The sequence below is a fragment of the Sphingomonadaceae bacterium OTU29LAMAA1 genome, from assembly GCA_024072375.1.
Taxonomy (GTDB): domain Bacteria; phylum Pseudomonadota; class Alphaproteobacteria; order Sphingomonadales; family Sphingomonadaceae; genus Sphingomonas.
The window spans coordinates 162672-391615 of record CP099617.1; the positions used below are offsets into that span (position 1 = coordinate 162672).

The 228944-nt window shown below is 65.4% G+C and carries 211 protein-coding genes, 4 tRNA genes and 1 pseudogene (1 of these 216 only partly in view); 128 read left to right on the plus strand and 88 right to left on the minus strand.

Going from position 1 to position 228944, the window contains the following annotated elements:
- On the plus strand, positions 1–1494 hold the 3' portion of the coding sequence (locus NF699_01110) for a TonB-dependent receptor (protein USU05334.1). The gene continues 1062 nt to the left of window position 1, outside the view; 1494 of the gene's 2556 nt are visible here — the last part of the coding sequence; its start codon lies beyond the left edge, outside the window; the stop codon is at positions 1492–1494.
- A 307-nt stretch (positions 1495–1801) separates the two neighbouring features.
- Here NF699_01110 and rpsI read toward each other — a convergent pair whose 3' ends face one another.
- The 4 genes from rpsI to NF699_01130 form a co-directional block, all read right to left on the minus strand.
- On the minus strand, positions 1802–2350 hold the full coding sequence (gene rpsI, locus NF699_01115; GenBank protein USU05335.1) for a 30S ribosomal protein S9: 549 nt from the start codon (positions 2348–2350) through the stop codon (positions 1802–1804).
- The gene (rplM, locus tag NF699_01120) at positions 2350–2829 is read right to left on the minus strand and encodes a 50S ribosomal protein L13 (GenBank protein USU05336.1); all 480 of its coding nucleotides are present in this window, start codon (positions 2827–2829) and stop codon (positions 2350–2352) included. Before rplM ends, rpsI begins: the two co-directional genes overlap by 1 nt.
- A 135-nt stretch (positions 2830–2964) precedes the next feature.
- The gene (locus NF699_01125; GenBank protein USU05337.1) at positions 2965–4005 is read right to left on the minus strand and encodes a COX15/CtaA family protein; all 1041 of its coding nucleotides are present in this window, start codon (positions 4003–4005) and stop codon (positions 2965–2967) included.
- 52 nt (positions 4006–4057) lie between these two features.
- Positions 4058–4450 carry a hypothetical protein gene (locus tag NF699_01130; protein USU05338.1) on the minus strand — a complete coding sequence of 131 codons (393 nt, stop codon included), beginning with the start codon at positions 4448–4450 and terminating at the stop codon, positions 4058–4060.
- 197 nt (positions 4451–4647) lie between these two features.
- On the opposite strand from NF699_01130, the gene NF699_01135 reads away from it, so the two are divergent.
- The 5 genes from NF699_01135 (at position 4648) to NF699_01155 (ending at position 8333) form a co-directional block, all read left to right on the plus strand.
- Positions 4648–5040 (plus strand): MerC domain-containing protein, encoded by a 393-nt coding sequence (locus tag NF699_01135; GenBank protein ID USU05339.1) that lies wholly within the window; start codon positions 4648–4650, stop codon positions 5038–5040.
- Between the two features lie 43 nt (positions 5041–5083).
- A complete protein-coding gene (locus tag NF699_01140; GenBank protein USU05340.1) occupies positions 5084–5548 on the plus strand; it encodes a transcriptional repressor in 465 nt (154 codons plus the stop codon).
- A gap of 53 nt (positions 5549–5601) precedes the next feature.
- A complete protein-coding gene (dxs, locus tag NF699_01145; protein ID USU05341.1) occupies positions 5602–7527 on the plus strand; it encodes a 1-deoxy-D-xylulose-5-phosphate synthase in 1926 nt (641 codons plus the stop codon).
- A 169-nt stretch (positions 7528–7696) separates the two neighbouring features.
- Positions 7697–7924: a hypothetical protein gene (locus NF699_01150; GenBank protein ID USU05342.1), complete on the plus strand. Its 228-nt coding sequence runs from the start codon at positions 7697–7699 to the stop codon at positions 7922–7924.
- Positions 7925–8135: 211 nt separating this feature from the next.
- Positions 8136–8333, plus strand: a complete 198-nt coding sequence (locus NF699_01155) for a hypothetical protein (GenBank protein ID USU05343.1) — start codon at positions 8136–8138, stop codon at positions 8331–8333.
- Positions 8334–8337: 4 nt separating this feature from the next.
- Here the strand turns inward: NF699_01155 and NF699_01160 are convergent, their stop codons facing one another.
- Entirely contained in the window at positions 8338–9009 is a 672-nt protein-coding gene (locus NF699_01160; protein USU05344.1) for an alpha/beta hydrolase, read from the minus strand.
- Positions 9010–9192: 183 nt separating this feature from the next.
- Here NF699_01160 and NF699_01165 point away from each other — a divergent pair, with 183 nt between their 5' ends.
- The 5 genes from NF699_01165 (at position 9193) to NF699_01185 (ending at position 12291) form a co-directional block, all read left to right on the plus strand.
- The gene (locus NF699_01165) at positions 9193–9945 is read left to right on the plus strand and encodes a TlyA family RNA methyltransferase (GenBank protein ID USU05345.1); all 753 of its coding nucleotides are present in this window, start codon (positions 9193–9195) and stop codon (positions 9943–9945) included.
- A gap of 70 nt (positions 9946–10015) precedes the next feature.
- Entirely contained in the window at positions 10016–10567 is a 552-nt protein-coding gene (locus tag NF699_01170) for a tryptophan-rich sensory protein (GenBank protein ID USU05346.1), read from the plus strand.
- A gap of 27 nt (positions 10568–10594) precedes the next feature.
- Positions 10595–10888 carry an accessory factor UbiK family protein gene (locus tag NF699_01175; protein ID USU05347.1) on the plus strand — a complete coding sequence of 98 codons (294 nt, stop codon included), beginning with the start codon at positions 10595–10597 and terminating at the stop codon, positions 10886–10888.
- A gap of 97 nt (positions 10889–10985) precedes the next feature.
- Positions 10986–11489 carry a YbjN domain-containing protein gene (locus tag NF699_01180; GenBank protein USU05348.1) on the plus strand — a complete coding sequence of 168 codons (504 nt, stop codon included), beginning with the start codon at positions 10986–10988 and terminating at the stop codon, positions 11487–11489.
- 4 nt (positions 11490–11493) lie between these two features.
- Positions 11494–12291 (plus strand): NAD(P)-binding domain-containing protein, encoded by a 798-nt coding sequence (locus NF699_01185; GenBank protein ID USU05349.1) that lies wholly within the window; start codon positions 11494–11496, stop codon positions 12289–12291.
- 46 nt (positions 12292–12337) lie between these two features.
- Here the strand turns inward: NF699_01185 and NF699_01190 are convergent, their stop codons facing one another.
- Positions 12338–12826 carry a MarR family transcriptional regulator gene (locus tag NF699_01190; protein ID USU05350.1) on the minus strand — a complete coding sequence of 163 codons (489 nt, stop codon included), beginning with the start codon at positions 12824–12826 and terminating at the stop codon, positions 12338–12340.
- A gap of 60 nt (positions 12827–12886) precedes the next feature.
- On the opposite strand from NF699_01190, the gene NF699_01195 reads away from it, so the two are divergent.
- Together NF699_01195 and NF699_01200 are read left to right on the plus strand one after the other, a co-directional pair.
- The gene (locus NF699_01195) at positions 12887–14005 is read left to right on the plus strand and encodes a branched-chain amino acid aminotransferase (protein USU05351.1); all 1119 of its coding nucleotides are present in this window, start codon (positions 12887–12889) and stop codon (positions 14003–14005) included.
- 79 nt (positions 14006–14084) lie between these two features.
- Positions 14085–14159 (plus strand) — tRNA-Gln (locus NF699_01200).
- 484 nt (positions 14160–14643) lie between these two features.
- Here the strand turns inward: NF699_01200 and NF699_01205 are convergent.
- Positions 14644–14781, minus strand: a complete 138-nt coding sequence (locus tag NF699_01205) for a hypothetical protein (protein USU05352.1) — start codon at positions 14779–14781, stop codon at positions 14644–14646.
- Positions 14782–14909: 128 nt separating this feature from the next.
- Here NF699_01205 and NF699_01210 point away from each other — a divergent pair, with 128 nt between their 5' ends.
- The 4 genes from NF699_01210 to NF699_01225 all read left to right on the plus strand — a co-directional run bounded on the left by NF699_01210 (position 14910) and on the right by NF699_01225 (position 18867).
- Positions 14910–15671, plus strand: a complete 762-nt coding sequence (locus NF699_01210; GenBank protein USU05353.1) for an MBL fold metallo-hydrolase — start codon at positions 14910–14912, stop codon at positions 15669–15671.
- Positions 15671–16327, plus strand: a complete 657-nt coding sequence (locus NF699_01215) for a glutathione S-transferase (GenBank protein ID USU06952.1) — start codon at positions 15671–15673, stop codon at positions 16325–16327. The genes NF699_01210 and NF699_01215 overlap by 1 nt, the downstream gene beginning before the upstream one ends.
- Positions 16328–16574: 247 nt before the next feature.
- Positions 16575–18320, plus strand: coding sequence for a ubiquinone-dependent pyruvate dehydrogenase (gene poxB / locus NF699_01220; GenBank protein ID USU05354.1), 1746 nt, complete (start codon positions 16575–16577; stop codon positions 18318–18320).
- A gap of 202 nt (positions 18321–18522) precedes the next feature.
- Positions 18523–18867 (plus strand): response regulator, encoded by a 345-nt coding sequence (locus NF699_01225; GenBank protein ID USU05355.1) that lies wholly within the window; start codon positions 18523–18525, stop codon positions 18865–18867.
- Between the two features lie 111 nt (positions 18868–18978).
- Here the strand turns inward: NF699_01225 and NF699_01230 are convergent, their stop codons facing one another.
- From NF699_01230 to NF699_01240, 3 genes and pseudogenes are all read right to left on the minus strand, one after another.
- Entirely contained in the window at positions 18979–19392 is a 414-nt protein-coding gene (locus NF699_01230; protein ID USU05356.1) for a response regulator, read from the minus strand.
- Entirely contained in the window at positions 19389–20423 is a 1035-nt protein-coding gene (locus tag NF699_01235) for a PAS domain-containing protein (protein ID USU06953.1), read from the minus strand. Before NF699_01235 ends, NF699_01230 begins: the two co-directional genes overlap by 4 nt.
- A 12-nt stretch (positions 20424–20435) precedes the next feature.
- A pseudogene (locus NF699_01240) lies at positions 20436–20828 on the minus strand (PAS domain S-box protein).
- A 215-nt stretch (positions 20829–21043) separates the two neighbouring features.
- Between NF699_01240 and NF699_01245 the strand changes: the two are divergent.
- Positions 21044–21997 carry a hypothetical protein gene (locus NF699_01245; GenBank protein ID USU05357.1) on the plus strand — a complete coding sequence of 318 codons (954 nt, stop codon included), beginning with the start codon at positions 21044–21046 and terminating at the stop codon, positions 21995–21997.
- Positions 21998–22132: 135 nt separating this feature from the next.
- Positions 22133–22453, plus strand: a complete 321-nt coding sequence (locus tag NF699_01250; protein USU05358.1) for a hypothetical protein — start codon at positions 22133–22135, stop codon at positions 22451–22453.
- Between the two features lie 60 nt (positions 22454–22513).
- Here the strand turns inward: NF699_01250 and NF699_01255 are convergent, their stop codons facing one another.
- Complete coding sequence (locus NF699_01255; GenBank protein USU05359.1) at positions 22514–23542, minus strand: potassium channel family protein; 1029 nt, start codon at positions 23540–23542, stop codon at positions 22514–22516.
- A 174-nt stretch (positions 23543–23716) separates the two neighbouring features.
- On the minus strand, positions 23717–24613 hold the full coding sequence (locus tag NF699_01260) for an AraC family transcriptional regulator (GenBank protein USU05360.1): 897 nt from the start codon (positions 24611–24613) through the stop codon (positions 23717–23719).
- Between the two features lie 150 nt (positions 24614–24763).
- Between NF699_01260 and NF699_01265 the strand changes: the two genes are divergently transcribed.
- From NF699_01265 to NF699_01280, 4 genes are all read left to right on the plus strand, one after another.
- A complete protein-coding gene (locus NF699_01265) occupies positions 24764–25489 on the plus strand; it encodes an SDR family oxidoreductase (GenBank protein ID USU05361.1) in 726 nt (241 codons plus the stop codon).
- Between the two features lie 63 nt (positions 25490–25552).
- Entirely contained in the window at positions 25553–27295 is a 1743-nt protein-coding gene (locus NF699_01270; GenBank protein ID USU05362.1) for a tryptophan-rich sensory protein, read from the plus strand.
- Positions 27292–27651 (plus strand): DUF393 domain-containing protein, encoded by a 360-nt coding sequence (locus tag NF699_01275; GenBank protein ID USU05363.1) that lies wholly within the window; start codon positions 27292–27294, stop codon positions 27649–27651. Before NF699_01270 ends, NF699_01275 begins: the two co-directional genes overlap by 4 nt.
- The gene (locus NF699_01280) at positions 27648–28142 is read left to right on the plus strand and encodes a DUF427 domain-containing protein (protein ID USU05364.1); all 495 of its coding nucleotides are present in this window, start codon (positions 27648–27650) and stop codon (positions 28140–28142) included. Before NF699_01275 ends, NF699_01280 begins: the two co-directional genes overlap by 4 nt.
- Positions 28143–28157: 15 nt before the next feature.
- Here NF699_01280 and NF699_01285 read toward each other — a convergent pair whose 3' ends face one another.
- Positions 28158–29345 carry a Xaa-Pro peptidase family protein gene (locus NF699_01285; GenBank protein USU05365.1) on the minus strand — a complete coding sequence of 396 codons (1188 nt, stop codon included), beginning with the start codon at positions 29343–29345 and terminating at the stop codon, positions 28158–28160.
- Positions 29346–29478: 133 nt separating this feature from the next.
- Between NF699_01285 and NF699_01290 the strand changes: the two genes are divergently transcribed.
- The 4 genes from NF699_01290 to NF699_01305 all read left to right on the plus strand — a co-directional run bounded on the left by NF699_01290 (position 29479) and on the right by NF699_01305 (position 33233).
- A complete protein-coding gene (locus NF699_01290; GenBank protein ID USU06954.1) occupies positions 29479–30405 on the plus strand; it encodes a dihydrodipicolinate synthase family protein in 927 nt (308 codons plus the stop codon).
- Between the two features lie 6 nt (positions 30406–30411).
- Positions 30412–31410 (plus strand): 4-hydroxyproline epimerase, encoded by a 999-nt coding sequence (locus NF699_01295; protein ID USU05366.1) that lies wholly within the window; start codon positions 30412–30414, stop codon positions 31408–31410.
- A gap of 52 nt (positions 31411–31462) precedes the next feature.
- Positions 31463–32155 carry a GntR family transcriptional regulator gene (locus NF699_01300; protein USU05367.1) on the plus strand — a complete coding sequence of 231 codons (693 nt, stop codon included), beginning with the start codon at positions 31463–31465 and terminating at the stop codon, positions 32153–32155.
- A gap of 76 nt (positions 32156–32231) precedes the next feature.
- Complete coding sequence (locus NF699_01305; protein ID USU05368.1) at positions 32232–33233, plus strand: GDP-mannose 4,6-dehydratase; 1002 nt, start codon at positions 32232–32234, stop codon at positions 33231–33233.
- 106 nt (positions 33234–33339) lie between these two features.
- Here the strand turns inward: NF699_01305 and NF699_01310 are convergent, their stop codons facing one another.
- Complete coding sequence (locus tag NF699_01310) at positions 33340–35805, minus strand: prolyl oligopeptidase family serine peptidase (protein ID USU05369.1); 2466 nt, start codon at positions 35803–35805, stop codon at positions 33340–33342.
- A 37-nt stretch (positions 35806–35842) separates the two neighbouring features.
- Positions 35843–36766: a LysR family transcriptional regulator gene (locus tag NF699_01315; GenBank protein USU05370.1), complete on the minus strand. Its 924-nt coding sequence runs from the start codon at positions 36764–36766 to the stop codon at positions 35843–35845.
- Between the two features lie 87 nt (positions 36767–36853).
- Here NF699_01315 and NF699_01320 point away from each other — a divergent pair, with 87 nt between their 5' ends.
- Together NF699_01320 and NF699_01325 are read left to right on the plus strand one after the other, a co-directional pair.
- The gene (locus tag NF699_01320) at positions 36854–37552 is read left to right on the plus strand and encodes a pirin family protein (protein ID USU05371.1); all 699 of its coding nucleotides are present in this window, start codon (positions 36854–36856) and stop codon (positions 37550–37552) included.
- A gap of 71 nt (positions 37553–37623) precedes the next feature.
- Positions 37624–38214 carry an NAD(P)H-dependent oxidoreductase gene (locus tag NF699_01325; GenBank protein USU05372.1) on the plus strand — a complete coding sequence of 197 codons (591 nt, stop codon included), beginning with the start codon at positions 37624–37626 and terminating at the stop codon, positions 38212–38214.
- Between the two features lie 120 nt (positions 38215–38334).
- On the opposite strand, the gene NF699_01330 is transcribed toward NF699_01325, so the two are convergent.
- Positions 38335–40404, minus strand: coding sequence for a malate synthase G (locus NF699_01330; protein USU05373.1), 2070 nt, complete (start codon positions 40402–40404; stop codon positions 38335–38337).
- Positions 40405–40500: 96 nt separating this feature from the next.
- Between NF699_01330 and NF699_01335 the strand changes: the two genes are divergently transcribed.
- Complete coding sequence (locus tag NF699_01335) at positions 40501–41394, plus strand: LysR family transcriptional regulator (GenBank protein USU05374.1); 894 nt, start codon at positions 40501–40503, stop codon at positions 41392–41394.
- A gap of 3 nt (positions 41395–41397) precedes the next feature.
- On the opposite strand, the gene NF699_01340 is transcribed toward NF699_01335, so the two are convergent.
- Positions 41398–42936 carry a DHA2 family efflux MFS transporter permease subunit gene (locus tag NF699_01340; protein ID USU05375.1) on the minus strand — a complete coding sequence of 513 codons (1539 nt, stop codon included), beginning with the start codon at positions 42934–42936 and terminating at the stop codon, positions 41398–41400.
- A 211-nt stretch (positions 42937–43147) separates the two neighbouring features.
- Between NF699_01340 and NF699_01345 the strand changes: the two genes are divergently transcribed.
- The gene (locus NF699_01345; protein ID USU05376.1) at positions 43148–43831 is read left to right on the plus strand and encodes a PAS domain-containing protein; all 684 of its coding nucleotides are present in this window, start codon (positions 43148–43150) and stop codon (positions 43829–43831) included.
- Between the two features lie 3 nt (positions 43832–43834).
- Here NF699_01345 and NF699_01350 read toward each other — a convergent pair whose 3' ends face one another.
- A complete protein-coding gene (locus NF699_01350) occupies positions 43835–45199 on the minus strand; it encodes a DNA photolyase family protein (protein ID USU05377.1) in 1365 nt (454 codons plus the stop codon).
- Between the two features lie 118 nt (positions 45200–45317).
- On the opposite strand from NF699_01350, the gene NF699_01355 reads away from it, so the two are divergent.
- The gene (locus tag NF699_01355; protein ID USU05378.1) at positions 45318–45740 is read left to right on the plus strand and encodes a hypothetical protein; all 423 of its coding nucleotides are present in this window, start codon (positions 45318–45320) and stop codon (positions 45738–45740) included.
- Positions 45741–45952: 212 nt separating this feature from the next.
- Here the strand turns inward: NF699_01355 and NF699_01360 are convergent, their stop codons facing one another.
- From NF699_01360 to NF699_01390, 7 genes are all read right to left on the minus strand, one after another.
- Positions 45953–48172 (minus strand): xanthine dehydrogenase family protein molybdopterin-binding subunit, encoded by a 2220-nt coding sequence (locus NF699_01360; GenBank protein ID USU05379.1) that lies wholly within the window; start codon positions 48170–48172, stop codon positions 45953–45955.
- Entirely contained in the window at positions 48169–49125 is a 957-nt protein-coding gene (locus tag NF699_01365; protein ID USU05380.1) for a xanthine dehydrogenase family protein subunit M, read from the minus strand. Before NF699_01365 ends, NF699_01360 begins: the two co-directional genes overlap by 4 nt.
- Positions 49122–49757: an aldehyde dehydrogenase iron-sulfur subunit gene (gene paoA / locus NF699_01370; protein USU05381.1), complete on the minus strand. Its 636-nt coding sequence runs from the start codon at positions 49755–49757 to the stop codon at positions 49122–49124. The genes NF699_01365 and paoA overlap by 4 nt, the downstream gene beginning before the upstream one ends.
- 170 nt (positions 49758–49927) lie before the next feature.
- Complete coding sequence (locus NF699_01375) at positions 49928–51226, minus strand: outer membrane protein transport protein (GenBank protein ID USU05382.1); 1299 nt, start codon at positions 51224–51226, stop codon at positions 49928–49930.
- A gap of 46 nt (positions 51227–51272) precedes the next feature.
- Positions 51273–51683, minus strand: coding sequence for a DUF2147 domain-containing protein (locus NF699_01380; protein ID USU05383.1), 411 nt, complete (start codon positions 51681–51683; stop codon positions 51273–51275).
- 437 nt (positions 51684–52120) lie between these two features.
- A complete protein-coding gene (locus NF699_01385) occupies positions 52121–54439 on the minus strand; it encodes a 3-hydroxyacyl-CoA dehydrogenase NAD-binding domain-containing protein (GenBank protein USU05384.1) in 2319 nt (772 codons plus the stop codon).
- Positions 54439–55575, minus strand: coding sequence for a thiolase family protein (locus NF699_01390; GenBank protein ID USU05385.1), 1137 nt, complete (start codon positions 55573–55575; stop codon positions 54439–54441). The genes NF699_01385 and NF699_01390 overlap by 1 nt, the downstream gene beginning before the upstream one ends.
- A gap of 121 nt (positions 55576–55696) precedes the next feature.
- On the opposite strand from NF699_01390, the gene NF699_01395 reads away from it, so the two are divergent.
- From NF699_01395 to NF699_01420, 6 genes are all read left to right on the plus strand, one after another.
- Positions 55697–57379 carry a long-chain fatty acid--CoA ligase gene (locus tag NF699_01395; GenBank protein ID USU05386.1) on the plus strand — a complete coding sequence of 561 codons (1683 nt, stop codon included), beginning with the start codon at positions 55697–55699 and terminating at the stop codon, positions 57377–57379.
- A gap of 22 nt (positions 57380–57401) precedes the next feature.
- Positions 57402–57812, plus strand: a complete 411-nt coding sequence (locus NF699_01400; GenBank protein USU05387.1) for a MerR family DNA-binding transcriptional regulator — start codon at positions 57402–57404, stop codon at positions 57810–57812.
- A gap of 136 nt (positions 57813–57948) precedes the next feature.
- Positions 57949–58308: a phosphoribosyl-AMP cyclohydrolase gene (gene hisI, locus NF699_01405; protein ID USU05388.1), complete on the plus strand. Its 360-nt coding sequence runs from the start codon at positions 57949–57951 to the stop codon at positions 58306–58308.
- Positions 58305–58799 (plus strand): hypothetical protein, encoded by a 495-nt coding sequence (locus NF699_01410; GenBank protein USU05389.1) that lies wholly within the window; start codon positions 58305–58307, stop codon positions 58797–58799. The genes hisI and NF699_01410 overlap by 4 nt, the downstream gene beginning before the upstream one ends.
- Before the next feature lie 37 nt (positions 58800–58836).
- Entirely contained in the window at positions 58837–59262 is a 426-nt protein-coding gene (locus NF699_01415) for a MerR family DNA-binding transcriptional regulator (GenBank protein ID USU05390.1), read from the plus strand.
- Between the two features lie 16 nt (positions 59263–59278).
- Entirely contained in the window at positions 59279–61081 is a 1803-nt protein-coding gene (locus tag NF699_01420) for an acyl-CoA dehydrogenase C-terminal domain-containing protein (protein ID USU05391.1), read from the plus strand.
- A gap of 161 nt (positions 61082–61242) precedes the next feature.
- Here NF699_01420 and NF699_01425 read toward each other — a convergent pair whose 3' ends face one another.
- Together NF699_01425 and NF699_01430 are read right to left on the minus strand one after the other, a co-directional pair.
- On the minus strand, positions 61243–61476 hold the full coding sequence (locus NF699_01425; GenBank protein USU05392.1) for a hypothetical protein: 234 nt from the start codon (positions 61474–61476) through the stop codon (positions 61243–61245).
- Positions 61473–62522 carry an SDR family oxidoreductase gene (locus NF699_01430; GenBank protein USU05393.1) on the minus strand — a complete coding sequence of 350 codons (1050 nt, stop codon included), beginning with the start codon at positions 62520–62522 and terminating at the stop codon, positions 61473–61475. Before NF699_01430 ends, NF699_01425 begins: the two co-directional genes overlap by 4 nt.
- Positions 62523–62664: 142 nt before the next feature.
- Here NF699_01430 and NF699_01435 point away from each other — a divergent pair, with 142 nt between their 5' ends.
- The 14 genes from NF699_01435 to cyoD all read left to right on the plus strand — a co-directional run bounded on the left by NF699_01435 (position 62665) and on the right by cyoD (position 78629).
- Positions 62665–63246, plus strand: a complete 582-nt coding sequence (locus tag NF699_01435; GenBank protein USU05394.1) for an ATP-dependent Clp protease proteolytic subunit — start codon at positions 62665–62667, stop codon at positions 63244–63246.
- A gap of 82 nt (positions 63247–63328) precedes the next feature.
- The gene (locus NF699_01440) at positions 63329–64114 is read left to right on the plus strand and encodes a succinate dehydrogenase iron-sulfur subunit (protein ID USU05395.1); all 786 of its coding nucleotides are present in this window, start codon (positions 63329–63331) and stop codon (positions 64112–64114) included.
- Between the two features lie 6 nt (positions 64115–64120).
- Positions 64121–64591, plus strand: a complete 471-nt coding sequence (locus NF699_01445; protein USU05396.1) for a PaaI family thioesterase — start codon at positions 64121–64123, stop codon at positions 64589–64591.
- Between the two features lie 86 nt (positions 64592–64677).
- Positions 64678–65778: a cell division protein ZapE gene (zapE, locus tag NF699_01450; GenBank protein USU05397.1), complete on the plus strand. Its 1101-nt coding sequence runs from the start codon at positions 64678–64680 to the stop codon at positions 65776–65778.
- Positions 65779–65899: 121 nt separating this feature from the next.
- Positions 65900–66862 carry a malate dehydrogenase gene (gene mdh, locus NF699_01455; protein ID USU05398.1) on the plus strand — a complete coding sequence of 321 codons (963 nt, stop codon included), beginning with the start codon at positions 65900–65902 and terminating at the stop codon, positions 66860–66862.
- Positions 66863–66956: 94 nt separating this feature from the next.
- Complete coding sequence (gene sucD / locus NF699_01460) at positions 66957–67841, plus strand: succinate--CoA ligase subunit alpha (protein ID USU05399.1); 885 nt, start codon at positions 66957–66959, stop codon at positions 67839–67841.
- Between the two features lie 157 nt (positions 67842–67998).
- Positions 67999–70971, plus strand: coding sequence for a 2-oxoglutarate dehydrogenase E1 component (locus NF699_01465; GenBank protein ID USU05400.1), 2973 nt, complete (start codon positions 67999–68001; stop codon positions 70969–70971).
- 47 nt (positions 70972–71018) lie between these two features.
- Positions 71019–72260, plus strand: coding sequence for a 2-oxoglutarate dehydrogenase complex dihydrolipoyllysine-residue succinyltransferase (gene odhB, locus NF699_01470; protein ID USU05401.1), 1242 nt, complete (start codon positions 71019–71021; stop codon positions 72258–72260).
- 135 nt (positions 72261–72395) lie between these two features.
- Entirely contained in the window at positions 72396–73799 is a 1404-nt protein-coding gene (gene lpdA / locus NF699_01475) for a dihydrolipoyl dehydrogenase (GenBank protein ID USU05402.1), read from the plus strand.
- Positions 73799–74125: a GCN5-related N-acetyltransferase gene (locus tag NF699_01480; GenBank protein ID USU05403.1), complete on the plus strand. Its 327-nt coding sequence runs from the start codon at positions 73799–73801 to the stop codon at positions 74123–74125. Before lpdA ends, NF699_01480 begins: the two co-directional genes overlap by 1 nt.
- 604 nt (positions 74126–74729) lie before the next feature.
- A complete protein-coding gene (cyoA, locus tag NF699_01485) occupies positions 74730–75596 on the plus strand; it encodes a ubiquinol oxidase subunit II (protein USU05404.1) in 867 nt (288 codons plus the stop codon).
- Positions 75597–75601: 5 nt separating this feature from the next.
- Positions 75602–77608 (plus strand): cytochrome o ubiquinol oxidase subunit I, encoded by a 2007-nt coding sequence (gene cyoB / locus NF699_01490; GenBank protein USU05405.1) that lies wholly within the window; start codon positions 75602–75604, stop codon positions 77606–77608.
- Positions 77605–78258: a cytochrome (ubi)quinol oxidase subunit III gene (locus NF699_01495; protein USU05406.1), complete on the plus strand. Its 654-nt coding sequence runs from the start codon at positions 77605–77607 to the stop codon at positions 78256–78258. The genes cyoB and NF699_01495 overlap by 4 nt, the downstream gene beginning before the upstream one ends.
- Positions 78255–78629, plus strand: coding sequence for a cytochrome o ubiquinol oxidase subunit IV (gene cyoD / locus NF699_01500; GenBank protein USU05407.1), 375 nt, complete (start codon positions 78255–78257; stop codon positions 78627–78629). Before NF699_01495 ends, cyoD begins: the two co-directional genes overlap by 4 nt.
- Before the next feature lie 17 nt (positions 78630–78646).
- Here cyoD and NF699_01505 read toward each other — a convergent pair whose 3' ends face one another.
- From NF699_01505 to NF699_01555, 11 genes are all read right to left on the minus strand, one after another.
- Positions 78647–80257, minus strand: a complete 1611-nt coding sequence (locus tag NF699_01505) for a choline dehydrogenase (GenBank protein ID USU05408.1) — start codon at positions 80255–80257, stop codon at positions 78647–78649.
- Positions 80224–80817: a TetR/AcrR family transcriptional regulator gene (locus NF699_01510; GenBank protein USU05409.1), complete on the minus strand. Its 594-nt coding sequence runs from the start codon at positions 80815–80817 to the stop codon at positions 80224–80226. The genes NF699_01505 and NF699_01510 overlap by 34 nt, the downstream gene beginning before the upstream one ends.
- A gap of 40 nt (positions 80818–80857) precedes the next feature.
- Positions 80858–82438, minus strand: coding sequence for an alpha,alpha-trehalase TreA (gene treA, locus NF699_01515; GenBank protein ID USU05410.1), 1581 nt, complete (start codon positions 82436–82438; stop codon positions 80858–80860).
- Entirely contained in the window at positions 82438–84213 is a 1776-nt protein-coding gene (glgX, locus tag NF699_01520) for a glycogen debranching protein GlgX (GenBank protein USU05411.1), read from the minus strand. Before glgX ends, treA begins: the two co-directional genes overlap by 1 nt.
- 28 nt (positions 84214–84241) lie before the next feature.
- Positions 84242–85861, minus strand: a complete 1620-nt coding sequence (locus tag NF699_01525; protein ID USU05412.1) for an alpha-D-glucose phosphate-specific phosphoglucomutase — start codon at positions 85859–85861, stop codon at positions 84242–84244.
- The gene (glgA, locus tag NF699_01530; protein USU06955.1) at positions 85858–87291 is read right to left on the minus strand and encodes a glycogen synthase GlgA; all 1434 of its coding nucleotides are present in this window, start codon (positions 87289–87291) and stop codon (positions 85858–85860) included. Before glgA ends, NF699_01525 begins: the two co-directional genes overlap by 4 nt.
- Before the next feature lie 5 nt (positions 87292–87296).
- Positions 87297–88559, minus strand: coding sequence for a glucose-1-phosphate adenylyltransferase (glgC, locus tag NF699_01535; GenBank protein USU05413.1), 1263 nt, complete (start codon positions 88557–88559; stop codon positions 87297–87299).
- A 31-nt stretch (positions 88560–88590) separates the two neighbouring features.
- On the minus strand, positions 88591–90756 hold the full coding sequence (glgB, locus tag NF699_01540; GenBank protein USU05414.1) for a 1,4-alpha-glucan branching protein GlgB: 2166 nt from the start codon (positions 90754–90756) through the stop codon (positions 88591–88593).
- Complete coding sequence (locus tag NF699_01545; GenBank protein ID USU05415.1) at positions 90753–93188, minus strand: glycogen/starch/alpha-glucan phosphorylase; 2436 nt, start codon at positions 93186–93188, stop codon at positions 90753–90755. The genes glgB and NF699_01545 overlap by 4 nt, the downstream gene beginning before the upstream one ends.
- Positions 93189–93266: 78 nt before the next feature.
- Positions 93267–94598, minus strand: a complete 1332-nt coding sequence (locus NF699_01550; protein USU05416.1) for an Nramp family divalent metal transporter — start codon at positions 94596–94598, stop codon at positions 93267–93269.
- Positions 94599–94717: 119 nt separating this feature from the next.
- On the minus strand, positions 94718–95353 hold the full coding sequence (locus NF699_01555) for a DNA-3-methyladenine glycosylase 2 family protein (protein USU05417.1): 636 nt from the start codon (positions 95351–95353) through the stop codon (positions 94718–94720).
- Between the two features lie 57 nt (positions 95354–95410).
- Between NF699_01555 and NF699_01560 the strand changes: the two genes are divergently transcribed.
- Positions 95411–95728, plus strand: a complete 318-nt coding sequence (locus NF699_01560; GenBank protein ID USU05418.1) for a 2Fe-2S iron-sulfur cluster-binding protein — start codon at positions 95411–95413, stop codon at positions 95726–95728.
- A gap of 20 nt (positions 95729–95748) precedes the next feature.
- On the opposite strand, the gene rlmB is transcribed toward NF699_01560, so the two are convergent.
- Both rlmB and NF699_01570 read right to left on the minus strand, forming a co-directional pair.
- Positions 95749–96492 carry a 23S rRNA (guanosine(2251)-2'-O)-methyltransferase RlmB gene (gene rlmB, locus NF699_01565; protein USU05419.1) on the minus strand — a complete coding sequence of 248 codons (744 nt, stop codon included), beginning with the start codon at positions 96490–96492 and terminating at the stop codon, positions 95749–95751.
- Between the two features lie 36 nt (positions 96493–96528).
- Positions 96529–98121, minus strand: coding sequence for a M20/M25/M40 family metallo-hydrolase (locus tag NF699_01570; protein USU05420.1), 1593 nt, complete (start codon positions 98119–98121; stop codon positions 96529–96531).
- Positions 98122–98258: 137 nt separating this feature from the next.
- On the opposite strand from NF699_01570, the gene NF699_01575 reads away from it, so the two are divergent.
- From NF699_01575 to NF699_01590, 4 genes are all read left to right on the plus strand, one after another.
- A tRNA-Tyr gene (locus NF699_01575) sits at positions 98259–98344 on the plus strand.
- 173 nt (positions 98345–98517) lie between these two features.
- Positions 98518–99093: an SRPBCC family protein gene (locus NF699_01580; protein USU05421.1), complete on the plus strand. Its 576-nt coding sequence runs from the start codon at positions 98518–98520 to the stop codon at positions 99091–99093.
- On the plus strand, positions 99090–100274 hold the full coding sequence (locus NF699_01585) for a glutathione-dependent formaldehyde dehydrogenase (GenBank protein ID USU05422.1): 1185 nt from the start codon (positions 99090–99092) through the stop codon (positions 100272–100274). The genes NF699_01580 and NF699_01585 overlap by 4 nt, the downstream gene beginning before the upstream one ends.
- 146 nt (positions 100275–100420) lie before the next feature.
- A complete protein-coding gene (locus tag NF699_01590) occupies positions 100421–101206 on the plus strand; it encodes an SDR family NAD(P)-dependent oxidoreductase (protein USU05423.1) in 786 nt (261 codons plus the stop codon).
- Positions 101207–101228: 22 nt separating this feature from the next.
- On the opposite strand, the gene NF699_01595 is transcribed toward NF699_01590, so the two are convergent.
- Positions 101229–101302, minus strand: a tRNA-Gly gene (locus NF699_01595).
- A 113-nt stretch (positions 101303–101415) separates the two neighbouring features.
- Between NF699_01595 and NF699_01600 the strand changes: the two genes are divergently transcribed.
- On the plus strand, positions 101416–102690 hold the full coding sequence (locus NF699_01600) for a DUF1295 domain-containing protein (protein USU05424.1): 1275 nt from the start codon (positions 101416–101418) through the stop codon (positions 102688–102690).
- Here NF699_01600 and NF699_01605 read toward each other — a convergent pair.
- Genes NF699_01605 through purM form a run of 4 tightly spaced genes read right to left on the minus strand, consistent with a single transcriptional unit; the run spans position 102687 to position 105327 of the window.
- Entirely contained in the window at positions 102687–103280 is a 594-nt protein-coding gene (locus tag NF699_01605) for a hypothetical protein (protein ID USU05425.1), read from the minus strand. The genes NF699_01600 and NF699_01605 overlap by 4 nt on opposite strands.
- Positions 103277–103657 (minus strand): MmcQ/YjbR family DNA-binding protein, encoded by a 381-nt coding sequence (locus NF699_01610; GenBank protein ID USU05426.1) that lies wholly within the window; start codon positions 103655–103657, stop codon positions 103277–103279. Before NF699_01610 ends, NF699_01605 begins: the two co-directional genes overlap by 4 nt.
- Complete coding sequence (gene purN, locus NF699_01615) at positions 103654–104157, minus strand: phosphoribosylglycinamide formyltransferase (GenBank protein ID USU06956.1); 504 nt, start codon at positions 104155–104157, stop codon at positions 103654–103656. Before purN ends, NF699_01610 begins: the two co-directional genes overlap by 4 nt.
- A 48-nt stretch (positions 104158–104205) precedes the next feature.
- A complete protein-coding gene (gene purM, locus NF699_01620) occupies positions 104206–105327 on the minus strand; it encodes a phosphoribosylformylglycinamidine cyclo-ligase (protein USU05427.1) in 1122 nt (373 codons plus the stop codon).
- A gap of 209 nt (positions 105328–105536) precedes the next feature.
- Between purM and NF699_01625 the strand changes: the two genes are divergently transcribed.
- The 4 genes from NF699_01625 (at position 105537) to NF699_01640 (ending at position 111426) form a co-directional block, all read left to right on the plus strand.
- The gene (locus tag NF699_01625) at positions 105537–106790 is read left to right on the plus strand and encodes a heavy-metal-associated domain-containing protein (protein ID USU05428.1); all 1254 of its coding nucleotides are present in this window, start codon (positions 105537–105539) and stop codon (positions 106788–106790) included.
- 5 nt (positions 106791–106795) lie between these two features.
- Positions 106796–107428 carry a chromosomal replication initiator DnaA gene (locus NF699_01630; protein USU05429.1) on the plus strand — a complete coding sequence of 211 codons (633 nt, stop codon included), beginning with the start codon at positions 106796–106798 and terminating at the stop codon, positions 107426–107428.
- Positions 107429–107430: 2 nt separating this feature from the next.
- A complete protein-coding gene (locus NF699_01635) occupies positions 107431–109596 on the plus strand; it encodes an RNA degradosome polyphosphate kinase (protein ID USU05430.1) in 2166 nt (721 codons plus the stop codon).
- 363 nt (positions 109597–109959) lie between these two features.
- Positions 109960–111426, plus strand: coding sequence for a Ppx/GppA family phosphatase (locus tag NF699_01640; protein USU06957.1), 1467 nt, complete (start codon positions 109960–109962; stop codon positions 111424–111426).
- Between the two features lie 347 nt (positions 111427–111773).
- Here the strand turns inward: NF699_01640 and NF699_01645 are convergent, their stop codons facing one another.
- Together NF699_01645 and rnd are read right to left on the minus strand one after the other, a co-directional pair.
- A complete protein-coding gene (locus NF699_01645; GenBank protein ID USU05431.1) occupies positions 111774–112049 on the minus strand; it encodes an I78 family peptidase inhibitor in 276 nt (91 codons plus the stop codon).
- Positions 112050–112057: 8 nt separating this feature from the next.
- Positions 112058–113233 carry a ribonuclease D gene (rnd, locus tag NF699_01650; protein USU05432.1) on the minus strand — a complete coding sequence of 392 codons (1176 nt, stop codon included), beginning with the start codon at positions 113231–113233 and terminating at the stop codon, positions 112058–112060.
- A gap of 101 nt (positions 113234–113334) precedes the next feature.
- Here rnd and aspS point away from each other — a divergent pair, with 101 nt between their 5' ends.
- Positions 113335–115137, plus strand: coding sequence for an aspartate--tRNA ligase (aspS, locus tag NF699_01655; protein ID USU05433.1), 1803 nt, complete (start codon positions 113335–113337; stop codon positions 115135–115137).
- 42 nt (positions 115138–115179) lie between these two features.
- On the opposite strand, the gene NF699_01660 is transcribed toward aspS, so the two are convergent.
- Both NF699_01660 and NF699_01665 read right to left on the minus strand, forming a co-directional pair.
- A complete protein-coding gene (locus tag NF699_01660; protein ID USU05434.1) occupies positions 115180–115794 on the minus strand; it encodes a DUF5694 domain-containing protein in 615 nt (204 codons plus the stop codon).
- Between the two features lie 41 nt (positions 115795–115835).
- Positions 115836–116246 (minus strand): hypothetical protein, encoded by a 411-nt coding sequence (locus tag NF699_01665; protein ID USU05435.1) that lies wholly within the window; start codon positions 116244–116246, stop codon positions 115836–115838.
- 134 nt (positions 116247–116380) lie between these two features.
- Between NF699_01665 and NF699_01670 the strand changes: the two genes are divergently transcribed.
- Entirely contained in the window at positions 116381–117772 is a 1392-nt protein-coding gene (locus NF699_01670) for an APC family permease (GenBank protein USU05436.1), read from the plus strand.
- Positions 117773–117786: 14 nt separating this feature from the next.
- Positions 117787–118560 (plus strand): polyphosphate kinase, encoded by a 774-nt coding sequence (locus NF699_01675; GenBank protein USU05437.1) that lies wholly within the window; start codon positions 117787–117789, stop codon positions 118558–118560.
- A gap of 45 nt (positions 118561–118605) precedes the next feature.
- Here the strand turns inward: NF699_01675 and NF699_01680 are convergent, their stop codons facing one another.
- The 3 genes from NF699_01680 to NF699_01690 are packed head-to-tail and all read right to left on the minus strand — an operon-like array spanning position 118606 to position 120951.
- Positions 118606–119979, minus strand: a complete 1374-nt coding sequence (locus NF699_01680) for a glutamate--cysteine ligase (GenBank protein USU05438.1) — start codon at positions 119977–119979, stop codon at positions 118606–118608.
- Between the two features lie 46 nt (positions 119980–120025).
- A complete protein-coding gene (locus NF699_01685; protein USU05439.1) occupies positions 120026–120766 on the minus strand; it encodes a 16S rRNA (uracil(1498)-N(3))-methyltransferase in 741 nt (246 codons plus the stop codon).
- Positions 120763–120951: a hypothetical protein gene (locus NF699_01690; GenBank protein ID USU05440.1), complete on the minus strand. Its 189-nt coding sequence runs from the start codon at positions 120949–120951 to the stop codon at positions 120763–120765. Before NF699_01690 ends, NF699_01685 begins: the two co-directional genes overlap by 4 nt.
- 90 nt (positions 120952–121041) lie before the next feature.
- Between NF699_01690 and ubiA the strand changes: the two genes are divergently transcribed.
- The 4 genes from ubiA to NF699_01710 all read left to right on the plus strand — a co-directional run bounded on the left by ubiA (position 121042) and on the right by NF699_01710 (position 124488).
- Positions 121042–121968 (plus strand): 4-hydroxybenzoate octaprenyltransferase, encoded by a 927-nt coding sequence (ubiA, locus tag NF699_01695; GenBank protein ID USU05441.1) that lies wholly within the window; start codon positions 121042–121044, stop codon positions 121966–121968.
- Between the two features lie 119 nt (positions 121969–122087).
- Positions 122088–123437 (plus strand): TldD/PmbA family protein, encoded by a 1350-nt coding sequence (locus NF699_01700; GenBank protein ID USU05442.1) that lies wholly within the window; start codon positions 122088–122090, stop codon positions 123435–123437.
- Positions 123430–124218, plus strand: a complete 789-nt coding sequence (locus tag NF699_01705; protein ID USU05443.1) for a 3'(2'),5'-bisphosphate nucleotidase CysQ — start codon at positions 123430–123432, stop codon at positions 124216–124218. Before NF699_01700 ends, NF699_01705 begins: the two co-directional genes overlap by 8 nt.
- 123 nt (positions 124219–124341) lie before the next feature.
- Positions 124342–124488: a lmo0937 family membrane protein gene (locus tag NF699_01710; protein USU05444.1), complete on the plus strand. Its 147-nt coding sequence runs from the start codon at positions 124342–124344 to the stop codon at positions 124486–124488.
- Between the two features lie 38 nt (positions 124489–124526).
- Here NF699_01710 and NF699_01715 read toward each other — a convergent pair whose 3' ends face one another.
- The 5 genes from NF699_01715 to NF699_01735 all read right to left on the minus strand — a co-directional run bounded on the left by NF699_01715 (position 124527) and on the right by NF699_01735 (position 131993).
- Positions 124527–125330 carry a LytTR family DNA-binding domain-containing protein gene (locus tag NF699_01715; GenBank protein USU05445.1) on the minus strand — a complete coding sequence of 268 codons (804 nt, stop codon included), beginning with the start codon at positions 125328–125330 and terminating at the stop codon, positions 124527–124529.
- Positions 125327–126439 carry a histidine kinase gene (locus NF699_01720; GenBank protein USU05446.1) on the minus strand — a complete coding sequence of 371 codons (1113 nt, stop codon included), beginning with the start codon at positions 126437–126439 and terminating at the stop codon, positions 125327–125329. The genes NF699_01715 and NF699_01720 overlap by 4 nt, the downstream gene beginning before the upstream one ends.
- 100 nt (positions 126440–126539) lie before the next feature.
- Positions 126540–129326 carry a TonB-dependent receptor gene (locus NF699_01725; GenBank protein ID USU06958.1) on the minus strand — a complete coding sequence of 929 codons (2787 nt, stop codon included), beginning with the start codon at positions 129324–129326 and terminating at the stop codon, positions 126540–126542.
- A gap of 203 nt (positions 129327–129529) precedes the next feature.
- Positions 129530–131653, minus strand: coding sequence for an NAD-dependent DNA ligase LigA (gene ligA, locus NF699_01730; protein ID USU05447.1), 2124 nt, complete (start codon positions 131651–131653; stop codon positions 129530–129532).
- A gap of 40 nt (positions 131654–131693) precedes the next feature.
- On the minus strand, positions 131694–131993 hold the full coding sequence (locus tag NF699_01735) for a hypothetical protein (GenBank protein USU05448.1): 300 nt from the start codon (positions 131991–131993) through the stop codon (positions 131694–131696).
- A 118-nt stretch (positions 131994–132111) separates the two neighbouring features.
- Here NF699_01735 and NF699_01740 point away from each other — a divergent pair, with 118 nt between their 5' ends.
- Positions 132112–133083, plus strand: a complete 972-nt coding sequence (locus NF699_01740) for an SDR family oxidoreductase (GenBank protein ID USU05449.1) — start codon at positions 132112–132114, stop codon at positions 133081–133083.
- A 12-nt stretch (positions 133084–133095) separates the two neighbouring features.
- On the opposite strand, the gene recN is transcribed toward NF699_01740, so the two are convergent.
- Together recN and NF699_01750 are read right to left on the minus strand one after the other, a co-directional pair.
- A complete protein-coding gene (gene recN / locus NF699_01745) occupies positions 133096–134754 on the minus strand; it encodes a DNA repair protein RecN (protein ID USU05450.1) in 1659 nt (552 codons plus the stop codon).
- A gap of 97 nt (positions 134755–134851) precedes the next feature.
- Positions 134852–135820 carry an outer membrane protein assembly factor BamD gene (locus tag NF699_01750; GenBank protein USU05451.1) on the minus strand — a complete coding sequence of 323 codons (969 nt, stop codon included), beginning with the start codon at positions 135818–135820 and terminating at the stop codon, positions 134852–134854.
- Positions 135821–135910: 90 nt separating this feature from the next.
- Here NF699_01750 and NF699_01755 point away from each other — a divergent pair, with 90 nt between their 5' ends.
- Together NF699_01755 and NF699_01760 are read left to right on the plus strand one after the other, a co-directional pair.
- Entirely contained in the window at positions 135911–136735 is an 825-nt protein-coding gene (locus NF699_01755) for a class I mannose-6-phosphate isomerase (protein USU05452.1), read from the plus strand.
- Positions 136736–136773: 38 nt separating this feature from the next.
- Complete coding sequence (locus NF699_01760) at positions 136774–137979, plus strand: glycosyltransferase (protein ID USU05453.1); 1206 nt, start codon at positions 136774–136776, stop codon at positions 137977–137979.
- Here the strand turns inward: NF699_01760 and NF699_01765 are convergent.
- From NF699_01765 to yajC, 4 genes are read right to left on the minus strand one after another with little or no spacing between them, the layout of a single operon-like run.
- Positions 137961–138329, minus strand: coding sequence for an MTH938/NDUFAF3 family protein (locus NF699_01765; GenBank protein USU05454.1), 369 nt, complete (start codon positions 138327–138329; stop codon positions 137961–137963). The two genes, NF699_01760 and NF699_01765, sit on opposite strands and share 19 nt — an antisense overlap.
- A 10-nt stretch (positions 138330–138339) precedes the next feature.
- A complete protein-coding gene (gene secF, locus NF699_01770) occupies positions 138340–139314 on the minus strand; it encodes a protein translocase subunit SecF (protein USU05455.1) in 975 nt (324 codons plus the stop codon).
- A gap of 16 nt (positions 139315–139330) precedes the next feature.
- On the minus strand, positions 139331–140932 hold the full coding sequence (gene secD, locus NF699_01775) for a protein translocase subunit SecD (protein USU05456.1): 1602 nt from the start codon (positions 140930–140932) through the stop codon (positions 139331–139333).
- Positions 140932–141270: a preprotein translocase subunit YajC gene (gene yajC, locus NF699_01780; GenBank protein ID USU05457.1), complete on the minus strand. Its 339-nt coding sequence runs from the start codon at positions 141268–141270 to the stop codon at positions 140932–140934. Before yajC ends, secD begins: the two co-directional genes overlap by 1 nt.
- A gap of 208 nt (positions 141271–141478) precedes the next feature.
- On the opposite strand from yajC, the gene NF699_01785 reads away from it, so the two are divergent.
- Positions 141479–141555, plus strand: a tRNA-Pro gene (locus NF699_01785).
- 126 nt (positions 141556–141681) lie between these two features.
- Positions 141682–142707: a spore coat protein U domain-containing protein gene (locus NF699_01790; GenBank protein ID USU05458.1), complete on the plus strand. Its 1026-nt coding sequence runs from the start codon at positions 141682–141684 to the stop codon at positions 142705–142707.
- A 7-nt stretch (positions 142708–142714) separates the two neighbouring features.
- On the opposite strand, the gene NF699_01795 is transcribed toward NF699_01790, so the two are convergent.
- The 5 genes from NF699_01795 to NF699_01815 all read right to left on the minus strand — a co-directional run bounded on the left by NF699_01795 (position 142715) and on the right by NF699_01815 (position 148512).
- The gene (locus NF699_01795; protein USU05459.1) at positions 142715–143131 is read right to left on the minus strand and encodes a response regulator; all 417 of its coding nucleotides are present in this window, start codon (positions 143129–143131) and stop codon (positions 142715–142717) included.
- Positions 143128–144225 (minus strand): GAF domain-containing protein, encoded by a 1098-nt coding sequence (locus tag NF699_01800; protein ID USU05460.1) that lies wholly within the window; start codon positions 144223–144225, stop codon positions 143128–143130. The genes NF699_01795 and NF699_01800 overlap by 4 nt, the downstream gene beginning before the upstream one ends.
- A gap of 72 nt (positions 144226–144297) precedes the next feature.
- Positions 144298–145749 (minus strand): efflux transporter outer membrane subunit, encoded by a 1452-nt coding sequence (locus NF699_01805; GenBank protein ID USU05461.1) that lies wholly within the window; start codon positions 145747–145749, stop codon positions 144298–144300.
- Positions 145750–145756: 7 nt separating this feature from the next.
- A complete protein-coding gene (locus tag NF699_01810; protein USU05462.1) occupies positions 145757–147334 on the minus strand; it encodes a multidrug efflux MFS transporter in 1578 nt (525 codons plus the stop codon).
- Positions 147331–148512 carry an HlyD family secretion protein gene (locus NF699_01815; protein ID USU05463.1) on the minus strand — a complete coding sequence of 394 codons (1182 nt, stop codon included), beginning with the start codon at positions 148510–148512 and terminating at the stop codon, positions 147331–147333. Before NF699_01815 ends, NF699_01810 begins: the two co-directional genes overlap by 4 nt.
- An 87-nt stretch (positions 148513–148599) precedes the next feature.
- Between NF699_01815 and NF699_01820 the strand changes: the two genes are divergently transcribed.
- The gene (locus NF699_01820) at positions 148600–149043 is read left to right on the plus strand and encodes a MarR family winged helix-turn-helix transcriptional regulator (GenBank protein USU05464.1); all 444 of its coding nucleotides are present in this window, start codon (positions 148600–148602) and stop codon (positions 149041–149043) included.
- 206 nt (positions 149044–149249) lie between these two features.
- On the opposite strand, the gene NF699_01825 is transcribed toward NF699_01820, so the two are convergent.
- Positions 149250–149441 carry a YbdD/YjiX family protein gene (locus tag NF699_01825; protein ID USU05465.1) on the minus strand — a complete coding sequence of 64 codons (192 nt, stop codon included), beginning with the start codon at positions 149439–149441 and terminating at the stop codon, positions 149250–149252.
- Entirely contained in the window at positions 149438–151486 is a 2049-nt protein-coding gene (locus NF699_01830; protein USU06959.1) for a carbon starvation protein A, read from the minus strand. Before NF699_01830 ends, NF699_01825 begins: the two co-directional genes overlap by 4 nt.
- A gap of 71 nt (positions 151487–151557) precedes the next feature.
- On the opposite strand from NF699_01830, the gene uvsE reads away from it, so the two are divergent.
- Positions 151558–152724: a UV DNA damage repair endonuclease UvsE gene (uvsE, locus tag NF699_01835; GenBank protein ID USU05466.1), complete on the plus strand. Its 1167-nt coding sequence runs from the start codon at positions 151558–151560 to the stop codon at positions 152722–152724.
- 136 nt (positions 152725–152860) lie between these two features.
- Here the strand turns inward: uvsE and acs are convergent, their stop codons facing one another.
- Both acs and NF699_01845 read right to left on the minus strand, forming a co-directional pair.
- Positions 152861–154798, minus strand: coding sequence for an acetate--CoA ligase (gene acs, locus NF699_01840; GenBank protein ID USU05467.1), 1938 nt, complete (start codon positions 154796–154798; stop codon positions 152861–152863).
- A 90-nt stretch (positions 154799–154888) separates the two neighbouring features.
- Complete coding sequence (locus NF699_01845) at positions 154889–155716, minus strand: alpha/beta hydrolase (protein ID USU05468.1); 828 nt, start codon at positions 155714–155716, stop codon at positions 154889–154891.
- A gap of 126 nt (positions 155717–155842) precedes the next feature.
- Between NF699_01845 and NF699_01850 the strand changes: the two genes are divergently transcribed.
- Positions 155843–157588, plus strand: coding sequence for a DUF885 domain-containing protein (locus NF699_01850; GenBank protein USU05469.1), 1746 nt, complete (start codon positions 155843–155845; stop codon positions 157586–157588).
- Positions 157589–157748: 160 nt separating this feature from the next.
- Here the strand turns inward: NF699_01850 and NF699_01855 are convergent, their stop codons facing one another.
- Positions 157749–159146: an MFS transporter gene (locus tag NF699_01855; protein ID USU05470.1), complete on the minus strand. Its 1398-nt coding sequence runs from the start codon at positions 159144–159146 to the stop codon at positions 157749–157751.
- Between the two features lie 83 nt (positions 159147–159229).
- Here NF699_01855 and NF699_01860 point away from each other — a divergent pair, with 83 nt between their 5' ends.
- Both NF699_01860 and NF699_01865 read left to right on the plus strand, forming a co-directional pair.
- Entirely contained in the window at positions 159230–161362 is a 2133-nt protein-coding gene (locus NF699_01860) for a prolyl oligopeptidase family serine peptidase (GenBank protein ID USU05471.1), read from the plus strand.
- Positions 161363–161512: 150 nt separating this feature from the next.
- Positions 161513–161851, plus strand: coding sequence for a WYL domain-containing protein (locus NF699_01865; protein USU05472.1), 339 nt, complete (start codon positions 161513–161515; stop codon positions 161849–161851).
- A gap of 24 nt (positions 161852–161875) precedes the next feature.
- On the opposite strand, the gene NF699_01870 is transcribed toward NF699_01865, so the two are convergent.
- Complete coding sequence (locus NF699_01870) at positions 161876–162445, minus strand: glycine zipper 2TM domain-containing protein (GenBank protein ID USU05473.1); 570 nt, start codon at positions 162443–162445, stop codon at positions 161876–161878.
- Between the two features lie 198 nt (positions 162446–162643).
- Between NF699_01870 and NF699_01875 the strand changes: the two genes are divergently transcribed.
- Positions 162644–163654 carry a sensor histidine kinase gene (locus NF699_01875; protein ID USU05474.1) on the plus strand — a complete coding sequence of 337 codons (1011 nt, stop codon included), beginning with the start codon at positions 162644–162646 and terminating at the stop codon, positions 163652–163654.
- 59 nt (positions 163655–163713) lie between these two features.
- On the opposite strand, the gene NF699_01880 is transcribed toward NF699_01875, so the two are convergent.
- Positions 163714–164190, minus strand: a complete 477-nt coding sequence (locus NF699_01880; GenBank protein USU05475.1) for an Hsp20 family protein — start codon at positions 164188–164190, stop codon at positions 163714–163716.
- A gap of 253 nt (positions 164191–164443) precedes the next feature.
- Between NF699_01880 and NF699_01885 the strand changes: the two genes are divergently transcribed.
- From NF699_01885 to NF699_01905, 5 genes are all read left to right on the plus strand, one after another.
- Positions 164444–166888, plus strand: coding sequence for a TonB-dependent receptor (locus NF699_01885; GenBank protein USU05476.1), 2445 nt, complete (start codon positions 164444–164446; stop codon positions 166886–166888).
- A 427-nt stretch (positions 166889–167315) separates the two neighbouring features.
- Positions 167316–168560 carry a lipoprotein-releasing ABC transporter permease subunit gene (locus NF699_01890; protein USU05477.1) on the plus strand — a complete coding sequence of 415 codons (1245 nt, stop codon included), beginning with the start codon at positions 167316–167318 and terminating at the stop codon, positions 168558–168560.
- 25 nt (positions 168561–168585) lie between these two features.
- Positions 168586–169287 carry an ABC transporter ATP-binding protein gene (locus NF699_01895; protein USU06960.1) on the plus strand — a complete coding sequence of 234 codons (702 nt, stop codon included), beginning with the start codon at positions 168586–168588 and terminating at the stop codon, positions 169285–169287.
- Positions 169284–169874 (plus strand): GNAT family N-acetyltransferase, encoded by a 591-nt coding sequence (locus NF699_01900; GenBank protein ID USU05478.1) that lies wholly within the window; start codon positions 169284–169286, stop codon positions 169872–169874. The genes NF699_01895 and NF699_01900 overlap by 4 nt, the downstream gene beginning before the upstream one ends.
- Complete coding sequence (locus NF699_01905; protein ID USU05479.1) at positions 169871–170344, plus strand: glutathione peroxidase; 474 nt, start codon at positions 169871–169873, stop codon at positions 170342–170344. Before NF699_01900 ends, NF699_01905 begins: the two co-directional genes overlap by 4 nt.
- A gap of 29 nt (positions 170345–170373) precedes the next feature.
- Here NF699_01905 and NF699_01910 read toward each other — a convergent pair whose 3' ends face one another.
- Positions 170374–170955 (minus strand): DUF308 domain-containing protein, encoded by a 582-nt coding sequence (locus NF699_01910; GenBank protein USU05480.1) that lies wholly within the window; start codon positions 170953–170955, stop codon positions 170374–170376.
- A gap of 94 nt (positions 170956–171049) precedes the next feature.
- Here NF699_01910 and dnaE point away from each other — a divergent pair, with 94 nt between their 5' ends.
- Positions 171050–174547: a DNA polymerase III subunit alpha gene (dnaE, locus tag NF699_01915; GenBank protein USU05481.1), complete on the plus strand. Its 3498-nt coding sequence runs from the start codon at positions 171050–171052 to the stop codon at positions 174545–174547.
- A gap of 45 nt (positions 174548–174592) precedes the next feature.
- Complete coding sequence (moaB, locus tag NF699_01920) at positions 174593–175120, plus strand: molybdenum cofactor biosynthesis protein B (GenBank protein USU05482.1); 528 nt, start codon at positions 174593–174595, stop codon at positions 175118–175120.
- A 2-nt stretch (positions 175121–175122) separates the two neighbouring features.
- On the opposite strand, the gene NF699_01925 is transcribed toward moaB, so the two are convergent.
- Positions 175123–175458 (minus strand): VOC family protein, encoded by a 336-nt coding sequence (locus NF699_01925; GenBank protein USU05483.1) that lies wholly within the window; start codon positions 175456–175458, stop codon positions 175123–175125.
- A 60-nt stretch (positions 175459–175518) separates the two neighbouring features.
- On the opposite strand from NF699_01925, the gene NF699_01930 reads away from it, so the two are divergent.
- From NF699_01930 to NF699_01940, 3 genes are all read left to right on the plus strand, one after another.
- Entirely contained in the window at positions 175519–176592 is a 1074-nt protein-coding gene (locus NF699_01930; GenBank protein ID USU05484.1) for a PA0069 family radical SAM protein, read from the plus strand.
- A 42-nt stretch (positions 176593–176634) separates the two neighbouring features.
- Positions 176635–178020: a hypothetical protein gene (locus NF699_01935; protein ID USU05485.1), complete on the plus strand. Its 1386-nt coding sequence runs from the start codon at positions 176635–176637 to the stop codon at positions 178018–178020.
- A gap of 81 nt (positions 178021–178101) precedes the next feature.
- Positions 178102–178629, plus strand: coding sequence for a ferritin-like domain-containing protein (locus NF699_01940; GenBank protein ID USU05486.1), 528 nt, complete (start codon positions 178102–178104; stop codon positions 178627–178629).
- Between the two features lie 285 nt (positions 178630–178914).
- Here NF699_01940 and rutA read toward each other — a convergent pair whose 3' ends face one another.
- From rutA to NF699_01965, 5 genes are all read right to left on the minus strand, one after another.
- Positions 178915–179985, minus strand: a complete 1071-nt coding sequence (gene rutA, locus NF699_01945; GenBank protein USU05487.1) for a pyrimidine utilization protein A — start codon at positions 179983–179985, stop codon at positions 178915–178917.
- 16 nt (positions 179986–180001) lie between these two features.
- Positions 180002–180787, minus strand: a complete 786-nt coding sequence (rutD, locus tag NF699_01950) for a pyrimidine utilization protein D (protein USU05488.1) — start codon at positions 180785–180787, stop codon at positions 180002–180004.
- The gene (gene rutC / locus NF699_01955) at positions 180787–181170 is read right to left on the minus strand and encodes a pyrimidine utilization protein C (GenBank protein ID USU05489.1); all 384 of its coding nucleotides are present in this window, start codon (positions 181168–181170) and stop codon (positions 180787–180789) included. The genes rutD and rutC overlap by 1 nt, the downstream gene beginning before the upstream one ends.
- A gap of 2 nt (positions 181171–181172) precedes the next feature.
- Positions 181173–181916: a pyrimidine utilization protein B gene (gene rutB, locus NF699_01960; GenBank protein USU05490.1), complete on the minus strand. Its 744-nt coding sequence runs from the start codon at positions 181914–181916 to the stop codon at positions 181173–181175.
- A 101-nt stretch (positions 181917–182017) separates the two neighbouring features.
- A complete protein-coding gene (locus tag NF699_01965) occupies positions 182018–183238 on the minus strand; it encodes an NADP-dependent isocitrate dehydrogenase (protein ID USU05491.1) in 1221 nt (406 codons plus the stop codon).
- Between the two features lie 129 nt (positions 183239–183367).
- On the opposite strand from NF699_01965, the gene NF699_01970 reads away from it, so the two are divergent.
- Positions 183368–184099 carry a phosphatidylserine decarboxylase gene (locus NF699_01970; GenBank protein ID USU06961.1) on the plus strand — a complete coding sequence of 244 codons (732 nt, stop codon included), beginning with the start codon at positions 183368–183370 and terminating at the stop codon, positions 184097–184099.
- Positions 184099–184887 carry a phosphatidylcholine/phosphatidylserine synthase gene (locus tag NF699_01975; GenBank protein ID USU05492.1) on the plus strand — a complete coding sequence of 263 codons (789 nt, stop codon included), beginning with the start codon at positions 184099–184101 and terminating at the stop codon, positions 184885–184887. Before NF699_01970 ends, NF699_01975 begins: the two co-directional genes overlap by 1 nt.
- Here the strand turns inward: NF699_01975 and NF699_01980 are convergent.
- Positions 184862–185098, minus strand: a complete 237-nt coding sequence (locus tag NF699_01980; protein USU05493.1) for a hypothetical protein — start codon at positions 185096–185098, stop codon at positions 184862–184864. The genes NF699_01975 and NF699_01980 overlap by 26 nt on opposite strands.
- Before the next feature lie 333 nt (positions 185099–185431).
- Between NF699_01980 and rpsB the strand changes: the two genes are divergently transcribed.
- From rpsB to NF699_02045, 13 genes are all read left to right on the plus strand, one after another.
- Complete coding sequence (rpsB, locus tag NF699_01985; GenBank protein USU05494.1) at positions 185432–186319, plus strand: 30S ribosomal protein S2; 888 nt, start codon at positions 185432–185434, stop codon at positions 186317–186319.
- 85 nt (positions 186320–186404) lie between these two features.
- Complete coding sequence (gene tsf, locus NF699_01990; protein ID USU05495.1) at positions 186405–187337, plus strand: translation elongation factor Ts; 933 nt, start codon at positions 186405–186407, stop codon at positions 187335–187337.
- Positions 187338–187636: 299 nt separating this feature from the next.
- On the plus strand, positions 187637–188365 hold the full coding sequence (gene pyrH / locus NF699_01995; GenBank protein ID USU05496.1) for a UMP kinase: 729 nt from the start codon (positions 187637–187639) through the stop codon (positions 188363–188365).
- Positions 188366–188368: 3 nt separating this feature from the next.
- The gene (frr, locus tag NF699_02000) at positions 188369–188926 is read left to right on the plus strand and encodes a ribosome recycling factor (protein ID USU05497.1); all 558 of its coding nucleotides are present in this window, start codon (positions 188369–188371) and stop codon (positions 188924–188926) included.
- Between the two features lie 73 nt (positions 188927–188999).
- A complete protein-coding gene (locus NF699_02005) occupies positions 189000–189737 on the plus strand; it encodes an isoprenyl transferase (protein USU05498.1) in 738 nt (245 codons plus the stop codon).
- A 62-nt stretch (positions 189738–189799) separates the two neighbouring features.
- Positions 189800–190525 (plus strand): phosphatidate cytidylyltransferase, encoded by a 726-nt coding sequence (locus tag NF699_02010; protein USU06962.1) that lies wholly within the window; start codon positions 189800–189802, stop codon positions 190523–190525.
- A 1-nt stretch (position 190526) separates the two neighbouring features.
- A complete protein-coding gene (dxr, locus tag NF699_02015; GenBank protein ID USU05499.1) occupies positions 190527–191702 on the plus strand; it encodes a 1-deoxy-D-xylulose-5-phosphate reductoisomerase in 1176 nt (391 codons plus the stop codon).
- A 13-nt stretch (positions 191703–191715) separates the two neighbouring features.
- The gene (gene rseP / locus NF699_02020; protein ID USU05500.1) at positions 191716–192849 is read left to right on the plus strand and encodes an RIP metalloprotease RseP; all 1134 of its coding nucleotides are present in this window, start codon (positions 191716–191718) and stop codon (positions 192847–192849) included.
- Between the two features lie 82 nt (positions 192850–192931).
- Entirely contained in the window at positions 192932–195664 is a 2733-nt protein-coding gene (gene bamA / locus NF699_02025; GenBank protein ID USU05501.1) for an outer membrane protein assembly factor BamA, read from the plus strand.
- A complete protein-coding gene (locus NF699_02030) occupies positions 195664–196407 on the plus strand; it encodes an OmpH family outer membrane protein (GenBank protein USU05502.1) in 744 nt (247 codons plus the stop codon). The genes bamA and NF699_02030 overlap by 1 nt, the downstream gene beginning before the upstream one ends.
- A gap of 36 nt (positions 196408–196443) precedes the next feature.
- On the plus strand, positions 196444–196893 hold the full coding sequence (gene fabZ, locus NF699_02035) for a 3-hydroxyacyl-ACP dehydratase FabZ (protein USU06963.1): 450 nt from the start codon (positions 196444–196446) through the stop codon (positions 196891–196893).
- A 104-nt stretch (positions 196894–196997) separates the two neighbouring features.
- Positions 196998–197231 (plus strand): 50S ribosomal protein L31, encoded by a 234-nt coding sequence (gene rpmE / locus NF699_02040; GenBank protein ID USU05503.1) that lies wholly within the window; start codon positions 196998–197000, stop codon positions 197229–197231.
- Between the two features lie 47 nt (positions 197232–197278).
- On the plus strand, positions 197279–197590 hold the full coding sequence (locus NF699_02045; protein ID USU05504.1) for a PilZ domain-containing protein: 312 nt from the start codon (positions 197279–197281) through the stop codon (positions 197588–197590).
- 594 nt (positions 197591–198184) lie between these two features.
- Here NF699_02045 and NF699_02050 read toward each other — a convergent pair.
- The gene (locus NF699_02050; protein USU05505.1) at positions 198185–198700 is read right to left on the minus strand and encodes a hypothetical protein; all 516 of its coding nucleotides are present in this window, start codon (positions 198698–198700) and stop codon (positions 198185–198187) included.
- A gap of 417 nt (positions 198701–199117) precedes the next feature.
- On the opposite strand from NF699_02050, the gene NF699_02055 reads away from it, so the two are divergent.
- Positions 199118–199531, plus strand: a complete 414-nt coding sequence (locus tag NF699_02055) for a hypothetical protein (GenBank protein USU05506.1) — start codon at positions 199118–199120, stop codon at positions 199529–199531.
- Positions 199532–199606: 75 nt separating this feature from the next.
- On the opposite strand, the gene NF699_02060 is transcribed toward NF699_02055, so the two are convergent.
- A complete protein-coding gene (locus tag NF699_02060; protein ID USU05507.1) occupies positions 199607–200767 on the minus strand; it encodes an iron-containing alcohol dehydrogenase in 1161 nt (386 codons plus the stop codon).
- Between the two features lie 261 nt (positions 200768–201028).
- Here NF699_02060 and NF699_02065 point away from each other — a divergent pair, with 261 nt between their 5' ends.
- From NF699_02065 to NF699_02125, 13 genes are all read left to right on the plus strand, one after another.
- Positions 201029–201757: a GntR family transcriptional regulator gene (locus NF699_02065; GenBank protein ID USU05508.1), complete on the plus strand. Its 729-nt coding sequence runs from the start codon at positions 201029–201031 to the stop codon at positions 201755–201757.
- A 126-nt stretch (positions 201758–201883) separates the two neighbouring features.
- Positions 201884–202900 carry a helix-turn-helix domain-containing protein gene (locus NF699_02070; GenBank protein ID USU05509.1) on the plus strand — a complete coding sequence of 339 codons (1017 nt, stop codon included), beginning with the start codon at positions 201884–201886 and terminating at the stop codon, positions 202898–202900.
- A 71-nt stretch (positions 202901–202971) separates the two neighbouring features.
- Positions 202972–204411 carry an NAD-dependent succinate-semialdehyde dehydrogenase gene (locus NF699_02075; GenBank protein USU06964.1) on the plus strand — a complete coding sequence of 480 codons (1440 nt, stop codon included), beginning with the start codon at positions 202972–202974 and terminating at the stop codon, positions 204409–204411.
- 10 nt (positions 204412–204421) lie between these two features.
- The gene (locus NF699_02080; protein USU05510.1) at positions 204422–205357 is read left to right on the plus strand and encodes a 3-keto-5-aminohexanoate cleavage protein; all 936 of its coding nucleotides are present in this window, start codon (positions 204422–204424) and stop codon (positions 205355–205357) included.
- 15 nt (positions 205358–205372) lie between these two features.
- The gene (locus NF699_02085) at positions 205373–206116 is read left to right on the plus strand and encodes an SDR family oxidoreductase (protein ID USU05511.1); all 744 of its coding nucleotides are present in this window, start codon (positions 205373–205375) and stop codon (positions 206114–206116) included.
- A complete protein-coding gene (locus NF699_02090) occupies positions 206113–206961 on the plus strand; it encodes an amidohydrolase family protein (protein USU05512.1) in 849 nt (282 codons plus the stop codon). Before NF699_02085 ends, NF699_02090 begins: the two co-directional genes overlap by 4 nt.
- 114 nt (positions 206962–207075) lie before the next feature.
- Positions 207076–208383, plus strand: coding sequence for an MFS transporter (locus NF699_02095; protein ID USU05513.1), 1308 nt, complete (start codon positions 207076–207078; stop codon positions 208381–208383).
- A gap of 105 nt (positions 208384–208488) precedes the next feature.
- Complete coding sequence (locus tag NF699_02100; GenBank protein ID USU05514.1) at positions 208489–208935, plus strand: nuclear transport factor 2 family protein; 447 nt, start codon at positions 208489–208491, stop codon at positions 208933–208935.
- A 24-nt stretch (positions 208936–208959) separates the two neighbouring features.
- Positions 208960–209883 (plus strand): hypothetical protein, encoded by a 924-nt coding sequence (locus NF699_02105; protein USU05515.1) that lies wholly within the window; start codon positions 208960–208962, stop codon positions 209881–209883.
- Positions 209883–210662, plus strand: coding sequence for an aldolase/citrate lyase family protein (locus NF699_02110; protein ID USU05516.1), 780 nt, complete (start codon positions 209883–209885; stop codon positions 210660–210662). The genes NF699_02105 and NF699_02110 overlap by 1 nt, the downstream gene beginning before the upstream one ends.
- A gap of 18 nt (positions 210663–210680) precedes the next feature.
- Positions 210681–211598, plus strand: a complete 918-nt coding sequence (locus NF699_02115) for an amidohydrolase (GenBank protein USU05517.1) — start codon at positions 210681–210683, stop codon at positions 211596–211598.
- A 124-nt stretch (positions 211599–211722) separates the two neighbouring features.
- Positions 211723–214731: a TonB-dependent receptor gene (locus tag NF699_02120; GenBank protein USU05518.1), complete on the plus strand. Its 3009-nt coding sequence runs from the start codon at positions 211723–211725 to the stop codon at positions 214729–214731.
- Positions 214732–214839: 108 nt separating this feature from the next.
- Positions 214840–215328, plus strand: coding sequence for a gamma carbonic anhydrase family protein (locus tag NF699_02125; protein USU05519.1), 489 nt, complete (start codon positions 214840–214842; stop codon positions 215326–215328).
- 1034 nt (positions 215329–216362) lie between these two features.
- Here the strand turns inward: NF699_02125 and NF699_02130 are convergent.
- Both NF699_02130 and NF699_02135 read right to left on the minus strand, forming a co-directional pair.
- Positions 216363–216686, minus strand: a complete 324-nt coding sequence (locus tag NF699_02130) for a hypothetical protein (GenBank protein USU05520.1) — start codon at positions 216684–216686, stop codon at positions 216363–216365.
- 729 nt (positions 216687–217415) lie between these two features.
- On the minus strand, positions 217416–217754 hold the full coding sequence (locus tag NF699_02135) for a metalloregulator ArsR/SmtB family transcription factor (GenBank protein USU05521.1): 339 nt from the start codon (positions 217752–217754) through the stop codon (positions 217416–217418).
- 189 nt (positions 217755–217943) lie between these two features.
- Here NF699_02135 and NF699_02140 point away from each other — a divergent pair, with 189 nt between their 5' ends.
- The 9 genes from NF699_02140 to NF699_02180 all read left to right on the plus strand — a co-directional run bounded on the left by NF699_02140 (position 217944) and on the right by NF699_02180 (position 227640).
- Positions 217944–218696 (plus strand): hypothetical protein, encoded by a 753-nt coding sequence (locus tag NF699_02140; GenBank protein ID USU05522.1) that lies wholly within the window; start codon positions 217944–217946, stop codon positions 218694–218696.
- A gap of 115 nt (positions 218697–218811) precedes the next feature.
- Positions 218812–219687 (plus strand): 3'-5' exonuclease, encoded by an 876-nt coding sequence (locus NF699_02145; protein USU05523.1) that lies wholly within the window; start codon positions 218812–218814, stop codon positions 219685–219687.
- Between the two features lie 22 nt (positions 219688–219709).
- Positions 219710–220306: a hypothetical protein gene (locus NF699_02150; protein USU05524.1), complete on the plus strand. Its 597-nt coding sequence runs from the start codon at positions 219710–219712 to the stop codon at positions 220304–220306.
- A gap of 121 nt (positions 220307–220427) precedes the next feature.
- Entirely contained in the window at positions 220428–221237 is an 810-nt protein-coding gene (locus NF699_02155) for a hypothetical protein (GenBank protein USU05525.1), read from the plus strand.
- A complete protein-coding gene (locus tag NF699_02160) occupies positions 221237–222013 on the plus strand; it encodes a hypothetical protein (protein USU05526.1) in 777 nt (258 codons plus the stop codon). Before NF699_02155 ends, NF699_02160 begins: the two co-directional genes overlap by 1 nt.
- Positions 222001–222696: a hypothetical protein gene (locus NF699_02165; GenBank protein USU05527.1), complete on the plus strand. Its 696-nt coding sequence runs from the start codon at positions 222001–222003 to the stop codon at positions 222694–222696. Before NF699_02160 ends, NF699_02165 begins: the two co-directional genes overlap by 13 nt.
- Before the next feature lie 200 nt (positions 222697–222896).
- On the plus strand, positions 222897–224621 hold the full coding sequence (locus tag NF699_02170; protein ID USU05528.1) for a hypothetical protein: 1725 nt from the start codon (positions 222897–222899) through the stop codon (positions 224619–224621).
- A gap of 274 nt (positions 224622–224895) precedes the next feature.
- Positions 224896–226701 carry a hypothetical protein gene (locus tag NF699_02175; protein USU05529.1) on the plus strand — a complete coding sequence of 602 codons (1806 nt, stop codon included), beginning with the start codon at positions 224896–224898 and terminating at the stop codon, positions 226699–226701.
- Positions 226702–226734: 33 nt separating this feature from the next.
- Positions 226735–227640 carry a hypothetical protein gene (locus NF699_02180; protein USU05530.1) on the plus strand — a complete coding sequence of 302 codons (906 nt, stop codon included), beginning with the start codon at positions 226735–226737 and terminating at the stop codon, positions 227638–227640.
- Here the strand turns inward: NF699_02180 and NF699_02185 are convergent.
- A complete protein-coding gene (locus tag NF699_02185) occupies positions 227624–228358 on the minus strand; it encodes a hypothetical protein (protein USU05531.1) in 735 nt (244 codons plus the stop codon). The genes NF699_02180 and NF699_02185 overlap by 17 nt on opposite strands.
- Positions 228359–228944 lie beyond the last annotated feature (586 nt).

Genomic DNA, 228944 nt, shown 5'->3' on the forward strand with positions numbered 1-228944 from the left:
AGCACGTTTCAGGGTCGCCTCGAGCGCTGGGAATGGTCGGTCACGGGCAATTACGACCGGTCGCGGTCCGATGCCGCAGTGGATCAGGGGCTGGTGGCGGATGCGAGGCAGGCGGCGATCGCTGCCGGCGGCGATCCGTTCGCGCCATTCACGCCTGCCGAGATCGCGAACCGTATCGTCGATCGCAGCCGAACCGTGACGAACACCTATTCGGTAAAGGCCAATGCGAACGGCAAGGCCTTCGCATTGCCCGCAGGCGACGCCCGGATGACGGTGACGGGCGATTATGCCCGCTCGGCCAGCCGCGGAACGCTGGTCGGCGCCAGCGGGCCGGCACGCGATTTCGCGCGCGCCGTGCGGGGCGCGAGCGTCAATCTCGACATACCGCTCGCTTCGGCCGACAGGGGCGTGCTCGACCGGATCGGATCGCTGTCGGCGAACGGCACGATCGGATTATCTTCGGTATCGGATTACGGCAGTCTGGTGAGCGGCAACGCCGGCGTCACGTGGACGCCGCGCGGCCCCGTTCAGATCACCGCGTCGGTCACGGTCACGCAGCTGCCGCCCGCGATCGGCATCCTCACCACCCCGGTCGTGACGGTACCCAATGCCCCGTACTTCGACTTCGTGACCGGCGACAGCGCGCTGGTGACGGTGGTGACCGGCGGTAATGCAGACCTGATCCCCGAGCGCCGGCGGACCAGCACGGTCGGTGCATCGTGGAAGCCGATGAAGACTAAGGAAGTCCGCTTCAACCTGGACTATACGGAAACGCGGATCGAGGGGCAGACCGCCTATCTGCAAGCTGTGACGCCGACGTTGCAGGCGGCGTTTCCCGATCGCTTCGTCCGGGACGCGGCAGGGCGGTTGCAGTCGGTCGATCTGCGGCCGGTCAACCTGACGCGCGAGACCGATCGCAAGGTGCAGGGCAGGGTATCGCTGTGGCTGCCGGTAGGTCCGGCGCCCAAGCCCGCCGCCGGTGCGCCCGCCAGGGACGCGCCGCCGCCGCCGCCACCGAAGCCGCGCCCGATGATCTATGGTTTCGGTTCGGTGACCGCCAGGCTGGACGACCGGCTGGTGTTGCGGCCGGGGCAGCCCGAACTCGATCTGCTCGATGGCGATACGCTGGATGGCAGCGGCGGACGCTCCCGCTATGAGGCGCAGGGCAATCTCGGCGGGTCCTACGGGCCGGTGCAGGGCGGGTTCTATGCGCAATGGCAGGGCCCGACGCGGATCCGTAGCGACATCGCGGCATCCGACCTGCGTTTTTCGGCCAAGATGTTCGTCGGGCTGTATTCGACGATCGACGCCGCGCGATTGGCCCCGCGTGCCGGCTGGGCGAAGAAGATGACGTTCCAGCTCAACGTGCAGAACATCTTCAACGACCGGATCGCCGTGCGCGACCGCAACGGGACGGTGCCGTACCGTTTCCAGCCGGCGTTTCTCGATCCCTACGGACGGATCGTGCGGCTGTCGGTGCGGAAGCTGTTCTGACTATCGCATGCTGGCGATCAGTCGGCCCCGCTCCGTACCCAAACGCCTGCCTTTGGCGGATGACGGTCGTTATGATGCGGGATGTGACGACGGGGCGCGAGGGCAGCGCCGAACGTTGGACGTGACACCGGGGGGCGGGCTCGGGGCAGCGCATCCGTTCATGGCTGCGCGACCGTGAAGAGGGCCAATTCAGCGAATTCGGATACCCGCCTGTGCGACGATGACTGACATCGTCGTCGACCACGCACACGAAAAGGGCGGCCCGTTGCCGGACCGCCCCTTCGACACGCAATACTGAAAGAGGCGCTTAGCGCTTCGAGAACTGGAAGCTGCGACGTGCCTTCGCACGGCCGTACTTCTTGCGCTCGACGGTACGGCTGTCGCGGGTCAGGAACCCGGCGGCCTTGACCGGCGCACGCAGGATCGGTTCGAACTTGGTCAGCGCCTGGCTGATGCCATGCTTGACCGCGCCGGCCTGGCCCGAGAGGCCGCCGCCCTTGACGGTGCAGACGACGTCATACTGGCCTTCGCGCTCGGTGATGCCGAACACCTGGTTGATGACGAGGCGCAGCGTCGGACGTGCGAAATAAACTTCCTGATCGCGACCGTTGATCGTGATCTTGCCCGAACCCGGCTTGATCCAGACACGGGCGACGGCGTCCTTGCGACGGCCGGTTGCATAGGCGCGGCCGAACTTGTCGAGGATCTGCTCGCGCAGCGGCATCGTCGGCAGGACCTGCGTCGGGGCGGCGGGCGCTTCACCGTCCGTGGTGATCGCCGGAGCGGCGTTCGCGGTCGGTGCCGGCTGCTGCGTCAGCGACGCGAGGTCGGAAAGGGACTGGCGATTGTCGGTCATTATGCGCCCACCTTGTTCTTGCGGTTCATGCCCGCAATATCGAGAACTTCCGGGTTCTGGGCCTCGTGCGGATGCTCGGTGCCCTTGAAGATGCGCAGGTTGCGCATCTGCTCGCGACCCAGCGGGCCGCGCGGGATCATGCGCTCGACGGCCTTTTCGAGAACGCGCTCGGGGAAGCGGCCTTCGAGAACCTTGGCGGCGGTGATGCCCTTGATGCCGCCGGCATAACCGGTGTGCTTGTAATAGATCTTCTTCTGCGCCTTGTTCGACGTGAAGCGGATCTTGTCGGCGTTGATGACGATGACGTTGTCACCGCAATCGACGTGCGGGGTGAATGACGTCTTGTGCTTGCCGCGCAGGACGTTGGCAATGATCGACGCGGTGCGGCCGACCACCAGGTCGGTGGCGTCGATAATGTGCCACTTCTTCTCCACCTCGTGCGGCTTGGCCGACTTGGTGGTCTTCATGAGCGCCTTCATGGGCGTAGACCTTTCGGTTTGAAACGATGCACGCCGCCCCGAGGGACGGCGTGATTGACGTGGCCAATGATCGAAAGGGGGCGCCAAGTCAAGCAAACGGCGGGTTTGCTGACGGGTAAAATAATACCATGCGGGCTATTGGTGTTGCCGGCGTCCGCAGGCGTGGGCGGCGAACACCGTTGCGATCAGCAGCAGCGCGGCATTGCCCTGATGAGCGACGGCGACGTCGATCTGCACGCCGCTCATCAGCGTGGCGATGCCGAGGACGATCTGCAGCGTCAGCAAGGCGATCACCCAGAACCCGGCCTTCGATCCCGTCCGGGTGGCGCGGACGGCGAGCCACGTCAGTCCGACGCCGGCGGCGAACGCCCACCAACGATGGATGAACTGGACGACGACGGGATTGTCGATAGCGTTCCGCCAGGACGGATCGACCATCGGTACGCCGGACGGGAAGATCGCATCGCCCATCAGCGGCCAGCTTGCGAAGACGTAGCCCGCATCCAGCCCGGCGGTGAATGCACCATAGACGAGCTGGACGAACAGCAGCGCGAGCGCGGCGATCGCCACTCCGGTCAGGCGGGCGGGGTGCGCCAATGTGTTCCGGTGCAGCGCAAGGAGGTCGAGCGCGGTCCAGACGATACCGGCCAGAATGGTCAGCGCGGTCAACAGGTGAACAGCAAGACGGACATGGCTGACGTCGGTCCGCACCGACAGGCCGGACGCGACCATCCACCAGCCGATCGCGCCCTGCAAACCGCCGAGCGCCAGCAGCGCAACCAGCCGCCAGCCATAGCCGGCCGGGATCTGCTTGCGAACGGCGAACCAGATCAGGGGCAGCGCGAACGCCAGTCCGATGATTCGGCCGAGCAGGCGATGCGCATATTCCCAGAAGAAGATGCTCTTGAATCCGGCGAGCGTCATGCCCTGGTTGAACGCGGCATATTCGGGGATGCGCCGATAGTTCGCGAACTCGGCCTGCCATTGCGCCTCATTGAGCGGGGGCACGATTCCGCTGATCGGTTTCCACTGCGTGATCGACAGCCCGGATTCGGTCAGGCGGGTGATGCCGCCGATGATGACCATCGCCACGATCATGCCGGCGACGACGAACAACCACCGGGCGACGTTGCGTGGCCGGGCACGCGAGAGGAAGGCGGCACTGGGCTGAAGCATGTTTCGCATCATACGCGCGTCGGCCGGGGGTGGCCAGCGTCCGCGCCCTACATCATGGAGCGACGGTGAAGCGGTATTTCAGCTGGTTCGACGAGCGCCCGCCCCCGCCGCCCTGCGGTACGTTATCAAGCACGACGACCGAATCGCCGGGCCTGGCGAATGCGATGCGGATGATGGCGGCGTCCCGCGTCGGCTGATCGGGATCGGCGCGGGCGTCGACCTGATCGACGACCGTGTAGGCGGCGTCGGGCCGTACGCGCCAGTAATAGCCTGTACCCAGCTCGGGGGGCAGCACGATCCGGACTTCCTGACCGACGCGGGCGGCGATCAGTCGGCCGACGTCGGCCGTCCGCAACTGGAGCGGGGTGTCCGCGGTCGGTTGAACAGGCGCCGTAGCGACCGCCCCGATGGTCATGAGCAGGGCCGCGGCGATCGATCCGGACATGTCGACTCTCCAAAAGAAATCAGCGTTGCCAATGTATTGCATTCCGGGTCGTTGCCGACAACCGCCGATACCAGCGGTCGGTGAACGACGCTTCGAACGCAACGGAGGTTCGGATGGCGCAGCGGCAGGAATAAATGCCCGATGGCGATCATGTGATGTTGTAACCTGCCTCGGGCGGGCCTAGATGGTGGCGACGGATGAACGACACGACTCGCCTTATCGGCCGCTTCGGCGGTGCCGGACTCGATCGCGCAGCGATCGCGTTGTCGGGGTTGTGCGTCGTCCATTGTCTCGCGAGTGCGGTATTGCTGGCGATGCTGTCAGCGGCGGGCGGTTTGCTGCTCAATCCGATCTTCCATGAAGTGGGGCTGACGATCGCGATCGTGCTGGGCGCCATCGCGCTCGGGCGTGGCGTGATGGAGCATGGCTATGTCATGCCGGCCGCAATGGGTGCGTTCGGTCTCGGGATCATGGCGGGGGCGATGTCGCTGCCGCACGAGGGCGGGCATGGCGCGGAGACCTTGTGGACGGTGATCGGCGTCGGCCTGCTGGCATTCGGCCATGACCTGAATCGGCGCGCTGTGATCTGACATGCGGCTTGTCGTCGAAGGCGCTGCATCCTAAATCAAGATCATGGCCCATGCGCATCACGATCATAACGAACCGCAGGGTGACGACCTGACCAAAGCCGCCCAGGCGACGCTGGAGAAATCGGGTGAACAATGGACGCAGATGCGGGCCAACGTGTTCGCCGCGCTGGCCGGCTTCGCCAAGCCCGCGAGCGCCTATGACATTGCAGAGGCGCTGTCCAAGAGTGAGGGGCGCCGTGTCGCTGCCAACAGCGTGTACCGGATCCTGGATGTGTTCGTCGCGTCTAACCTTGCCCGCAAGGTTGAGAGCTCGAATGCCTATGTCGCCAACGCGCACCCCGATTGCCTGCACGATTGCATCTTTCTGGTGTGCGATTCCTGTGGGCAGACGGTGCACCTCGACGATGACGTCGTGACGAATGGTGTACGGAATGCCGCGCAAGCCGCTGGTTTCTCACCTGTTCGTCCTGTCATTGAAGTGCGGGGCAAGTGCGCCGACTGCGATTGATCGAACGCATGCCGGCAATCGACAGTCTGTCGCGAAGGGCGTAGACGCGGCGGATGTCCGAACTACCCGACACGCCGTTGCTCGATACCGTCAAGACGCCGGAAGAGCTACGAAAACTCAAGCCCGAACAGCTCCGGCAGCTCGCGGATGAACTGCGGCAGGAAACCATCTCGGCGGTCGGCACCACCGGCGGGCATCTCGGTTCGGGGCTGGGCGTCGTCGAACTGACCACCGCGATCCACTATGTATTTGATACCCCGCGCGACCGGCTGGTCTGGGACGTCGGCCATCAATGCTATCCCCACAAGATCCTCACCGGCCGTCGCGATCGTATCCGTACCCTCAGGCAGGGCGGTGGCCTCAGCGGCTTCACCAAGCGTAGCGAGAGCGAATACGACCCGTTCGGCGCCGCGCACAGCTCGACCTCGATCTCGGCGGCGCTGGGCTTCGCGGTGGCGAACAAGCTGGCGGGGACACCGGGGCGCGGCATCGCGGTGATCGGCGACGGATCGATGTCGGCTGGCATGGCCTATGAGGCGATGAACAATGCCGAACAGGCGGGCAACCGGCTGGTCGTGATCCTCAACGACAACGACATGTCGATCGCCCCGCCCGTCGGTGGCCTGTCCGCCTACCTCTCGCGCATGGTGTCGAGCCGCGAATTCCTCGGGGTGCGCGAAATCCTCAAGAAATTCGCCCGGCGCCTGCCGCGTCCCTTCCATCAGGCGGCGCGCAAGACCGACGAATTCGCCCGCGGCATGACGATGGGCGGCACCCTGTTCGAGGAGCTCGGCTTCTATTACGTCGGCCCGATCGACGGCCACAATCTCGACCATCTGATCCCGGTGCTGGAGAACGTCCGCGACGCCGAGGAAGGCCCGATTCTCGTCCATGTCGTCACCAAGAAGGGCAAGGGCTATGCCCCGGCCGAGGCGGCTGCGGACAAGTATCACGGCGTCCAGAAGTTCGATGTCATCACCGGCACGCAGGCCAAGGCGCCTCCGGGGCCGCCGCAATATCAGAACGTCTTCGGTGACCAACTGGTCAAGGAAGGCCAGCGCGACCCGACGATTGTGGCGATCACCGCGGCGATGCCGTCCGGCACCGGCGTCGATCGCTTCGCCAAGGCGTTTCCCGATCGTGCGTTCGACGTCGGCATCGCCGAACAGCACGGCGTCACCTTCGCCGCGGGTCTGGCAGCACAGGGCATGCGACCGTTCTGCGCGATCTATTCGACCTTCCTCCAGCGCGCCTACGACCAGGTCGTCCATGACGTCGCGATCCAGAACCTGCCGGTCCGCTTTGCGATCGACCGTGCCGGACTCGTCGGCGCCGATGGCGCGACCCATGCCGGCTCGTTCGACGTCACCTATCTGGCGACGCTGCCGAATTTCGTCGTAATGGCGGCGGCGGACGAGGCAGAGCTGGTCCACATGACCCACACCTGCGCGGTTCACGACAGCGGCCCGATCGCGGTGCGCTACCCCCGCGGCAACGGCGTCGGCGTCCCGCTGCCCGAGGTCGCGCAACGGCTGGAGATCGGCAAGGGCCGCATCGTCCGCGAAGGCAAGACGGTGGCGATCCTGTCGCTCGGCACGCGTCTGGAAGAGGCGCTGAAGGCGGCCGAAGTCCTCGAAGCAAAGGGCCTGTCGACCACCGTCGCCGACCTGCGCTTCGCCAAGCCGCTCGACGAGGCGATGATCCGCCGCCTGCTGACCACGCACGAGGTCGCGGTGACGATCGAGGAGGGCGCGGTCGGCGGCTTCGGCGCGCACGTGCTGACGCTGGCGAGCGACGAGGGGCTGATCGACGGCGGGCTGAAGCTCCGCACGATGCGCCTGCCCGACACGTTCCAGGATCAGGACAAGCCCGAAAAGCAATATGCCGAGGCGGGGCTGGATGCCGAGCACATCGTGCAGACCGTGCTGACGACGCTGCGCCACAATAGCGCCGGAGTGAGCGAGGGCGCCCGCGCGTGAGCGGGCCGGTCAAGGCGGCGATCATCATCGGCCTCGCCGTGGTGGTGCTCGTCGCGCTGAACATCCGGATGTACCGGGCGATGAAGGCGGCGACGGCGAAGGGGCGGGAGAACGGGGACAGTTGACGTCCACTTTCGCCCGAGTAGCGGCGACGTGGTATGCTTGCGTCATGAAGCTGACCAGGACCCCCGACGGTTATGTGGTGCAGGTGCCCGACGATGTCGTTGCGGCGCTGGGGCTGAGTGACGGTGATGTCGTGCGGGTCTCGAAGCCGAACATCATCGAATTGGTGGTTTCTCAGTACGATCGCGATAACGCGATCGCAGAAAAGAAGCGTCTCGCACGACCTCTACCCGCGGATTACAAGTTCGATCGCGAAGAAGCCAACGCCCGGTGAGCCGGGCTTTCTTCGATTCGAACATTCTCGTCTATGCATTTTCCTCCGACGCGCGCAGCCCGGTTGCTTATGCATTGCTCGAGCGGGGCGGCGTGGTCAGTACGCAGTCGCTCAACGAACTGACCACCGTCCTTCGGCGCAAGCAGAAGATGAGTTGGCCTGAAACACGGCGGCCGTCGATCTCGTTCTTAAGCAATGCCCTTCGATCGTCGTGCTCGACCTCGACCTCGACCTTCATCGGCTGGGTGTTCGCATCGCGGAACGCCAGAAACTCTCGGTCTACGATGGCATGATCGTCGCCGCTGCGCTGATCGCAGAATGCGACATCCTCTATTCTGAGGGCATGCACGACGGCCTGATCGTCGACGGGCGCTTGCGGATCGTCAATCCGTTCGCGCCCGCGACGTGAGCGGTCACCGCCCCATGTAATGCGTCTGTGCGGCTTCGGTCGCGTTGATCGCCAGGATCGATCGGGCGTCGCCGGGTGGGCGCGGATGGCCGTGGCCGTCGGTGCCGGCGCTGATGACGCGGCCGAGCAGTTCCTGCCCCTCGTGCCACCATCCGATCCCGCTCGCCGCGTTCAGATGCCCCTGCGGTCCGGCATCGACGAAATGGCTGCCCCACTGCGCGGCGAGGCTGTGCGCGCGGTCGATGCCGATCCAGGGGTCGTCGCTGGATGCCACGACGATCGATGGGAAGGGCAGCGGTGTCTTCGGCGTTGGCGCGAACGCGCGCAATTCGTCCGGCGCGCCGGGCCGATCGACGTCCGCCGGCGCGACCAGCAGCGCGCCGGCGACCGGCCAGCCATAGGGTTGCGGGCTGAGTTCCGCCCACCACGCCACCGCGAGGCAGCCAAGGCTGTGCGCGGCGAGGATCACCGGCGCCTCGGCGCGGGCGATCGATTGATCGAGCTTGGTCACCCATGCGTTGCGGTGCGGGGTATTCCACATGCCGAGTTCGACGCGTACGGTATCGGGCCGCGCATCTTCCCACAGCGTCTGCCAATGCGACGGGCCGGACCCGCCGAGGCCCGGCACGGTCAGGATGGTCGGTTGCGCGGCGTCGAAACTGGAAAATCCGGTCATGGCTGCATCTCCCTCCAGGAAAGGCGGAACGACCGGTGCTTCAGGCACACCGTTCGATACGCCCCCATGCCCATCGAGATAATCCTACCAACATGATGGGCAATAGCGATGCGGCCAAGCGATGATCGCAGGCGGCGGAGCGAACGGGGTGACGCGGAGCCCGGATTGGGGGTAGGGAGCGGCATGGCCAAGATCCGTGCTGACCAGATGCTCGTCGACCGTGGCCTCGCCGAATCGAGGACGCGGGCGCAGGCACTGATCATGGCAGGGCTGGTCTTCGCCGGCACGAAAAAGGTCGACAAGCCCGGGCAGGCGCTGGCCGATGATGTCGTGCTCGACGTGCGGGGTCGCGATCACCCCTGGGTGTCGCGTGGCGGCATCAAGCTGGCGCATGGCCTCGACCATTTCGGCTGGGATGTGACCGGCGCGGTGGCGATCGACGTGGGATCGTCGACCGGCGGCTTCACCGACGTATTGCTGACGCGCGGCGCGACGCGGGTCTATGCGGTCGACAGCGGCACTAACCAGCTTGCGTGGAAGCTGCGGCAGGACCCGCGCGTCATCGTCCACGAACAGACCAGCGCGCGCATATTGACCGCGGCGCACATCACGCAACCGGTCGATGTGATCGTCTGCGATGCCAGCTTCATCGGACTGTCCAAGGTGCTGGAGCGGCCGATCACCTTTGCCGGCCCCGGCGCTCGGCTGATGGCGCTCATCAAGCCGCAATTCGAGGCGGGGCGCGAAGAGGTCGGGAAAGGGGGCGTCGTCCGCGATTCCGCTATCCGCCAACGGGTCTGCGATGCGACGGTAGCGTGGCTGGTTGAAGCCGGCTGGATCGTCGCCGGCGTTGTCGAGAGCCCGATCACTGGGCCGGAAGGCAATGTGGAATATCTTGTCGCGGCGTCCCGAACCGGACCGCATACGGAACGATAACCATTGCGGATGCTTTACGAAGGCTGCGTGGCGCGGCAATGCAGCATCATGAGCAGTCGAGGAGCATAGGGTGAGCGGCATCGCGTCGAAAAGCCAGTTGCGCATGTCGTTCCTGCGGTGGGCGGTGGTGACCGTGCCGTTGATCCTGTTGCTGGGCTTCGCGTCTGGGCGTGCGGTGCCTTCGGGTAGCGAGAACGGCTGGTACATGGCGCTGCAGAAGCCCGCTGTGACGCCGCCGGGTATCGTGTTCCCGATCGCGTGGACGACGCTTTACATCCTGCTGGGCCTTGCCGTCGCCGTCATCCTGCATGCGCGCGGGGCGAGGGGGCGGGGGCCGGCACTGGGTCTGTTTGCGATCCAGTTCGCCCTCAATCTTGCCTGGACGCCACTGTTCTTCGGGATGCATCAGGTCGGAAGCGCTTTGCTCGTCATCGTCGCGATGCTGGTGCTGTCGATCGTCACGACGGTCCTGTTCGGCCGGATCCGTCCGCTCGCGGCGTGGCTCATGGTCCCGTATCTGGTGTGGATCAGTTTTGCCGGCGTGCTGACATGGCGGATCGGGCAACTGAACCCCGATGCGGAAACCCTTGTGCCCGCGGCGCACACGTCCCAGATGCTCTGACGCACCTCCACGCCGGGAATAGTTTTTATGCAGTCCGACAATCGCATGTTCGACGATATCGTGAAGCTCGTGAACGGCGCCGCCGGCACGCTTGCCGGGGTCGGCCGCGAAGCCGAGGCCGGCGCCCGGTCGCGTGCACGCGAATGGATCGGTGGCCTCGACTTCGTCAGCCGCGACGAGTTCGAAGTGGTGAAGGCGATGGCGGTCGCCGCCCGCGACGAGAATGATGCCCTCAGGGCGCGCCTCGACGCACTCGAAGCCCGGTCGGCTACGTCGGCCCCCGCGCCGACTCCCGTCGGCGACCCGGTTCCTACCGCCTGACACAGTTTTCCACAGGTTTATCGACAGCCTTGTCCACGACGGGGTTGCCGACGGCTTTTTGCCCCGGCAGCCTTGTCGTGCGATAAGAGGCGTAACGATGCTCGACCACGCTGAACACGATCAGGAACCCGCCGCCCCCATCGACATGCTCGAGGCTTATTACGCCGCGCATGGCTGGGAATTCGAACGCCATGACGATGAGATCGTCGCGACGGTCAAGGGCAGCTGGACGACCTACGAATTGCGCGCATTGTGGCGCGAGGACGACAGCGTCCTCCAGTTCCTGGCGTTTCCGGATATCAAGGTCACCGACGATCGTCGCGGCGGCGTTTACGAAGCGATCGGGCTGGTTAACGAGCAACTGTGGATTGGCCATTTCGAACTCTGGTCGTCGTCAGGCGTGCTGCTGTACCGCCACGCGGCGATGATCGATGGCGAGGATGAGGGCACGATGTCGCTCGGCGCGACCGAATTGCTCGTCGAATCGGCGATCGAGGAATGCGAACGCTTCTACCCCGTATTCCAGTTCGTGCTCTGGGGCGGCAAGTCGCCACGCGAAGCACTTGCCGCGGCGCTGATCGAGACGCAGGGCGAGGCTTGATTCGATGCGATTGCTGATGATCGGCGCCGGCAATATGGGCGGCGCGATGCTGCGTCGCTGGCTGGAAGCCGGACTTGCACCGGCCGATGTGACGGTGGTCAGTCCCAGCGGACGCACGATGCCTGAGGGCGTTCGTGTCGTTTCGTCGGTGCCGGACGCGGGTGAGGCGACATACGACGCCATCCTCCTGGGATTGAAGCCGCAGCAGCTGTCCGCTTTGCGGGGTGGTCCGCTGGCCGGCCACGCGCCGCGTTTGCTCGTATCGATTCTCGCCGGAGTGGAGGTGGCGACGCTTGCCTCGCTGTGCGACGCTGCCGTGGTCGTGCGGGCGATGCCCAACCTGCCGGTCGCGATCGGCAAGGGAGTGGTGGCGCTGCATGCCTCGGCGACCGACGATGCGACGCGCGACGAACTGGACCGCTGGATGGCCCCCCTTGGTCTGGTCGAATGGATCGCCGACGAGGCGCAGTTCGACGATGTGACCGCATTGGCCGGATGTGGCCCCGGCTTCGTGTTCCGGTTCGCGGATGCGCTGGCGCAGGCTGGGGCGGCGCTGGGGTTGCGATCAGATCAGGCGGCGCGGCTTGCACTGGCGACGCTGGAAGGGGCGGCGATCATGGCGTCGGATGCGGCAGTCACTCCGTCTGTGCTCGCCGATCGCGTCGCAAGTCCGGGCGGATCGACGCGGCAGGGCCTTGACGTGCTCGACGCCGACGATGCGCTCGTTCGCCTGTTGACCGAAACGCTTGCGGCCTCGGCTGCCCGCAACCGGGAAATGGCTGCTGCCGCCCGGATCGTCTGAGGACGATCCCCGCAGCCGATATCGCTTGATCAAACGGGGCCGGTCCCTACGACCGCAGCCCCTCGACCTGCGCGCGGTCGACCTCGGGGATCATGCCCTCCAGCACCGCCCAATAGCCTGATACCGCATCCTGGCCGGCGGCTTGGTACGCCTGCGACATCTTGACCCGGACCGATTCGAACAGATCGTTTTCCATCGCCATGCCATCTTCGGTCAGCCGGAGCAGACGCTGGCGGCGGTCGCGCTCACCGGGACGGGTGTCCACCAGCTTGCGGTCGGTCAGTTCGTTGAGTACGCGCCCAAGCGACTGTTTGGTGATCGCCAGCAACGCCAGCAACTCGCTGACCGTCAGGTCGGGTTTGCGGGCGATGAAATACAGTGCACGATGGTGTGCGCGGCCCAATCCCTGTGCCGCGAGCCCCTGATCGACGGAGCGGGTGAGATGGCTATGGCCAAAATACAAAAGCTCCATGCCGCGACGGAGTTCGGGCTCGCGGAGGAACTGGGCGGAAGCGGTGGGAGCTGTGGCAGCCATGTTGACCGGTTTAGACACCCACCGTACGCGTCCGCAACCCCTGAAGCCTGAGAGAATGCGATGAACCCCGCTTTGACGCCCGGCGAAACCACCGGCCCGGCCGCTTTTCGCTTCGACCCCAGCGCGACCCCGGTCGACGCCAACGAGCGGGCCGCACGGCTCGTCGATCCGGGTTTCGGACGTGTCTTCACGGATCATATGGCCGTCGTTCGCTATAACGAGCAGCAGGGTTGGCACGATGCGGTGATCACCGCCCGGGCGCCGATCACGGTCGACCCATCGACCGCCGTTCTGCATTACGCGCAGGAGATATTCGAAGGGCTGAAGGCCTATCGTCTCGACGACGGCGCGATGGCGCTGTTCCGTCCCGACGCCAACGCGCGCCGCTTCAACAACAGCGCACGCCGACTGGCGATGCCGGAACTGCCAGAGGCACTGTTCCTCGAATCGTGCCGCCAGCTCGTCCGCACCGAACGCGACTGGTTCCCCGATGTCGACGGCGGTGCGCTGTACCTGCGCCCCTTCATGTTCGCGAGCGAGGCGTTCCTTGGGGTCAAGCCCTCGTCAGAATACCTCTACATGGTAATCGCATCATCCGTCGGCGCCTATTGGAAGGGCGGTGCGCGCGCGGTGTCCATCTGGGTCAGCCAGGATTACACCCGCGCCGCACCCGGCGGCACCGGCGAGGCGAAATGCGGCGGCAATTATGCCGCGAGCCTGCTCGCCCAGTCCGAGGCGATCCGACAGGGTTGCGACCAGGTCGTCTTCCTCGACGCGGTCGAGCGTCGTTGGGTCGAGGAACTCGGCGGCATGAACGTCTTCTTCGTCTTCGAGGACGGATCGATGGTCACCCCGCCGCTCACCGGCACGATCCTGCCCGGCATCACTCGCGATTCGATCATCCGCATCGCGCGCGATCAGGGGATCGAGGTCCGCGAGGAACTCTACGGCATCGACCAGTGGCGCGCCGACGCCGCCAGCGGCCACCTGACCGAGGCCTTCGCCTGCGGTACCGCCGCCGTAGTGACGCCCATCGGCGAAGTGGCCAGCCCGACAGGCCGCTTCACCATCGGCAGCGGCGGCACCGGCCAGCTCACCCAACGCATGCTCGATGCGCTGTCGGCGATCCAGCGCGGGCGGGCCGCCGATGCGCACGGTTGGGTCCAGCGTCTAGGCTGACATTTTGCGGCGGCCTTCGCGAAACTGGCGACGGCAGGGCTTTTCACGCCCGCCGACCCGGCTATAAGGCCGCCTCCGTTGGGGCGTCGCCAAGTGGTAAGGCAGCGGCTTTTGGTGCCGCCATTCGCAGGTTCGAATCCTGCCGCCCCAGCCAATAAATTAGCTAACACGCTGATTTGTATTCATATATCATATCCCCTTGCGCTGTATTGGACATGGCGGGTGTGACGGCTCCACCTCGTATCAGCCATCGGACGACGATCCAGTCGGTGGCATAACGGACGGGCTGCGCCATGACGGCGCAGAACAGGACGCTGAAGGTGATCCTTGGCAAAGTCGGCCGATCCGCAACTCTCAGCACGATCCAGAAGGCAAATCTCTATCGCAAGCCGATTGAGGAAATGCGGGATTACCTCGAGCCAACACGATCGGCGGCGAGTGATCGCAACCTGCGACATTAGGGATTTGCCGTGGTATGGCTCGTCCCGACATTATGGTGGTTTGAAAGTATTATCGTTGCGGAGGTCAGTATGTTCATCCGGCTACGAAAAGACGCTGACGCAATTGTCGGTGGGATCCCGATGCCAATTGCTATGCACCGGTGGTTGCCACTTGCCAGCCTGTTGAACCGCGAGCCGCTACATCGATCCCAAAAATACCGGTCGCGTAAAGGGGTCGAGCGTCATCGGCACATGGTCGACATCCATCGCCGCGTCGGGCGATAATGTCGGGCGACGATTCCACACCAACGTGCCGAGCGTCGCGCTCGCCAGCATCAGTACAAAAAATAGTCCTACGCGCATCCATCACCTCAATTGCGGGACCGATTGTCCGCTGGGCGGCGCGCTGTTCGACGGGCGCAGCGTCGGGCCGCTCGGCCGGATCGTCTGATGCGCATGGCCTAGTGCTCGTCGACACCGGCTATGGCCTGCGCGACGTGGCGCATCCGCACCGTCGGCCCGATCCGCGGATCACGCTGCCGTGGCGTGCGATGCTCAACATCCGGTTGCACGAACGCGAAACGGCGATCCGCCAGGTCGAGGCGCTCGGCTATCGCGCAGACGACGTCCGCCATATCGTCGCGACGCACCTCGACTTCGACCATGCCGGCGGACTGGAGGATTTCCCGAACGCGACGATCCACGTCATGGTGCGCGAATATGACGATGCGACCGGACCGCGCGCCGGCATCGTCGCGCGCAATCGCTGGCGACCGCGGCAATTCGACGCGGTGCGGCATTGGCGGCGCTATGGCGCGAGCGGCGAGGCCTGGTTCGGCTTCGACGCGGTGCGCGATCTGGAGAGATTACCGCCCGAGATCCTGATGGTCCCGCTGCCCGGCCATACCTGGGGGCATACCGGCGTCGCGGTCCGGAAAAGCGACGAGCGCTGGCTGCTCCATGCCGGCGATGCGTATTTTTACCGGGGCGAGATGCGGCAGGCGCGGCGGCGCTCTACGCCGGGGGTGCGTGCGTATCAGCGCTTGATGGAGGTGGATGCGACGGCGCGGCTGCGTGCGCTGTCGATCGAGCGGCGCGATCCGGTCGGGCTGGAACGCTGTCAGGCGGTACGGCGGGGCGGCGCTGACCTAGCGGAAGTAACTGAATCTATGTGGCCGCCGACGCCGCGCTTTCAAACGACCGCCGCGCCGAACATAGGAGGATAATGGCCGACCACGTCCTCTACAGCTTCCGCCGTTGCCCCTATGCGATGCGCGCCCGATTGGCACTGGCTGTGAGCGGGGTGCGTTACCAGCATCGCGAGGTCCGTCTCTCCGACAAGCCTGACGAGATGCTCGCGATCTCGCCAAAGGGCACCGTGCCGGTACTTCAGACGGCCGATGGGAGAACGATCGACGAAAGCCTCTCGATCATGCGTTGGGCGCTCGACATGCGGGACCCGGAAGACTGGCTTGCGCGCGACGACCCGGCGCTGGTCGCGAGCAACGATGGCATGTTCAAGCACCACCTCGACCGATACAAATATCCCGATCGTCATGGCGCCGAGCCGGCCGTGCATCGCGACCTCGGCCTCTCGTTTCTGGAAGAACTCGAGGGCCGGATAGCTACTGCCGGGCAGATCAGCGGTAGCAGGGCGGGCCTGGCCGATGCCGCAATAATGCCGTTCGTGAGGCAGTTCGCCGCCGTCGATCGCGAATGGTTCGACGCGCGGCCGCTTCCACATCTGAAGGCGTGGCTTGTCGATCATCTCGCCTCGGACCTGTTTCAGCAGATCATGCACAGGTTTTCCCCCTGGTCTCCCGGCGAGAGGTTCGTCGTCCCTGCGGAGCATGATGCCAGCCGATCTGCGGACCGATCCTGACCGACGGATGGGCGGGGAGGCCGCGACGAACGAGCGCTTGTTTCCTACGGCTGCGAAGTGACCCGCGAACGTCGGCTTCCAGGTCGTCTGCAGGTGTTCGACGTCGGCTACGCGATCAAAGCGGACCGTCGGTAGGCGCAGCCGTCGAAGCCGATTGTGCGAGGTGCAATCCGACAGGCGCGCAACGCGCTTGTGTTTTGGGCGTCGCGCGGGCGAGAGAAGCGTTCTGCAATGTCTGGAGCCGTTTATGTCGAAGAGCATTATCGCCGACCTGTTTGCCGAGACGCTCCACCTTGCCGGTGTCGAACGGATCTATGGCGTGGTGGGCGACAGCCTGAACGGCCTGACGGACAGCTTGCGACGGCAGGGCAAGATCGAATGGGTCCACATGCGCAACGAGGAGGCGGCTGCCTTTGCGGCGGGGGCAGAGGCGCAACTGACCGGGCGGCTCGCGGTGTGCGCCGGGTCGTGCGGGCCCGGCAACATGCACCTCATCAACGGGCTGTACGATTGCAACCGGACGCGCGTGCCGGTGCTTGCGATCGCCGCGCAGGTGCCGAGCGGCGAGATCGGATCGAACTATTTTCAGGAAACGCGGCCCGAGGCGCTGTTTCGCGAATGCAGCGTCTATTGCGAGACGATCGCCGACGCCGACCAGATGCCGCGCACACTGGAAACCGCGATCCGCGCGGCGGTCGGGCGGCGCGGCGTCTCCGTCGTCGCAATGCCCGGCGATGTCGCGTTACGTTCGACCACGGGCACGCTGGCCCGATCCGCCGGCGCGTTGCTGCCGCCGCCATCGACGACGGTTCCTGCGGACGCGGACGTGGCAGCGCTGGCGGCGCTGCTGAACGGCGCGAAGGTCACGATCCTGGCGGGGCGCGGATGCCGGACGGCGCATGCCGAACTGGTGAAGGTCGCGGAGCTGCTTCAGGCGCCGGTCGTCCATGCGCTGGGCGGCAAGGAATTCGTCGAATACGACAATCCCTATGATGTGGGCATGACGGGGCTGATCGGGTTCTCGAGCGGCTACGATGCGATGATGGCGTGCGACGTGCTACTCATGCTCGGCACCGATTTTCCCTATCGGCAATTCTATCCGACGGGGGCGAAAGTCGCACAAATCGATCTGATACCGGAGAATCTCGGGCGGCGGACGGCGATCGATATCGGGTTGGTCGGCGATGTCGGGGCGACGCTGAAGGCGCTGATCCCGCGACTCACGGCGAACGGCGACGGTGCGTTTTTGCGATCCGCGCGCGAGAATTACGCCGAGGCCCGCAAAGGACTCGACGAACTGGCGGACGGCACGCCGGGGAGCGGCGTGATCCACCCGCAGCATGTCGCGCACGTCGTCAGTACGCTGGCGGACGACGACGCGGTCTTCGCCTGTGATGTCGGCACGCCGACGATCTGGGCGGCGCGCTATCTCAAGATGAACGGACGGCGGCGGCTGATCGGATCGTTCAACCATGGGTCGATGGCCAATGCGCTGCCGCAGGCGATCGGCGTGCAATCGGCCTTTCCCCAGCGGCAGGTCGTCACCTTGTCCGGCGACGGTGGGCTGGCGATGCTGATGGGCGAGCTGTTGACGCTGCGACAACTCGGGTTGCCGGTGAAGATCGTCGTCTTCAACAATGGCACGCTGGGCTTCGTCGAAATGGAGATGAAGGCCGCGGGCCTGATCGAGACGGGAGTCACGTTGGACAATCCCGATTTCGCAGCGATGGCGCGTGCGATCGGGCTGCACGGCGTGCGGATCACCGATCCGGGCGAGGTCGAGGCGGGCGTGCGCGAAGTGCTCGCGCATCCAGGGCCGGCACTGCTCGATGCGGTGACCGCGCGAACCGAATTGTCCATGCCGCCCAAGATCACGCTCGAGCAAATGAAGGGCTTCACGCTTTATATGGCGAAAGCGATCATCTCCGGTCGCGGCGATTCGGTGGTCGAACTCGGCAAGACCAACGCCGGTCTTCTCAAGCGTCTGTTCTAGGGCGAGGTCGTTGGGCCAGCATGTCGGCAATGCGGTGGATCGATCGGCCATGAGCAGTCATCTCGCGGATTGATCGGTCTCCTGCAGGTGGATCGGGATCGTCTCGCTGCCTGATGCTTGACGCCGCTTGCTCGCGTCGCGCGGGAACTTCGATCGGTGCAGACTGTTCAAACTGCTACCTCCCCGGAAACTAATCCAGGTTATGTGCCACGTCCTGATCATAGAAGACGAGCCGCTCATCGCGTTGCTGATCGAGACATTGGTGGAGGATGCCGGGGCTACATCATGGGACATCGCCGCCACCCAGGAGGCGGCCGTAGCGGCAGCGATGGCCCGTCCGCCCGACCTGATAACCTCGGACGTTCAATTGCTCGAGGGAACAGGGCCTGAGGCCGTCGCGTCGATCCATGCCGCTTTGGGGATCGGGCCAGTGATCTACGTCACCGCAACCCCGGATGCCTGCAAACCACTTTCGGCATCCAGCATCATCCTGAGGAAGCCGATGCAGACGGCGGCATTTACCGAGGCCTTTCGCGAGATGTGCTGAGGGGATGCGCGACAGTCGTGAACCATGACTAACCGCCGATACGCGCAGAGCATTCTAGAGGTGGGATGTCGTTGCCGGTAAGCCGCTTCCGGATGGCACGGATGATCCAGCTCACATCGCTGTGTCATTCTGGTCTGGCGTCGGCAGGTCGTGACCTACCGCCGCAAGCGCTCGCAACACGCGGGCGCGGTCGAGCGGCTTGATGCATCGGCAAGCATTCTCGTAGCGGGCCGGGATCAGCGCGGCATCGTAGCCGGTGACGAACACGAACGGCACCCTGGCTGCCTGCAACGCGTCTGCGACCGGGAAGACCGGTTCGGTGCCCAAAGTGACATCAAGCACTGCGACATCGGGCAGCGGACCGGCGTCGATCAGCGCAAGGGCTTCAGCGACACCCGGCACCGGTCCCAGTACCTCCGCACCCTGTTCCTCCAGCCATTCGGCGAGGTCGGAGGCAATCAGATACTCATCTTCCACCACGAGGACCCGGCGTCCCGTGACGCCCGCAACCGCTTCATTCGTCATTCCGGCCTGCCTTTGATCGGTACTGCAATCGTGCAATGCACTCCATCCGAGCCGAAGCTCAGCTCGGTCCTGGCCTTGAGCTGGTAGGGCAGGGCACGGGTGATCAGCTCCGTTCCATAGCCTCTGCGGCTGTCCGGCGCATGTTCGGGCATCGCCACGCCGCTCTCCCGCCAGTCGATGACGGCAACGTCATCACGACCCTGCGCCGAGACGGAGCAGGTCACCGCAAGCTTGCCATCGGCTTGTGCCAGCGCGCCATATTTGACGGCATTGGTGGCAAGCTCATGGATGCCGAGCGCGAGAGCCTGCGCGGCTGTCGGCGGCAGCGTCACGTCAGGTCCGTCGATGCTGATCTTGTCGGTATGGGTCGCGCCATCGCCGTGCGCGACCAACTCGGCATCGATGAGTGCACGCAGGGAGACGTCGCGGTAATTCAGCTCCGCCAACACACTTTGAACCCGGCTCAATGCACCGAGACGCTCCTCGAAGGCGTCCCTGAACGCCGTCAGCGAACCATCACTCTTCTTGATCGTCTGTCGAGCCAGTGCCTGTACGACGCCGAGCAGATTGCGGGTGCGATGCTGCAGTTCAGCAAGCAGCACCTCCTGCCGATCCTTCAACGTGCGCAGGTCGTGGATATCGGTCATCGTACCGATCCACTCCGCAGGACTGGACGGGCTGTTCAGGGGCTGAGCGCGGGTCTGGTGCCAGCGATACTCTTCGCCACCGGCGTGCCAGACACGATGTTCGACGTAATATTCGCCTGCCGCGGTCGCTGCATCCCATGCGGCGCGGGTGTGGGGCCGATCATCGGGATGGATCGCTTCGAGCCAGCCTTGTCCCAGACTGTCTTCGAAACCCACACCGGTGAATTCGATCCACTGCGGACTGGGCCAGGTTCGTTCACCATCGGGGAAGGTCGTGAACACCAGCTGGGGGACGCTGGTCGCCAGCAGCCTGAAACGTTCGTCCTGCTCGCGCTCACGTCGCTCGGCCTCGTACTGCTCCGTACGATCGCGGGCGATCTTCACGTAACCGGTGCCGTCACGTAGCGGCATCAACAGTCCCGACGCCCAGAAACGGCTGCCATCCCGGCGCTGATGCCATCGTTCGTCGAGCGCCCGTCCATGATCGTCGACGTTTCGCCGCTCGTCATCCGGTATGCCGCGCGCCCTGTCTTCGGGCGTGAAGATGGCATCGCCGCTATGGCCGACGATTTCGGCGGCGGTGAACCCGAAGAGCCGCTCTGCGCCGGCGTTCCAGCTCGTGGCGATGCCGCGCAGATCGGTGGTGTAGATCGCGAAATCGGTCGCGCTGTCGATGATCAGCTCGAGCAGCTCGTCGCGGCGGATCCGGCCTCTTGCAGCCTCATTCTCTTCGTCCAAGACACGATCTCCAGCGGAGCGATCGCCGGTAGCCGCCTGTCGACCGCGCATCACTAGACTGGATTATGGATGTTCGCCTTTGTCGGCATTGCTTGGCGAGAACGGATGACCGTTCGAAGTTTCGAGCGCGGCGGGGGCGCGAATGTCCGGGATCGTGTCTCGCCCGCGTCGTGGCCATTGGGCGGCGCGCAAAACGGCGTCGCCTGTCTCCGTTCGAGCCGACCGGTACCGTCGACGGTGCGCAGCACTCCGGCTACATGCGTTCGATGTTCTGCCGCTCCCGCGTTCCAATGTTGCTTATCGGTGCGGGCCTTCTGTCCGGCACCGCGCAGGCACAGCGGGCCGGCGTGTGGGCGAGTCGCGTGGAGGTGGCCGGACAGGCTCCGGTGGCGGGCGGCGAGGAATGTATGGCCGCCGATCTGCCGCATGGCGTCATGTCTCGATGGCCTGCCGATTGCCGGGTCGCCGACAGGGCCAGGACGGCGTCGGGGGCGTTCGTTGAAGCTGCGTGTCGCCGCGGGGGCGGCATGACGCTGACGATCCGGCGCGAACTGATCGAGAGAGGCGATCGCGATTATACCATCGTCACGACCAGCCGGATCGATGGCGCCGGGGTCGCCCCGCACATCCTGCCCGCGACGTCGCTCCACGCGCATTATGTCGGCCCCTGTTCCGATCCCGCGGGTCGTGCGGGCGTGGGCGAGGTCGGGAGGACTGCCGGTGCTCCGACGCGGCGCGCTACGATATCGTGGATCGTTCAGATGCTGGCGTTCGTCGGCTTCGTCTATGCGTCGATCAGGGGATGGCGCTGGCTGATCCATCGTCCGGCACGCAGCCGTTACGAGCGCGCCGCCGTCGCGAACATCACGATAGACCAGACGGGTGCGGCCGACGTTCCGGTCCTCGCGACCTTCTCGGGCGTGCGTGGACTGCCCTGGTGGTATGCGGTGGCGACGAACAATGCCAGGCCGTCGCTGGTCGTCACGCCGGGCGGTCTCGACTTTCGGGTGGTTCGCCGTCACCGGCGGTCGTGGGGCGAGATCGAGTGCATCGACGTCCGACAGGCCCCGGGTACGGTAAATCTCGACGTGACCTTTCGCGGGGCGTTGCTGACGTTCAGCGCCAATCTGGGGTCGGTGCCGCTCGCCGGTCATGTCCTGTCGCTGATCCCGGCTTCCGTGCCGCTGTCGGATCGGGCGGTGGCGGTGAGGGCGGGATGACCGTGCTCGTTCTGACCGGCGGGTTTCCCATCGCGCGGTAGCGGTATGGGCGACCGGAACAGTGCCTGCCGGGACGAACACCTTACGGGCTTCGATCCTGTGCTTCGGCCGGCGCGGCATGCTAGGACCGCCGGTATGTCAAAGACCCAAAGCAACGGCGGCACCGTCACTGTCGATGGCGCCATATACGATTGGCACCTCCAGCATGAACCGCGTCAGTCGGATGACGATGGCTGGAAGGGGATGACGATCGCCCTTTTCCAGCGCGATGCGAAACGGCAGGCGTGGGTGGAATTCCCGCCGCCCAAGCGGCTATTGAAGGGCCTGCCGCGCGGTCGTCTTCAACTCGACGACGCCACGATTTCGCGGTGCGTGCGCGCTGCTATGGCGGCGGGCTGGGAGCCGATGCAGCGGGGCAAGCCGGTGGTGTTCACGGTCGATGCCGAAGGCAATTGACGTGGGCGATGCGGACAACAGCCGCCCCGGGGGCGGGCACGCGGCAATCGTGAGCTGAACCTATGGCCGCTTTTCGATCAACTCGATAACCCAGTCACCTGCAAGCATGCGCTGGTCACCGGTCCGGGCCACCTCGATCGCCTGGTCGCCGCGGTATATCCGCACGATCTGGCTGCCTGTGACATCCCGCGGCGATCGACCTTCCTCTTCTGCGCGTACGGCACGTTCCCGCAGTTCGATCCGACCGGCCCGCGTGACGAGGTCGGTGACGTAGTCAGCCACATGCGGACCTGTGGTGCACTGGGCCAGCAACTGCCCGCCGAAGCTGACCGGATTGACGATGATGCTGGCGCCCGCATCGCGGGCAAGCAGTTCGTTCTCGATCGCGGCGATCGACACCGCGATGCCGGCATCGGGTGCGAGCCTGCGACAGGTGAGGATGATCAGGACCGCGGTATCGTCGCGACCGGGACAGACGATGACGTTGCTGGCTGCATCGACCTTGGCAATTTCGAGTACCTTGTTGTGGGTCGCATCGCCTTCGACCGTCGCGACCCCCAATTCTTCCGCCAGGCGTAGCCGGCCGGCGTCCTCGTCCACCACGACGATCCGGTCGCACGCATGGCCACGCTCCAGCAGTTCTCCGACCGCGGCCGAGCCCGATCGGCCGTACCCGCAGACGATGACATGATCCTTCAACCCATGCCTGACGAGGCCCATGCGCCACCGCTCCCATCCTTGCCTCAGCATGAAACTGTAGGCGCTACCCAAAAAGATCAGGAACACAAATATCCGGATCGGCGTGACGACGAAGGTGTCGAACATGCGCGCCGAATCACTCACCGGCACGATGTCGCCATACCCTACCGTCGTCACGGTGATCACGGTAAAATAGACGATGTCGAGGAAGCTTACCGCGCCATCGGTGTTGTCCCGGAGCCCGGCACGATCGATCCAGTGTCCGCCCAGCGCGATACCGACCAGCACCAGCACGGCGACACCGCGGATCGCGAGCGTCGTCAGGGGGCTGAGCCGCCCCGGACGATAGAAGCGCGGGCGTATGGTGAGGACGGTGGATCGCGCCGCCATGCGACCGGGCGTCAATGCGGGCTGTCCCGACCGGCGATGTCTCACGGACGAATGACAGGGGCGACAGGGTTCATTGCTGCATCCTCCGCGACGGGCTCGCCGCGGGCAAGGCTTTCCTCGTCGCGTGCAAGGCCTGTACGATCCGGACGCACGGTTCCCGTTCTTCATCCGGCGCTATAGCGCCATGCCTGCGGCCGGGACGGTGTGCAGCCGTGCGATATCCTGTCGCGGCGGAGCACCGAACAGCCGGCGATATTCGCGGCTGAACTGGGACGGGCTTTCGTAGCCGACCGCGAAGCCCGCAGTTCCGGCGCTCGCCCCGCCGACCAGCATCAGTCGGCGCGCCTCCTGCAACCGCAACTGCTTTTGATATTCGAGCGGCGTCATATGGGTGATCGCCTTGAAATGCGCGTGCAGCGAGGACGGGCTCATGCCGGCTTCGGCCGCGACCTCCTCGATCCGGATCTGTCCATCGAAGCGCCGGCGGATCGCCGCGATGGCGCGGCTCACCTGATTCAGATGGCTGCCGGCGGTCGCGACGTGGCGCAGCATCGGTCCGTGTGGCCCGGTGAGCAGCCGGTAGAGGATCTCGCGCTCGATCAGCGGCGCGAGTGCGTCGATCGTTTCGGGACGATCCAGCAGCCGGACGAGGCGGCAGGCGGCGTCGATCAGGTCGGGGTCGCCGGGATAGACGGCCAGTACCGGCAGATCGGTGCTGGACACGTCGCCGCCCTCGCTGACCATCAGATCGGCGAGCATCGCGGGATCGAGGTCGATCTTGCAGCAGAGATACGGCCTGTCGGGACTCGCATCGAGGACGTGGCCGACCAGCGGCAGATCGACCGAGACGAGCAGGTAATGCGCGGCGTCGTAGACCACGCTGCGATCGCCGATCGAGACCCGCTTGGACCCTTGCGCGATCAGGCAAAGCGACGCCTCGTACACAGCGGGGGTCGGCGTGCTCGGCTGATCGGCGCGGATCAGCGACAGGCGCGGCATGACGGTGGTGCAGATGCCCGTTCCATTGACGTGACGGTCGATCACGTCGGCGAGCTGGATGATCCTCTCCATGCCCGCCCTGATCGGACAGGCCGGCCCTTCCCGCAAGCGTCCGCCTCTCGTTCTGGAGGATCGGGCAAGGAGTGCGGACGATCGCTCTACCGCTCCCGCCCGTGCCGGCGCCATCTGGATGGCACCACATTTCAACGGAAAGGAAGCATCATGACGCAGAACATCGACAAGGTCGTGCTGGTCACCGGCGCATCGAGCGGCATCGGCGAGGCGACGGTACGCGAACTGGCGGCGGCGGGCGCCCGGGTGTTCATCGGTGCGCGTCGCGGCGACCGGCTCCAGGCGCTGGCTGAGGAACTGGGCGACATGGTCGCGTGGCGCGAGCTGGACGTTACCGACGGCAGCGACTTCGATGCCTTTGCCGCGGCGGCGGTGGAACGGTTCGGGCGCGTCGACGTGCTGGTCAACAATGCCGGCGTGATGCCGCTGTCTCCGCTCGCCGCGCTGAAGCGGGACGAATGGAAGCGGATGATCGACGTCAACGTGCACGGCGTGCTCAACGGCATCGCCGCGGTGCTGCCGCGCTTCATCGCACAGGGCAGCGGCCATGTCGTCAACGTCGCCTCGGTCGCCGCGTACATGGTGATGCCGACTGCGGCGGTCTATTGCGCGACCAAACATGCGGTGCGGGCGATCACCGAAGGGCTGCGGCAGGAGCATGACGAAATCCGTTCCACGCTCGTCTCGCCCGGCGTGGTCGCGACCGAACTCGGCCACGACATCACCGATCCTGCGGTCGCTGCGGCATTGAAGGGGTGGCGGCAGAAGTCGTTGACGCCGGATGCGATCGCGCGGGCGATCCGTTACGCGCTCGAACAGCCGGAGGGCGTCGACATCAACGAGGTGATCGTGCGCCCGACTGCCGCCGACATGTAGGCCTGAAGGCAGGCGACCTTCCGCCGCGTCGATCGTTGGGCGGGGCAGAGGAGAGCGTTTTCCATGTCCCGCCGTATTCTGATCACCGGCGCCAGCGTCGCCGGCAACACCGCGGCATGGTGGCTGGGCCGCGCCGGGTTCGACGTAACGGTCGTGGAACGTACACCCGCCTTTCGCGACGGTGGTCAGAACGTCGACGTGCGCGGTGTCGGCCGCGATGTCATGCGGCGCATGGGGCTGGAGCAGGCGGCGCTGGATCGGGGAACCGGCGAGGAGGGGACGGCATGGGTCGAGGATGACGGCAGCGTGGCCGCACGGTTCCTGACGGCGGATCAGAAGACGGACGGACCGACCGCAGAGATGGAGATCCTGCGCGGCGATCTCGCCCGTCTGCTCTACGAACCTGCTGCCGACCAGGCGACCTATCGTTTCGGCGACAGCATCGCGGCGATCACTGAGGATGGCGAGGCGGCGCGTGTGACGTTCGCCAGTGGCAGGACCGACCGTTATGATGCGGTGATCATCGCCGAAGGGGTCGGTTCTGCGACACGCGATCTGATCTTTCCGGGCGAGAATGCGCCGCGCTGGATGGATTTGACGATCGCCTATTTCACGATCCCGCATGCGGCGACCGATGATCGGCTGTGGCGATGGTACAATGCACCAGGCGGGCGCAGCGTCTCGCTTCGCCCCGATCGTCATGGCACGACGCGGGCGATGCTGTCCGTGCAGCACCCCGCCGGCGGCGAACAGGATTGGGATGTCGACCGCCAGAAGGCGTGGCTGCGCGAACGGTTCGCCGATGCCGGCTGGCAGTCCGCGCGCGTGCTGGATGGCATGGATGCGACCGACGATTTCTATTTCGACGTGCTGCGGCAGGTGCGGATGCCGCACTGGTCGAAGGGCAGGGTGGTGCTGACCGGCGACGCGGCATGGTGCGCGACGCCGATCGCGGGCATCGGCACGACGCTGGCGATCACCGGCGCCTATGTGTTGGCGGCCGAACTGGCGCGGTGCGACGCTATCGCTGACGGGGTTGCTGCATACGAACGCGCGATGCGGCCGATGGTCGAGGAGGCGCAGGGTGTGCCGAAGATCGCGCCGCGGTTGATGAACCCGCAGAGCCGGACGGGCATTCGCCTGCTGCACACGGCGCTCGCGGTGTCCAGCCGGCCGGCGTTCCGGAGTGTCGCGGGCAAGGTGTTCGGCGGCAACTCAGCGGAGCCCGACCTGTCCCGTTATGACGGGGCAGGCGGCCCGGATCGCGCGCTCGTCGCGACGAGACAGGGCGCGCCGTCCTTGCCGGGCGGGCTGTCCCCGTTGCTGGCGGCGGGCGCGGTCGGCCTCGTGCTGGGTGCGAGCGCCATCGTCGGACGACGCAATGCGCCGGATCCGTCGCATCCTGATATCCGACGCTGGTATCGCCGCCTCGACAAGCCCGGGTTTACCCCACCCGATGCGGTGTTCGGGGCCGTGTGGCCGGTGTTGGAGGCCGGTCTGGCGGCCGGCGGTTATCGCCTGTTGCGACGGCCCTCCGGTACGGCGCGCAATGCCGCGGTAGGGCTATGGTTGCTGAACACCGCGATGGTGGGCGGCTGGACGCAATTGTTCTTCCGCGAGCAGCGACTGGGATCGAGTGCCGCGGCGTCGGGCGCGATGGTCGCGTCCAGTGCCGCCTATGTCGCGACCGCCGCGTGGGTGGATCGACCGGCGGCGGCGGCAGGGGTGCCGTTCTTCGCCTGGCTCGGCTTCGCGACACTGCTTGCGACCAAGATCTGGCACGACAATCCGGCGAAGCGGCGATGAGCGGCGTGACCGTCTGGCACGACGGAAATTGTCCGCTTTGCCGGCGCGAGATCGCGCTGATGCGGCGGCTCGACCGGGGCGGCAGGATCACGTTCGTCGATGCGACCGGGCCGGAGGTCTGCCCATCCGATCGCGCCGCATTGCTCGCACGGTTCCACGCGATGGAGGACGGCAGAATGCTGTCCGGCGCCGCAGCATTCGCGGCGATGTGGCGCGCCATTCCGTTGCTACGGCCGATCGGTCTGCTCGCGCGGTACAGGCCGGTGCTTCGTCTGCTGGAGCGCGCCTATTCCCGGTTTCTGATCGTCCGCCCGCGTCTGCAACGCTGGCTGCTCCGGCGCGAGGCACGCGCGTGAGGCCAAGACCCGATCCCGTCGCCCCCGGACAGGAGAGCGTCTGGCGTTATCCGCGTCCCGCTATCGCCCAGCCGGGTGGCCGGCATATCCGTATCGAGCATGGCGGGATCGTCGTGGCCGATACCAACGCCGCCGTGCGTACCATCGAGACGAGCCATCCGCCAAGCTGGTACATCCCGCCGGATGCGATCACGGCGGGCCTGCTCCGCGCGTCCTCGCGGCGATCGTTCTGCGAATGGAAAGGCGAGGCGCGCTACTGGCATCTGGATATCGACGGGCAGACGCTCCGCGATGTCGGGTGGAGCTATGCCGACCCGACGCCTCCCTTCGCCATCCTGCGCGATCACGTGGCATTCTATGCGGGTCCGTTCGACAGCTGCACCGTGGACGGCGAACGGGTTCGGCCGCAGCCCGGCGGCTTTTATGGCGGATGGATCACGTCCGATCTCGCCGGTCCGTTCAAGGGGGTAACCGGCAGCATGGGCTGGTGATCGCCCCGAACAGCCTTACTCCGTCGTATCGAATGGACGATCGATCGTTCGCTGTGGCTCGGTGAACCAGGCAGCGCCGGTTTCCGTGACGTGGAAATGGTCTTCGAGGCGAACGCCGTAGCGATCGGGAACGACGATCATCGGTTCGTTCGAGAAGCACATGCCGGGGCGCAGGACGGTTTTGTCGCCGCGCACCAGATAGGCGGGCTCGTGGATGGCCAGCCCGATACCATGGCCGGTGCGATGCGGCAGGCCGGGAAGCCGGTATCCCGGCCCCAGCCCCGCCCTTTCGAGCACCTGTCGGGCCGCGGCATCGATCCGTTCGCAGGTTTCGCCCGGGCGGACCGCCGCGAATGCTGCGGCCTGCGCCTCGTGCTCGAGGTTCCAGGTGGCGCGGATGGAGTCGTCGACCCGCCCGAAGGCGTAGGTGCGGGTAATATCGGAATGATAGCCGTCGACGAGGCAGCCCGTGTCGACCAGAACGAGCTGATCCTCCTCGAGCGACTGATCGCCGGGCAGCCCATGGGGGAAGGCGGTCGCGCGACCGAACTGCACCGCGCAGAACGTCGATCCGGCGGCGCCGAGCGCGCGGTGGGCATCGTCGATGAAACGCCGGACGGTACTGGCGCGGATGCCGGGCGTCAGGATGCGCGCGGCGCGGCGCTGCACCTCGATCGTCATCGCCTTGGCTTGCTGCATCAGCGCCAGTTCGGCGGGCGATTTGATCATGCGCAGTCCGTCGATCACCGGACCCCCATCGACGACGTTGCGGTTCATGCGCAGTCGCTCGGCCATCGCGAACGGCAGCAGCGGATCGAGGGCCAGTGTCGCACCGGGCGCCGTGGCATCGCGCACCAATGCGGCGGGATCGTCATCCTCCTGCCACAAGCGGATGTCGGCTGCGATGACCAGTTCGGCCTCCAGCGAGCCGATCTCGAACGCGGGGCAGATCATGATCGGTTCGCCGGACACGGGCAGCAGCAGGGCGACCAGCCGTTCGGTCGGCGACCATGTGATGCCGGTGAAATAGCGCAGGCTGGGACCCGCGCTCACCAGCAGCGCGTCGATGCCGATCGCCGCCATCGCCTGGCGCGCCGATGCCAGCCGGGCCTGCCGTTCGGCGGCACCGACAGGCTGCGCGCGATGCGGCCAGTGCGCGAGCGAGGCGAGTTCACGTTCGATGGTCGATCCGCCGACGGTCATGACATTGCTCCTTTGCGTGTCGATCGTTCAGGCACGAGTATTTGCGCGATCCATACGTCGTCCTCCCGATCCTTGTATGACGAGGTACAATATCGTATACGATATTACAGCGGCAATGACAGGATATGACGATATGGCGATCGACTGGAACGGTGTATTTCCCGCGGTGACCACGCAGATCCGCGAGGATATGTCGATCGATCTGGCCGATACGCAGCGTGTCGTGGACGATCTGGTGCGCGACGGCGTCACCGGCGTGATCGCGCTCGGAACCGTCGGCGAGAACAACTCGATGGAGCGCGACGAGAAGATCGCAGTGCTGACGGCGATCGTCGAGGTGGTGGATGGCCGCGTGCCGGTCATCACCGGCGTATCCGAATTCGATACCCGCCGCGCCGTCCGTTACGCGCAGGCGGCGGAGAAGGCGGGCGCCGATGGCCTGATGCTGTTGCCACCGATGGTCTACGTTCCCAAGGCGCAGGAACTCGTCGCGCATTTCAAGGGCGTCGCGAACGGCGTCGGCCTGCCGATCATGCTCTACAACAATCCGCCCGCCTATCGAACCGTGATCGATCGGGAGGTGCTGGAGGCGCTGATCGAGGTCGATAACATCGTCGCGGTGAAGGAGTCCGCGCCGGACACCCGTCGCTTCACCGATATTCGCAATGCGTTCGGTGATCGCTACGTGCTGTTCGCCGGCCTCGACGATGTCGCGCTGGAAGGATTGTATCTCGGCGCGAAGGGTTGGGTGTCGGGGCTGACCAACGCATTTCCGCGGGAGTCGGTCGAACTCGTCGCAGCCTTCCAGCGCGGCGATCATGCCAAAGCCATGGACATCTATCGCTGGTTCATGCCGCTGCTTCACCTCGATGCGGAACACGATCTGGTCCAGTCGATCAAGCTGGCCGAGCAGGTGATGGGTCGCGGGTCCGAACGGGTCCTGCCGCCGCGTTATCCGCTGACGGGCGCGCGCCGGGCGGAAGTGATCGCCATGGTGGAACAGGCGGCGGCGACGCGACCGAAGCTCGGCGATACCGGCGCGCAAGACAAAGCGGCGTAGCACGCCATGCGGCACACCTTCTTCTGCATCGATGGCCATACCGCCGGCAACCCGGTCCGGCTGGTCGCTGGCGGCGCGCCGCTGCTGAAGGGCGCATCCATGTCGGAGCGGCGGCAGGACTTCCTCGCCCGCTTCGACTGGATCAGGACCGGATTGTGCTTCGAACCGCGCGGCCACGACATGATGTCGGGCGGGTTCCTCTATCCGCCCACCCGGGCCGACACCGATTGCGGCATCCTGTTCATCGAGACGAGCGGGTGCCTGCCGATGTGCGGTCACGGTACGATCGGCATGGTGACGTTCGGGCTGGAGCATGGGCTGATCCAGCCGGCGACGCCCGGCCGCCTGCGGATCGAGGTTCCTGCGGGTGTGATCGATATCGCGTATGACAGCGATGGCGGCCGGGTTACCGCGGTGCGGATCACCAACGTGCCGGCCTATGTCGCGGCCACGGGGATCGCGATCGATGTCGAAGGGATCGGCCCGCTGACGATCGATGTCGCCTATGGCGGCAACTACTATGCGATCGTCGAACCGCAGGGCGGCTACGTCGGCCTCGACATGCTGGGTGCCGCGCGGATCGTGGAGCTCAGCGGCCGCATCCGCGCCGCCGTCCGTGCCGTCTTCGAACCGGTGCACCCGCTCGATCCGACGATCCGCGGCGTCAGTCACGTTCTGTGGGCCGATCGCCCGGCAAGCGATGGGGCGGACGGCCGCAATGCCGTATTCTACGGCGACAAGGCGATCGATCGCAGCCCGTGCGGCACCGGTACTTCGGCCCGGCTCGCGCATCTCGCGGCGCAAGGACGATTGCGGATCGGCGACCGCTTCGTCCATGAAAGCTATATCGGCAGCCGCTTCATCGGCCGGGTCGAGGCTGCCACCACGGTCGGCGAGCACCTAGCGATCATCCCGTCGATCGAGGGTACGGCGATCGCGACCGGTTTCAACACGATCTGGATTGATCGCGGCGACCCGTTCTGGGAAGGCTTTCAGGTCAAGTGATCCGTTCGCCGGCGCTGGTCGGGCAGCAACGGGATTGCAGGAGAGCCAGCGCGTGAGCAGCATCGTCGTACGCACATTGTCGGAACAGGTGTTCGAGGTGGTGCGCGAGCAGATCGTGATCGGTCGGTTGGCGACGAACACGCCGATCCGGCAGGATGCGCTTGCCGCACAGCTGGGCGTCAGCAAGATCCCGCTGCGCGAGGCGCTGGCCCGCCTGGAGCAGGAGGGATTGCTCGTCAGCCATGCCAATCGCGGCTATTTCGTCCGGCCGATGTCGGCCGGGGAGGCGGACGAAATCTATGCGCTGCGGCTGAATATAGAGCCGGCCGCGGCGGCCCATGCCGCGCGCGTCGCAGACGAGGGCGCGCGGGCCGAGGCTCTTCATGCATTCGAGCGGCTGGATGAGGCGGCAGGTACCAATCTGGCCGAAGTGGCCAAGCGGAACCGCGATTTCCACACCGCGCTGGTGCGACCGGGGGGCAGGTTGCTGACGACGCATATGGTCGAGCGGCTATCGATCCTCGCCGAACGGTACGTCGTCGCGCACCTGCAGCCCGCGGGTCGGGAATCGCGGGCGCATCAGGAACATCGCGCGCTGCTGGACGGATGGCTTGCCCGGGACGAGGCGGCGCTGGAAAGCCTGCTGGCGCAGCATATCCAGGCGACTCGTGACGATTTGAAGGAGCAATTCGCCGCGGGTGACGTGACGGGCGCCGAAAACGGAGGCGCGGCCACGTCTGCTTAACCGGGCAGTGCGATATGCCGCACCGTCGAACTGATGCGGGCGGACATCCCGCAGTATCGCGATCGAAGGAGTGCGGATGCCGAAGACGTTGGTGACTGGTGCGGCAGGCTTCATCGGCATGCATGTCGCGGAGGCGTTGCTGGCGCGGGGCGGCGAAGTGGTCGGGATCGATTCGCTCAATGCGTATTACGACGTTGCGCTGAAGCACGACCGGCTGGCCGGCCTGCACGCTCGTCATGGCGACCGGTTCGTCTTTCATCACGTCGATTTCGCCGACGCCGAAGCGCTGAAGACGACCCTCGCCGTGCACGACTTCGACCGGATCATACATCTCGGCGCACAGGCGGGGGTGCGGTATTCGATCGAGCATCCCGAGGTCTACGGACAGTCGAACCTGATCGGCCACCTCAACATCCTCGAACTCGCCCGTCATCGCGCGGTGAAGCACTGCGTCTATGCCTCGTCCTCCTCGGTGTACGGCGGCAACACGTCGGTTCCGTTCCGCGTCGAGGATCGCGTCGACCGGCCCGTGTCGCTGTATGCCGCGACGAAGCGTGCGAACGAGATCATGAGCGAAAGCTATGCGCACCTTTATCGCATCCCATTGACCGGCCTGCGGTTCTTCACGGTTTACGGTCCGTGGGGACGGCCCGATATGATGATCTGGATCTTCACCAAGGCGATGTTCGCGGGTGAATCGATCCCGGTGTTCAACGACGGCAGGATGGAGCGCGACTTCACCTTCATCGACGACATCGTCGCAGGCGTTCTCGCCGTGCATGACAATCCGCCGCCCGACGACGGGCGGGAGAAAGCGGGCGGCAGTATGGCGACCCACCGGCTCTACAATATCGGTAACAACCGGTCGGAACCGCTGGGACGGATGATCGAGTTGCTGGAGGCGGCGACCGGTCGGTCGGCGATACGCCGCAACCTGCCGATCCAGCCGGGTGACGTGGTGCGGACGGCGGCGGATATCGATGCCATCGCCGGAGATCTGGGCTATCGACCGACGACCTCGATCGATGTGGGCGTGCCGAAGTTCGTCGACTGGTACCGGGGATATCACGGGGTTTGATTACCCGGGGGCGGAGCGCTTCCGCCCCCAGGCGCAACCTTGAGGACGCGTCGCCGCCCGAGCGATGACGCGTCTCCTCATCCCCTGAAAGGATGAAGGGCAGGGCCTATTTCTCCGCCGTTACCGTCGCCTTCGGCTTGACGTACCGGTCCAGCCAGTCCGTCATCTGCCACAACGTTTCTTCGGTCGATTCCAGTGCGCGATAGCCATGCGGTTCGTTGGGGAGCACCACGTACCGAACGGTTGCGCCATTGCCCTTCAGCGCCGCGTACATTCGTTCCGACTGGATCGGGAACGTGCCGCTATTGTCGTCTGCGCCGCCGTGGATCAGCAGGATCGGTGCCTTGATCCGGTCGGCGTAGGTGAAGGGGCTCATCTCGGTATAGGTCGGCGTCGCCTGCCAATAGGTGCGCTGTTCCGCCTGGAAGCCGAACGGCGTCAGCGTGCGGTTATAGGCGCCCGATCGCGCGATGCCGGCGCGGAACAGGTTGGTGTGGGCGAGCAGGTTTGCGGTCATGAAGGCGCCGTAGCTGTGACCGCCGACCGCCATCCGGCCCTTGTCCCCGACGCCGAGCTTCACCACCGCATCGACCGCGGCCTGCGCATCCTGCTGAAGCTGCTTGACGTAGGTGTCGTTCGCCTCCGCACCGCCTTCGCCGATGATCGGCATCGCCGGATTGTCGAGGACCGCATAGCCCTGCGTCAGCAGGAACAGGTGGCTGATGCCCCGCGGACGGACGAAGCGGTTGCCCTGATCCACCGTCTGCCCGGCGACCTTCGCATCGGTGAATTCGGCGGGATAGGCCCAGAGCAGCGTTGGCAGCGGCCCATCGCGCTTCACGTCATATCCGGCGGGGGTGTAGAGCGATGCGGACAGCGGCAGGCCGTCGGCACGATTGTAGGTGATCGTCCGCTGGGTGACGCCCGCGAACACCGGTGCGGGATCGGCGAAGGCGGTAACGGCCCTGGCGCTGCCGCCCTTCACCGTGCGGATCATGTAATTGGGTGCGAGCTTCGCGCTTTCCCGGCGCGTCAGGATACGCTGCGCCTTGTCGTCGAGCAGGGCGACGACCGTCTCGTAATACGGCGCCTTGGCGGTCCACAGTCGCTTTGCCTCCCCGCCCGCGAGCGGCATCGTCGCCAGAAACGGAAAGGCGCCCGCCTTGGTCGCGCCGTCGCCGGTCATGTAGACGCCATCATGCGCAGGGGTGAAGCGCATGACGGGCTTGCCCGCCGCATTGTCTTCCAGCATCGGGAAGCCCGGATCGCCGTATTGATCCTGATAATTGCGGGTGAGCAGCGGGCGTGTCTGGCCCGGCTTCGCAGGCGAGACCGCGAGGCGATGCTCGGTCCGGCTGCGCCATTCACGGTCGATCACCAGGGCGAAGCCGTCGTCGCCCCACATCGTCGTCCCATAGCGGGCAGGCGTCATCGCGAGTTCGACGGGTTCGGCGGTGAAGGGCGCTGCCTGCATCATCACCTTGTCGTGGAAGGCGATCTTCGCACGCGGATTGCCGCCGTCGAGCGCCTCCGCCCAGACGAGCGTCGCAGGCGCGTCGGACCGCCATTCCGCTTCGCGTGGTCCTTTCACGGTCGCATCGAAATCGACCGGCAGATCGTCGGCGACCGGGCGATCGACCAGGGTCTTCACCGGCTGTCCGTCGATGGTGGCGACGGCGATCTCGGTCGGGAAATAGCTGGCCGGCAGCAGATAGGAATAGGGGCGTTTCAGCCGCTCCGTCAGCAGATAGCGGCCATCGGGCGACACGCTGAAGTCGGTAATGAGACCCGGCGTCCCGATCGGTGTCGCGGTACCGTCGATGGCGATGCGGGTGAGCTGCCCGGTGAAATAATGGTCGAACAGGGCCTCGTCATGCGCATCGCCCAGCAGGTCTTCATAGGTGCGTGCGGCGGACGTGCGGCCGGCACTTTCCTGAACGACCGGACCGGTCGGCGTACTGCTGGCGGCGGGCGCCGCTCCGCGGTTGGCGGGCACGGTATAGGCGATCAGCGCCTTGCTGTCGGGTGTCCATTCGAACGGCGTTCCGAACGTGCCGTTCAGCCGGCCGGCGATCTTGCGGGCGTTGCCGTCGCGGGTGGCGATCCACAGCGACAGGCCGTCCGCCTCCTGCGCGTAAAACGCGATATGGCTGCCGTCGGGCGACCAGTCCGGCGCAGCGAAGCGCAATGCGGCGGGCAGGGAGACGGCGACCGTCTTGCCGCTCGCGACATCCTTGAAGCTCAACGCATTCAGCCATTGCACGCGCACCTCGGCCTGACCGTTGGTGGCGGGGTCGATGCGATAGCCGCCGAGGCGCAGGATCGGTTTCGACAGGTTCGCGATCGACGGCAGGTTCTCGCGACCGAGGATCGCAAGGGTCTTGTGATCGGGGCTGACCGCAACCCCCGGGGTCGGCGGCGTTTCCAATGTCCGGGCGATCGCATCGGGCGCACGGTGATAGGCGGGGCCTGGCGTCTGCGCCGCAGCGGTCGTGGTGAAGAGGAGAGCGATCAGACAGGTACCGGCGCGCATTCGTAACCCCTTGTTCTGGTTTACGGTGGTGTGTGCCATGCAGCGGACGCGGGCGCTAGGCGGGTTTCCGGCGATCTCACTCCGCGCCGAGAGCCCAGGGCGCCTTGGCCAGCGTCTTTGCCAGATGATCGATCACCACCTGTACGCGTAAAGGGCGCAGCGGGCTGGGCGGGGTGATGAGGTGCAGGCCCAGCGCTGGCACGGTCCAGTCCGGCATCGCCACCTCCAGCCGCCGGTCGCGGATCTCGCGCCAGACGAGAAATTCAGGCTGCAACGCCATGCCTTGCCCGGCCAGCAGCGCCGGATTGAGCATATCGGCGTTGTCGGTCCAGATGCGCACCGGCGGTTCAACCGTCTCCTCGCCGAACTGTGGATGATGAAACCGCCACAGTCCCCGCGTCGCGCCGCCGGTATAGGCCAGCGCATGATGATCGCGCAGTTGTGCCGGATGCGTCGGCCGGCCGTGGGCGTCGAGGTATCCGGGCGACGCGACCAGCAGGATGCGGACGGTACACAGCCGCCGCGCGAGCAACGAACTGTCCTCCAGCGCCGCGATCCGCAGCGCGAGGTCGAACCCCTCCGCAACCAGATCGACGCGCCTGTCGCTCAGGGCGAAGTCCAGCGTCACCTCGGGATATGCCGTCAGGAACGCCGGCAGGGTCGCACCGACATAGGCGGTGCCGAACGACAGCGGCGCGCTGATCCGCACCAGGCCGCGGGCGACATCGGACTGTTCGGCCGCAGCATCCTCCAGCGCCTCGCCTGCGTGCAATATGCCGGCCGCGCGCTGCAGCATGGTGCGACCCGCCTCGGTCAGCGACAGGCGTCGTGACGTGCGTGACAGCAGGGCGAGGCCCAGCCGCGCCTCCAGCCGGGCGATCGCTTTCGACACCGTCGGGTTGGACAAGCCGAGCGCCTGCGCCGCACCGGCGAAGGAGCCGCGTTCGGCGACCTTGGCGAAGATCGCCCAGGCTTCGAGATCGGGGAGGCGACGTGTCATTTCCGGCAATGATGTGATGCCATCATTGCTATTTCGTCAAGTCGCGGTCGCGACCATCTTGTGGGCAACAGACAACGGAGACAGACCATGATCGAACGTCGCCCCTTCGCCACCCTCGGCGGTGCCAACCACGGCTGGCTCGATGCCAAGCATCATTTCTCGTTCGCCAATTACTACGATCCCTCGCGGATGGGCTGGGGCCCGATCCGCGTGTGGAACGACGACCGGATCGCCGCCGGAACCGGCTTTCCGCCGCACCCGCATGCCGACATGGAGATCATCACCTACGTCCGCACCGGCGCGATCACGCATCAGGACAGCCTTGGAAACATGGGCCGCACCGAGGCGGGGGACGTGCAGGTGATGAGCGCCGGATCGGGCGTGCGTCACTCGGAATACAATCGCGAAACGGAGGAAACCACGATCTTCCAGATCTGGATCGAACCCAAGACGCGGGGCGCCGCACCTTCGTGGGGTGCCAAGCCTTTTCCCAAGGGCGAACGCTCGGGCAAGTTCGTGACGTTGGCGAGCGGGTTCGACGATGACGGCGATGCACTGCCGATCCGTACCGACGCCCGTATCGTCGGCGCGACGATCAAGGCGGGGGAAACGGCGGAATATACGCTGGGCGCGGGGCATCACGCCTATCTGGTTCCCGCCACCGGCAAGATCGAGATCAACGGCGTCGCCATTGACGCCCGCGACGGTGCCGCGATCCGGGACGAGAGCGTCATCCGCGTTACCGCGACGGAAGATGCCGAGATCGTCCTGGTCGACGCCGCCTGAACGATCGATAGGATAGCGGATCGTGCTCCTGCCCCCGCCGGGCAGGAGCAGTGACGGCGAAAGGGCTTCGGATGAGTGACAAGATCCTGATCTTCTACGGATCCTACCGGTCCGATCGTCAGGGTATCCGCTTGGCCGATTATCTCGTGCGACAGTTCACCGCGCGCGGTGCGCAGGCCGAACTGATCGATGCGAAGGCGCTCGACCTGCCGATGCTCGACAGGATGTATAAGGAATATCCGGAAGGAGCGGCGCCGCCCGCGCTGGAAGCGCTTGCCGACAAGATCAAGGCGGCCGATGCGTTCGTGTTCGTTGCGGGCGAATACAACTGGAGCGTTCAGCCCGGTCTCAAGAACCTGACCGACCATTTCCTCGAGGAATGGTATTGGCGGCCCGCCGCGATCGCCAGTTACTCCGCAGGTCGCTTCGCCGGTGCGCGGGCCGGGCTGGCATGGCACGGTATCCTGTCAGAGATGGGAATGGTCGTGGTGTCGAGCACGCTGGCGGTCGGCGGCATCGGCAAGACGCTATCCGTCGAGGGCGAACCCATAGGCGACGGCGGGGCGAGTCTGGCCAAGGCGTTTCCCCGCTTCGCCGACGATCTGGCGTGGTGGACGGAGGCGGCGCGAGCGCAACGCGAGCGCAAGGCGCCACCATATTGACGATCGCGCTGCCGCGACGTTGCCGTCACTCCGGATGGGTTCCGGCGGGCACCCGCTGCTGAAGGACGCACTTTTCGGAGGGATCGCAGATTGCAGCCGGACGGGCCGGCGTATGGGACGCTATCGGGCAGCTTTCTGCATCTTGCGAAAGCGGTGAAGCAGCGGTTCGGTATAGCCGTTCGGCTGCGCTATCCCGTCGAACACCAGTGCACGGGCCGCCCGATAGGCGAGGCTATCGCCCACCCGCCCGCCCATCGGTCGATATTGCGGATCGCCGGCGTTCTGCGCATCGACCTTTATCGCCATGCGCGCGAAGGCGGCATCGACCTCCGCCTCCGTCGCGACGCCATGCAGCAGCCAGTTGGCGATATGTTGCGACGAGATACGCAGCGTCGCGCGATCTTCCATCAGGCCGACGTCATGCATGTCCGGCACCTTCGAACAGCCGATCCCCTGGTCGATCCAGCGGACCACATAGCCGAGGATGCCCTGCGCATTATTATCGAGTTCCGCACGCACCTCGTCCGTCGACCAGTTCCGTCCGGCCTCTGCAACGGGCATGGTCAGCAACGCGGCGAGCGGCGCAACCGGCTCCCTGCTCCGCTCGCGCTGGCGGTCGAACACATCGACGCGGTGATAATGCGTCGCGTGCAGCGTAGCGGCGGTGGGCGAGGGGACCCAGGCGGTGTTCGCGCCCATCTTCGGATGGCCGATCTTCTGGTCGAGCATATCCGCCATCCGGTCGGGTGCGGCCCACATGCCCTTGCCGATCTGCGCGCGCCCGGACAGGCCGCACGCGAGACCGATCTGGACGTTGCGGTTTTCATAGGCTGCGATCCAGCCGGACGTCTTCATCTCGCCCTTCGGGATCATCGGGCCGGCGTGCATCGATGTGTGCATCTCGTCGCCGGTACGGTCGAGAAAGCCGGTGTTGATGAACACCAGCCGGTGGCGGACGGCATGGATACAGGCGGCGAGGTTGGCCGAGGTGCGGCGTTCCTCGTCCATCAGCCCGACCTTGATCGTGTAGCGCGGCAAGCCCAGCAGATCCTCGACTGCGTCGAACAGGCGGTCGGTGAAAGCGGCTTCGTCCGGCCCATGCATCTTGGGCTTGACGATGTAGATCGATCCCGTCCGGCTGTTATGTCCGTCGTCGTGCAGCGCGATCAGCGACGTGACGATCGCGTCGAGGATACCCTCCGGCGCCTCGCTGCCATCGGGCAGGCGGATCGCGGGGTTGGTCATCAGATGGCCGACGTTGCGTACGAACAAAAGGCTGCGACCCGGCAGCGTCAGCGTCGTTCCGTCGGGCGCAGTGTAGCGGCGATCCGCCGCCAGTGTCCGCGTCACGGTTTCGCCGCCTTTGGCGAAGCTGGCAGTCAGGTCGCCGCGCATCAGCCCCAGCCAATTGTCGTAGGCCGCAACCTTGTCCTGCGCATCCACCGCCGCGATCGAATCCTCCAGATCGCAGATCGCGGTCAGCGCGGATTCCAGCACGACGTCGGCGATGCCGGCGGGATCGGTGCGACCTATCGGATGACTGCGATCGATCACGAGCTCGATATGCAATCCGTTGTGGCGAAGGAGCAGCGTTTCGCCATCGCGGCCGACCAGTTGCGACGGATCGCCGAGGTCGGGCGTGCCGCCGGTCCAGTCGGTCCAGCTACCGTTCGACAGTGGCGCGACGTCGTCGAGAAACGCCTTGGCCCAGGCGATCACCTGCGCCCCCCGCCCGGGATCGTATCCGCCTCGCGTCGCGCTACCGGGCAAGGCATCGGTGCCATACAGCGCGTCGTACAGGCTGCCCCAGCGCGCGTTGGCGGCGTTGAGCAGGAAGCGGGCGTTCAGGATCGGGACGACGAGCTGCGGCCCGGCCATCGTCGCGATTTCGGCGTCGACATTGGCGGGATCGACCGCAAAAGGCGCAGGATCGGGGACGAGGTAGCCGATCTGCGTGAGAAACGACTGGTAAGCGTCTGCTTCGAAAGGATTGTCTCGATGCCATGCATCGATCGCGGCCTGTAGCCGGTCGCGTTCGGCAAGCAGGCTGTGGTTGTCGGGCACGAACCGGTCGAGGATCGCCGCGACGCCGCACCAGAATGCGTCGGCATCGATACCGGTGCCGGGCAGGGCGCGCTCTTCGATGAAGGTGATGAATGCGGGAGCGATGTCGAGGCCGGCGCGGTCCATGGGTCGATGTCCTTTGCGATCGCATCGTTCATAGACGCCGCACCATCCCCGCTCTAGCGTCAAAGATGTTTAAGCAGCTTATCGCCGGAAGAACGAATGATGTTCGATCCCGATTACTCCCTGTTCGTCGCGGTGGCCGATAGCGGCAGCCTGTCCGCCGCTGCGAGAACCTTGCGCATCTCGCCAGCAATGGTGTCCAAACGACTGCAAAGGCTGGAAGGTCGCCTCGGCGTAACGCTGATCCATCGCACCACGCGGCGACTGGCGCTGACGGAAGCGGGCGGGCGGCTGCGCGACGACCTCGATGGAATCTTGTCGGCGCTCACCGCGGCGGAGGCACGGGTGACAGGCGCGCGTGGCGTACCGGCGGGACCGCTGCGGGTATCGGCGCCCACGTCGTTCGGGCGGCTCCACGTCGCGCCACATCTGTCTGCGTTCCTCGCCGCACACCCGGCGGTGGAACTTGCGTTCGACCTTGGCGACGGCTTCGTCGATCTGCTCGGCGACCGGGTCGACTGCGCGATCCGTATCGCTTCGGAGGTGCCGTCCAACGTCGTGGCGCATCGGCTGGCCACGAGCCGCCGGGTGTTGTGCGCAGCGCCTTCCTATTTGGCGACACACGGGGAACCGGCGTCGGTTCCGGCGCTGGGCGATCACCGGTTGCTCGCGGCGGCGGGGCAGATGCCGTGGCGGCTGGTCGCGCAGGGCAAGGCCGTGCAGGTCGAACGCGACAGCCACGTCCGCACCAATTCGAGCGAAATGGTGCGCGAACTGGCGCTTGGCGGCGTCGGCATCGCACTGCGATCCCTGTGGGATGTCGGCGACGCATTGCGTAACGGCCGGCTGGTGCGCGTCCTGCCGGACTGGGAGGGAACGGCCGACGTCGGCATCTATGCCGTCCACCTGCGCAGCGGCGCCGTGCCGCCCGCGGTCCGCGCATTCGTCGCATTCCTGCAATCCGTGATCGATCCCGCCAGCTGGCAGGGATGATCGTCAGCTCTTCCGCCCGCTCAACTCCGCGCCGGCCTGAGGATCGAACCGCCAGTTGACGAACACTGCCAGCAGCGAGATCGCGGTGACGGTCCAGAAGGCGACGGTGAAATCAGTGAATGCCACCGCTTCGCCGCCGCGCGACAGCATCGACACGTGCAACGCGGTCGCGCCGACGCAGATGCCCAGCGACAGCATCAGTTGCTGAAACGTCGAATAGAAGCTGGTCGCTGCGCTCATCCGGTCCTTGCCGATCTCGTCGTATGCGATCGTGTTGTAGGCGGTGAACTGGAACGAGATCAGAAAGCCGGACAGGACCAGCACGGCGAACACCGCGGGCAGCGGCCAGTCCGGGCGGAACAGGCCGCAGATGGCATAGGCCCCGGTCCCGAGCACCCCCATCACGATCAGGCTGTTGCGGAATCCGAAGCGTTTCAGGATGCGACGCGCGACTCCCTTCATCCCGAACGATCCGATCGCGCCCGCGACCGTCATCGCCCCGCTCTGCGCCGCCGACAGGCCGAAGGCGAGCTGCATCATCAGCGGCAGCAGAAACGGCTGCGCGCCCTGTGTGATGCGGGTCAGCGATCCGCCCAGCACCGACAGGCGGAACGTGGTGATCCGCATCAGCGAGAGGTCGAGGATCGGGTGTTCGGCGCGTCGCGCATGCCGCCAATAGGCAAGACCGAACAGCGCGCCGATGCCGACCAGCGCCGCCGCCACCGCCGCCTCGCCCGGGCGGCTTGCCATTTCAAACCCGAACAACAGACACCCCAGAGCCACGCCCGACAGAATAAAGCCGATTGCGTCGAAGGTGTGCGGTGCTTCCTCGCGAATATCGGCGATGAAGCGTCCGACCAGCACGATGCCCAGCAACCCGATCGGCAGGTTGAGCCAGAAGATCCAGCGCCAGTCGAGATATGTGACGATGAACCCGCCCAGCGGCGGACCCAGGATCGGGCCGACCAGCGCTGGCATGATCAGCCACGACATCGCCGACACCATGTCGCGCTTGGCGACCGATCGCAGCAATACCAGCCGCCCCACCGGCATCATCATCGCGCCGCCGATCCCCTGTACGAACCGCGCGACCACCATCCATTCGAGGCTTGGGGCCAGACCGCAGGCCAGACTGCCCGCAACGAACACGCCGATCGCTGCGCGAAACACCGGCCGCGCGCCGAAGCGGTCGGCCATCGTGCCGGAGGCGGGAATAAACATCGCCAGTGCCAGCAGGTACGATGTCAGCGCGATGCTCATCGCCGGTGCGGCGACACCGAAATCGCGTGCCATCGTCGGCAGCGCAGTGGCGAGCACCGTCGCGTCCAAATTCTCCATGAACATCGCCGTGGCGATGATCAGCGCGACGGTGCGATAGTTGCGGGTGGGTGCGGCGCCACCGTCGGCATCGGTCGTCTGTGCAATCCGATCGCCCGCCGGGACGATCCCGTCGCGCACTTCGGCATTGACCGATGCGATCCCGCGCCGCCGCGGCCGCAATAGCTGACGCGGATCCAGAGCGGCGGGGAGATGCAGATTCATGACGGGCGTAACGACCTTCGTGCGTGGATGGCCTCTCCGGTGGACGGGGGCCGATCGTTGTCATGGGGCCGTACCGCTGTCGTATCCTGATATAGGTACGATCGCGCTCCGGGCGAGGGGATATGCCGGCACGATGTAGCCAACCTTAGATAAGCCATTGCAATTAAAACAGATTAATGCGACCCGCCGCACCGTTCTCAAGGGAGTGGCAATGACGGTTCGATCTGCGCCGGTGGCGCAATGCATCACGGACGAGCGATGGCGGATCGTGTCGGCAGACGACGCCTATCTGGAATTGCTGGCGCGGCCACGGATCGAGGTGATTGGTCGTTCGCCGCTCGAATTCACGGCGCCGGGGGATCAGGTGGTCAACGACATGCTGCTGCACCGGCTGGTGCGTCACGGTCATGCATTCCAGATTACCAAGCGCTACGTTCGCGGTGACGGGCAGCTGCAGTGGGTGTGTAACCACGTCTCCGCCTTTGCCGATGGCTGCGGGGAAAAGCGCCTGATCGCAACCTGCGAGCCGCAGCCGGATCCGCCGGCCACGTGCGCGGAGGCGCGACTGCGGCAGCACGCCACGACGCTGCTGCAAACCATCGGCGCCGCGAAGCATGCATTCGGCGCGGACCTGATCGGATCGCCGGCGTTGGAGGCATTGCTCCATCTTTACCTCGCTGAAATGGAAGGGCGGTCGCTCACCCCGCGTTGCATCGCAGCGCTGATCCGCCATTCTGAGGCTGCAACGCTGCGCTGGATCAAGGTGCTGGAACAGCGTCGGCTTGCCGAAGTAGAGCGTAATACGCCGGTCGACATGGGCGCGCCGATGCGTATCTCCGGCATGGCGCAGCAGATGATGGAGGACGTCACCGGGCGGTTGCCCGTCGCGGGCTGAGCGTCAGCGCAGTGTCGCCGCGGCTGCCAGCGCCCGCTCGCGCGCCTCGCGATGGCCGATCAGCTTGGCCGGATAGTCGTTCGGCCGGACACCGCTATCGTCGGGATCGTGGATCGTCGCGTCCGTCAGATCGCGCAATTCCGGCACCCATTCGCGGATATAGTCCGCTGCATCGAACTTCTCCGACTGGCTGAGTGGCGCCATGATCCGCCCGAACATATTCGCATCCACGCCCGTACCGGCGATCCACTGCCAGTTGACGGCGTTGTTGCCGTAATCCGCATCGACCAGGCAGTCCCAATACCATCGCTCGCCTTCGCGCCAGTCGATCAGCAGATGCTTTACCAGAAAGCTCGCAGCGATCATGCGGACGCGATTGTGCATCCACCCGCTCGCCCACAATTGCCGCATCCCGGCATCGACGATCGGGTAGCCGGTGCGTCCCTGCTGCCACGCCTGAAGATCGCGTTTCGCCTCGGCATCCTTTCGCCACGGCAGTGCATCGTATTTCGGGCGCCCGTTGACCTCGCCGTACTTCGGCAACGCGAGCAGCACGCCGGACGTGAAATCCCGCCATGCGAGTTCGCGCAGGAAGGCGCCGGCATCCCTGGTGTCGCCGAGCGCATGATAGATTGCCCGCGGCGAAATCTCCCCGTGATGGAGGTGCGGCGACAGGCGAGACGTACCCTCTTCCGATGGCAGGTTGCGGCGGCGGTCGTAGGCGGCGACATCGTCGGACCAGTCCTTAGCCTTGGCGAGCGCTTCCGTTTCGCCGGGCGTCCAGTCCTTGTCGAAGCCGGTTGACCAATCGAGTCTGGTCGGCAGCAGCGTCCATTCCGCAAGCTCGTCGCTCATCGGCCAATGCGCCGGTGCCGGGATCGTGTGCGGGACGGGAAAGGGATCGGCGGGCGGCAATTGCGACTGGAGCGCCTTCCAGAATGACGAGAACATCTTGAACGGGGTCCCGCTCCCGGTGGTCAAGTCCTCCAGCCGGACAAGGTGGTTGCCATCGTGCAGTTCCAGCCGATCGCCCAGTTTTTTCTCCGCATCGCGCCACCACGGCTCGTAATGACGGATCGCGTGAATGCGGGAAGCACCGGTTTCCTCCATCAGTGTCGTCAGGATCGACACTGCATCGCCGCGTCGCAGGATCAGCCGGCTGTGCTTCGCTCGCAAGGCTGCGTCCAGGGTGGACAGGCTGTGGTGCAGCCACCAGCGTTGCGCTCCGCCGATCCGCCATTCACCGGGCGCATCGTCGTCGAGGACATAGACCGGCACGACCGGTCCTTCGTGCGCGGCGGCGACGAGTGCAGGCTGATCGTGAAGGCGAAGGTCCTGGCGTAGCCACAGGATGCTTGGTTGTGTCATGCGCACGTCCAAGCGGATGGCCACCGGGGAAGTTCCTGCATCGGCGTCGCCGCGAACGCCGGACTTGTACGCGGGCCTGTCCTGCCGCAAACGACCGTGCCTCTGGGGCGGAGCGAATATGAAACGATCATTGATCTGGCTGCCGCTGCTGCTGGCGGCCTGCTCCCCATCGGCACCCGATCCGGCACCGCCGCGGCTTCCGGTGCCGATCCGCGGTTCGGACGCCATGACCCTGATACGGGGAGATGCCCTGGACAGACTGGTGCGAGGTAGCGTCCAGACCCGGGCAGGCGAGGGCGGCATACCGCCAGTCGAACGCTTCGCTGCGACGGGCGACGGCTATACATTAAGCTACGACCGGCCCGATACCGTCGGACGTTACCGGGTGACGCCGGACCGGGTGTGCCTGCGCTTCGTCGATGAGCGCAGCATCTTCTGCCGCTTCTACCTGACCGATGCGAGTGGGCAGGTGTGGATGGCCGAGGACGATCGTGACTATCCGCTGCATGTGGCAAAGGTGACGGTTGGGCGCGGGCGCTAGGACGGGATTGCTGCGAAGCAGGCGAAGCAGTTCGTAGCATATCTTGCCCGTTTACCGGCTTCGCTGCACCGGCCCGGCTCGCCGGTGGAATGAGCCAGTCCTCCCTCGCTTGAGCAGGGGAGGGACCGCGGCGAAGCCGTGGTGGAGGGGGCGTATCAGCGAGCGACCAAGCGCGCGGCTTAACGCTTCCGACCCACCGTGGCCGTTGGATATCAGGCCACCATCGCTGCGCCGGCGATGATCTTGTCGAGCGTGATGGGGTATTCGCGGATGCGGACGCCGCTGGCGTTATAGATCGCGTTGGCGATCGCCGCGCCGACGCCGCACAGGCCGAGCTCGCCGACCCCCTTCGCCTTCATCGGCGACGACATCGGATCGACTTCGTCGAGGAAGATCACCTCCTGATGCGGAATGTCGGCGTGCACCGGCACTTCATAGCTGGCGAGATCGTGGTTGACGAAGAAGCCGAAGCGCTTGTCGACCGCGAGTTCCTCCATCAGCGCCGAGCCGACGCCCATCGTCATCGCGCCGATCACCTGACTGCGTGCCGACTTCGGGTTGAGGATGCGCCCCGCCGCACAGACCGCGAGCATGCGGCGTACGCGGATCTCGCCGGTATAGGCGTCGACGCCGACCTCGACGAAATGGCCGGCGAAGGTCGATTGCTGTTCCTTCTTGGCGAGATCGCCGAACTCGATCGTGTCCTCGGCGGACAAGCCTTTGTCGCCGGCAGCTTCGGACAGCGAGACGCTGCGGTTGCCGGCGCGAACCTTGCCGTCGGCGAATTCGACGTCGGCGGAGTTGAAGCCCAGCTTCTGGGCGACGGCCTCGCGCAGCTTCATGCAGGCGGCATAGACGCCGGCGGTCGAGCTGTTCGCGCCCCATTGGCCACCCGAACCGGCGGCGGCGGGGAAGGAGCTGTCGCCGAGCAGTACGACGACCTTGTCGAGGGGGACGCCCATGACTTCGGCGGCGGTCTGCGCGATGATCGTATAGCTGCCGGTTCCGATGTCGGTCATGTCGGTGGCGACGGTGACGACACCCTTCCTGTCGATGCCGACGCGAGCGGCGGACTTCATCGTGATGTTGTTGCGGAAGCCGGAGGCGACGCCCATGCCGACGAGCCAGCGACCGTCGCGCACCGTGCGCGGCTTTGCGTTACGCTGCGACCAGCCGAACTTGTCCGCACCCATGCGCAGGCATTCGACGAGCTGACGCTGCGAGAACTTGCGCTCCGGCTTTTCCGGATCGACCTGCGTGTCGTTGACGATGCGGAACTGGACCGGGTCCATCCCCAGCTTCTCCGCCATCTCGTCCATCGCGACTTCGAGCGCCATCAGGCCCGGCGCCTCGCCGGGCGCGCGCATCGCGTTGCCCTCGGGCAGATCGAGCACCGCAAGCCGCATCGAGGTCAGGCGATTGGCACCCGCGTAGAGCAGCTTGGTCTGCGACACCGCCGTTTCTGGGCCGCCGCCGGGCAGATCGCCCGAACCGCTTTCGTGCGCGATCGCGGTGAGCTTGCCGTCCTTGCCTGCGGCCAGCCGGATGCGCTGGCGCGTCGCCGGGCGGTGCGTGGCGTTGTTGATCATCAGCGGCCGCTGGAGCGTGACCTTGACCGGACGCCCCGCCTGCTTCGCGCCCAGTGCGGCGAGGATCGCGTCGGCGCGGACGAACAGCTTCCCGCCGAAGCCGCCGCCGATATAGGGCGAGATCAGGCGGACGTTGTCCTTGGGGATGCCGAGCGTCTTGGCGACGTCGCCCTTGCCCCAGGCGATCATCTGGTTGGACGTCCACAGCGTCAGCTTGTCGCCCGCCCACGATGCGGTGCTGGCATGCGGCTCCATCATCGCATGGCTCTGGTCGGGCGTTTCGTAGAGCGCGTCGAGCTTGACCGGCGCGGCCGCGAAGGCCTGTTCGAAATTGCCGACGCGATCGACCGCGGGGGCGGCGCTGCCCTCGCCGCTGCTGTCGCCCTTCAGCGGTGCGGTCTCGAGCGCCGTGTCGAGGTCGAAGCGACCTTTCTCGCGGGCATAATCGATGCGGATCAACGATGCCGCTGCGCGCGCCTGTTCGAACGTTTCGGCCACCACCAGTGCGATCGCCTGATGATAGTGATCGATCGCCGGACCGCCGAGCAGCTTGGCGGTGTTGAAGTCGCCTTTGGTCAGCGGACCGGCGGTATCGGCGGTGACGATCGTCAGCACGCCCGGCGCAGCCTTCGCCGCGCCGAGGTCCATGCTCGCGATGCGTCCCTTGGCGATGCCGGCACCGACGACATAGCCATAGGCCGCATTGGGCGCGACGTCATGGCGTTCATAGGCGTAGGGTGCCGTGCCGGTGGTCTTGAACTTGCCGTCGATGCGGTCGGTCGGCTTGCCGATGACCTTCAGCTGGTCGATCGGGTTCTGGCCTGCGGGTGTGTCGAACTTCATGCTGCGTCTTTCGCTTCGGCCATCACCGCGGCGAGCGTGCGCTCGACGAGGGGGACCTTGAAGGCATTGTCTTGGGTCGGTTTTGCGCCGGCGAGCATCCGGGCCGCGGTCGCCTTGGCACCCTGCGGCAGGGCGGCTTCCGCCGCCTCGACGCGCCACGGCTTGGGCGCGATGCCGCCGATCGCGACATGGCCGGTGCCGTCGGGCTGGAGGATCGCCGCCACCGACACGAGTGCGTAGGCGTAAGAGGCGCGGTCGCGCACCTTATGGTAGATATGCGTGCCGCCGACCGGCTTCGGCAGGGTCACAGCGGTAATCAGCTCGCCCGGCTTCAGGTTCGTGTCGATGTGCGGCGTATCGCCCCACAGCCGATGGAAGTCGGCGATCGGGATCTTCCGCGTCTGACCATTGGGCTGAACCGTCTCGACGGTCGCGTCGAGCACGCGCATGGCGACCGCCATGTCGCCGGGATAGGTGGCGATGCAGGCGTCGCTGGTGCCGATTATGCCGAGCTGCCGGCTATAGCCGCCGATCGCTGCGCATCCCGATCCGGGCTTGCGCTTGTTGCAAGGCTGGTTGGTGTCGTAGAAATACGGGCAGCGGGTGCGCTGGAGCAGGTTGCCCGCGGTGGTCGCCTTGTTGCGCAGCTGGCCCGATGCGCCGGCGACGATCGCGCGGCTGAGCACGCCGTAGTCGCGGCGGACGCGGGCGTCGCTGGCGAGATCGGTGTTGCGGACCAGAGCGCCGATGCGCAGGCCGCCGTCCGACGTCGGCTCGATCGTGTCGAGCGCCAGACGGTTGACGTCGACGAGATGGACCGGCTCTTCGATCTGCAGCTTCATCAGGTCGAGCAGGTTCGTGCCGCCCGCGATGAACTTCGCGCCGGGCTTGGCCGCGACCGCAGCGGCTGCTGCCGCCGGCGTCGTCGCGCGTTCGTAGGTAAAGGCCTTCATGCTTTTGCCCCCGCGACTTCGCTCATCGCTTCGATGATGTTGGAATAGGCGCCGCAGCGACAGATGTTGCCGCTCATCCGCTCGCGCATCTCCATCGCGGTCGGTTGTGCAGCTCCGGTGATGTCGGCCTGGACGTGGCTGGGCACGCCGCGCTTGATCTCGTCGAGCACCGCCACCGCCGAGCAGATCTGGCCGGGGGTGCAATAGCCGCACTGATAGCCGTCGTGCTTGATGAAGGCGGCCTGCATCGGGTGCAGGTCGTCGGGCTTGCCGAGGCCCTCGATCGTGGTGATCTCGTCGCCGTCGTGCATCACCGCGAGGGTGAGGCAGGAGTTGATCCGGCGGCCGTCGACGAGGACGGTACACGCGCCGCACTGGCCGTGATCGCAACCCTTCTTGGTGCCGGTCAGCTTCCAATGTTCGCGCAGCGCGTCAAGCAACGTCGTGCGGGTGTCGAGGTCGAGGCGATTGGTCTTGCCGTTGACCTTCAGCGTCACCGGCATCGTCGGCGGTGCTGTGCGATCCTGCAACGGCGGGGTCGCGGCCTCGGCGGGCAGCGCGGTCGCCGCCACGCCAACGGTCCCGCCCGCGATCACCCCGCGGCGGGACACCTGTAGTTCGTTCTGGCTCATGAGAGGCCCCCTGATGCTATTGAAAACGCCGCGACGATCGTCGCTGGCGTTCACCGGCTCTGGAGGTGCTCTAACGTGCGATATCCACCCAAAGCAAACGCTTGTTGGGGATACGCAGGACAATAGGTCCGGGTTCCACCTAACGCAGGCGGAACCCGGATTTCGGCCGATCAGAAGCCGATGTGAGCGCCGGCGGAGATCACCACCGCGCTGGCGTCGCGCAGATAGCCGTTGGTGACGACCGGCGTCTGCACCGCGGTGCCGGCATAAGCCGCCGTCACGCGATCGATCGTGGTGTTCTTGAAGTCGACATAGTTCGCAGCGAGATCGATGCCGATCTTCGGCGTCAGCTGGAAGGTGCCGCCGGCGCCGTAGTTCCAGCGGTTGGCGTCGGGCACGCGCGCATCGCGCAAACCGTTCTGGGTCGGCGTGGTGGCGTGCTGGACGCCGGCGCGGAGCGTCAGCTGCGGCGAGATCGTATAGTCGATGCCGCCGGCGAGGCTGTAGCTGTCGCGATAGTTCTCGGGCAGCGCCTGATTGAGCGGCGCGCCGAGGCGGATCGCGTCGAACTTGCTCCAGTTATAGCGAACCGCCTGCCCGTTCAGCGTCAGCGCCGGGGTGGCGCGGATGCGGGCACCGACGATGACCTGTGCGGGCGTGTAAAAGCTCGCCTCGACGTCGTTGACCGTGCGGTTCTGCGCGGCGAGCGGGCCCTGGAGCCCCTCGACCAGCAGGTCGCCCTTCAGCGTGTGCTCGATGCGCGACTTGTAGCTGACGCCGACGGTCGCCCAGTCGTTGTGCATCTGGAAGCCGGCGGTCCAGCCGAGATCCCAGCCGTCGCCTTCCAGCTTCTGGCGGCCATCGGGCAGCGCCGCCGACAGGTTGGGCAGGTTGTTGCCAAGGCTGGCGTAGACGTGCTCGACATTGGCACCACCGCCGACGCGCAGCCAGTCGGTCAGCGCGATGGCGATCGAGGGCTGGATATCGATCGTCTGCAGCTTAGTGCGAGTCGCGCTGTAGCGGGTCCAGCTAGTCGAATCGTAATCGGTGGTGAAGCTGTAGGGCGACGTGACCGCGAGGCCGATCGCGACCGGGCCGAACGGCATCGCGATCGCGCCCGAGGGCAGAATGCCGTTGTCGATCGGGTCCTTGGCCAGCTGGTCGCCACCGACGGGGGCGAATTGGCCGCCCGGACGGCGGATCAACGTGCCGTTGTTGACGACCTTGCCCTTCGGACGGATCACCGAGGCGTTGATCGCGGCTTCGCCGTTCTGCATGCCGGCGATCGCGGCGGGGTTCCACCACAGCGACTGCGGGCCGGTGTCGGCGACTTCACCTGAAAATGCACGGCCTGCACCACGTGCCGACTGCTCTTGCAGGTAGAAGGCCTGCGCGTGCGCGACGGTAGCGAAACCGAACGAACCGAGAACGACGGTGGCGAGGAGGGGAGCCTTGAAACGCAACGACATAATGGGTCTTCCTGAAGCTTACTGGTAGGTTTTGGGGAGGCAATCTTTAACGGACGCGGGTCCAGGTCTGGGTCTTGCAGAGTGGCACGAAGACACAGCCGCGGACCTTCAGCGTGTTGGCGTCGACCGGTGTAACTTTGGCTTTGTAGGTCTTGCCGTCGTCGGGATTGTAGATCTGGCCACCGGACCATGCGTCGGACTCGGCGGTAAAGCCGCTGATCAATAACAGACCCTTCAGCGGGCGATTACGCTGCGCCGCGTTCTGGTTGTTGCCGTCTTTCAGGTCGGGACGCTGGCGGAGCAGGTCGGAGGTGAGCAGGCGACCGCAGATCGATGCGCCGCAGCGCTGGATTTCGACGACGCCGTTCTTGGTCTCGGTCTTCCAGCGACCGATCGCGAGGTCGGCGGCGGGAGCGGGAGCGGCGGCAAGCAGCGCACCGAGCAGCAACAGGGACATGAGCGTAATCTCCTCTCCGTGACGCCCGCTAAAAGCCGCGGGCATCGGGTAAGCCGTGTCAGCTCCGCGCCGTAACTGTACGGTCACGTTGAACGTCACCTGTGGCAGCCGCTGGATGAACGGTGACCTAATGGCGAGCGCCCTGCCGTATACGGCAGTTGGCGGCTCGGTTAGGGGATTGGCAAGATGTGTCAAGTGTCATGTCGTTCATTGCGGCGGCATGAGGTGATGCGGGCGTAACGATCGTGGGGTGGATCGGTGCCAAGACGCCTAATATTCTTCCCTCGCGAGGGGGAGGGGGACCGTTCGGCGCCAGCCGAATGGTGGAGGGGAGGTGGGCGATGCACTCCAAGTTTAGAGTGCGTCGCTTACCTCCCCCTCCGTCACCGCTTTGCGGCGCCACCTCCCCCTTGCGGGGGAGGAATATGAAGGATGCGTCAGTTGCGCAGTGGTTTGCCCGTCGTCAGCATCTGCTGGACGCGCGCCTGGGTGCGGGGATCGCGTACCGCTTCCATGAACGCCTCGCGTTCCAGCGTCAGCAGGTCGTCCTCCTGCACGATGTCGACCAGATCGGCCTCGCCGCCGGTGAGGACATTCGCCAGACGCGCCGAGACGACCTCGTCATATTCCGTGGCCATGCCCTTTTTGCGGAAGCCATCGACGACGCCCGCAATGCCGACGCGGCCGCTTTCGCCGGGCAGGCGGAAGGTCGGCTTTTCGGGGGCCTTATAGCCGTCGACCAGCGACAGCGCCTTGGCCTTGGCGTCCGCCAGCAACCGGTCGCGGTTCATCGTGATGCCGTCCGACGTGCGGAGGAACATCATCTCCTTCGCCAGCGCCGCCGACTTGGATACCTGCGCGGTCGAGATCGTCTCGAACGCCTTGGCGACCGCGGGCATCGGGCCGCGCGGCATCATCGGCGACTTGGCCATGCGATCGAGCATCTCGCCGTTGCCGCCCCAGCCGGGGAGCAGGCCGACGCCGCATTCGACCAGCCCGACATAGGTTTCGGCATGCGCCTGCACCGCGTCGGAATGGAGCAGCACCTCGCAACCACCGCCCACCGCCATGCCGGCGGGCGCGGCGATGACGGGGAAGGGGGCGTATTTCAGCGCCTTCAGCGCCTGTTGCCCGCCCGAGATCAGCTTCTCGATCTCGCCCCACATGCCTGCGGCGACTGCGAACATCGCCATGCCGAGGTTGGCGCCGGCGGAAAAGTTCGACCCTTCGTTGTAGATCACCAGCGCCTTGAAGCGTTCCTGCACCAGCGGGATCGCTTGCTGGATCAGGCCCATGATTTCGCCGTCGAGCGCGTTCATCTTGGTGGTGAACTCGAGCGCCGCGACGCCATCGCCGACGTCCCAGAGCGCCGCGGAGGCGTTCTTGAGGCGCGGTTCCGAGGCGAGCTTGATATCCTCCAGCAACAGCACGCCGTCACCGCGGACGACGTCCCGATAGTCGCCGGCGAGGGTGAGGAACTGGCGCTTGCCCTCGACCACGCGGTAGAAGCTGCGGTTGCCGGCCGTGTCGAGGATGGCGGGAACCTCGCGGCCCTCGTCGCGCAGGCGGGCGGCGAAGATGGCGGCACCGATCCGGTCGAGCAGCTCGAACGGACCGAACTTCCAGTTATAGCCGAGCTTCATCGCGTCATCGATCGCGACGATATCGTCTGCCGCTTCGCCGACCAGCATCGCCGCGTAGGACAAGGTCTTGCCGAGGATTTCCCAGGCATAGTCGCCGACCTTGCCGGGGGTGGCGATGAGGGCGGCGAGGTCCTTTTCCGCCTTGGGCAGCAGTGCGGCGGGCTTCTGCCCCTCGCGGTATTCGCCGGTGGCCAGGTCGAGCGCGAGTTTGGTCTTGGTCGCCTTGTCGAAGCGGTAAAAGCCGCCCTTACCCTTGCGCCCCGTAAAGCCCTCGGCGATCATCTTGTCGACCAGCGGCATGTCGCGCACCGTGTCGAAATAGGGGTCGCCCTGCGGCAGGGTGGACGACAGGCTTTTAGACAGCAGCGGCATCAGGTCGACGCCGACGAGATCGACGAGGCCGAAGATGCCGGTCTTGGGTACGCCCATCGGACGGCCGCCGATCTGGTCGGCCTCCTCGACGGTCAGTCCCTGATCCATCGCCGCGTTGATCGCGACGGCGAGCCAATAGGTGCCGATGCGGTTCGCGATGAAGCCGGGCGTGTCCTTGGCGCGGACGATGCGCTTGCCCATGAAGCGGTCGACGAAATCCTCGACCTTTTCGGCGACGGCGGAATTGGTGTGCTCGCCGCGCACGATTTCGATCAGCCGCATGTAGCGCGGCGGATTGAAGAAGTGGGTGATGAGGAAATCGGCCTTGAACTGGTCCGAGCGGCCCTCGACGAGGTTGCCCAAGGGAATCGTCGAGGTGTTCGACGACACCGCGGTGCCGGGACGCTTGAGCGCTTCGAGCTTGGCGTAGAGCGCCTGCTTGATGTCGAGCCGTTCGACGATCGCCTCGACGATCCAGTCGCATTCGGCAACGCGGCCGAGATGGTCGTCGATGTTGCCGGTTTCGACCAGCTTCGCCGCGCCCTTCGACATGAAGGGGGCGGGTTCGGTCTTGAGCATCTTGGCGACCGCCCCCTTGGCGACGGCGTCGCGGTCGTCACCCTCGCGAGGGAGGATGTCGAGCAGCAGCACGGGAATACCGGCGTTGGCGACCTGAGCGGCGATGCCGGCGCCCATGACGCCCGCACCGATCACGCAGACTTTCTTGATCTGGTCAGCCATTATGCGCGCTCCAGCACCGTGGCGATGCCCTGACCGCCGCCGATGCACTGGGTCGCCAGTGCATAGCGGCCGCCCTCGCGCTCCAGCAGCGCTGCCGCCTTGCCGACGATGCGCGCGCCGGTCGCGCCGAGCGGATGGCCGATCGCGATCGCGCCGCCGTCGAGGTTGATCGTCTCTTCTTTCAGGCCGAGGTCGCGGATGCAGGCGATCGCCTGGCTGGCGAAGGCTTCGTTGATTTCGACCACGTCGAGGTCGCCGACCTTGATGCCCGCGCGCGACAGCGCCTTTTGCGAGGCGCTGATCGGGCCGAGGCCCATCGTCTCGGGCTCGATGCCCGAAACGCCGACCGCGACGATGCGGGCGAGGATCTTGAGACCGTGCTTCTGCGCGAACTCTTCCGAGGTCACCAGCACCGCAGACGCGCCATCGGTCAGCGGCGACGAGGTGCCGGCGGTCACCGACCCTTCCAGGCTGAACGCGGGCTTGAGTCCGCCGAGCGCTTCAACGGTGGTGTCGGAGCGGATCGTGCCGTCCTCGCTGACCGTGCCCGCCTTGGTAGTGATCGGCACGATCTCGTCGGTCAGGCGACCGTCGGCGCGCGCGGCCGCGGCCTTGTGCTGGCTCTTCACCGCAAAGGCGTCCTGCTCGCCGCGGGTGATCTGGTATTTGGTCGCGACGTTCTCCGCCGTGTCGCCCATCCCCATGTACGCGCCGGGGTTCGCCTTCGCGAGCACCGGGTTGGGGAGGGGATTGTAGCCGCCCATAGGGATGCGGCTCATCGATTCGAGGCCGGCGCAGATGAACGCCTCGCCCGCGCCGATCTGGATCTGGCCCATCGCGATGTGGATCGCGCTCATCGACGATCCGCAGAAGCGGTTGACCGTCATGCCACCGACCGACAGCGGCAGGTCGGCGAGCACCCCGATCAGCCGCGCGACGTTAAGACCCTGTTCGCCCTCGGGGAAGGCGCAGCCGAGGATGATATCCTCGATCTCCGCGGCATCGACGCCGGTCTTTGCGATCAGCCCGCGGATCGTCTGCGCGGCGAGATCGTCGGGACGGACGCGGGCGAGCGCGCCCTTGCCGGCGAGGTGGAACGGCGAGCGCGCGTAACCGGCGATGACGACGTTGGTCATGATATCCTCTCTGATTGGCATTCGAGCTTGCGGTATGCCGTATAGGTGCGATACCTTCCCATTACGTCAAGTGGCACGAGCGGACAATATGCTCGATGGTAGAGTTCGAGAGGAAGCATTGATGAGCGAAACCGCCAACATCGAAGCGGCTGCGCCGCTGGCGATCAAGCAAGGCGTGCCGCTGCCAGCCAACCCGCGGCTGCTCGGCGATATGCTCGACCGGTCGGTGGCGCGCTTTCCGGATCGTGCGGCGATCGACTTCATGGGGCGGATCACGACCTGGGGCGATCTGGGCGCGGCGGTTGATCGTGCGGCGGCGGGGTTGCAGGCGTTGGGGGTGGTGAAGGGGACGCGCGTCGCGCTGTGTCTGCCGAACACGCCGTATTATCCCATCCTGTTCTACGCGACGCTGAAGGCGGGCGGGATCGTCGTCAACGTCAATCCGCTCTACGTCGAGCGGGAGTTGACGCATCTGGTCGAGGATTCGGGGGCGGAGATCATCGTCACACCCGATGTCGCGGATATCCAGGCGCGCGTTTTGAAGGTGGCGGGCGAGACTGGCATCCGTCACGTCATCAGTTGTCCGATCGCGGACGTGCTGCCGACGTTCAAGAAGTTCGCCTACCGGATCGTCAAGCGGGGCGAGATCGGCCGGGCACCGCGTACGCCGCAGCATCTGTTCTTTGCCGACCTGATGGCGAAGGGTGGCAAGCCGACGTCGGTCCCCGTCGCTCCGGACGAGGTCGCGGTGCTGCAATATACCGGCGGCACCACCGGCGTGCCCAAGGCGGCGATGCTGTCCCATGCCAATATCGTCGCCAACACCGATGCGATGCTGGTCCATGTCGGTGGCGAGAACGCCGAACAGGATCGCGTGCTCGGTGTGCTGCCGTTGTTCCACGTCTTCGCGCTGACCAATGTGCTGACCTTCGGCACGTTGGTGGGGGCGGAGATGATCCTGCTGCCGCGATTCGAATTGAAGCAATTGCTGTCGACGTTGAAGCGGACGCGGCCAACCTACTTCCCCGCCGTGCCGACGATCTACAACGTGCTCGCCAACCTGGGTGCGGACCAGCGGCCCGACCTGTCGTCGGTCAAGGTCTGTATCTCGGGCGGCGCGCCGCTGCCGATCGAGGTGCGGCATGCGTTCGAGGCGAATACCGGATCGAAGCTGGTCGAGGGCTATGGCCTGTCCGAAGCCTCGCCGATCATCACCTGCAACCCGTTCGAGGGAGTGAACAAGGAGGGATCGGCCGGCCTGCCGTTCCCCGGCACGACGATCGAGATCCGCGACCGCGAGAACCCGGCGCGGATCATGCCCGCGGGCGAGAAGGGCGAGATCTGCGCGCGCGGGCCGCAGGTAATGTCCGGCTATTGGCACAATCCGGCGGCGACCGAGGCGGTGTTCGCCGACGGTGCGCTGCGCACCGGCGATGTCGGCTATCTGGATGAGGACGGCTATCTGTTCATCGTCGACCGGATCAAGGACCTGATCCTGTGCGGCGGCTACAACGTCTATCCGCGCGTGATCGAGGAAGCGCTGTACGAACATCCCGCGGTGGTCGAGGCGGTGGTGATCGGCGTGCCCGACACGCATCGTGGACAGGCACCCAAGGCCTTCGTCGTGCTCAACGAACCGGGCGTCGTCACCGGTGCCGCCCTGCGCGATTTCCTGCGCGACAAAATCAGCAAGATCGAGCTTCCCCGCGAGGTCGAAATCCGCGACACTCTGCCCAAGACGCTGATCGGCAAGCTTTCGAAGAAGGAGCTGGTCGAGGAGGAGTTGCAGAAAGCGGCGCGTTAGACCGCAGGATCGGGAGCGGGTGATGGACGATAAGGGGGACCTGCAAGGGATTCAGGAGGTGGCCGACATGCTCGGCATCACCCCCCGAACGTTGCGCTTCTATGAGGACAAGGGGCTGATCGAGCCCTGCCGGATCGGCACGACCCGCGTCTATCGCCGGCGCGAGATCGCGCGGATGCAGTTGATCCTGCGCGGCAAGCGGCTGGGGTTCTCGCTGACCGACATCGCAGAGTTCCTCGACCTGTACGACGCCGACCCGCAGCATCTGGAACAAATGCGCGCGCTGGCCGAGCGGGTGCGGATGCGGATCGTCGAACTGGAGGCGCAGCGCGACGCGCTCGACCAGACGCTGGTGGAACTGGCGAAGCTGGAGGGCGAGGCGCTGGCGCGGGTGCATGCGCATGAACCGGAAGAGCTGCGGGCGGCGGGATAGGTGTTGTGCTCCTGCGCCACGCAGGAGCCCAGGGTAAGAAGCTGCACCGTTCGTGGCTCTGGGCTCCTGCGTGGCGCAGGAGCACGGGGGCATGAGGTGCTTGGTCCTTGCCTCGCAGCCTTGTAGAGCCTTGCCCATGTCCGACACCCGCGAAACCGAACTCGTCCTCGATCCCAAATACGACGCCGCCGGCCTCGTCACCGCCGTCGTCACCACACGCGCCGGCGCGCTGCTGATGGTCGCGCACATGAACGCCGACGCGCTCGCCGCGACGCAGGCGAGCGGGGAGGCGACCTTCTGGTCGCGCAGTCGCCAGCGGCTGTGGAAGAAGGGCGAAACGTCGGGCAACGTGCTGCGCGTGGTCGAGATGCGGATCGATTGCGATCAGGACGCGATCTGGGTGATTGCCGATGCTGCCGGGCCAGCCTGCCACACCGGCGCGACCAGCTGTTTCTACCGCCGCATCGACGGCGACCGGTTGCAGACGATCGGATGAGGGTGTCGCCCGCACTCGCGCTGCTGCTGGCCGCGTGCGGATCGCAGCCGCAGCCGGCGCAGGACACGCCGGGCGCACGGCTGGAGGCGGCGGCGGTGCAGGCGGGGCTGGTGACCGATCCCGCCAGAGCGAGCCTCGCCGGTTCATGGGCGCGCGACACCGACCGCGTCTGCGTCGTGGAGCGGCAGGGGGATACGGCTCGGATCGGCGCGCTGATCGACTACGGCGAAGGGCAGGGCTGTGCCGCGTCCGGCACCGCGCAACGGCGCGGCGACCGTATCGCCGTCACCTTCGGCGCGTGCCGGTTCACCGCCGATTTCGAGGGCGATCGCATCGTCTTTCCCGCCGAGGTGCCGGGCGTCTGCGATCGCTTGTGCACCGGCCGCGCCTCGCTCGCCGCGCTCACCGTCGACCATCTCAGCGCCTCCGCATCCGAAGCGGAGACGCTGCGCGCGCCATCGGGAAAGTTGCTCTGCCCCGCAGGTGAGTAGATTGACGTTGACGTAAACGTGATGTAACTCGTCCGGCATGGCCTCGTCACCCGCTTATGCCCTGATCGAGCATCGCCACGATCGCGACCATTTCACGATTTCCGACTTGTCCGACGAGTTCGGCGTCACCGCACGTGCGTTGCGCTTTTACGAGGACGAGGGGCTGATCGCGCCCGAGCGGCGGGGCACGCAGCGCATCTATTCGCACCGCGATCGCGCCCGGCTGGCGTGGATATTGCGCGGCAAGCGGGTCGGTTTCTCGCTCGGCGAAATCCGCGAGATGATCGACCTGTACGACGTCGGCGATGGCCGGCGCATCCAGCGGCAGGTGTCGATCGACCGCTGCCGCGCGCGGATCGCGCTGCTCGAACGGCAGAAGCAGGACATCGACGCCGCCATCGCCGAACTCAACGAATTCGTGACGGTCGTCGAGGCCGTCCACGTCAGCGACAAACAAGCCTAATTTTAGGGATAACCAGATGCCCCAGTATACGCCCCCCGTCCGCGATACCCGCTTCATCCTGGAGCATGTCGTCGGCCTGCAAAACTACAGCAACCTGCCCGGTTTCGACGCCGCGACCCCGGACGTGGTCGAGGCGGTGCTGGAAGAGGGCGGCCGCTTCGTCGCGGACGTGCTGTTCCCGCTCAACCTGTCGGGCGATCAGGAAGGCTGCACGCGGCATGAGGACGGCCGGGTCACCACGCCCGCCGGCTTCAAGGAAGCGTACAGCCAGTATGTCGAGAGCGGCTGGGCGACGCTGGGCAACGCGCCGGAGTACGGCGGGCAGGGCATGCCGCACGTCGTGTCGATCGCTTTCCAGGAGTATATGATCTCGTCGAACATGGCGTTCGCGATGTATCCTGGCCTGACCCATGGTGCCATCGCTGCGCTGGTCGCCAAGGGCTCGCCCGAACAGCAGGCGATGTACGTCCCCAAGATGGTGTCGGGCGAATGGGGCGGCACGATGAACCTGACGGAGCCGCAGTGCGGCACCGATCTCGGCCTGATCCGCACCAAGGCGGAGCCGCAGGCGGACGGATCGTATGCGATCACCGGCACCAAGATCTTCATCTCGGCGGGCGAGCACGACCTCACCGACAACATCATCCACCTCGTACTGGCGAAGACGCCGGGCGCGCCCGACAGCTCGAAGGGCATCAGCCTGTTCGTGGTGCCCAAGGTGATGGTCAACGAGGACGGATCGCTCGGCGAACGCAATGCCGTCACCTGCGGCTCGATCGAGCACAAGATGGGCATCCACGCCAATTCGACCTGCGTCATGAACTATGACGGCGCCAAGGGCTGGCTGGTCGGCGAGGAGATGAAGGGTCTCGCCGCGATGTTCATCATGATGAACGCCGCGCGTCTCGGCGTCGGCCTGCAAGGTCTCGGCATTGCCGAAGTAGCATACCAGAACGCCGTCCAGTACGCCGAGGACCGGCGTCAGGGCCGCGCGCTCACGGGTGCGAAGGAGCCGAACGAAAAGGCCGACACGCTGTTCGTGCATCCCGACATCCGCCGCATGCTGATGGAGGGCAAGGCGTGGACCGAGGGCCTGCGCGCGCTCTGTCTCTGGGGTGCGCTCCAGGTCGATCTCGAACATCACGGCGCGACCGAGGAAGAGCGCGAGATGGCCGGCGACCTCATCGGCCTGCTGACCCCGGTCATCAAGGGCGTCGGCACCGACAAGGGCTATGAGGTCGCGACCAACGCGCAGCAGGTTTATGGCGGCCACGGCTATATCGCCGAATGGGGCATGGAGCAGTATGTCCGCGATGCCCGGATCGCGATGATCTACGAAGGCACCAACGGCGTGCAGGCGATGGACCTCGTCGGCCGCAAGCTAGCCACCAAGGGCGGCCGTGCGGTGCAGGCGCTGTTCAAGATCGTCGCCGAGGAAACCGCGGCGGCCGAGGGCGTCGAGGCGACCGCCGTCATCGCCGGCGCGCTGAAGAAGGCGCTGGGCGAGCTTCAGGCGGCGACGATGTGGTTCATGGCAAACGGCATGAAGAACCCGGAGAACGTCGGTGCCGGCGCGGTGCCCTACATGCACCTGATGGGCATCGTCGCGACCGGCCTGATGTGGCTCCGCATGGCCAAGGCCGCAGCCGAGCTGAAGACGGCAGGCGAGGGCGACACCGCCTTCCTCGACGCCAAGCTGGTGACGGCGCGTTTCTTTGCCGAGCGGATCTGCCCCGACGCTGGCGCGCTCCGCCGCAAGATCGAAGGCGGCGCGGAGTCGCTGATGGCGCTCCCGCCGGAGATGTTCCGGGCGGCGTGAGCTGACCCGCTGATTCCGTCATTGCAAGTGTGGCGAAGCAATCCAGGGCGTCCTGATCCGACCTTGGATTGCTTCGCTACGCTCGCAATGACTGGCAGTGACGTCGGCCGTCATCAACGAGGCGCACCCTAACCCAGCCGTTCAGCGACACGCCGGACCCATCAACCCAGCCGATCCGCCAATGTCCGGATCGCCTGCCCTGCCAATACGGTCACCCGTTCGCCGTCCAGCACCACCGGATGCTCGGGTCGCAGGATCGCGTCGTTCTGCAACGTGTTGTCGAGCGCCAGCCACGCACGGACGGCATTCTCCAGGCTCGTCACCTCCGGCACTTCGTTCCCGCCGCGCTCGACGTTGGCGAGCACCGCGCTCATGCGCCAGTCGACGCCGCTCATGCCCGATCACCTTGCCTGCCGATACGCGCCGGCCGGTCGGGATCACGCGATGGATGGCCGTAAACGAACGCGCCGACGCCGGCCGCGATGGTCGCAGCGACGGCGGCGGTGATGCCGGGATGCTTGGCCGCGGCGGTGTAGAGGCTGGTTGTGCGCGCCGCGGGATGCTCGCCCGAACGCACGCGACCGGTCGCGGTGCTGGCGAACAGGTTGCCGGGGCCGGGCTGTTCCTTCGTCGGATCGACGAAGCTCGCCGCTGCCTTCGGCGCGAGGCGATCGAACAGATGCGGGAAATGCGCCGCGAACAGCGCCTGCGCGCGACCGGCGCCGCCCACGGTCAGGTCCCGCTTCGGATGCGTCGCACAGAACAGGATCGCATCGGCAACCAGCTTCGGGTCATATACCGGGGGCGGCACCTGAGCCTCGCCGCCGGCGTGATTGATGGCATGCTGCGCGACCGGCGTATCGATACCCGATGGCTTCACGAGCGTGACGACGATCGGTACGCCTTCGGTCGCCAGTTCCATGCGCAGCGTGTCGACATAGGCCTTTGCAGCATGCTTCGTCGCGGCATAGGCGCCCATCAGCGGGCTCGGCATGTCCGACGCGATCGAGCCGATCGTGATCAGCGCGCCGCCGGCATCCCGCAGATGCGGCACCGCGGCGCGGCATCCGTGCACCATCCCGAAATAGTTGGTGCGAAACAGCTGGCGGTGCTCGTCGTCCGGAACGTCGAGCAGTTTGCCATAGATGGCGCTGCCCGCGTTGTTCACCCAGGTGTCGATCCGTCCGAAGCGCTGGACGGCGTGGCTGGCCGCCGCACGAACCGCCTCGGGGTCGCCGACATCGGCGGCATGGAAATCCGCGGTGCCGCCAGCGGCGGTGATTTCTGCCACGATGCTTTGCAGGGCTTCCCCGTCGCGTGCGACGAGCACCACCTTGGCCCCTTGGCGCGCGGCCGACTGCGCCGTTTCCAGCCCGATGCCGGAACTCGCCCCGGTAATGACGATCACTTGCTCGGACAGCGGCTTGAGCATTGATTTCATGGGCGATCGTCTCCGGCAGCGTGGAACTGGTCAAGCGCCTCAGCGGCGGCGCCGGTTCCCTGCGATGGCGCCGGCACGCGGACAATCCGTCAGCCATGCGTCCGCATCGGAACATTGCTGCACCGCAGGGGTTCGCCGCGCCATGACCGACAACAACTCCGCGAACACCGCCAGCAAATATCCCTTGCTCGCGTTCCCCCACATCCAGCTCCACGGCGTGGTCGACGACATGATGTACGCGCGCTTCAAGACGCAGCTGGCGGACGCGCCGCAGGACGGCCCGCTGGTCGTGTCGATCACCACGCTCGGCGGCGATCCCGAAATGGGCCGCGCGATGGGCGCCGATATCCGTCTGCTACGGGATTATTCCGGTCGCGAAATACTGTTTCTCGGCAAGGTTGCGGTCTATTCTGCCGGTGCGACCTTCATGTCAGCGTTCCCGGTCGAAAAGCGGTTCCTGACCCGCGGCACCCGGCTGATGCTGCACGAACGTTCGATGACGAGCACGATCAACCTGTCCGGCCCCCTGACGACACTGCCGGCAATGCTCAAGGCCAAGCTGCACGAGATCGAGGAATCGGTGAAGATTCAGGAAGAGGGCTTCCGCGACATCGTCCGCGGCTCTGGCGTCACCTTCGAGGAATTGCAGAGCAAGGCGCCATCCAACTGGTATATCGAGGCGGAAGAGGCGCGCGACCGTGGCCTCGTTCTTGATGTGATCTGATCCCGGCCTTATCTCTCGGGGGTTGCGCCGCGCCCCCGAAAGGCATAGCCGCAACGCAGCATTCAATAGGAGCGTAGCGGCGATGGCCGAGTTCACCCTGCCCAAGAACAGCAAGGTCAAGGCAAAGGGGAAGGTCCATAAAACGACCGGTGACGCCAAGCGCATCAAGACCTTCAAGGTTTATCGCTACGACCCCGATACCGCCGAGAACCCGCGCTACGACACGTTCGAGATCAATCTCGACGATTGCGGCCCGATGGTGCTCGACGCGCTGATCAAGATGAAGGCCGAGCAGGATTCCTCGCTCACCTTCCGCCGGTCCTGCCGCGAGGGCATCTGCGGATCGTGCTCGATGAACATCGACGGTCGCAACGGGCTCGCCTGCACCACCGCGATCGAGGACGTGAAGGGCGAGGTGAAGATCACCCCGCTGCCGGCGATGGACGTCATCAAGGATCTCGTCCCCGACTTCACGCACTTCTACGCGCAGTACAGCTCCATCAAGCCGTGGATGCAGACGGTATCGCCGCCGCCTTCGGGCAAGGAGCGGCTCCAGTCGCCCGAGGATCGCGCAAAGCTCGACGGGCTGTACGAATGCATCCTGTGCGCCTGCTGCTCGACATCCTGCCCCAGCTATTGGTGGAACGCCGACAAGTTCCTCGGCCCCGCGATCCTGCTCCAGGCGTATCGCTGGCTCGCCGACAGCCGCGACGAGATGACCGGCGAGCGGCTCGACCAGCTCGAGGATCCGTTCCGCCTGTATCGCTGCCACACGATCATGAACTGTGCGAACACCTGTCCCAAGGGCCTCAATCCGGCCAAGGCGATCGCCGAGGTCAAGAAGATGGAAGCCGAGCGCATCCTGTAATCGACGGTGACTGACACGCCTTCACCGGTCTTCAGTTACGAGGACGATCCGGAGCTGCCGGGCTGGAAACGCTGGCAGTTCCGCGACACCACGCGCTACAATGCGTTCATCGAACCGCTGCACGTCCGCGTCGAGGGCGGCGTCGCCCGCGTCCGGATGCTGCCGCGGCACGAACATTCCAACATGCGGGGCCATGTCCACGGCGGCGCGCTGCTCGGCTTCATGGACGTGGCGCTGTTCGCGGCGTCGCGCGGCTTCGGCGTGCTCGGGGCAGGGGGTGCGGTGACGCTCGACCTGTCGGCCCAGTTCATCGGCGGCGGCACGATCGGCGTGCCGATGGAGGCGCGCATCGAACTGTTGCGCGAAACCAGCCGCATGCTCTTCCTCCGCGGTCTGGTCGTGCAGGACGACAGGCCGACGATCGCCAGCTTCACCGGCACCCTGCGCAAATCAACCCCGCCGCCCTCGCTGCAATAATTTCCGTGCTCCTGCGAACGCAGGAGCCCAGAGCCACGAGCGTCGAAGCCGATATCCCGGGCTCCTGCGCTCGCAGGAGCATTAGAATGACCAAAGTCCTCAACGCCTATGACGCGCTCGTCGCCGCCGGCGAACTCCGCACCGACCCGGAACAGCGCGCCGCCGCCATCCGCCTCGACACGCTCGCCGCCGAACTGGAAGCACCGAAGAAAACGGGCTTCCTCGCCCGCCTGACCGGCCGCTCGGCGAAGGCGCCCTGCGGCGTCTACATGTTCGGTGATGTCGGTCGCGGCAAGTCGATGATGATGGACCTGTTCTTCGCCAACCTGGCCATCGACCGCAAGCGCCGCGTCCACTTCTCGGAATTCATGATCGAGGTCCACGGCCGCATCGCGATCGAGCGCCGCAAGGAAGCCGGCGACCCGATCGCCCCCGTCGCCGCCGCGCTCGCTGAAGAAACCCGCCTGCTCGCGTTCGACGAGATGATGGTGACAAACTCGCCCGACGCGATGATCCTCAGCCGTCTGTTCACCGGCCTGCTGGAGGCGGGCGTCACCGTCGTCACCACCTCCAATCGCGCGCCCGCCGATCTCTACAAGAACGGCCTCAACCGCGAACACTTTCTGCCCTTCATCGCGCTCATCCAGAGCCGCCTCGACGTGGTGACGCTGAACGGCCCGATCGATTATCGCCGCGACAGGCTCGGCCAGCAGAATACCTGGCTCGTCCCCAACGGACCGGAGGCGACAGCGAACCTCTCCGCCGCCTTCTTCCGCCTCACCGATCACGAGGTGACCGAGCCGATCCCGGCCGAGGATATCGTCGTTCAGGGCCGCACGTTGCATGTCCCCAAGACGCTGAAAGGCGTCGCGGTCTTCTCGTTCAAGAAGCTGTGTGGCGAGGCGAGGGGCGCGGCAGATTACATCGCGCTCGCCCGCCGCTATCACACCGTCATCCTCGTCGGCATACCGCGGCTCGGCCCCGAAAACCGCAACGAGGCCGCCCGCTTCGTTGCCCTGATCGATGCTCTGTACGAGCATAAGGTGAAGCTGCTCGCTGCTGCCGATGCCGAACCCGATGCGCTCTACCCGGAGGGCGACGGCCGCTTCGAATTCCAACGGACCGTCAGCCGGCTCGAGGAGATGCGCTCCGAAGATTACCTAGCGCAAGGACACGGCAGTGCCTAATTGCACCTGCGAACCATTATCAACCAAAGTCTTGGCCCGTCTCGATTAGCGGTTGCCGGGCGAGGTAAAGAGGCGTAGGCGGCATGGCCAATCAGGACCTGCCTTTACGGAGATGGATTGGATGGCTCGCAAGAAGATCGCGCTGATCGGCGCCGGGAATATCGGCGGCACGCTCGCGCACCTCGCGGCGCTCAAGAATCTGGGTGACATCGTCCTCTTCGACGTCGCCGAAGGCGTGCCGCAGGGCAAGGCGCTCGACCTCTCGCAATGCGGCCCGGTCGAAGGGTTCGACGCCAAGATCGCCGGCTCCAACGACTATGCCGACATCGCGGATGCCGACGTCATCATCGTTACTGCCGGTGTCGCCCGCAAGCCGGGCATGAGCCGCGACGACCTGCTCGGTATCAACCTCAAGGTGATGAAGGCGGTCGGCGAGGGCATCAAGAACAACGCCCCCGACGCCTTCGTCATCTGCATCACCAACCCGCTCGACGCGATGGTCTGGGCGCTGCGTGAATTCTCCGGCCTGCCGCACCACATGGTTGTCGGCATGGCGGGCGTGCTCGACAGCGCGCGCTTCAGCCACTTCCTCGCCGAGGAATTCCAGGTTTCGGTGAAGGACGTGACCAGCTTCGTGCTCGGCGGCCACGGCGACACGATGGTCCCGGTCATCAGCTACTCGACCGTGTCGGGCATCCCGGTCCCCGACCTCATCAAGATGGGCCGCTCGACGCAGGACAAGATCGACGCGATCGTCAAGCGCACCCGCGGCGGTGGCGGCGAGATCGTCGCGCTGCTGAAGACCGGCTCGGCGTATTATGCGCCCGCGACCAGCGGTATCGCGATGGCCGAAGCCTATCTGTACGACCAGAAGCGCGTCCTCCCGGCTGCGGCCTATGTCGACGGCCAATATGGCGTGAACGACCTCTACGTCGGCGTACCAGTGGTGATCGGTGCCGGCGGTGTCGAACAGATCGTCGAGATCGCGCTGGACGACGAAGCCAAGGCGAACCTCACCGTATCGGTCGACGCCGTCAAGGAGTTGCTAGTCGCCTGCAAGGGCATCGACGGCTCGCTGAACTAATCGAAATCTTGCAGGGCGGGCGGTGATCGGTCGCCCTGCACCTTATCGCTCTACCTCCGCCGTGTCGGAGGTCGCGCCACATTCAGGAGCCTCCATGAGCATCCTCGTCAACAAGAACACCAAGGTCATCACCCAGGGCATGACCGGCGAAACCGGCAGCTTCCATACCAAGGCGGCGCTGGAATACGGCACGCAGATGGTCGGCGGCGTGACGCCGGGCAAGGGCGGCACCGAGCATCTCGGCCTGCCGGTCTACAACACCGTCGCGGAGGCGAAGTCGAAGACCGGCGCCGATGCGTCGGTGATCTACGTCCCGCCGCCCTTCGCCGCGGATTCGATCCTCGAGGCGATCGATGCCGAAATCCCGCTGATCGTCACGATTACCGAAGGCATCCCGGTGCTCGACATGGTCCGCGTCAAGCGCGCGCTGTCGGGCAGCAAGTCGCGCCTGATCGGCCCGAACTGCCCCGGCGTGCTGACGCCCGGCGAGTGCAAGATCGGCATCATGCCCGGCAGCATCTTCAAGCAGGGCTCGGTCGGCGTCGTTTCACGCTCCGGTACGCTGACCTATGAGGCGGTGTTCCAGACCTCGAACGCCGGGCTCGGCCAGACCACCGCGGTCGGCATCGGCGGCGATCCGGTCAACGGCACCAACTTCATCGACGTGCTCGAACTGTTTCTCGCGGACGAAGCCACGCAGTCGATCATCATGATCGGCGAAATCGGCGGCGACGCCGAAGAGCAGGCCGCGCAGTTCCTGATCGACGAGGCCAAGCGTGGCCGCAAGAAGCCGATGGCCGGCTTCATCGCAGGCCGCACCGCACCTCCGGGCCGTCGCATGGGCCATGCCGGCGCGATCGTGTCGGGCGGCAAGGGTGATGCGGAAAGCAAGATCGCCGCGATGGAAGCCGCCGGGATCAAGGTCGCCGCCAGCCCCAGCGAGCTGGGTTCGACCCTGCTGGAAGTGTTGAACGGCTAATACCAAAATCCCTCTCCCATCGGGAGAGGGAGGGAGCGGCGCAGCCGCGGAAGGGTGAGGGCAGGTGGGCCTTCCCCTTCGACCCTCACCCTCCCACCGCCCCGCGGGCGGCGGGCCCCTCCCTCTCCCGATGGGAGAGGGAAATAGGAAGAAGACCATGGGCTACGAAGGTCAGGATTTCAGCGACATCGCCGCCGGCGTGTCCCCAGCGTACATCGAAGCGCTCTACGCCAAGTATCAGGCAGACCAGTCGTCGGTCGACCTCGGCTGGCGCGGGTTCTTCGAAGGTCTGGAGCAGGGCAGCGGCGGTCCGAGCTGGACCAACAAACGCTGGCCGCTGACCACCACCGACGACCTGACCGCCGGCCTCGATCCCACCCAGATGGAGCCTGCGCCGAAGCCGGCGAAAGGCGGCAAGCCCGCCGCAGCCGCTGCGCCCGCGCCGTCGAAGGACGACATCATCAAGGCCGCCGGCGACGCGATCCGCGCGCAGCTGCTGATCCGCACCTATCGCGTCCGCGGCCACCTCGCCGCCAACCTCGATCCGCTCGGCCTGTCGCATCGCGACATGCCGGAGGACCTGCGCACCGAATATCACGGCTTCACCGACGCCGACATCGATCGCCCGGTCTACCTCGGCGGCACGCTCGGCTTTGAATGGGCGACCGTTCGCGAGCTCGTCGACACGCTGCGCCGCAATTATTGCGGCAATGTCGGCCTCGAATACATGCACATCGTCGATGTCGAGGAGCGCCGCTTCCTCCAGGACCGCATGGAGGGCAAGGACAAGGCGATCGAATTCAGCGTCGATGGCAAGAAGGCGATCCTCTCCAAGGTCATTGAGGCCGAGCAGTGGGAGAAGTTCCTCGGCAAGAAGTATGTCGGGACCAAGCGCTTTGGCCTCGACGGCGGCGAGAGCATGATCCCGGCGCTCGAAAGCGTCATCAAATACGGCGGACAGGCCGGCGTGCGCGAGATGGTGTTCGGTATGGCCCATCGCGGCCGCCTGAACGTGCTCGCCAACGTCATGGCGAAGCCGCTGCGCGTGATTTTCCACGAATTCGCCGGCGGCTCGGCCAATCCGGACGACATCGGCGGTTCGGGTGACGTGAAATACCACCTCGGCACCTCGACCGACCGCGAATTCGACGGTCATAAGGTCCATATGTCGCTGGTCGCCAACCCCTCGCATCTGGAGGCGGCGGACCCCGTCGTGCTCGGCAAGACCCGCGCGATCCAGACGATCGCCAACGATCTCAAGGAACATGTCGGCTCGCTGCCGGTGCTGATCCACGGCGATGCGGCGTTTGCGGGGCAGGGGATCGTCTGGGAATGCCTCGGCTTCTCCGGCATCCGCGGTTACAACACCGGTGGCTGCGTCCACTTCATCATCAACAATCAGGTCGGCTTCACCACCAGCCCGCAGTTCGCGCGCTCCTCGCCCTACCCGTCCGACGTGGCTAAGGGCGTTCAGGCCCCCGTCTTCCACGTCAACGGCGACGATCCCGAGGCGGTCACCTTCGCCACCAAAATGGCGATCGAATTCCGCCAGAAATTCCACCGCGATATCGTCATCGACATGTGGTGCTACCGCCGCTTCGGTCACAACGAGGGCGACGAGCCGGGCTTCACCCAGCCGCTGATGTACAACGTCATCAGCCAGCACCCCGGTGTCAGCGAGATCTACGGCAAGCGCCTGATTCAGGAAGGCGTGATCGATCAGGCGTGGCTGGACGAGAAGGTCCACCAGTTCACGACTTTGCTGGAAGGCGAGTTCGAGGCGGGCGCGAGCTACAAGCCGAACAAGGCGGACTGGTTCGCCGGTCGCTGGTCGGGCCTGTCGGCCCCGACCGACGGCGGCACCGAGCGGCGCAACGTCGAGACGGGCATCGAGCTGAAGCTGTTCGACGCGCTCGGCCGCACGTTGACCACGGTGCCGGAAGGCATCCAGATCCACAAGACGCTGTCCCGCGTCCTCGATGCCAAGCGGCAGATGTTCACGACCGGCAGCAACTTCGACTGGGCGACCGGCGAAGCCTTGGCGTTCGGCTCGCTGCTGTCCGAGGGCTACGGCGTCCGTCTGTCCGGTCAGGATTCCGGTCGCGGCACCTTCTCGCAGCGTCACGCGGTGTGGGTCGACCAGACCGACGAGCATAAGTACGTGCCGCTGACCACGGTCGAGCACGGCCGATTCGAGGTGCTCGACAGCCCGCTGTCCGAATATGGCGTGCTCGGCTTCGAATACGGCTACGCGCTCGCCGACCCAAAGACGCTCGTGATGTGGGAGGCGCAGTTCGGCGACTTCGTCAACGGCGCGCAGATCATGATCGACCAGTTCATCACGTCGGGCGAGTCGAAGTGGCTGCGCGCCAACGGCCTCGTGATGCTGCTGCCGCACGGTTACGAAGGGCAGGGGCCGGAGCATAGCTCGGCGCGTCCCGAACGCTTCCTGCAATCCTGCGCGCAGGACAATATCCAGGTCGCGAACTGCACCACGCCGGCGAACTACTTCCACCTGCTCCGCCGGCAGATGCACCGCAATTTCCGCAAACCTCTGATCGTGATGACGCCCAAGTCGCTGCTCCGTCACAAGCTGGCGGTGTCGGCTGCGGCGGACTTCCAGGGCGACAGCCACTTCAAGCGCATCCTCTCCGACACCAACGGTGCCGCGGATGCCGAGACCAAGCGGCTGGTGCTGTGCACCGGCAAGGTCGCCTACGACCTGATCGAGGCACGCAACGCCGCCGGTGACACGACGACGCAGATCGTCCGCATCGAACAGCTCTATCCGTTCCCCGGCGACGCACTCGCCCGCCGGATCGCGCGGATGCCGAACCTGGAACATGTCGTCTGGGCGCAGGAAGAACCGAAGAACAACGGTTACTGGTTCTTCGTCGAGCCGCTGATCGAGGAATCGCTGACCGCCGCGAATTGCGCGGTGAAGCGTCCGCGCTACGCGGGTCGTCAGGCCGCCGCCTCGCCGGCGACCGGCCTGATGAAGCGGCATACGGCGGAGCAGGGGGCGCTGGTCGCCGACGCGCTCGGCCACAACGTACGCGAGGAAATCCGCCGCACCCGCAGCGAAGGCTCGACCACCACCGCCCGCCCCGTCCAGGGCCCCAGCAGCTAAGACACGTCCCCGATTGAGACCCCTCCCCGGGGAGAAGGAAGCAAGAGATGGCCACCGAAGTTACCGTACCGGTCCTCGGCGAATCGATCACCGAAGCCACCATCGGCGAATGGCTCAAGCAGCCCGGCGATCCCGTGAAGGTCGACGAGCCGATCGCCAGCCTGGAAACCGACAAGGTGTCGGTCGAGGTACCGTCGCCGGTCGCCGGCGTGATGGGCCAGCATGCGGTGCAGGTCGGCGATACCGTGCAGGTCGGCGCGATGCTCGCGACGATCGAGGCTGGTGACGGCTCGGCGGCTGCTCCGGCAGCGGCTCCCGCACCAGCAGCCGCACCGGCACCGGCGCCCGCCGCTGATCCTGCACCCGCGCCTGCCGCCCAGCCGGAAGCTTCCGGCGATTCGCCCGCCGCGCTGTCGCCTTCGGTCCGACGCGCCGTGCTCGAATACGGTCTCGACCCCGCGTCGATCACCGGCACCGGCAAGGACGGCCGCATCACCAAGGAAGACGTCGCCGCCGCGGCTGCGTCCAAGCCTGCCGCCGCTGCACCTACGGCCGCCCCGGCACCCGCCGCCGCCGCGACCACGGGCGGCCGCAAGGAAGAGCGCGTCAAGATGACGCGGCTCCGCCAGACGATCGCCAAGCGCCTCAAGGAAGCGCAGAACACCGCCGCGATGCTGACGACGTTCAACGACGTCGACATGACCGCGGTGATCGAGGCGCGCGCCAAGTACAAGGACCTGTTCGAAAAGAAGCACGGCGTCCGCCTCGGCTTCATGGGCTTCTTCGTGAAGGCCGCAACGATGGCGCTGAAGGACATCCCCTCGGTCAACGCCAGCATCGAAGGCGACGAGATCGTCTACCACGACTACGCGGACATCTCGGTCGCGGTGTCCTCGCCGGGCGGCCTCGTCGTGCCGGTCATCCGCGACGCGCAGGACCTGACGGTCGCCGGTATCGAGAAGACCATCGGCGACTTCGGCAAGCGCGCCAAGGAAGGCACGCTCAAGATGGACGAGATGAAGGGCGGCACCTTCACCATCTCGAACGGCGGCGTCTTCGGCTCGCTGATGTCGACCCCGATCATCAACCCGCCGCAGTCGGCGGTGCTCGGCCTCCATCGAATCGAGGACCGTCCGGTCGTCGTGAACGGCCAGGTCGTCGTCCGCCCGATGATGTACCTCGCGCTCAGCTACGACCACCGGCTGATCGACGGTCGCGAGGCGGTGACCTTCCTCGTCGCGCTCAAGAACGCGATCGAGGACCCGACCCGCATCCTGATCGACCTGTAATTCACTGATTGAGAAGGCCTGTACCCCGGCGGAGGCCGGGGCCCGGTTCGGGAAGGCCGATGTAAACAGGCGCGGCGCGCACTACATGCCGGCCTGCAACTGGACCCCGGCCTCCGCCGGGGAACGGAGAAGACCATGGCTGACGAACAGCAGTACGACTATGACGTCCTCGTGATCGGCGCCGGCCCTGGCGGCTATGTCGCCGCGATCCGCGCCGCGCAGCTCGGCCTGAAGACCGCCTGTGCCGAGGATCGCGAGACGCTGGGCGGCACCTGCCTCAACGTCGGCTGCATTCCGTCGAAGGCGATGCTGCACGCGTCCGAATATTTCGATGCGCTCGCGAACGGCGCGATGGCCAAGATGGGCGTCAAGGCGACCGGCGTCGAGCTCGACCTCGACACGATGCACGGCCAGCGCCGCGATGCGGTCAAGCAGCTGACCGGCGGCATCGAATATCTGTTCAAGAAGAACAAGGTCGAATGGCTCAAGGGCCGCGCCAGCTTCACCGGCAACGACAGCGTCGACATCGCCGGCAAGACCGTCCGCGCCAAGAACATCGTCATCGCCACCGGATCGTCGGTCACCCCGCTGCCCGGCGTCACCGTCGATCAGACGGTCGTCGTCGACAGCACCGGTGCGCTCGAATTGCCCAAGGTCCCGCAGCACCTCGTCGTGATCGGCGGCGGCGTCATCGGTCTCGAACTCGGCAGCGTCTGGCGTCGCCTCGGTTCCAAGGTGACGGTGGTCGAATATCTCGACCAGATCCTCCCCGGCTTCGACGGCGACGTCCGCAAGGAAGCGCAGAAGATCTTCAAGAAGCAGGGCATGGAGTTCAGGCTCTCGACCAAGGTCACCGGCGTGACCGTGGCCGGTGACACCGCGACGCTGACCGTCGAACCCGCCGCTGGCGGAGAGGCGCAGACGATCGAGGCGGATTGCGTGCTGCTCGCGATCGGCCGCCGTCCCAATACCGACGGCCTCAACCTCGAAGCCGCCGGCCTGTCGGTCAATGGCCGTGGGCAGGTCGATATCGACCATGAGTTCGCCACTAGCGTCCCCGGCGTCTGGGCGATCGGCGACGTCGCCCCCGGCCTGATGCTCGCGCACAAGGCCGAGGACGAAGGCATCGCGGTCGCCGAGAACATCGCGGGCCTGACCGGCATCGTGAACCACGACATCATTCCGAGCGTCGTCTACACCTTGCCCGAATTCGCCGGCGTCGGTCTGACCGAGGAAGCCGCGAAAGCGAAGGGCGAGATCAAGGTCGGCAAGTTCCCGATGATGGCGAACAGCCGCGCCAAGACCAATCACGAGCCCGACGGCTTCGTGAAGATCATCGCCGACGCCAAGACCGATCGCGTCGTCGGCGTCTGGGCGATCGCCAGTGTCGCCGGCACGATGATCGCGCAGGCGGCGCAGGCGATGGAGTTCGGCGCCACGTCGGAAGACATCGCCTACACCTGCCACGCCCACCCGACGCATTCCGAGGCGATGAAGGAAGCCGCGATGGCGGTGACCGGCAAGCCGATCCACATCTGATGCAGGACGGCGCGGGACCGGATGGGGACCGCGCCGCGCTGGAATCCGATTGGCTCCATCTGACCCGCGTGGAGCTGCCCGGTCTGGCAGGTCTCCGCGGTTGGCCGATCCGTGCCGATCATTGCTTTCAGCGCGTGTTGCTCGACATCGCAGTCGGCGGCGTCTGGTACGACGCGGTCGCCGAGCGCCCCGCCTATCGCTTCATCGCGATCGATCTGCTCCGGGCCGCCGTTGCGCTCGGCCGCGGTGTCGCCGACGTAACGCAAGACCTGCCGGCGCTGAACCGGCGTTCGCTGGCCTGGCGCCGCGCGCGCAACGCGGGATAAGTACACCCCTCCCGGTCGCCCTGTGCGTGTCGAATGGCCGCCGTCCGCAGGCAACTCAGCCCGAACGGTTCAGGTAAGCGCAACGCGCCGAGTGCCGTCCAATTCCCCAACCCTATAACCCGATGTGTCCCCGCAAAGGCGGGAACCCAGTCCTGGGCTCCCGCCTTCGCGGGAGCACAAAGCTGCGGCGAGAGTAGCAAGCTGCACACCGATCCATACCCTGAGCACACCCGACCCGTAGGCTTGATGCTCCGTCAAGCCCCTGACAATCGGCCAAAATCGGCCAACGCTGTCCTACCAATCAGCGATCCCCTACACCGACAGCCATGCCGCGACTGTCGACTCATCAATGCCGCGATAACGCTGCCGCAGCGGAGAGCCGCGTTCCTCAACTTCCTCAACTTCGCGCCCCCAGCCGTCCGGGCATCACCACCAGCGACGCCACCGTCACCACCCACCGTGATCCTCAACTTTCTCAACTTCGCCGCGCGATCGATCACGCAACGATGGACCCTCCTTGCAATCCGCTCGTTTTCAACCGCGAGGAAAAACCGCCGCAGCGGTCCGTCGGGGGATTCGTGACACGCACACCGGATCATCGTTCATGCTGATCCGGGCAACCCGGCCAGCGGTGCTCCTGACGGCACTCTCCACCGGTGCTTGCGCGCCCGCACTTCTCGACCCCGCCGGCCCCGTCGCCGCCGGCGAGAAGACTCTCCTGATCAATTCGCTCGCGGTGATGCTCGGCATCGTCGTGCCGGTCATCCTCGCCACCATCGCCTTCGCCTGGTGGTTCCGTGCGTCCAACACCCGCGCCAGGCACCTTCCCGAATGGTCCTATTCCGGCAAGCTGGAGCTGCTCGTCTGGTCGGTCCCGCTGCTCGTCATCATCTTCCTCGGCGGCATGGGCTGGGTCGCCAGCCACGACCTCGATCCGCAGCGCCCGCTCGCCTCCCGCCAGAAACCAATCACGGTGCAGGTCATCGCGCTCGATTGGAAATGGCTGTTCGTCTACCCGGAACAGGGCGTCGCCAGCGTCAACCGCCTCGTCATCCCCGCCGGTACGCCGGTACAGTTCCGGATCACATCGGCCACCGTCATGAACAGTTTCTTCGTGCCGCAGCTCGGCAGCCAGATCTACGCGATGGCGGGGATGGAGGCGAAGCTCAACCTGATGGCCGATCGCCCCGGCCGGTTCCGCGGCCTGTCCGCCCATTACAGCGGCGAAGGCTTCTCGGACATGGACTTCACCGTCGACGCGGTCCCGCCGCGCCAGTTCGCCGCCTGGGCCGCCGGCACGAAAGGGCAGGGGCCAGCGCTGAACGGGGCCAGCTATCTCGCGCTCGCCAAACAGCACGGCAGCATCGCCCCCTTCACCTACGGCAGCGTCCCTCCCGGCTTCTTCGCCGCGGCGGTACGGCAGGCCGGTGCGCCGGTCCACGAAACCGACAATGGCGGACGGGAGAGCTGATCGCGATGTTCGGCAAGCTCACCCTCCACTCGATCCCTTGGGATCAGCCGATCCCGCTGATCGCCGCCGCTATCGTCGGTGGCGGCATGCTTGCGGTGCTGTTCTGGACTTGGCGCGCCGGCCACATCCCCTATCTGTGGCGGGAATGGATCACCTCGGTCGATCACAAGCGGATCGGCATCATGTACTGCATCTTCGCCCTCGTGATGCTCGTCCGCGGCTTCGTCGACGCCGCGATGATGCGCAGCCAGCAGGCGATCGCCTTTGGCAATCCGGGCTATCTGCCACCCGAGCATTACGATCAGATCTTCTCGGCGCACGGCACGATCATGATCTTCTTCGTGGCGATGCCCTTCATGATCGGCATCATGAACTTCGTCGTGCCGCTGCAGCTCGGCGTCCGCGACGTGGCGTTCCCGACGCTGAACAACGTCAGCTTCTGGCTCACCGCGAGCGGCGCGTTGCTGATCAACATGAGCCTAATCATCGGCGAGTTCGCCAAGACCGGCTGGCTCGCCTATCCGCCGCTGTCGGAACTGCGCTTCTCCCCCGGTGTCGGCGTCGACTATTACCTTTGGGCGCTGCAGATATCCGGCGTCGGCACGCTGCTGTCCGGCGTCAACCTCGTCACCACCATTCTCAAGATGCGTGCGCCGGGCATGGGCTATACCCGCATGCCGATGTTCTGCTGGACGTCGCTCGCCTCCAACCTGCTGATCGTCGCCGCCTTCCCGATCCTCACCGCCACTTTCGCGATGCTGCTGCTCGACCGCTATCTCGGCTTCCACTTCTTCACCAACGAACTCGGCGGCAATCAGATGATGTTCGTCAACCTCATCTGGGCGTGGGGCCATCCGGAGGTCTATATCCTGATCCTCCCTGCGTTCGGCATCTTCAGCGAAGTGGTGTCGACCTTCTCGGGCAAGCCGCTGTTCGGTTACCGCTCGATGATCGTCGCCACGATGGTGATCTGCATCCTGTCGTTCATGGTCTGGCTCCATCACTTCTTCACGATGGGGGCGGGGGCGGACGTCAACGGCTTTTTCGGCGTCACCACGATGATCATCGCGGTGCCGACGGGGGTGAAGGTCTTCAACTGGCTGTTCACCATGTACGGCGGGCGTATCCGTTTCGAAGTGCCGATGATGTGGGCGGTGGCGTTCATGATCACGTTCGTCATCGGCGGCATGACCGGCGTGCTGCTCGCGGTGCCGCCCGCCGACTTCGTGCTCCATAACTCGCTGTTCCTGGTGGCGCATTTCCACAACGTCATCATCGGCGGCGTGCTGTTCGGCGCGTTCGCCGCCTACAATTACTGGTTCCCCAAGGCGTTCGGCTTCAAGCTGCACGACGGCTGGGGCAAGGCCGCGTTCTGGCTGTGGGTGATCGGCTTCTACGTCGCGTTCATGCCGCTCTACGTGCTCGGGCTGATGGGGATGACCCGGCGCATGCAGCATTATGACGTGCCGGGCTGGCATCCGTGGCTGATCGTCGCGGCGTTCGGGGCGATGATGATCGCCGGCGGGATCGCCTGCCAGGTCATGCAGTTCTACGTTTCGATCAAGCATCGCCACGACTTGGCCGATACGACCGGCGATCCGTGGGACGGCCGCAGTCTCGAATGGATCACCACCTCGCCGCCGCCGCCGTTCAACTTCGCGGTGCTGCCCAACGTAAAGGGCGAGGAGGCGTACTGGGGCATCAAGGCGCAGGCGCGCGAGAACCGCGAACTATCCGAACGCCCCGATTACGAGCCCTTCCACATGCCGCGCAACTCACCGACCGGCTTCGTCACCGCCTTCTTCACCACCGCCTTGGGCTTCGCCGCGGTGTGGCACATCTGGTGGCTGTTCATCCTCGGCTTCCTCGGCGCGTGGGCGACCTTCGTCGTCTTCGCCTGGCGCGACGAGAACGAGATCGAGATCAGCGCCGCCGACGCCAAACGCCTCGACGACGAACGTCGCAATGCCAAGGCGCAGATGCTCGACATCCCGGCGGAGCAGCCGGCATGACCGCCGCCACCGCCGACCAGCGCGCCCAAGGCAGCGATCCGCACAAACTCGGCCGCGGCGACACGCCACCGAGCGAGCGCGGTCCCGCGCCCAAGCGGATCGTCGTCGCCTACGGTTTCTGGATCTTCCTGCTCACCGACTTCATCATGTTCGCCGGCTTCTTCGCTGCTTACGCCGTGCTGGCGAAGGCGACCGCCGGCGGCCCGAGCGCGGCGGATATCGTCGAACTGCCGCTGGTCGGCGCGGAAACCGCGCTGCTGCTCGCCTCCAGCTTCGCCTGCGGCATGGCCGGGATCGCAACCGCCGCAAAAAACCGCTTCTGGTTCCAGGTCGCGATGGCCGCCACCGCGCTGCTCGGCGCAGGCTTCCTCTGTCTCGAAGCCTATGAATTCCTGAAGCTGATCGGCGAGGGGCATGGGCCTCAGCGCAGCGCCTTCCTCTCCGCCTTCTTCGCTTTGGTCGGGTGCCACGGCTTGCACGTCACGCTCGGTCTGCTCTGGCTGACGACGATGATGGCACAGGTGCAGGCCAAGGGCTTCCGCGAAGAAATCGTCCGCCGCATCGCCTGTTTCAGCCTGTTCTGGCATGCGCTCGACATCATCTGGGTCGCGCTGTTCACCACCGTCTATCTGCTGGGAGTCGCAGGATGAGCGACCAGACCGAACTCGACGACGATCGCGCCCCCGGCGAGGGGCAGGGCGACGGCATCCGGGCCAAGGTGCTGACCTATGTCGCCGGCTTCGTCCTCGCCGCGATCCTAACCGCCGCCTCGTTCGCGGTGGTGCATAGCGGTGTCATCTACGGCCCCGGCATCCCCGTGGCGCTGATCGCATTGGCGATCGCGCAGATGGGCGTCCACCTCGTCTTCTTCCTCCACGTCACCAGCGGCCCCGACAACACCAACAACGTGCTGGCGCTGGCGTTCGGCGTGCTGATCGTCGGCCTCGTCCTGATCGGATCGATCTGGATCATGAGCCACCTCGACCACAACCTCATGCCCGCCAGCATGCCGGCGATGTGAAAGAGGGTGGTCTTGCTCTACGCCGCCACCTGCATCGTTCCTCCACGAATCATATCCGCCGCTTTCTCCGCAATCATGATCGTCGGCGCGTTGGTGTTTCCGCTGATCAGCGACGGCATCACCGACGCATCGACCACCCGCAGTCCGTCCAGCCCACGCACCCGCAGCGTACCGTCGACGACCGCCTCCGCATCGCTGCCCATCCGGCACGTACCGATCGGATGGTAGATCGTCTCTGCCGTCGCCCGGACCCAGGCGTCGATCTGCGCATCGCTGCGCACCTCCTCGCCCGGCGCCAGTTCGGCGTCCCGATACGGATCGAGCGCCGCCTGCGCCGCCACGTCACGACCGATCTTGACCGCCTCCCGCATCACCCGCCGATCCTCGGCGGTGCTCAGATAGTTCGGTTCGATCAGCGGATCGGCGAATGGATCGTCCGACTGCAACCCGATCCGTCCGCGGCTTTCGGGCCGCAACTGGCACAGATGCAGCGAAAAGCCGTCCTCCGTCGCCTTCACCTTGCCATGGTCCCGCATGATCGCCAGCACCGCGTGGATCTGGATATCGGCATGTTCCAGCCCCTCCCGCGACGGGATGAAGGCACCTGCCTCCAAAAAGTTCTGCCGCCCGACGCCCTTGCCGGTGAAGGCGTAGCGCAATCCCACACCTAGCTGGCGCAACCCCTTCACGTCGCTGAACACCGTCCGCAGGCCGCGGCTGCGCCAGTTCATGATGACGTCCAGATGATCCTGCAGATTTTCGCCCACGCCGGCCAGATCGTGCATCGGCGCGACGCCGGCCGCCCACAGTCGCTCCGGGTCGCCGATGCCGGAAAGCTGAAGCAAGTGTGGCGACTGCACGGCGCCCGCCGCCACCAGCACTTCCATTCGTGCGTCGGCCTGCCGCAGATCACGGCCGACCGCATAATCGATGCCGACCGCGCGGCCACCCATCAGCCTGATCCGCGTCGTGCGCGCATCCGTGACGATCGTCAGGTTGGGGCGGCGGAGGGCAGGGGCGAGATACGCCTCCGCCGCGGTCCAGCGTCGCCCGTCGCCGATCGTCAGATCGTAAGGTCCAAACCCTTCGGGCTGCGTACCGTTGAAGTCTTCCGTGACCGGATAGCCTGCCTGACGCCCTGCTTCGATGAAGGCGGCATTGAACGGGCTGTCGCTTTCGCCGGGCGATACCTTGAGCGGTCCGGTCTGGCCGTGCAGATCGCCGCCCCGGTGATGCCCCTCGAGCTTGCGGAACCAGGGCAGCACGTCGTCCCAGCCCCAGCCTGCCAGCCCCGATTGCCGCCACCGGTCGTAATCACGGGGATGGCCCCGCGAATAGATCATGCCGTTAATCGCCGAACTGCCGCCAAGGCCCCGTCCGCGCGGCCACCACAGCCTTCGCCCATCCAGATGCGGCTCGGGCGCGGTCCAGAAGCCCCAATTGTGCTTGCTCTTCGCCTTGATCAGTTCGCCGACGCCCGCCGGCATCCGTACCAGCAATTCGCGGTTGCGCCCACCCGCCTCGACTAGCAACACGCTGACCGCCGGGTCTTCCGTCAGGCGGCCGGCAAGCACGCAGCCGGCCGATCCGCCGCCTATGACGATGTAATCGTAGCTCCCGGTTCGCATGCTCTCTCCTCCGCGACCATTCCGGTCGTCATTCGGTCGCCCGGATAGCAGAGGAGCGCGATCATCTCCTCCATCAAGGTCGCGCGATCCAACTCGGGTGCGTGGACCTTGCTCAATCCCAGCGTCATCAGCGCATAGCTTCGCACCATCGCATCGTGCCGATCGAACCCGTTCGCCTGCAGGCATTCCACCAGGAAACCGATCACCTGTCCGTCATGACGCTGCACCGCATCGCGTGCGCGGGGATCGCTCTCGGCCCATGCGCGCATGGCGATCGACAGCCGCGACATGCCACGCCGACGCACCACCTGCGCCAGCAGGCGGATGCGTCCGATCGGGTTGGCCTCGGCGCGACCGATCGCGTCGATCAGTTCGGCGATCTGCGCGCCGGCGAAATAATCGGCCAGCCGTCCCTGATAATCGTCGAAGTCGCCGAAGTGATGATAGAAGCTGCCGGTCGAGACACGCAGTTCGCCGGCGAGCGGCCGCAGCTTCAGCGCGCGCAGGCCACCGCGTCGCAGCAGCGATTGCCCCGCCTCCAACCAGTCGCGGGGCGACAAATCGTGGGATCGCCGGATCGCTGGTCCGGGCGCGTTCGCATTACCTCTCGCCGGATAGACCATGACGGATGTTATGCCGTCGTCCGCCGGCGGTAAAGCCTTGTGCGATCATCGCGCGGGTCACGCCGTTGGTCCAGCCGAAGCCGTCCTGCAACGGATATTCACCGCCACCGCCCGGCAGCTTCTGTACGACGTTGTACTTCTCGAGCAGCTTGCCACTCGCGTCGTACTCCCGTTCGACCGTGGCGAGCCAGCCGCCCGCGATCCTTGTGGCGAGCGCATCCTCGCGATACCGCCGCAGCCCCTCGACGGCGATCCATTGCAAGGGTGCCCAGCCGTTCGGTTGGTCCCATTGCTGTCCGGTGGCCCTTGTCGTCGTACCGAGGCCGCCCTCGCCGATCAGCGATGCCAGCACGGTTGCAGTGGCATGTGCCCGCTTCGGCGAGGCCAGCCCCGCGAACAGGGGGAACGCCATCGCGGCCGTACGTCCATCCATCGCGCGCCGGGTATCCAGATCGTAATCGGCATAATAGCCGCCAGCGCTATGCCACAGATGCGCATCGATCGCGCGTCGACGGGCTGTTGCGGCGGTGTCGTATCGCCGCGCGCACGCGTCATCGCGCAGGGTTCGGCAATTGTCGGCGATCGTTTGTTCCAGCCCGAACATCAGGCTGTTGAGATCGACCGGTACGATCCGGGTCGTGCGGATCGTTGCCAGCGTCCGGCCATCGGCCAGCCAGCGCGAGCTGAAATCCCATCCGCTTTCCGCCCCGGCGCGCAGGTCCCGAAACATCGTCCGCGCATCGCGTGCGGGTGTTGCCGCGACCAGCACCGCATCCTCCCGGTAGCTCTCGTCGCGGGGATCGTCGCGGTCGTCCCAATACCGGTTGAGCAGCGATCCATCCGACAGCCGGATCACCCGCGCATGTTCGCCGCCGGGCTTCAATCCTTCCGCTCCGGCCATCCAGAAATCGTGTTCAGCGCGAAGCCATCGGGTTCGCTGCGCCAGCGTCCCGGCGTCGCGCGACATCTGTGTGATCAGGTAGAAGAAGGGAGGTTGCGACCGGCTGAGGTAATAGCTGCGCGTGCCGTTCGGGATGCGGCCGTACCGGTCGATCAGACTGCCGAAATCGACGATCATATCCTCGACCAGATCCTGTCGCCCGGACACCTGAAGGCCCAGCATCGTGAACCAGCTGTCCCAATAATACATCTCGCGGAACCGTCCGCCCGGAACCACGAAGCGGCGGGGCAGTGACAGCGCGGACGATCCCGCCGGCACACTCGGCAGCGTCCGCGTGAGTTGCGGCCACAGCGCGTCGATATGTGCAGATAGCGTCAATTTGCCCGACGGCGGGGGCGCGGCAGGCGTCACCGGCAGCGTGAAATTGGCGAGCACGAACGCCTTCAGCGCGGCATCGTCCTTGCAAACGCATTTCCGATAGTCCGCCAGGATAGCGGCATCGCTACGCCGCGGCTGTGCGTCGGCAAATGTTTTCGAGTCTGGGAACACCCCGCGCATCTGGACATCGCGGAAGAGCGCACCGAACCGCTGGGCGGGAGATAGTGGCGCGGCGGCGACGAGCAGGCCAGCGACGGCCAGCAGCATGGCACGAAACATCAGCGACTCTCCAGAACGATGCCATGGCTCAGCGATACGCGACGGATCTGCCGGTCGAACCGCAAGGCGGTGTTACCGTTGTCGTGCGGCAGCCGCAGTTCGAAGCCCGGTGCGTCGGTCCAGTCGGTCGCCGCCATCGCTTCGCCCGCCAGCGTCCGCCATTCGGCGTCGGCGTAGGGGGCAACCCGCGTCAGACCATGCGCCGCACGAAAGTCCGCCAGTGCAAAGGCGAACGCTTCCAGCGCGCGATCGCGCGCCGTCCAGTCGACCCAGCCGATCGCATTGTCCTGCGCATAGGCATTGTTGTTGCCCCGTTGCGTCCGGCCGAACTCGTCTCCCGCGCTCAGCATGATCGTGCCGCGCGAGGCGAACAGCGTCGCCAGCAGCGCCCGCACGTCGGCATTGCGGCGCACGATCACCATCGGGTCGTCGGTCGGCCCCTCGACCCCATCGTTCCAGCTATGGTTGTCGCCATGGCCGTCGCGATTGTCCTCGCCGTTCGCCTGATTGTGCCGTTCCGCATAGGCGACCGTGTCGGCCAGCGTGAAACCGTCATGCGCGGCGACGAAGTTGACGGTACGGGTGTCGCCGCTTCCGAACACGTCAGCCGATCCCGCCACCCGTGTCGCAAACATGCCCGCGGCACCATCGCCTTTCCAGAACCGACGCACATCGTCACGATAGCGGTCGTTCCATTCCAGCCAGTCGGCCGGGAATTCTCCCAGTCGGTAGCCACCGGGACCGATATCCCACGGCTCGGCGATCATCACCCGGCTGGCCAGCAACGGATCGGCCGCAATCTCCGCAAAGATCGGCGCTTGCGCGTCGAACCCCGGCCCGCGCGCCAATATGGTCGCCAGATCGAACCTGAACCCGTCGACGCCACAGCGCGCGAAATGCCGCAGGCTGTCGAGGATCATCGCCCGGACCTCCGGTCGGCTGCAATCGAGCGTGTTACCGGTGCCCGTGTCGTTGATCAGCGTGCCGTCGTCGGCATGTGCGTAATAGAGCGCCTCATCGAAACCACGCAGCGAAAGCGTCGGCCCGTGCACGTCGCTTTCGCCGGTGTGATTGAAGACGAGGTCGAGGATGACGCCGATCCCCGCGGCACGCAACGCCGCCACCGTATCGCGCAATTCGGCTACGCCGCCCGGCGCGAGCCGCGGATCGATCGCCATCGGCACGACCGGATTATAGCCCCAGGCGTTGGTCAGTCCCAGCGGCGGCAAATGCCGCTCGTCGATCCATGCCACGATCGGCATCAGCTCGATCGCGGACACGCGCAGCGATCGCAGGTGAGCGATCACCGCGGGGTGTGCCAGTGCCGCAATCGTCCCCCGCTGCGCTTCGGGCACTGCCGGATGCAGCATCGTGAACCCGCGGACGTTGAGTTCGTAGATCAGGCCGCCGGGTGCGAACAGGGGCGACGACAGCGACCCGGTCGGAGGGCTATCCCGTACGATCGCGAGCGGCACGAGTCCGCCCGTATCCACCCCCCGCTCGCGCAGGCGCGCATCATAGGCAAACGGTCGATCGAGTTCGACCGCATGGGGATCGACCAGCAATTTCGCGGGATCGGCGGCGGCGCGATATCCGTACGCCTGCCCGGCGACGATCCCCGGAACCTCGACCGACCAGATGCCGCCCGCTCCCGCCATCGCGACGCGCCGCTCGCCTTCCGTACCGAACAGGCACAACGTCACCGGAGTCGCCGATCGGACGGCGAAGCGTGCCCCTCGTTCGCTCAGGTACACGCCCGGATGCCCGTCGGTCATCCGGGCGCCTGCCGCCGCACCCGCTCGATCACGTCACGACGTCCGGTGCGTCGCGTCCGGTATGCCGCTTCACGCCGGCAATCTCATCGGCCGCCGCGATGATATCGCTTAGTATCTCGCCCGTGTCGCGATCGAGATGCCCGTCCGCCGGTTCGTACCGCTCCAGATAGACGCGCAGGGTCGCGCCGCTCGTGCCTGTGCCCGACAGGCGGAACACCACGCGGCTACCGCCCTCGAACAGTACGCGCACGCCCTGGTTGCGGCTGACCGAGCCATCTGTCGGGTCGGTGTAGGCGAAGTCGTCCGCTTCGACGATCGTCAGCCCGGCGAGGGTCGTTCCCGGCAGCGACGCCAGCTTGCCGCGCAATTCCGTCATCAGGGCATCGGCGCGCTCGCTCTCGACACCTTCGTAATCGTGGCGCACGTAATAGTTGCGGCCATAGGTCGCCCAGTGATCGCGCGCGATCGCGTCGACGGATTGCTTGCGTGCTGCGAGGATGTTGAGCCACAGCAACACCGCCCACAAACCGTCCTTCTCCCGAACGTGATCCGATCCCGTACCGGCGCTTTCCTCGCCGCAAATCGTCGCCATGCCGGCATCGAGTAGATTGCCGAAGAATTTCCATCCGGTCGGCGTCTCGAACATCGGCAGCCCGAGCTTTTCCGCGACGCGATCCGCGGCGGCGCTGGTCGGCATCGACCGCGCGATCCCCTTCAACCCGCCCGCGTAGCCCGGCGCCAGATGCGCGTTCGCCGCCAGCATCGCAAGGCTGTCGGACGGCGTCACGAAGCGGTGGCGACCGATGATCAGGTTGCGATCGCCGTCCCCGTCCGATGCCGCGCCGAAATCCGGCGCGTCCGGTGCCATCATCGTCTCGTATAACTCGTGCGCGTGGACGAGGTTGGGATCGGGGTGATGACCGCCGAAATCCTCCAGTGGCGTGCCGTTGCGTACAGTGCCAGGCGCAAAGCCGAGCCGCCGTTCGAGGATTTCCGTCGCATAGGGACCGGTGATCGCGTTCATCGCATCGAACGCCATCGTCAGGCCGGCGCCGCGGATGGCAGGGAAATCGAACAGCGTCTCCATCAACGCTGCATAATCCTCGACCGGATCGATGACCTCGACCGTCATGCCGCCGACCGCGACCTCGCCCAATGCGTCGAGGTCGACATCCGCCGCATCCACCGTCAGCCAGCGGTCGATCGTCTTCGTCCGCGCGTACAGGGCGTCGGTGATCTGTTCGGGCGCAGGGCCACCGTTGGCGATATTGTACTTGATCCCGAAATCCTCGTCCGGACCGCCGGGGTTGTGACTCGCCGACAGGATCAATCCGCCCAACGCCCTTCGGATGCGGATCATGTTGCTCGCCGCCGGCGTCGACAGCAGGCCGCCGCGCCCCACCACCACGCGCGCAAAACCGTTCGCCGCGGCGATGCGGATCGCCTTCTGGATCACCTCGCGATTCAGAAAGCGACCATCGCCGCCGACGACCAGCGTAGCGCCGGACTTGCCGTCGATCACGTCGAAGACCGACTGGATGAAGTTCTCGGCGTAATTCGGCTGCTGGAACACCTTCACCTTCTTGCGCAGGCCGGACGTTCCCGGCTTTTGGTCGGTGTAGGGCGTGGTCGCGACGGTGATGGTCATGCGGCTCCTGTCAGGCTCTTGTAGAGTTCGGCGTAGCGGCGACCGCTCTCCGCCCATGAGAAATCGGCACGCATCCCGTTACGCTGGATGCCGCACCACAGATCGGGACGCGCGTAGGCGGCGATCGCACGGCGAATGGCATGTGCCAGCGTGTGATAACCGGTTTCGCCATGCTGGAATCCGGTGGCGACACCGGCCGCGAGCGCGGCTTCGTTGGCGTCGATCACCGTGTCAGCCAGCCCACCTGTGCGTGCCACGATCGGGACGCACCCATAAGCGAGGCCGTATAGCTGGGTAAGACCGCAGGGTTCGAACCGCGACGGGATCAGGATAGCATCCGCGCCCCCTTGCAACAGGTGCGACAGCGGTTCGTCATAACCGATGCGCACCCCGATCCGCCCCGGATGGCGCGCGGCGGCGGCGAGGAAGGCTGCCTCGAGATGCGCATCGCCCGACCCCAGCAGCGCGAGCCGCCCGCCGAGCGCGACTAGCTCGTCGAGGCATTGCGCCAGAACGTCCATGCCCTTCTGCCAAGTCAGCCGGCTGATGACGGTGAAGATCGGACCATCGCCGCGATCCAGTCCGAACATCTTTTCGACTGCGCGCTTGTTCGCCTTGCGCCGGCCGAGCGCGCGGGGGGTGTAGCGGCTGGGCAGGGCGGTATCGCTTTCCGGGTTCCACACCGCCGGGTCGATCCCGTTGACGATCCCGTGCACCCGCTCGCGCCGCGTTTCGATCAGGCCCTCCAGCCCCATGCCGAACCGGTCTTCGCGAATTTCGGCGGCATAGGTCGGGCTGACCGTCGTGATCGCATCGGCGGCCTCTAGTCCCGCCTTCAGGAACCCGACACCGCCATAATATTCGACCCCGTCCAGCGCGTAGGCGGCATCGGGCAGACCGAGTTCGGGGAAGATCGTCGTATCGAACCGGCCCTGAAAGGCGATGTTGTGCACGGTGACCACGCTCGGCGTGTGCTTCGCCGCATCCGTATAGCGCAGATAGGCGGGCGCCATCGCCGCCTGCCAGTCGTGCGCGTGCAGCAGGTCGAATCGTAACTTCGGCGCAGCACCCGAGGCGATATCGGCAGCGGCGCGGGACAGGGCCGCGAACCGCTGCCAGTCGTCGCCGTGACCATAGAGTCCGCCCGGACGTGCGAAGAGGGCAGGGGCATCGAGCACCAGCAGGGGATGCTCGCCGATCCGCGCCGACAATAATCGCGCCTCCACACCCATCAGATTTGCCCAGCGGTGGACGACCTTCGCACCCTTTACGGCCGCGCCGACCGCCGGATAGCCCGGGATCAGCGTCGTCGTTGCAACCCCGTGCGGCGCAAGCGCATCCGGCAGGGCGCCGACCACATCGGCCAACCCGCCCGTCTTGACGAGCGGGAAGGCTTCCGATGCGACCGACAGGACGTTCAGGGTCGGCACCACGGTCACCGGTCCAGACGGTCGATCATCGGTTGCGTGATCAGGCAGATGCCCTTGTCGGTCCGGCGGAACCGGCGGGCGTCCAGTTCGGGGTCCTCACCGACGACCAGACCGTCGGGAATGACGACGCCCCGGTCGAGCACCACGCGCTTCAGCTGCGCGTTGCGGCCGATGTGGCAATACGGCAGGACGACGGCCTCATCCAGCGACGAAAAACTGTGCGCGCGCACCCCGGTGGACAACAGGCTCCGCTGGATCGACGATCCCGACACAATGCAATTGCCCGATACCAGACTGGACACCGCCGATCCGCGCCGGCCATCCTCGTCATGGACGAACTTGGCGGGCGGGGTGATCTCCGAATAGGTCCACAGGGGCCATTCGTGATCGTACACGTCGAGCTGCGGGATGATATCGGTCAGGTCGATATTGGCTTCCCAATAGGCATCGACCGTGCCGACGTCGCGCCAGTAGGCGGCGGGTTCCTCGCTGGTCCGCACGCAACTCGCGGAAAAACGATGCGCCTGCGCGTGGCCATGCTCGACCAGATAAGGGATGATGTCCTTGCCGAAATCGCGCGCCGAACCCGGCGTATCGGCATCGCGCCGCAGTTCCTCGATCAGGAACTTGGTGCGGAAGACATAGATGCCGAGGCTGGCGAGCGCGGTGTCGGGCTGGCCGGGGATCGACGGCGGATCGGCAGGCTTCTCGACGAAATCGATGATGCGGTCCTGTTCGTCGACGTGCATCACGCCGAACGCCACCGCCTCCATCCGCGGCACTTCCATACAGGCGACGGTCACGTCGGCACCGCTGTTGCAGTGCTGCTGCAACATGATCTCGTAATCCATCTTGTAGATGTGATCGCCGGCCAGGATCACCATATACTCGACGTCGTACGCCTCGATGATGTCGATGTTCTGGAACACCGCATCGGCGGTGCCCTCATACCATTGGAATTCCGACACGCGTTGCGAGGCGGGGAGAATGTCGAAGCTCTCGTTGCGTTCCGGCCGCAGGAAGTTCCAGCCGCGTTGCAGGTGGCGGATCAGCGAATGCGCCTTGTATTGCGTCGCGACGCCGATGCGGCGGATGCCCGAATTGATCGCGTTCGACAGCGCAAAATCGATGATCCGGCTCTTGCCGCCGAAATAGACCGCCGGCTTGGCGCGCGTGTCGGTCAGCTCCATCAATCGGCTGCCGCGGCCGCCCGCCAGCACATAGGCCATCGCATCGCGCGACAGCGGCTGCCCTCGTCTGTCTACCATTCGCACCCTCCTGTTATCGTCACCGGCCGTTTCAGCCTTCATATTCCAGCATGATCGTGGCCAGCGGCGGCAGGGTGACCCATGCCGCACCCTGCTTCGCCTCGACACCACCCAGGTTACCCAGGCCCGATCCCCAATAATCATGGGCATCGGAGTTCATGATCTCGCGCCAGCGGCCATCATGCGGCAACGGCACGCGATACGGCGCGCGCGCGACCGGCGTCAGGTTGGCGATCACCGCCACCGGCTTCTCGCCGGGCGCCTTGCGCAGCCAAGCGAACACGGAATTGGTTGCATCGTCGCCGATCAGCCACTCGAACCCCTCCGCCTCGCAATCGCGCGCATGCAACGCGGGCGTGTCGCGATAGACGCGGTTGAGCTCGCGAACGAGTTTGCGCACGCCCTCATGCGCCGCCGAATTGCGGAGGTGCCAGTCGAGCGCGCGTTCCTCGCTCCATTCCTGTCGCTGGGCGAACTCCTGTCCCATGAACAACAGCTTCTTGCCGGGGTAGCCCCACATGAACGCGTAATAGGCGCGCAGGTTCGCAAATTGCTGCCAGTCGTCGCCGGCCATCTTCGTCAGCAGCGATCCCTTGCCGTGCACGACCTCGTCATGGCTCAGCGGCAGGACGAAGTTCTCATCGAAGGCATAGACGAAGCCGAAGGTGATCTCGCCATGATGATGGCGGCGATGCACCGGTTCGCGCGCGAAGTACTGAAGCGTATCGTGCATCCAGCCCATGTTCCACTTGAACCCGAAGCCGAGGCTTTCCTTCGGCCCCTCCTCGAACGCCGGCATCGATACGCCGGGCCAGCTGGTCGATTCCTCCGCAACCGTGAACACGCCGTCCTGCTTGCCGTAGACCGCCCGGTTCATGTCGCGGAGGAAGGTCACTGCCTCCCAATTCTCGCGCCCGCCCTGCTCGTTCGGAATCCACTCGCCCGGTTCACGGCTGTAATCGCGATACAGCATCGACGCGACCGCATCGACGCGCAGGCCATCGACGTGATAGCGCTCCGGCCAGAACAGCGCGTTGTTGATCAGGAACGACCGCACTTCGCGCCGTCCGAAATTGTAGATCGCCGTGTTCCAGTCGGGATGGAAGCCGAGCTTAGGGTCCTCATGTTCGTACAATGCCGTGCCGTCGAACCGGCTCAGGCCGTGCGCGTCGACCGGGAAATGCGCCGGCACCCAATCGAGCAATACGCCGACTCCGGCACGATGCGCTCCATCGACGAATCGCGCGAAGCCGTCGGCATCACCGAACCGGGCGGAGGGCGCGTACAGGCCGGTCGTCTGATATCCCCATGACGGATCATAGGGGTGTTCGCTGATCGGCATGAACTCGATATGCGTGAAGCCCATATCGACGACGTACGGGATCAGCCGGTCGGCGAGCGCATCCCACGACAGATACCAGCCGTTCTCGTCCTTGTCCCAACTGCCCGCATGCACTTCGTAGATGCTCATCGGCACCCGGCGCGGATCGACCTTTGCCCAAGTCTCGCGATGCGCATCGTCGCCCCAGACGTGCGCGGGCGGCGCGGTCGTGACGGAAGCGGTCTTCGGGCGCAGCTCCGCGGCAAAGGCGAACGGATCGGCCTTCAGCGGCTGCAACCGCCCGTCCGGGCCGTGGATCGCGAACTTGTAGCTGCGACCCTCGCCGATATCGGGGAGGAAGATTTCCCAAACGCCGACGTCGCTGCGGCGACGCATGACGTGGCGGGCGTGGTTCCAGTCGTTGAAATCGCCGACCACCGACACGCGTTGCGCATTCGGCGCCCATACCGCGAAATGCATGCCCGATGCGCCCTGATGCTCGATCAGATGCGCGCCCATCTTGTCGTAGAGCCGGAAGTGCGATCCTTCCGCGATCAGATAGTCGTCGGTCGGGCCGAGTACCGGACCGAAGCTGTATGGATCGGTGACCCACCATTCGGCGCCATAGCCCTGCGCCTTGTATCTCATCGGCTGCGGCGATCCCGCGATGATACCTTCGAACAGATCGTCCGTGCCGACGCGCGTCAGCATGCCCAGCGACGTGCCGGCGAGATCGTGCGCCTCCGCCGTCTCCGCGCCTGGTATCCAGGTGCGGGCGAACGTGCCCCCCGGACCCGGAAACACGCCAAGCAGCGAGAACGGATCGTCGTGGCGCCCGTCGAGCAGGGCGGCAATGGCGCCACGCGGTGGTTTCACATGACCCCCCAAATCTGTTTCGCATATTCGCCGATCGTCCGGTCGGACGAGAACCAGCCCATGTTGGCGACGTTCAGGACCGCCGATCGCCCCCAGGCGTCGGCATCGTTCCACTTGGCATCGACGTCCCGCTGTGCGGCGGCATAAGCGTCAAAATCGGCGGCGAGCATGAACCAGTCGTGGTCGTACAGCCCGTCCATCAATCCCTTGTACCGGTCGGGATCGTCCGGCGAGAACACGCCGGACGCGATCGCATTGACCGCCTGCGCCAGTTCGGGCGATGCGGCGATCACGTCGCGCCCACGATAACCGCTGTTGCGCTTGTCCGCGACTTCGTCCGCGGTCAGGCCGAAGATGAAGATGTTGTCGTCACCGACGTGATCCTTGATCTCGATATTCGCGCCGTCGAGCGTACCGATCGTCAGCGCACCGTTGAGCGCGAACTTCATATTGCCGGTGCCGGAGGCTTCCATGCCCGCGGTCGAGATCTGTTCGGACAGATCGGCGGCGGGGATGATCCGTTCCGCCATGCTGACGTTGTAATTGGGCACGAACGCCACCTTCAGCAGGTCGCCGACCGCGGGATCGGCGTTGATCCGCTTGGCCACGTCATTCGCCAGTTTGATGATGAGCTTGGCGTTATGATAGCTCGATGCCGCCTTGCCCGCGAACAGCTTCACGCGCGGCGTCCACTGCCGCTCCGGATGGCTGCGGATCTGGTCGTATAGCGCCACCGCCTCGACGATGCCGAGCAGCTGGCGCTTGTATTCGTGGATGCGCTTGATCTGCACGTCGAAGATCGCATCGGGATCGATGCTCAAACCCAGGCTGTCCTTGATATACGTCGAGAGCGTCACCTTGTTGGAACGCTTCACCGCGGCGAAACGCTCCCGAAATGATGCATCGTCCGCAAAAGGAATCAGCGCGGTCAGCTTCATCGCGTCGTCGCGGAAGTCCTCGCCGATGGCTTGCGTCAGCAGATCGGTGAGCCCCGGATTGCATTGCTGCAGCCAGCGGCGCGGCGTGATGCCGTTGGTCTTGTTGTTGATCCGGTCGGGGTAGAGGCGATGGAGATCGGCGAAGACCGTCTTCTTCATCAGCTCGGTATGCAGCGCCGCGACGCCGTTGACGCTGTGGCTGCCCGCAAAGGCGAGGTTCGCCATGCGCACGCGCCGCTCGCCGCCCTCGTCGATCAGGCTGATCGCGGCGATCGCGTGATCGTCGATCCCCTCGGCCTTTGCCGCCTCACGCAGCAGTCTGGCGTTGATCGCATAGACGATCTGCATATGCCGCGGCAGCAGCCGTTCGAACAACGGCAGCGGCCAGCTTTCCAGCGCCTCGGGCAGCAACGTATGGTTGGTATAGCCAAAGGTCGCGCGGGTGATGTCCCACGCTTCGTCGAACGACAGTTCGTGAAAATCGGTCAGGATGCGCATCAGCTCGGCGACGGCAACCGCGGGGTGGGTGTCGTTGAGCTGGATCGCCGCCTTGTCGCTCAGCGTCCGGATGTCGCCGAAATACTGGACATGCCGGCGAACGATGTCCTGGATCGATGCGGAGGAGAAAAAGTATTCCTGCCGCAGCCGCAGTTCCTGTCCCGCCGGCGTGCTGTCGTTGGGATACAGCACGCGCGTCAGCGTTTCGGCACGGGTCTGGCCGGCCAGCGCGCCCTCGAAGTCGCCGGCATTGAACTGGTCGAGCTTGATCGGATCGAAAGCGCGCGCATTCCACAGCCGCAGCGTGTTCACCCGCTTGCCGCGCCAGCCGACCATCGGCGTATCGAAGGCGACCGCCTCCACCGCCTCCGCGGGGGACCAGTGGACCCGGCCCTCCGCGACGCTCGTCACCTCGCCGCCGAAGCCGATGAAATAGGCGCTCTCGCGGCGCTCGAACTCCCACGGATTGCCATGCGCCAGCCAGTTTTCCGGCAGCTCCATCTGCCAGCCGTCGTCCAGCCGCTGGCGGAACATGCCGTTCACGTAGCGGATGCCATAGCCGTAGGCGGGCAGGTCGAGGCTCGCGAGGCTTTCCATGAAGCACGCCGCCAGCCGGCCGAGGCCGCCGTTGCCGAGCGCGGCGTCGGGTTCGATCTCCTCGATTTCGGACAGGTTTACGCCCAGCGTCGCCAGCGCCTCTGCCACCTCGTCGTTGTGGCGCAGGTTCGACAATGCATCGCGCAGCAGCCGGCCGATCAGGAATTCCAGGCTGAGGTAATAGACCCGCTTGGCCCCCGCGGCGTGCGCCGCTTTGGTCGATTCCATCCATCGTTCGATGATTTCGTTGCGCAGGGTGAAGATCGTCGCCGCCAGCCAGTCGTGCGGGCGGGCGGCCTGCGCATCCTTGCCGATGCGATGGACGAGGGTATCGACGATGGCGGAGGCGAGTTCGTTACGGGTCGTGGTCGGAAGAGCGGCGGCTGGGCTGTCTGTCACGGCATGTCCGGAGCAAGAGGAAGGCGCACTAGACGACGACGATCGCCCGATGTCACCCTTTTAAAGGCCGTATCGGGATTAAAGCATGCCGATCAGCAGGGTGAGGTTCAGCCCGATGATGATCGCCGCAATGGCCCAGGCGAGGGTGCGCAGCCATAATGGGCTGACGAAGCGGCCCATCACCCGGGTTTGACCGGTGAACAATACCAGCGGCACGACCGCGAACGGCAGTTGCAGGCTGAGCACCACCTGACTGAGCACAAGCAACTGCGTAGCGCCGCTGTCGCCCGATGCGCCGACGACGATCACCGCCGGCACGATCGCGAGCAATCGCGTCACCAGCCGGCGCAGCCACACCGGCAGCCGCAGGTTGAGGAAGCCCTCCATCACGATCTGCCCGGCAAGCGTGCCGGTGACCGTACTGTTCTGCCCCGAGGCGAGCAGCGCGATACCGAACACCACGCTCGCCGCGCCGACGCCCATCATCGGTGCCAGCAGGCGATACGCCTCGTCGATCTCCGCCACTTCGGTCCGACCGGCGGTATGGAACACGGCGGCGGCGACGATCAGGATCGCGGCGTTGATGAAGAAGGCGAGTCCGAGCGCGATCGTGCTGTCCAGCGTTGCCATCTTCGCCGCCTCCGCCTTGCCCTCATCCGTCGGGGCGAAGGCGCGGGTCTGGACGATCGAGGAATGGAGGTAGAGATTGTGCGGCATCACCGTCGCGCCGAGGATGCCGATCGCGAGGTACAGCTTGGCGGGATCGGTGACGATGCCGGGCGAGGGGATGAAGCCGGCCATCAGCGCGCCCATGTCCGGCTTCGCGTGGAACAGTTCGTAGGCGAAACAGCCGGCGATGATGACGAGCAACGCGACGATGAACGCCTCGATCTTGCGGAAGCCGAAGCGTTGCAGCGCGAGGATCAGGAACACGTCGAGCGCGGTCAGCACAACGCCCCATACCAGCGGCATGCCGAACAGCAGCTTGAGCGCGATCGCGGTGCCGAGCACCTCGGCAAGGTCGCAGGCGATGATCGCGACCTCCGCCAACACCCAGAGTACCAGCGATACCGGTTTGGAATAATAGGCGCGGCACGCCTGCGCGAGGTCGAGCCCGGCGGCGACGCCCAGACGGACGGACAGCGCCTGCAACACGATCGCCATCAGGTTCGACAGCAGGATGACCGACAGCAGGGTGTAGCCGAACGCCGATCCGCCGGCGATGTCGGTCGCCCAGTTGCCGGGGTCCATATAGCCGACCGCGACGAGGAAGCCCGGCCCCATGAACGCGCCCAGCCGCCGCCAGCCCTTCAGGCCGGTCGGCACGGCGACGCTGCGATGGCTGCCGCTGAGCGATGCGGGATGGGGGTGGCTGGGAAGGGCGGCAGTCGTCGGCGTGGCTGTCGTCATGAACCGACCTGTGACGGATGGCAGCGGTCGGGGCAAAGGGAAAAGCGCGGATCGTCCTGGCCCAAGTTAGAAGGGCCCGGGGCTAAGCCGCTCTTGCCGTCAGCTGACGCGGCGGGATCTCACACCGGCGCGGCATCCACATCCGGTCCGGCGCCGTAATGGTGCCAGGTGAAGATCGCGAGCGCTCCACGATGCGGCCGCCAGGCTTCGGCCAGCGCGCGACAGAGCTTTTCCGAGGGCCGCTCGTCATGGCCCAACAGCCGGCCGAGCTCGATCTGCACGGCGAGGTCGCCGGCAGGCCAGATGTCCTGCCGCCCCTCGGCGAACAGCAGGTAGATTTCGGCGGACCAGCGACCGATGCCCTTTACCCGCACCAGTTGCGCGATCGCCTCCTCGTCGTCGGCCGGCAAATTGTCGAGGTCGAGGCGCCCACTGGTCACCTCTTCGGCGAGGCTGCGGGCGTAGCTCGCCTTCTGCCGCGACAGGCCGGCGGCGCGCAGCGTCTCGTCGCTGGCGGCGAGGATGGTGTGCGGATCGCCGGGCTCGCCGACCAGCGTCTCCAGCTTGCGATACACCGCGGCGGCCGAAGCGACGCTGACCTGCTGGCCAAGGATGGTGCGCAGCAGCGTCGCATAGCCGCGCTCGCGGATGCGCGGCGGTGGGTAGCCGACGCGCGACAGGCCGGCGGCGAAGCCCGGCTCGGCGGCGGCGAGCGCATCCATCGCGACGCGGATCTGTTCGGCGCTCAGGCCCATGCTTGATCCTTTGGCGACGGCGCGGCATGGCCGGCGGCGACTTCAGCGGAGAATATCATGCCCAAGCTTATCGTCACGACGCGTGAGGGGGAAGAACGCGAGATCATGGGCGAAGCCGGCCTGTCGGTGATGGAGGTGATCCGCGACGCCGGTATCGACGAACTGCTGGCGCTGTGCGGTGGCTGCTGCAGCTGCGCCACCTGCCACGTCCATGTCGACCCGGATTTTGCGGACAAGCTGCCCGCGATGGGGCCGGACGAGGACGATCTGCTCGATTCGAGCGACGAGCGCAACGCGACCTCGCGCCTGTCGTGCCAGATCCAGATGACGCCGGCGCTCGACGGGCTGCGGGTGACGATCGCCGGCGAAGATTGATCGGCTCGCGCGGTGAGCGGCTAGCGTGCCGCCACCGCGTAGAGCGCGATCGCGGCGGCGTTGGAGACGTTGAGGCTCTCCACCTTGCCGCTGATCGGCAGCTTGGCGAGTTCGTCGCAATGTGCCTCGGTATTCTGGCGCATGCCTTCGCCTTCCGCGCCGAGCACGATGCAGATGCGCTGCGTGCCCATCGCCTCGGCCAGTGTCTGGTCCGCATGACCGGTGAGGCCAATCCGCCAGAAGCCCGCCTCGGCGATCTCTTCCAGCGCGCGGGCGAGGTTGACGACGCGAATCCACGGCACCGTCTCCAGCGCGCCCGAAGCCGAACGCGCGACCGTGCCGCTTTCGGGCGGCGCATGGCGGTCCTGCGTCACGATGCCGAGCGCGTCGAACGCCGCAGCGGAACGCAGGATCGCGCCGACGTTGTGCGGATCGGTGACCTGATCGAGCACCACCAGCGGGCGGTTGTCGTCCTTGCCCTCGATCAGCAGGTCGGCAAGCCACATGTCGTCGAGCGGCTCGACCTCCGCGACCAGCCCCTGGTGCGGTGCGTCGGACGGCACCAGCCGGCCTAGATCAGGCGCCTCGGCATAGACGACCGGCAGCGTCGACGGGATGTCGAGCGCCGCCAGCGCCTCGCGCGTCCCCCACAGCTTGCGCACGACACGGTTGGGATTGGCGAGCGCCGCCGTCACCGGATGGCGGCCCCAGAATTTGGGGCGGTTGGCGGTGCCGGTCGACGGGCGATGGCCTTTGCGCGCCATCAGACGGCGGCCGGCAGGCAGAGGGGGGCGGCAGGTTCAGTCATCATTGGTATCGCTATAGGCAAAGGGATCGGTGACCACCGGCTGCGTCGGCAGCGGCGGGCGAGGCAGCGCCTTGTCGGCATTGGCGGCGGAGAGCAAGACCGAGGCGAGCACGATCGAGCCCTGACGCAGGTCCTCCGGCTTCAGGTGATCGAACGTATCGACCGAACTGTGATGCACCCGGCTACCGTAATCGAGCGGGTCCTGGATGAACTGGAAGCCGGGAATGCCGATCTGTTGCAGGCTGACGTGATCGGTGCCGCCGGTCTGGCGCGCGACGACGTTGCCCGCACCCATCGACGCGAACGGGCTGAGCCATTCGCGGAAGATCGGTACGACGGCGGGATTGTTCTCGGCATACAGGCCGCGCAGCTTGCCCGATCCGTTATCGATGTTGAAATAGGCGGCGACCTCGCCGTGGCCGGGCAACGGCACGATCGGCCAGCGATAGGCAAAGCCGAAATCGACGCCGGCCGGCTGTGCCCCGGTGCCGCGCCGCGCCAGATGTGCGCGGGTGTAGGCTGACGAGCCGAGCAGCCCCTCTTCCTCCGCACCCCACAACACGAAGCGGATCGTGCGCTTCGGCCGAACCCCACTGGCGGACAGGATGCGCGCCGCCTCCATGATCTCCGCCGACCCTGCCGCATTGTCGGCAGCCCCGTCGCCCGCGACCCAGCTGTCGAGGTGAGCGCCCGCCATGACGTAACCGGCCTTGGGATCGGTGCCGGGGATCTCCGCGATCACATTGTACGCGTTGGCATCGCTGTCATCGAAGCGGACGTCGCTGATGATCTCCAGCGTCGGGGCGGGACCGATCTTCGCCAGCCGGGCGAGCCGCAGATAATCCTCCTGTGCGATCTGCACTGCGGGCAGTGAGGCGGTGTCGCCGACACCGAACAGATAGCCTTCGCCATGCACCAGCTTGCCGTCGCGATACGACATCGTCGCCACCGCCACCGCGCCCTCTTCCTTCAGGAACGCATCGAGCTTCTTCGCATAGTCGAGCCGCTTCATCCGGCGATCGGCCGCGGCGGGATCGTAATTGGGCTGCTGGAACTGGTCGAGCTTGCCGATGTCCTCGCCGGTCAACCGGCGGAACGGCGCCTCGGTCGCATCGCCGGCAGCGCGGGGGAGCGAGATCATCACGATCTTGCCGCGAAGCTGGCCACGGTATTTCGCGAAGTCTCGCTCGCGGGCGATCGGCGCGACGACGACCGGCGCTGTCAGCGTGCCATTCGTCGCCGGCGTCCATGCGACCGGAATCGCCGTCAGCTGGACCGGGCGCGGGCTGACCATGCGGACGCTGGCGCGCTCGATCGACCAGCCGCGACCGAAGGCGAAGCCCTCCCTGCGCACGTTCTTCAGCCCCCATTCGCGGAACTTGCCCTCCGTCCACGCTTCAGCCTTGCGCGCGCCGGGCGAGTTGGCGAGTCGCGGGCCGATCACATCGGTCAGGTGCTGGACGGTTTGCACCACCTGGCTGTGGTTGGTGCCCTGATCGATGATCGCGGCGATGGCGGCGCGATCCTGCGCCGCGGCGGGTGCGGCAAGAACGATGGCGGCAGTGGCAAGCAGCAGACGACGCATGAATATCCCCGTTATTCCGTTCGGGGTGCTAGGCGGCGTCCGCCGTTCGCGCAAGCATCCGCAATTCGGCGGCAGCGGCGTTGACAGCTGCGTTTCGCTTCGCCAATAGGCCGCCTCGCTTCGGCGAACTCGCATCCGGACAGGTGGCCGAGTGGTTAAAGGCAGCAGACTGTAAATCTGCCCGTGCAAGCGTACGCTGGTTCGAATCCAGCCCTGTCCACCACCTTCCGGCATGGCCGGAAGGACGCGGCCCGATTGGTCGCCTTGCTCCACCACAGCGTTGCCATTCTGCCGCCGAATGGACGAAACTAGCTTTATCTAGTTGAATCTACATACGTAACGACTGGAACGGGCGTGTTCGCGCCGGGTTAGGGGGTCTTCCGAAGGGAGATCAGGATGACCGACGCACATGACGATGCGCCTGCCGCGACGTCCAAACGCCGCGACGCTGCCGATACCGTCACCGAATCGCTGATTGAGGGGCAAGGCTCCTCCGTCGTCGGGCGATCGGTGACGATCAACCGGCCCGCAAGCGAGCTCTACGCCTATTTCCGCGATTTCACGAACCTGCCGCACTTCATGGAGAACGTCGTCTCGATCGAGGTGACGGACGACAAGGAGTCGCACTGGACGGTCAAGGCACCGGCAGGTGCCACCGTCGAATGGGACGCGCGGGTGACGCAGGAGGAACCGGATCGCTTCATCGCATGGACGTCCGAACCCGGCGCCGACGTTGCCAATTCCGGTCGCATCGAATTCCGTGATGCCGGCGAGCGTGGCACGGTGGTGACCGTGACGATCGCCTATGACCCGCCCGGCGGCGTTATCGGCAAGGTGATCGCGAAAATGTTCCAGCGCGAACCGGCGATCCAGGCACGTCGCGACCTGCGCCGGTTCAAGCAGCTGATGGAAACCGGCGAGATCGCGACACCGGCGATGAACCCCAAGCAATATGAGGAGATGGGGCTGTGAAAGCACTCGCCTGGCACGGAAAGCACGACGTCCGCATGGACACGGTCGACGACCCGGAGATCGTCAATCCCCGCGACTGCATCATCAAGGTCACCTCGACCGCGATCTGCGGCTCCGACCTGCATCTCTACGACGGCTATATCCCGACGATGCAGTCCGGCGACATCCTTGGCCATGAATTCATGGGTGAGGTGGTAGAGGTCGGCGCAAAATCGACCCTGAAGAAGGGCCAGCGCGTGGTCGTCCCGTTCACGATCGCCTGTGGCAGCTGCTATCATTGCGGCAAGCACCAGTATTCGGCTTGCCCCAACGGTCTGCCGGCCGACAATCAGGACATTGCCCAAACCCTGTACGGCACCGAAATGTCGGGGCTGTTCGGCTACAGCCACATGACGGGCGGCTATGCGGGCGGACAGGCGGAATATGTCCGCGTGCCGTTCAGCGACGTCGGCCCGATCGTCATTCCGGACGGCGTTGACGATGACAAGGTGCTGTTCCTGTCCGACATCCTGCCGACGGGCTGGCAGGCGGCGGAATATGCGCAGATCGAGCCGGGCGATACCGTTGCGGTCTGGGGCTGCGGCCCCGTCGGTCTGTTCGCGGTGCAGTCGGCGTTCCTGATGGGCGCAGAACGCGTCATCGCGATCGATCATTTCCCGCACCGTCTCGAACTCGCGAAGCGCTTCGGCGCCGAGACGATAAACTTCGAGGAGAGCGCGACCTACGAAGCGCTGATGGAGATGACCGGCGGGATCGGCCCCGATGCGGTGATCGACGCGGTCGGGCTGGAGGCACACGGCCTGTTCGTCGACAACGTCATCGATCAGATCAAGGCGTCGACCTTCCTCGGCACCGATCGGCCCCACTCGATCCGCCAGGCGATCATCGCCTGCCGCAAGGGCGGACGGGTATCGATGCCGGCGGTGTACGGCGGATTCGTCGACAAGTTCCCGCTGGGCGCGTTCATGGAAAAGGGGCTGACGCTCAAGACCGGCCAGACCCACGTCCAGCATTACATGCCGGGGCTGCTCAACGCGATCATGGAAGGGAAGATCGATACCGAGTTCCTCATTTCGCACCGCATGCCGCTGATGGACGCGCCCAAGGGCTACAAGATGTTCAAGGATCACCAGAACGAGGTGACCAAGATCGTCCTGAAGCCGGGAATGGCGATGAGCTGACCCGACCCACCGTCATCCGGCGAACGCCGGGACCCATGGAGCGCTTCACCGGCGTTTGCGCACTTCATCGGCTTCACCCCCTCCACGGATCTCGGCGTTCGCCCGCATGACGGGAGGGGGACGAATCCCATCTAAAGGATCACATCATGGCCAACAAACTTGCCATCATTACCGGGGCATCGACCGGCATCGGCTTCGAACTCGCGACGCTCGCCGCGAAGGACGGCTACGACATCATCGTCGCCGCTAACGAGGCGCTGATCCATTCGGCAGCGACCGATTTCGAACAATTCGGCACGTCCGTAACGGCGGTCGAGGCGGATCTCTCGACGACCCAGGGCGTCGATACGTTGCTGGCTGCGGCCGGCGGACGGCAGATCGATCTGGTCTGCGCCAACGCCGGCCATGGTCTCGGCCGGGCGTTTCTCGACCAGTCGGTATCCGACTGGCGCATGGTGGTCGACACCAACATCACCGGCACGGTCTATCTGCTCCAGCAGGTGCTGAAGCCGATGGTCGCCCGCAACGACGGCAAGGTGTTGGTGACCGGATCGATCGCCGGCTACATTCCCGGCGCATTTCAGGCGGTCTACAACGGCACCAAGGCGTTCGTGGACAGCTTCGTCGCCGCGATCCAGAACGAGATCAAGGACGCGGATGGCGTCACGCTGACCAACCTGATGCCCGGGCCGGTCGACACCGAATTCTTTGCGCGGGGTGACATGCTCGACACCGATGTCGGCACCGATCCCAAGAAGTCGGATCCCGCCGACGTAGCGAAGGACGGCTGGGACGCCCTGATGGCGGGCAAGGCGGCGATCGTGTCGGGCTGGAAGAACAAAATTCAGTCGGCGGTCGCCAACGTCACGCCGAACGCCATTCTCGCGGAGCAGCATCGCAATATGGCGGAGCCGGGGACGGCGAAGGACTGACGAAGAAAGGAGGTGCGGCGGCTGGAGCGGGTAACGGGAATCGAACCCGTGTATTCAGCTTGGAAGGCTGCTGCACTACCATTGTGCTATACCCGCGCACGCCGTGCGTCAGCGCCATTACAATCCTCCGCATGCCGGTGCAAGCGTCTGATCGGCTTGCGGCACATGGTTCACGACTTGCTTACCGTTCCTGCGCTAGACGAGCGCGCATGTATCACGATGCCACGCTGGCCGCGCATTCCGCGGCAGACCCGCGCCCCTCTTCTGCGGTAAGTCACGGCGTGGGTATCGCCGGTATGGCAGGTCTGACCCTGTGGCTGGTCGCCTGTCTGGCGATCGGCATGGACGGCCCCTATGCGGCGCTGGTCGGGCTGCTCGCCAGCGGGCTGCCGATGGTCGGCTGGTCGCTGCTGGTCGACAAGGTTCATCGTAGCCCGACGACCGGTATCGACTGGAGCGTGAAGCGCACGTTCGCCGAAACCCGCGACATCAGCCTGACCAAGCTCGCCGGCCTGTACGTCACCTGGGGCGGTATCGCGATCATCTATGGCGTCGGCCGCTTCTATTGGGAGGGCAATTTCGCCTTCGCCATGTGGTGCTTCAGCTGGGCGGTGCCGATCGTCGCACTGGTCGCGGTGCCGTATGTGCTGTGGCTCGATCGTCATCTGGTGGAGCCGCACGACGGCGCGTGGCATCTCGGCGCATGGCTGACCGGGCAAAGCGGTGTCGATCGCCAGGCGATCCACGGTCATCTGCGCGGCTGGGCGGTAAAGGCGTTCTTCCTCGCATTCATGCTGGCGGTGGTGCCGGGCAACTTCGGTGGCTTCATCCGCACCGACCTGTCCGGACTGCGTGATCCGGTGGCGCTGGCGCAATGGCTGATCGCACTGATGTTCGTCATCGACGTGGGCTTCGCCACGGTCGGTTACATCCTGACGCTGCGTCCGCTCGATTCGCATATTCGCAGTGCCAATCCGTTCGCGGCGGCGTGGACCGCGGCGCTGATGTGCTATCCGCCGTTCATCCTGATGGAGGCGGGCGGGCCGCTCGACTATCATCCCGGGACGCAGGAATGGACCGACTGGTTCGCGGGACATTCGATGCTGATGAGTGCCTGGGGCGCGGTGCTGGTCGTTCTGACCGCGATCTACGCATGGGCGACGGTGGCGTTCGGGCTGCGATTCTCCAACCTTACGCATCGCGGTATCCTGACGCACGGTCCCTATGCGTTCTCGCGGCACCCGGCCTATCTGTCGAAAAACCTGTTCTGGTGGTTGTCGACGCTGCCGATCCTGACGACCGGCAGCGTGATTGATGCGGTGCGCGCGACCGCGCTGATGGGTGTGGTCAGCGGCATCTATTACTGGCGCGCTCGCACCGAAGAACGGCATCTGGGACTGGATCCCGTCTACCGCGAATACAGCGAGTGGATGACGCGGCGCGGTGCGGTGCCGCGCTTCTTCCGTTGGATGGTCGCTCGTTAGGGCGCCTTTGGCAGCGCCCTCGTCCACAGGGCATCGACCCGCCGTTGATCGCCGCCGCTTTCCCGCAAACGAAAGTCGAGCAATTCGACCTTGCGGCCGCGCAACATCTGCCCCTCGGTCTTCCAGACGACGTCGTATATCGCCTGACGCGTCGTCGGCCGGTCGTCGGTAAAATAAGTATAGCGCACCAAAACCGACAACCGCCCGGTCCGCTCATCGGGGCCGCCGTCAGTGGCCTTGCGCAACGCGGCGTCGAACCATCCCGCCTCGATCGTCTGCGTCACCGAATCCTGCGGTGACACGCCGAGCGCGGCCGGGAAGGTGACGCGGATGTCGCCGAGCGGATGTGCCTCGTCGCGCACCAGCATGATCGATCGTTTGTCCTCGGCCACTGCGCCGCGCAATACGAAACGCGCCTTGTCGCGGGATGCGCTGGCCTGTTCCATCGCCTTGTCTGCAGCCGCGTCCCGACGCTCCTGCCAGTTGCTGTATAGAGTCAGCGCGGCGATGACGACGCCGGCGACGGCCACCACTTCCGCCAGCGTGACCCAGCGGCGGCGGGTCTGCGCCTGATCCTTCGTCTCGGTCATCGTCCGCCCGCCTCGAGCAGGCGGCGCGGCGCGGCGAGTTCCCAGCTTCGCGAGACGCGATCCTCGATCAACGCCCAGTCGGGATCACCGTCCAGCGCCACGCCGACCCAGCCTGACGGGCCGAGATAGGCCGGCTTAGAATAGATATCCGGAGCGGAATCGATCAACATCGCCTGTTCGTCGGTGCCGCTGGTGCGCACGCAGACGACGTTCAGCCCGTCCCCGTGATGATTTTCGCGAACCTGTGCGAACTGCCTGTCCTCAACGAAGAACGTTGGCTGGCCGTGACTAGGTCGCTCCTCCACCTCCGGCAGCAGCAGTGCTATCTCACGGATGCGGGTGAGGGCAGGAGACACGGCAGGAGAATCGGGGGTCATCGGCTGGCGAACTCCTTCAGCACCTGTGGATAGAGGCGGTGCTCGGCGGCGAGAACGCGCGATGCCAGCGTATCGGGTCCATCGTCGGCGAGCACCGGCACTTGGGCTTGTCCCAGCAGGGCGCCGCCGTCCAGCTCCTCCGTGACGATATGCACGGAGCATCCTGCGACGGTATCACCCGCGGCGATGGCCCGCGCATGCGTGTCGAGGCCCTTGTATTTCGGCAGCAGTGACGGGTGAATGTTGACGATCCGGCCGCGCCACCGCACGACGAAATCGTCCGACAGCAACCGCATATAGCCCGCCAGCGCGATCACCTCGCATCCCGCCTCTCGCAGGGCGGCGTCGATCTGCGCCTCATAGGCGGCCTTGCCAATATCCTTGGGCGACAGCCCGAACGCTGCGATGCCGCGCTCCCGGGCCCAGGCCAGGCCCGGTGCGTCCGGCTTGTCGGAGGCGACGAGGCCAACCGGGATGCCTGCCTCGACCAGCGCCATCATGTTCGATCCGCGGCCCGAGATCAGGATGCCTACGGTCTTCACGCCGGCTCACCCCGCATGCGTTGCTGTCCAGTCTTTGCGGGCGCTCCACGTCTCGGTCGATCCGCGAACGGTGCAGCCGCGGGGTCCCGGCTCGATCCGGCCGATCGCGTGCACCGTCTCCCCTGCTGCGCGCAGCGCCGTGGCGACGGCGTCCGCGCGATCCGCCTCGACGACGACCGCCATGCCGATCCCGCAATTGAAGGTGCGCGCCATTTCTTCCGGCTCGATCGCACCCTGCGCCTGCAGGAATGCCATCAGCCGCGGCTGCTCCCACGCGTCGGCGTCGACCACCGCATGCGCCTCGGCCGGCAGCACGCGGGGGATATTTTCCAGCAATCCGCCGCCGGTGATATGCGCCAGCCCCTTGATCGCGCCCTCGCGCAGGAGTGGCAGCAGGCTTGCGACGTAGATCCGCGTCGGCGCCATGAGGATGTCGATCAGCAGCCGGTCCGAATCGAACAATGCCGGCCGGTCGAGCTTCCACCCGCGATCCGCGGCGAGGCGGCGGACCAGCGAAAAACCGTTCGAATGCACACCGGAGGATGCCAGCCCGAGGATGACGTCGCCCGCGCCGATCTCCCGCCCGGTCAGCACCCGGTCGCGCTCGACCGCGCCGACGCAAAAGCCCGCGAGATCGTAGTCGCCGTCTGCATACATGCCGGGCATTTCCGCGGTTTCGCCGCCGATCAGCGCGCAGCCGGCCTGACGGCAGCCCTCTGCGATCGATGCCACGACACGCTCGGCGACGGCGTTGTCGAGCTTGGCGGTGGCATAATAATCGAGGAAGAACAGCGGCTCGGCGCCCTGCACGATCAGGTCGTTGACGCACATGGCGACGAGATCGACGCCAACGCCTTCATGCCGATCCCACTCGATCGCCAACTTCAGCTTGGTGCCGACACCATCGTTCGCGGCGACCAGCAGCGGATCGGAGAAACCCGCCGCCTTCAGGTCGAACATGCCGCCGAAGCCGCCCAGTTCCGCATCCGCTCCCGGCCGACGGGTCGCCTTCGCCAGAGGCCCGATCGCACGGACCAGCGCGTTTCCGGCGGCGATCGACACGCCGGCATCGGCATAGGTGTAGGACTGGTCGCCAGAGGCTGTCGGGGGGGAGGGCGGATTGCTCATCCGACCAGCCTGCTAGGGTTCTGTAGCGACACTGGCAATGCCGAACCGCGCACGGCGCGCGCGGATATGGGGAGGGAATAGCCGTGGCAGACAGCCTATATCCCACCTCAAGCACGCCCGACCGGTGTCGATGATTTCGCCGGGGCGCATCCTCCCTGCCGCACATCCCGCTTGGTTTTCCGTGTCGGCTTCGCCAAAAGGCGGGCGACATGCGCAACCGTACCCTGTTTTCCTCGCTGGCCGGTGCCGCATTGCTTCTCGGCGCGGGCGCGTATGCCCAGATCGAGGGCGGCCGCGGGGTCGCGCCGATCGACAGTTCGGGTGATTTCGAGGTGAGTGGAGTCAGCGTCGATGTCGCCGCAAAGACGGCGGAGGCCGCACGACTGGGCGGCTGGCGGCTGGCGCAGCGCAAGGCCTGGGTTCAGCTGTCGCGACGGCTCGGCGGCGGCGGTGGGCTTGTGTCGGACGGTACGCTCGATCAGTTGGTGTCGGGTATCGTCGTCGAGAACGAACAGATCGGGCCGACGCGCTATATCGCTAAGCTTGGCGTGTTGTTCGATCGCGGTCGGGCGGCGTCGGTGCTGGGCATCAGCGCCTATTCCGATCGTTCTCGCCCGATGCTCGTCGTGCCGCTGCAGGTGTCGGCGGGTGTCGAAACCGTCTTCGAACAGCGCAATGACTGGCAGGAGGCGTGGGCACGCTTCCGAACCGGTAACAGTACGGTCGATTACGTTCGCCCGTCCGGCACTGGCGCCGATTCGCTGCTGCTCAACGCGGGTCAGATCGCGCGGCCCGGCCGCGGTTGGTGGCGGACGATCATCGACCAATATGGTGCATCGGATATTCTGATCCCGGTGGTTCGGCTGTATCGCAGCTATCCCGGCGGCCCGATCATCGGCGTGTTCCAGGCGCGACATGGCCCCGACAACACACTGGTGGGCAGTTTCACGCTGCGGGTCGGCAGCGCGGCGGGTTTGCCGCAGTTGCTCGACACCGGCGTCACGCGGATGGATGCGCTTTATCAACAGGCGCTTCGCAGCGGCGCACTGGGCTTCGACCCGACATTGTCGCCGCCGCCGGAACCCGAACCGGTCGTCGATCCTGCCGCCGTCGATGACGAGAGCGGTGGGGAGACGCTGGCGGAGATCGTCGGCGACACCGCGCCAGCCAGTGCCGGTATCGCAGTGACTATCCAGTTCGATACGCCGGGCGCCAGCGCCGTCGCCAACACCGAAGGACTGGTTCGCGGTATCGCCGGCGTCCGCTCTGCTACCACCACCAGCCTCGCACTCGGCGGGCTGTCTCTGATGCGGGTGACATTCGATGGCGACCCCGATTCGCTGCGGGCGGCGCTGGAGGTGCGCGGCTATCAGGTCACCGGCTCGGGCCAGACGCTCCGCATCCGCCGGGCACCGCAATTGCTGCCACCAAACCTGCCGACAGACGACAGACCCGTAGGCTAACGTCGATGACCAACCAGCTCGCGCTTCCTCTGGGATGGCCGGCGGACCCAAAGGACGACGCCTTCCTCATCACCAATTCCAACCTGCGCGCGGCGCAGACTTTAGAACATTGGGCGACCTGGCCCGTGATGGCCGCCGTACTCACCGGCCCGCGGAAGTCGGGTCGCAGCCTGCTCGCACGCATCTTCGCCGCCAAGAGCCAAGGTAGCATTATCGATGATGCTGAGAATGTGCCCGAAACGCAGATATTCCATGCCTGGAATCAGGCGCAGGCCGAACGGCGCCCGCTCATCATCGTCGCCGATGCGTTGCCGCCGTCTTGGGGGGTGCGGTTGCCCGACCTTAAATCCCGTCTGGCGGCCAGTCCTCATGCGGCGATCGGCGCGCCCGATGACGAACTGATCGCGGCGCTGCTCGAACATCTCTTCCAGCGCCGCGGCCTTGATGCGCGCCCCGATCTGGTGACGTGGCTCAGTACGCGGATCGAGCGCAGTCATATCGTCGTGCAACGTGTCGTCGATGCGCTGGATCAGGAGGTGCTGGAGAGCCACAAGCGCTTGTCCATTCCGCTGGCGCGAACTGTTTTGACCGCCGCGGGGATCGTCACGCAACCGCAACCGTTGCTGCCTATGACGTAAACATGACACGCCCAGCCCACCTCTCGCACCTATCCGCTGCAGACGACGACCCCTTCGTTCCGGAGGTCAACGACCGCTATTTTAACCGCGAGCTGTCGTGGCTGGCGTTCAACCGGCGGGTGCTGGAAGAGGCATGCAATCCGGCGCATCCGTTGCTGGAACGGCTGCGGTTCCTGTCGATCTCCGGCAACAACCTCGACGAATTCTTCATGGTCCGCGTCGCGGGTCTAAAGGGCCAGCAGATGAAGGACGTCGACCGGCGTTCGTCGGACGGTTTGACGCCGGGGCAGCAGCTTGCGGCGATCACGACCGAGGCTGATGCACTGATGGCCAGCCAACAGGCGGTGTGGGGCGACCTGCGTACGTTGCTCGACGAAGCCGGCTTGCACGTCCTGCGCCGCGACGAGGTGGATGCCGAGGCCGCGGAGTGGCTGGAGACGCACTTCCGCGAACAGATATTTCCGATTCTCACCCCGCAGGCGCTCGATCCGGCGCATCCGTTCCCGTTCATCCCCAACAAGGGGCTGTCGGTGATGTTCGACGTCGTCCGCGATTCGGATGGCGAACCGGTGCGCGAACTGGTGATGATCCCGGCGAGTGCGCCGCGGTTCGTGCGGCTGCCGGGCGAGCCGGCGCGCTACGTTTCGATCGAGGCGCTGCTGAAGCGTTTCGCCCCGGTGTTGTTCCCCGGCTACACGCTCGTCGGCGCCGCCGCCTTCCGCGTTCTGCGCGACAGCGACATCGAGATCGACGAGGAAGCGGAGGACCTCGTCCGCTACTTCGCCAACGCGATCAAGCGTCGCCGTCGCGGTCGCGTTATCCGGCTCGAACTCGAAACCGGCATGCCCGATGCGCTGGCGCAGGTGCTGCGCGACGAACTGGGCGGGGCCGACGCCACGATCACCGAAAGCGGTAACCTGCTCAGCATCGGCGATCTTGATGCGGTGATCGACGAGGACCGGCCCGACCTCAAATTTCTTCCCTTCGTGCCCCGCTTCCCCGAGCGTATTCGTGAATTTGGCGGCGATTGCTTTGCGGCGATCCGGTCGAAGGACATCGTCGTCCATCACCCGTATGAGACGTTTGACGTCGTTCTCGCCTTCCTGAAGCAGGCGGCACTTGATCCCGACGTCATCGCGATCAAGCAGACGCTGTATCGCGCGGGCAAGCAGCCCGCGGTCATCAATGCGCTGATCGCGGCGGCCGAGGCGGGCAAGTCGGTGACCGCGGTGGTCGAATTGCGCGCGCGCTTCGACGAGGAGCAGAACATCCTCTGGGCGAGCGCGCTGGAGCGCGCCGGCGTTCAGGTCGTCTACGGCTTCCTCGAATGGAAGACCCACGCCAAGGTATCGATGGTGGTCCGTCGCGAAGGCGGGCAGTTCCGCACCTATTGCCACTTCGGCACCGGCAATTATCATCCGGTGACGGCGCGCATCTACACCGATCTGTCGTTCTTCACCGCCGACCCGCGCATGGGCCGCGATGCGGCGCAGATGTTCAACTACGTCACCGGCTACGTCGAACCGACCGACATCACCAAGCTGAGCCTGTCCCCGCGCGACCTGCGGCAGAAGCTGCTCGACCTGATCGACGTCGAGATCGCCAATGCCCGCGCCGGCAAGGATGGCGCGGTCTGGGCCAAGATGAACAGCCTCGTCGACCCCGCGATCATCGATAAATTGTACGAGGCGGGCGGGGCGGGGGTGCAGATCGAGCTGATCATCCGCGGCATCTGCTGTCTGCGGCCCGGCGTCCCCGGCATGTCGGAGAATATCCGCGTCAAATCGATCATCGGTCGATTTCTGGAACACAGCCGCATCTTCTGCTTCGGCAACGGCGCGGCATTGCCGAACGACGATGCGCGGGTATTCATCTCGTCGGCGGACTGGATGCCGCGCAATTTCGACCGGCGGGTGGAATATATGCTGCCGATCGAGAACCCGACGGTGCACGATCAGGTGCTCGATCAGGTGATGGTCGCCAATCTGATCGACAGCGAGCAGAGCTGGGAATTGGAGCCGGACGGCCGCTATGTCCGTGAGATTCCCGGGGACAAGCCGTTCAACCTGCACCGGTACTTCATGACCAACCCGTCGCTGTCGGGGCGTGGCGCGGCGCTGGCGGAGAGCAATGCGGTGCCGACGCTGGCGCTGCGGCGGAAACGATAGCGGGTTGTTGGTGGAGGCCGGACCCGCCACAACCGGACGAATGGTTCTTTTGCACCCGCCCCAATGTCGCCGTCACCCCAGATGGGTTCGGTGGTCGGCTCTTTCGACTACAAGCTCTCTCCCCTCCCAGAAAGGGAGGGGCCGGGGGTGGGTCGGTGCATGGGGCACCACTGTGGCATCCTCGCTGGCCTACCCACCCCCAACCCCTCCCTTCCAGGGAGGGGAGCCATACATGTTCGGAGTGGATGACTGCCGATTGGCTCCGGAGTTCACGTCGCGGCGCAGCCGGAAGCGGGTGGTTTACGCGATCCCCTGGTGGATGAGTGGACCGCGGAATATGTCCGGGGTGGCGAGGGCGTCGACGTGACCAAAGCCTATCCCCGCACCGGCATCGTCGACATCGGTTCGAATTCCGTCCGGCTGGTCGTGTACCAGGGCCATCCCCGCGTGCCTGCGACGCTGTTCAACGAAAAGGTGATGGCGGGGCTCGGCCGCAGCCTTGCCGCGACGGGCGCGATCGATGGCGACAGCATGGCGCTGGCGATCGGTGCGTTGCGGCGCTTCGCTGCGGTCGCGCGGGAGATGGAGGCGCCGGTCCGCACCGTCGCCACCGCCGCGGTGCGCGATGCGAGCAACGGCCATCGCCTGATCGAGGCGGCGAGCGATCTGGGCCTCACCGTCGAATTGCTCTCCGGCGAGCAGGAGGCGACGGCGTCGGGCATGGGCGTGTTGTCGGCGATCCCCGATGCGGACGGGATCGTCGGTGACCTCGGCGGCGGCAGTCTGGAACTCGTGCGCGTGGTGGCCGGGACGGTGACCGACCGGATTTCCTTCCCGCTCGGCGTGCTGCGTATCGCGGCGTTGCGGCAGGGGCGCGGTCCCGGATTCGACCGCCATGTGACGCGGCTGATCCGCGACGCGGGCTGGGCGGGGTGCGGGCGGGGGCTGCCGTTGTACATGGTCGGCGGATCGTGGCGTGCGCTCGCCCGGCTCGACATGAGCCTGACGCATTATCCGCTGCCGATTATCCACGGCTATGCACTGGCGCCGGAGACGGTCGGCCGGTTGGCGCGGAGTATCGCGCATCTGTCGAAGCAGCGGTTGCGCGCGGTGCCGGGCATGTCGTCCGCCCGCGCCGGACAGCTAGGCGATGCGACCGCGCTGTTGGGGGTGGTGATGCGCGAGCTCGGATCGGCGAGCGCGATCGCATCGAGTTCGGGGTTGCGCGAGGGGCTGCTCTACGCCGCGCTCGATGCGCAGACGCGTGCGCTCGACCCGCTGATCGTCGCCACGCGCGAGGAAGGGCGGTTGCTCGGCCGGTTCCCCGAGCACGGCGACCTGCTCGCGGACTGGATCGCGCCCCTGTTCGCCGACGACGATCCGTCGCTGGTGCGTATCCGGCATGCCGCGTGCCTGCTCGCCGACACCGGCTGGCGGGCCAATCCGGAGTTTCGCGACGAGCGTGGGTTCGAAATCGCCCTGCACGGCAATTGGGTGGCGATCGACGCGTCCGAACGCGCGATGCTGGCGCAGGCGCTGCACACCAGTCTGGGCGGCAGCACCGTCCCGCATCCGATGCTCACCGGCCTTGCCAACGCGGGGCAGATCGCGCTGGCGATCGTGTGGGGGCTGGCGATCCGGCTGGGCCAGCGGTTCAGCGGGGGACTGGCGGGGCCGTTGCAGCGTGCGTCGTTGGGGTTGAAGCCGGGGCAGGTTGCTTTGGTTTTGTCGGCGCAGGACAGGCCGCTTTACGCCGAGACGGTCGAGCGTCGGCATGTTGCGTTGGCGGGGGCTTTGAAGCGGAAGGCTTCGGTTGTGGCGGAGTCTTAAGAAGGTTGGTTCGCGCGGAGGCGCGGAGACGCGGAGAAGAAGAGGGATGCGCCGCCGCGTCGGCGGCCTTCATGACCGCTTTGCCCGGCAACACCATCATGATCGGAGCGCTGCGCGCGGCCTGAACCGCTCTTCTTCTCCGCGTCTCCGCGCCTCCGCGCGAATCAACCTTCTTCTCACGAAGGCGCTTGCCCCGAAGCCAGGGCCGCAGCAGTGGATCTTCACGCGAAGGCGCGAAGGCGCGAAGCGTTTGGGACGGCGCGGTTCGCGCTTTATTTTCCAGGCCGCTGCCGCGGCGATGGCGCGTCCTGCTACTTCGCGGCTTCGCGTGAACCAGCCTTAAGCACTTACCCGCAGTTCAAGCCGTCGATCTGCCCACCGTCGTCGAGCATGATGTTCAGCCGATCCACGCGGAAATCCTTCGTCGCGGCGTCGCCCGGGCGCAGCACGCGTGAGATCGCCGAATTGGTCGCGCGCTCGATCTCCGGTCGCATCCGCTCGCGGAACTTGACCCCTGCGAAGCGAAGCTTGGCCTTCTCGTCGACCACGCACGGTCCGCGCGGCGCGGCCGGGGCCTCCATCGTCGCGCATCCTGCCACCAGCACCGGCAGCACCAAAGCCATCGTCCGTATCATGCCGCTTCCTCCGTCCGCGTCATCTTGAGCTTGCCGCCCTTGACCGCAAAGCCCAGCCGGCCCTCGACCAGATCGAGCGCATCGCGGCCGAACTGATCGTAGCGCCAGCCCTCCAGCATCGGCAGCCCCGTCCGTACACCGGCGGCGAGCGCCTCCAATTCATCGGTCCGGGCCAGCAGCTTCGACGCCACGTCGATATCGCGCGAGCGGATCTTGAGCAGCAGCTTGAGCAGGTCGGCGACGAGCGAGCCGTCCTTGCCGAGCCCCGGCTTGCGGTCGTCGCGCGGCGGCAGTTCGTCGGCCGACAGCGGCGCCGCATTCTCCAGCGCCGCCATCAGCCGCGCGCCGATGTCGTTCGACGCCCAGGTGGCGGACAGGCCACGCACCTTGGCGAGGTCGGCCTGCTTGCGCGGCGGATGGCCGGCGAGGTCGCCGAGCGTCTCGTCCTTGACGATGCGGCCGCGCGGCAGGTCCTTGCCCTGCGCCTCCAGCTCGCGCCAGCGCGCCAGTGCCTTCAGACGGCCGAGCACGTCGGGCTTGCGGCCCGAGATGCGGACGCGCTTCCACGCCTGATCGGGATCGTTGGCGTAATTCGCGGGATCGGCAAGCCGCTCCATCTCCTGGTCCAGCCAAACGCCGCGCCCGGTCTTGCGCAGCCGTTCCAGCATCATCGGGAATATTTTAGCGAGGTGCGTGACGTCGCCGATCGCATATTCGATCTGGCGCGCATCCAGCGGCCGGCGCGCCCAATCGGTGAAGCGCGCGCCCTTGTCGACGACGATGCCAAGCCAGCTATCGACGAGGTTGGAATAGCCGATCTGTTCGCCCTGACCCAGCGCCATGGCCGCGACCTGCGTGTCGAACAGCGGGTGGGGGGTCTTGCCGGTGAGATTGTAGATGATCTCGATATCCTGCCCGCCGGCGTGGACGACCTTCAGCACGTCCTCGTTGTCGGTCAGCAGTTCGAGCAGCGGCGTCATGTCAAGGCCGGGCGCCATCGGGTCGATCGCCGCCGCCTCGTTCACGTCGGCGATCTGGATCAGGCAGAGTTCGGGGTAATAGGTGCTCTCGCGCATGAATTCGGTATCGACGGTGATGAAGTCGGCGTCGGCGAGGCGGGCACAGAGATTGGCGAGGGTCGCGCTGTCTGTAATCAACGGGTGGATATGCATGGCTCCGTCCATAGCCACAGCCGCGCGGGTTGACAAAGAGGGGATGGGGAGGGAAGCGCCGGCCCATCATACAGCCCGCATCTTGCCGGAAGAAAACGACCATGCACGCCTATCGCACCCACACCTGCGCCGCGCTGACCGCGAGCAACGTCGGCGACACCGTTCGCCTGTCGGGCTGGGTGCATCGCAAGCGCGATCACGGCGGCGTGCTGTTCGTCGATCTGCGCGACCATTACGGCATCACCCAGATCGTCGCGGATAGCGATTCGCCGGCGCTGGCGACGCTCGAATCGCTGCGGGTCGAATCGGTGGTGACGATCGACGGACTGGTGAAGGCGCGGTCGGAGGCGACGGTGAACCCGAACCTCGCCACCGGTGCGATCGAGATCTTTGCGCAGGCCGCCAACGTGCAGAGCCATGCGCAGGAGCTGCCGATGCCGGTCGCGGGCGACCAGGAATATCCCGAGGACATCCGTCTGCGCTATCGCTTCCTCGACCTGCGTCGCGAGCGGCTGCACCAGAACATCATGCTGCGGTCGAAGGTGATTTCGTCGATCCGCCAGCGGATGATCGGGCAGGGCTTCACCGAATTCCAGACGCCGATCCTGACCGCGTCGTCGCCGGAGGGCGCGCGCGACTATCTGGTGCCGTCGCGGGTGCATCCGGGCAAGTTCTACGCGCTGCCGCAGGCGCCGCAGATGTTCAAGCAGCTGCTGATGGTGGCGGGCTTCGATCGGTATTTCCAGATCGCGCCGTGCTTCCGCGACGAGGATGCGCGCGCCGATCGTTCGCCGGGCGAATTCTACCAGCTCGATTTCGAGATGAGCTACGTCACGCAGGAGGACGTGTTCCAGGCGATCGAGCCGGTGCTGCATGGCGTGTTCGAGGAGTTCGCCGACTGGCAGGGCAAGGGGCGCAGCGTGTCGCCGCTGCCGTTCAAGCGCATTCCGTATCGCGAATCGATGCTGAAATACGGCAACGACAAGCCCGACCTGCGCAACCCGATCCTGATCACCGACGTCAGCGAGCATTTCGTCGGGTCGGGCTTCGGCCGTTTCGCCTCGATCGTCGAGGGGGGCGACGTCGTCCGCGCGATCCCGGCGCCGGGCACCGCCGACAGGAGCCGCAAGTTCTTCGACGACATGAACGGCTGGGCGCAGTCGGAAGGGTTCGCCGGCCTCGGCTATGCGACGCGCAAGGGCGGCGAATGGGGCGGGCCGATCGCCAAGAACCATGGCGAGGACAAGATGACGGCGATGGCCGACGCGCTCGGCCTGGGGCCGGACGACGGCTTGTTCTTCGCCGCGGGCAAGGAATCGCAGGCGGCGAAGCTTGCGGGGCTGGCGCGCACGCGGGTCGGCGAGACGCTCGGGCTGATCGACCAGAACCGGTTCGAATTCTGCTGGATCGTCGACTTCCCGATGTTCGAGTATGACGAGGACAACAAGAAGGTCGACTTCAGCCACAACCCGTTCTCGATGCCGCAGGGCGAGATGGAGGCGCTGGAAACCAGGGACCCGCTCGACATCCTCGCCTATCAGTACGACATCGTCTGCAACGGCGTGGAGCTGTCGTCGGGAGCGATCCGGAACCATCGCCCCGAGATCATGTACAAGGCGTTCGAGATCGCGGGCTATACGCAGGCCGATGTCGACACGAATTTCGCCGGCATGATCAACGCGTTCAAGTTCGGCGCGCCGCCGCATGGTGGTTCCGCACCGGGGATCGACCGGATCGTCATGCTGCTGGCGGACGAGCCCAACATCCGCGAGGTCATCGTCTTCCCGATGACGCAGAAGGCGGAGGACCTGATGATGGGCGCGCCGAACTTCGCGACGCCCAAGCAGTTGAAGGAGCTGAACCTGCGGGTCGCGCCGCAGATCGAGGCGCCGAAGGCGGGCTGATGCATCGACCGCGGCACCGGTGTTCCCGGTGCCGCGGTCGGATCAGCGAAGGATCGCCTCCGCGTCGACCAGTTGCACCTCGTGCATCATGTCGAGATAGGCATTGAAATACGCCTTGTGCGACGATCCGACGACCGGCAGCACCCGCGCGCTGGGCTGGGTCGCGAAAGCGGCGCGGATGTTGGCGACCATGCGCAGGTTGCGCACCTCCCACCAGCCGACGTAGCGGCGGCCCCAATATTCCGGCGTCTTGTCCTTGATCGATACGCCGAAATCGCTCTCGATCGAATCGCGCTGGAAGCGGACGCTGTTCGACATGCGGTAAGTCGCGAGCATATCCGCGGCATTGTCGAATGGCTGGGCCTGCGCCGTCGCGACGGCCTTGTTAGGGCCCGACCAGATGCGCTTGATCGCGACGCCGAAACCCGGTTCCTCGCTATGAACCGCGTCCGCGGTGTGATCGTCCACCGCTTGGACGCGCTCCAGACCGCATCGCGCCGCCAGCCTCGCGCCGATTTGATAATTCTCGTTCGCCAGACCATCCACGTTGCGCAGGCGCTTCACCAGCACATCGTTCAGCCCGTCGCCCTCGCGCCGCTCCGCCTCCGGCAGGCGCAGCCACTGGACCAGTGCCGACGCGGGTTCACCGGCAGCCAAGCATGATACTCGCCAACCGCCGCCGCGCCCCGGGCCGCGGATCAGCCGGCCACGTCGCCAGCATTGCCTTCCATCTGCGCGACCGCGGTCGCCTGATCCAGTCCCGTCGCCTTGTGCGCCGCCTCGACGGAGACGCAATATTGGTCCGCCATCCCGAGATAGATGGTCGCATAGCGGCGCAGCACGTCGCATTGTTCGCCCGACAGCGCCTCGATCGTGACCACGGTCGGCTTGTAGACGGCCAGCTTGTCGAGCGTGGAGGTCATCCACGCCGGCTGAAACCCCTTCAGATTGCTGAGGTGCGACGACCCGAGCACCAGTACCTGTGTCTTCGGTCCCGCGATATCGCGCTTCCATGAGCGTGGATCGAAAGACGGCGTCTGCGCGGCAGCCGTCTGTCCTGCCAGCACGCCGATCACCGTCGCTGCCAGAAGCGTGGCTTGTCTCATCATCACAGAATTCCCCCGATCGCCCTCGCAATCGACGCCATCGATCACGTAACGCTAAAGCGTTGTCCAGCGATGGCGAGACTGGCAGTTCGTCGTTAACCATGCCAACACGCCTGTCGCGCTAGGGGGCAGGCGATATGTTGGACGATCAGCTATTACCGGCACCGCCGACGCCGCTCGTCCGCAGCCTTGGCGTCATGGGCGTCCTGTTTCTCACCCTGTCGGTGGCAACGCCTGCGTCGTCCGTATTCGTCATCATCCCCGGCATGTTGCAGGTCGCCGGCACCGGCGCGATCTGGGCGATGATCCTTGCCGGGATCGTCTGCGTCGCCACTGCCTTCGTCTATGCCGAACTGTCGAGTGCATGGCCCGTCGCTGGCGGCGAATATGTCGCCGTCGCCAAGACGCTGGGACCGCTCGCCGGGTTCGTGATGCTGGGCGTCAACGTCTTCAACAACCTGTTCTTCCCGCCCGTTGCCGGTCTTGGCATCAGTGCGGTGTTGTCGACGGTTTATCCCGGATTGCCGGAAATTCCTGTCGCGGTAGCGGTGGTCGCCGCGTCGACCCTCGTCGCATTGCTTCAGATCCGCATCAATGCCTGGGTCACGGGGCTTTTTCTTCTCGGGGAAGTGTTGGCGCTGCTCGCCGTGATCGTGCTCGGCTGGTCGGATATTGTCCGCCCGTTCGGTGAATTCCTGTCCGCCCCGGTCATGCCGCAGGCCGCCGCATTGGTGCCCTCGTCACCCGCCGCGATCGGCCTTGCCACCTCGATCGCTATCTTCGCGCTCAACGGCTACGGCGCCGCAGTCTATTTCGGCGAAGAGATGCGCGAACCGTCCCGCCTCATCGCGCGCGCGATCCTCGCCAGCCTCGTCCTGACCCTGTTGTTCGAGATCGTGCCGACGGTCGCCGTGCTGATGGGGGCGCCCGACCTGCACACGCTGGTGACCGCCGACGATCCGTTCGGCCTCATCGCGCGGATGCGTGGCGACGGCTGGCTTGCGGATGCGATCGCGATCGGCGTCGTCATCGCCATCGTCAACGCCATCATCGCCTGTATCCTCGCCTGTTCCCGCTTCTTCTACGGCACCGCCCGCGACGGCAGCTGGGGCCGACCGCTGGACCGCTGGATGACGCAGATCCATCCCCGCTTCGGCTCGCCGTGGATCGGCACGCTGATCGTCGGAGGGGTGGGAGTGGCGTGCTGCTTCCTGCCGCTCACCCTGTTGCTGGTGCTCAGCGGCACCGGCCTCGTTGCGATCTACGCCGGCATCGCGGTGGCGGCGATCGTCGGACGGCGCAGCGGCACGACCGATCACGCGCGCTATCGCATGCCATGGTATCCGATGGCCCCGGTCATAACCCTCATCGCACTGGCCTATGTCGTGTGGACGAGCTGGTTCGACCTGGAAGAGGGGCGTCCCGGCCTGATCATGACCGGCGTGCAGATCGTCGGCTCGGCGGCCTATTACTGGTTCGTCCTGCGCCGCCGCGGCGGCTGGCGCGTTCACGTACCGAACGAAGGTTGAAGAGGGGCACGCGCGTGATCGATCTGTCGGATTATGAGAAGACCAGACCCTACAAGGATCACTACAAGCGCGATCTGGCCGCGTTGCAGGACCGGCTGGAAAGGATCCTCGTCGCCTATATCATTCATGGTCGGCGCGCCGTGATCATGCTGGAAGGGTGGGACGCCGCGGGGAAGGGCGGCATCATCCAGCGCCTCACCGCCGACTGGGACCCACGCCATTTCGAGGTCTATCCGATCGCCGCCCCCACGGCGGTGGAAAAATCGCACGATTTCCTTTGGCGATTCCGCACGCGCCTGCCCGAACCGGGCAACGTCACGATCTTCGACCGCAGCTGGTACGGCCGCGTCCTCGTCGAGCGGGTCGAGGGATATGCGACCGAGGCGGAATGGCGCCACGCCTATGACGAGATCAACGCCTTCGAAGCTGAGACAGTCGAGGGCGGCACTACGCTCGTCAAGTTGTTCGTCCACGTGTCTCAGGTCGAACAGGACAAGCGCCTGAAGGACCGGCTCGACGACCCGTGGAAGCGGTGGAAGACCGGCCTCGACGATTACCGCAACCGGTCACGGCGTCAGGATTATCTCGACGCGATGCACGACATGTTCGCTCGTACCGACACTGGCGGCGCGCCATGGGTGGTGATCAACGGCAACGACAAGAAGTCCGCCCGTATCCACGCTTTGACCGCCGTGGCCGACCAGCTGGAAGCGAATGTCGACATGACACCACCGCCGCTGGACCCGGAACTGGAGCGGGTAGCGAGGGCGGCGTTGGGGCTCGGCTAGGAACTCCCCGTCACACGGGAACCCGGGGGGGATGCCGAGGTAAGGTCAGAAACTCGCCTCGTCATACACCCGGCTGAGGTCACCCGCCCAGTCGCCGTTGTACCGATCGAGCAACACCTGCGCCGGCACCTTGCCCGATCGCACGACTTCGCGCAGCGGATCGAGGAACCCGGTCTCGTTATCTCCGGCGAAATTGCCGCGCGCCCGCGCCGCCAGCCCGGCGTGCGCGATGTCGAGCACCTGGCCTGCGATATCGCCGAGCCGCCCGCCACCCGGCAACGGGGCATCCAGCGCCAGCCTCGGCACCGCATCACGCAGCGTCTGGCGATCCTCGATACTCCAGTCCTTCACCAGATCCCACGCGGCATTCAGCGCGTCGTCGTCGTACAGCAATCCGACCCAGAACGCCGGCAGCGCGCAAATCTTGTTCCACGGCCCACCATCCGCGCCCCGCATCTCGAGGAACGTCTTCAGACGCACTTCCGGAAAGGCGGTCGACAGATGGTCGTTCCAGTCGTCCAGCGTCGGCTTCTCGCCCGGCAGCACGCTCAATTCGCCACGCAGGAAATCGCGGAACGAGAGCCCGGCCGCATCGATGTAGCGCCCATCGCGATAGACGAAGTACATCGGCACATCGAGCATGTAATCGGCGTAGCGTTCGTACCCGAAGCCTTGCTCGAACACGAACGGCAGCATGCCTGTCCGCGCCGGATCTGTATCCGACCAGATATGGCTGCGATACGACAGGAAGCCGTTCGGCTTGCCCTCCGTAAAGGGCGAATTGGCGAACAGCGCGGTCGCCATCGGCTGCAGCGCCAGCCCGACGCGAAACTTCTTCGCCATATCCGCTTCCGACGCATAATCCAGATTGACCTGGATCGTGCACGTCCGCAGCATCATGTCGAGGCCCATGCTGCCGACGCGCGGCATGTGCCGCAGCATGATCGCGTATCGGCCCTTGGGCATGATCGGCAACTCGTCGCGCCGCTTGTCGGGCCACATGCCGAGGCCGAGAAAACCGATGCCCAGCTTCTCTCCCGCCGCCTTCACCTGTTCCAGATGCCGGCCGGTTTCGGCACAGGTCTGGTGTAAATTCTCCAGCGGCGCGCCGGACAGTTCGAACTGTCCCGCCGGTTCCAGGCTGACGCTGCCGTCCGCGCCGGTCAGCGCGATCAGGTTTCCTCCTTCCTCAACGGCTTGCCAGCCATATTGCTGAAGCTCGATGAGAAGGTCGCGGATGCCGCCGGCCTCGTCCCAACTCGGTGCGGCGTGATCGCGGGTGCGATAGACGAATTTCTCGTGCTCCGTTCCGATCCGCCAGCGGTCGCGCGGCTTTTCGCCCCGCGCGAAGCTGGCGATGAGTTGCTCGCGCGACTCGATGATCGGCGAGTTCTTCACGGTCTCGGTCTTGGTCGTCATGTTCGCGCCCTTACGCGCGGATGAACGGGTACGCCAGCCAGACTTCCTACCAGTCGCCCGCCGCCGCCATCCACAGCGACACTGCCGCCGCCGCCGCCGTGTCGGCGCGCAGGATGCGGGGTCCCAGACCTACGCCAACCGCCTGAGGATGCGCGCGAATCGCCTCGCGCTCGTCCGATGTGAAGCCCCCCTCCGGTCCGATCAGGATCGCTGCGGGGCCGGGGCGCGAACGCATCGCCTTTAGCGCAGGCACTCCGCCCGTTTCGTCGGCGAAGAATAACGTCCGTCCGGCCGGCCAATCTCTCAGCAATGCCGCCAGCTTCACCGGCTCGGCCAGCGCCGGCAACGCCGTACGTGCGCACTGTTCCGCTGCTTCGATCATATGGCTGCGCAGCCGATCGAGCTTGGGCCGATCCACTATTGTCCGTTGCGTCAGCACCGGCACCAGCCGATCGACGCCCAGCTCGCACGCCTTCTCGGCCAACCAGTCGACCCGGCCCTTCTTCAGCGGCGCCGAACATAGCCATAGGTCGGGAACCGGCTCCCGTGCGCGCAAACATGTCGACACGTCGACGTTAAGATCGCGCTTGCCGACCTGAGCCGCAATGGCCAGCCATTCGCCCGTCTGGTCGTCGAACAACTTCAACGGATCGCCCGGCGCCATGCGCATTACGGACACCAAATAATGCGCTGCCGGCCCATCGATGCGCAGCGGCCCGGCCTCCAGCCGCTGATCGACGAACAGGCGCGGGGTCGACTGCGGCGGCCATGCAGGGGTTGCGGTCATGGGCGCTCTCCGCGCTTCGCCTGCCGATCGCGTTGCCGCACCCATAGCTTCCGTGCGATGATCCACACCAGCAACGCCGCCATCGCGACCCCGACCACGGCGAATGTAACGACCCCCGCCACGCGCAAGATCGCCCAGAATAGCGCCTCCACGAAACGCCCGACGGCCACCGATAATCCGATCATCGTCATCCGATTGCCGCAACATCGCGGCGATAGCGAGGCAATTTCCGATCCTCCTTGCCGTCATGGCCACGAACACGCCAAAGACGGACGATGCTAGCCGAACCCCGTTCCGACCAGATCGTCCCCGACAGCGAACATCGTGGCCTCGTCGGGCGTCTGCCGCCACTACCGCGCGGCCTCGCGTTGCTCGCCCGGCTCGATCGTCCGATCGGTTGGTGGCTGCTGTTCTGGCCAGGCGCCTGGGCGGTGGCCCTTGCTGGTGGTGCGGTCTCGCACTGGCCGTTGATCTGCTGGATTCTCATCGGCAGCATCGCGATGCGCGGGGCTGGCTGCGTCTACAACGACATCGTCGATCGCGATCTGGACGGGCAGGTCGCCCGCACGCGTGCGCGGCCAATCCCAAGCGGCCTGATATCCGTCAAACTCGCTTGGGTCTGGCTGCTCCTGCTCTGCCTCGCCGGCTTGGTCGTGCTGCTGCAACTGCGGGCCATTGCCGCGATTGTCGCGGTCGCGAGCCTTGCCCCCGTCGCTGTCTATCCCTTCATGAAGCGGATCACCTGGTGGCCGCAGGCGTGGCTGGGCCTCGTCTTCTCCTGGGCGGCGCTGGTCGGGTGGAGCGAGGTCGCAGGCGATCTCTCCCTGCCGATGTGGCTGCTGTACGCCGGCTGCGTGGCATGGGTGATCGGATATGACACCATCTACGCGCTGCAAGATCGCGAGGACGACGCCATGATCGGCGTGCGCTCCTCCGCATTACGGATGGGCTCGCACGTCAAAGGCGGCACTGCCGCGTTTTATGCGATTGCGATCGCATTCTGGGGCGTCGCCATCTGGCAGGTCCGGCCTGACGCGCTGGCTGTACTGGCCCTGCTGCCGGTCGGTGCCCAGCTGATCTGGCAAGTCGCGACGCTGATACCCAATGATGGCGACAACGCCCTCGCGCGCTTCCGCAGCAACCGCTTCGCCGGCCTGCTGATGTTCCTTGCCTGCGCCGTCGTGGGTTTGTCGGCAGGGTGAGGATCGCCGTGGTGGACGCAGGCGCCGCCCTCCGGATGGGTCCGGACGGCGTTCGCAAGACCATGAAGGCGGCGCGCAGCCTCTAGCATCGCGTCCCCCATATCCCTAAGTCCGCAACCATGCTGACACCTGATCAGGCGCGCGATCGCGCAGCCGATATCGTAGCCCTTGCCGCACGCGCCGGAGCGGATGCCGCCGACGCGGTCTTTGCCGCCGATGCATCGATTGATCTTTCAGTCCGCCTCGGCGCGCTGGAGGATGTCGGACGGTCGGAAAGCGAAGAACTCGGGCTGCGTGTTTTCGTCGGCCGGCGTTCCGCCAGCGTTTCGACCTCCGATCTTTCTGATGACGCCGTTTCGGCCCTGGTCGAGCGGGCCGTTGCGATGGCGCGCGAAGCGCCCGAAGACAAATGGTCCGGCCTTGCCCCGCAGGATCGTCTGATGAACGGCGCGCCGCCGCTGCTCGATCTCGATGACGGTGGCACGCTGACCCCCGCCGAACTGCGCGAGTTGGCGCTGGAGGCAGAAGACACCGCCCGCGCCGTGCCCGGCGTGACCAATAGCGAGGGTGGTGGCGCCAGCGCATCCCGGTCGATTTGGGCGCTGGCGACCAGCCACGGGTTTGCCGGAGCCTATGCCGCTACCGCCTACAGCCTGTCGGCAAGCGTGCTGGCTGGCGACGCGGCGAATGGCATGGAGCGCGATTACGCGCACCACGCCGCCCGCAAGCGCGCGCATCTTGAATCGGCTGCCGATATCGGTCGTCGCGCCGGCGAGCGTGCGGTGGCGCGGATCAATCCGGGCCGGATCGCCAGCGGACCGATGCCGGTCGTGCTCGATCCGCGTGTCGGTTCGTCGTTGCTCGGCCACCTCACCGGCTCCATTTCCGGGCAGGCGATCGCACGCAAGACCAGCTTCCTGCTCAACGCACTGGGTACTCAGGTGTTCGCGGACGGCGTCACCGTGCGAGACGATCCGCACCGGCCCCATGGCCTGCGGTCACGTCCCTTCGACGGCGAGGGCCTGTCGGTGTCTCCGGTGGCGCTGATCGAGAATGGGATGCTGGAGAGCTGGTTGCTGGACAGCGGTTCGGCACGGCAGCTGGGCCTAGAGCCGACCGGCCACGCCGCTCGCGGCGTCGGTGGATCGCCCGGCGTTTCGCCCAGCAATCTCTACATGGAGGCAGGCGACGTGCCGGTCGCCACCTTGATCGCCGATATTGCCGATGGCGTGTACGTCACCGAACTGATCGGGCAGGGCGTCAACGGCGTCACCGGCGACTATAGCCGCGGCGCAGCGGGCTTCCGCATCGTCGGTGGACAGATCGCCGACCCGGTTGCCGAGTTCACGATCGCAGGCAATCTGAAGGACATGTTCCGCGCTCTGACACCAGCCAACGATCTCGAATTCCGGTATGGCACCAACGTGCCGACGTTGCGCATCGATGGCATGACCGTCGCGGGTGGCTGATCCCCGCGCCGATCTGACGGCCGCCGTCGCTCAGGTCGCGCATGAGGCGGGACAGATGGCGCTCGCTCGCTGGCGAACGGATTTCTCGCGCTGGGAAAAGACGCCGGGCAGTCCGGTGTGCGAAGTCGATCTGGATGTCGACCGGATGCTGCGCGCACGGTTGGCGGGCTTGCTGCCGGCCGCAGGCTGGCTGTCCGAGGAGACGGTCGACAGTCCGGATCGGCTGGCGCAGGCGCAGGTCTGGGTGGTCGATCCGATCGACGGTACGCGCGATTATATCCGCGGGAGGAAAGGCTGGGCGGTGTCGATCGCTCTCGTGGAGGACGGTCGGGCTACCATTGGCGTGCTCGACGCGCCCGCGCGGGGGGAACGATGGAGCGCTGCAGTCGGGCAGGGGGCCTGGCGGAATGGCGTCCGCTTGCGGGCTGGCAATCGTATCGAGCTAAACGGCGCGCGTGTTCCGACGGATGCCCTACCGAAGGTCGACCGACATCTGGTGATGGTCCACAAGCCGAATTCCATTGCCCTGCGCATGGCAATGGTCGCCGCCGACGAGGCTGATCTCGTCGCCACGCTCCGTTGGGGGAACGAATGGGACATCGCCGGCGCTGCGGTGATCGCGAGCGAGGCCGGGGCTGGCGTCAGCGATGCGACCGGCGCCTCGCTGCGCTACAACAAACCCAATCCTACCGCATTCGGCGTCATGGTCGCCGCGCCGGGCATTCACGATGCCGCCGTAGACTGGCTACGGGATCGCGCGTCGGCGATACTCATGAGATAGCTGACGTGAAGCGCCTCTAATCCCGACGTTTTCTTCAGATCGCAGGAACGCAATTTGTGTTCGTAACGTTTTGTTTCCAGTGGCGGCCGTGTCGGTCGCCGTCACCGGAAGGGATGATTTCCGATGCTGTGGACGATCGCCGTGATCCTGCTGATCCTCTGGCTGCTGGGCGTGTCCCTCAATATCGCTGGCGGGTTGATTCACATCCTGCTGGTGATTGCGATCATCGTCGGCCTTATCCAGCTCTTCACCGGGCGACGCGCCTTGTAGCGGAAGAGCGGGCGGTCCATCGTCGGACCGCCCCGTCATTAGTGGACGAAACGCGCCACGACGTCGCGATAACTGCGGCTGACCTTAACGCTCGCGCCCGAGTCGAGCACCAGGAAGCACTCGCCATTCGTGTGCGGCTTCACCTGCTTGACGAGATCCAGGTTGACGATGGTTGACCGGTGAACGCGCTGGAAACGTCGGGGGTCGAGACGCTTCTCCAGATCCTTCATCGTCTCCCGCAGGATCAGTGTGTTGTCCCCGGTGTAGATGCACATGTAATCGCCGGCCGCGTCGATCCGCTCGATCGTGTCGACGTCGACGCGAAAAATCTGGCCACGATCCTTGATGTTGATGAGCTTCTCGAAGCGATTCGCGCTGACCGCATCGCCGCCGCCGTCCGCCATGTCCGCCGCCGCTTCAGGCGCATGCTCGGCGAGAACCTCCTTCAGCTTCTCGACCTCTTCGACGCCGCGTTTTTCGCTCAGCCGCTGCCGCACGCGTTCGATCGTATCGGCAAGACGGGACTCTTCGACCGGCTTCATCAAATAATCGACCGCCTGCGCCTCGAACGCCCGCAGCGCGTGATCCGAATAGGCGGTGACGAAGACGAACAGCGGCGGCTCCACCTCCATCAAGCCTTGCACGACAGAAAAGCCGTCGAAGCCCGGCATCTGGATATCGAGGAAGACGAGGTCGGGCTTATGCGTCTTGATTGCCCGGATCGCCTCGCGGCCGTTGGAGCATTTTTCGATGATCTCGATATCATCATGCGCTTGAAGCCTTAGCTCCAGCCCCTGGATCGCGAGTGGTTCGTCGTCCACCAGGATGGTTCTGATCGTCATGCGGCCTCTCTACTCAGATCGTCGAGCTGGAAGGGTATTTCGATGTCCACCGAAAAGCCTCCAGCCGGCGTGGTACGCGTCTCGAAACGGTGATCCGGGCCGTATGCCTGGATCAGCCGTTCCCTAATATTGGGGAGACCTACGCCGGTTGAAAGGCTTGGCATCGCACGGCCGTCCTGCAAACCCGGTCCGGTGTCGGATACGCCGATCTGCACGCGATCCCCGGCGAGCCGCACGCGAACGCAGATTTCCGCGCCTTCCTCCTGCGTACTGACCGCATATTTGATCGCATTCTCAACCAGTGGCTGGAGCAGCAGCGACGGCAAACGTGCACGTTCCGCAGCCTGATCGATCTCGAATTTCGGCCGCAGCCGCTCCTCGAACCGCATTTTCTCGATCTCCAGATACAGCTTCAGGGTCTCCACCTCCTGCGCGACCGTCACATGCGCAGTGGGCTCGTTCGCGAGAGTGTACCGCAGGAACGAGGACAGACGGCTCAGCATGGCGTTGGCCCGCTCGGTTTGCTTCAGCAACACCAGCGTTGAGATCGAATTAAGCGTGTTGAACAGGAAGTGCGGGTTCAGCTGATAACGCAGCATCGCGAGCTGTGCCGACGACGCCTGATTCTCCAGATGCTGCATCTGGTCGATTTGATCCTCGACGATCAGGTAGAAATTGATTCCGAAATACAGCGCCGACCAGCCGAACAGCGCTGTGAAGGTGACGTAGAATGACACCAGCATGCGCGGAATCGTGACCCCCGGCTGACCGTTTTGGATGAGCGACCAGGTAAATGCGTCGAGAAATGCGGAGAATAGCGTGGCGAAGGCGAAGGCTAGAATCGTCAGGATGAGTCCAGGCGCGCGCGGCAAACCCCGGAAATAGCCGTACAGCGTCGACAGCAGCAGCGTGACGCAATAGCCGACAATCGCTTCGAAAATCACCGGGATGATGACGTCGAGCGACAGGTTGGTCAGCGTCGATGCGCCGCGGAGCAGCAAGTAGCCGGTCCAGCCGACTGCTTGCAAAGTCCAGAACGCGCGGCTCTTGTTCTCGAAGAATGGTCGCACGTTGAGTGCGGGGCGGGGTGGGGCGGGAAGGGTCGCCATGTCGCCGCGGTCTCTACACGGCAGCGGGGCAGGGTGCAAAAAAGAAGGGCCGCCGTTCCCAAAGGAGCGGCGGCCCAGTCTTCCAGTCAGGTCCAGCCGTTTAGATGCCGACGTTCAGCGACAGGATGAATGCCCGCGGGCTGCCGATCTGCACGAACGGGATGGTGTTGTTGACGCTGAGCGTCTGACCACCCGTGAAGCCGCCGACGTAGAACTTGTTGAACGCGTTCACGACGTTGAGCTGGAGATAGGTCTTGTTCTTGCCGCCGATGCCGACCCAGTCGAGCGCCAGACGTGCGTCGAAGTCGACGACGGTGTAGCCACCAGCGGTTGCGTCCCACGTCTGTACCTGGAAGCCACGTGTACCGGTGAAGTTTGCCGGGGTGTTGGCAATCGTCGGGCAGACCGTGTTCAGCAGCGCCGTGGTGCAGCCGAAGTTGCCCAGGTTCTGATCGTTGACGTAGCGGCGACCGGTGCGCTTCGCCTGTGCACCGAGTTCGAGCGGACCCAGCGATGCCTGGATACGACCGCCGAAGGTGTAAACCGGAGCACCTGATTCACGCTTGCCTGCCGTCTGGGCGAGGATCGGAGCGCCTGCGACCGTGCAGTTGATCGTCGTGTTGGCCGTCGTCAGCGTCGTCGGGCAACGACCGATCTCGACGTCGTTCTTGATCTCCGACTTCAGGTACGAGCCGTATACATAGACCAGCAGTTCGTTGATCGGGCGATACGTCAGGCTGGCATCGACGCCATATTTGTCGACGCGACCGAGGTTGCGGTAGATCGTCTGCTGCGTGTCGAGGTCATAGGCGCTGGCCAGACGATTCTGGAAGCGCGTGTACCAAGGACCCACCGATGCCTGGATGCGGCCAGCGGCGTAGCGGATGCCTGCATCGAAGTTGTCGGTGGTCTCGGGCGTCGGGTTCGCAGGCGTGGTGTTCTGCGGATAGTAGAACGCCTGATACAGGTTGTCCGTGCCGGGAACCTGAATGCCCTTCGAGTAATTTCCGAAGATCGAGAACGCGTCGGTAAACGAGTAGGTCAGGCCGCCAGCAGGCAGCAGCTTGTCGTACTTGTACGTGCGCTGTTGCGGCGCGGCGTATCCGGTGATCGTGGGAACTGCCGTCGTCCCACCCACGACATAGGGATTTGCGGCCGCATAGGCGGTGTTCTGCGCCGGCGTAGCGAGGCAGTCGAGATTGCCGTTGGCACCCGTGACGAAGCAGTTGTTGGTCAGGTCGCGCTTGAACCACTTGCCGGTCAGCGACGCCTCGACGCGCAGCTTATCCTCGAAGAAGTTGCCGATATACTGCGCGAAGCCCTGATTCAGGATCGCCTTGGACAGACGGTTACGCTTCTGGACGATGCCGCCGTTGACCGCGGCGATGCCGTCGTTGACCGGGAATACGTCGAAGGGAACGCCATTGGCCTGCAGGTAGCCGAGCTCACCGGTCTGCTTGTGGCGACCATAGTCGAGCGTGTAGCCGACACGGATGCTCTGCGAGTCCGAGAAATCGTAGCGCAGCGATGCGATCACGCCATAGCGGTTGGTTTCGGTCTGACTGGGGGCGAGCAACGTCACCTGATCGATCACGTCGCCGTCGCCGTTCAAGTCGCGACCGAAGTAATATTGGCCGCCGATGAAGCCGTATTGCGGCGTGGCGATCGGTACGCCGGTCGTGCGGGTGAAGCCCGATTCACGGGCGGTGACCGTGCCGCCACCGTTTGCCTTGGTGTACTGGTAGCTCGGATCGACGAACAGCGTCAGCTTGTCGCCGAGCGAGAAGCGCGAGTTGATGCGGATATTGCCGGTGTTCGACGGGTTGTAGCGCTCGTCGAAGCTGGTGCCGCAACCGCTGCCATTGTTCGAATTGCCGGGGGCGTTGACGATGGCGGGGGTATCAGCGACCCCAGCCTGGGCGACGTCGATCTGGCAACGTGCGATCGAATAGGGCAATTCGTCGCGGCTGTTCGGGAAGCGATTGGTGTTGCCGGTGCCAGCGGTGCGGACGGCACCGGTGATGAGCGTCGGGTTGGGGTTCGCCGGGGTCGGCGTGCCGGGAAGAACGTTCTGGCTGAGCACGTTGGTGTCGTAACGCAGCGGAGCGGAGCCGAAGAAATTATTACGGTTCTGGTTGTAGTGGCCGGAGATCGAGATGAAATCCTTGCCGCTGCCGATCGGCTGATAGATCTTGGCGTTATACTGCTGCTTCTCGATCTTACCGAAGTTGTTGAACACTACGTCGTTGGTCGCGCTCGAGGCCGAAAGCCAGGCCTTGGTGCCGAACGAGGTGAACACGCCGGTGTTGACCAGGCCGAAAACGCGGAAGAAGCTGTAATCGCCGACCGAGCCGACCATGCGCGCACCGAAATCATCGGTGGGGATCAGCGTGCGGTAGTTGACGGTCGAGCCCGAAGCCGAGGCGGTAGGCGAGTCGGGATCGGTCGCGCCGAGGTTGACGTTGACCTGCTCGATCAGCTCGGGGTCCAGCTGCTGATTCGAGTAGATCGCATAGTTGCCGGTGTCGTTTAGCGGGATGCCGTCGAACGTCTGGCTGATGCGGCTGCCGTCGAAGCCGCGGATGGTAAGCGTGCCGCCGGCCGAACCGAACGGATCGTTGTTCTGGAAGCTGACGCCGGGTAGCTGGTTGATGATGTCGTTGATCGTCTGACCAGGCGTCTGACGCGAGATGAAGGTCTGATTCAGGACCTGCTTGTTCTTCGACGTGTTGGGAATGTCCACGCCGCCAACGCCGGCTTCGCGCGCGCCGGTGACAACGATCTCACCCGAACCCACGTTGTCCGCTTCGGCCGAGCCGGTCGACTGGGCGAATGCCGCGCCCGGAATCATGAGCGCGGCGAAGGCCACGCCGCAAGCGAATGTCATACGCATCTGGTCTAGTCCCCTTTGAGCTTGGCGCTCGGAAATCGCGGCTCGTCGTTGTGCCGTTGCCGCGGCCCATGTCGGCTGATTATTGCGAGTTTGTGACATTGGCGAGTCGCGAACGACGTCAGTGCATCTTCCCTTTTTGTGCGTTGCAAAAACGCCACGCTTTCAGTGGTTTTGTTCGCCAAAAAGGCACCGACGTCTTAAGCCGTTTCGGCCACGATTTCAGACCATTGCGCTTCGGTAATGACGGCTACGCCCAAGTCCGCCGCCTTCTTCAGCTTCGATCCCGCATTCGCACCTGCGATGACCAGATCGGTCCTGGCGGATACGGAACCGGATATGCGCGCGCCCAGCGCTTCCGCCTGCGCCTTGGCCTCGTCCCGGCTCAGCGTTTCGAGCGTGCCGGTGAAGACCAGCGTCTTGCCGCTGACCGGCGAGGCGCGGGTCTCCCAGACGAGATCGGCGGGCGTGACCTGCGTCAACAGGTCGGACACCGCGTCGCGGTTGTGGGGTTCGGCGAAGAAATCGACGAGCGCCAGTGCGACCTCCGGCCCGACCTGCTTGGTATCGACTACCGTCGCCAGCGCCTTGGCCACGCGGGCGCGATGCTTGTCGTCGGCTTCGCCGATCGCGGGCGGGGTGGCGTTGCGTTCGGCGATGGCGCGCGCGACCATCTCCATCAGCCCGGTCCAACTCGTCCAACGGCGGGCTAGGTCGCGCGCGGTGACTTCGCCGACGTGACGGATACCCAGCGCGAACAGGAAGCGATCGAGCGAGGGGCGTCGCTTAGCATCGATCGCCGCGATCAGATTGCGGGCGGACACCATCGCCCACCGTTCACGGGCAAGCAGGGTGTCCTCAGTCAGACGGTAGATATCGGCTGGCGTGCCGATCAGACCATCGCGGAAGAAGCTTTCGATGTTGGTGATCCCCAAACCCTCGATATCTAGGGCGTGGCGGGAGGCGAAGTGGCGCAGGCGCTCGACCCGCTGGGCCGGGCAGATAAGGCCGCCGGTGCAGCGAAAATCGACCTCGTCGGGCTCGCGTTCGGCGGTCGATCCGCATTCGGGACAATGCGTCGGAAACGGCCAGCGCGCGCGCGCATCGTCGCGCGACAGGTTCTCGACGATTTGCGGGATGACATCGCCCGCGCGTTGCAGGACGACGCGATCGCCCGGATGCACGCCCAGCCGCCCGACTTCGTCGGCGTTGTGCAGCGTAGCGTTGGTGACGACGACCCCCCCGACGGTGACCGGTTCCAGTCGCGCGACGGGGGTCAGCTTGCCGGTGCGCCCGACCTGGATATCGATGGCATTGAGTATCGTCTGCGCGCGTTCCGCCGGGAATTTGTGTGCGATCGCCCAACGGGGGGACTTGGCGACCTGTCCGAGCCGCTGCTGCCAGTCGAGGCGATCCACCTTGTAGACGACGCCGTCGATGTCGAAGGGCAGGTCGGCGCGCCTGGCCTCGATCGTGCGGTAGGCGGCGAGTGCCTGTTCGACCGTATCGACGCGGGTGAAGCCCTCGGCGATCTTAAGGCCCCAATTGCGGATCGCATCGACCACGCCCGATTGTGTATCTGCGGGCAGTGCGGACACTTCTCCCCATCCGTGCGCAAAGAATTTGAGCGGGCGGCTTGCGGTGACGCCGGCGTCCTTCTGTCGAAGCGAGCCTGCGGCGGCGTTGCGCGGATTGGCGAATTGGCGCGCTTTGGCGGGATCGACTGCTTCGGCGAGCAAACGGTTGTTGAGGGCGGCGAAATTTGCCTTCGCCATATAGATTTCGCCGCGGATTTCGAACACCGCGGGTGCGTCGCCGTGCAGGTGCTGCGGAATGTCGTCGATCGTACGAACGTTGGCTGTGACGTCTTCGCCCGTCGTGCCGTCGCCACGGGTGAGCGCCTGTACCAGCACGCCCGCTTCGTAGCGCAGCGAACACGACAATCCGTCGATCTTGGTTTCTGCAGTCAGGGCCACGGCCTCATCTTCGGCGAGGCGCAGGAAGCGGCGGACGCGGGCGACGAATTCCCGCACCTCATTGTCGTCGAACGCGTTGTCGAGGCTCATCATCGGACGGGCATGCGCGACTTTGGAGAGATGCCCGGCAGGCGCGGCGCCGACCTGACGACTGGGTGTATCGGCGCGGATCAGATCGGGGAAGGCGGCTTCGATCGCGGCATTGCGGCGCACCAGAGCATCATATGCCGCGTCGGCGATCTCCGGCGCATCATGCGTGTGATAGGCACGATTGTGATGCGCGATCGTAGCGGCGAGCGCCTCCAATTCGGTGGCGGCCTGTTGCGCGGTTTCGGGCAGGTCGGTCATGGCAGCGGGGTAGGGGATCGATGGCCCGTCTCGCAAGCAGTCACAGCCAGAATGCGGGACAGATGGTGGTGATGACGGTCGACAGCAGCAGCGGAACGACGGCGACATGCCAGTCGAACGTCGCCATCGTCTCGATGCCCTGGCGCAGGTTAACGGCAGCGACCGTCAGGGCCGCAAGGCACCACAACAGCCACAGGCCGGCATGCGGCGGCTGTCGCCACGCGAGATCGATGGCGAGCGCTGCGACGGCGACGAAGCCGAGCGCCGCCGCGAGCATCATGATGGCGCCCAGCGGCAGCATCGCCAGCGCGATCCGCGATTCCATGTCCCTGCCGCGCATGGGCGGCTTCCTCGACGCCCGGCGTCTTTCTGGCAAGTGGTTGAGTTAATTTCGAACCTGCGATGAACCAACCGGGTCGGCACGCGATTCTGTCACGAACATACCGGGAGCTTCCGCCATGACTGACCAGACCAATCGCCGCGATCTGTTCAAGGGTGCCGCCGTCGCAGGCGTCGCCGCAGCGGCAGGCCCCGCTTTCGCGCAGGCCGCACCGCCATCCGACCCGCAAACGAAATACACCAGCCAGCCATTTCCCGAACAGCGCCAGAAGTGGCCGGCACTCCAGCGCGAGATGCGGCCGGTGCCGGACTGCGGTGAGGCGAGCTACCGCGGATCGGGGCGACTGACCGGCCGAAAGGCGCTGGTCACAGGTGGCGATTCGGGGATCGGTCGCGCTGCCGCGATCGCCTTCGCACGGGAAGGCGCGGACATAGCGATAAATTATTATCCTACCGAAGAACCCGACGCTCAGGATGTCGCGAAGCTGCTCCGCGCCGAGGGCCGAAAGGTGGTGCTGATCCCGGGCGATCTGACCGACGAGAAGTTCTGCCGCGATCTGATCGCGCGCGCCAATCGGGAGCTTGGCGGGCTGGATATTCTGGTGAACAACGCAGCATACCAGCAGTCCAAGGCCTCGATCGCGGAGATTACGGCCGAACAATTCGACCGGACAATGAAGACCAACCTGTACGCGATGTTCCACCTGTCCAAGGCGGCGCTGCCGCTGATGAAGCCGGGTGCGGCGATCATCAACACCGCGTCGGTCAATTCGGTCGACCCCGGCGAGGAACTGCTCGACTACGCCACGACGAAGGGGGGCATACTGATCTTCACCAAGGGACTGGCGAAACAGGTCGCCAAACAAGGCATTCGTGTCAACGCGGTGGCGCCGGGGCCGGTGTGGACGCCGTTGCAGGTCGCCGGAGGGCAACTGCCGGGTAAGCTCGGAGAATTTGGGCAGGATACGCCGCTCGGCCGTGCGGGGCAGCCGGTCGAACTCGCCGGGCTATACGTGACGCTGGCCGATCCGATGATCAGCTTCACCACTGGCAGCGTGTTCGGCGCAAACGGCGGCACCGGCGCGATCTGAGCCTTAGGCGGCTCAGGCCGTCTCCAGCAACCGCTTCGCTTGCGCGCGGGCTTCGTCGGTGACGACCGCGCCGGACAGCATGCGTGCGATCTCCTCGCGACGTTCGTCCTCGCCGAGGCTACGAACCCCGGTGCGGGTGACGATGCCGTCGTGGCTCTTGGCGATCAGGAAATGCTCGGCACCGCGTGCGGCGACTTGCGGCGAATGGGTAACGACTAGCAGCTGAGTGTGTTCGGCGAGCCGCGCAAGGCGTTCACCGATTGCGCTCGCCACCGCCCCGCCGACCCCGCGATCTATCTCATCGAAGATCATCGTTGCCGCGCCGCCTTCCTCCGCAAGCGCAACCTTCAGCGCCAGGATGAAGCGGGACAGTTCCCCGCCCGATGCGACCTTTGCGAGTGGGGCGAAGGGGGCGCCTGGATTGGTCGCGATTTCGAACTCCACCCGATCCTTGCCGTGTGACGACCAGCCGTCTTGCGATGAGGTGACAACGACGGTGCGGAACCGCGCGGCGTCGAGCTTTAGCGGAGCAAGCTCGCCGGCAACGACGGCGTCGAGCCGTTCGGCGGCGGCATGGCGGCGTTGCGACAGGATATCGGCGGCGGCGTCGTAATCCGCCCGTGCGGCGGCGACAGCAGTTTCAAGCAGGGCGATGCCGTCTTCGCCTGCATCGAGCCGCTCCAGCTTCGTGCGCAGTTCTTCGGTGAGTGCGGCGAGCTCGTCGGGTTGCACGCGATGTTTACGCGCCATGCCGCGTAATTCGAACAGTCGCGCTTCGTCGTCCTCAAGCGCACGCGGGTCGAACGCGAGATCGCGGCGGGCCTCGACCAATTGTTCCTCGGCCGTCGACGCCTCGATCACCGCGCGGTCGATCGCGGCGAGTGCTTCGCCGAGCGCGGCATGATCGCCGGCAATCCGTTCGAGAACGCGCGCCGCCTGTCGTAATCGGGCGAGTCCGCCGTCCGACCCCTCCAGATACGAATCGATCGCAGCGAGATCGTCGGCGACCTTTTCGGCACGCTGCATTCCCCGGCGTTTATCGGCGAGCGATTCCTCTTCGCCGGGTTCGGCGGCCAGAGCGGTCAATTCGCCGACGGCATGCTCCAGCCATTCACGGTCGCGCGCGGCCGTCTCGATCTCCGCGCGCGCGTCAGCAAGCTTCGCCTCCGCAGCCCGGAACGTTGCCCAGGCGCGTGCGGTATCATCGGGATCGACCCTGCCGAAGGCATCGAGCAGAACCCGATGGCCACGTGGGTTGAGGAGGCCGCGGTCGTCGTGCTGGCCATGTATTTCTACGAGCAGGGGTGCCATTTCGCGCAGCAGGGCGGCGCCGGCGGGCTGATTGTTGACGAATCCACGGCTGCCACCGTCGGCCTTGACGATGCGGCGGATCAACAGCGGTTCGCCGGGTTCGACCTCCACGCCATTGTCGTCGAGCAATGCGGCGAGCGCCCCGGCGGGCGGATCGAACGTGGCGGTGACCACCGCCTGCGCCGCGCCGTGGCGGACGAGGCCGGTTTCGCCGCGACCGCCGAGCGCCAGGCCAAGGGCATCGAGCAGGATCGACTTGCCCGCACCGGTTTCGCCGGTCAGCACATCGAGCCCGGACTGGAATTCCAGATCGAGCGCCTCGATCAGTACCACATCGCGAATGGACAGCGCAGTCAGCATCTCCGCCGATATAGCGTGCGTTGCGGCGATGTTGATCCTTAAATGTTCCGTTCCCGCAGGAAAGTGAGCAAGAGCCGGACGTTCCGGCTCCTTCCCCTTACGTCGTCGGCGTTTCCGTCGTCGGGACCGGCGCGCCGTTCGTCCCGCCGCTCGGCGCGACCGGCGTCGGCGGAGCGGGTGCTTCCGCCTTGGGAGTCGTGGTGCCGGATTCGCCGGGCAGCGACATATTCTGCGATCCCGGTGTCCCGACCGGGACAACCGGCTGCCCGGGCGCGACGGCGGCCACGGCCTGCGGCGGATGCTTCTGCATCAGCTTGTAGGCCTGACCATACCAGTCGCTGCCGGGATAGTTCGCCCCCAGTACGGCCGTCGCCTTCTGCGCCTCGTCGGGCAGTCCGACGGCGAGATAGCTCTCCGTCAGGCGCATCAACGCCTCCGGGGTGTGGGTCGTCGTCTGGTATTTGTCGATGACGGTGCGGAAGCGCAGCGTTGCCGCCAGCCACTGCCCGCGCGTCTCGTAGAAGCGCCCGATCTCCATCTCCTTGCCGGCGAGGTGATCGTTGACGAGGTCGATCTTCAGACGGGCGTCGGACGCGTAACGGGAGTTGGGATAGCGGCGCGTCAGTTCGCCCAGCGCGTTCAGCGCCTGCAGCGTGATCTTCTGATCGCGGGTGACGTCGCGGATCTGTTCGTAATAGCTGAGCGCGACGAGATAATAGGCATAAGGCGCATCGCGGTTGCCGGGGTGGACGGACAGGAAGCGCTGCGCCGACTGGATGCTCTCGGTATAGTCGCGATTAAGATAATAGCTGAACGCGCTCATCAGCTGCGCGCGGCGGGCCCAAACCGAATAGGGGTGCTGGCGCTCGACCTCGTCGAACAGCACCGCCGCTTCCTTGTAGCGCCCCTGATCGAGCCGCTTGCGCGCGGTCGAGTAGAGCGTGCCGACGTCGCGGGCGACATAGGGCAGGTCGGACTTCGCACGATTGCGGGCGCAGCCCGCAATGGGAAGCGCGAGGACGGCGATCAGCGCTGCGGCAAGCGCCTTGGACTGTGGGGTACGCATCGGCTAAGGCTCTTAGCGTAAGCGCGGCCTCGCGAACAATCCCTTCCGTCGCACGTTGCGCTCACTGGTTTCGATCACGAAAGGACCCGCATGCCCGCTACGTTGCTTCATACCCATCGCGTCGAAAAGCCGTGGGGCCGGCACGATCTGGGCTTCGGGTTCGAGGACGCGCCGAAGGACGGCGCGCCGGTGGGCGAAATCTGGTTCCAGGAACCGGGCGACACCACGCCCGACCTGCTGATCAAATATCTGTTTACCGGACAGAAGCTGTCCGTGCAGGTCCATCCCGACGACGAGCAGGCACATGCCCGCGGCCTGCCGCGCGGCAAGGACGAATGCTGGACGATCCTGGCGGCCAAACCCGATTCGACGATCGCGCTGGGACCGAAGGCACCGATGACGGCGGAGCAGTTACGGGCCGACGCGCAGGACGGGTCGATCGAGGACGATCTCGACTGGGTGCCGATCAAGGTCGACGATTTCTATTATGCGCCATCGGGAACGATCCATGCGATCGGCGCCGGACTGACGCTGATCGAGGTGCAGCAGAACAGCGAGACGACGTATCGCCTGTACGATTACGGCAGCGATCGCGAATTGCATCTGGATGACGGTGTCGCGGTGTCGCACCTGACGCCGTATCGGCCCATCACGTCTCCCGGCGCGGCCGGCGCGGGACGCGACATTCTGGTCGAAGGGCCGAAGTTCGTGCTGGAGCGCTGGACCGGCGGAACGCGCGACGTCGCGCTGGCGGAGGGTCAGACCGGCTGGCTGGTGCCGATCACCGGATCGGGCGCAGTCGCGGGCGTCGCCTTCAAGGCGGGTGAGTGCGTGACCGTCACCGGCGCCGAGACGATCACGACCAGCGCCGACGCCGACCTGTTGTTCGCCTATCCAGGCACGACGCGTATCTGACGGAAAGCGTTAACCCCGAAGCATTAGCGTGGCGCCTTATGCTTCGGGTCCTGACACTCTCCACCCTGTTCCCGGACGCGACGCGACCAAATTTCGGCATTTTCGTCGAGCGGCAGACAGCCGGACTGGCGGCGACGGACGGTGTCGAGGTGAAGGTGGTCGCGCCGATCGGCCTGCCACCGGGGCCGCTGGCGCTGATCCAGCATGCCGACAAGCTGTCGCTACCGGAACGCGAGATGTGGCGCGGGATCGACGTGTACAGACCGCGCTTCACCAGTATCCCGGCAGTGGGCGGGCGCTGGCACGCGCACCATCTTCTGCGCGCGCTGGAGCCGCTGCTGGACAGGATCCGGCACGATTTTCCGTTCGACGTGATCGATGCGTCGTTCTTCTTTCCCGATGGCCCCGCGGCGGTGGCGCTGGGCGAACGCTATGGCGTGCCCGTATCGATCAAGGCGCGGGGCGCCGACATCCATCACTGGGGGACGAGCGGAGCGACCGCCGCACAGGTCGTAGCGGCGGGGCAGGCGGCCGACGGGCTGCTGGCGGTCAGTGCGGCGATGCGCGCCGACATGGCCGGCATCGGGATTCCGGGCGAGCGCGTCAGGGTTCATCATACCGGCGTCGATCTGGACCGCTTTCGTCCGATCGATCGCAGGAACGCCAAAGCGGCACTGGGCGTGGACGGCCCGCTGGTGCTGTCGCTCGGCGCGCTCATACCGCGCAAGGGGCATCACTTGGTGCTGCACGCGATCGCCGTTTTGCCCGGGGTAACGCTGGCGATCGCCGGTCAGGGGCCGGAGCACGGCCGGTTGAAGGCCCTGGCGGCGGAACTGGGCGTGGCGGATCGCGTGCGACTGCTCGGCGGGATCGCGCATGCCGACCTGCCGGCGATCATCGGTGCGGCAGACGTCATGGCGTTGGCCTCGACATCCGAAGGGTTGGCCAATGCGTGGCTGGAGGCGCTCGCGTGCGGAACGCCGATCGTGATTTCCGATGCCGGCGGCGCGCGCGAGGTCGTGCGGACGCGTGATGCAGGGCGGATCGTCGCCGGCAATCCCGCCAATATCGCGGTTGGCATCGCCGACGTGCTGGCGCATCCGCCCGAGCCGGACGCCGTGCGCGCTGCTGCAACCGATTTCACATGGGAAGCCAATCGCGCCGCGCTGGTGGCGCATCTGGCCGCCCTGGTGGCGCGGGGAAGGCGGCGGACGCCGCGGCAGCGTCAGGCGTCGAGAGGATAGAGCGCGGCGCCGATGACCCGACCTTCACCGCGCAGCACACCCCAGGCGCGGGCAGCGGCGCGGCTATCCATCGCCTCGACCCCGATTTCGCGATCCTCGATCGCGCGGACCAGCCCGACCGGCGGCCGGACCAGCGTGCCGCCCGTACCGATCAGGATGAATTCGGGAGCCAGATCGATCAGCGGCTGCAACGCCGATTCGTCCAGCAGGTCGAGCGGCGGCGGCGTCCATTCCGCCGCCGTTTCCGGCGTCAGCAGCAGCGCGCTATAGACCGTTTCGTCATCGACGCGAAAACCGCTGCCGGCAAAGCCGCGGACGATCGGTCCGCCGGCCTGCTGTTCCCGCTCCATCCGCATCGCATCAACGCTCCCGCGGGGCGACCCGCTCGGCGTTGTCCATGCTGCGGCGATCGGGGCGCTCCGTCGTGTCCGGCTCGGCGCGCAGGCCGAGCGTGATGAGCAGCGACGACGACACGTAGATCGACGAATAGGTGCCGACGACGATGCCGAGGATCATCGCGGCGGTGAAGCCGCGCAGCACGTGGCCGCCGAGCGCCAGCATCGCGACCAGCGCGAGCAGGATCGTGACCGAGGTCATGACGGTGCGTGGCAGCGTTTCGTTAACCGACAGATTGACGATCTCGCGCATCTCCATCTTGCGATAGCGGCGCATGTTCTCGCGGATGCGATCATCGATGACGATCTTGTCGTTGATCGAATAGCCGATGATGGTGAGGACCGCCGCGACGATGTTGAGGTCGAATTCAAACTGGCTCAACGCGAAGAAACCGACCGTCATCAGCAGATCGTGGACGATCGCGACGATGGTCGAGACGCCGAACTGCCATTCGAAGCGGACGATCGCGAACAGGCCGATGCCGAGCACCGCGAGGACGACGGCAAGTACGCCGTTGCGGATGAGCTCGCCCGAAACCTTGCTCGACACGGTCGAATAGCGGCTGAACGTCGCGCCGGGAAACGCCTGCCCGAGCGCCGTTTCCACTTTCTTGACCACGGCGTTGGTGGCGCCTTCATCGGCACCGTCCTGCACGGGCAGACGGATGACCAGCGTGCGCGGATCGCCGAACTGCTGGAGCGCGGCATCGCCGACGCCGAGATTGTCGACGACCGTGCGGACCTTGTCCTGATCGGGCGGAGTCGGGAACTTCTCCTCGATCATCAGGCCGCCGGCGAAGTCGACGCCGAAATTCAGGCCCTTCACGCCGGTGAGGCCGACCGCGAGGATGCTGAGCAGCAGGGTCAGCCCGAACGCCCAGCCGCGTAACGAGACGAAATCGATGTTGGTGTGATCGGGTACGATTTTCAGGAGGCGCATATCTTGGCCTTTCGCCTCAGATGTTGATCGTCTTGGGCTTCTCGCGCCGGATCCACAGCACGACGAGCATGCGCGTGAACGTGACGGCGGTGAAGACCGAGGTGACGATGCCGATCAGCAGCACGACGGCGAAACCCTTCACCGGGCCGGAGCCCAGGATGAACATGATGATGCCCGAGATGGCATGCGTCATGTTGGCTTCGAAGATGGTGCGGCTAGCTTCCTTGTAGCCGAGTTCGACCGCCTGGACGACGGATCGCCCACGACGGCGTTCCTCGCGGATGCGTTCGTTGATCAGCACGTTGGCGTCGACCGCCGTACCGATCGTCAGCACGAAGCCGGCGATGCCCGGCAGGGTCAGCGTCCCCTTCAGCATCGCGAGGACGCCGAGGATGACGAACACGTTGATGACGACCGCGAGGTTCGCATAGAGGCCGAAGCGGCCATAGGTCAGGAACATGAAGACGACGACGAGCGCGACCGCGACCGAGCAGGCGAGGATGCCGGCGCGGATCGAGTCGGCGCCGAGATCGGGTCCGACGGTCGATTCCTCGATGACCTTGAGGGCGACGGGCAGCTTGCCCGAGCGCAGCGCGATGGCGAGTTCGTTGGCGCTTTCGACGGTGAAGCCGCCGTTGATCACCGCATTGCCGCCGAGGATCGGTTCGTTGATGTTCGGTGCGGAGATCACCTTGTTGTCGACGATCATTGCGAACGGCTTGCCGGTGTTCTGCTGCGTCACGCGGGCGAAGCGGTTGCCGCCGACCGCGTTGAACGTGATCTGGACGTTCGGCTGGTTGGTCTGCTGGTCGAACGCCTGACGCGAATCCGCCAGCTGGTCGCCCGAGATGATGACCGAGCGCTTGACCGCGATGAAGGGAATGCCCGACGGGTTGCCGGGGTAGGGGAGCACCTGGCTGCCGATCGGCGCGATGCCCTTGGCGAGCTGCGCCGGATCGTTGGCGGTCGTATCGACGAGCTTGAATTCGAGGCGTGCGGTCTTGCCCAGCAGGTCCTTCAACGCCTGCGGATTTCCGAGGCCCGGCACCTGTACGAGGATGCGGTTGTCGCCCTGGCGGACGATGGTCGGTTCGCGGGTGCCGAGTTCGTCGATGCGGCGGCGGACGACGTCGGTCGCGTCCTCCATCGCGGTCTTGATCGCCTCGTTCATCCCGGCCTGCGTCGGGCTGAGCACGAAACGGCTCGAATCGACGACCTGGATGTCCCATTCGCGCTGGCCGGTCATGCCTGCGCCGCCGCCGGTGATGCCGAGCAGGCGTTCGCGCGCCGCGTCGACCTGGCTCGGATCGCGCAGCATGAAGCTGATCTGGTTGTTGCGCGTCGAGATGTCGCCGATCTGGATCCGCGGCGTGCCGTTGCGCATCGTGCCCTGGATCTGTTCGCGCAACGCCTCGATCCGCGTGTTCGCGAGATCCTGCGTATCCGCTTCCAGCATCAGGTAGCTGCCGCCGGCAAGGTCGAGGCCCTTGTTGACGCGCGGCGCGAACGGCCAGTTGGCCGTGGTCGATTCAGGCAGGAACGTCGGGATTGCCAGCGCGCACAGCAACGCCAGCACGGCCCAGATCGACACCACCTTCCAACGCGGGAAGTCGAGCATCAGTCGTTCGCCGGCTTCGAGTTGAGGCCGGTCACCTCGGCGATGGTCGCCTTGACCACGCGGATGCGGGTGTTGGGGGCGACCTCCACCTCGACGATCGCGTCCTCGACCCTGGTCACGCGGCCGATGATGCCGCCGGCGGTGACGACGCTGTCACCCTTCTTCACCGCGGCGACGGCGGCCTGCAGCGCCTTCATGCGGGTCTGCTGCGGGCGAATCATCAGGAAATAGAAGACGATGAAGATGAGCAGCAGCGGTGCGAAGCTGATGAGCGAGGCGAACCCGCCGGATTCAGCGGCGGCGCCGGCGGTCTGGGCATAAGCTGGGGAGATGAACATCTGATCCGTGCATGGCTGATCGGCAGGAGAAATCCCCCCGCACCTGAAGCGCCGCGCGCTAGCATCGCTTGGGGTTCTGCGCAACGGAGGGACGTGGCGAGGTTGCGGTGGAGGGTGTGTCGCGCAAAGGCGGCTTGCATCGCCGCACCGACCCGCCTACAGGCCCCGCTCCGGGATCGACGGCCTTGTGGCGATCGGTCCCGTCGGTCGGGGCGTAGCGCAGCCTGGTAGCGCATCACACTGGGGGTGTGGGGGTCGCAGGTTCGAATCCTGTCGCCCCGACCATTTCATCCGGCGGATCGTCGGACAGCCGGCGCCGGGCGGCCGCAAAAACATCCAATTCGATTTCGTAACAGGTCGTTTACCGGCCGATCCGCATGTCGGCGACAGATGATCGGCGCCGGGGGTTTGATGTCGCGTTTTCGTTGGATCGGTCTGTTCGCGGCGATGGCGGCGGCCTGTTGCGCCACGCCGGCAGCGGCGGCGCTGTGCAATGCGAGTGCCGCCGCGACCAGGAATGCGGGGCCCTATTCGCCCGCAGCGGTGCAGGCCGGCAAGGTGCCTGCCATCGTCGGCTCGGCTGGCCTGACCTGCGATGCGAGCCTGCTGGTGATCCTTGGCAGCAATTCGGTCCGCGCGACCTTTTCCAGCCTGAACGGGTTGAAGCTGAAGGGGGCGTCGACGGATATCGCCTACACCGCCGCGGCCGATCCCGGCGGTACGGTCGCGCTGACGCAGGACAAGACGACCGAATACATGCAGAACAACGTGATCAACGCGTTGGGCCTGCTGGGCGCGAACAACGGGATGATGCCGCTGTACCTGACGATACCGAGCGGCGCGCAGCCACCGGTCGGCCAGTACAAGGACGTCATCACGATCACGTGGGACTGGCGGATCTGCCGAGGAATCTCCGCGCTGATCTGTATCGGCGGGTACGAGACGCCGCCGGTGCCGGTCAAAAGCGTGATCACCGTCACGCTCGACGTTCAGGCGGTGACGATGACGATGGCGCTGACGTCCGTCACGACGTGGGACCCGGTGAAGGGCACGGCGGCGCCGCTGGACTTTCCCGGCGCCAAGGGGCGGACGACGCTGCGGGTGGACAATCCCGATCTCGTGCCGCTGGACGGCGTCGTGTTGATCTACAAGGTTCCGAACCGGACCAGCGTCGCGCTGGACGGCGACGGGACGAACGCCCCCGTGATCGGCTTTGCGGATGGCCAGCCGTCATCCGGCATCGCGTTCAATTATACGCCCGGCAGCACGACCGACGATGTCGATTTTTCCACCGACAACGGCGCGACATGGGCCTATGCGCCGGTCGCGGGCAACCGGACGTCCGAGGCCAACGTCACGCATCTACGGTTCAGGCCGCGTAACGCGCTGAACCCGTCGAGCGGATTTTCGGTGTCGTTTCCCTATCTGGTCCGCTGACGCGGCATCAGTAGAGCGTCAGCATCGACGGCATCCGTGCCGGCGTTTCGCCGCGGGTGATCGCATAAGCGGCGTTCACGGCATCGCCCAGCGTGGCGTTATGGAACGGCTTGGCGATACAGCCGAGGATCAGGGGGTGGCCCGCACCCGCCGGACAATTGCCGCTGAGGAAGATGCTGGGAATGCCCCGCCCGGCAAGTGCCTGCGCGACGGCGATGCCATTGTCGCCCAGGGCCAGCTTCACGTCGCATAGAGCCATATCGGGATGCTCGCGATCCGCCGTCTCCAGCGCGGAGGCCAGCGTATCCGCAATGCCGACGACCCGATGACCGTGCAGCGTCAGCGCGTCCTCCACCAGCATCGCGACCAGCGCCTCGTCCTCGACGACGAGCAGTTTGAGCGAGCGCGGGATGGCTTCCATCATCGGTGATCCAGTGGAATGCTGAGCGTTGCGCCTTCGGTGCCGACCGCGATCGTCCCGCGCAACTGCCGCAGCAACGCCGTCTTCATGCGGGCGGCAGCACCCTGCCGATCGTCCCGCGGTGCGAGATTGGCGAACGTGACATGCAAGCGGCCCGCGTCGACGGCTATCGCGATCGCGACGGGATCGTCGGCTTTGCGACCGTCGAGTAACGTGTGGATCAGCAATGCCAGCGCGGTCGCCATCTCGACCGGAACCGGCGGTGCCGCATGGATCCGGCCAAGCGCGACACCGTCGCCGCGCCCTTCAACCACCCCGGTCAGCAATTTGCCCAGATCGATCGCGTCGGGGGTTTCGCCGGCGTAGAGCGGACGATGCGCGAGCGCGAGCACTTGCAGGCGATCGACGGCGCGTGCCAGCGGTGCCCGCGCGTCCTCGTCCGCATCGGCGAGTTCAACCGCCACCAGCCCGACCGCCACCTGCAATGCATTGCGGACGCGATGATTCAGTTCGGCGAGCAATCGTTCGCGGGCCTCGACCCCGTCACGCAGTTCCGCCTCGGTCTGCAACCGATACTTCGCGAGCGCGACGTAGTGACAGACGGTGTGCAGGAAGCTGATCTCGTCGGCGGTGAAACAATTGGCCCAGCGCCGCCCGAAACCGAGCGTACCCAGCAGCCGGTCGCCGTGCAGCAACGGCGTGCAGACATAGGCGTCCAGCCCCAGCTTCTTGACGAATGCGTGCAGGGGATCGTCCGACGATTGCACGTCTGTCGCATGAACCGGTCGCCGATCCCGTGCCACGCAACCACAGACTGCCTGACCGAGCCGCAGTTCGGCGCCGTCGCGCGCCTCCGCCGCGGTCATGCCGCCATGCGCTTCGAGGACCAGCCGATCGTCTTCCAGCCGATAGTTGAAGAAGATGTCGAGCCGGAGTTCTCGGCGGATCAGCGCGAACAGCTCGTCGACCATCGCCGCCGGGCTGCCCGCCGACAGCAGTCGTTCGGCGACATCGGCCAGCAAGGACAGATATCGCTGCGGTACGGACCCATGCGGATCGTCCACCGGGATCGCGGTCGGCGTTTCGACGGGGATCATGACCGACCCTTAGGCCCCCGACGCCCGGTCAGGCAACAGTCGCTGTCGGTATCACGCTGATCAGGATAGATTTTATGCCGCCGGGTAGGTCCAGCCCAAACCCAATGCCTTTTGCAGCGATACGAAATCGCCGGTCAGGCTGGCGAGGCCCGCGGACAGGTTCTGATCCGCCGCCACGCGGCTGCGTTCGGCGTCGAGCGTATCGATCAGCGTCGCGGTGCCGGCGCGGAAGCGTTGCTGCATCAGGTCGGCCGCACGGTCTGCGCTCGCCTTGCTGCGCATCAGGCTGGCGACCGTTTCCCGCCGATGGCCGAAGCGCGACAGCGAATCCTCGGCGTCGCGCAATGCCGTCAGCACGGCACCGCGATATTGCGCCTCCGCTTCGTCACGCTGCCCCTCGGCCTGATTGATGCGCGCACGGTTGCGGCCGAAGTCGAGCACATTCCATTGCAGCATCGGCGCGGCGATGCCGAGCAGCTTGTCCGGGCTGATGTCCGACAGCTGAGTGCCGCCGAGGCCGATCAGCCCCAGGATATTGAGCCGCGGGAAGCGCGCCGCATCGGCGATGCCGATCTGCGCCGTGCGTTGCGCCAGCTGGCGTTCGGCGGCGCGGATATCGGGGCGGCGTTGCAGCAAGGCGGTGGCGTCGCCGACCGCGACCTGCGCCGGTGGCAGCGGCACCGGTGCGGGCTGCGTCAGCACCGCATCGAGTGCGCCCGGCTCCTGCCCGGTCAGCACCGCGAGCGCGTTGAGGTAGCTTTCGAGCTCGGCCTGCAACGGCACGATCTGGCCATTGGTCGCCTCGACCTGCCCGCTCAGCCGCTCGACGTCGAGCGCGGAGGCGGCACCGCGATCGAACCGCTGCCGCGTGAGCGCGAGCATCTGCTGCTGCATCCCCGCCGATTGCTGCGCCAGCGTGATCCGCCGCTGCCGGTCGCGCAGATTGATATAGGCCTGTGCCACATCGGCGGTCAGGCTGACCTGCGCATCGGCGACGTTCGCCTCCGCCGCCTGTGCCTGCGCCCGTGCCGCCTCGACCGAGCGGCGGCGGCCGCCGAACAGGTCGACTTCCCAGCTGGCGTCGAAACCGAGGTTGTAGACATCGACCGCACTGGCGCCGCTATCGCTGCCGCTTCCACCCCCCGCACCGCCGCCGGTCGCATCGCCGAGATCGATTCCGGGAACGCGGGCGTGGAGATAGGTCGCCGAAACGTTGGCGTTGGGTGCCTGATTGGCGCGCTCCAGTCGAAGCGACGCACGCGCCTGCCGCAGCCGGGCCTGCGCGACCGCGATATTGGGGTTTGCCGCAAGCGCGCGGTGTTCGAGATCGGTCAGCGTCGCATCGTTGAGCTGCGTCCACCATGCGGCGATAGCGGGCGCAGCGGGGCTGGCGCTCTGGCCACCGCGTCTGAAGCCGGTACTGCCGGACGTGTCGGACAGCGTCTTCGGCGGGCCGGCGTAGTTCGGTCCGACGGTGCAGGCACCCAGCGTCAGAGCGAGGGCAAGAAGGGGAAGGGTACGCATCATCGCCTCAATGCATCGCCGCGACTTTGCCATGCGGCAGCGGGCGGAGGAACAGGACCAGCGGCACGACACAGCAGATGCCGACCGATAGCAGCCAGAACAGATCGTTGTAGGTCATCACCAGCGCCTCGCGCTGGATCGTGCCACCCAGCGACTGGATCGCGGTGGCGGTATCGCCGAGCGACCGGGCCGTCCCCGCGAGGTAATCCTGCAAGGCGACCGAATTGGCGTTCAGCGTTTCGTCGATGCGGCGGCTGTGCAGGTAACTGCGCTGGTCCTGCAAGGTCGCGATGCCGGCGAGCGCGAACGACCCGCCGATGTTGCGCGCGGCGCTGAACAGACCGGCAGCGTCGCCCGCTTCCTCGGGACGAACCGAAGCAATCGCGGCCTGATTGAGGAAGACGAAACCCAAGATGGTGCCGACGCCGCGCAGCAGCTGCGAGTCGGTGAAGGCGCTGCCCACCGAGTCCGCGGTCAGCGTCGTGTCGAGGTGACAGCTCAGCGCCATCAGCAACAACCCGGTCGCCACCGCGAGCCGGATGTCGAGGCGGCGGATCATGATCGGCACCAGCGGCATCATCAACAGGCTGGGGATGCCGCTGAGCAGCACCACCTTGCCCGATTGCAAAGCGTTATAGTCGGCAATCGCCGCCAGGAACTGCGGAATGACGTAGCTGCTGCCGTACAGCACCATGCCGAGCACCAGGCCCATCGTCGCGACGCTGCCGAACTGGCGGTCGAGCAGCAGCCGCAGCTTCACCACCGGCTTCTGCGAGATGAACTGCCCGGCGAACAGCATCACCAGCCCTAACACGGTAAGTGCGGTGAGCTTGATGATCAGCGCCGACTGGAACCATTGTTCGCGTTGTCCCTCTTCGAGCACCACGGTCAGTCCGCCGAGGCCGAGCGCCAGACCGGCGATGCCGAGCCAGTCGGCCTTCAGCAATTCGCCGAGGTGGGCCTTTTGATGCGGCAGGCCGACCAGCAGCAGCACGAGCAGGAGCGCGCCGACGGGGATGTTGAGGAAGAAGGCGTAATGCCAGCTGACGTTTTCGGTCAGGTAGCCGCCGATCAGCGGGCCGAGCACCGGACCGAGGATGGCGGTGACGCCGAACAGGGCGGTGCCGATCGGCTGCTGCGAGCGTGGCAACCGGGTGGCGATGATCGTCATCGCGGTCGGGATCAGCGCGCCGCCGGTGATGCCTTGCCCGGCGCGCCCGACGATCATCATCGTCAGCGAGGTCGAGAGGCCACACACAACCGAGAAAGCGGTGAACAGCACCGAGGCGATGAGCAGGAAGGTGCGCAGGCCCAGCACCCGCTCCAGCCACGCGGCCAGCGGGATGATGATGATCTCGGCGACCAGATAGGAGGTCGCGATCCACGTGCCTTCGGTGCCGCTGGCGCCGATCTCACCCTGGATCACGGGCAGAGCGGAATTGACGATCGATATGTCGAGCGTCGCCATCAGCGCACCGAGGCTGCCCGCCGCCACCGCCAGCCATGCGCCGAGGTCCGCCTTTTCAGGCGTATCGAGATTCCGTCTGGCAGGAGCACGTCCGGCCGGGGCGGCGGCGCTGCTCATCGCGCGCGCCGCTGGTTATGCCGCTCCTGCTCGTCCTTGATGCGCTGGACAGTGCCCTTGGCGGAGCGGGTATCGACCGTGACGTCCGCCGACATGCCCGACACCAGCAGCTGGCGGGTTTCCTGACCGGCGTCGATCGCGATGCGGACCGGAATGCGCTGGACGATCTTGGTGAAATTGCCGGTCGCATTCTGTGGCGGCAGCAGCGAGAATTGCGCACCGGTGCCGGGCGACACACTCTCGACATGGCCGCGGATCTCGACGCCGGGCAGCGCGTCTACTTCCAGCGTCACCGGCTGGCCGACGCGCATCAGGCCGAGCTGCGTTTCCTTGAAGTTCGCCTCTACGTACAATTGCTGCACGGGGACGACGGACATCAGCCGCGTACCGGCCTGGACGAACTGGCCGATCCGCACCGTCTTGTCGCCGACACGGCCGTCGATGCTTGCGCGGATGATCGTGGCGCCGACGTTGACGTTGGCGGCCTCCAGCTGGGCGCGACTCGCCTGACCCTGCGCCTGCGCCTGCTGGACCTGCGCCTGCAACGTCCCGACGCGACGGGTGGCGCTGACCAGGGCTGCATTGGCGGCGGCGACCTGTGCGTCGGCCTGACGCGCCTGATTGATCAGTTGCGACAGCTTCTCGCGCGTTTCGGCGCCCGACGCGGCGAGCGGCTGGTAGCGGACGACCTCGGCATGCGCGAAGGCGGCGTCGCTGCGCGCGGCGGCAAGGTCCGATCGCGCCTTGTCGATCGCCGCCTGTTGCTCGCGGATCTGTGCGCGAACGCCCTCGGCATTGGCGCGGGCGACGTCGATCTGCGCCTCGACCTGCGCGGCCTGCGCGCGATAATCGCGCGCGTCGATCCGCAGCAGGGGATCGCCGGCCTTCACCTGCTGGTTGTCGGCGACGAACACCTTGTCGACATAGCCGGACACCTTGGGCGAGATCGTGACCGCGTCTGCCTGGATATAGGCGTCGTCGGTGCCCTGCATGAATTTGCCGACGCTCTGGTAGCGAACATACCACAGCACGCCGCCGATCACCGCCGCGGCGAGCACCAGCAGCAGGATGATGCGGACTTTCGGACTTTTGAGCGGCGACGGCCTGGTGGGAGCGTCCTCCGCACTCTGGTCGTGCGATTCGCTGCTGTCATCCGGCTGTTGCTCGTGTTCGGCCATGCGCTTCATCTTTATCGGTCAGGAATGCAGCCGTAGATGCTCGCACTTGCAGCATTGTGCAAGACCATTTAATGAGGGTCCTCACATATGTCAGCATCCGAACCCCTCGCATCCAGCCTGTTCAGCCTGTTCCTGCGCATGCATCGTCTGATGAACCGGCGAATGGCCGATCAGGGCGCGTCGCTGGCGCGTACCAAGCTGCTGCTGTTCCTCGCCAAGCGCGGGCCGGCACGCGCGGCGGACATCGCCGAATTCTTCGACAATGCGCCGCGGACGGTGACCGAGGCGATCGACGGGCTGGAACGCGACGGGTTGGTGGTCCGCACCCCCGACACGCGCGATCGACGGGTGAAGCAGGTGTCGATCACCGATTCCGGCCGCCGCGTGATCGGTGAGACCGAGCCGATGCGGCAGGCGCTGATCGACGATGTGTTCGGCGTGCTCAGCGTCGGGGAACAGGCGCAACTCGAGGACATGCTCGGCCGGATGCTTGCCGCGGTCGACGCGCAGGAGGCGCTGCACCGCAGCTAACCTCGCCTATTGCAACCGATCCGGACTGTGTTAGCCTCTGCATCGCCGTCGTTAGAACGGCAACGGGAGAGGTGTCATGGACCGGTATCAGCCGACCTTGTGCCAATGTGGTTTCGGGATACTCTGCGCCGCCAGCGGTGCGGCGCTGTCGATCTGCGCGGTGACTTTCGTTTTGTTGGGGTGAAGAGTTGGGGGGCGGCGATGCGTCAGCAGCATTTGCCGCCATTGCGCCCGCCGTATCGTGCCTTCTGACGGTCACGGAAGAACGCCGCCTCCGTCATCACCGGCCGGTCGGGATGCGTGGCCGCCATATGCTCTACATAGGTGCGGTAGGACGGCACGCCGACCATCAGCCGTCCGGTGTCGGCGAGGCCGCGCCACAGGTCTGCGGCACTCATTCCGCTGCCACCGCATAGGCCGGCACTTCGCTGGTGCTCGGCGCATCCAGCCGTCGCGCGATCAGGCAGGTGCGAATACCGTAGCCGATGATCGACACCACCACCGCCAGGAACAGCGCGCACAGCGCGGCGTCGATGCGGTCGTTCATTACTACTCGGCTCATCTCGGCGAGCGACTTGGCGGGGGCGAGCACCTCGCCGCGCGCGGCGGCTTCGGAGAAGCGGCTGGCGTGCGCGAGGAAGCCGACGCGGGGATCGGCGGAGAACAGCTTCATCAGGCTGGCGGTGACGGTACACAGAACCAGCCATGTCGCGGGCAGGATCGTCACCCAGGCGTAGCGTTCGCGTTTCATCCGGAACAACACCACCGTCGCCAGCACCAGCGCGACCGCCGCAAGCATCTGGTTCGATATGCCGAACAGCGGCCACAGCGTGTTCACGCCGCCCAGCGGATCGGTGACGCCCTGATACAGGAAGAACCCCCACGCCGTGACGCATAACCCGGTGCCGATCAGCCCCGGCACGAACGACGTCGAATTGCGGAAGCTCGGCACCGCCAGCCCGATCAGGTCCTGCAGCATGAACCGTCCCGCACGGGTGCCGGCATCGACGGCGGTCAGGATGAACAAAGCCTCGAACAGGATCGCGAAATGATACCAGAAGGCCATCATCGCGCGTCCGCCGATGAGGTTGCTGAAGATGTGCGCCATGCCGACCGCCAATGTCGGCGCGCCGCCTGCGCGGCTGATGATCGTCGTCTCGCCGACGTCCCTTGCCGTCGATGCGATCGTGTCCGCTGTGATCGGGAAGCCCATCGCGGTCACCGCGGCGGCGGCGCTGGCGGCGTCGGTGCCGACCACCGCGGCCGGGCTGTTCATCGCGAAATAGACGCCCGGATCGATGATCGAAGCGCCGACCAGCGCCATGATCGCGACGAAGCTTTCCATCAGCATCGCGCCATAGCCGATGAAGCGCGCATCGCCCTCGCTCGCGATCAGCTTGGGGGTGGTTCCGCTGGCGATCAGCGCGTGGAAGCCGGACACGGCACCGCAGGCGATGGTGATGAACAGGAACGGGAACAGCGACCCGGACCACACCGGTCCGCTGCCGTCGATGAACTGGGTCAGTGCCGGCATGCGCATCGGTGGCGCCACCACGACGATGCCGATCGCCAATGCTGCGATCGCGCCGATCTTGAGGAAGGTCGAGAGGTAATCGCGCGGCGCCAGCAGCAGCCACACCGGCAGCAGCGAAGCGATCGCGCCATAGCCGATCAGGATCCAGCATAGCTGTACCGGCGTGTAGGTGAACCACGGCGCCCATGTCGCCGACGCCGCGATATCCTGTCCGTAGACGATCGCGAGTATTAGCCCGACGAGGCCGAGCAGCGATACCTCGCCGATCCGGCCCGGCCTGATCCATCGCGTGTAGACGCCCATCAGCAGCGCCAGCGGGATCGTCGCGGCGACGGTGAACATCCCCCACGGGCTGTCCGCCAGCGCCCGCACCACGATCAGCGCCAGCACCGCGAGGATGATGACCATGATCATGAACGCGCCGAACAGCGCGATCGTCCCCGGCACCGCGCCCATTTCCATCCGGATCAGCTCGCCGAGCGACCGCCCGTCGCGCCGCATCGACAGGAACAGCACCATGAAGTCCTGCACCGCGCCGGCCAGCACGACGCCCGCCAGAATCCACAGCATCCCCGGCAGATAGCCCATCTGCGCGGCGAGCACCGGGCCGACCAGCGGCCCCGCGCCAGCGATCGCGGCGAAGTGATGGCCGAACAATACGCGTCGGTCTGTCGGCACGAAATCGAGGCCATCAGGGTGACGCACCGCCGGGGTCGGCCGCGAAGGATCGAGCCCGACCACCACCTTGGCAAGGTAAAGCGAATAGAAGCGATAGGCGATCAGGTAGACCGAGACCGCGGCGACGACGATCCACACCGCGTTCACCGCTTCGCCGCGCGCGGTGGCGATGACGGCGAGCGCTCCGGCGCCGATCAGGGCGAGGACGATCCAGCCGATCCTGCTTGCGATGCCCAACGCGCGTCTCCCCCCGTGTAACCGTTGTGGACCTGCCTAACCGCGGTGGCCGGGGCGGGCAACCGGTGGCGGTCGCGGTCGTTGATAGCGACATGACCGATGCCGCACGACCGCTCAGATTAGGCTTTCCCGTCAAGGTGATGGGCAAGCCCGGCCTCAAGAGCAACGACACCCGACGCTGGCAGAAAGGCCCGCATCTGAAATGCTCGCTGGAGGAGGTCGACCGGATTCTCGACCATCTGAAGGCGCACGATCTGAACATGTACCGGCTGTCGTCGGACCTAGCGCCGTACGCAACGCACCCGAATATGCCCCAATTTCATCGAATGGTGGCCGAAAGTGATGCCGAATTACGGGCATTCGGGGCGAAAGCGCGTGAATACGACGTCCGTTTGTCGTTCCATCCGTCGCAATATGTGCTGCTCAACAGCCCCGATTCCGACCTGACCGCCAAGAGCATCTGGGACCTGTCGAGCCAAGCCGAAATGCTCGACCGGATGGAGCTGGACGACGAGGCAGTGATGGTGACGCACGTCGGCGGCGTCTACGGCGATCACGAGGCGAGCCGGGCACGGTGGATCGAGGGGTGGAACGCCTGCCCCGAGCATGTCCGGCGGCGGCTGGTGCTGGAGAATGACGATATCCGCTTTTCCGCCGCGGATGCCTTGTGGCTGCACGAGCGGACGGGGGTGCGGCTGATCTTCGACTATCAGCATTTCTGGTGTCTCAATCCGGAGGGGCTCGACATGCGGGCGACGCTGGAGCGGTTTCTCGGGACGTGGCCGGATGGCGTGCGACCGAAAATTCACTTTTCGTCGCCGCGGACGGAGATGCGGGAGATCAAGCAGAAGGTCACCGCCAAGGATCGCGCGAGCGGGAAGGTGACCAAGAAGGGCGAAGTGACCAAGGCGCCGGTCAAGGCCAATGCGCGCGTCAAGACGGTGCTGCGCCCGCCGATCTGGACGGGGCATGCCGACTTCACCAACCCGTTCGAATTCGCGACCTTCATGCGGATGGCGGAAGGGCTGGTGTTCGACGTGATGATGGAGGGGAAGGCGAAGGACGTCAGCCTGCTGAAGCTGCGGCCGGACCTGCTGCGGTTCGCGCCGGATGTGGCGGCGCGGTTCGGGATTTTCGCGGAGGATGCGGAGGGGCTGGCGCGGGATGAGGCTGCGTTGGAGCAGGGGGTGTCGGCGGACGAGGAGCCGGATGTAGATGAGGGGGTGCAGTAGCTCCCCTCCCTGGAAGGGAGGGGCTGGGGGTGGGTGGCGTCTTGGCGATATGTACGACCGATGGCTTGCGGCGCCGTATCGTCAGGCATCCACCCACCCCCGACCCCTCCCTTGCAGGGAGGGGAGGAGGAGAGGGCTAGGCTACCCTGTTCGCGACCAGATCGTCGACCACGGCCGGGTCGGCGAGGGTGGAGGTGTCGCCAAGGCTCGACGTGTCGCCCTCGGCGATCTTGCGGAGGATGCGGCGCATGATCTTGCCTGACCGGGTCTTGGGCAGCGCGGGGGCGAACTGGAGTTTGTCGGGGGTGGCGATCGGGCCGATCTCCTGGCGGACCCAGGCGACCAGCGCCTTGCGCAAATCCTCGTCGCCGTCGCGGCCGGCGTTGAGGGTGACATAGGCGTAGATGCCCTGGCCCTTGACGTCGTGCGGCATGCCGACGACCGCGGCTTCCGCCACCGCCTCGTGCAGCACCAGCGCGCTTTCGACCTCGGCGGTGCCCATGCGATGGCCTGAGACGTTGATGACGTCGTCAGTCCGCCCGGTGATCCAGTAATAGCCGTCGGCGTCGCGGCGGCAGCCGTCGCCGGTGGTGTATTTGCCTTCGTACGTGGTGAAATAGGTCTGGAAGAACCGGTCCTCATCGCCCCAGACGCCGCGCATCTGGCCCGGCCAGCTTTGCGTGATGACGAGGTTGCCCTGCGCAGCACCCATCAGCGGCGTGCCCTTGTCGTCGACCAGCTGCGGTTGAACGCCGGGTAGCGGTTTCGATGCGGAGCCGGGCTTCATCGGCACCGCGCCGGGCAGCGGGGCGATCATGATGCCGCCGGTCTCGGTCTGCCACCACGCATCGACGATCGGCGCACGCCCGCCGCCGACGACGTCGTGGTACCAGCGCCATGCCTCCGGGTTGATCGGTTCGCCGACCGATCCGAGCAGTTTGAGCGACCTGCGGTCGGTCTTGCGGACGTAGTCGTCGCCCTCCTTCATCAGCGCGCGCAAGGCGGTGGGTGCGGTGAAGAGCGTGTGGACCTTGTGACGGTCGACCACCTGCCAGATGCGGCTGGCGTCGGGCCATGTCGGCAGCCCTTCGAACATCAGCGTCGTCGCGCCGTTCGAAAGCGGGCCGTAGAGGATGTAGGTGTGCCCGGTCACCCAGCCGATGTCGGCGGCGCACCAGAACACCTGACCGGCCTTATAGTCGAAGGCGATCTTGAAGGTGTAGTCGGCCCAGAGCAGATAGCCGGCCGAGGTGTGCAGCACGCCCTTCGGCTTGCCGGTCGATCCGCTGGTGTAGAGGATGAACAGCGGGTCCTCCGCCGCCATCGGTTCGGGCGCGCAGTCGGTGCCGACCGCGGCGGCGGCTTCGTGATACCAGACGTCGCGCGTTCCCATCGGCACGTCCGCGCCGGTTGCTTTCACGACGATGACCTTTTCCAGACCCGGCGCGCGGGTGGCGGCTTCGTCGACGCAGGCCTTGAGCTTGATGCGCTTGCCGCCGCGGCGGCCTTCGTCTGCGGTGATGACGATCTTCGACCCGCAATCCTCGATCCGGCCCGCCAGCGCGTCTGCGGAGAAGCCGCCGAAGACCACCGAATGGATCGCGCCGATCCGGGCGCAGGCGAGCACCGCATAGGCCGCCTCCGGGATCATCGGCATGTAGAGCGTGACGCGGTCGCCCTTGGCGACGCCCTGCGCCTTCAGGACGTTGGCGAAGCGGCAGACCTCGGCATGCAACTCGCGATAGGTGATGTGGCGGGCGTCCTCGCCCGGCTCGTCGGGTTCCCAGATGATCGCGACGGTGTCGCCGTGCTTGGCGAGGTGCCGGTCGAGGCAGTTGGCGGCGACGTTGAGCTTGCCGTCGGCAAACCATTTGATGTGGAAATCGGCCTTGGCGAACGACCAGTCGCCGGCGATGGTCGGTTCCTTGATCCAGTCGAGCCGCTTGGTCGCCTGATCGAGCCAGAAGCTGCCGGGGTTGCTCGCCGCCGCCTCGTACAGTTCTTCGTACAGCTTGGGGTTGAGGCTGGCGTTGGTCCAATCGCCGCTGATCGGATAGATTTCTGGATCGGTCATCACGCACCCTCGGCTAGGAACCACGGATGCTCTGGCGGCACCCGTGGCATTGACTAGTCAGGCGGGGGGCAAGATGCCAGCCGCCTTTGCCTATCGACCGAGGAAGGTGAGCAGGTCGCTGGTCAGGCGGTCGCCGTGGGTGGCGAACAGGCCGTGCGGCGCGCCGTCATATTCGACCAGCTGGCTGTTCGCGATGCCGACCGATGCGGCGCGGCCGGCGGCGTCGATCGGCACCGTCGCATCCGCCGTGCCGTGGATGATGAGGGTCGGCACGCGAAACGCGGACAGGTCGGGACGGAAGTCAGTGTGGCCGAACGCCTGCGCACAGGCGAGCGTCGGCTTGAGGCCCGCCTGCATCGCCGTCGCGGTTGCCCAGTCGAGCACGTCGTCGCTGACCGGGTGGCTGATGACGCCGACGCCGAAGAACTGCTTGAAGAAGGTGTCGCGGAAGAAATGCGCGCGATCCTTCTGGATGCTTGCGCCGATCTCGGCCAGCTTCTCTTCCGGCGTACCGTGCGGATTGTCCTCGGTTTTCAGCATGTAGGGGACGACGGAAGCGACCAGCCCGGCGGCGATCACGCCCTTGCCGCCGTGCCGGCTCATGTAGCGCGCGACCTCGCCGCCGCCCATCGAAAAGCCGATCACCGCGGCATCGTTCTCCGCGCCCGTGGCGGCCATGACGTCGGCGAGATCGTCCGCCAGCGTGTCGTAGTCATATCCGCTCCACGGCTGGCCCGACCGCCCGAACCCGCGCCGGTCGTAGGCGATGGCGCGGAAGCCCGCATCGGCCAGCGCCATCATCTGCGGGTCCCAACTGTCGGCGGACAGCGGCCAGCCGTGCAGCAGGATCACCGGACGGCCGGCGCCCCAGTCCTTGACGTAGATGTCGGTGCCGTCGCGGGTTTTGACGTAAGGCATGATGCGAAGTCCTTTCAGGCGTTTGCCGGCGGTCAACGATGGCGGCGGATGGCCGTTCCTCACGGGGTGGCATTCCGGCGGCGCGGCTGTCAGCATCGGTGCAAAGCGCGAATCGAGGAGTAGGACATGCGTATCATCCTGGCGGCATCGCTGCTGGCCATCGCCGTATCGGGCTGTTCGCCGGGCAAGCCGGCGGCCTCCGACCAGAATGCGGCGGCACCGGCGGCGACCCCTGTTAAGCCGAGCAACTGGGCGCAGTTCCGGGACGCTTTCGTCGAGAGCTGGTTCAAGCTCGATCCGGCCAATGCGGTCTATCAGGGGCGGCACGACTTCGACGGGCAGTTGCCCGACTGGAGTGCGGCGGGGCTGAAGCGGCAGTCGGAATTCCTGCATCAGGCGATCGATCGCGCCCGTGCCTTCGGCGACGCCGACCTCAAGCCGGACGAGGCGTTCGAGCGGGATTATCTGATCCGCGTCGCCGAGGGGAAGCTGTTCTGGCTCGACGATGCCGACCAGCCGCACAGCAATCCGGCGTATTATGTCGGCGGCGGGCTAGATCCCAATGTCTATATCGCACGACCCTATGCCGATGCGCCGACGCGGATGAAGGCGCTGATCGCCTTTCTGCAACGCGTGCCGGCGGCGGCGGGGAACATCCGCGCCAATCTGAAGACGCCGATGCCGCGATCGTTCATCGATTACGGCGTGGCGGGTTTCAACGGGTTCGCGGATTATTACGTCGGTGATGCCCGGAAGGCGTTCGCCGATGTCGCCGATCCCGCGATGCAGGATCAACTGACGCAGGCCGCCACGGCGGCCAGTGACGCGATGCGTGACCTCGGCACGTGGCTGGACGGCCAGCGTGCCACGGCGACGGGCGATTTCGCGCTGGGCGCCGATCGATTCCAGCGGATGGTGCGGGCGACGGAAGGGGTCGACACCTCCCTCGATACGCTGGAGGCGGCGGGCCGCGCCGACCTGAAGCGCAATCAGGATGCGCTGGCGGCCGCGTGCAAGCTGTTCGCCCGGGGCAAGACGATCCCCGAATGCATCGACAAGATGAACGCGGACAAGGCGGCCGATGGTCCGGTGGCGGAGGCGCGGCGCCAGATCCCGGTGCTGCGCGCGTTCGTTGAAAAGAACGACCTCGTCACGATCCCCGGCACCGAACAGGCCAATGTGGAGGAGAGCCCGCCCTACAACCGGCAGAACTCCGCCTATATTGATCCCGCCGGTCCGTATGAGACAAACATCCCGTCGGTCTATTATATCTCACCGCCCGATCCGGCGTGGGACCAGAAGACGCGCGATGCCTTCGTACCTGGCAAGAAGGACCTGCTGTTCACCTCGATCCACGAAGTGATGCCGGGGCATTTCCTCCAGTTCCTGCATGCCAACCGGTCGCAGTCGATGTTCGGGCGGATCTTCGTGGGGTATGCCTTTGCCGAGGGCTGGGCGCATTATGCCGAGGAGATGATGTGGGAGGCGGGCCTGAACAAGGGCGATGCCGAGACGCATATCGGGCAGATCAGCAATGCGCTGCTGCGCGATTGCCGGTTCCTGTCGGCGATCGGGTTGCATGCGCGGGGGATGACGCAGGCGCAGAGCCTGACGATGTTCCGCGAGCAATGCTATCAGGACGAGGGCAATTCGCGGCAGCAGGCGGCGCGGGGGACGTACGATCCGGCGTATCTGAACTATACGATGGGCAAGCTGCTGATCCGCAAGCTGCGCGACGACTGGGTGGCGAGCCGTGGCGGGCGGAAGGCTTGGAAGGCGTTCCACGATCAGTTCCTGAGTTACGGCGGGCCGGCGATTCCGTTGGTCCGGCAGCGGATGATGGGGGAGGCTGAGGCGAAGGCGGTGTTTTAGAAGGATTGTTCGCGCGGAGGCGCGGAGGGGGCTCGCCCGCGGCAGCTTTATCCTGATGATCCGAGCGTCGGATTTGCCGAACGGTTGGTGGATGAGGGCCGCTGGCGCGGCAGGCGGGACACCTCCGCGTCTCCGCGCCTCCGCGTGAACCAACTTTCTTCTATCTCGAGACCTGCGTGCCCGGCTGTTCGTCTTCCGCTTCGTCGCTGCGGGGGTTGCGGATCGAGGGGCGCAGGCGGGCGAGGCTGCACAGGCCCGCTACCAGCGCGAGGCCGGCGGCGACGAGTGGCGGGGTCATGCCGCCGCCAACGCCCGCCGCCAGTAGTGCCGCTACCAAGGTCGCGCCCGTGGTTTGGCCGACCAGCCGGACCGTGCCGACGAGGCCGCCTGCCGCTGCGGCGCGCTCGCGGGGGGCGGAGCCGATGATGAGGCGGGCGTTGGGTGGCAGGAAAAGGCCGAAGCCGGAGCCGCACAGCGCCATGCGCCACGCGATATCGAAATAGGCTGCGTCCGGCGGCAGCGTCGCGATCAGCAGCAGCGCGGCGATCGATACGGCCATGCCGATGCCGCCGAGGATGCCCGCCGGCACCCGGTCCGACAGCCAGCCGGCCAGCGGCGCAACAATCATATTGATGAGCGGCCAGGGCGCGATCGCCGCGCCGACCTCCGCCGGGGTGAAGCCATAGCCGTGGGTCAGGCGGAACGGCGTCGACAGCAGCAGCGTCATCGATGCGGTGAAGGCGGTGTAGGCACCGACGGCCGATAGTGCGATGACCGGCTTGGCGAGCAGGTCGATGGGCAGGATCGGCTTCGCCTCGTGCCGTTCGCGGCGGATGAAGAACCAGCCGATGCCGGCGCCGACTGCGACGATCGCCGCCGACACCACCGGGCTGTCGCCGTGCACCGCGCTCTCCGCGCCGGAGATGACGAGGCCGATCATACTGGCGCACATCACTGCGCCGAGCACGTCGAACTTCTCGTCGCGCGGCTGCGGCGCGGGGAGGGCGCGGCCGAGCACCAGGCTGAGGATCGCGAAAGGCACGGCGCTGGCGAACACCCAGGGCCAGGGCGCGACGCCGAGGACGAGGCCGCCGAGCGTCGGGGCGAGGGCGGCCGAACTCGACACCACCACCGAATTGATGCCGAGGCCGCGGCCCAGTTGCGTCGAGGGATAGATCGAGCGGATCAGCGCCGACGATACGCTCAACGCCGCCGCCGCGCCGAGCGCCTGTGCGGCGCGGACGACGAGCAGGAACGGCAGGCTCTTGGCGAAGAAGCAGAGCATCGTCGCGACGGTGAAGACGAGTTGGCCGAACTGGTACGTACGCTTGAGGCCGAACTTGTCGCCCAGCCCCGCGAACGGCAGGATCATCATCGCGAGGATGAGCTGGTAGACGGTGACCACCGCCACCACCGCGCTGTTGCCGACGTGCAGGTCGCGCGCGATCGTCGGGAGCGCCACGGTCGCGATGCCGCCGTCGATGATCACGAGCGCGGTGCCGGCGGAGATCGCGCCGATCGCGACATAGCGGCGGGGCAGAGCCAGGCCGTCGGTCATCGTTCTCTCGTCGGAAGCGTAGCGGATTGCGCGGCAACGCTTTGGTCGGCAGAACCGCCGCATCCATGGGAGTTACGCAACCGATGATCCTCCGTAGCCTGCTGCTCGCCTCTACCCTTCTTGCCGCGGCCCCTGCGCTCGCCCAAGTGAAGCCGATGACCGATACCACCACCGCGACCGATCCGTACATCTGGCTCGAGGACAAGGACGGCGCGAAGCCGCTTGCCTGGGTCGAGGCGGAGAATGCCAAGACGCTGCCGCGGTTGCAGAACGATCCGCGCTACAAGACCTTCTATGCCGAGGCGCTGGCGATCGCGTCGGCTAAGGATCGCATCCCGATGCCGAACCAGTTGTTCGGCCGCATCTACAACTTCTGGCGCGACGCCGATCATCCGCAGGGCATCTGGCGGTGGACGACGGAGGCGGGTTACGCCGCCGCGCAGCCGCAATGGACGACGGTGCTCGACCTCGACGCGCTGTCGCAGGCCGAGGGCAAGAAGTGGGTGTGGAAGGGCGCGTCCTGCCTCCAGCCCGACGAACGGCTGTGTCTGGTCGCGCTGTCCGAGGGCGGCGAGGATGCGATCAGCTATCGCGAGTTCGATCTCCAGACCGGGCAGTTCGTCGCCAATGGCTTTGCGCTGTCCAAGTCGAAGCAGGGTGCGTCGTGGCTCGACAAGGATACTTTGCTGGTCAGCCGCGACTGGGGGCAGGGGACGATGACCGCGTCGAGCTACCCGTTCGTGGTCAAGATGGTGAAGCGCGGCCAGCCGCTGGAGCAGGCGCAGGAAATCTTCCGCGGGCAACCGACCGACCAGCTCGGCACCTATGCCGGCGTGATCACCGACGGACAGGGCAACAGGCTGGTCGCGATCCAGCGGCGTACGACCTTCTTCGGTGGCGAGACGCATGTCTGGACGCCGCAGGGCACCAAGAAGCTCGACATCCCAGCGCGCACCTCGCCCGCCGGCATGGTCGCTGGGCAGGTGCTGTTCCAGACCAGCGATCCCTGGGGTGCGATCCCGGCCGGCGCGCTGGCGTCCGCGCCGCTCGCCGAGGTGCAGGCCAATGCGATCAAGCCGGTGCTGGTGTTCTCGCCGACGCCGCGCCAGTCGGTCGACGAGGTGGTGACGACGAAGAACAACGTCGTGCTGATCTACAACGACAACGTGCGTGGTCGTGCGGCGATCTACACGCCGGGCAAGAGCGGCTGGACGTCGAAGCCGGTGGCGCTGCCCGACAATGCGTCGCTCGGCGTCGCCAGCGCCGACGACAAGAGCGACCATGCCTATCTGACCGTCACCGGCTTCCTGACGCCGACGACCTTGCTGCCGCTCGATGCCGCGGCGGCCACCGCCGCCACGCCGGTCAAGACGCTGCCCGCCAAGTTCGATGCCGCCAATCTGGTCGTCGAGCAGCATGAGGCGACCTCGACCGACGGCACCAAGGTGCCGTATTTCATCGTCCACAAAAAGGGCGTGGCGCTGGACGGCACGACGCCGACGATCATGACGGCATACGGCGGGTTCGAGCTGCCGATGCTGCCCAGCTACAACGCCTCGACCGGCAAGCTGTGGCTGGAGCGCGGCGGCAGCTTCGTCCTCGCCAATATCCGCGGCGGCGGCGAGTTCGGGCCGAAGTGGCATGACGCCGGTCGCAAGACCAAGCGGCAGGTGATCTACGACGATTTCGCCAGCGTCGCGAAGGACCTGTTCAGCCGCAAGCTGACCAGCCCGCAGACGCTCGGCATCTATGGCGGGTCGAACGGCGGGCTGCTGATGGGCGTCGAGTTCAACCAGCATCCCGATCTGTGGAAGGCGGTGACGATCCAGGTGCCGCTGCTCGACATGATTCGCTACGAACAGATCGCCGCAGGCGCCTCGTGGGTCGACGAATATGGTTCGGTGACGGTGCCGGAGGAGAAGGCGTTCCTCCAGACGATCTCGCCCTACCAGAACATCAAGAAGGGGGTCGCCTATCCGGAGCCATACATCTGGACGACCACCAAGGACGACCGCGTCGGTCCGCAGCATGCGCGCAAGTTCGCCGCGCGGCTGAAGGAATATAATCTGCCGTATCTGTTCTACGAGGATACCGCAGGTGGCCATTCGGGCGATGCTGACATCGAACAGGGCGCGCGGTTGCAGGCGCTGCAGATGACGTACTTCGCACAAAAGCTGATGGGGCCGGCCGCAGGGAGCCAGACCGCAGCGAAATAGCATGACCCACGCCGGAGGGTATCGGGCCCTCCGGCGCCGGACCGCGGCGCATCCTTTTCGCGCAACGTCGCCTTGCGACGAAGTCAGTGAGTCTTACGTATACGAATGCACTATTGCTGCGATGCAGCACGACCGTATAGGGTAATCGCGATGACCCAGACCCAAGCCGCGACGGCAGCGCCGACCGGGCCGGTGCCGACGATGTTCGAAGCGATCGTCCGCCAGCTTGCCGTGACCGCCACCTACAACCGGGGATCGGTGACGATCGCTCCGCATATCCTCTACACGCGGCACGGCGAGATCTACGTCGACGCCGTCACCGTCGAACGGGACGGAAAGCCGCCGCGTGAGGAGAAGCTCGGCACGTTCAAGCTCGACGGGCTAGGCGAACCGACATTGACCGACAAGGCCTTTACGCCAAGCACGCTGTTCGAACCGGCAGCCGAGAAATATGTCGGCGAAACGCTGATGGCGGTCGAGCGGCGCTGATCGCCTGCCCGACCCCAAGGACATTCAGCGACAGCGAACCTGCGACTGGTTCTGCTCGATCGACCGCCCGGCGAGCGCACCCACCGCACCGCCCAGCAACGTGCCGACCGTGCGGCTGCGTCCGCCGTCGATGACGTTGCCGAGGATTCCGCCGGCTGCGCCGCCGGCGATCAGTCCGGTCGTGCCGTCGCTCCGCTTGCAATAATAACGGCCGTCGTTGCCGGCATAGACGCGTTCGTCCGCGCTCAGCGTACGTTCGCGATAGTTCGAACCCGAACGATAATAACGGGATGGATCGTATCCGTTTTCATACCGGTCGTCTTCCGCAGCGTAATCCTCGTCCTGATAGCGGGGGTCGGCAACGCGCGGTTCGTCGTAATTGCCCGGAAGCGGTGCGGTGCGATATCCGCCCGACCCGGAGTTCCCCCGGCCCGCGCGATACCGATCGAACTCCGCTCGATAGCGGGCAAGCTCGGCATCGAACCGCTGCTGGGCGGCGGCGAAGCGCGCGTCGTCACTGGCGGACTGCGCCAAAACGGGCGATCCGGCAGACAGGGTCAGGGCGGCGGCGGCAACGAGACAGGATCTGAACATCGGGATGTTCCTCAAGCCCGCCCGGTGAGTCGGACGGCGGCAGAGCATACGCAGCGTGACGCTTGGCGGTTCCTGAACAGAACGGGCCAAGAAACACTGGCAGGTTGCGCGATCAGGCAGTAACTTGCTGAAGTGGGGCGGAAACTTGATCTGAATCAATGCGAGAATTCTCTGCCGTTCCTGTGCGGGGACGGGGAGATGATCGAGCGCGTCCGCAGCCATGACTGGGCAGCGACGCCGCTGGGCGCGGCAGCGGACTGGCCTGTCGAGCTCAAGACGACGGTGGGCACGATCCTGGCATCGGACTTTCCCGCGGCGATCGTCTGGGGACCGCAGTTCACGACGATCTACAACGATGCCTTTCGTCCGCTGCTGGGCAACAAACACGCCTGTCTGGGGCAGGGGTTCGATCGCATCTGGGCGGAGGCGTGGGACACGATCGCGCCGATCGCCCGGCGAGCCTATGCGGGGCAGAGTACGTTCATCTCGGATTTTCCCCTGACCATCAACCGGAACGGGGCCGCCGAAGAAGCCTTCTTCACCTTCAGCTATTCGCCGCTACGCCTGTCCGACGGCACCATCGTCGGCATGATCGATACGGTGATGGAAACGACGGCAAGCGTCCGCGCGCGCATCCAGGCGGAGGTGCTGAACCACGAACTCGGGCACCGGCTCAAGAACACGGTTGCGATGATGCAATCGCTGGTGCTCCAGACGCTGCGCGACGTTCCGGACCGGGGCGCGGTGGCTGCGCTGATGGAACGCGTGGCGGCGATGGGTCATGCGCACGACGTGTTGCTGGCATCGAACTGGGCGGCGGCCGACCTGCGCGTCGTTGCAGCCACCGTACTCGCGCCACACGATCCTGGCGATCGTTTCACGCTGCACGGGCCACCGGTAACGCTGGGACCCCGCGCGGTCCTGGGCCTGTCGCTGATGCTGCACGAACTCGCCACGAACGCGGCGAAATACGGCGCGCTGTCGGTGTCGGACGGGCACGTGACTCTCGACTGGCGTATCCATGATGGCGAACTGGCGCTGTTCTGGCGTGAACGCGACGGCCCGGTTTGCACGGCGCCGGCACGTACCGGGTTCGGATCGCGATTGATCGACCGAGGGCTGGGCAGGGGCCGCGTCAGCCGCCGGTACCCGGCAACCGGGGTCGAGGTCGATCTTCACGTACCGACAGCCGAACTGCTCGACGGATGATACATCGGCCTGCCGGCTCCCAAGGGGGGGCGGCAGGCCGACAGAACGATGCAGTCGGCTTAGGCCGCGCGGGCCTTTTCGTCGTGCGTGTTCGCATCTTCGACTGCGGCCAGCGGCGCGCCAGACTTGATCGCGATGGTCTTCGGCTTCATCGCTTCGGGAACTTCGCGCACCAAGTCGATGACGAGCAGACCGTCGGTCAGACGGGCATCCTCGACGAACACGAAGTCCGCGAGTTCGAAGCGGCGCTCGAAGCTGCGGTTGGCGATGCCGACATGCAGGAAATTGGCATTCGCCGCCTTGTCGTCTTTCTTGCCAGCGACCAGCAGCAGGTTCTGCTGTGCGGTGATCTCGATCTCGTCGCGCGCGAAACCGGCCACCGCGAGCGTGATGCGGTAACGATCCTCGGCAAGGCGTTCGAGATTGAAGGGGGGATAATTCTCTGCCGTAGCCGCGCGGGCGTTGCTTTCCAGCATATCGAACAGCCGGTCGAAACCGATGGTCGAGCGGCGATAGGGGGTCAGGTCGAGTCGCATGTCAAATCCTCCACAGGAAGCGAGTTGCACGACGGCATCCACAATGGTGCGATGCCGGTGCACGGTCCGTCATTGGCACCGTGCCGTACCTATCTGGTTCGCTGTCATGCGGCTTCAAGAGGGGCGCACACTAAAAAAAATCGGCCCGTCCATTGATGCCGAAGCATGGCTTTGTCCCGCCCAAGCTTCTCCATCTTTGAATATCCCCCGAACCGATAGAGTTTGACGACAAAGAACCTTCAGGGAGCTTGCCATGTCGTTGACCCTCGCCATTCTGCTGGCCGGCCAGATCGCCGTTTCACCTGCGGACGTACCAGCGCCCGATCCACAGGCCGGGACTGAGGCAGCGCCCGCTGCGGATGAGCAGGAGGCGACCGGCCGTACCGGTCCCGCGGCAAGCAATGCGGACGGCGACATTCTCGTCACCGCCCGCCGCCGTGCCGAATCGGTGCAGCGTGTACCGATCGCGATGTCGGTGATCGGGGGCACCGCGTTGGCGGAGACGGGTACGTATAACGTCAACCGGCTGACGCAGCTGCAACCTTCGCTGCAATTCTACTCGACCAATCCGCGCAATTCCGCAGCCAACGTCCGCGGATTGGGCGCGCCGTTCGGGCTGACCAACGACGGCATTGAGCAAGGCGTCGGCATCTACGTCGATCAGGTCTATTACAGCCGTATCGCATCGGCGACGTTCGATTTTACCGACACCGAGCGGATCGAGGTGCTGCGTGGACCGCAGGGCACGCTTTACGGCAAGAACACGACCGCCGGCGCTATCAACGTCACCACCCGCAAGCCGAGCTTCACGCCGGAAGCTCGGATCGAGTTGACCGGTGGCAACCTGGACTTCTTTCAGGGCAAGGCATCGGTGTCCGGCCCGCTGGTCGACGACAAGGTCGCGATCCGTCTGTCCACGTCGATCACCACGCGACGCGGCACGATCTACAACACGCGCCAGAACGAATGGCAGAACAGCCAGGACAACCAGTCGCTGCGTTCGCAAATCTACTGGAACGCGACCGATACGCTTGATTGGACGCTTTACGGCGACTATAACCGCCAGAACCCCAATTGCTGCGTGCAATATTACGCTCGCACCGGCGCGACGCAGCGGCCGGTCACCCGGCAATATGCGGCACTGGCGGCAGCGCAGGGCTATGTCGTGCCATCGACCGACGCCTTCGACCGCGTAACCGACGTCGACACCCATCTTCGTGCGAAGCAGGAACTCGGCGGACTGTCGCTGGTCGGCAATCTCGATCTTGGCGGTGCGACGCTCACGTCGGTCTCGGCATGGCGGTTCTGGCACTGGAACCCGTCGAACGACCGCGACTTCATCGGGCTGCCGATCACCACCGTCTCCGCCAATCCGTCGCAGCAAAGCCAGGCGAGTCAGGAGCTTCGCATATCATCGAACGGCGTACGCTCGCTCGATTACGTCGCCGGCCTGTTCTACTTCTACCAGACGATCGATACCCAGGGGTTGCAGGTCCAGGGGCCAGCCGCGAGCGCGTTCCTGCTCAATCCGGCCAGCGCCGCCAGCCGGGACCCGTCGACGCTGAATGGCCTGACCTCACGCAACACGATCGGGTTCAAGAATACGTCGGCGGCGCTGTTCGGCAAGCTGACGTGGCACCCGACCGAGCAGCTATCGATTTCGCCGGGCCTGCGCGTCAATTACGATAAGAAGGAGGGGTCGTACGTCTCGCTGGTGACCACCGGCACGGGCAGCAGCAATCTGACCGCCGACCAGCGCGGCGTGCTTGCGCCGCAAAGCTATCAGCCCGACTTCGACGACTGGAACGTCTCGGGCGACCTCACCGTCGCCTACGATGTCAGCGATACGGTGCATTATTATGCGACCTATGCGCGCAGCTACAAATCGGGCGGGATCAACCTGTCCGGGCTGCCGCTCGATCGCAACAACAACCCGATCCTCTCATCGGCGACGATCCGCCCGGAGAAGGTCAATCATTTCGAGCTCGGCCTGAAGACCCAGTTCGCCGACCGCCGGGCGACGGTGAACCTCGCGGCGTTCTGGACGGAGATCGAGGACTATCAGGCGACCGTGACGAACAATCAGGTCGGCGTCCTGCGCGGCTATCTCGCCAACGCCGGCAAGGTGCGTACCCGCGGGTTCGAACTGGACAGCGCATTTCGTCCGACCGCGCGGCTCAACATCTACGGCAACGCCGCTTTAACCGATGCGAAATACGTCCGGTTCGTCGATGCTCCGTGCCCGCCCGAGCTGTCGGGCGGCACGGCGATGACCGCGGGGCAGACGCCCGCGGCAGCTGGCGTATCAGGAATAAGCCCGGACAATTGCGACATCTCCGGCCAGATCCTGCCCGGCGTTTCGAAATGGGCGTTTTCCTACGGTGCGGAGTATAACCTGCCGCTTCAGCTGTTCGGCACCGACGGCCAGCTCTATGCCGGCGTGGACGGCAGCTATCGTTCGAAATTCTCGTCGAACCCGTCGCGCTCGCGCTACACCGACATCGCCGGCTATGCCCTCACCAACTTTCGCGTCGGCTATCGCAAGGATGGCGACTGGAACGTCTTCGGCTGGCTACGGAACGCGTTCGACACCGACTATTACGAGGTACTCGCAACCCAGAGCGGCAGCACCGGCCTGATCGTCGGCCAGCCGGGCGATCCGCGCACCTATGGCCTGACCCTGTCGAAAAGCTTCTGAGCGGGTTGGGAGTCTCGACCGAATTGGCCGCCGTTATAACGCCGTTCAGGATTGATCTGCGATAACCATCGATGCCGGACAGGGGGCGCGAATTGGAAGCTCCCTCCCTCTGCCCGGCGCTTTTTCGAGGTGAGCGCACAGCCCGGAAATGGCAAACGCCCGGACCGTTTCCGATCCGGGCGCCTGCGTGACGAGAAACCCGTCAGCCCCCTTAGGTCGCTTCCTGGAGCGCGCGTTTTTCGCTGCGCTTCCGATCGGCTATTCCCCGAACCACGGCCGTTGCCTGTGTCTCAGATGAGTTTTTGCTAGGCACCCGGGCGGGCTTTGTCACCGGCTATGTGCGGCCGGTGAATCGATTGGCTGGACCCTGTGTCGAATCCGCAACATTTGTTGCACCCCCCGCCGGCGTCACCTAGAGCCTCGACCCATGCTTCTCTCCACCTACGAACGGATGATCGCCCGGCGCTACCTGCTTCCGGGCAAGGGAGAGGCGTTCATCTTCCTGGTCGCCTCGATCAGCCTCGTCGCGGTGATGCTCGGCGTCGCCGCGCTGGTCATCGTCATGAGCGTCATGAACGGCTTCCGGGCCGAGCTGTTTGACAAGATCGTCGGCCTGAACGGCCATGCGGTGGTGCAGGGCGTCGGTGGCCGGCTGCCCGACTGGCGCGACATCGTCGCGGAGGCGCGGCGGACGCCGGGCGTCACGTCGGCGGTGCCGATGGTCGAGCAGCCGCTCGCCGCGACCTATAACGGCCGGGCCGAGGCGGTACTGGTCCGCGGTCTCGGCACCGCCGACGTCCGTCGCATGATCGGCGGCAAGCTCATCATGGGCTCGCTGTCGGGCATCCGTCCCGGCAACGGCCAGATCGCGCTCGGCTCGCGGCTCGCAGAGGCGCTGGGTGCGCAGGTCGGCAGCGAGGTGTCGCTGTTCAGTCCGCAGGGGCAGACGACGCCGTTCGGGACGGTACCGCGCATCGTCAGCTACAAGGTCGGTGCGATCTTCGAGATCGGCCTGTACGATTACGACAAGGCCTATGTCCTCATGCCGATCGAGGATGCGCAGACATTGCTGCTGCTCGGCGACAATGTCGGCATGATCGAATTGCAGACGGTGGACGCGGACAAGGTCGGGCCGATCCTTGCGCCGCTCGCCGACAAGCTCGGCGGCAATGCGGTGATCGCCGATTGGCGCAGCATGAACGCCCAGCTGTTCCAGGCGCTGGAGGTCGAACGCGTCGCCATGTTCACCGTGCTGTCGATCATCATCCTCGTCGCGGTGTTCAACATCCTCTCGTCGCTGATCATGCTGGTCCGCGCCAAGACGCGCGACATCGCGATCCTGCGGACGATGGGCGCGACGCGCGGCGGGCTGATGCGCATCTTCATGGTGGTCGGCACCACGATCGGCGCTCTCGGCACGCTCGCCGGGCTGATACTGGGCTTCATCTTCCTGTTCTATCGACAGGCGGTGGTAAACCTCGTCCAGCTGATCACCGGCCAGAATTTGTGGGACCCCTCGATCCGCTATCTGACCGAGCTGCCATCGAAGACCGACCCGGTCGAGATCATCATCATCGCGCTGATGGCGCTGGTGTTCAGCTTCCTCGCCACGCTGTACCCGGCGTGGAAGGCGGCGAGCACCGATCCGGTACAGGTGTTGCGTTATGAGTGAGTTCGACGCGAACGGCGCCGGCGGCATGATCCGGCGCGGCCCGGCGCCGACCGAAGAGGTCGCGGTGCTCCAGACGAGCGGCCTGACCCGCAGCTTCACCCAGGGCGGCGAGACGATCCATGTCCTGCGCGGGGTCGACCTGTCTGTCGCGCCGGGAGAGATCGTCGCGCTGGTCGGCCCTTCCGGGTCGGGCAAGTCCACGCTGTTGCAGGCGGTCGGCCTGCTCGAAGGCGGCTTCCAGGGATCGATCCGCATCGCCGGCACCGAGGCGGCGAAGCTCGACGCGCATGGCCGCACCGTGATGCGCCGCGATCACCTCGGCTTCGTCTACCAGTTCCATCACCTGTTGCCGGATTTCAACGCGACCGAGAACGTCGTCCTGCCGCAACTCGTCCACGGTGCCGATCGCAAGACCGCGGACGACCGGTCTGCGGCGTTGCTGACCGCGCTCGGCCTCGGCCATCGCCTGACGCATCGGCCCAGCCAATTGTCCGGCGGTGAGCAGCAGCGCGTCGCCGTCGCCCGCGCGCTCGCCAACCGCCCGTCGCTGGTGCTGGCGGACGAGCCGACCGGCAACCTCGACGAACATACCGCCGACATCGTGCTCGCCGAATTCCTGCGGCTGGTCCGCGGCGAGGGTTCTGCGGCGCTGATCGCCACACACAATGAACGGCTCGCGCAGAAGATGGACCGCGTCGTCCGGCTGCACGAAGGCGTGTTGTCGTGAGCCGGTGGGGCGAGACGCCGACGCTCACCGGCGCTCACGTGACGCTCCGCCCGCTGGAGCGCGCTGACCGGGACGCGTTGGTCACCGTCGCCGCGGCCGGCAACCTCTGGGACACCTTCTATGCCAATGTGTCGCAGCTAAAGGACGCCGATCGCTGGTTCGACGCCGCCTTTCAGCAGCAGGAGTTCGGGCGCGCCCGGCTGTTCGCCGTTTGCGATTCGGCGGGGCAGGTGGTCGGCACGACCCGTTTCATGCGGATGAGCGAAGGTCATCGGCGGCTCGAACTCGGCGGCACCTTCTATGCGAAGACGGTGCAGCGCACGGGCGTCAACACCGAGGCGAAGCTGCTGCTGCTCACGCATGCGTTCGAGGCGCTGGACTGCCAATGCGTGCAGATCCGCACCGACGCGCTCAATCAACGCAGCCAGACGGCAATCGAGCGGCTTGGTGCCAAACGCGACGGCATCCTCCGCGGCCACCAGATCGTCGACGGACGCCTCCGCGACAGCGTCGTCTACTCGATCCTCGACCGCGAATGGCCGGGCGTTCGCCAGAACCTGCGCTTCCTGCTCGCGAGGCACGCATGATCACCAATTTCACCGTGCAGTCTGCCGATGGGAGCGCCGTGCCGCTCGATCGTTATGCCGGGCAGGTGCTGCTGATCGTCAACACCGCCTCCAAATGCGGCTTCACCCCGCAATATGAGGGGCTGGAGGCGCTACACCGCCGCTATTTCGATCGCGGCTTCGGGATGCTGGGCTTCCCCTGCAACCAGTTCGGCGCGCAGGAACCCGGCGACGCGGCAGAGATCTCGCGCTTCTGTTCGCTGACCTATGATGTGACCTTTCCCGTGTTCGCCAAGGTCGACGTCAACGGGGCAGGGGCCGATCCGCTATTCGATCGGCTGAAGCGTGACGCGCCGGGCGTGCTGGGATCGAAGGCGATCAAGTGGAACTTCACCAAATTCCTAGTGAACCGCGCCGGCGAGGTGGTCCACCGCTACGCCCCGGCGACGAAGCCGGAGCAGCTCGCCGCGGACATCGAGGCCCTGTTATAAAACAGACCCGTTCCGGAGCATGAAGGGAGTTACACGGCTGGAGCGGCAAAGGCCGCTGCGCCGGCCTTGTGGTTGAGCGCCGACGCCACCGATGCCACGCCGCCGAACACGAAGCTGATGCCCAATACGAACCCCGGCAGGGTCAGGACCGACCACGGCAGCGTCGCCAGCACGTACACCGCCAGCAGGAGGTTCACCACGCCCAGCGCGATCATCAGTCCGCGCCCGCGCCGGAACCGCGCACCCAGCCCGATCTCCATCGCGCCGCGAAGCCCGAGCCAGATCGCAACCATCAACGTCAGCGAGAGCGCTCCCGCCAGCGGAAAGAACGCCATCAGCAACCCGACCACCAGCGACAGCAGACCGAATCCGATCGCATAGCCGCGTCCCTCATGCCCCTTGCCGGCGAACCCCGCCGCGATCGACACCAGCCCTGTGGCGATGAAGAATGCCCCGATCACCAGCATCGCCGCGTATGTCGCGGCGAAGGGATTGATGAACGCCAGCACGCCCAGCACGATCGACAGTACGCCATAGGCCAGTATCCAGCCCCAGCCGGCACCGGCAGCGGGCGGGTTCAACGGGTCGGTGGCGGCGCGCGTGTCGGTCATGGCAGTCTCTCCGTTCACCGCGCCAACGGAGTTATCCACCGCCGGTTCCTCCCGCCGCCTGTTCGAATCACGCGGCCTCGGCTAACGCCCTTCCATGGCCCATTCCGGTTTCGTGCCGCTCCGCATATTCTCGTCCTACACGATGCTCGACGGGGCGATCGAGCCCAAGGCGATCGCCAAGCAGGCGAAGGCGATGCACTTTCCCGCCGCCGGCCTGACCGATCGGAACGGGCTCTATGCGGCGATGGCGTTCTCCGATGCCGCGAAGAAAGACGGCGTACAGCCGGTGATCGGCACGATGCTGTGCGTCGCCCGGCCCGGCATGCCCGACGGCGTCGTCGCACCGCTCGACTGGATCGCGCTCTATGCGCAGGACATGACCGGCTACGACAACCTTTGCGCGCTCGTCAGCCGTGCGCACCTCGATCGCCCGATCGAACTGCCGGCGCACGTCGATTTCGCCGCGCTCGAAGGGCGCACCGATGGCCTGATCGCATTGACGGCGGGCGGTGAGGGGGCACTTGCCCGTCTGTACCACGAGGACCAGCCAGCCCGCGCGACCGACTATATCGACCGCCTTCAGGCGCTGTTCCCCGACCGGCTCTATATCGAGCTTGCCAGACGCGGCGATGCGATCGAGGACGCGGCCGAACAGGCGCTGATCGATCTCGCCTACGACCGCAATCTGCCGCTGGTCGCGACCAACCCCTGCTGCTTCTCGGACAGCGCCTTTCTCGACGCGCACGACGCCATGCTCTGCATTGCGCATTCGACCTATGTCGAAAGCGAGGACCGCATCCGCTCCTGTCCCGACGCGTGGCTGAAACCCGCCGAGACGATGAAGCAGCTGTTCTCCGATTTGCCCGAGGCGATCGAGAACACGCTGGTGGTTGCGCAACGCTGCGCAGTGATGGCGCCGTACCGCAAGCCGATCCTGCCCAGCCTCGCCGGCGATCGTGATGGCGAGGCGGCGATGCTGCGTTCCGAGGCGGAGGCAGGACTGGAGGCGCGGCTCGACCGGATCGAACAACTCGGCACGCAGCCTGCCGACGATCCGGACTGGCGCGACGTCTATCGCAAGCGGCTGGCGTTCGAGGTCGACGTCATCGTCCAGATGGGCTTCCCCGGCTATTTCCTGATCGTCGGCGACTTCATCAAATGGGCGAAGGATCACGACATTCCGGTGGGTCCGGGGCGTGGCTCGGGCGCAGGATCGGTCGTCGCCTGGGCGCTGACGATCACCGACCTCGATCCGATGAAGCTCGGCCTGCTGTTCGAACGCTTCCTCAACCCGGAACGCGTGTCGATGCCCGACTTCGACATCGACTTCTGCGAAACCCGTCGCGGCGAGGTGATCCGGTACGTGCAGGAGAAATACGGCCGCGATCAGGTCGCGCAGATCATCACCTTCGGTAAGCTGAAGGCGCGCGCGGTGCTCAAGGACACCGGCCGCGTGCTCCAGATGAGCTATGGCCAGGTCGACCGCCTCGCCAAGCTGGTGCCCAACCACCCGACCGATCCGTGGGACCTCAAGCGCGCGCTCAACGGCGTGCCGGAGCTTGCCAAGGAATATTCGAACGACAATCAGGTCCGCCGCCTGCTCGACCTCGCCACCAAGCTCGAAGGCCTGCCGCGCCATTCGTCGACCCACGCCGCCGGCGTGGTGATCGGCGACCGTCCGCTCGCCCAGCTGGTCCCGCTCTATCGCGATCCGCGTTCGGACATGCCCGTCACGCAGTTCGACATGAAATATGTCGAGGGCGCAGGGCTGGTGAAGTTCGACTTCCTCGGTCTGAAGACGCTGTCGGTCCTCAAGAAGGCGGTGCAGCTGCTCGCCAAGCGCGGCATCACCGTCGATCTCGATGCGCTGCTGTGGGACGACGAGGCAGTCTACAAACTGCTCCAGAAGGGCGACACCGTCGGCGTCTTCCAGCTGGAATCGGAAGGCATGCGCCGCACGCTGTCGGCCGTTCGCCCGACCAACTTCGGCGACATCATCGCGCTCGTCTCGCTCTACCGCCCCGGCCCGATGGACAATATCCCGAGCTTCGGCCGCCGCAAGCAGGGAACCGAGCCGATCGTCTACCCGCACCCCGCGCTCGAGCCGATCCTCGCCGAGACGTACGGCATCTTCGTCTACCAGGAACAGGTGATGCAGGCCGCGCAGATCCTGGCGGGCTTCTCGCTCGGCGGCGCCGATCTGCTGCGCCGCGCGATGGGCAAGAAGATCAAGGCCGAGATGGACGCACAGCGCGCGATCTTCGTCGAAGGCTGCGCCAAGGTGAACCAGATCCCGAAGGCGAAGGCCAACGAGCTGTTCGACTTGATCGACAAGTTCGCCGGCTATGGTTTCAACAAGAGCCACGCCGCGGCGTACGCGCTGCTCGCCTATCAGACCGCGTGGCTGAAGGCGCATCACCCGCACGAATTCTATGCCGCCTCGATGTGCTACGACATGGCGCAGACCGACAAGCTCTGCATCTTCGTCGACGACATGCGACGCCTCGGCGTGACGATCTGCGGCCCCGACATCAACAAGTCCGACGCCGAATTCGATGTCGAGGAAACACCGGACGGCCTCGCCGTCCGCTACGCCCTCGCCGCGCTCAAATCGGTCGGCGAGGGCGCGATGGAACGCCTCGTCGTCGAACGCTCCACCAACGGCCCGTTCAAGAGCATCGACGACCTCGCCACCCGCGTCGACCCGCGCCTCATCAACAAGCGCCAACTCGAAACGCTCGCCGCCAGCGGCACGTTCGACTGTTTCGACACCAACCGCGCCGGCATCCACGCGGTCGCCGAGACGATCCTCGCCGTCGCCGCCCGCACGCACGAGGGCAAGACCAGCGGCCAACACGGCCTGTTCGGTGCCGAGGACGTCGCCGGCGACGCGATCAAACTGCCCGCATCAGCACGCTGGACGATGGCCGATGCGATGGAGCAGGAAAAGGAGGCGTTCGGCTTCTACTTCTCCGCCCACCCGGTCGATCGCCACGCCCATCTCGCCAAGATGCACGGCGCCCGCCAGTATGTCGCGCTCACTGAACTCCGCATCCCCGAGGACGGCACCCGCGCCGGCGCGACGATGGCCGTGCTGGTCGAGGATGCGCGCTGGCGCACCTCGGCGCGCGGCAAGCGCTACATGATGGCGACCGTGTCGGACGCCAGCGGTCAGTTCATCGCGACCTGCTTCGACGATTCGGTCGCCGCCGAGCTGGAGGACGCCGCCCGCGCGGGGGGCTGCGGCCTCATCACCGTCGAACTCGATCGCCGCCCGGGCGAGGAAACCCCCCGCGTCTCGATCAAGCGCATCCAGCCGTTCGAGACGCTCGCCTCGATCGCCCGCTTCACCATCGAGGCGAAGGTCGCGCATGCCGCCGGTTTCGAGGCGCTATCCAGACTGCTCGCCCAGCACCGCGGCGCCCGCGGCGAGGTGAGGGCGCGCATCCCGGTCGGCGATGGCGAGGCCGTGGTTCTGCTCGGTCGCGATTTCCTGCTCGACATGGAGCTGGTCGAGGCGATCCAGACGATCCCCGGTGTGACGGACGTCGCGCTCGACCGGGTAGCGTCGCAGCTTCGATCCGTGGGGTAGACGGCATCCGCTGCCCGGATGCCTGACGTACGAAAGCCGAAGTCCATGCCGATCGACACCAGCCTCCCGTTCCGTCCGGTCAACATCGCCGTCCTCACGGTCAGCGACACCCGCAGCCTTGCCGAGGATCGCTCCGGCGACACGCTGGTCGAACGCCTGACCACCGCCGGCCACGTTCTGGTGGACCGCGACATCCTGCGCGACGACACCGACGCGATCGTCACCCGGCTTCACCGCTGGGTCGACGACGAGACGGTCGATTGCGTCATCACCACCGGCGGCACCGGGGTCACCGGTCGCGACGTCACGCCCGAGGCGATCGAGCGCGTCGCCACCAAGATGATCCCCGGCTTCGGCGAACTGTTCCGCTATCTTAGCTACGCCAAGATCGGCACGTCGACCGTTCAGTCCCGCGCCTGCGCCTGCGTTGCCCGCGGCACCTACATCTTCGCGCTTCCCGGCTCCACCGGCGCGGTGAAGGACGGCTGGGACGGCATCCTCGCCGACCAGCTCGACAGGCGCCACCGCCCCTGCAACTTCGTCGAGCTGATGCCCCGCCTGACGGAGCGCTGAGTTCAGGCGACCTGCATCACAGCCAGTTCGTGCCCGTCCGGATCGGCGAAGTGGAACCGCCGCCCGCCCGGAAATGCGAAGGTAGCGACCGTCACCTGCCCACCGGCCGCTTCCACCGCAGCTAGCGCCGCATCGACATCCTCGACCTCGATCACCGGCAACGCCGCTGCGGTCTTCTGTGCGTAATCCGCCTGAAATCCCACGTCGGTATCGCCCGTCACCGTGGCGGCATAGGTCGGCCCGAAGTCGCTGAACGCCCAACCAAACGCGGCGCCGTAGAAGGCCTTCGCCCGCGCCGTATCCGCCACCGGCAGCTCGAGATAGTTCATCCGTGCCATCGCCTGCGTCCTTCCAGCAAAGTTCTTGCTATGTTCTATATCGCCGCCTAGCGATACGCAATGGCCCATGCCAAACGCCCGATCCGCGGTGCGACCGTCAACACGGATAGCCGCCGCTTCAACCTGCCGCAGACGGAGGCGGACGGCGACTGGCTGGACGCGCGCGGTGACGTCGATGGCGCCCCGGCACGCCTGCGCACCACCGTCACGGTCGAACATCCTCGCACGATCATCAGTCGCAACACCTCGCCCGACATCGGCTTCGATCGCTCGATCAATCCATATCGTGGTTGCGAGCACGGCTGCATCTACTGCTTCGCGCGTCCCACGCATGCGTTCCACGATCTCTCCCCCGGCCTCGACTTCGAATCGCGCCTGTTCGCCAAGCCGGAAGCCGCCGATCTGCTCCGTGCCGAGTTGCGAAAGCCCGGCTACACCGTCGCGCCGATCGCGCTCGGCACCAATACCGATCCCTATCAGCCGATCGAAAGCGACTGGCGGATCACCCGCAGCATCATCGAGGTGCTGCACGCGACCGACCATCCGCTCACTATCACCACCAAATCCGACCGCGTCGTGCGCGATATCGACCTGCTGGCCGACATGGCGGCGAAAGGCCTCGCCGGCGTCGCCATGTCGATCACCTCGCTCGATCCGAAGATCGCCAGCACCATCGAACCGCGCGCGCCTCACCCCGAACGCCGGCTGAAGGCGGTGCGCGCGCTCGCCGTCGCCGGCGTTCCCGTCTATGTCTCTATTGCGCCGATCATCCCGGCGATCACTGATCACGAACTGGAGCATCTCGTCGCGCGCGCGGCCGGGGCGGGCGCGCGCGCCTGCTTCTTCATCCCCGTCCGCCTGCCGCATGAAGTCGCGCCGCTGTTCCGTGAGTGGCTCGACACCCACTTTCCGGATCGCGCCGGCAAGGTCATGGCCACGATCGCCTCCCTCCGCGGCGGCAAGGACAACGACCCGGAATTCTTTACCCGTATGCGCGGATCGGGGCCATGGGCGGACCTGCTGCGAACCCGCTTCCGGATCGCCACGCGCAAGCACGGCCTCGTTCACCGGCCGCCACCCCTTCGCACGGATCTGTTCCGCCCGCCCGCCGGCGCGCAGGGCGAACTGTTCTGATCTTATCGCATCGCTAACCATCTTGCGGCATGAGGGGCGTGCATGACCCCGCGGCGTATCTGGCTGATCCTGTTTCTCGTCGCATGCGCGCTGCGGTTGCCCGACGTCGGCAACCCGCTGGTCGACGTCGACGAGCAGATGTACCTGCTCGTCGCGCAAAGGATGTGGGACGGTGCCGTCCCATACGTCGATATCTGGGACCGCAAGCCGATCGGGTTGTTCCTGATCTATATCGCCAGCGGCGTGCTGCCCGGTGATCCGGTGGTCGCCTGTCACCTGCTCGCACTTGCCGCCGCGTTCGCCACCGCCGGGCTGATCGCTCGCCTCGCCCGTCGTATCGCGACCCCGGCGGGCGCACTCGCTGCCGGTATCCTCTATCTGGTCTGGCTCGAACTGCTCGGCGGTCGAGGCGGGCAGTCGCCGGTCTTCTACAATCTGGCGATGGTCGTCGCAGCCGGATTGACGACGCAGGCGATCGACGGCCGACGCCGCGCCGCGCCGCTGGCGATGCTGTTTGCCGGCATCGGGCTTCAGATTAAACCGACGATCGTGTTCGAGGGCGTATTCTTCGGCGTCACGATCCTGACCGCGTCATGGTACCGGCGTCGTAGCATCGTCGACCTAGCCACCACCGGCGCCGTTTGCGTCGCCATAGCGCTGGTCCCGACCGCCATTGCCTATGCGACCTACGCCGCGATCGGCCACGCCGATGCATGGTGGTTCGCCAACGTCGACTCCATCTTTCTCCGCCGCATGACGCCCGACGATCCGACCCTGAGCCGTCTGGTGGGCGTCATGGCCGTGCTGTCCATCCCGGCGCTTCTCGCGATCCGCGGCGCCATGCTGCAGCGTGGCCGCACGCGTATGCTTCTGTGCGGCTGGCTGATCGCCGCGACGATCGGCTGGCTGCTGGTGCCGCCCTATTTCAACCATTACGCGCTGCCGCTGCTCGTACCGTTCGCCGTCGCCAGTGCCGCCGCGCTGGATCGCCGCCCGTTGCGGATCGTCGCGGGTTTAGTCGGGGCCGGTCTGTTGCTGCTCAGCGGCTATCCACATTGGGGCGACCGCACCGATTCCCGTCATCGCCTCGCCGAGCTCTCCGCTGTGATCGATCGCGCGCGAGGGCAGGGTTGCTTGTTCGTCTTCCAGGCCCCGCCCGCGCTCTATTCCACCACCGGATCATGCCTGCCGACGCGCTATCCCTTCCCCTATCACCTCGTCGAGGCGAGCGAGGCAGGTGCGATCGGAGTCGATCAGGATGCCGAGGTCGCCCGCGTCCTCGGCGCCGGGCCACCGGTGATCGCCGTCGGCGACATCCGTCGCAATCGGGCCCGTCCGTCCGTGCAGCGCGTCGCCCGCGCGCTTGCCGATCATTATCGCCCGATCGCCAGTGACCTCGGCGTGACCGTGTATCGCCGGGTCAACTAACGCAAATCAGGACGTTTTCTTGCATCCCTGCGCGACCCGATCCGTTGAGTCGGCGAACCTCACGCAGCAGGAGCATCGATCATGGCCACCACCGCGCCCAATCAGGACGTCGCGCAGGAACTGTTCGTCACCGGCCTCAAGAACGCGCACGGTGTAGAGCATCAGGCGCTTGCGTTGATCGACCGCCAGCTCGATCACCTCGCCAATTACCCGGAGGTTTCGGAGCAGTTGCGCATGCACCGGAACGAAACCGAACAGCAGATCAGTCGTATCGATGAAATCCTGTCCGGCTTCGACGCCAGGCCGTCGGCGCTCAAGGACCTGGGCCTCAGCCTGTCAGGTAACATGGCCGCGCTCGCGCACGTTTTCGCCCCGGATGAGATCCTCAAGAACAGCTTCGCCAATTACGCGTTCGAGAATTTCGAGATTGCCAGTTATACCGGCTTGCTGACGCTCGCCGACCTCGGCGGGTACACCAACCAACAAGCGTTGCTGCGCGAATCGTTGTCGGAAGAGCAGCGTATGGCGGCCTGGGTCATCGAGAATATCCCTGCGCTGACCCGCAAATATGCCGGGCTACGCGCCGCCGGCGAAACCGCCAGCCATTGATCGACCCTATCTTTGCGGCCGGCCGGGGATATCCGGTCGGTCGCGACCGTTCTGACTGAAGCCTCGATCCACGGGGCGTGGTGCAACAGGAGACGATCATGGCCGACCCGACCGAACCGGCGGAAGACGAGAACGTCGAACAGAATCCGGCAGACGAAGCCGAAGAATCCGGTGCCGGTTACGGCAACCACGGCGATGGGGGTCAGCAACGCTGACGACGACCCATACCGGCGGGGGAAAGGCGAATGCCGGTCTCCCGCCACATGGCCCATGATGCCACATGATCTATAACGGGATGTCCCGCCGGCTCGTCATCAGCGGCTGGATGCGTGTTCCGAAATCCTCCACTCCTTGCAGGAAATCGTCGAACGTCAGCAACACGCCGCCGGTGTTCGGTACGGCGGCCATCTCGTCCAGCATCCGTGCGACACTGGCATAGCTGCCCACCAGCGTTCCCATGTTGATGTTCACCGCGCCTTCGGGCGCGGCGAGCTGGCGCACGTTGGTGCTGGTGTTGACGGTGTCCTTTGCCCCCTGATCGGCAAGCCACGCGATCGCGTCGATATCGACGCCGGCGTTGTAATGCCGCCATTTCGTCATCGCCGCATCGTCGGTCTCGGCGGCGATGATCATCACCAGCACGAATACCGACACGTTCCGTCCGGTCTTCGCCGTCGCCTGCGCCAGCCGGGCGTTGTTCGAGGCGAACGCGGTCGGCGTGTTTACGCCCTTGCCAAGGCAAAAGGCATAATCCGCCCATTTCGCCGAAAACGCGAGGCCCTCGTCCGACGATCCGGCACAGATGATGCGCATGTCACCGGTCGGCTGCGGCCGCACCCGGCAATCCTCCATCCGGTAGTAATCGCCCTTGAAGTCGGAAACACCCTCAGCCCACAACTCGCGCAGGATGTGGGCATATTCGTCCAGCATCTTGTATCGATTGCGAAAATGCTCGTCGCCAGGCCACATTCCCATCTGCGTATATTCGGGCGGCTGCCATCCGGTGATGAGATTGAGGCCGAACCGTCCGTGGCTGATCGAATCGATCGTGTTGCACATGCGCGCCGCGAAGGCGGGCGGGATCACCAGAGTGGGGCAGGTCGCATAGATCTTGATCCGCTCAGTCACCGCCGCCAAGCCCGCCATCAGCGTGAAGCTCTCCAGCCCGTATTCCCAGAATTCGGTCTTGCCTCCGAACCCGCGTAGCTTGATCATCGACAGCAGGAAATCGAGGCCGTGCTCCTCCGCCCTCAGCGCGATCGCCTTGTTCAGGTCGAAGCTCGGCTTGTACTGCGGTGCGTTCTCGCTGATCAGCCAGCCATTGTTGTTGATGGGTACGAAAACGCCGACCTGCATGCCCTGATCTCCCGTCTCAGCCGTCGAGCCAGTCGAGCAGCCACATGTTGAAATGCTCGGCGCGGGTGACGTTGCAGGCGTGTCCACCTGTCGCCATCCGCGCCAGTTGCGCGTCGGGAATGTCCGCCGCCAGCCGCTCGGATTGCGCTGGCGGCACCAGCATATCGTCCTCGCTGACGACGATCAGCGTCGGCACGTGGATCGTCGGCAGGCGGTTCGCGATATCGAATCGTCGTGCCGCCGCGATCCGTCGCTGCACCATCTCCGCGCCGGGAAAATGGGCAAGCATCGCCTCCTCCTCCGCCTGCAACGTATCGTGATGATCCGAAATCCATTGCGCCGGATACAGGAACAGCGGCTGTGCATGCAGGAACGCGCGCGGGCCGCTGTCGCGCAGCAATGCCAGCCGCGTGTCGAAGCAGCGTGCGCTATGTGGATCGAGCCTCGCCCAGCCGTTGATGACGACCAGCCGTTCCAGCCGCTCCGGCCGCCCCAGTGCGATCGCCAGCCCGGCCATGCCGCCTATCGCGTGGCCGATGAGGGTGGCTTTCGGGATGTCCAGCGCGTCCATCAGCCTGACCATATCCTGCCCGATCGCCTCCAGTGTCAGGTCGCCCGGCACCTCGCGCGCGGATCGGCCGGTGCCCCGATGGTCGTAGACGATGACGCGGTGGCGCTGGGCGAGGGCCGCGATGTTCGGCGCCCAATAGTTCGCCGATCCGCCCAATCCGGGGGACAGCAATACCGTCGGCGCACCTGCGTCGCCATGCACCTCGTAATGGAGCCCCGCCGCCTGCGGCATCAGGCGAGATGCGCCACGCTGGCGATCTCGACGAGGCAGTCGGGCTTCACCAGATCGGCCTTGACGCAATAACGCGCAGGCTTCGCACCAGGAAAATACTCGGCATACACTGCGTTGAACGCGGCATAATCGGCGAAGTCCTTGAGGAAGATGTGGTTCATCGCCACGTCGGCCATCGTCGCGCCCGCCGCCTCCAGCGTGATGCGGATCGTGTCGAGCACCGCGCGGGTCTGCGCTGCCGCATCGCCGACGTGCAGCACCACACCGCCTTCGCCGAGCGCGAGCACGCCCGAGACATAGACCGTATTCCCGGCCTTTGCGCCGGCCGAATAGGGCGCGATCGGCGTCGGGAATTGCGGCGGATTGATCGCTTCGAACGGCATGTTCATTCCCCCGATGGACCGGTCTGCCGCTGGCCGAAGCTGCCGCAGAAATCCGCGACGCTGCTCACCCAGCCGAAGAACTTCTCGACATTGTAGACGGTCGCTTCCTGCATCATCGGCGGCCCGAGATGATGCGTCGCATCCTCCAGCATCACCCCGAAATATTCGAGGTGGAAGCCGTCGCGCAGCGTCGATTCTACGCAGACGTTGCTGGCGATCCCGACGAAGACGATGTTGCGGATGCCACGACTGCGCAGCACGCTGTCGAGCTGCGAATTGAAGAAGGCGGAATAGCGTGTCTTGTGAACGCGGATGTCACCGGGTTGCGGCTGCAACGCATCGACCAGCTCGTAATCCCAGCCGCCGCGCGCTAGGAACTTGCCGGCCAGTTCGGGCCGTGCGCGCATCGTCTTGAGTGCGTTGGACTTGTGCCAGTTGGGCGAACCCGGCCCACCCGCCTCGACATAGTCGGGATCCCAGCCGTTCTGCAGGAACACCACCGCCATCCCCGCCGCCCGCGCCGTGGCGAGCACCGCCGCGATCCGGTCGATCACCCCCGCTGATCCGGCGATGTCGAACCCGGCAAGGTCCACATAGCCGCCCTCGGTCGCATAGGCGTTCTGCATGTCTATCACGACCACCGCCGTTTCCGCCGGATCGAGCCGCAGCGCCTCCGGCCGGGCGGGCAGGGTCACGGCGCGGCTCTCGTCGGCGCCCATGCGAAGGATCGGTTCGGCTTCGGCCATGCGCCAAGCTGAACCGAACAGTGGCCATTGTGCAAGCGCGAAACAAAAAGAGGCTCGGAAGCGATGCTCCCGAGCCCCTTTTCCGCACGGGCGAGAGGTCTTTAGCCCCAGTTCGCCATCTTGCCTTCGAGATTGGCACGCACCGCCTCGAAGAACTGCTCGGTGGTCATCCACGGCTGGTCCGGACCGATCAGGATCGCAAGATCCTTGGTCATCTGGCCGTTCTCGACGCACTCGATGCAGCAACGCTCCAGTGTCTCGGCGAATTTCACCACTTCGGGCGTCTCGTCGAACTTGCCGCGATACTTCAGGCCGCCGGTCCATGCGAAGATCGACGCGATCGGGTTGGTCGACGTCGCCTTGCCCTGCTCATGCTGGCGGAAGTGGCGCGTGACGGTGCCGTGCGCCGCCTCTGCCTCGACCGTCTTGCCGTCCGGGGTCAGCAGCACCGAGGTCATCAGGCCGAGCGAGCCGAAGCCCTGCGCGACCTGATCCGACTGCACGTCGCCGTCGTAGTTCTTGCAGGCCCAGACGAACTCGCCGTTCCACTTCAGCGCCGATGCGACCATGTCGTCGATCAGGCGGTGTTCGTAGACGATGCCCGCTTCCTTGAACTTGTCCTTGAACTCGGCCTCGAACACCTCGGCGAACAGGTCTTTGAAGCGGCCGTCATAGGCCTTGAGGATCGTGTTCTTGGTCGACAGGTACACCGGCCACTTGAGATTGAGACCATAGTGCATCGACGCGCGGGCGAAGTCGCGGATCGAATCATCGAGGTTGTACATGCCCATCGCGACGCCCGACGAGGGGAACTGGAACACCTCCTCGTCGATCAGCGTGCCGTCGTCGCCCTCGAACACGAGGCGCAGCTTGCCCGGACCCGGTACGCGGAAATCGGTTGCCTTATACTGGTCGCCGAACGCGTGACGGCCGACGACGATCGGGTGCGTCCAGCCCGGGATCAGGCGGGGGACGTTCTTGATCACAATCGGTTCGCGGAAGACGACGCCGCCCAGGATGTTGCGGATCGTGCCGTTCGGCGACTTCCACATCTTCTTCAGGCCGAACTCCTCGACGCGCTGCTCGTCGGGGGTGATCGTCGCGCACTTGACCGCGACCCCATGCTTCTGCGTCGCCTTGGCCGCCTCGACCGTGACGCGATCTTCAGTCGCATCGCGATGCTCGATACCGAGGTCGTAATAGTCGAGCTCGATGTCGAGGTACGGCTTGATCAGGCGCTCGCGGATCCATTCCCAGATGATCCGCGTCATCTCGTCGCCGTCGATCTCGACGATCGGGTTCTTCACCTGAATCTTGGCCATTTTCACGTCCTATGGGAGGGGAATTTGCCGATGCGTCTAGGCACAAGCGGGCAGGGGATCAACCATTGGAGATAGTCCGAGCCGCCGGAGCGTTGTGTTGCATGAACGACACGGGTACACCCCATGGATATGCCATCGCTCGAAAAGCCCCCCCACACGCCGTTGCCCACCACGACCGTCAAGTGGCGCTTCCCGTCGGTACATCCAGAAGGTCACAAATATGCGGCCATCGCGCTGGGCATCACCCTGCTCGCTACGATCGTTACGAAGGTGCTGTTCTGGCCGCTGCTCGCCGTTGTGGTGTGGGTGCTCACTTTCTTCCGCGATCCGATCCGGACCACCCCGGTTGGCGAAGGCCTCATCATCGCGCCGGCGGATGGGCTGGTCACCATGATCCAACGGGTGCCGGTGCCGCGCGAACTCGTCGGCGACTTGGGGGATGCGTCGCTGATCCGCGTATCGATCTTCATGTCGGTGTTCGATGTTCATATTAACCGCACGCCGATCGCAGGTACGATCCGTCAAGTTGTTTACATCAGCGGCAAGTTCCTCAACGCCGATCTCGACAAGGCGTCGGATGAGAACGAACGCCAGCACATCGTCGTGGAAGGTCGCGACGGCCGCCGGATCGGCTTCACCCAGATCGCCGGCCTTGTTGCGCGCCGCATCGTCCCGTTCGTCAAGCCGGGCGACATGGTCGCCACCGGCCAGCGGATCGGTCTGATCCGCTTCGGCAGCCGCGTCGACGTGTTCCTACCCGACGACATCATTCCGCAGGTGACGCTCGGCCAGCGTTCGATCGCCGGTGAAACCGTCATCGGCCGCGTCGGCGGCACGCCGATCACCGGTATTGCCCAGTGATGGACCAGCGCGACCCGGCTGTTCCGCCCCGTCGTCGTCTGCCGCGCCGTCCGCGTGGTCTGCCGCTTCGCGCCGTCGCACCAAATGCGGTCACCGCATTGGCGCTGTGTTCCGGCCTCAGCGGCGTCCGTTTCGCTATTGGTGGCGAATGGCAGAGTGCAGTGGCGATGATCATGGTTGCGGGCGTACTGGATGGGCTCGACGGCCGCATCGCCCGGCTACTCCATGGTGAAAGCCGCTTTGGTGCCGAACTCGATTCCCTGTCCGATGCCATTTCCTTTGGCGTCGCGCCGGCCCTGATCCTCTATCTTTGGTCGCTTGCGGCATTGCCACGGCTCGGCTGGATCAGCGCCCTTATTCTTGCCGTGTTCTGCGCACTCAGGCTAGCGCGCTTCAACGCCAAGATCGACGAAACGGACCAGCCCCACAAATCTGCAGGGTTCCTGACCGGGGTGCCCGCGCCCGCCGGTGCAGGTCTCGCCATGCTGCCTATGTACTTCTGGTTTTGGACAGATCAGCCGATATTTGCATCGCCGTGGCTCGTTGCCCCCTGGGTCGCGCTCGTCGCCATGCTCATGGTATCGAGCGTCGCTACCTTCTCATGGACGTCGTTGAAGCTACGCCGCACGGTGCGCTTCGAGGCAATTGCGGGAGTCGTTCTGCTCGGGGCCGCTCTGGTCTCCGCCCCATGGCACACGCTCAGTGTGATCTGCGTATGCTATCTGCTGACGATCCCGTTCAGCATCGCGAGCTACACGCGCGTCAGGCGGCTGCGCGCAACGGGTTGACGCCAGCGGGAAGCGGCGCGGAAGCCCAGCGCCTGACGGCTATCCGGCGCTCTGCCGAAGCAAGCTGAGACAAGGGTGCAAAGGCCGGTTCCACATTGCCCGACGCCAGGCTGACGATCCGCCGCCATTGCGGCGCAACCGTCGCAGCGATGACGCCAACGGCCGTGAGAAACGCACCTGCAAACACGACAATACCAAGCACTGCAACCATCGAACCAACTCCCGGTCAGGTCTGCGAGCAACCTGTGGATAACTCGCTAAACCAGTGATTTGTCAGCAAGTTCCATGGCTGAACCAGATTCTTCCGTTTCGGACACTTTGCAGCGTCTTTAACCAGGATCGGAACGTTCATGTCCACTGTCTGGTCGCTTTATGTTCCACCTACGTTCCAAGTGTCAAGTGGGAACGTGTATCTTGCATCTTGCTGTCCGATCGACTAGTGGCGCCCCCCTCAACCCCGCATGGGAGGCATCATAGCCCGGTGCGTCGGCCGCAACGCTGACGTCATCCGCTTCCCAGAGGCTCAACCGGAAGGAATTATCCTATGGCGGCACCCGTCGTCACCATGCAGCAGCTCATCGAGACTGGTGCGCACTTCGGCCACCAGACGCATCGCTGGAATCCGAAGATGAAGCCTTACATCTTCGGCGATCGTAACGGCGTCCACATCCTCGACCTGTCGCAGACCGTTCCCCTCTTCGCGCGCGCGCTCGAGTTCGTCTCGTCGTCGGTCGCCGGTGGTGGCAAGGTCCTGTTCGTCGGCACCAAGCGCCAGGCGCAGGATGCCGTCGCCGATGCGGCGCGCCGTTCGGGCCAGCATTTCGTCAACCACCGCTGGCTGGGCGGCATGCTCACCAACTGGAAGACGATCTCCAAGTCGATCAGCCAGCTGAAGTCGCTTGAGGAGCAGCTCTCGGGCGATACGCACGGCCTTACCAAGAAAGAAGTGCTGCAGCTCACCCGCAAGAAGGAGAAGCTGGAGCTTTCGCTGGGCGGCATCCGTGACATGGGCGGCGTGCCCGACGTCATGTTCGTGATCGATGCGAACAAGGAAGAGCTGGCGATCAAGGAAGCCAACACTCTCGGCATTCCCGTCGTCGCGATCCTCGATTCGAACGTGTCGCCCGACGGCATCGCCTTCCCGGTTCCCGCGAACGACGACGCCAGCCGTGCCATCCGCCTGTATTGCGAAGCGATCGCCATCGCGGCGACCCGTGGCAATCAGGAGCAGCAGTCGCGCCGCGGCGTCGATCTGGGCGCGCAGGATGTCGCCCCGACCGAGGAGGCGCTGACCGTGCCGACCCCCGCGGCGCAGCCGGACGACGTGCAGGCGCCCGCCGAGCCGGAAGCCAAGGTTGCCGAGCCGGAAGCGGAGGCCGCCACGACCGTCGAAGGCGCCGGCACCGAGACCGAGCGCCAGATCGACGCGTAACGCCCGTCGTTGAAACGTCATGCGGGCGGGGTAGGGCGATGCCTTGCCTCGCCCGCAACCACATTCGAGTATAAGGATTACGCACATGGCTGAAGTTACCGCAGCGATGGTCAAGGACCTGCGCGAGAAGAGCGGCGCGGGCATGATGGATTGCAAGAAGGCGCTGAACGAGACCGCCGGCGATATGGACGGCGCGCTGGATTGGCTGCGTACCAAGGGTCTGGCAGCCGCTCAGAAGAAGTCGAGCCGCACCGCGGCCGAGGGCCTCGTCGGCGTTGCCACCGCCGGCACCAAGGGCGCGGCGGTCGAGGTGAATTCGGAAACCGATTTTGTCGCCAAGAACGACCAGTTCCAGCAGTTCGTCCGCGAAGTCACGCAGATCGCACTCGCCACCGGTGGCGATGTCGAGGCGCTGAAGGCCGAGGCGATGCCGTCGGGCACGACCGTGTCGGAAGTGCTGACCAACAACATCGCGACGATCGGTGAGAATCAGTCGCTGCGCCGCGCCAAGCGCCTCGAAGTGAGCAAGGGCGCGGTTGTGTCCTATGTCCACAACCAGGCATCGCCCGGCCTCGGCAAGATCGGCGTGCTCGTCGCGCTCGAATCAGACGCGTCGGACGAGGTGCTTCAGGGTCTCGGCAAGCAGCTCGCGATGCATATCGCCGCCGCTTTCCCGAAGGCTTTGAACGAAAACGACCTCGACGAGGGCGAGATCGAGCGCGAGCGCGCGATCGCCACCGAAAAGGCCGGCGAATCGGGCAAGCCCGCCGACATCATCGCCAAGATGGTCGAAGGCAGCATTGCCAAGTACCGCAAGGAGCATGCGCTGGTCAGCCAGCTGTTCGTCATGGACGGCAAGACCAAGATCAGCGACGTGGTGGCCAAGGCCGCCAAGGACGCCGGCACGGAGATCAAGCTGGTCGACTATGTCCGCTTCCAGCTCGGCGAAGGCATCGAGAAGGAAGCGTCGGACTTCGCCGCTGAAGTCGCTGCTGCCTCGGGCGTCGCGCAGAAGTAATGCTAGGGGAGGGCGGGCGACCGCTTTCCTCACGTCCTCCGTCACCCCGGATTCGTTCCGGGGTCCACCGGGCGGCACCGGAATCGCAGGAGCCTCCAGCTTTTCCCTTGGCCGGCAGGTGGACCCCGGAACGAGTCCGGGGTGACGCATGTGTGGGGTCGAATGCATTCCTCCCGATGCACGTCTCATGCACTCGCCGACAAAATCCTATGCACCTTACGCAACGCGCCCAGCCGAGGTTGCCCCTCCTGCGCGCCCCGCCTAAGGTCCGCGCCGCTTTCCCTCATCGTCAGGACCTCATGACCTCCGGCCCCCGCTTCAAACGTATCCTGCTCAAACTCTCCGGCGAAGTGCTGATGGGGGAGGGCGGTCTCGCGATCGATCCTACCGTCACCGCCCGCGTCGCGCAGGAAATCGCCGACGTTCGCGGTCAGGGTTACGAGCTGTGCATCGTCGTCGGGGGCGGCAACATTTTCCGCGGCCTCTCCGCCGCCGCCAAGGGCATCGAACGCGCCACTGCCGATTACATGGGCATGCTCGCGACCGTCATGAACGCGCTTGCGGTGCAGAACGCGCTCGAGCAGATCGGCGTCGATACCCGCGTGCAGTCTGCTATCCCGATGCAGTCGGTGTGCGAACCCTTCATCCGCCGCCGCGCCGAACGCCATCTGGAAAAGGGTCGCGTGGTGATCTTCGCCGCCGGCGTCGGCAGCCCGTTCTTTACGACCGATTCCGGTGCCGCGCTCCGCGCCGCCGAGATGAAGTGCGATGCGCTGTTCAAGGGTACCTCGGTCGACGGCGTCTACGATGCCGACCCCAAGAAGGTGCCGACCGCAACCCGCTACGACACCGTCAGCTATTCGCGGGTGCTGTCCGACGACCTCAAGGTCATGGACGCCAGTGCGATCGCATTGTGCCGCGACAACAACATCCCGATCGTCGTCTTCAACATCCGCGAACACGGCAATTTCGCCGCAGTCCTCGGCGGTGATGGCGTCTCGACGATCGTCCAGAGCGAACAGGAGTAGATCATGGCAGCCTATGACAAGGCCGACCTCGAACGCCGCATGGCCGGCGCCGTCGAATCGCTGAAGCACGACCTCAACGGCCTCCGCACCGGCCGCGCGTCGACCGCATTGCTCGATCCGGTGACGGTCGAAGTGTACGGCAGCCACATGCCGCTGACGCAGGTCGCGACCGTCTCCGTCCCCGAGCCGCGCATGCTGTCGGTGCAGGTGTGGGACAAGTCGAACGTCGGCCCCGTCGAAAAGGCGATCCGTTCGGCGGGTCTAGGCCTCAACCCGATCAACGACGGCCAGACGTTGCGCCTGCCCATCCCCGATCTGACCGAGGAGCGCCGCAAGGAACTCGCCAAGCTCGCCGGCAAATACGCTGAGGCGTCGCGTATCGCGGTGCGCAACGTCCGCCGCGACGGCATGGACAGCCTGAAGACCGACGAAAAGAAGGGCATCATCGCCGAGGACGAGCGCAAGCGCCACGAAACCGAGGTGCAGAAGCTGACCGACGCCACCATCGCCGAGCTCGACGCGGCCGCCGCGGCGAAGGAAAAGGAAATTCTCGGCAAGTGACGGGCAGGCAGCGCATGCTGTTTGGCTCATGCCGGGGGCATGGGCGGCCCGCCACTCCTCGGGATGCTGGACTATGAGCTCCGCACCGATCCTTTCCGCGGTACCGCAATCCGCGCTGGTTCCCCGGCATGTCGCCATCATCATGGACGGCAACGGCCGCTGGGCGAAGGCGCGGATGCTGCCGCGCGTCGCCGGGCACAAGGCCGGGGTCGAGGCGGTTCGCCGCGTCACCCGTGCTGCCCGTGCCCTCGGGGTCGAGGCGCTGACACTCTATGCCTTTTCCAGCGAGAACTGGCGACGTCCCGAGGATGAGGTCGGCGCGCTGATGGGCCTGCTGCGGCTGTTCATCCGCAGCGACCTCGCCGAACTGGTGGCGGAGAACGTCCGCCTCCGCGTGATCGGAGACTACCGCCGCTTCGCCCCCGATCTCGTCGCGCTGGTCGACGACGCGGTGGCGAAGACTGCGGGCAACACGGGACCGATCCTCGTGATCGCGCTCAACTATGGCTCGCAGGCCGAACTAGTCGCCGCGACGCAGCGCCTCGCCGCCCGCGCCGCTGCGGGCGAGATCGATCCCGCAGCGATCACGCCGGAGCATATCGAGGCGGAGCTCGACACCGCCGATCTGCCGCCGCTTGATCTCGTCATCCGCTCGTCGGGCGAACAGCGGCTGTCGAACTTCCTGCTGTGGCAGGCCGCCTATGCCGAGCTGTTGTTCATCGATACGCTCTGGCCCGACTTCACTGGCGACACTCTGGCGGATGCGATTGCGGCGTTCGGTCAGCGCCAGCGGCGTTACGGCGGCTTGTGAGCGACACGCCTGAGGCCCCGCGCCGGTCGGAGCTTGCGACGCGCACGCTGGCCGGCCTCGGCATGGTCGCGCTGGCGCTCGTCGCGCTCGCCTTCGGCGGCTTTCCGTTCTGGTTGCTCGCGGTCGTCGCTGGCGTCTTCATGATGGCGGAATGGAGCGAGTTGCATCTTGCCGAGCCGAAAACGAAGCGGCTCGGCCAATATGTCCTGTTCGTGCCGCTCGCGATCATGTGTCCGATCGCCGCCGGCCCCAACTTCTTCGCACTCGGCCTGCTGGTCGGTGCGTTCTTCTTTCTGACGATCGTCACCCGCCGCCCGCAACTGGGCCTTGGCGTCCTCTATTGCGGTCTGCCGGTCTATGCCCTGCTATTGATCCGGCATGAGCCCGACGGCATCCGCAACGCGCTCTGGGCGCTGAGCCTCGTCTGGGCAACCGATATCGGAGCCTATTTCGCCGGTCGCACGATCGGCGGGCCCAAGCTCGCCCCGACGATCAGTCCCAACAAGACATGGGCCGGGCTGATCGGCGGTATCGCCCTTGCTACAATCGTCGCCTTGCTGATGCATGCCTTCTACCTGCTGCCGTTGCGTTTCGTCATCGCCAGCCCCTTGCTCGCGATCCTCGCACAGGGCGGTGATCTATACGAAAGCTGGCTCAAGCGTCGCGCCGGGGTCAAGGATTCGGGCAGCGTCATCCCGGGCCACGGTGGCGTACTCGACCGGCTCGATGGTGTGGTGCCGGTGATGCCGCTGGCTGCGCTGCTCGTCGTCGTGCCGCTGGCGTTTTGACATGAAGACCGTCACCATCCTGGGCGCGACCGGCTCGGTCGGCACTTCGACTCTCGACCTCGTCGAGCGGGAGCCGGACCGCCTCAAGGTACGGGCGCTCACCGCCAATTGCGATGTCGCCAATCTCGCCGCCGCCGCGATCCGCACCCGCGCAGAGATCGCGGTGGTCGCCGACGAGTCCTGCCTGCCCGCATTGCGCGACGCCCTTGACGGTACGTCGACGCAGGCAGCCGGGGGCGCGCAGGCGATCTGCGACGCCGCTGCCGGCGCGGACTGGACGATGGGCGCGATCGTCGGTTGCGCCGGCCTTAAGCCGGTCATGGCGGCGATCGAACACGGCGGCACCGTCGTCATCGCCAACAAGGAACCTTTGGTCTCCGCAGGCGAGGTGATCCTCGCCGCGGCTGCCTGCTCCGGCGCGACGCTCCTACCCGCGGACAGCGAACACAACGCCATCTACCAATGTTTCGACTTCGCGCGTCCCGAGGGCGTCCGGCGCATCATCCTGACGGCCAGCGGCGGGCCGTTCCGCGACTGGTCGCTGGAGCGGATGGCGGACGTCACCGTCGAACAGGCCGTCGCGCATCCCAATTGGTCGATGGGCGCGAAGATCAGCATCGACAGTGCGACGATGATGAACAAGGGCCTGGAACTGATCGAGGCCGCCCGGCTGTTTCCCGTCGCGAACGATCGGATCGAGGTGGTGCTGCACCGCCAGTCGGTGATCCATTCGATGGTCGATTACGTCGACGGATCGATGTTGGCCCAGCTCGGCCCGTCCGATATGCGCGTGCCGATCGCCCACACGCTGGCTTGGCCCGAGCGGATGGCGACACCGATGGAGCCGCTGGATCTGGTCAAAATCGGCCGCCTCGATTTCGAAGCCTGCGATCCCGTTCGCTTTCCCGCACTGGTGCTCGCCCGCGCCGCGCTGGAGGCGGGTGGCGCGCGGCCGGCGATCCTCAATGCGGCCAACGAGGTGGCCGTCGCAGCGTTCCTTGCACGGCGCATCGGCTTCCTCGAAATTGCCGCAATCGTCGCCGATACGCTGGAGCGGTACGATCCGCCGGCTCCCGATACGCTGGAGGCGGTCCTCGCCATCGACGGCGAGGCGCGACGAATGGCGGACGAGAGTGTACAGGGACGTGCTCAGGGGCGTGTAAAGGTCCACGCGTGAAGGATTGCCAAGCTTGATCCAGTCCCCCGGCGTTCTGATGGCCGTCCTCGCGTTCCTCTGCGCGATCGGTCCGCTCGTCTTTATCCACGAGATGGGCCATTATCTGGCCGGCCGCCTGTTCGGGGTTAAGGCGGAGGCGTTTTCGATCGGCTTCGGGCGGGAGATCGCGGGCGTCACCGATCGCCGCGGCACCCGCTGGAAGTTCGGCTGGCTGCCGCTCGGCGGTTACGTCCGCTTCGCGGGGGACATGAACCCCGCCAGCCAGCCGGACGCGGCGTGGCTGTCGTTGCCCGCCGCGGAGCGCGAACAGACGTTTCAGGCCAAGCCGCTCTGGCAGCGCGCGATCATCGTCGCCGCCGGGCCGGCGATCAACCTGATCCTCGCCGTCCTCATTCTGGCTGGCTTCGCCCACACTTATGGCGTCGATCGTACGCCTGCCGTCGTCGGAACGGTGATCGAGGGTGGTCCGGGTGCGAAAGCCGGGCTGCGCCCCGGTGACCGGATCGTCGCGATCGACGGCCGCGAGATCGAGACCTTTTCGGACGTCGCCCGCTATGCGCTGATCCGTCCGGGCGCGCAGGCGACCGTGCGCATCGATCGCGCGGGCAGCGAGGTCGACCGTCCGCTGGCTATCGGCGTGGTCCGCCAGCGCGATCGCTTCGGGAACGAATATCGCATCGGCAGGATCGGTATCGGCAGCGGCGATCCCGTGCTGGAACCCGTCGGCCTGCTCGCCGCCCCCCTTGCCGGTGTGCGGATGACGGGAGAGATCATCAGCGGTACGCTGGAAACACTGGGCCAGATCATCAGCGGCCGTCGCTCGATCGACGAACTCGGCGGACCGATCCGTATCGCCAAGATTTCCGGCGAACAGATGGCACTTGGTATCTCCGCCTTCGTCTGGCTGGTCGCGATGCTGTCGATCAATCTGGGGTTCATCAACCTGCTGCCAGTACCGATGCTGGATGGCGGCCATTTGTTCTTCTATGCGATCGAGGCGATCCGCCGCCGCCCCCTCGAACCCCGGGTACAGGAATGGGCGTTCCGCGGCGGACTTGCGATGGTGCTGACGCTGATGCTGGTCGTGACCTTCAATGATTTGAGCGCCGTGGGCCTGTGGCAGCGCCTCGCCGGGTTGATCGGCTGACCGGGTTGGGGCAGGGCAGTTTTCTGCGTCTCCCGGTGCATATGAGTATCCTGACGTATTTGGGGTGGGTTGAGTGACAGCGATGAAGAGTTCCATGTTCGTGGCCAGGGGCGCCGCGCTGCTCGCCGGCACCATGCTGTCGGGCGTGCCCGTCATGGCCCAGACCGCACCGGCGCCCGCCTCTGCGTCCCAGCCCGTCGTCGCGCCTGCGCCCGCCGCTGGCCAATCCGCTACGCCCGCGCCGGTTCGCACGATCAAGACGCTGCGCGTCGAGGGATCGCAGCGTATCGAGCCGGAGACGGTTCTGTCCTACACGAAGTTGCGTGTCGGCATTCCGTACACTGCGGAAACGCTCGATCAGGCGCTGAAGGATCTTCAGGCCTCGGACCTGTTCGTCGATTTCTCGATTTCGGGCGTCGAGACCGGGGATATCGTGCTGCGTATCCGCGAGAACCCGATCATCAACCGCGTGATCCTCGAAGGGAACAAGGCGCTCAAGAGCGACAAAATCACCAAGGAGATCAAGCTCGCGCCGCGGCAGATCTTCACGCGCACCGCCGTCCGTCAGGACGTGTCGCGGATCATCGAACTGTACCGCCGCCAGGGCCGCTTTGCCGCCGTCATCAGTCCCAAGATGGTCAGCCTCGACCAGAACCGCGTCGACGTGGTGTTCGAGATTACCGAAGGGCCGAAATCCAAGGTTCGCCAGATCAACATCATCGGCAACGAGGTGTTCGAGGACGGCAAGCTGCGGGGCGAGATGGCGACGAAGGAATCGCGCTGGTTCCGGCTGCTGTCGTCGAGCACGTCCTACGATCAGGATCGCCTGAACTACGATCAGCAGAAGCTGCGCCAATATTATCTGACGCAGGGCTATGCCGACTTCCGCGTCACCAGCGCCGTTGCCGAACTGACGCCGGACAAGCGCGACTTCATCATCACCTATGTCGTCGAAGAGGGTAAGCGCTACAAGTTCGGCGACGTCAGCGTCGACAGCGAGATCCGCGATTTCGACAATAAGAAGCTCGCCGCATCGCTGCCGATCAAAAAGGGCGAATGGTACAACGCCAAGCTGGTCGAGGATTCGGTCGATCAGCTGAGCGAATCGGCCGGTCTGTTCGGCTATGCGTTCACCGACGTATCGCCGGACTTCCAGCGCGATCCCGAAACGCTGACGATGGGGATGAACTTCCACATCGGGCAGGCGCAGCGCACCTATATCGAGCGCATCGATATTAACGGTAACACCCAGACGCAGGACAAGGTCGTCCGCCGGGAAATCCGCCTCGCCGAAGGCGACGCGTTCAACAGCTTCCAGGTCAAGCGCTCGCAGGACCGCATCAACTCGCTGGGCTTCTTCCAGGACAAGATGGAGATCAAGCAGAACCCCGGTTCCGCGCCCGATCGCATCATCCTCGAAACCAATCTCGAAGAGAAATCGACCGGCGAGTTGCAGCTCTCCGTCGGCTATTCCAGCCTCGAACGTTTCATCGTTCAGGCGAACATCACGCAGAACAACTTCCGCGGCAAGGGACAGGTGCTGCGCGCCGGCGTCAACTATTCATCCTATTCGAAGTCGATCGAGCTGGGCTTCACCGAGCCGTATCTTTTCGACAAGAACGTCGCGATCGGCGTCGACGTGTTCCGCCGCGACTTCAACTCGTTCAACTATGTCGGTCAGGATCGCCAGACCACCTATTCGCAGGTGTCGACCGGCTTCCAGGTTCGTACTGGCGTACCGCTGACCGAATATTGGTCGCTCGCCGGGCGCTACGGCCTGTCCTACGATCAGGTCGGGCTAGACGAATCCACCTATTATACCAACGGGCAGTGCGACCGGTTGAGGGCGGGGCGTTACCTGTGCGAAGCGATCGGCAATCGCTGGACGTCGTCGATCGGCTATTCACTCATTTACGACAGCCTCAACAGCCGCCTGCGCCCGACCGCGGGCCAGCGTCTCAGCTTCAGTCAGGATTTCGCCGGTCTCGGCGGTGACGTGAAGTACATCCGTACCCGGCTCGAAGGATCGAAGTTCTGGAACGTCGGCAGCGGCTTCATCGGCTCGATCGTCGGTGAGGGCGGCTATATCAAGTCGCTCGAAAAGAGCCGTGGTCTTGGCGTCGACTCGGTGCGTATCACCGATCGTTTCTATCTTGGCGAACCGCAGTTCCGCGGCTTCGACATCCGCGGCATCGGTCCGCGCGTGCAGCGTGCGTCGTTCACCACCGACGCCAACGGCAAGCAGATCGCCGTCACCGATCGCGATCAGATCGTCGACGACGCGCTGGGTGGCAACGCTTATTACCTGGTTCGTGCCGAGCTCGAGATCCCGCTCGGCGCCGGTGCGCGCGAACTGGGCCTGCGTCCGTCGATCTACGTGCAGGCGGGCAGCCTGTTCAGCCTGACGCGACCGCAGCCAACGGCGACGTTCCCGACGATCACCGATGCGAACGGCAACGTCACCGTCCTGCCGCTCACCACGCCGGTTCTCGATAGCGCGGGCCGCCAGCTGTATCTGGTGTCGTCGGCCGATACGACCAATGCGGGCGCGATCACGACCTGCGCCATCGGCTATGCGGCGGTGGGCGGTGGAGCGTGCTCGGGCAGCTCGACCAACACGATCTATCAGACCTCGACTCCCGCATTCCAGGAAACCTATTACGGCTCCCGTGCCACACCGCGCATCAGCGTCGGCGTCGGCGTCAACTGGAATTCGCCGTTCGGTCCGCTTCGTATCGATCTCGCCAAGGCGCTCGTCACCCAGAAGGGCGACGATCCCAAGCTCATTACCTTCAACGTAGGGACGCAGTTCTAATGAAGACCATGACCAAGACTTGCGCGGCGATGCTCGCCGGCGCTTCCGTCGCGCTGCTCGCCGGCTCGGCTTCGGCCCAGACGGCAGGGATCGCCACGGCGCAGGCCGATGCGGCGATCTTCAGCGCCAAGGCGTTCGATGCCGCGAACCAGCAGATCTCGACGACCTACAAGGCACAGCTCGATCAGGCCGCTGCCGCACAGACCGCGCTGAACACGCAGCTGCGCACGCTGCTCGATACCAACAAGGACGGTCAGGTCAGTCAGGCCGAAGCCGCTGCGGCCGAAGCGCCGAACAACGCGATCGGCAATCAGGTTCGCGCCGCCCAGCAGAAGGCGCAGCCCGGCATCGAAGCCGCGCAGGGGCCCGCGATCAAGGCGCAGGCCTATGCGCTCGAGCAGATCACCGCAAAGTACGATCCCGCCCTGCGCGCGGTGGTGAACGCAAAGAAGATCAGCATCGTGCTCGCGCCGAACGCGATCCAGTTCGCGCCGCCCGCGACCGACATCACGCGCGACATCATCGCCGAGATCGATCGCACCACGCCGTCTGTGCCGATCGCACCGCCTGCCAACTGGCAGCCGCAGCAGCAGACCGTCGAGCTGCTCCAGCAGTACCGCCAGCTCGTATATGCGAATGCCGCCCGTCGTCAGCAGGCCGGCGCTCCGGCACCGGCAGCCGGCACTGCACCGGCGGCTGCCGCCCCCGCCACCACCCCGCGCGCCACGCCGCAGGGTCGCTAAGGCGCGGATCGGGTGAGCGAAGACACACCGGTGACCATGGGCCCGCTTGATATCGGGCGGGTCATGGCCGCACTGCCGCATCGCTACCCGATGCTGCTGGTCGACCGCGTCGAGGAACTCGTTCTCGACCGGTCGATCGCGGCGATCAAGGCGGTGACGATCAACGAAAGCTTTTTCCAGGGACATTTTCCCGGTCGGCCGATCATGCCGGGCGTGCTGATCGTCGAGGCGCTGGCGCAGGCGGCAGGTATCCTCGCAGTCGAAAGCCTAGGCCTCGCCGGCTCCGGCAAACTCGTCTATTTCATGGCGATCGACGGCGCGAAATTCCGCAAGCCCGTCGAGCCCGGCGTTCTGCTGCGGCTCGAGGCCACGTTCGTCCAGAAACGCGCCAGCGTCTGCAAGTTCGAAGGCATTGCGAAGATCGACGGGCAAGTCGTTGCTCAGGCCAATTTTACCGCGATGATTGCCGATCCGCCCAAGGCGTAAAGGCGTCACGCGAAGCTCTCAACTTTGACAATGTCGTCAACGGTCGCTAGGCGGCCTTTCCTTTCTAGGCTGGTCGGAACCAGCCGCATCCGGAGCATGCAGACGTGAAGAAAGAAACCCATCCCGACTACCACATGATCAAGGTCCAGATGACCGACGGGACCGTGTTCGAGACTCGCTCCACCTGGGGCAAGGAAGGCGACACGATGACGCTCGACATCGATCCGCTCGCGCATCCGGCATGGACCGGCGGCCGTGGCACGATGCTGGATGCCGGTGGCCAGGTGGCGCGCTTCAACAAGCGTTTCGGTGGCGGTCTTACCCTGCGCAAGGGATGATCCGTTTCGTTTACGCGGCCTTAACCATCGCCCGATAGGCGTTGGACATGTTCGCCGCGGAATTCGAACCAGCAGATATCAACGGCCGGCGCCGCTCACAGCGTGCGCCGGTTTCGTTGGATGCGCATATCGGCAAGGGCGTGCGAACGCTCTGCAAGGTCGTCGACATCTCGGTCCACGGCGCGCGTCTGCAAACCTATTCGGCGCTGACCAAGGACAGCACGATCTGGCTGACCTTGCCGCACGCCGGCTCCATCGCCGCCGACGTCAAATGGGCGGACGATTACGTCGCCGGCTGCCAGTTCAAGCAACCGATCCCGCTCGATGTGTTCGAACGGCTCGTCGAACTCAACCGCTAGCCGTTCCTCGCTGGTAATTGGCGGAGAGAGTGGGATTCGAACATTCTGTCCTAAGGCACTGTATTCGTTGAATACGTTTGCGGGTCATGGGTGAGATTGCCCCCTGAACTGCCCCCACAATTTCTTTTTGTTCCTAGCCGATCGCAGCATGAAGAATAATCGTCTGCCTCTACCTGCGACGACGCGTTGGGGTTAGCGTCCAAGGCTGATGGTAGTGAAGCGCCGAGGCTAGTGGCTGCAAAGTGTCTCAGCCCCAGCATGGTGATCCGAGGGGGGCCGGGGGCAGCGCCGCGGGGTCAAGCCGCCGTCATCGCCTGCTAGCCCTTTCTTGCTACGAGGAGGAGCAGGCTACAATGCTGCTCGTGCTTCATAAACGGCTCGCACATGGCTGCACCACTCAAAGTCGACGCATGCATCTACGAGCACACTGCCAGCGTCGGCGGGATCTCGTGTCATACACCGGGATATCGGCGGGAACTCCGACTCAGGATCCAGCAACTCGCGCGCCGTGCGTTCATGCTTGGCGCATGGAGCCGATCGATGAGTGGAAAACGGGTCGGACGGGGTGCCTGCTGGCACCCCGTCCGACCTCGCTCAGGCAGCGGCCTTGAGCGAGAAGACCGACCCAAAGTCGTTCGAGGCGAGCGCCACGCCGGCCAGCTCGCGTAACCGCGCAGCAGCGCGGGCATATCCTGAATCGAGGTCGCCGGCCGGCAGGCCCGGCCGTGAATCCATGCCGTCCGGATCGAAGCTCATTGTGGCCGCCTTGGAGCCGGCCGAGGCGATCAGCAGTATCCTGCCATCTTGACCAACCCAGAAGCGGCCGCTCTCGCGCACGTGGACGATGTCGAACCGAATCATCCCGATCTTGACGTTGGCCGGTCCCTCCATCTCGGCATCGCGTTCGAACTCGAGGTGGATGTAGTCGGCGTCCATGGTGTCGTGCGACGAGATGGCGCCGGCCGCGATGAACTCCCGCCCGACCTGTCCGATGCTGCCCCCGACGACGTAGGGCGTCGAGGCCCTCAGGATGCTGCGGCCGGGGTCGATTGCGGTGCGCGCAGCTTGGAGAAAAGCGTGAACTTGGCGTTCACCAGACGTTTGAATCATGCTGTAATCCCTTCATTTCTATGATCGCGCCAGCGAGCGCTATTTTCCCCTCTCCCTGAGAGGAACATTGAGAAAGCAACCGAGCATGGTTGCTGTCGCCGAGGCATGGATGCCTTCGGCTCGTCGCGCGCTGCGGCGCGCTAGGGTCGCTCGATCGAAGTTTTCGGCCGTCGTCGGACGAGCAACGATGGTGGACCATAAGATGAACGCATCAGCGTTCCGCCCGTCTCGACGAGGGCGCAACGAGTTGAAGTGCAACATTCGACGAAGCTCTCCGACCTCCTTGCAGGGAAGAGGGCGTCCAGCGCCGGAGGTTTTGCCGAGTTGATCGTTACCCTCCGGTCGGCTGATTATACCTGCTAACCTGAGTGGCCGGCAGATCGAGGAGAAGGTCACTTAGGAGCTGCTGCAGGTTCTGTGGACCTGACGATTGCGGACCTCGCCAAATTCGCTGCCGCACTCGTCCGTCAAGACGGACTGAGCCGTGCCGCCTACAACGAATTGCTAGCGCCATCGCTTTACATCGCGACAGCCCATCAATTTTCAAATTTTGGACCCAAGTTACCCGTTAATCAGCAGCACAGGGATCTGTACGCAGGACTCGGCGTCGTGACCTTCGCCGATCCACTGGGGGCAGGCTTCTCCAAGGGCGGCCATGACGGTCAGACCGCGAACACGCTCGTCTGCCTCAAGGGGACCAAGAACTGCGTGTTTCTCCTCTCCAACGGCCTTCGCGCCGGAGTCAGCTTTCCGGAACTGGTCAGGACCGTACTGGGCGACACTGGAGTGCCGTACCACTGGGAATACGGGGATCATGCAGGTAGATCATGATCAGCTGACGGACGTTATCGAAGCGACCACCTGTAGACATGTGCCGCCCGTTCCCGTCTCCAATTCGGCCTTCGCTCAGAATGCAGCTTCATAGATCACGCGTATGTCGGCCTCGGTTAAGGCGCGGGGATTGCGTTCAAGTAGACGTGTGACCGTCATCGCGGCGGCAGCCATCCGAGGGATTGCTTCACGTTCAATACCGAACTCGGACAGGCGACGCCTTATGCCGCATGCATCCGCGAGGGCCACTACGCGCTCCACGCCTGCCAGCGCATCCGCGGCAGGTTGCCCGGTGTTTGTTGCCCCTAGCGCGTGGGCGACTTCAGCGTATCGTTCCGGGGACGTCTCGATGTTGAACCGTAGCACGTGCGGCAGCAGGAGAGCGTTGGCAACGCCATGCGCAATGTGAAACTCGCCGCCAAGAGGATAGGCGAGCGCATGTACTGCCGCGGTATTGACCGGTCCCAGGCAAAGACCGCCATACAAACTGGCTCGCATCATCGCGGACCGTGCCTCGAGATCGCTTCCGTCCGCGCAGGCACGCTCGATGAACCGGGAAATCAATGTGATCCCCGCAAGAGCATACGTATCGACGAGTGGGTGCGCGAACCGGTTTGCATAGGCTTCGATGCAGTGCGTAAGCGCGTCGAGACCGGTTGCGGCGGTTACCGCTGATGGCATCGACACGGTCAAGGCGGGATCGAGGTAGGCGGCGTCTGGAACAAGATGTGGACTGACGATGCCCTTCTTCAGATCCTCCTCCTCGTCAGCAAGGATCGCGATTGGCGTTACTTCGCTGCCGGTGCCCGCGGTAGTCGGTACGCACGCCAGCCACAGGGCACGGCCGAGAACGAGATCCGTCCCAAAGACGTCTTCGATGTTCTGCCGCCGGTCGGCGAGTGCCGCCACCAGCTTGGCGACGTCCATTGCGCTGCCGCCGCCGAGGCCTACCACGGCATCCGCGCCGCAGTCGTTGGCCGCCTGCAACGCCAGTCCGAATTCCGCAATGGTCGGTTCGCCGACCATATCGTGCCAAAGCGTTGCAGCTACTCCTGCAGCCTCAAGCGCGTCGACGAGAGGCGTGCAGAGGAATAGCGTCGGCTTGGTGGTGATGATCATCACCGATCGCGCCTTCCTCGCGACAAGATCGGCGGCGCATCGCTGCAGCGCACCGGGACCGAACGTGAGCGCTCCCACATTGGTGATCGTCACCAGCCGCCGTTCCCCCAGATCCATCACGCGTTTCCCCTCTCGCAGGACGGCACTAATGCCGGATTTCCGCCGAGACTTGACCGGAGGGGCAGTGCAAGTTGCGCCGCACCATCAGACTTCACCTGATCCGTGCCGCAATAGGCAACATTCTGTGCCGCTACGAAGAGCATGGGCTCCGGCTCCTCTCGCGAGTGGCGGTCAGGCGTGGTATTGCACCCTGCGGTCCATCGAGGCCGGTCACGATGGCGCGACCGTTCCCCGTTCCTCAGCCGCAGGAGTAGTCACGTGGTGCGTCGTTCGTCTGTCGTGGAAGATTCCACCGCCCCGTCCAAGGTTGGCGTTTTGCCGGCGGCGGCCACCGATTCCCGCCGCGTGAAACGCTCGCAAGGGTTCGTAGAGGAAGTGTTCGAGATCATTCGGGCAGACATCATGTCCCTTGCGATCCCGCCCGATGCCAGGATCTCCATCGACAGCCTGGCACGGCGTCTCGACGTCTCGCAGACTCCGATCCGCGAGGCGCTCAGCATGCTCGAAGCGATCGGACTAGTCACCAAGCGCCATTTCGTCGGATATTGCAGCGCGCCGCAGCTCAATCGACTGCAATTGGACCAGCTCTACGAAGTCCGTTTGCTGCTTGAGCCTTCCGCCGCGCGACTCGCAGCGGAGCGCATGGACGATGCCACGCTTGCCGACATCGTCGCGCTCGCCAAATCCATGACACCGGGAGAGTCGCGGGTTTCCTATCACAACTTCGCGGATCAGGACTCCGAGTTCCATGATCGGATCGCCGGCGGCAGTGGCAATCCCATCATTCGTGATTCGCTCGCCCGCCTCCATTCGCACCTCCACATCTTCCGTCTGCGGTTCCACAGCGAAGTGACTACGGAGGCCGTGAACGAGCATGCGGCGTTGATCGACGCTTTGATCCTGCGCAACCCGGCCGCGGCAGAGGCAGCGATGCGCGAGCACATCACTCGGTCGTATGCACGACTAGTGCCTGCTGCACGGGACTAAATTGCGCATCAGTGACGCTGAGAAGCTGCTCCAGCTGTCTTAAAACTTTTCGCTTTTCCTATATCCTATATGATCTATAGTGGGCGGCACGGGAGGGAGAACACCCCCGGCCATAGGAGGCGTGTCGTGAACGAATTGCACTCGGAAGAGCTGACAGGGCAGTCGCGCACGGCTGCGTGGAACATCGCCTTCGCTGCACGCATGGACTGCTTGACCTTCGCTTGCTCACGAACCGAGCCGTTCGTCGGATCGCTCTGCGACAGCGACCTCGGCCCGCTACGGATCGGCCGGCTGCGCGTGACCAGTACGGCGGCCGAACGCCAGCCGCCATCTCCTGCACTGCGCAGCGCCCCCGCCTTTCTCATCCTGATCCAATTGTCCGGGGCGAGCGAGATCGGCCATCACGGTCACAGCGAGACTTTGAGGGAAGGGGACATGATCCTGTGCGACGCATCCTCCCCTCTCAGGCTGGCGGTCGATGCCGCCGCCGAGATGCTGCTGCTGCGCATCCCCGCCGCGACGCTGAAGACGCATCTGCCATCGCCTGAATGCTTCTGCGGACGGGCGTTGCGGAGCACCGAAGGCGTCACCTCGACAGCGACAAAGATGGCGGTCAGCCTGTTCGAACATCTCGAGGCAGGGTTGTCGTTGCACTATCGTGAGCGCGTAGCGCAGCACCTGCTCGACGTCATCGCGACGGCTTACGCGCTGGCCTTTCATACGCCCGAGTCGCAATCCTCGATCGTCAGCGGGCGGTGTGCGCTGGTGAAGCTGTTCATCGAGCAGCATCTGCGCGATCCTGATTTGACGGCCTGCATGATCGCTTCGCGGCTGAAGCTGTCGCCACGTTATCTGCGGATGATCTTCGCCGGCGAAGGCGAGACGGTGTCAGGCTACATTCTGCGACGAAGGCTCGAACAATGCGCACGGCAGATCGGAGATCCGGCCTGGCGAGGACATTCGATGACCGAAATCGCTTTCGGCTGGGGCTTCAACAGCGCCCCGCATTTCACGCGGACGTTCCGCGATCGCTTCGACATGCCGCCGCGAGATTATCGACGGCTGAAGCTCGAGGACGCATCGCAGTTCCGGCGCCCTGTAATAGTTGGTCGCGACACTCGGCTCGACGCGCAGGCAGCCTGACCGATCCGGCGTTTCCTATCCGCGTCACGAAGGGACGAGTTTTGACAAGTACCAGCATTCAACGAGCGGCCCTGTCGCGCCCGAATCTGTTGCGCACGCAAGCCTATCATGGAGGACGCTGGCAGTCCGCCACTTCCGGTGAAACGATCAAGGTGACCGATCCTTACACGGGGACGACGATCGCCGAGGTGCCGTCGCTGGGCGAGGCCGACATTCGCGACGCCATCGGAGCCGCCGAACGCGCCTTTTTCGGTTGGTCGCGGGTGCCACACCGCGAACGCGGCGCCTTGCTGCGGCGCTGGTTCTCCCTGATCGATGACCATAAGGAGGATCTTGCCCGGTTGATCACGCTGGAAAACGGCAAGGCGCTGAAGGAAGCACGTGGAGAGGTCGCCTATGCGTCTGGCTTCGTCGAACTCTACGCCGAGGAGGCAGGCCGGATCCTAGGGGAGATCATACCGCCCAACATGCCGGGGCGGCGTCTGGCCGCCGAGCGCGAACCGATCGGCGTCTGCGCGGCGATCACGCCTTGGAATTTTCCGATGGCGATGCTGACACGCAAGATGGCACCCGCGCTGGCAGCGGGCTGCACGATCGTATGCCGGCCTGCGAGTGAGACACCGCTTACGGCACTTGCACTGGCGGTACTTGCCGAGGAGGCGGGCATTCCCGCCGGCGTCCTGAACGTCGTGACGAGCGAGCCGGCGCTGTTCGGCGACATCGTCACGGGCTCGTCCGTCGTTCGGAAGATCACCTTCACCGGTTCCACGCCGATCGGCGCGCGGCTGATGGCGCAATCCGCCCCCACCATCAAACGCCTCTCGCTCGAGCTTGGGGGCAACGCGCCGCTGCTGATCTTCGACGACGCGGATCTGGAGGTGGCCGTCGAAACCGCGATGGTCGCGAAGTTCCGGAACGGCGGGCAGAGCTGCATCGCCGCCAACCGCCTCTATGTCCAGCACGGCATCCACGATGCCTTCGTCGCGGCGTTCGCGGCCCGCGTGTCGACGCTGAAGGTTGGCGACGGGTTCGACCCCGCCACGGACATCGGCCCGCTGATCAACCGACATGCGGTCGACAAGGTGGAGCGGCATCTGGACGATGCGATCGCGGGAGGCGCGCACATGGCGTGCGGCGGCAAGGCAGAGGACTCGCTGTTGTCACCGCCGACGCTGCTGCACGGCGTCGCTGCCGATGCGCTCCTGACCCGCGAGGAGACGTTCGGACCGCTGGCGGGCATCGTACGCTTCGATACGTACGATCAGGGTCTAGCGATGGCGAACGACACCCCGTTCGGTCTTGCCGCCTATCTGTGTTCGACCAGTGAGCGCACGATCGCACGCGCCGGCCGTGACCTGGAAACCGGCATGGTCGGCATCAACACCGGCCTGATCTCGACTGCCGTCGCACCGTTCGGCGGCGTCAAGCTGTCGGGACTTGGGCGCGAGGGTTCGCACCACGGGCTCGCCGAATATCTGAACTTCAAATATCTCTGTCACGCCGGCCTCTAGGATCATCGACATGCGCCCTGCCAAGAAGGTCATCATCACGTGCGCGCCGACCGGCTCGATCCACACGCCATCGATGTCGCCGCACCTCCCAGTCACGCCCGACCAGATCGCGCAGGCAGCGATCGAGGCAGCCGAAGCCGGCGCAGCAATACTCCATCTGCATGCACGCGATCCCGCCGATGGCCGGCCGAGCCCGTCCGCCGAGCATTTCGGGGCGTTCCTGCCCCGCATCAAGCAGGCGACCGATGCCGTGATCAACATCTCGACTGGCGGCAGCTCGACGATGTCGCTCGACGCCCGATTGGAAGCGGCGACCACCTTCAAGCCTGAGCTCTGCTCGCTCAACATGGGGCCGCTCATATTCGACTTCAGCGGAGCCGGCGCGCGCGTCGAACGCTGGCAGCACGATTGGGAGCGCGAGTATGTCGAGGGTGCCCGCGGACGCATCATGTACAACGACAACGCCTACATCGAGCGCATCATGCGCGAGGTCGGGCAGGAATTCGGCACACGTTTCGAATTCGAATGCTACGATATCGGTCACCTATACACCCTCGCGCACTTTGCGGAAGCGAAGCTCATCGAGCCGCCGTTCCTGATCCAGGGTGTGTTCGGCATCCTCGGTGGCATCGGGCCCGATCCGCGCAACGTGGCGCACATGGTGACGATCGCCGACAGCCTGTTCGGAAACGACTACGTCTTCTCCGCCTTCGCCGCCGGTCGTCACCAGTTGCCATTCTGTACGCAGAGTGCCCTGCTGGGTGGGAACGTCCGCGTCGGGTTGGAGGATAGCTTGTTCATTGGTCGCGGCGAGCTCGCACGCTCCAACGCGGATCAGGTAAAGAAGATACGTGGCATCCTGGAGGCGTTGGGTCACGATATCGCGACGCCGGCGGAAGCGCGGGAACTGTTGCAGCTCAAGGGCGGCGATGCCGTCGCGTTCTGACCAGAGGATCAATCTATGAACGAGACCGACAAGGGCGTCTTCCTGGTCACCGGCGGTAGCCGCGGCATCGGCGCAGCCATCGCCCACGCTGCCGGCGCGGCGGGCTATAGCGTATTGCTCAGCTATGCCGGGCGCGCCGATGCCGCAGATACCGTCGTCGCCGCGATCCGCGCGTCGGGCGGACGGGCGGATGCGATCCAGGCCGACACCGGCATTCCTAGCGATATCGCCCGGCTGTTCGCGACGGCGGACGCGCATGGGACGCTGACCGCGTTCGTCTACAACGGCGGCATCACAGGTGGCACCGGCGTGCTCGCCGACCAGTCGGATGAGACACTCGCGCAGGTGATCGGCGTTAACCTCACGGGTGCGCTGATCGCATGCCGCGAGGCGGTCAGGCGGATGTCGACACGACTGGGCGGGCAGGGCGGTTCGATCGTCCTGCTCTCTTCGCGCGCCGCCGCGCTTGGCTCACCCGCGCAGCATCTGTGGTACGCCGCATCCAAAGGAGGGATCGACAGCCTCAACATCGGTCTGTCGAAGGAGGTCGCTGCCGAGGGCATACGCGTGAACTGCGTTTCGCCTGGCCCGATCGACACTGAGATTCACGCCGCCGGTCGTCTCGATCAGATCCGCGACTCCTTGCCGATGCGGCGGGAGGGTACACCTAAGGAGGTGGCGGACACTGTGATGTTCCTGGTGTCGGACGCCGCATCCTATGTCGCCGGCGCCAACATCGATGTCGCAGGCGCGCGATGACCGAAGCGTATGCCGTCGACGCGCCCATCGTCGATTGCCATGCGCATGTCTTCACGCGTGACCTGCCGCTTCAAGCGGACGCATGGACGGCACCGGATTACGACTACACGCCCCATGATTACCTGTCGGCCCTTGACGCGAGCGGCGTTCACTTCGGCGTGCTGTCGGGATTGAGCATCACCGGCTTCTACAACGACTACACCATCGCAGCGGCGCGCCACAGCCGACGGTTGCGGGCGACCGCCATCGTCGCGCCCGATACGGATCCCTATACGCTGCAGCAGATGAGCGACGATGGCGTCGTCGGCATTCGCTTCCAGCTTGTCCGGCGCGCCGAACTCCCCGACTTCGCCGATGCCGCTCATCGCGTGTTGTTGCGGCGCGTGCGCGATCTCGGTTGGCATGTCCATGTCGCGATCGAGGGAGAACGGCTGCCGCCGGTGCTTGCGGCCCTCGAGGCTTCGGGCGTGCGGATCGTGCTCGACCATTTTGCGCATCCCGAGCCGGGTGCCGGCGTCCGCTGCACAGGCTTCCGCGCCGCGATCGACGCCGTCCAGCGGGGCCGCACTTGGATCAAGCTGTCGGCTGGCTTTCGGCTAGCGGGTCCTGAATCATGGCGCGAGCCGGACATGGGGGCCAGCAAGACGATCGCCGCTGCTGCTGCGGCGGATCTGTTGGCGTACGCCGGTACCGAGCGGCTGCTGTGGGGTAGCGACGCGCCGTTCGTCGGTTATGAAGGCCGCATGACCTATGACCGAGCGCTGGCGCTGCTGCGGGAATGGGCGCCGGATCCAGCGACGCGTCGTGCGCTCTCCGACACTGCCCTGCGCTTCTACTTCGCGTGAGCGAACTAAAGGCAACAATTCGGGGCGGCATGGGCAAGCCCAGGCTTCTCCGGCCCGGCATTATCACGTGGCGCAACGACCACGGTACGACAGGAAGAGAAGGATGAACGGGCTATGATGGCGTGGTATCGGGAGTCCGACGGCAAGACGCGGCGTGTGTTCTGGACCTGTGGTGCGGGCTGGGCAATGGACACCGCCGACGGGCTGGTATTCCAGTACCTGATCCCAGTCCTTATCGCTGCGTTCGGCATGACGCTCGCGGAGGCTGGCTACATCGCGAGCGCTAACTACGTCGCGGCTGCGATCGGCGGCTGGCTGGGAGGCTGGCTCAGCGACCGGTTCGGCCGGGCCCGCGTGCTGCAGCTCACGATCCTGTGGTTCTCGGTATTCTCCTTCCTGTCGGGGTTTGCCAACACCTACGACCAGTTGCTCGTCGCCCGTGTGCTGCAGGGCATCGGTTTCGGCGCCGAATGGGCAGTCGGCGCGGTGTTGCTGGGCGAGATGATCGCGCCTCAGCACCGGGGCAAGGCGCTGGGTACGGTGCACAGTGGTGCGGCGATCGGCTCCGGCATCGCCGCGCTGCTCGCGGGCCCGTTCGCCGCCGCCTTCCCACCCGACATCGGCTGGCGTGCGGTGTTTTGGATCGGCCTGTTGCCGGCCGTGCTGATCTTCTTCGTGCGACGTGGTTCAGACGATCCCGAGATCTATCGCGCCGCCATCCGGCATGCCGAACGAACCGGGCGGCGGACGACCATCGCCAGCATCTTCTCGCCGCGCATGATCCGGATCACTGCTCTTGCCTCGCTTCTGTCGTTGGGCACCCAAGGGGCGGCGTTCGGCATCAGCAACTACCTGACGTCCTTCCTCAGCCTCGAACGCGGTATGAGTCTGTCGATGGCGGGAGTTTGCGTACTGTTCAACAGCGTAGGCGGCTTCTTCGGCTTCCTCGTCAACGCGTACATTTCCGACAATGTCGGACGTCGTGGTGCATTCCGGATCTTCGGGGCAGGTTTCATCCTGACGGCGGCGATCTACCTGTTCGCGCCGCTAGGCAATTCACCGGGCGTGCTCATCCCCTTCGGATTGATCTACGGCTTCTTCCAGTTCGGCATCTACGCCTCGTTCGGCCCCTACTTCACGGAACTGTTTCCGACCGAGATGCGGGCCACTGGACAGGCCTTCGCCTACAACTTCGGTCGCGGGGGGGCTGCCGTGTTCATCCTCGGCATCGCGGCTTTGTCCAAGGCTCTGCCGCTCAGCGCATCGATGGCGATCATCGCGATCTTCGGCATGGCATGCGCGATGCTGGCGACGTTGGCATTGCCGGAAACGGCTGGCCGCGCGCTGCACAGTCTCGCCGAAGAAGACCTATCCGCTGGTGAAACGCTAGCTCCAGTACCTGCTTCGAGCGCCGGGGTTTGACCAACCGGCGCGGTGGCAATCATCCTTGCCCCTTCGATCAAGCTACCTTCACCCTGCCTGCTAGGGTGCCGCCAACGTTTTCCAAACCATTCGAGGATTCACTTCATGTACGATCCTAGCCTTGCCGAACTGACCTTCGAGCTGGAGCGGCAGCTCGCAGACTATTGGCACGAGATCGATACCAACGGTGGGCGTGAGGCGGGAAGCTACTATACCGAGGACGGCGTGTTCCACGGGCAGATGGCATCGTACGAGGGAAGGGCGAAGATCCAGCAGTTCTATGACTGGCGGGTTGCGCAGGGACCGCGTCTTGCGGTGCACAGCTTCACCAACTTCCGCGCCTGGTTCACCGGGGATGATAGCGCCGAAGCGAGCAATTACCTATTTCTCTACGCCGCGAACGGCGTGAAGATCCTGCCGACGCATGCACCGATCACCATTTCGATGGCGACCGACAAGTACCGCCGAGTCAATGGTCGCTGGCTCTGCACATACCGCCGGTTCGAGCACTGGTTCGAAGGCGACACGCCAATCACCAATCCCAAGCTCTGATCTCGCAAAGAAAGGCTCAAGACCATGGCTACGATGTACGCGGATGCCGACCCTCGTTCGAAACTGGCGACCGCCGCAGCGGCGGTTACGCCGAGCAGTACCTCGGGCTTCGGCGCGTCGAGCTACGCGCTGTTCGGCGAGACCGAGCCGCAGATCGATGACGAGACGGGGCGAACTTGGCTGGTTCGAGGTGCCAACTTCATCGTGGCCTATACCTTGGCGAGACCCGGAGCGGTGCTGCAGCGCACCGGCCAGGTCGACGAATATGTCCTGCTGATCGAGGCGCCGCAGCCGCACGCGGTCGTCACCTGGAATGGCGAAGATACCGCCATCGATGCGGAACACATTGCCTTCGTGCCACCCGGTGACAGCCGTATCCGCGTACCGGACGGCGGCGAGATCGTAAGACTGTTCACGACTGCATCGGAGGATCTGGCGGCGCTGTGCTCCAATGCCGCCACATACGCGACCCCGGCACCCAGCATCCCGCCGCTCGAGCGTTGGCCCAATCCTGTAGGCGGCTTCAAGGTGCGCAGCTATGCTTTGAACGTACCGGCTGAAGAAGGTCGGTTCGGGAGGATCTGGCGTTGCACGACCTTCATGGTCAACGTGTTCGAACCGTCCGCGCCGCGCGATCCGGAAAAGCTCTCTCCGCATCATCACGATGATTTCGAGCAATGTTCCCTCGCGCTGGGCGGCAGCTTCGTCCACCATCTTCGCTGGCCTTGGACCGCGAAACTCGCCGATTGGCGCGACGACGAGCACGCAACCTGTCCGGCGCCTTCGGTGGCGGTAATTCCGGCCAGATCGATCCACACGTCGGCCTCGATCGCACCCGGCAAGACCAATCTGCTGGTCGACATCTTCTCGCCGCCGCGCCGGGACTTTTCCGACATGGCAGGTTGGGTGCTCAACGCCGCCGACTATCCAGCGCCGCAGGAGGCCTGATGGCAGACGATATCGGGCGGAGTTTTCGTACAAGGCTGGCAGGCGGCGAGCGCCTGCTCGGCACTTTCCTCAAGACCGGCACGAGCCACGCGACGGAGATCCTGGGCGGCGTCGGTTTCGACTTCGTCGTGGTCGATGCGGAGCATGCGCCATTTTCGCGTACCGACATCGACCTCATGCTGTTAGCGGCTCGCGCGGCGGGGATCGCGAGCGTCGTTCGCGTTGCTTCGGCCGACGAAACGCACTTGCAGACCGCGCTCGATTGCGGCGCCGCAGGAGTGCTGGTGCCGCACGTCGACAGCGCTGAAAAGATGCGCGCAGTGGTTTCCGCTTGTCGCTTCGCAGGCGGAAGGCGCGGGTTCTCCAATTCGCCGCGCGCCGGCGGATACGGCTCGCTCGGGTTCGCCGAGTATATCGAGACCTCCGATGCATCGACATCGATCATAGCCATGATCGAGGACGTGGCGGCGCTCGATCATCTCGACCAGATCTTCGCGGTGGAGGGGCTGACCGCCGGCTTCATCGGTCGAGGTGATCTGTCCGCGGCGCTGGCCGCGCCCGGAGTAACCGATCCCGCCGTTGTCGCCGTCGTAACCCGTATCACCGAGGCTGCGCGACGCCACGGGGTCCCGATGATCGCGCATGTCGGCGCCGGCGATGATCCCGACGTCGCCCGACTAAGTGAGGCGGGCGTCAGCGCCTTTGTCGTATCGTCCGATCAGGGTCTGATGCGCCAGGCGGCGATCGCGACGCGGCGCGCGTTCGATGGCGGAATGTGAACCGAAGGTAGAAAAGACATGACCCCCTCACTGTTCGACACTCATGCACATCTCATCGGCGAAGATTGGGAGAGGTATCCGACGCGTCCGTTCACAGCCGATCTGCCGATGCCAGAGCGTCCGGGGTATAGCGTGACGGTGGACGCGCTCATCGCGATGATGGATGCTCATGACGTGACACAAGCGTGCCTGGTGCAGCGCGGTCACGTCTATGGCTATGACAACAGCTATATCATCGATTCGGCCAGGCGTTTCGACGGCCGGCTCCACCCGGTGGTGATCCTCGATGCACAGGACCCCGCCGCTGCTGTCACCTATCGCGATCTGGTGAGAACCGCGCATGTGCGAGGGTTCCGCATGGCCAATGCGCGGCCTTGGCTGCTTGATACCGCATGGATCAGTTCGCCAGCCGCGCTGGAGGTCTGGCGGGCCTGCGCGGATCTGGGCACTCCGATGACGATGATCGTGTTCATGAACCAGTTGCCTTACGTATTGCCGCTGGTGAAGATCCTGGCGAAGATGTTCCCAGATCTTCCGATTTTGCTCGACCACGGTGCAATGCCGTTCGGTATGACGCAATATGAGGTCGGTCTCGCGCAGCAGGCGGGCGAAGCCGTCGTCATGCCCGTCGCGCCTCACTTCGGCATCGACCGAACGATCGGCATCTTCGAAGACGTTCCTAACGTCTACTTCAAGGTCACCGAAATCAACATGGAGAGGCTCGCTGCGGCCGGCGTTCGGCCCGCGCACCTCGTCCGGCGGATGACCGACAGCTTCGGTCCTGATCGGTTGGTCTGGGGGTCGGACGTCGGGCAGAGCATGCTATGGAGCTATACGGATAAGACTGCCATGGCTCGCGCCGCTGCGGATTTCCTAACTAACGACGAGCGCCGTAACTTCCTGCACGACAACGCGGCGCGCCTCTATCGATTGTGAACGGCCTCGGTCCACCATCAATTAGGCCTTCCCGTCCAGTCAATCTTCACCAGTTCACCTAGTCTAAACCCCGACTCACAATTCGGCGGCCGTAAGCGCGCCGGACACATAGGGGATGCAATACATGGCTAAGAACCGCCTGATAACCACATTGCGCGCTACTACTGCGGCAATAGGCGTCGCCACGGTCATGCAGGCATCGGCTGCTTTGGCGCAGGCTGTGGTGCCTTCGCCGCCGCCCGTGGCTACTACTCCGGAACGGGTGACGCCGCCGGAGCAGACTTCGTCCGCAAGTCCGACAGGGGCCCCCGATCCGTCATCATCGCCAGACATCGTCGTTACCGGCTCGCGGCTCGGTCGAGCAGGGTACGACGCGCCGACGCCGGTGAACGTCATCGGCGAACAGCGGCTGCAGCAGCTTGCAATCACCAATGTCGCGGACGCGCTTAACCAGCTGCCATCGTTCCGGGCGACGAGCACGCCGGCGGCAAACTCGTTTCGTGTTTCGGGAAACATCGGCGCACGAACGCTTGATCTGCGTGGCCTTGGCGCAACGCGCACGCTGACGCTGGTCGACGGACGCCGTTTCGTCGGCAGCAGCGACAACGGTACCGTCGATCTCAACAGTATCCCTTCGATCCTGGTGCAAAGAACCGAGGTAGTCACGGGCGGCGCATCGGCGGCCTATGGCGCGAATGCGGTTTCAGGCGTGGTGAACCTCATCCTCGACACGAAACTCACCGGGATGAAGGCCGAAATCAACAGCGGCATCAGTCAACGTGGTGACGGAAGGACCTTCTATGCAGCCGCAGCAGGCGGCAGCGACTTTGCGAGCGGGCGGGGCCATGTCGTTGCCGGAATCGAGTACTCAAAGGAATATGGCATCGGGACCTGCGAGACGCGATCCTGGTGCGCCAAATACACCAACTACATTCCCAATCCCGGCTACAACACCGCGACGCGGACCAGCACGAACGGGCTGCCGGCGACGCTGGTACTAAACGACATCACCTTCGTTCAGAACGAGAACGGCATTCTATCCGGTGCGGTGAAATCGAATGGGGCAGGAGGCACGATCACCCTCGGTCAGCAGGTCCTGAACACCGGTGCGACCGCGCTACCTGCGGCGCTGCGCGGCAAGCAGTTCGACGCTGCGGGCAACCTCATCCCCTACACCTTCGGCAACCTGCTGAGCGGTCTGTTCCAGCAAGGACGCGACCCGACGCAGCCTTACCTCCTCGGGTTTAGCCCAACGCCGCTCGTCGTTCCCACCGAGCACGTCTCAGCCATGGTCCATGCAGACTATGACGTAACGTCCTCGATCGTCCTATCTGCTGAATTCATGTACGGCCATGTCGTTGGCGGTCCAACCGCCACGACGCCGGTGCAGGACTCGCCCGCGACCATCGACATCAACAATCCCTATCTTTCCGCCGCCACCCGCGCGACCGTTCTCGCGGCCGACCCGACGATCACGAAGCTCCTTGTCAATTCGTCGAGCTTCGCCATCGGTCCCGTTGCCCTAGCGACGAGCACGCTTGATACATACCGCGGCGCGATCGGCCTGAAAGGAGACTTCGGAGGAGGCTGGAGTTGGGATACCTACTACACCTACGGCAGGGTGGACTCGGACGTCGTCGACAAGCGGTCGCGTCTGAAGGAGTGGAATGATGGCGTCGACGCCGTCGTGGCGCCCGCCGGGCTGGCGGGAGTCGCGCCCGGTACGATCATCTGCCGTACAACCCTCACAAAGCCCGGTAACGGCTGCATCCCGATCAACCTGTTCGGCTACGGCCAAGTCTCGCAGGCGGCTGTCGATCGATATCTGGTGACCGAGACGCAGTCGCGCCGGTACGAACAGCATGCCGCGGCGGTGAACCTGCGTGGCTCGCCGTTCAGCACCTGGGCAGGTGAGGTCAAGGTCGCTGTCGGCGGCGAGTGGCGTCGCGACACTGCGGTGGGCGGTGCGGATGCCAACACGCTGGCCGGCAACTACATCCAAGCCGGCACTACCGCGCTGCCGTTCACGAAGACCAGCGTCTATGAAGGCTATCTGGAAGCGGGCTTGCCTCTGCTGAAGGACTCCCCACTCGGCAAGGCGCTCGATATCGACGGCGCCGTCCGCTACACCCACTACGATCCGTTCGGCAACGCGACGACATGGAAAGGAGGCGTCGTTTACACGCCAGTTTCCGATATCACCTTCCGGGTTACCCGGTCGCGTGACATCCGGGCACCCACCGCGCAGGAATCCAGTCCCAACGCGACGACTGTCACCATTCCCTTGGCCGATCCGTTCGTAGGCGGGACGTCGCTGCAGACGGTGGTGACTGGCGGCAACACCAATCTCCAGCTTGAACGAGGAGATACGTTCACCGCGGGCGTCGTGTTGCGGCCGACGTTCGTGCCGCGCTTCAACCTCTCGGTCGACTATTACGACATCAAGGTGAAAGGGGCGATCGACTCCCTTTCCGCCCCGGTGATCGCCTCGGCATGCCGGCAGCAGACGCTGCTTTGCAATCTGATCGCATTCAACGCCAACGGATCGATCAACACGGTCTTCTCGAACTTCCAGAACCTCAGTCAGCTGCATGCCGAGGGCCTGGAGCTCGTGATGGATTATCGCCTTCCGGCATTTTCCGGCAACTTCGACTTCCAGGTGAATGGCAACTACATCATCGATCTTTCGACTGTCGGAGCGACCGGGGTGGTCACCCAACTCGACAACGTCACCGGCAACAGTGGATCCATCACCAACATTCAGGGCGTACCGCGGTGGAAGCTGGACGGGGTCGTCACCTATTCCACGCCAAGTTGGGCAATCACGGCTCATGGGCGCTACGTTCCGAAAGCAATCCTAGATCCGACCAAGGTCGGTCCGGAGGATGATGGTTATAATATCAACCTGCCCAACAGCGCCAACATCAATCGGGTTGACTCTCGGTTCTATCTTGACCTGACAGCACGGGTGAAGATCCCTGATGCTGGAGGCGTCGATCGCTACGAGGTGTTCGGCACGATCAACAATGTCCTCGACAAGGGCGAGCCAGCGCAGTTGCGTCTCTTCGGCAACGCTCAGCAGTTCGACCCGATCGGACGGTTCTTCAAAGTGGGTCTCCGCGCGAAGATGTGATCGCGAGTTGTATAGGCCCTAAACTACAATAGTGGTCATTCGAGGGTGAAGGAGAGTTCGGTGCCTTGCTACGCAATCGGGAATGCTCGACCGTCTCTAGGCGGCGGAGTGTGGCTGGCACCGTCCGCGGACATCATCGGCGACGCACGTCTTGGTGACAACGTGAACGTTTGGTTCGGTGCGGTGATCCGGGCCGACAACACTCCTATCTTCGTAGGGGCTCGTACCAACGTGCAAGACGGTGCGATGCTGCATTCGGATCCAGAGGCACCACTGACGGTCGGCGAGGGCGTGACGATCGGCCATCATGCGATCCTGCACGGGTGCACCATAGGCAGCAACGTGCTGATCGGCATGGGAGCGACGATCTTGAACGGCTCCGTGGTAGGCGATCATTGCCTCGTGGGAGCGGGAGCCCTCGTCACAGAGGGCAAGACGTTCCCGGCACGTAGCCTGATCATGGGAGTGCCCGCGAAGCTCGTCCGTCAGCTTGATGACGCTTCAATCGAGAGACTGAGGGTGTCGGCATGCGTCTATGTTGACAAGTTTCACGAATATTCCGCGGGCCTGTCGCGAATGCCAAGCCTTTCAAGCTGAAACGCGAGTTCTGTTCGGAGGCGTCCGGCGCTTGAACCCCGCCCAAGCGCCCGTATGACCCGAGGGATGAGCATTCCCCTAAGCGCTTCCGCCGTCGTCCCGTATGGAGGCCGCTACTTCGCCGCATTCTGTTCGACATGGATGGCACCCTGATCACCAGCATCGACTCGGCCAATCGAGCCTGGACGAGCTGGGCGTCGATGCGCGGCGTCGGTCCGGCCCACGTCCGTCTCCATCATGCACGCCGTTCGGACGGTCGAGACGATGAAGACGCTCGGCGTTGCCGATCCCATCGTGGAGGCGGCTTGGATCACAAGCAGGGAAATAGAGGATACCGACGGCGTCGAACCGGTACTAGGCGTAATCGATTTCCTGGCCGGTGTTCCGGAGGGACGTTGGGCCATCGTGACGTCGCCTTCTCGCGCGCACTCGCCGAAGCACGTCTCCTGCGGGCGGGTATCGCCATCCCGCGGATCCTAGTCACCTCGGACGAATTGGATCGGGGTAAGCCCTATCCTGCATGTTTCCTTCCGGGCGCGGAGAAACTGGACGTCGATGCGTCGGACTGCCTCGTGTTCGAGGACACATCGGCGGGTCTGCGCGCGGCGGACGCCTCAAGCGCCGCTGGTCTGGCCATTACGTTCACCCATGCTTAGGCGAGGAGAGGAGGGGGCTCTGCAGCTGGTTCGTCGCTTCGCGATTTACCGCGTACACCTGATCGAACATGCGTAATTTCACGCATGTCTTCGGTATTTCGCGTATTCGCGCACGATTGCGTTCGCCAGCGCATGTCAGCGGCATGGCCTGCGATTTTCGGAACGCTTGCATACGGCACGTATAGAGGTTCGATCCGGCCAAGCCCGTGACGGTTCATCCAGGCAGGTCGTTCGGGGGTATCGCCACTTTGCGAAGTGGGACATAGCGACGCACCGCGAGCAGGGGGGGCGATCGGCAACGAGGATCGCGAGCCGGCGGAGATTTCACGCGGGGATGAGATCGCGGGGAGCTTACCGCCAGTTCGGCCTCGAGAAGGATCACCCGCCGAGAGCAGCCGCTTCGCCGAGCATCGCGCTGAGGATGTCGGTCACCTTGGCATAGCCATCCGCGGTGAGTTCCAGAAAGCGACCCCGCCGCTCGATCAGTCCAGCCGCGCATAGGGCGTTCGCCCACCGCTTGCTCACCTCCCGGGACATGCTGCCGAGCGGATCGAGGCCTTCGGCCTCGACGCACTGGGATGCCTCTTCGGCCACGAACAGGCTAAACAGGAGATAGACCGGCGCGGATGGAACGAAGCCATGGGGCATGGCGGCTGCGATAGCAGTTGCTTCGAAGATCGCGCGTTTGGCGGTCTGGATCAAACCGACCGGGTCACCTCTTCTTGCAGCATCTTGAACACTCAGATCTCCAGGCATTCACGCTTCCACGTTGCCGCCGATATAGGGTTTTGGGCGGAATGTTCGTCGATCTGCATCATCTGTCGTTTCGTCGCTGAAGCAACCGCGTGCGTGTTGCTGCGCCCTGGGTGGATGAGCCGCTGGGAGACGCACTGAGCGCACAGCCCGATGTGGAGGCTGAGCATCGCCACGTCACCGGTCCAACGACCTGAGGTCCGGTAGACCCGCGAGTACATTCATCGCCTCGCTGATCAGAGCGGCGACTGCATGTGCCTCCAGCGAGTCGGCCTCGACTAAGGCGTCCTCCAGGTGCTCCTGCAGTCGTTGACGCTGGCTGAGTATGCGCTGAGGCATTCGAGGATGGAAACACGTGCGCCGACGCATTGCAAGGTGCAGCAGCCGATCCGTTCGCTTTTTACGCAAGCACGACGATCACGATGCACTTATCGGCTTACGGGAATAGCCGACTTGGCCCTTGATCTCGTGATCGGCACGATCACCGTCACGATTTTTGGGAGGCGGCACTCCGTTAGCGGCCCATAAGCTTAGGTGCATAATAGAAGCTACGGCGAGTTTCATGCTCGATAAGGATAGAGGACGGTTGCCGTCTCTCGTTTTCGATACGAGATCTGTTGGAATCTCTCATTTACGCGCGCCGAACGTCGGATCGCACCCTGATGTTCTGGCTATCCGTCAGTTGCCGTCAGTGGTTCTTGGAAGGCCAGAAAGTGGCGCCTTCCCTGCCGTCCTCGGGGCTGGACTGAGGTCCGCCGCCAGCATGAGGAAGTCGCTTAGTCCTTCCACCGGCGCGGTTTCGGCCTTGTAGATCACCGTCCTTCCGATCTTCTCGGAGGACAGCAGACCGGCCGCCGTGAGTATCGCAAAGTGCGGGCTCATGCCGTTCTTCGAAACCCCCGCCACCTTGGCGATGTCCCCCGCGGTCATACCCGCGGGCAACCGTTCGACGAGTCTTCGCCAGACGAGAAGCCTCGTTGGCTGTGCTAGTGCACTCATCACCTGCATGGCCTGCATGTTTTCCACCCTATACTGATACGCGAAGCGATCGCCCCCGTCCAAGGGCTGATCCACATGTGGTAACGACAGACTAACTATACAATTGTTCCGGAACCGTTGAACTGTCCGGTGCCGTCTCCATATTGGGGGTCCGAGGTCGTCGAACCCGACGTCCCGCGCCGGATGGCGCACAGAGGGAGCAGTGTCATGGATGTTAACGTTGCGGACCGCCCGACCAAGCAGAACAACCGTCTTACCGGCGGGATCGTCGTGTTGGATCCGCTGGCCGACGATGCCCCGACCGATCGCCGTGTGGTGACCACGGATCGCGCGATCTGTCGTGTCGCGCTGGCGGCTGCGGAGGCTGGTGCCCGTTTCCAGCGGGATGGGAACCCCCGCGACGCGATGAGCTGGATGCTGGCCCCCAGGAAGGTCTTCGACGGCGGCAGTGCCATCGAGGCCTGTCTGCAGCGTGACGCCTGTGAGCGGGCTGTGCTCGTGCACGGCCTCGGGCTCGGGCTCGATGTGGAGAGGGGACCGGTCGACGCGCTTATGAGCGACGACGATGATGATGATTTCGACGACGCGGAGTTCGACTACCTGCATGGGGGCGGCCTTGGAGCTTCCGGCCGTGCCGATCGGTCGCGTTCCGCTGGTTCCACCAGGCTGCGGCTGTACACGGCGACGCTCGTCGATACGCGCGACAACGTCATGATCCAGGCGTTCCATGCCTCGATGGCCCGGAACGTCTACGAGGTGCGCGCACGGCTCACCGGCCGCTTCGGCCCGGACTTGGCGGCTGTCGCCGACATCCGTCCGGGGATCCACAGGGCTTCGCCGGTGGTGGTGGCGCTGGTTTCGGACGCCGTGGTGGAGCTCATTCGCCGTATGCAGCGCGACCACGCCTCCCCGGCGGCCCTTACCTTCGGGGTAGACATCCAGCAGTGCATCCAGGCGTGATGAGCCGCCCGCGTAGTTGGCCCTGCCTCTGATCGGCAAGGCGACCTTCGCGGACGGACCGTCGCCGCGCCTCGTGCCGCCGATGTCCGCCAGATAGACGGAGTGATTCATGAACATGCAGACCGAGGCCGGCCGCGAACACGCGGCCGGCGCGGGGGACGTGCGCGTCCTCCATCCGCTGCGCCTGCCGGAGGGACCGACGGGCAAGGGCGCAGGACGCGGACCGTTCGTCGGCGTGGCCATCGATGTCGAGACCACCGGGCTGGACCATAGCACCGGCAAGGTGATCGAACTCGCCATTCGACGCTTCCGGTACGATCGAGATGGCGTCATCACCGACATCGACGAGGCGTACGAATGGCGCGAGGATCCGGGTGAGCCGCTGACCCCCGAGATCATGTCACTCACCGGCCTCACCGACAGCGATCTCGCCGACGAGGAGATCGACGAGGGGGACGCCACGCGCCTCCTGCGCTCGGCTAGCTTCGTCGTGGCGCATAATTCGAGCTTCGATCGGGCTTGGGTCGAAGCCCGGCTTCCGGAGGCTCGCGACCTGAATTGGTGCTGCTCCATGCGTCAGGTGGACTGGAAGGCGCGCGGCTTTGACGGTCGCGTGCTTGGCTACCTTCTGGTGCAGAATGGCTTCTATCACTGCGGCCATCGCGCCTCCGCAGACGTCGATGCGCTTATCGCGATGCTGCGCCACGAGGACGGTGCCGGTCGGACGGCGCTTTCGGAGATGATCGAGCAGGGTGCCAAGTGCAGCTGGATCGTACGTGCGAATGGAGCGGACTTCGGCGTGAAGGATATGCTCCGCGCCCGCGGCTACCGGTGGGATTCCACTCGCAGGGTCTGGTGGCGGGAGGTGGCCGACGACGCGCTCGTGCCCGAGCAGTTCTGGCTCGCGGCGAACGTCTACGCCGTCGAGGCCAACCCCAAGGCGATCTGTCCCGACCTCGAGCAGGTCACCGCGCGCACACGGTTCCTGTGATCCTCGCCTGGGAGGGAAGACCATGATGATCGGCAACGACGCTTCAGCCCGAGCGACATCCCGGCGGCTCCCTGACCGTGCCATCGGGGGAAGCGCCATCGTCGCCAGCCGCGTCTTCGAGGTGCCGGATCGGCGCCCCGCCGGGCCAGGGCCATGGGAAGGGGAGGCCGACAAGCTCGCCTGGATAGACGTCGGCACGGGTCTGCACTGCGTGATCCTGCGCGCGGAGGTCGGAGGCCATCTCTGCGGCTACGTCGGCGTCGATCTGGGCCACCCGATGTTCGGCTGGGATCATCGGGAGATCCCCTCGGGCCTGCGCGTCTCGGTCCATGGGGGGCTCAGCTACAGCGAACTGAGCGACGAGGACGGCCCGGAGTCCACCGCGATGAGGCAGCTGAAGATCGGCGAGGTCGACGATCCAAGGTGGTGGTTCGGATTTAGCTGCGATCAGCCGGGCGACCTCCAGCCTCGGCGGAGTGCCGCCGGCGAGTGTACCGTTGGCGACCCTCTCTATCGGGACGAGCGGTATGTCCTCGCGCGATGCACCGAGCTGGCGTTCCGCCTGACGGCGGTGGCGAACGCATTGGACGCGCTGCTCGCCGAGGCCCCGCCCCCTTGAGGCAGGTCGGCGGCGTCGGCGCCCGAATGCCGCGGCGCTGATCGATCATGAGGCTGTTCCAACCGCCATCGTAGCCGGCGGCGTGCCTGCGCGAACGTCATAAAATTGAGAGGAGAAGATCATGGTGAGTAAGAAGATGGGTGCGGACGAGCCGTCCGATGTGACTGGTCGGCCGCTGGTTGCCATTCTCGGTTCCGCCGAGGCCGCCGCGAGGGTCGATGCCGCCGGCGGTGCCGTCATCCGCGAGGGCGGCACCACCTTGGTGTCGGGCCGGCGCTACGTGACCAGCGGGGGCACGATCGATGCCGACGAGATCTTCTATGTCGAGGAGGTGACTCCCGAGACGGGGGGGTGCTGGTTGGGAGAGGCCGACAAGGTGGCGTGGCGGGACCCCGCGAGCGGTTACGAGTGCATCATGATGCGTGCGACCGAAGGCGGGTATCTGAGTGGCTACGTCGGTGTTCCCCGTCACCATCCACTTTGGGGGTGGAAGTACGAGGCGATCCCGGCGGACTTCGGCATCGAGGTGCATGGCGGGCTCACCTATGCGCGTATCTGCGAGGACGGTCCGACGCCCGAGCGCCGCATCGTGGTGGAGGCGAGGCGGATCTGCCACGTGCCCAGGCGCATCCGAAACGGATCGGCTACGAACCACGCCACCAGCTATCGGATCGAGGACGCACACCTCTGGTGGTTCGGGTTCGACTGCGATCACGCCTACGATCTCGTGCCGGACGAGGACCGTCACGCTTGCGCCCGCTTCCTCGCAGCGGAGATCGGCCAGGAGTATCGTGACGACGGCTACGTGTATCGCGAGGTGCGCAACCTCGCAGCGCAGCTCCGAGCGATCGCCGACGGCGTGGAGCCTCCGCCGCGTGAAGGCCGGCCCTTGCCGCCGGTGGGACTCGATCCCGGTGCGGGGGACCTGTGATGGCCGGGGGCATTGATGGCGCCGATCTGCCTTGGGGGTGGTGGCTACGAACGTCTCGCGGTGCTCTCGAGGACGAGCAGGGTCGGCGCTGGCACAGCGTACGCGACGCCTACTGGCGTGGGCACCTCCGCTTCCCGCCGAACAACGCGACGTCGGAGCAGCAGGAGCTGCTGCTGCGCGTCCTGTGCGCGGTCGGACGCCGCGGCTCATCGGGTACGGAGACGATGCACGACCTTCTTGGTGGGGATCTCATGTTCTGGCGTTTCTACCAGTGCTGGCTTGGATCGGTCGGGTTGCTGGAGGTGGCCGGTGGGCACACCGTCTTCGGCGCGCCCCTCTCCACGGAGGGCCGGTCCGTCATGCTGATGCTGCAGGCGACGCGTGATCCTGCCTGGATCGATTTGCCGTTCGCCGACATCGTCGAGGCGGCAAATCGCGAACGCCGCGACGCGGCCGATAGGGAACGCGAGTCGACTCTGCAGGCGTTCGAACGCCGCGTGGCCGGGCTGCCTCATGTCTTTGCCCGCGAGCGGGTCGGCAGGACCCATCTGGTGACGCTCACCGGCATCGGTCAAGGCGGCCGGATGCCCGTCAGGCGGGTGGTGTGGTCCCATCCGTTCGGTGGTCCCGCGACGCGTGACGACTTCTACGCGTGGCTCGCCGAGCGGGTTGACCGGTGGGACGCGTGGGGTGAGCTCGCATATGGCAGCGGCGCCCCCGCCCTGACCCAGCGGCTCCTCACGCTCTTTCTCGAGACCGGTGGATGGCCGTCATGACCTCCGAGCCGTTCAGGGATGAGGATATGATCGCCTTCGGGCGGGCCGGGCGTCGTGCCCGCGAGGACATCCTCACGATCGATCGTCTGGCGTCGGCCATGCGTCTCGCAGCCTTCCGGAGCTATCTCACCGACGCGTTGCGTTCCATGTCGGTCCTGGTCCCGGACATGCTGGCCAGCGGCGGGACGGATGTTCAGGCGGCTCTTCAGCGCATGAGGCCCAGCCGAGGTTGGCCGGGATGTGCCGGGCTACCCGATTACGCCGCCGCCTCGTTCAGGGTGAGGCCCAGGATCAGGGCCTTCGGAGGCAAGACTTGGTCGTCCACCGCCACGCGGTTCGACGTCGACGTCCTTCCGCTACGTGTCGGCGATGCGGTCATGATCGACGGTGCCCTGGCGGACTGGGTGGAGGTCGCGGTGGCCGGTCGATGTCTCGACGTCACGTTGCGCGGCGACGCCTGCGCGCTCTCGACGGCGGCGGGGATGGCGAGGATCCGGATACCGGGGGAGCTGCCCGACACGGTGGCGGCGGCGGCCGTTCGCCGCCCGTTGGATGATCTGCTCGATCACCCCCTGCTGCGCGGCCGAGGCTTCGTCGCACGCAACGTGTCGTGCCTTTCGGGGGAGACGACCGTCGAGTTCGAGGTCGGTCTGCTGCCGTTGGAGACGCCCTGGCGCGACTGACCCGAGTTGATGATCCGGAGACAAGAGATGACGGAGTTCGGTGAGTGCGAAAGAGCGAACGGACCGATCGCTCCGCTCATTCTCGTCGCGTCGTCACGGGCATGTTGCCGGTCGCGTGTGCGCTCGCATTCGGCTGGTGCGGCCCGCGGGCGGGGTTCGCGCGACAGTGTGGTCTCGCTTCGTCGACACGGAGTTCACCCGTGACAAGCCGGACGTTCGTCACGCCGCAGCAGGCAGCGATACACGATCTGTTCCTCAGACATCGTTCGATGTCCCTGGTCGCGCGGGAGTTGGGCGTCTCGCAGATCCGGGTCCGCGAAGCCCTCGTCCAGTACCAGCGCAACATCCTGCGAGACCAGGGCGTCCGGCCGCCGCCGCTGCGTGAGATGATGCTCGGTGACGTCGTCACCCGTTTCTGCGCGCCGCTGGAGAACGTCGGCGGACGGCCCGCGAAGCATTCCCGATTCTCGCTGGGTACATGCGCGGCGCCGGCTGGCGGATCCGGGACGGGCGCACCTCTCTTGCCGGAGGAGGTGCCGGGGCCGACGGTCGATCGGCGCATAGATCCCCCGGCGGTGGGCATCGCGCGGTACGTCCTGACCTCCGTAGAAGCGGGCGCCGAGGTGCATGGCGGCTTCTGGGTCAATCTGCAGGCATATGCCGCGCGGATCAACGCCGAATTGCTCGTGATACGTACCGGCGCGGTGGGACTCGTCGGCGGGGGGGACGCGAGGTTGAGGACGCTTGCGACCACAGGCCGGATCAACATCGCCGGCCTCGTCGACGTGGTGGCGGCTAGGGCCCTGCAGTCCTCCCGTCCGCTCGATGCCGCTTCCATTCCACGCGATGCCACCTGGACGCTCATCCCGCATAGCGGGATCCAGTTGGAGACGCTTGCGCGCATCCGAAGCGAGGGGCTGCGCGTGCAGATGACCACCGGCGCGGCGACGCTGCCCCGCAGCGGATCCCGGGCCGACTGGCGGGTGGAGCTGGGCGCAGTGATCATCGAGGTGCGTGCCGATGGCCACGCACACTGTCGTCACCTGCTGGCGCATGTCGATGGAGATGGCTCCTTCCATGATCTCGACAGGCACGTCTCGGGAGGAGCCGTGAAGGTCGGCTGCTCCATTCGGGCGATCGTGTTCGGCGACGTGCATCATGCACACCTCGACCCCGCCGTCGCCGCAGCAACCTGGGGGGTGACCGACGGTCGGGCCAATCGGCAGATGCCTATCGTCGATCGGCTCCGGCCGAGAACCATGGTCTTCCACGACATCTGCGACTTCTCGGCACGTAGCCATCACGACGCCCGCGATCCCCACCGTCGGTTCGCCCTCATGTCGAGTGGGCGCGAATGCGTCAGGTCCGAGTTCCTGGCGACAGCGCGTTTCTTGGCGGCGACGCGGCGGAAGTGGTCGGAGGTCGTGGTCGTCCAGTCCAACCACGACGACGCTCTGGTCCGTTGGTTGCGGGAGGCGGACTTCCGTCAGGATCCGGTCAATGCCGAGTTCTTCCTGGAATGCTCCCTCGCCCTGCATCGGCGTCTGGCGAACGACATCGACGCCGATGGACTGTTCGAGCACGTGCTTCGAGGTCTGTCTGACGATGGATTGCCGCAGGTCCGCTTCCTGGCGACGGGCGAGGGGTTGAAGATCGCCGGCGTCGAATGCGGCATTCACGGTCACAGCGGCGCGGACGGCAAGCGCGGCGCCATGTCCTTCTTCGAGGGCATGGGCATCAAGGCGATCCTGGGCCATAACCATCGTCCCACCACGCGGGGAGGCATCTGCACGGCCGGCGTCTGCCAACTTGATCTCGCCTATGCACGTGGTCCTCTGACCGCCTGGGCGGTCGGCCACGTCATCGCTCACGAGAACGGTGCGCGTCAGCACCTGATCTACGAGGGTGGGAGGTTCTTCGCTTGAGCGGATCGGCGCCTTCGTACGAACGGATGTCCGCCGTCATACCCTCGGGTGGCCATCGCGCGGTGCCGGATCGCGATCGACAGCCCGCGCCGTTGCTCCGGGGCGACCGGATCGTAGCCGCCGCGCCAGGGGCCCGGTGTCGCCCACGGCGGATCCGCTCACCGGGGTCGCGGGTGCGAAGACCGACGACGGGATCGCTCCAGTCGCAGTGTGAGAATTCGAGTGCGAAATCGGTCGATAAAACCGGATAAACGAAGTGTAGAGGAGGTGAGAAATGATCACCAGGAAGGCTGCGGCACGACGCCCCGACGCCAATCTGCGTAGGCTCATGAGCAACCTGCGACGCGACCAGGAGGCGATGGAGGAGCTTCGGCGCCTTGGCATCGACGCCTCGACGGTCGAGGCGTTCCAGCTCGGTATGCGGGAGCCATACCAGCGCTCGGATGGGAGATGCGTCGATCGCGTGCTGAGTTTTCCGGTTGCCGCGGACCGGGGACGGCGGCGTTTCGCAAGCGTCAATCTGCCGGGAGTGACCGTGAACCCGGAGCATCCGTCGAACTGGAGCGCCGGCGCCGCCGTGGCGGTGACCTGGTCCGTCGGGTCGGACATCGTGGTGATCTGCGGCTCTCCCGTCGAGATGTGGCAGCTTGGCCAGGCGGCGGGTCGCCGAGACATCGCGGCGACCTTCGTGACGAGCAGTCAGGCGGAAGTGGCTCCGGCAGTCTGGTCGATGGCACGCTACTGGGCGAAGTGGGAGCGGGTGCTCGTGACAGGCTCGGTGCCGCCTGCCATGCGTTCGATGATCGCGGGGTGGTCCGGCAGGCCCGTGGAGCACGCGCCGCTGGCCGCCTGCTCGCCTTCCAACGACGTGCCCATCGCTCTTCGGCATGTCGACTGGCTCCTTGAGATCTTATCCGGCGCTACTCACTTGGGTTCCGACCGGGCGCGCATCGCCGACGGCGACTCCGCCGCAGGCGACTTCTCCGCCGCGACCACCTGCCTGCATGGGGGGTGGCGGGACGGCCGCATGTACTATCCGGCGCTGGTCGAACGGCGCACGGTCGCCGATCGCGACGTGGGGCCGGTCGCCGGACTGCTTCATGCCTACCAGACGGTCGTCGTCCGCAGCGATGGTGCGGTGCTGGAGGGCGAGATCCTGCCCGCGCCGCCCGGAACCGCCGCTGCGCGACGCGTGCACGCTTTGACCGACGGAACGCGGATCGACGCGGCGCCTTCCGCCAGCCGCCATGCGACGTGGTCCCTAGGCTCGATACAGGCGTTCGTCGCCGCGCGGACGCTCGGACGCGATCCATGCGTGCGTCCCACACCGGCAGTGATGCGTGATGCACATGCGGCGCTGATGTCGCGCGTGTGGCTGCCGGACGCGGACGACCACTGGCTCGCGACCGGCTTCGCGGTCCTGACGCACCTTGCGCGTCTGTTCGATGCCGTCCCGCTGCTGGTCGCGGAAGGACCGCGTGGTTCGGGGAAGTCCGAATTGGCGCTCGCGGTCGCAGGCCTTTCGTTCAACCAGGCCGTCATGGGGCAGGGCTCCGCGGCGGCGCTGGTCCGCCTTGCCCGGGAGGGGGGTGGCCTCGTTGTTCTGGACGACGCCGAGGGTCTGGGGCCCGACACGTCCGGTTTTAGTGAACTCGCTCAGACCCTGAAGCTCGGCTACAAACAGAGCACCGCGCGGAAGCCGATCGTCACCTGTGGCGGCAAGGTGCAGACGCTCGACTTCTTTGGGCCCAGGCTTGTCACCACCACCCGCGGTATCGAGCCCGTGCTGGCTTCCCGATGCGTCACCGTCCGTTGCGTGCCCTCCGGTGCAGCACGCCCGGCTTGCGACGTCGATACCGACGCGGTGCGCGACGAGTTGCATGTCATAGCGATGACGCATGCCGCGGAGGTCGAGACGCGCTACCGTCAGCTGATGATCGGGCGCATCGATCGCGAGGGTGAGATTTGGGCACCTCTTCATGCGATCGCTGAGGTGCTCGGGCCGCCGGCAATGGCGTCGGCGTTGATGCGGCGCCGTGCCGCGGTTGCGCGGCCGACCCTTGCAACCGCTTCCGCATAGCGTGTGGTAGGGTCCGCCTAAGGGAGGTGCGTTGTGGACCATGCCAACGATGATCACGGGAAGCCGCGCCGGTCGAACGAGTTTACCCTGGAGGAGGCGAAGGCTCGGTCGTTTTCATGCCCCTACTGCACCGTCGCGGTGTTTGCCACGTGCATGCCGAACTGGAAGCCACTTCCGGGGGCGAGGCGGGAACGCAGGCCGGGTGACCCTCCGGAGCTCTACTTCAAGGCGAGGCCGAAGGAGCCCCATCCTGACTGGTGCGATTTCGGGCCAGTGCAGGTGCGTGCGCTCGTCGAGGAAAGGACGGTATCCAGCCGGTCCGGGTCGTCGGGCAAGCCCCCCGCACGCATCGATCTGTCGACGGAGAGCGTACACAAGGTCCGCACGTCCGACGACGGGGATGCGGAGCCCACGAGGCGGACCAGGAGCGTCGACGACGGCAAGAAGAAGCGCCGCCGTGGCCCACGCGCTACGGTGGTGTCGCACATCAGGCGCGCTTGCGAGGCATGGGCCGGGCGCGCCGTAGGGCATGACCATCCTCTTGTAGTCCCGGACTATCTTCCCGCCTCGATGAACACCTACGGGCGGGTCTTCAGGTCGCTGTCATCCGATGCGGATGCACCCCCGCAGGCGATCTGGTTCGCCACCCTCCGGTTCACATCGCCGGTACTTTATGGCGAGCGGGTCCTCACGCTACTCCCGTTCGGCGGCGCCAGGATCACCATCGATCGCTCGGGTTGGCCGACGGACTTGCTCGGCAGGTTCGATGCCGAGCTCCGGATCCTGCTAGACGAGGCTGGCAGGCGCTGGAGGGCACGCTCGATCGAGCCGGCGACGCCGACGTTCTTCGCTTTGGCCGAACGATCCCGCCACCCTCTCGAACTGGTCGTCCGGGATTCCCGCCTCATGACCGTGCTCCTCCTCAAGCGATCGCTCTAGATACCAGGGTCGCTGGCAGACGCACTTCCCTGAGTATGTAGCTGAGCATCGCCAGCGCCTCTGAGGTCGATCTCGCCTGGGTGTCAGCGGTCTTCAGACTGCGATTGCCTGTCACGCGCAGCTCGACCGCGTGGTCACGCCCATTTTCTACGCTGAACTTGCAGCTATAGATCTCCTGCTCATTTTCGTGCCCGGCATCCAGCCGGCATAGAATTGTTTCGATCGACCCAAGCCTGCGGATTGCGGCGGCATGCCGCTCGACCCACGTGGCCAGGCGTATGCCGAGGGGAGGGGGGAGCTTGTGCAGCTCCCACGGAAGCACCCTGTCGTCGAAGGCATGGTAGGGCTGCTCGAACACTGGATGCCCGTAGCTTCGACCCACCGCCGGGCCGTGCTCCAAGACGACGGAGTGGTCGATCTGGTTCAGGAGGAGGGCCAGAAGGCTAAGGCCCTCAACGCCGTCCCGGACGGAGGGGTAGCCCATGGTCGACCCCGGATCGCCCCCAAGGACCACATGCTCACCGTATCCCTCACCGTTGCTGGCCTGCATCAGCAGGGTGAGGGACGGATCATTGCCTGCGCGATGTCCGAGGAAGCATCGAACCGACCCGGCATCCTCGAATTGGTGATAGATGAGGGTCATGCGTTCAACCCAGTCAGCCACCCATCCGCTAAGCTCCTGCCCGTCATAGAGGGCGTCCACGCGGTCCGCGCTCACGACCCGATCTCCCGAGGGAGCACGCTGTGGATCGAGGGTGATTGGCGGCTTGGAGGCGTGTCATACGCGTAGGGGGCTACGATCCGACTAGCCGCGGGGACCCGTTCCAGCCTAACTAATTGATCTGTAACGCGAAATACCGAATACTTGTTAAGGTACGTGATGGGGTTCCACGTCCTCAGCCCGATATTTCATATTTATCGCATCCTAGATAATGCATTGTTTTTTCAGTTAGTTACGTGCGTGAGTGTCCTACGTTCCATGACCCCGCTGCGCTTATGTTGCGCGAACCTGCCTAGCGTTGCCCTTTTTCCTCTCCAAAAAGCAGTATTACAGGGGCCGCGACGGCGTTGACCCTGACCACTTGAGCAAGGCCGACTGGGCGGACCATGTTAGCTGAATATCGCAGCCGCTGCCGAGCACAAACCCAACCACCTGTTTGCGGCCGACAAGTTCCAATTTAACCACGCTCCGGACCCAGGCTGGCGCCGGGCGTGGCAACATCGAGACCGGTAAGCTGTGGTTCTATGCCCGCGATGACCTCGGCTGGCAGGGTTAGGCTAACGGTAGCGGCTTACTTCTACAT

What these genes read in the sequence shown, in the direction of transcription:
- NF699_01740 (USU05449.1), top strand. Translation starts at nt 132,112, where the DNA reads ATGACTGACCAGACCAATCGCCGCGATCTGTTCAAGGGTGCCGCCGTC.
- NF699_01325 (USU05372.1), top strand. Translation starts at nt 37,624, where the DNA reads ATGAGTGACAAGATCCTGATCTTCTACGGATCCTACCGGTCCGATCGT.
- rpsB (USU05494.1), top strand. Translation starts at nt 185,432, where the DNA reads ATGGCGGCACCCGTCGTCACCATGCAGCAGCTCATCGAGACTGGTGCG.
- rlmB (USU05419.1), bottom strand. Translation starts at nt 96,492, where the DNA reads ATGGCGCGCAAAGGCCATCGCCCGTCGACCGGCACCGCCAACCGCCCC.
- purM (USU05427.1), bottom strand. Translation starts at nt 105,327, where the DNA reads ATGAGCAATCCGCCCTCCCCCCCGACAGCCTCTGGCGACCAGTCCTAC.
- NF699_01160 (USU05344.1), bottom strand. Translation starts at nt 9,009, where the DNA reads ATGACCGGATTTTCCAGTTTCGACGCCGCGCAACCGACCATCCTGACC.
- NF699_01700 (USU05442.1), top strand. Translation starts at nt 122,088, where the DNA reads ATGCTGACACCTGATCAGGCGCGCGATCGCGCAGCCGATATCGTAGCC.
- NF699_01910 (USU05480.1), bottom strand. Translation starts at nt 170,955, where the DNA reads ATGACCGACACGCGCGCCGCCACCGACCCGTTGAACCCGCCCGCTGCC.
- NF699_01570 (USU05420.1), bottom strand. Translation starts at nt 98,121, where the DNA reads ATGCGTCGTCTGCTGCTTGCCACTGCCGCCATCGTTCTTGCCGCACCC.
- NF699_01355 (USU05378.1), top strand. Translation starts at nt 45,318, where the DNA reads ATGAAACGATCATTGATCTGGCTGCCGCTGCTGCTGGCGGCCTGCTCC.
- NF699_01810 (USU05462.1), bottom strand. Translation starts at nt 147,334, where the DNA reads ATGAGCAGCGCCGCCGCCCCGGCCGGACGTGCTCCTGCCAGACGGAAT.
- rnd (USU05432.1), bottom strand. Translation starts at nt 113,233, where the DNA reads ATGCATATCCACCCGTTGATTACAGACAGCGCGACCCTCGCCAATCTC.
- NF699_01555 (USU05417.1), bottom strand. Translation starts at nt 95,353, where the DNA reads ATGGGCCTGAGCGCCGAACAGATCCGCGTCGCGATGGATGCGCTCGCC.
- sucD (USU05399.1), top strand. Translation starts at nt 66,957, where the DNA reads ATGAGCATCCTCGTCAACAAGAACACCAAGGTCATCACCCAGGGCATG.
- NF699_02090 (USU05512.1), top strand. Translation starts at nt 206,113, where the DNA reads ATGACCGAAGCGTATGCCGTCGACGCGCCCATCGTCGATTGCCATGCG.
- NF699_01255 (USU05359.1), bottom strand. Translation starts at nt 23,542, where the DNA reads ATGGCGGCGCGATCCACCGTCCTCACCATACGCCCGCGCTTCTATCGT.
- NF699_02145 (USU05523.1), top strand. Translation starts at nt 218,812, where the DNA reads ATGCAGACCGAGGCCGGCCGCGAACACGCGGCCGGCGCGGGGGACGTG.
- NF699_01135 (USU05339.1), top strand. Translation starts at nt 4,648, where the DNA reads ATGAACGACACGACTCGCCTTATCGGCCGCTTCGGCGGTGCCGGACTC.
- NF699_01245 (USU05357.1), top strand. Translation starts at nt 21,044, where the DNA reads ATGTTCTGCCGCTCCCGCGTTCCAATGTTGCTTATCGGTGCGGGCCTT.
- NF699_02100 (USU05514.1), top strand. Translation starts at nt 208,489, where the DNA reads ATGTACGATCCTAGCCTTGCCGAACTGACCTTCGAGCTGGAGCGGCAG.
- NF699_01315 (USU05370.1), bottom strand. Translation starts at nt 36,766, where the DNA reads ATGACACGTCGCCTCCCCGATCTCGAAGCCTGGGCGATCTTCGCCAAG.
- cyoD (USU05407.1), top strand. Translation starts at nt 78,255, where the DNA reads ATGAGCGACCAGACCGAACTCGACGACGATCGCGCCCCCGGCGAGGGG.
- NF699_01375 (USU05382.1), bottom strand. Translation starts at nt 51,226, where the DNA reads ATGTCGTTGCGTTTCAAGGCTCCCCTCCTCGCCACCGTCGTTCTCGGT.
- NF699_01970 (USU06961.1), top strand. Translation starts at nt 183,368, where the DNA reads ATGCCATCGCTCGAAAAGCCCCCCCACACGCCGTTGCCCACCACGACC.
- NF699_01420 (USU05391.1), top strand. Translation starts at nt 59,279, where the DNA reads ATGCCCCAGTATACGCCCCCCGTCCGCGATACCCGCTTCATCCTGGAG.
- lpdA (USU05402.1), top strand. Translation starts at nt 72,396, where the DNA reads ATGGCTGACGAACAGCAGTACGACTATGACGTCCTCGTGATCGGCGCC.
- NF699_01480 (USU05403.1), top strand. Translation starts at nt 73,799, where the DNA reads ATGCAGGACGGCGCGGGACCGGATGGGGACCGCGCCGCGCTGGAATCC.
- NF699_01930 (USU05484.1), top strand. Translation starts at nt 175,519, where the DNA reads ATGGCCCATGCCAAACGCCCGATCCGCGGTGCGACCGTCAACACGGAT.
- NF699_01175 (USU05347.1), top strand. Translation starts at nt 10,595, where the DNA reads ATGCAGTCCGACAATCGCATGTTCGACGATATCGTGAAGCTCGTGAAC.
- NF699_01690 (USU05440.1), bottom strand. Translation starts at nt 120,951, where the DNA reads ATGATCGGATTATCGGTGGCCGTCGGGCGTTTCGTGGAGGCGCTATTC.
- NF699_01390 (USU05385.1), bottom strand. Translation starts at nt 55,575, where the DNA reads ATGACCAACGTCGTCATCGCCGGTTACGCGCGCTCGCCGTTCCACCTC.
- NF699_01815 (USU05463.1), bottom strand. Translation starts at nt 148,512, where the DNA reads ATGGCCGAACACGAGCAACAGCCGGATGACAGCAGCGAATCGCACGAC.
- hisI (USU05388.1), top strand. Translation starts at nt 57,949, where the DNA reads ATGTCCGACACCCGCGAAACCGAACTCGTCCTCGATCCCAAATACGAC.
- NF699_01140 (USU05340.1), top strand. Translation starts at nt 5,084, where the DNA reads ATGGCCCATGCGCATCACGATCATAACGAACCGCAGGGTGACGACCTG.
- NF699_01850 (USU05469.1), top strand. Translation starts at nt 155,843, where the DNA reads ATGCGTATCATCCTGGCGGCATCGCTGCTGGCCATCGCCGTATCGGGC.
- NF699_01710 (USU05444.1), top strand. Translation starts at nt 124,342, where the DNA reads ATGCTGTGGACGATCGCCGTGATCCTGCTGATCCTCTGGCTGCTGGGC.
- poxB (USU05354.1), top strand. Translation starts at nt 16,575, where the DNA reads ATGTCGAAGAGCATTATCGCCGACCTGTTTGCCGAGACGCTCCACCTT.
- NF699_01385 (USU05384.1), bottom strand. Translation starts at nt 54,439, where the DNA reads ATGGCTGACCAGATCAAGAAAGTCTGCGTGATCGGTGCGGGCGTCATG.
- NF699_01680 (USU05438.1), bottom strand. Translation starts at nt 119,979, where the DNA reads ATGACGACCAAGACCGAGACCGTGAAGAACTCGCCGATCATCGAGTCG.
- NF699_01320 (USU05371.1), top strand. Translation starts at nt 36,854, where the DNA reads ATGATCGAACGTCGCCCCTTCGCCACCCTCGGCGGTGCCAACCACGGC.
- NF699_01790 (USU05458.1), top strand. Translation starts at nt 141,682, where the DNA reads ATGTCGCGTTTTCGTTGGATCGGTCTGTTCGCGGCGATGGCGGCGGCC.
- yajC (USU05457.1), bottom strand. Translation starts at nt 141,270, where the DNA reads ATGTTCATCTCCCCAGCTTATGCCCAGACCGCCGGCGCCGCCGCTGAA.
- glgX (USU05411.1), bottom strand. Translation starts at nt 84,213, where the DNA reads ATGACCGACGGGCATCCGGGCGTGTACCTGAGCGAACGAGGGGCACGC.
- NF699_01755 (USU05452.1), top strand. Translation starts at nt 135,911, where the DNA reads ATGCCCGCTACGTTGCTTCATACCCATCGCGTCGAAAAGCCGTGGGGC.
- NF699_01590 (USU05423.1), top strand. Translation starts at nt 100,421, where the DNA reads ATGGCCAACAAACTTGCCATCATTACCGGGGCATCGACCGGCATCGGC.
- aspS (USU05433.1), top strand. Translation starts at nt 113,335, where the DNA reads ATGCACGCCTATCGCACCCACACCTGCGCCGCGCTGACCGCGAGCAAC.
- NF699_01685 (USU05439.1), bottom strand. Translation starts at nt 120,766, where the DNA reads ATGACCGCAACCCCTGCATGGCCGCCGCAGTCGACCCCGCGCCTGTTC.
- NF699_01435 (USU05394.1), top strand. Translation starts at nt 62,665, where the DNA reads ATGACCGACAACAACTCCGCGAACACCGCCAGCAAATATCCCTTGCTC.
- NF699_01860 (USU05471.1), top strand. Translation starts at nt 159,230, where the DNA reads ATGATCCTCCGTAGCCTGCTGCTCGCCTCTACCCTTCTTGCCGCGGCC.
- NF699_01425 (USU05392.1), bottom strand. Translation starts at nt 61,476, where the DNA reads ATGAGCGGCGTCGACTGGCGCATGAGCGCGGTGCTCGCCAACGTCGAG.
- NF699_01885 (USU05476.1), top strand. Translation starts at nt 164,444, where the DNA reads ATGTCGTTGACCCTCGCCATTCTGCTGGCCGGCCAGATCGCCGTTTCA.
- NF699_01980 (USU05493.1), bottom strand. Translation starts at nt 185,098, where the DNA reads ATGGTTGCAGTGCTTGGTATTGTCGTGTTTGCAGGTGCGTTTCTCACG.
- NF699_01365 (USU05380.1), bottom strand. Translation starts at nt 49,125, where the DNA reads ATGAAGGCCTTTACCTACGAACGCGCGACGACGCCGGCGGCAGCAGCC.
- NF699_01400 (USU05387.1), top strand. Translation starts at nt 57,402, where the DNA reads ATGGACGATAAGGGGGACCTGCAAGGGATTCAGGAGGTGGCCGACATG.
- NF699_01760 (USU05453.1), top strand. Translation starts at nt 136,774, where the DNA reads ATGCTTCGGGTCCTGACACTCTCCACCCTGTTCCCGGACGCGACGCGA.
- fabZ (USU06963.1), top strand. Translation starts at nt 196,444, where the DNA reads ATGGGCCCGCTTGATATCGGGCGGGTCATGGCCGCACTGCCGCATCGC.
- NF699_02135 (USU05521.1), bottom strand. Translation starts at nt 217,754, where the DNA reads ATGCAGGCCATGCAGGTGATGAGTGCACTAGCACAGCCAACGAGGCTT.
- NF699_01410 (USU05389.1), top strand. Translation starts at nt 58,305, where the DNA reads ATGAGGGTGTCGCCCGCACTCGCGCTGCTGCTGGCCGCGTGCGGATCG.
- NF699_01265 (USU05361.1), top strand. Translation starts at nt 24,764, where the DNA reads ATGACGCAGAACATCGACAAGGTCGTGCTGGTCACCGGCGCATCGAGC.
- NF699_01335 (USU05374.1), top strand. Translation starts at nt 40,501, where the DNA reads ATGATGTTCGATCCCGATTACTCCCTGTTCGTCGCGGTGGCCGATAGC.
- NF699_01560 (USU05418.1), top strand. Translation starts at nt 95,411, where the DNA reads ATGCCCAAGCTTATCGTCACGACGCGTGAGGGGGAAGAACGCGAGATC.
- NF699_01625 (USU05428.1), top strand. Translation starts at nt 105,537, where the DNA reads ATGCGCAACCGTACCCTGTTTTCCTCGCTGGCCGGTGCCGCATTGCTT.
- NF699_02060 (USU05507.1), bottom strand. Translation starts at nt 200,767, where the DNA reads ATGGATCTGGGGGAACGGCGGCTGGTGACGATCACCAATGTGGGAGCG.
- NF699_02120 (USU05518.1), top strand. Translation starts at nt 211,723, where the DNA reads ATGGCTAAGAACCGCCTGATAACCACATTGCGCGCTACTACTGCGGCA.
- NF699_01605 (USU05425.1), bottom strand. Translation starts at nt 103,280, where the DNA reads ATGACCGAGACGAAGGATCAGGCGCAGACCCGCCGCCGCTGGGTCACG.
- NF699_01875 (USU05474.1), top strand. Translation starts at nt 162,644, where the DNA reads ATGATCGAGCGCGTCCGCAGCCATGACTGGGCAGCGACGCCGCTGGGC.
- NF699_01715 (USU05445.1), bottom strand. Translation starts at nt 125,330, where the DNA reads ATGACGATCAGAACCATCCTGGTGGACGACGAACCACTCGCGATCCAG.
- NF699_01580 (USU05421.1), top strand. Translation starts at nt 98,518, where the DNA reads ATGACCGACGCACATGACGATGCGCCTGCCGCGACGTCCAAACGCCGC.
- NF699_02105 (USU05515.1), top strand. Translation starts at nt 208,960, where the DNA reads ATGGCTACGATGTACGCGGATGCCGACCCTCGTTCGAAACTGGCGACC.
- NF699_01820 (USU05464.1), top strand. Translation starts at nt 148,600, where the DNA reads ATGTCAGCATCCGAACCCCTCGCATCCAGCCTGTTCAGCCTGTTCCTG.
- NF699_01360 (USU05379.1), bottom strand. Translation starts at nt 48,172, where the DNA reads ATGAAGTTCGACACACCCGCAGGCCAGAACCCGATCGACCAGCTGAAG.
- purN (USU06956.1), bottom strand. Translation starts at nt 104,157, where the DNA reads ATGATGGCGCTGGTCGAGGCAGGCATCCCGGTTGGCCTCGTCGCCTCC.
- NF699_01330 (USU05373.1), bottom strand. Translation starts at nt 40,404, where the DNA reads ATGGACCGCGCCGGCCTCGACATCGCTCCCGCATTCATCACCTTCATC.
- NF699_02175 (USU05529.1), top strand. Translation starts at nt 224,896, where the DNA reads ATGATCACCAGGAAGGCTGCGGCACGACGCCCCGACGCCAATCTGCGT.
- cyoB (USU05405.1), top strand. Translation starts at nt 75,602, where the DNA reads ATGTTCGGCAAGCTCACCCTCCACTCGATCCCTTGGGATCAGCCGATC.
- NF699_02115 (USU05517.1), top strand. Translation starts at nt 210,681, where the DNA reads ATGACCCCCTCACTGTTCGACACTCATGCACATCTCATCGGCGAAGAT.
- NF699_02110 (USU05516.1), top strand. Translation starts at nt 209,883, where the DNA reads ATGGCAGACGATATCGGGCGGAGTTTTCGTACAAGGCTGGCAGGCGGC.
- NF699_01250 (USU05358.1), top strand. Translation starts at nt 22,133, where the DNA reads ATGTCAAAGACCCAAAGCAACGGCGGCACCGTCACTGTCGATGGCGCC.
- dxr (USU05499.1), top strand. Translation starts at nt 190,527, where the DNA reads ATGAAGACCGTCACCATCCTGGGCGCGACCGGCTCGGTCGGCACTTCG.
- secF (USU05455.1), bottom strand. Translation starts at nt 139,314, where the DNA reads ATGCGCCTCCTGAAAATCGTACCCGATCACACCAACATCGATTTCGTC.
- NF699_01630 (USU05429.1), top strand. Translation starts at nt 106,796, where the DNA reads ATGACCAACCAGCTCGCGCTTCCTCTGGGATGGCCGGCGGACCCAAAG.
- NF699_01800 (USU05460.1), bottom strand. Translation starts at nt 144,225, where the DNA reads ATGATCCCCGTCGAAACGCCGACCGCGATCCCGGTGGACGATCCGCAT.
- NF699_01965 (USU05491.1), bottom strand. Translation starts at nt 183,238, where the DNA reads ATGGCCAAGATTCAGGTGAAGAACCCGATCGTCGAGATCGACGGCGAC.
- NF699_01855 (USU05470.1), bottom strand. Translation starts at nt 159,146, where the DNA reads ATGACCGACGGCCTGGCTCTGCCCCGCCGCTATGTCGCGATCGGCGCG.
- secD (USU05456.1), bottom strand. Translation starts at nt 140,932, where the DNA reads ATGCTCGACTTCCCGCGTTGGAAGGTGGTGTCGATCTGGGCCGTGCTG.
- NF699_01735 (USU05448.1), bottom strand. Translation starts at nt 131,993, where the DNA reads ATGCGCGGCAGGGACATGGAATCGCGGATCGCGCTGGCGATGCTGCCG.
- NF699_01890 (USU05477.1), top strand. Translation starts at nt 167,316, where the DNA reads ATGCTTCTCTCCACCTACGAACGGATGATCGCCCGGCGCTACCTGCTT.
- NF699_01415 (USU05390.1), top strand. Translation starts at nt 58,837, where the DNA reads ATGGCCTCGTCACCCGCTTATGCCCTGATCGAGCATCGCCACGATCGC.
- ligA (USU05447.1), bottom strand. Translation starts at nt 131,653, where the DNA reads ATGACCGACCTGCCCGAAACCGCGCAACAGGCCGCCACCGAATTGGAG.
- acs (USU05467.1), bottom strand. Translation starts at nt 154,798, where the DNA reads ATGACCGATCCAGAAATCTATCCGATCAGCGGCGATTGGACCAACGCC.
- NF699_01260 (USU05360.1), bottom strand. Translation starts at nt 24,613, where the DNA reads ATGGAGAGGATCATCCAGCTCGCCGACGTGATCGACCGTCACGTCAAT.
- rutA (USU05487.1), bottom strand. Translation starts at nt 179,985, where the DNA reads ATGCAGGTCGGCGTTTTCGTACCCATCAACAACAATGGCTGGCTGATC.
- NF699_02030 (USU05502.1), top strand. Translation starts at nt 195,664, where the DNA reads ATGAAGACCATGACCAAGACTTGCGCGGCGATGCTCGCCGGCGCTTCC.
- NF699_01665 (USU05435.1), bottom strand. Translation starts at nt 116,246, where the DNA reads ATGATGAGACAAGCCACGCTTCTGGCAGCGACGGTGATCGGCGTGCTG.
- NF699_02010 (USU06962.1), top strand. Translation starts at nt 189,800, where the DNA reads ATGGTCGCGCTGGCGCTCGTCGCGCTCGCCTTCGGCGGCTTTCCGTTC.
- NF699_01845 (USU05468.1), bottom strand. Translation starts at nt 155,716, where the DNA reads ATGCCTTACGTCAAAACCCGCGACGGCACCGACATCTACGTCAAGGAC.
- treA (USU05410.1), bottom strand. Translation starts at nt 82,438, where the DNA reads ATGTTTCGTGCCATGCTGCTGGCCGTCGCTGGCCTGCTCGTCGCCGCC.
- moaB (USU05482.1), top strand. Translation starts at nt 174,593, where the DNA reads ATGCCGATCGACACCAGCCTCCCGTTCCGTCCGGTCAACATCGCCGTC.
- NF699_02095 (USU05513.1), top strand. Translation starts at nt 207,076, where the DNA reads ATGATGGCGTGGTATCGGGAGTCCGACGGCAAGACGCGGCGTGTGTTC.
- NF699_01230 (USU05356.1), bottom strand. Translation starts at nt 19,392, where the DNA reads ATGACGAATGAAGCGGTTGCGGGCGTCACGGGACGCCGGGTCCTCGTG.
- NF699_01310 (USU05369.1), bottom strand. Translation starts at nt 35,805, where the DNA reads ATGGCACACACCACCGTAAACCAGAACAAGGGGTTACGAATGCGCGCC.
- dxs (USU05341.1), top strand. Translation starts at nt 5,602, where the DNA reads ATGTCCGAACTACCCGACACGCCGTTGCTCGATACCGTCAAGACGCCG.
- NF699_01305 (USU05368.1), top strand. Translation starts at nt 32,232, where the DNA reads ATGCCGAAGACGTTGGTGACTGGTGCGGCAGGCTTCATCGGCATGCAT.
- NF699_01180 (USU05348.1), top strand. Translation starts at nt 10,986, where the DNA reads ATGCTCGACCACGCTGAACACGATCAGGAACCCGCCGCCCCCATCGAC.
- NF699_01495 (USU05406.1), top strand. Translation starts at nt 77,605, where the DNA reads ATGACCGCCGCCACCGCCGACCAGCGCGCCCAAGGCAGCGATCCGCAC.
- pyrH (USU05496.1), top strand. Translation starts at nt 187,637, where the DNA reads ATGACCTCCGGCCCCCGCTTCAAACGTATCCTGCTCAAACTCTCCGGC.
- NF699_02050 (USU05505.1), bottom strand. Translation starts at nt 198,700, where the DNA reads ATGATTCAAACGTCTGGTGAACGCCAAGTTCACGCTTTTCTCCAAGCT.
- ubiA (USU05441.1), top strand. Translation starts at nt 121,042, where the DNA reads ATGCTAGCCGAACCCCGTTCCGACCAGATCGTCCCCGACAGCGAACAT.
- glgC (USU05413.1), bottom strand. Translation starts at nt 88,559, where the DNA reads ATGGTAGACAGACGAGGGCAGCCGCTGTCGCGCGATGCGATGGCCTAT.
- NF699_01670 (USU05436.1), top strand. Translation starts at nt 116,381, where the DNA reads ATGTTGGACGATCAGCTATTACCGGCACCGCCGACGCCGCTCGTCCGC.
- NF699_01550 (USU05416.1), bottom strand. Translation starts at nt 94,598, where the DNA reads ATGACGACAGCCACGCCGACGACTGCCGCCCTTCCCAGCCACCCCCAT.
- bamA (USU05501.1), top strand. Translation starts at nt 192,932, where the DNA reads ATGAAGAGTTCCATGTTCGTGGCCAGGGGCGCCGCGCTGCTCGCCGGC.
- NF699_01185 (USU05349.1), top strand. Translation starts at nt 11,494, where the DNA reads ATGCGATTGCTGATGATCGGCGCCGGCAATATGGGCGGCGCGATGCTG.
- NF699_01340 (USU05375.1), bottom strand. Translation starts at nt 42,936, where the DNA reads ATGAATCTGCATCTCCCCGCCGCTCTGGATCCGCGTCAGCTATTGCGG.
- NF699_02165 (USU05527.1), top strand. Translation starts at nt 222,001, where the DNA reads ATGGCCGTCATGACCTCCGAGCCGTTCAGGGATGAGGATATGATCGCC.
- NF699_01270 (USU05362.1), top strand. Translation starts at nt 25,553, where the DNA reads ATGTCCCGCCGTATTCTGATCACCGGCGCCAGCGTCGCCGGCAACACC.
- NF699_02045 (USU05504.1), top strand. Translation starts at nt 197,279, where the DNA reads ATGTTCGCCGCGGAATTCGAACCAGCAGATATCAACGGCCGGCGCCGC.
- NF699_01190 (USU05350.1), bottom strand. Translation starts at nt 12,826, where the DNA reads ATGGCTGCCACAGCTCCCACCGCTTCCGCCCAGTTCCTCCGCGAGCCC.
- NF699_01430 (USU05393.1), bottom strand. Translation starts at nt 62,522, where the DNA reads ATGAAATCAATGCTCAAGCCGCTGTCCGAGCAAGTGATCGTCATTACC.
- NF699_01505 (USU05408.1), bottom strand. Translation starts at nt 80,257, where the DNA reads ATGCGAACCGGGAGCTACGATTACATCGTCATAGGCGGCGGATCGGCC.
- NF699_01285 (USU05365.1), bottom strand. Translation starts at nt 29,345, where the DNA reads ATGACCGTCGGCGGATCGACCATCGAACGTGAACTCGCCTCGCTCGCG.
- NF699_01150 (USU05342.1), top strand. Translation starts at nt 7,697, where the DNA reads ATGAAGCTGACCAGGACCCCCGACGGTTATGTGGTGCAGGTGCCCGAC.
- NF699_01825 (USU05465.1), bottom strand. Translation starts at nt 149,441, where the DNA reads ATGAGTGCCGCAGACCTGTGGCGCGGCCTCGCCGACACCGGACGGCTG.
- tsf (USU05495.1), top strand. Translation starts at nt 186,405, where the DNA reads ATGGCTGAAGTTACCGCAGCGATGGTCAAGGACCTGCGCGAGAAGAGC.
- NF699_01940 (USU05486.1), top strand. Translation starts at nt 178,102, where the DNA reads ATGGCCACCACCGCGCCCAATCAGGACGTCGCGCAGGAACTGTTCGTC.
- NF699_01130 (USU05338.1), bottom strand. Translation starts at nt 4,450, where the DNA reads ATGTCCGGATCGATCGCCGCGGCCCTGCTCATGACCATCGGGGCGGTC.
- NF699_01795 (USU05459.1), bottom strand. Translation starts at nt 143,131, where the DNA reads ATGATGGAAGCCATCCCGCGCTCGCTCAAACTGCTCGTCGTCGAGGAC.
- NF699_02155 (USU05525.1), top strand. Translation starts at nt 220,428, where the DNA reads ATGGTGAGTAAGAAGATGGGTGCGGACGAGCCGTCCGATGTGACTGGT.
- NF699_01205 (USU05352.1), bottom strand. Translation starts at nt 14,781, where the DNA reads ATGCTGGCGAGCGCGACGCTCGGCACGTTGGTGTGGAATCGTCGCCCG.
- NF699_01765 (USU05454.1), bottom strand. Translation starts at nt 138,329, where the DNA reads ATGGAGCGGGAACAGCAGGCCGGCGGACCGATCGTCCGCGGCTTTGCC.
- NF699_01905 (USU05479.1), top strand. Translation starts at nt 169,871, where the DNA reads ATGATCACCAATTTCACCGTGCAGTCTGCCGATGGGAGCGCCGTGCCG.
- NF699_01350 (USU05377.1), bottom strand. Translation starts at nt 45,199, where the DNA reads ATGACACAACCAAGCATCCTGTGGCTACGCCAGGACCTTCGCCTTCAC.
- NF699_01275 (USU05363.1), top strand. Translation starts at nt 27,292, where the DNA reads ATGAGCGGCGTGACCGTCTGGCACGACGGAAATTGTCCGCTTTGCCGG.
- dnaE (USU05481.1), top strand. Translation starts at nt 171,050, where the DNA reads ATGGCCCATTCCGGTTTCGTGCCGCTCCGCATATTCTCGTCCTACACG.
- NF699_01290 (USU06954.1), top strand. Translation starts at nt 29,479, where the DNA reads ATGGCGATCGACTGGAACGGTGTATTTCCCGCGGTGACCACGCAGATC.
- NF699_01440 (USU05395.1), top strand. Translation starts at nt 63,329, where the DNA reads ATGGCCGAGTTCACCCTGCCCAAGAACAGCAAGGTCAAGGCAAAGGGG.
- paoA (USU05381.1), bottom strand. Translation starts at nt 49,757, where the DNA reads ATGAGCCAGAACGAACTACAGGTGTCCCGCCGCGGGGTGATCGCGGGC.
- frr (USU05497.1), top strand. Translation starts at nt 188,369, where the DNA reads ATGGCAGCCTATGACAAGGCCGACCTCGAACGCCGCATGGCCGGCGCC.
- NF699_01725 (USU06958.1), bottom strand. Translation starts at nt 129,326, where the DNA reads ATGACATTCGCTTGCGGCGTGGCCTTCGCCGCGCTCATGATTCCGGGC.
- NF699_01805 (USU05461.1), bottom strand. Translation starts at nt 145,749, where the DNA reads ATGCGTACCCTTCCCCTTCTTGCCCTCGCTCTGACGCTGGGTGCCTGC.
- NF699_01215 (USU06952.1), top strand. Translation starts at nt 15,671, where the DNA reads ATGGCCGACCACGTCCTCTACAGCTTCCGCCGTTGCCCCTATGCGATG.
- NF699_01635 (USU05430.1), top strand. Translation starts at nt 107,431, where the DNA reads ATGACACGCCCAGCCCACCTCTCGCACCTATCCGCTGCAGACGACGAC.
- cyoA (USU05404.1), top strand. Translation starts at nt 74,730, where the DNA reads ATGCTGATCCGGGCAACCCGGCCAGCGGTGCTCCTGACGGCACTCTCC.
- NF699_01225 (USU05355.1), top strand. Translation starts at nt 18,523, where the DNA reads ATGTGCCACGTCCTGATCATAGAAGACGAGCCGCTCATCGCGTTGCTG.
- NF699_01525 (USU05412.1), bottom strand. Translation starts at nt 85,861, where the DNA reads ATGACCATCACCGTCGCGACCACGCCCTACACCGACCAAAAGCCGGGA.
- NF699_02160 (USU05526.1), top strand. Translation starts at nt 221,237, where the DNA reads ATGGCCGGGGGCATTGATGGCGCCGATCTGCCTTGGGGGTGGTGGCTA.
- NF699_01195 (USU05351.1), top strand. Translation starts at nt 12,887, where the DNA reads ATGAACCCCGCTTTGACGCCCGGCGAAACCACCGGCCCGGCCGCTTTT.
- NF699_01865 (USU05472.1), top strand. Translation starts at nt 161,513, where the DNA reads ATGACCCAGACCCAAGCCGCGACGGCAGCGCCGACCGGGCCGGTGCCG.
- NF699_01720 (USU05446.1), bottom strand. Translation starts at nt 126,439, where the DNA reads ATGGCGACCCTTCCCGCCCCACCCCGCCCCGCACTCAACGTGCGACCA.
- NF699_01600 (USU05424.1), top strand. Translation starts at nt 101,416, where the DNA reads ATGTATCACGATGCCACGCTGGCCGCGCATTCCGCGGCAGACCCGCGC.
- NF699_01975 (USU05492.1), top strand. Translation starts at nt 184,099, where the DNA reads ATGGACCAGCGCGACCCGGCTGTTCCGCCCCGTCGTCGTCTGCCGCGC.
- NF699_01935 (USU05485.1), top strand. Translation starts at nt 176,635, where the DNA reads ATGACCCCGCGGCGTATCTGGCTGATCCTGTTTCTCGTCGCATGCGCG.
- zapE (USU05397.1), top strand. Translation starts at nt 64,678, where the DNA reads ATGACCAAAGTCCTCAACGCCTATGACGCGCTCGTCGCCGCCGGCGAA.
- rplM (USU05336.1), bottom strand. Translation starts at nt 2,829, where the DNA reads ATGAAGGCGCTCATGAAGACCACCAAGTCGGCCAAGCCGCACGAGGTG.
- NF699_02080 (USU05510.1), top strand. Translation starts at nt 204,422, where the DNA reads ATGCGCCCTGCCAAGAAGGTCATCATCACGTGCGCGCCGACCGGCTCG.
- NF699_01750 (USU05451.1), bottom strand. Translation starts at nt 135,820, where the DNA reads ATGCGTACCCCACAGTCCAAGGCGCTTGCCGCAGCGCTGATCGCCGTC.
- NF699_01645 (USU05431.1), bottom strand. Translation starts at nt 112,049, where the DNA reads ATGGCTTTGGTGCTGCCGGTGCTGGTGGCAGGATGCGCGACGATGGAG.
- rutC (USU05489.1), bottom strand. Translation starts at nt 181,170, where the DNA reads ATGCCGTTCGAAGCGATCAATCCGCCGCAATTCCCGACGCCGATCGCG.
- NF699_01870 (USU05473.1), bottom strand. Translation starts at nt 162,445, where the DNA reads ATGTTCAGATCCTGTCTCGTTGCCGCCGCCGCCCTGACCCTGTCTGCC.
- NF699_01125 (USU05337.1), bottom strand. Translation starts at nt 4,005, where the DNA reads ATGCTTCAGCCCAGTGCCGCCTTCCTCTCGCGTGCCCGGCCACGCAAC.
- recN (USU05450.1), bottom strand. Translation starts at nt 134,754, where the DNA reads ATGCTGACTGCGCTGTCCATTCGCGATGTGGTACTGATCGAGGCGCTC.
- NF699_01395 (USU05386.1), top strand. Translation starts at nt 55,697, where the DNA reads ATGAGCGAAACCGCCAACATCGAAGCGGCTGCGCCGCTGGCGATCAAG.
- rutB (USU05490.1), bottom strand. Translation starts at nt 181,916, where the DNA reads ATGGCCGAAGCCGAACCGATCCTTCGCATGGGCGCCGACGAGAGCCGC.
- rutD (USU05488.1), bottom strand. Translation starts at nt 180,787, where the DNA reads ATGCCGCAGGCGGCGGGGCTCCATTACGAGGTGCATGGCGACGCAGGT.
- NF699_01895 (USU06960.1), top strand. Translation starts at nt 168,586, where the DNA reads ATGATCCGGCGCGGCCCGGCGCCGACCGAAGAGGTCGCGGTGCTCCAG.
- odhB (USU05401.1), top strand. Translation starts at nt 71,019, where the DNA reads ATGGCCACCGAAGTTACCGTACCGGTCCTCGGCGAATCGATCACCGAA.
- NF699_02150 (USU05524.1), top strand. Translation starts at nt 219,710, where the DNA reads ATGATGATCGGCAACGACGCTTCAGCCCGAGCGACATCCCGGCGGCTC.
- NF699_02085 (USU05511.1), top strand. Translation starts at nt 205,373, where the DNA reads ATGAACGAGACCGACAAGGGCGTCTTCCTGGTCACCGGCGGTAGCCGC.
- NF699_01610 (USU05426.1), bottom strand. Translation starts at nt 103,657, where the DNA reads ATGACCCCCGATTCTCCTGCCGTGTCTCCTGCCCTCACCCGCATCCGT.
- rpsI (USU05335.1), bottom strand. Translation starts at nt 2,350, where the DNA reads ATGACCGACAATCGCCAGTCCCTTTCCGACCTCGCGTCGCTGACGCAG.
- NF699_01380 (USU05383.1), bottom strand. Translation starts at nt 51,683, where the DNA reads ATGTCCCTGTTGCTGCTCGGTGCGCTGCTTGCCGCCGCTCCCGCTCCC.
- mdh (USU05398.1), top strand. Translation starts at nt 65,900, where the DNA reads ATGGCTCGCAAGAAGATCGCGCTGATCGGCGCCGGGAATATCGGCGGC.
- NF699_02140 (USU05522.1), top strand. Translation starts at nt 217,944, where the DNA reads ATGGATGTTAACGTTGCGGACCGCCCGACCAAGCAGAACAACCGTCTT.
- NF699_01165 (USU05345.1), top strand. Translation starts at nt 9,193, where the DNA reads ATGGCCAAGATCCGTGCTGACCAGATGCTCGTCGACCGTGGCCTCGCC.
- NF699_01465 (USU05400.1), top strand. Translation starts at nt 67,999, where the DNA reads ATGGGCTACGAAGGTCAGGATTTCAGCGACATCGCCGCCGGCGTGTCC.
- NF699_01925 (USU05483.1), bottom strand. Translation starts at nt 175,458, where the DNA reads ATGGCACGGATGAACTATCTCGAGCTGCCGGTGGCGGATACGGCGCGG.
- NF699_01880 (USU05475.1), bottom strand. Translation starts at nt 164,190, where the DNA reads ATGCGACTCGACCTGACCCCCTATCGCCGCTCGACCATCGGTTTCGAC.
- NF699_01295 (USU05366.1), top strand. Translation starts at nt 30,412, where the DNA reads ATGCGGCACACCTTCTTCTGCATCGATGGCCATACCGCCGGCAACCCG.
- NF699_01345 (USU05376.1), top strand. Translation starts at nt 43,148, where the DNA reads ATGACGGTTCGATCTGCGCCGGTGGCGCAATGCATCACGGACGAGCGA.
- NF699_02005 (USU05498.1), top strand. Translation starts at nt 189,000, where the DNA reads ATGAGCTCCGCACCGATCCTTTCCGCGGTACCGCAATCCGCGCTGGTT.